The 227,396-nt window shown below is 63.4% G+C and carries 212 protein-coding genes, 10 tRNA genes, 1 other RNA gene and 6 pseudogenes (1 of these 229 running past the window's edge); 141 read left to right on the forward strand and 88 right to left on the reverse strand.

The window, feature by feature from the left end; genetic code table 11:
* The 5 genes from dnaA to gyrB all read left to right on the forward strand — a co-directional run bounded on the left by dnaA (position 1) and on the right by gyrB (position 7,674).
* A complete protein-coding gene (gene dnaA / locus CCONF_RS00005; RefSeq protein WP_290223887.1) occupies positions 1–1,668 on the forward strand; it encodes a chromosomal replication initiator protein DnaA in 1,668 nt (555 codons plus the stop codon).
* A gap of 714 nt (positions 1,669–2,382) precedes the next feature.
* Entirely contained in the window at positions 2,383–3,573 is a 1,191-nt protein-coding gene (dnaN, locus tag CCONF_RS00010; RefSeq protein WP_290223890.1) for a DNA polymerase III subunit beta, read from the forward strand.
* A gap of 25 nt (positions 3,574–3,598) precedes the next feature.
* Complete coding sequence (recF, locus tag CCONF_RS00015) at positions 3,599–4,783, forward strand: DNA replication/repair protein RecF (protein WP_290223894.1); 1,185 nt, start codon at positions 3,599–3,601, stop codon at positions 4,781–4,783.
* The gene (locus CCONF_RS00020) at positions 4,783–5,487 is read left to right on the forward strand and encodes a DciA family protein (RefSeq protein ID WP_290223896.1); all 705 of its coding nucleotides are present in this window, start codon (positions 4,783–4,785) and stop codon (positions 5,485–5,487) included. Before recF ends, CCONF_RS00020 begins: the two co-directional genes overlap by 1 nt.
* Before the next feature lie 114 nt (positions 5,488–5,601).
* Positions 5,602–7,674 carry a DNA topoisomerase (ATP-hydrolyzing) subunit B gene (gene gyrB, locus CCONF_RS00025; RefSeq protein WP_290223898.1) on the forward strand — a complete coding sequence of 691 codons (2,073 nt, stop codon included), beginning with the start codon at positions 5,602–5,604 and terminating at the stop codon, positions 7,672–7,674.
* An 81-nt stretch (positions 7,675–7,755) separates the two neighbouring features.
* On the opposite strand, the gene CCONF_RS00030 is transcribed toward gyrB, so the two are convergent.
* The gene (locus tag CCONF_RS00030; protein ID WP_290223900.1) at positions 7,756–8,430 is read right to left on the reverse strand and encodes a response regulator transcription factor; all 675 of its coding nucleotides are present in this window, start codon (positions 8,428–8,430) and stop codon (positions 7,756–7,758) included.
* Positions 8,423–9,235: a sensor histidine kinase gene (locus CCONF_RS00035; protein WP_290223902.1), complete on the reverse strand. Its 813-nt coding sequence runs from the start codon at positions 9,233–9,235 to the stop codon at positions 8,423–8,425. Before CCONF_RS00035 ends, CCONF_RS00030 begins: the two co-directional genes overlap by 8 nt.
* 504 nt (positions 9,236–9,739) lie before the next feature.
* On the opposite strand from CCONF_RS00035, the gene CCONF_RS00040 reads away from it, so the two are divergent.
* Positions 9,740–10,384, forward strand: coding sequence for an ABC transporter ATP-binding protein (locus tag CCONF_RS00040; protein WP_290223905.1), 645 nt, complete (start codon positions 9,740–9,742; stop codon positions 10,382–10,384).
* Positions 10,369–11,685, forward strand: coding sequence for an FtsX-like permease family protein (locus tag CCONF_RS00045; RefSeq protein ID WP_290223906.1), 1,317 nt, complete (start codon positions 10,369–10,371; stop codon positions 11,683–11,685). Before CCONF_RS00040 ends, CCONF_RS00045 begins: the two co-directional genes overlap by 16 nt.
* On the opposite strand, the gene CCONF_RS00050 is transcribed toward CCONF_RS00045, so the two are convergent.
* The gene (locus tag CCONF_RS00050) at positions 11,645–12,091 is read right to left on the reverse strand and encodes a DUF6918 family protein (protein ID WP_290223908.1); all 447 of its coding nucleotides are present in this window, start codon (positions 12,089–12,091) and stop codon (positions 11,645–11,647) included. The genes CCONF_RS00045 and CCONF_RS00050 overlap by 41 nt on opposite strands.
* A gap of 296 nt (positions 12,092–12,387) precedes the next feature.
* On the opposite strand from CCONF_RS00050, the gene CCONF_RS00055 reads away from it, so the two are divergent.
* On the forward strand, positions 12,388–12,807 hold the full coding sequence (locus CCONF_RS00055) for a hypothetical protein (RefSeq protein ID WP_246819185.1): 420 nt from the start codon (positions 12,388–12,390) through the stop codon (positions 12,805–12,807).
* A 6-nt stretch (positions 12,808–12,813) separates the two neighbouring features.
* Here the strand turns inward: CCONF_RS00055 and CCONF_RS00060 are convergent, their stop codons facing one another.
* Positions 12,814–13,083, reverse strand: a complete 270-nt coding sequence (locus tag CCONF_RS00060) for a cell filamentation protein Fic (protein WP_290223914.1) — start codon at positions 13,081–13,083, stop codon at positions 12,814–12,816.
* A complete protein-coding gene (locus tag CCONF_RS00065) occupies positions 13,080–13,289 on the reverse strand; it encodes a CopG family transcriptional regulator (RefSeq protein ID WP_290223915.1) in 210 nt (69 codons plus the stop codon). Before CCONF_RS00065 ends, CCONF_RS00060 begins: the two co-directional genes overlap by 4 nt.
* 100 nt (positions 13,290–13,389) lie before the next feature.
* Between CCONF_RS00065 and gyrA the strand changes: the two genes are divergently transcribed.
* The 6 genes from gyrA (at position 13,390) to CCONF_RS00095 (ending at position 17,533) form a co-directional block, all read left to right on the forward strand.
* On the forward strand, positions 13,390–15,945 hold the full coding sequence (gyrA, locus tag CCONF_RS00070) for a DNA gyrase subunit A (RefSeq protein WP_290223918.1): 2,556 nt from the start codon (positions 13,390–13,392) through the stop codon (positions 15,943–15,945).
* A gap of 3 nt (positions 15,946–15,948) precedes the next feature.
* On the forward strand, positions 15,949–16,284 hold the full coding sequence (locus tag CCONF_RS00075; protein ID WP_290223920.1) for a DUF3566 domain-containing protein: 336 nt from the start codon (positions 15,949–15,951) through the stop codon (positions 16,282–16,284).
* Between the two features lie 86 nt (positions 16,285–16,370).
* Positions 16,371–16,447: transfer RNA gene (locus tag CCONF_RS00080), tRNA-Ile, on the forward strand.
* An 8-nt stretch (positions 16,448–16,455) separates the two neighbouring features.
* Positions 16,456–16,528 (forward strand) — tRNA-Ala (locus CCONF_RS00085).
* 291 nt (positions 16,529–16,819) lie between these two features.
* A tRNA-Ala gene (locus CCONF_RS00090) sits at positions 16,820–16,892 on the forward strand.
* 158 nt (positions 16,893–17,050) lie between these two features.
* Complete coding sequence (locus tag CCONF_RS00095) at positions 17,051–17,533, forward strand: MarR family winged helix-turn-helix transcriptional regulator (protein WP_290223922.1); 483 nt, start codon at positions 17,051–17,053, stop codon at positions 17,531–17,533.
* On the opposite strand, the gene CCONF_RS00100 is transcribed toward CCONF_RS00095, so the two are convergent.
* The 5 genes from CCONF_RS00100 to CCONF_RS00120 form a co-directional block, all read right to left on the reverse strand.
* A complete protein-coding gene (locus CCONF_RS00100; protein WP_290223924.1) occupies positions 17,530–18,075 on the reverse strand; it encodes a DNA-3-methyladenine glycosylase in 546 nt (181 codons plus the stop codon). The two genes, CCONF_RS00095 and CCONF_RS00100, sit on opposite strands and share 4 nt — an antisense overlap.
* Before the next feature lie 19 nt (positions 18,076–18,094).
* A complete protein-coding gene (locus CCONF_RS00105) occupies positions 18,095–18,964 on the reverse strand; it encodes a DODA-type extradiol aromatic ring-opening family dioxygenase (RefSeq protein ID WP_290223927.1) in 870 nt (289 codons plus the stop codon).
* 49 nt (positions 18,965–19,013) lie between these two features.
* A complete protein-coding gene (locus CCONF_RS00110; protein WP_290223929.1) occupies positions 19,014–19,544 on the reverse strand; it encodes a GNAT family N-acetyltransferase in 531 nt (176 codons plus the stop codon).
* Between the two features lie 20 nt (positions 19,545–19,564).
* A complete protein-coding gene (locus CCONF_RS00115; RefSeq protein ID WP_290223932.1) occupies positions 19,565–19,768 on the reverse strand; it encodes a hypothetical protein in 204 nt (67 codons plus the stop codon).
* Between the two features lie 191 nt (positions 19,769–19,959).
* Positions 19,960–20,757: a hypothetical protein gene (locus CCONF_RS00120; RefSeq protein WP_290223934.1), complete on the reverse strand. Its 798-nt coding sequence runs from the start codon at positions 20,755–20,757 to the stop codon at positions 19,960–19,962.
* A gap of 267 nt (positions 20,758–21,024) precedes the next feature.
* On the opposite strand from CCONF_RS00120, the gene CCONF_RS00125 reads away from it, so the two are divergent.
* The 4 genes from CCONF_RS00125 (at position 21,025) to CCONF_RS00140 (ending at position 25,658) form a co-directional block, all read left to right on the forward strand.
* The gene (locus CCONF_RS00125; protein ID WP_290223936.1) at positions 21,025–21,963 is read left to right on the forward strand and encodes a methylenetetrahydrofolate reductase; all 939 of its coding nucleotides are present in this window, start codon (positions 21,025–21,027) and stop codon (positions 21,961–21,963) included.
* A gap of 38 nt (positions 21,964–22,001) precedes the next feature.
* Entirely contained in the window at positions 22,002–24,263 is a 2,262-nt protein-coding gene (metE, locus tag CCONF_RS00130; RefSeq protein WP_290223938.1) for a 5-methyltetrahydropteroyltriglutamate--homocysteine S-methyltransferase, read from the forward strand.
* Positions 24,264–24,321: 58 nt separating this feature from the next.
* Positions 24,322–24,858: a peptidylprolyl isomerase gene (locus CCONF_RS00135; protein ID WP_083319062.1), complete on the forward strand. Its 537-nt coding sequence runs from the start codon at positions 24,322–24,324 to the stop codon at positions 24,856–24,858.
* A gap of 134 nt (positions 24,859–24,992) precedes the next feature.
* Positions 24,993–25,658, forward strand: coding sequence for a rhomboid family intramembrane serine protease (locus CCONF_RS00140; protein ID WP_290223942.1), 666 nt, complete (start codon positions 24,993–24,995; stop codon positions 25,656–25,658).
* A gap of 378 nt (positions 25,659–26,036) precedes the next feature.
* On the opposite strand, the gene CCONF_RS00145 is transcribed toward CCONF_RS00140, so the two are convergent.
* The 9 genes from CCONF_RS00145 to CCONF_RS00185 all read right to left on the reverse strand — a co-directional run bounded on the left by CCONF_RS00145 (position 26,037) and on the right by CCONF_RS00185 (position 35,742).
* Positions 26,037–26,387 carry a hypothetical protein gene (locus tag CCONF_RS00145; protein WP_290223944.1) on the reverse strand — a complete coding sequence of 117 codons (351 nt, stop codon included), beginning with the start codon at positions 26,385–26,387 and terminating at the stop codon, positions 26,037–26,039.
* Between the two features lie 65 nt (positions 26,388–26,452).
* Positions 26,453–26,725: a cell division protein CrgA gene (gene crgA, locus CCONF_RS00150; protein WP_070767856.1), complete on the reverse strand. Its 273-nt coding sequence runs from the start codon at positions 26,723–26,725 to the stop codon at positions 26,453–26,455.
* A 79-nt stretch (positions 26,726–26,804) separates the two neighbouring features.
* Positions 26,805–28,733 (reverse strand): Stk1 family PASTA domain-containing Ser/Thr kinase, encoded by a 1,929-nt coding sequence (pknB, locus tag CCONF_RS00155; RefSeq protein ID WP_290223946.1) that lies wholly within the window; start codon positions 28,731–28,733, stop codon positions 26,805–26,807.
* Positions 28,723–30,228, reverse strand: coding sequence for a serine/threonine-protein kinase (locus tag CCONF_RS00160; RefSeq protein ID WP_290223948.1), 1,506 nt, complete (start codon positions 30,226–30,228; stop codon positions 28,723–28,725). Before CCONF_RS00160 ends, pknB begins: the two co-directional genes overlap by 11 nt.
* Positions 30,228–31,679, reverse strand: coding sequence for a penicillin-binding transpeptidase domain-containing protein (locus CCONF_RS00165; RefSeq protein ID WP_070767858.1), 1,452 nt, complete (start codon positions 31,677–31,679; stop codon positions 30,228–30,230). The genes CCONF_RS00160 and CCONF_RS00165 overlap by 1 nt, the downstream gene beginning before the upstream one ends.
* Entirely contained in the window at positions 31,676–33,025 is a 1,350-nt protein-coding gene (locus CCONF_RS00170) for an FtsW/RodA/SpoVE family cell cycle protein (protein ID WP_290223953.1), read from the reverse strand. The genes CCONF_RS00165 and CCONF_RS00170 overlap by 4 nt, the downstream gene beginning before the upstream one ends.
* Positions 33,026–34,435, reverse strand: coding sequence for a PP2C family protein-serine/threonine phosphatase (locus CCONF_RS00175; protein ID WP_290223955.1), 1,410 nt, complete (start codon positions 34,433–34,435; stop codon positions 33,026–33,028).
* The gene (locus CCONF_RS00180; protein ID WP_290223960.1) at positions 34,435–34,896 is read right to left on the reverse strand and encodes an FHA domain-containing protein FhaB/FipA; all 462 of its coding nucleotides are present in this window, start codon (positions 34,894–34,896) and stop codon (positions 34,435–34,437) included. Before CCONF_RS00180 ends, CCONF_RS00175 begins: the two co-directional genes overlap by 1 nt.
* A 27-nt stretch (positions 34,897–34,923) precedes the next feature.
* Positions 34,924–35,742: an FHA domain-containing protein gene (locus CCONF_RS00185; protein WP_290223963.1), complete on the reverse strand. Its 819-nt coding sequence runs from the start codon at positions 35,740–35,742 to the stop codon at positions 34,924–34,926.
* A 215-nt stretch (positions 35,743–35,957) separates the two neighbouring features.
* On the opposite strand from CCONF_RS00185, the gene CCONF_RS00190 reads away from it, so the two are divergent.
* Positions 35,958–36,042, forward strand: a tRNA-Leu gene (locus CCONF_RS00190).
* Between the two features lie 540 nt (positions 36,043–36,582).
* Here CCONF_RS00190 and CCONF_RS00195 read toward each other — a convergent pair.
* Complete coding sequence (locus CCONF_RS00195) at positions 36,583–37,398, reverse strand: hypothetical protein (protein WP_290223964.1); 816 nt, start codon at positions 37,396–37,398, stop codon at positions 36,583–36,585.
* A gap of 482 nt (positions 37,399–37,880) precedes the next feature.
* Here CCONF_RS00195 and CCONF_RS00200 point away from each other — a divergent pair, with 482 nt between their 5' ends.
* The 4 genes from CCONF_RS00200 to CCONF_RS00215 all read left to right on the forward strand — a co-directional run bounded on the left by CCONF_RS00200 (position 37,881) and on the right by CCONF_RS00215 (position 42,247).
* Entirely contained in the window at positions 37,881–39,230 is a 1,350-nt protein-coding gene (locus CCONF_RS00200; protein WP_290222959.1) for an IS256 family transposase, read from the forward strand.
* Positions 39,231–39,462: 232 nt separating this feature from the next.
* A protein-coding gene (locus CCONF_RS00205) for an IS3 family transposase (protein ID WP_290223284.1) occupies positions 39,463–40,688 on the forward strand; the annotation gives its coding sequence in 2 pieces (ribosomal slippage) (positions 39,463–39,742 and positions 39,742–40,688; 1,227 coding nt in all).
* A 54-nt stretch (positions 40,689–40,742) separates the two neighbouring features.
* On the forward strand, positions 40,743–41,459 hold the full coding sequence (locus CCONF_RS00210) for an ATP-binding cassette domain-containing protein (RefSeq protein ID WP_239228738.1): 717 nt from the start codon (positions 40,743–40,745) through the stop codon (positions 41,457–41,459).
* A complete protein-coding gene (locus tag CCONF_RS00215) occupies positions 41,459–42,247 on the forward strand; it encodes an ABC-2 membrane transporter-related protein (protein WP_290223969.1) in 789 nt (262 codons plus the stop codon). The genes CCONF_RS00210 and CCONF_RS00215 overlap by 1 nt, the downstream gene beginning before the upstream one ends.
* 397 nt (positions 42,248–42,644) lie before the next feature.
* Here the strand turns inward: CCONF_RS00215 and CCONF_RS00220 are convergent, their stop codons facing one another.
* Positions 42,645–42,866 (reverse strand): helix-turn-helix domain-containing protein, encoded by a 222-nt coding sequence (locus CCONF_RS00220; protein ID WP_353959525.1) that lies wholly within the window; start codon positions 42,864–42,866, stop codon positions 42,645–42,647.
* Between the two features lie 31 nt (positions 42,867–42,897).
* Between CCONF_RS00220 and CCONF_RS00225 the strand changes: the two genes are divergently transcribed.
* The gene (locus CCONF_RS00225) at positions 42,898–43,137 is read left to right on the forward strand and encodes a hypothetical protein (RefSeq protein WP_290223973.1); all 240 of its coding nucleotides are present in this window, start codon (positions 42,898–42,900) and stop codon (positions 43,135–43,137) included.
* Here the strand turns inward: CCONF_RS00225 and CCONF_RS00230 are convergent.
* Positions 43,121–44,346 (reverse strand): IS3 family transposase gene (locus CCONF_RS00230; protein ID WP_290223284.1). Its coding sequence is split into 2 segments (ribosomal slippage): positions 43,121–44,067 and positions 44,067–44,346, totalling 1,227 coding nucleotides; the frame shifts between segments, so codons are not numbered across the junction. The genes CCONF_RS00225 and CCONF_RS00230 overlap by 17 nt on opposite strands.
* A 459-nt stretch (positions 44,347–44,805) precedes the next feature.
* Here CCONF_RS00230 and CCONF_RS00235 point away from each other — a divergent pair.
* Positions 44,806–45,237, forward strand: coding sequence for a MepB family protein (locus CCONF_RS00235; protein WP_290223975.1), 432 nt, complete (start codon positions 44,806–44,808; stop codon positions 45,235–45,237).
* A 137-nt stretch (positions 45,238–45,374) separates the two neighbouring features.
* Here the strand turns inward: CCONF_RS00235 and CCONF_RS00240 are convergent, their stop codons facing one another.
* From CCONF_RS00240 to CCONF_RS00250, 3 genes and pseudogenes are all read right to left on the reverse strand, one after another.
* Positions 45,375–45,968, reverse strand: a complete 594-nt coding sequence (locus tag CCONF_RS00240) for a recombinase family protein (RefSeq protein ID WP_290223976.1) — start codon at positions 45,966–45,968, stop codon at positions 45,375–45,377.
* A 467-nt stretch (positions 45,969–46,435) separates the two neighbouring features.
* Positions 46,436–46,700: pseudogene (locus CCONF_RS00245) on the reverse strand (transposase domain-containing protein); the annotation flags it as partial.
* Between the two features lie 116 nt (positions 46,701–46,816).
* Positions 46,817–48,376, reverse strand: coding sequence for a SulP family inorganic anion transporter (locus CCONF_RS00250; RefSeq protein WP_063938611.1), 1,560 nt, complete (start codon positions 48,374–48,376; stop codon positions 46,817–46,819).
* Positions 48,377–48,545: 169 nt separating this feature from the next.
* Here CCONF_RS00250 and CCONF_RS00255 point away from each other — a divergent pair, with 169 nt between their 5' ends.
* Positions 48,546–48,950: a MerR family transcriptional regulator gene (locus CCONF_RS00255; RefSeq protein WP_005531126.1), complete on the forward strand. Its 405-nt coding sequence runs from the start codon at positions 48,546–48,548 to the stop codon at positions 48,948–48,950.
* 293 nt (positions 48,951–49,243) lie between these two features.
* On the opposite strand, the pseudogene CCONF_RS00260 reads toward CCONF_RS00255, so the two are convergent.
* Both CCONF_RS00260 and CCONF_RS00265 read right to left on the reverse strand, forming a co-directional pair.
* Positions 49,244–49,321: pseudogene (locus CCONF_RS00260) on the reverse strand (IS6 family transposase); the annotation flags it as partial.
* A gap of 532 nt (positions 49,322–49,853) precedes the next feature.
* The gene (locus tag CCONF_RS00265; RefSeq protein ID WP_005531125.1) at positions 49,854–50,150 is read right to left on the reverse strand and encodes a hypothetical protein; all 297 of its coding nucleotides are present in this window, start codon (positions 50,148–50,150) and stop codon (positions 49,854–49,856) included.
* Between the two features lie 516 nt (positions 50,151–50,666).
* Between CCONF_RS00265 and CCONF_RS00270 the strand changes: the two genes are divergently transcribed.
* Positions 50,667–50,978: a helix-turn-helix domain-containing protein gene (locus CCONF_RS00270; RefSeq protein WP_062036437.1), complete on the forward strand. Its 312-nt coding sequence runs from the start codon at positions 50,667–50,669 to the stop codon at positions 50,976–50,978.
* A 38-nt stretch (positions 50,979–51,016) separates the two neighbouring features.
* Positions 51,017–52,222: an RNA-guided endonuclease InsQ/TnpB family protein gene (locus CCONF_RS00275; RefSeq protein WP_258867081.1), complete on the forward strand. Its 1,206-nt coding sequence runs from the start codon at positions 51,017–51,019 to the stop codon at positions 52,220–52,222.
* A gap of 232 nt (positions 52,223–52,454) precedes the next feature.
* Here the strand turns inward: CCONF_RS00275 and CCONF_RS00280 are convergent, their stop codons facing one another.
* On the reverse strand, positions 52,455–53,153 hold the full coding sequence (locus CCONF_RS00280) for an Abi family protein (protein WP_034966322.1): 699 nt from the start codon (positions 53,151–53,153) through the stop codon (positions 52,455–52,457).
* A gap of 162 nt (positions 53,154–53,315) precedes the next feature.
* Positions 53,316–54,500, reverse strand: a complete 1,185-nt coding sequence (locus CCONF_RS00285) for an IS256-like element IS3503 family transposase (RefSeq protein WP_011018353.1) — start codon at positions 54,498–54,500, stop codon at positions 53,316–53,318.
* Between the two features lie 271 nt (positions 54,501–54,771).
* On the opposite strand from CCONF_RS00285, the gene CCONF_RS00290 reads away from it, so the two are divergent.
* From CCONF_RS00290 to CCONF_RS00310, 5 genes are all read left to right on the forward strand, one after another.
* On the forward strand, positions 54,772–54,999 hold the full coding sequence (locus CCONF_RS00290) for an MbtH family protein (RefSeq protein WP_011274127.1): 228 nt from the start codon (positions 54,772–54,774) through the stop codon (positions 54,997–54,999).
* Positions 55,000–55,092: 93 nt separating this feature from the next.
* Positions 55,093–56,817 carry an ABC transporter ATP-binding protein gene (locus CCONF_RS00295; protein ID WP_290224007.1) on the forward strand — a complete coding sequence of 575 codons (1,725 nt, stop codon included), beginning with the start codon at positions 55,093–55,095 and terminating at the stop codon, positions 56,815–56,817.
* The gene (locus CCONF_RS00300) at positions 56,810–58,537 is read left to right on the forward strand and encodes an ABC transporter transmembrane domain-containing protein (RefSeq protein WP_011274125.1); all 1,728 of its coding nucleotides are present in this window, start codon (positions 56,810–56,812) and stop codon (positions 58,535–58,537) included. The genes CCONF_RS00295 and CCONF_RS00300 overlap by 8 nt, the downstream gene beginning before the upstream one ends.
* Positions 58,538–58,616: 79 nt before the next feature.
* Positions 58,617–60,035, forward strand: coding sequence for a lysine N(6)-hydroxylase/L-ornithine N(5)-oxygenase family protein (locus CCONF_RS00305; protein ID WP_011274124.1), 1,419 nt, complete (start codon positions 58,617–58,619; stop codon positions 60,033–60,035).
* A gap of 100 nt (positions 60,036–60,135) precedes the next feature.
* The gene (locus CCONF_RS00310; protein ID WP_290224017.1) at positions 60,136–70,992 is read left to right on the forward strand and encodes a non-ribosomal peptide synthetase; all 10,857 of its coding nucleotides are present in this window, start codon (positions 60,136–60,138) and stop codon (positions 70,990–70,992) included.
* A 2-nt stretch (positions 70,993–70,994) separates the two neighbouring features.
* Here CCONF_RS00310 and CCONF_RS00315 read toward each other — a convergent pair whose 3' ends face one another.
* Positions 70,995–71,981 (reverse strand): alpha/beta hydrolase, encoded by a 987-nt coding sequence (locus CCONF_RS00315; RefSeq protein WP_224784305.1) that lies wholly within the window; start codon positions 71,979–71,981, stop codon positions 70,995–70,997.
* Positions 71,982–72,058: 77 nt separating this feature from the next.
* Here CCONF_RS00315 and CCONF_RS00320 point away from each other — a divergent pair, with 77 nt between their 5' ends.
* The 3 genes from CCONF_RS00320 (at position 72,059) to CCONF_RS00330 (ending at position 74,897) form a co-directional block, all read left to right on the forward strand.
* Positions 72,059–73,003, forward strand: coding sequence for a methionyl-tRNA formyltransferase (locus tag CCONF_RS00320; protein WP_005325328.1), 945 nt, complete (start codon positions 72,059–72,061; stop codon positions 73,001–73,003).
* Positions 73,004–73,068: 65 nt separating this feature from the next.
* Positions 73,069–74,085, forward strand: a complete 1,017-nt coding sequence (locus CCONF_RS00325; protein ID WP_005291893.1) for an iron-siderophore ABC transporter substrate-binding protein — start codon at positions 73,069–73,071, stop codon at positions 74,083–74,085.
* A 173-nt stretch (positions 74,086–74,258) separates the two neighbouring features.
* Positions 74,259–74,897 carry a DedA family protein gene (locus CCONF_RS00330; protein ID WP_005325329.1) on the forward strand — a complete coding sequence of 213 codons (639 nt, stop codon included), beginning with the start codon at positions 74,259–74,261 and terminating at the stop codon, positions 74,895–74,897.
* Positions 74,898–74,907: 10 nt separating this feature from the next.
* Here the strand turns inward: CCONF_RS00330 and CCONF_RS00335 are convergent, their stop codons facing one another.
* Genes CCONF_RS00335 through CCONF_RS00345 form a run of 3 tightly spaced genes read right to left on the reverse strand, consistent with a single transcriptional unit; the run spans position 74,908 to position 77,953 of the window.
* Positions 74,908–75,690, reverse strand: a complete 783-nt coding sequence (locus CCONF_RS00335; RefSeq protein WP_019176090.1) for an ABC transporter ATP-binding protein — start codon at positions 75,688–75,690, stop codon at positions 74,908–74,910.
* Positions 75,691–75,740: 50 nt separating this feature from the next.
* Positions 75,741–76,835: a FecCD family ABC transporter permease gene (locus CCONF_RS00340; protein ID WP_005325330.1), complete on the reverse strand. Its 1,095-nt coding sequence runs from the start codon at positions 76,833–76,835 to the stop codon at positions 75,741–75,743.
* Positions 76,835–77,953: a FecCD family ABC transporter permease gene (locus CCONF_RS00345; RefSeq protein ID WP_005325331.1), complete on the reverse strand. Its 1,119-nt coding sequence runs from the start codon at positions 77,951–77,953 to the stop codon at positions 76,835–76,837. The genes CCONF_RS00340 and CCONF_RS00345 overlap by 1 nt, the downstream gene beginning before the upstream one ends.
* Positions 77,954–78,477: 524 nt before the next feature.
* Between CCONF_RS00345 and rpsH the strand changes: the two genes are divergently transcribed.
* The 9 genes from rpsH (at position 78,478) to CCONF_RS00390 (ending at position 84,424) form a co-directional block, all read left to right on the forward strand.
* Positions 78,478–78,876 carry a 30S ribosomal protein S8 gene (gene rpsH, locus CCONF_RS00350; RefSeq protein WP_034986964.1) on the forward strand — a complete coding sequence of 133 codons (399 nt, stop codon included), beginning with the start codon at positions 78,478–78,480 and terminating at the stop codon, positions 78,874–78,876.
* A gap of 14 nt (positions 78,877–78,890) precedes the next feature.
* A complete protein-coding gene (gene rplF, locus CCONF_RS00355) occupies positions 78,891–79,427 on the forward strand; it encodes a 50S ribosomal protein L6 (RefSeq protein ID WP_035004244.1) in 537 nt (178 codons plus the stop codon).
* Positions 79,427–79,837, forward strand: coding sequence for a 50S ribosomal protein L18 (gene rplR / locus CCONF_RS00360; protein WP_035004242.1), 411 nt, complete (start codon positions 79,427–79,429; stop codon positions 79,835–79,837). Before rplF ends, rplR begins: the two co-directional genes overlap by 1 nt.
* Before the next feature lie 40 nt (positions 79,838–79,877).
* Positions 79,878–80,519: a 30S ribosomal protein S5 gene (rpsE, locus tag CCONF_RS00365; RefSeq protein ID WP_012359604.1), complete on the forward strand. Its 642-nt coding sequence runs from the start codon at positions 79,878–79,880 to the stop codon at positions 80,517–80,519.
* 3 nt (positions 80,520–80,522) lie between these two features.
* The gene (gene rpmD / locus CCONF_RS00370) at positions 80,523–80,663 is read left to right on the forward strand and encodes a 50S ribosomal protein L30 (RefSeq protein WP_035004239.1); all 141 of its coding nucleotides are present in this window, start codon (positions 80,523–80,525) and stop codon (positions 80,661–80,663) included.
* A 95-nt stretch (positions 80,664–80,758) separates the two neighbouring features.
* Positions 80,759–80,962: a hypothetical protein gene (locus CCONF_RS00375; RefSeq protein ID WP_290224056.1), complete on the forward strand. Its 204-nt coding sequence runs from the start codon at positions 80,759–80,761 to the stop codon at positions 80,960–80,962.
* A 27-nt stretch (positions 80,963–80,989) separates the two neighbouring features.
* Positions 80,990–81,700: an IS6 family transposase gene (locus CCONF_RS00380; RefSeq protein ID WP_049361038.1), complete on the forward strand. Its 711-nt coding sequence runs from the start codon at positions 80,990–80,992 to the stop codon at positions 81,698–81,700.
* A gap of 815 nt (positions 81,701–82,515) precedes the next feature.
* Positions 82,516–83,741 (forward strand): IS3 family transposase gene (locus tag CCONF_RS00385; protein ID WP_290223284.1). Its coding sequence is split into 2 segments (ribosomal slippage): positions 82,516–82,795 and positions 82,795–83,741, totalling 1,227 coding nucleotides; the frame shifts between segments, so codons are not numbered across the junction.
* A 254-nt stretch (positions 83,742–83,995) separates the two neighbouring features.
* Positions 83,996–84,424: a DUF805 domain-containing protein gene (locus CCONF_RS00390; protein ID WP_290224062.1), complete on the forward strand. Its 429-nt coding sequence runs from the start codon at positions 83,996–83,998 to the stop codon at positions 84,422–84,424.
* 1,417 nt (positions 84,425–85,841) lie between these two features.
* Here the strand turns inward: CCONF_RS00390 and CCONF_RS00395 are convergent.
* Positions 85,842–87,067, reverse strand: a protein-coding gene (locus CCONF_RS00395; RefSeq protein WP_290223284.1) for an IS3 family transposase whose coding sequence is annotated in 2 segments (ribosomal slippage) — positions 85,842–86,788 and positions 86,788–87,067 — 1,227 coding nt in all. Because the reading frame shifts where the segments join, the coding sequence is not laid out codon by codon here.
* Between the two features lie 984 nt (positions 87,068–88,051).
* Between CCONF_RS00395 and CCONF_RS00400 the strand changes: the two genes are divergently transcribed.
* Entirely contained in the window at positions 88,052–88,681 is a 630-nt protein-coding gene (locus tag CCONF_RS00400; RefSeq protein WP_290224065.1) for a DJ-1/PfpI family protein, read from the forward strand.
* 146 nt (positions 88,682–88,827) lie between these two features.
* Positions 88,828–89,289, forward strand: a complete 462-nt coding sequence (locus CCONF_RS00405; protein WP_290224066.1) for a GtrA family protein — start codon at positions 88,828–88,830, stop codon at positions 89,287–89,289.
* On the opposite strand, the gene CCONF_RS00410 is transcribed toward CCONF_RS00405, so the two are convergent.
* Positions 89,286–89,972, reverse strand: a complete 687-nt coding sequence (locus CCONF_RS00410; RefSeq protein ID WP_290224068.1) for a DUF2262 domain-containing protein — start codon at positions 89,970–89,972, stop codon at positions 89,286–89,288. The genes CCONF_RS00405 and CCONF_RS00410 overlap by 4 nt on opposite strands.
* A gap of 352 nt (positions 89,973–90,324) precedes the next feature.
* Here CCONF_RS00410 and CCONF_RS00415 point away from each other — a divergent pair, with 352 nt between their 5' ends.
* Positions 90,325–91,059: a hypothetical protein gene (locus tag CCONF_RS00415; RefSeq protein WP_290224070.1), complete on the forward strand. Its 735-nt coding sequence runs from the start codon at positions 90,325–90,327 to the stop codon at positions 91,057–91,059.
* Positions 91,060–91,725: 666 nt separating this feature from the next.
* Positions 91,726–92,961, forward strand: a pseudogene (locus CCONF_RS00425) (IS3 family transposase).
* Positions 92,962–93,079: 118 nt separating this feature from the next.
* On the opposite strand, the gene CCONF_RS11475 reads toward CCONF_RS00425, so the two are convergent.
* Complete coding sequence (locus CCONF_RS11475; RefSeq protein WP_049358518.1) at positions 93,080–93,424, reverse strand: pentapeptide repeat-containing protein; 345 nt, start codon at positions 93,422–93,424, stop codon at positions 93,080–93,082.
* A 284-nt stretch (positions 93,425–93,708) separates the two neighbouring features.
* Between CCONF_RS11475 and CCONF_RS00430 the strand changes: the two are divergent.
* The 5 genes and pseudogenes from CCONF_RS00430 to CCONF_RS00450 form a co-directional block, all read left to right on the forward strand.
* Positions 93,709–94,083 (forward strand): annotated as a pseudogene (locus CCONF_RS00430) (transposase); the annotation flags it as partial.
* 81 nt (positions 94,084–94,164) lie between these two features.
* On the forward strand, positions 94,165–94,449 hold the full coding sequence (locus tag CCONF_RS00435) for a transposase (RefSeq protein WP_210573441.1): 285 nt from the start codon (positions 94,165–94,167) through the stop codon (positions 94,447–94,449).
* Complete coding sequence (locus CCONF_RS00440) at positions 94,419–95,300, forward strand: IS3 family transposase (RefSeq protein ID WP_290224084.1); 882 nt, start codon at positions 94,419–94,421, stop codon at positions 95,298–95,300. The genes CCONF_RS00435 and CCONF_RS00440 overlap by 31 nt, the downstream gene beginning before the upstream one ends.
* Positions 95,301–95,338: 38 nt before the next feature.
* Positions 95,339–96,304, forward strand: a pseudogene (locus CCONF_RS00445) (IS256 family transposase); the annotation flags it as partial.
* A gap of 376 nt (positions 96,305–96,680) precedes the next feature.
* Positions 96,681–97,004: a CHY zinc finger protein gene (locus CCONF_RS00450; protein WP_290224085.1), complete on the forward strand. Its 324-nt coding sequence runs from the start codon at positions 96,681–96,683 to the stop codon at positions 97,002–97,004.
* Here the strand turns inward: CCONF_RS00450 and CCONF_RS00455 are convergent.
* A complete protein-coding gene (locus tag CCONF_RS00455; RefSeq protein ID WP_290224087.1) occupies positions 97,001–97,504 on the reverse strand; it encodes a hypothetical protein in 504 nt (167 codons plus the stop codon). The two genes, CCONF_RS00450 and CCONF_RS00455, sit on opposite strands and share 4 nt — an antisense overlap.
* Positions 97,505–97,558: 54 nt before the next feature.
* Positions 97,559–98,878, reverse strand: coding sequence for a M20/M25/M40 family metallo-hydrolase (locus CCONF_RS00460; protein ID WP_290224089.1), 1,320 nt, complete (start codon positions 98,876–98,878; stop codon positions 97,559–97,561).
* Positions 98,879–98,973: 95 nt separating this feature from the next.
* Here CCONF_RS00460 and bioB point away from each other — a divergent pair, with 95 nt between their 5' ends.
* Together bioB and bsaP are read left to right on the forward strand one after the other, a co-directional pair.
* Complete coding sequence (gene bioB, locus CCONF_RS00465; protein WP_290224091.1) at positions 98,974–99,954, forward strand: biotin synthase BioB; 981 nt, start codon at positions 98,974–98,976, stop codon at positions 99,952–99,954.
* Positions 99,955–100,236: a biotin synthase auxiliary protein BsaP gene (gene bsaP, locus CCONF_RS00470; protein WP_290224093.1), complete on the forward strand. Its 282-nt coding sequence runs from the start codon at positions 99,955–99,957 to the stop codon at positions 100,234–100,236.
* Here bsaP and CCONF_RS00475 read toward each other — a convergent pair.
* The gene (locus CCONF_RS00475) at positions 100,233–101,267 is read right to left on the reverse strand and encodes an esterase/lipase family protein (RefSeq protein ID WP_290224096.1); all 1,035 of its coding nucleotides are present in this window, start codon (positions 101,265–101,267) and stop codon (positions 100,233–100,235) included. The two genes, bsaP and CCONF_RS00475, sit on opposite strands and share 4 nt — an antisense overlap.
* A gap of 271 nt (positions 101,268–101,538) precedes the next feature.
* Between CCONF_RS00475 and amn the strand changes: the two genes are divergently transcribed.
* From amn to CCONF_RS00505, 6 genes are all read left to right on the forward strand, one after another.
* Positions 101,539–102,936, forward strand: a complete 1,398-nt coding sequence (gene amn, locus CCONF_RS00480) for an AMP nucleosidase (RefSeq protein ID WP_290224099.1) — start codon at positions 101,539–101,541, stop codon at positions 102,934–102,936.
* Between the two features lie 71 nt (positions 102,937–103,007).
* On the forward strand, positions 103,008–103,559 hold the full coding sequence (locus CCONF_RS00485; protein ID WP_290224102.1) for a phosphoribosyltransferase: 552 nt from the start codon (positions 103,008–103,010) through the stop codon (positions 103,557–103,559).
* A 7-nt stretch (positions 103,560–103,566) separates the two neighbouring features.
* Positions 103,567–105,033, forward strand: a complete 1,467-nt coding sequence (locus tag CCONF_RS00490; protein WP_290224105.1) for a SulP family inorganic anion transporter — start codon at positions 103,567–103,569, stop codon at positions 105,031–105,033.
* A 115-nt stretch (positions 105,034–105,148) separates the two neighbouring features.
* The gene (locus CCONF_RS00495; protein ID WP_070768575.1) at positions 105,149–105,634 is read left to right on the forward strand and encodes a ferritin; all 486 of its coding nucleotides are present in this window, start codon (positions 105,149–105,151) and stop codon (positions 105,632–105,634) included.
* An 81-nt stretch (positions 105,635–105,715) separates the two neighbouring features.
* A complete protein-coding gene (locus CCONF_RS00500) occupies positions 105,716–106,069 on the forward strand; it encodes a hypothetical protein (RefSeq protein ID WP_290224110.1) in 354 nt (117 codons plus the stop codon).
* Positions 106,062–106,661: an HAD family hydrolase gene (locus CCONF_RS00505; protein ID WP_290224112.1), complete on the forward strand. Its 600-nt coding sequence runs from the start codon at positions 106,062–106,064 to the stop codon at positions 106,659–106,661. Before CCONF_RS00500 ends, CCONF_RS00505 begins: the two co-directional genes overlap by 8 nt.
* Here CCONF_RS00505 and CCONF_RS00510 read toward each other — a convergent pair.
* Both CCONF_RS00510 and CCONF_RS00515 read right to left on the reverse strand, forming a co-directional pair.
* Positions 106,651–107,739 (reverse strand): ROK family transcriptional regulator, encoded by a 1,089-nt coding sequence (locus CCONF_RS00510; RefSeq protein WP_290224114.1) that lies wholly within the window; start codon positions 107,737–107,739, stop codon positions 106,651–106,653. The genes CCONF_RS00505 and CCONF_RS00510 overlap by 11 nt on opposite strands.
* Before the next feature lie 123 nt (positions 107,740–107,862).
* A complete protein-coding gene (locus CCONF_RS00515) occupies positions 107,863–109,020 on the reverse strand; it encodes an HNH endonuclease signature motif containing protein (protein ID WP_290224116.1) in 1,158 nt (385 codons plus the stop codon).
* A gap of 280 nt (positions 109,021–109,300) precedes the next feature.
* Between CCONF_RS00515 and CCONF_RS00520 the strand changes: the two genes are divergently transcribed.
* Positions 109,301–110,962, forward strand: a complete 1,662-nt coding sequence (locus CCONF_RS00520) for a DUF885 domain-containing protein (protein ID WP_290224118.1) — start codon at positions 109,301–109,303, stop codon at positions 110,960–110,962.
* A gap of 3 nt (positions 110,963–110,965) precedes the next feature.
* Here CCONF_RS00520 and CCONF_RS00525 read toward each other — a convergent pair whose 3' ends face one another.
* Entirely contained in the window at positions 110,966–112,021 is a 1,056-nt protein-coding gene (locus CCONF_RS00525) for an AbrB family transcriptional regulator (protein ID WP_290224121.1), read from the reverse strand.
* Between the two features lie 57 nt (positions 112,022–112,078).
* On the opposite strand from CCONF_RS00525, the gene CCONF_RS00530 reads away from it, so the two are divergent.
* Positions 112,079–112,849: a TSUP family transporter gene (locus CCONF_RS00530; protein WP_290224123.1), complete on the forward strand. Its 771-nt coding sequence runs from the start codon at positions 112,079–112,081 to the stop codon at positions 112,847–112,849.
* Here CCONF_RS00530 and CCONF_RS00535 read toward each other — a convergent pair.
* Positions 112,846–115,104 (reverse strand): ATP-dependent RNA helicase, encoded by a 2,259-nt coding sequence (locus tag CCONF_RS00535; RefSeq protein WP_290224125.1) that lies wholly within the window; start codon positions 115,102–115,104, stop codon positions 112,846–112,848. The two genes, CCONF_RS00530 and CCONF_RS00535, sit on opposite strands and share 4 nt — an antisense overlap.
* A gap of 127 nt (positions 115,105–115,231) precedes the next feature.
* On the opposite strand from CCONF_RS00535, the gene CCONF_RS00540 reads away from it, so the two are divergent.
* The 4 genes from CCONF_RS00540 to CCONF_RS00555 all read left to right on the forward strand — a co-directional run bounded on the left by CCONF_RS00540 (position 115,232) and on the right by CCONF_RS00555 (position 117,507).
* Positions 115,232–115,909 (forward strand): alpha-ketoglutarate-dependent dioxygenase AlkB, encoded by a 678-nt coding sequence (locus CCONF_RS00540; RefSeq protein WP_290224127.1) that lies wholly within the window; start codon positions 115,232–115,234, stop codon positions 115,907–115,909.
* 45 nt (positions 115,910–115,954) lie between these two features.
* Positions 115,955–116,503, forward strand: a complete 549-nt coding sequence (locus tag CCONF_RS00545) for an NADPH-dependent FMN reductase (RefSeq protein ID WP_290224131.1) — start codon at positions 115,955–115,957, stop codon at positions 116,501–116,503.
* A gap of 213 nt (positions 116,504–116,716) precedes the next feature.
* Entirely contained in the window at positions 116,717–117,301 is a 585-nt protein-coding gene (locus tag CCONF_RS00550) for a chromosome partitioning protein ParB (protein ID WP_290224133.1), read from the forward strand.
* The gene (locus tag CCONF_RS00555) at positions 117,289–117,507 is read left to right on the forward strand and encodes a hypothetical protein (protein ID WP_290224136.1); all 219 of its coding nucleotides are present in this window, start codon (positions 117,289–117,291) and stop codon (positions 117,505–117,507) included. The genes CCONF_RS00550 and CCONF_RS00555 overlap by 13 nt, the downstream gene beginning before the upstream one ends.
* On the opposite strand, the gene CCONF_RS00560 is transcribed toward CCONF_RS00555, so the two are convergent.
* Together CCONF_RS00560 and CCONF_RS00565 are read right to left on the reverse strand one after the other, a co-directional pair.
* Positions 117,504–117,815 carry a transcriptional regulator gene (locus tag CCONF_RS00560; RefSeq protein ID WP_290224138.1) on the reverse strand — a complete coding sequence of 104 codons (312 nt, stop codon included), beginning with the start codon at positions 117,813–117,815 and terminating at the stop codon, positions 117,504–117,506. The genes CCONF_RS00555 and CCONF_RS00560 overlap by 4 nt on opposite strands.
* Positions 117,812–118,264 carry a hypothetical protein gene (locus CCONF_RS00565; RefSeq protein ID WP_290224140.1) on the reverse strand — a complete coding sequence of 151 codons (453 nt, stop codon included), beginning with the start codon at positions 118,262–118,264 and terminating at the stop codon, positions 117,812–117,814. Before CCONF_RS00565 ends, CCONF_RS00560 begins: the two co-directional genes overlap by 4 nt.
* 58 nt (positions 118,265–118,322) lie before the next feature.
* Between CCONF_RS00565 and CCONF_RS00570 the strand changes: the two genes are divergently transcribed.
* Positions 118,323–119,048, forward strand: coding sequence for an SDR family oxidoreductase (locus CCONF_RS00570; protein WP_290224142.1), 726 nt, complete (start codon positions 118,323–118,325; stop codon positions 119,046–119,048).
* Between the two features lie 11 nt (positions 119,049–119,059).
* Here CCONF_RS00570 and CCONF_RS00575 read toward each other — a convergent pair whose 3' ends face one another.
* Together CCONF_RS00575 and betT are read right to left on the reverse strand one after the other, a co-directional pair.
* Entirely contained in the window at positions 119,060–120,640 is a 1,581-nt protein-coding gene (locus tag CCONF_RS00575; RefSeq protein WP_290224144.1) for an aldehyde dehydrogenase family protein, read from the reverse strand.
* A 92-nt stretch (positions 120,641–120,732) separates the two neighbouring features.
* Complete coding sequence (gene betT, locus CCONF_RS00580) at positions 120,733–122,955, reverse strand: choline BCCT transporter BetT (protein ID WP_290224146.1); 2,223 nt, start codon at positions 122,953–122,955, stop codon at positions 120,733–120,735.
* Positions 122,956–123,279: 324 nt separating this feature from the next.
* Between betT and betA the strand changes: the two genes are divergently transcribed.
* From betA to CCONF_RS00635, 11 genes are all read left to right on the forward strand, one after another.
* Complete coding sequence (gene betA, locus CCONF_RS00585; protein WP_290224148.1) at positions 123,280–125,049, forward strand: choline dehydrogenase; 1,770 nt, start codon at positions 123,280–123,282, stop codon at positions 125,047–125,049.
* Positions 125,050–125,153: 104 nt separating this feature from the next.
* Positions 125,154–125,792, forward strand: coding sequence for a LysE family translocator (locus CCONF_RS00590; protein ID WP_290224150.1), 639 nt, complete (start codon positions 125,154–125,156; stop codon positions 125,790–125,792).
* A 148-nt stretch (positions 125,793–125,940) separates the two neighbouring features.
* Entirely contained in the window at positions 125,941–126,618 is a 678-nt protein-coding gene (locus CCONF_RS00595; RefSeq protein WP_290224152.1) for a LysE family translocator, read from the forward strand.
* Positions 126,619–126,622: 4 nt separating this feature from the next.
* On the forward strand, positions 126,623–126,952 hold the full coding sequence (locus CCONF_RS00600; RefSeq protein ID WP_070768555.1) for a YbjQ family protein: 330 nt from the start codon (positions 126,623–126,625) through the stop codon (positions 126,950–126,952).
* 10 nt (positions 126,953–126,962) lie between these two features.
* Positions 126,963–127,256, forward strand: coding sequence for an RNA-binding S4 domain-containing protein (locus CCONF_RS00605; protein WP_290224156.1), 294 nt, complete (start codon positions 126,963–126,965; stop codon positions 127,254–127,256).
* Entirely contained in the window at positions 127,257–128,072 is an 816-nt protein-coding gene (locus tag CCONF_RS00610; RefSeq protein ID WP_290224158.1) for a VOC family protein, read from the forward strand.
* Complete coding sequence (locus tag CCONF_RS00615; RefSeq protein ID WP_290224161.1) at positions 128,073–128,369, forward strand: MGMT family protein; 297 nt, start codon at positions 128,073–128,075, stop codon at positions 128,367–128,369.
* Between the two features lie 6 nt (positions 128,370–128,375).
* On the forward strand, positions 128,376–128,729 hold the full coding sequence (locus tag CCONF_RS00620; RefSeq protein WP_290224163.1) for a DMT family transporter: 354 nt from the start codon (positions 128,376–128,378) through the stop codon (positions 128,727–128,729).
* Entirely contained in the window at positions 128,726–129,043 is a 318-nt protein-coding gene (locus CCONF_RS00625) for a DMT family transporter (RefSeq protein WP_290224166.1), read from the forward strand. The genes CCONF_RS00620 and CCONF_RS00625 overlap by 4 nt, the downstream gene beginning before the upstream one ends.
* 60 nt (positions 129,044–129,103) lie before the next feature.
* Positions 129,104–131,038, forward strand: a complete 1,935-nt coding sequence (locus tag CCONF_RS00630; RefSeq protein ID WP_290224169.1) for a M13 family metallopeptidase — start codon at positions 129,104–129,106, stop codon at positions 131,036–131,038.
* 2 nt (positions 131,039–131,040) lie between these two features.
* A complete protein-coding gene (locus CCONF_RS00635; RefSeq protein WP_290224170.1) occupies positions 131,041–131,952 on the forward strand; it encodes an alpha/beta hydrolase in 912 nt (303 codons plus the stop codon).
* On the opposite strand, the gene CCONF_RS00640 is transcribed toward CCONF_RS00635, so the two are convergent.
* The 3 genes from CCONF_RS00640 to CCONF_RS00650 form a co-directional block, all read right to left on the reverse strand.
* Entirely contained in the window at positions 131,949–132,092 is a 144-nt protein-coding gene (locus CCONF_RS00640) for a hypothetical protein (protein WP_290224172.1), read from the reverse strand. The genes CCONF_RS00635 and CCONF_RS00640 overlap by 4 nt on opposite strands.
* A gap of 64 nt (positions 132,093–132,156) precedes the next feature.
* On the reverse strand, positions 132,157–135,588 hold the full coding sequence (locus CCONF_RS00645) for an arabinosyltransferase domain-containing protein (RefSeq protein WP_290226417.1): 3,432 nt from the start codon (positions 135,586–135,588) through the stop codon (positions 132,157–132,159).
* Between the two features lie 85 nt (positions 135,589–135,673).
* Positions 135,674–137,656 (reverse strand): galactan 5-O-arabinofuranosyltransferase, encoded by a 1,983-nt coding sequence (locus CCONF_RS00650; protein WP_290224175.1) that lies wholly within the window; start codon positions 137,654–137,656, stop codon positions 135,674–135,676.
* A 150-nt stretch (positions 137,657–137,806) separates the two neighbouring features.
* Here CCONF_RS00650 and CCONF_RS00655 point away from each other — a divergent pair, with 150 nt between their 5' ends.
* Positions 137,807–138,142: a hypothetical protein gene (locus CCONF_RS00655; protein WP_290224178.1), complete on the forward strand. Its 336-nt coding sequence runs from the start codon at positions 137,807–137,809 to the stop codon at positions 138,140–138,142.
* Here the strand turns inward: CCONF_RS00655 and dprE2 are convergent.
* The 3 genes from dprE2 to CCONF_RS00670 all read right to left on the reverse strand — a co-directional run bounded on the left by dprE2 (position 138,139) and on the right by CCONF_RS00670 (position 140,762).
* Positions 138,139–138,897, reverse strand: a complete 759-nt coding sequence (gene dprE2, locus CCONF_RS00660; protein ID WP_290224180.1) for a decaprenylphospho-beta-D-erythro-pentofuranosid-2-ulose 2-reductase — start codon at positions 138,895–138,897, stop codon at positions 138,139–138,141. The two genes, CCONF_RS00655 and dprE2, sit on opposite strands and share 4 nt — an antisense overlap.
* A gap of 12 nt (positions 138,898–138,909) precedes the next feature.
* Positions 138,910–140,325: a decaprenylphosphoryl-beta-D-ribose oxidase gene (gene dprE1 / locus CCONF_RS00665; protein WP_290224182.1), complete on the reverse strand. Its 1,416-nt coding sequence runs from the start codon at positions 140,323–140,325 to the stop codon at positions 138,910–138,912.
* A gap of 161 nt (positions 140,326–140,486) precedes the next feature.
* Positions 140,487–140,762 (reverse strand): hypothetical protein, encoded by a 276-nt coding sequence (locus CCONF_RS00670; protein WP_290224184.1) that lies wholly within the window; start codon positions 140,760–140,762, stop codon positions 140,487–140,489.
* 33 nt (positions 140,763–140,795) lie between these two features.
* On the opposite strand from CCONF_RS00670, the gene CCONF_RS00675 reads away from it, so the two are divergent.
* From CCONF_RS00675 to CCONF_RS00690, 4 genes are read left to right on the forward strand one after another with little or no spacing between them, the layout of a single operon-like run.
* Positions 140,796–141,290: a hypothetical protein gene (locus CCONF_RS00675; RefSeq protein ID WP_290224186.1), complete on the forward strand. Its 495-nt coding sequence runs from the start codon at positions 140,796–140,798 to the stop codon at positions 141,288–141,290.
* Positions 141,291–141,347: 57 nt separating this feature from the next.
* Complete coding sequence (locus CCONF_RS00680; RefSeq protein ID WP_435384080.1) at positions 141,348–142,250, forward strand: hypothetical protein; 903 nt, start codon at positions 141,348–141,350, stop codon at positions 142,248–142,250.
* A 49-nt stretch (positions 142,251–142,299) separates the two neighbouring features.
* Positions 142,300–142,716 carry a GtrA family protein gene (locus CCONF_RS00685; RefSeq protein WP_290226420.1) on the forward strand — a complete coding sequence of 139 codons (417 nt, stop codon included), beginning with the start codon at positions 142,300–142,302 and terminating at the stop codon, positions 142,714–142,716.
* 46 nt (positions 142,717–142,762) lie between these two features.
* Positions 142,763–143,212, forward strand: coding sequence for a GtrA family protein (locus CCONF_RS00690; protein WP_290226422.1), 450 nt, complete (start codon positions 142,763–142,765; stop codon positions 143,210–143,212).
* 25 nt (positions 143,213–143,237) lie between these two features.
* On the opposite strand, the gene glfT1 is transcribed toward CCONF_RS00690, so the two are convergent.
* The 3 genes from glfT1 to wzm are packed head-to-tail and all read right to left on the reverse strand — an operon-like array spanning position 143,238 to position 145,871.
* A complete protein-coding gene (gene glfT1 / locus CCONF_RS00695) occupies positions 143,238–144,149 on the reverse strand; it encodes a galactofuranosyltransferase GlfT1 (protein WP_290224190.1) in 912 nt (303 codons plus the stop codon).
* A gap of 55 nt (positions 144,150–144,204) precedes the next feature.
* Positions 144,205–145,005, reverse strand: coding sequence for a galactan export ABC transporter ATP-binding subunit Wzt/RfbE (gene wzt / locus CCONF_RS00700; protein ID WP_290224192.1), 801 nt, complete (start codon positions 145,003–145,005; stop codon positions 144,205–144,207).
* 14 nt (positions 145,006–145,019) lie between these two features.
* Complete coding sequence (gene wzm, locus CCONF_RS00705; protein ID WP_070768538.1) at positions 145,020–145,871, reverse strand: galactan export ABC transporter permease subunit Wzm/RfbD; 852 nt, start codon at positions 145,869–145,871, stop codon at positions 145,020–145,022.
* A gap of 300 nt (positions 145,872–146,171) precedes the next feature.
* Here wzm and CCONF_RS00710 point away from each other — a divergent pair, with 300 nt between their 5' ends.
* A complete protein-coding gene (locus CCONF_RS00710; protein ID WP_290224196.1) occupies positions 146,172–147,416 on the forward strand; it encodes an aminotransferase class V-fold PLP-dependent enzyme in 1,245 nt (414 codons plus the stop codon).
* On the opposite strand, the gene CCONF_RS00715 is transcribed toward CCONF_RS00710, so the two are convergent.
* On the reverse strand, positions 147,417–148,379 hold the full coding sequence (locus tag CCONF_RS00715; protein WP_290224198.1) for an NAD(P)H-quinone oxidoreductase: 963 nt from the start codon (positions 148,377–148,379) through the stop codon (positions 147,417–147,419).
* A 123-nt stretch (positions 148,380–148,502) separates the two neighbouring features.
* On the opposite strand from CCONF_RS00715, the gene CCONF_RS00720 reads away from it, so the two are divergent.
* Positions 148,503–148,590: transfer RNA gene (locus CCONF_RS00720), tRNA-Ser, on the forward strand.
* A gap of 93 nt (positions 148,591–148,683) precedes the next feature.
* Here the strand turns inward: CCONF_RS00720 and CCONF_RS00725 are convergent.
* The 4 genes from CCONF_RS00725 to CCONF_RS00740 are packed head-to-tail and all read right to left on the reverse strand — an operon-like array spanning position 148,684 to position 152,004.
* Positions 148,684–149,832 carry a ThiF family adenylyltransferase gene (locus CCONF_RS00725; protein ID WP_290224199.1) on the reverse strand — a complete coding sequence of 383 codons (1,149 nt, stop codon included), beginning with the start codon at positions 149,830–149,832 and terminating at the stop codon, positions 148,684–148,686.
* Positions 149,829–150,296: a molybdenum cofactor biosynthesis protein MoaE gene (locus CCONF_RS00730; RefSeq protein ID WP_290224202.1), complete on the reverse strand. Its 468-nt coding sequence runs from the start codon at positions 150,294–150,296 to the stop codon at positions 149,829–149,831. Before CCONF_RS00730 ends, CCONF_RS00725 begins: the two co-directional genes overlap by 4 nt.
* A complete protein-coding gene (locus CCONF_RS00735) occupies positions 150,286–150,759 on the reverse strand; it encodes a MogA/MoaB family molybdenum cofactor biosynthesis protein (RefSeq protein ID WP_290224206.1) in 474 nt (157 codons plus the stop codon). The genes CCONF_RS00730 and CCONF_RS00735 overlap by 11 nt, the downstream gene beginning before the upstream one ends.
* A 45-nt stretch (positions 150,760–150,804) precedes the next feature.
* Entirely contained in the window at positions 150,805–152,004 is a 1,200-nt protein-coding gene (locus CCONF_RS00740) for a molybdopterin molybdotransferase MoeA (protein WP_290224209.1), read from the reverse strand.
* Positions 152,005–152,132: 128 nt separating this feature from the next.
* Between CCONF_RS00740 and CCONF_RS00745 the strand changes: the two genes are divergently transcribed.
* A complete protein-coding gene (locus CCONF_RS00745; RefSeq protein WP_290224212.1) occupies positions 152,133–152,408 on the forward strand; it encodes a MoaD/ThiS family protein in 276 nt (91 codons plus the stop codon).
* Here CCONF_RS00745 and CCONF_RS00750 read toward each other — a convergent pair.
* Genes CCONF_RS00750 through CCONF_RS00760 form a run of 3 tightly spaced genes read right to left on the reverse strand, consistent with a single transcriptional unit; the run spans position 152,405 to position 154,195 of the window.
* Positions 152,405–152,857: a phage holin family protein gene (locus tag CCONF_RS00750; protein WP_290224215.1), complete on the reverse strand. Its 453-nt coding sequence runs from the start codon at positions 152,855–152,857 to the stop codon at positions 152,405–152,407. The two genes, CCONF_RS00745 and CCONF_RS00750, sit on opposite strands and share 4 nt — an antisense overlap.
* 59 nt (positions 152,858–152,916) lie before the next feature.
* Positions 152,917–153,975, reverse strand: coding sequence for a histidinol-phosphate transaminase (gene hisC / locus CCONF_RS00755; RefSeq protein WP_290224217.1), 1,059 nt, complete (start codon positions 153,973–153,975; stop codon positions 152,917–152,919).
* Between the two features lie 10 nt (positions 153,976–153,985).
* Positions 153,986–154,195 carry a hypothetical protein gene (locus tag CCONF_RS00760; RefSeq protein WP_290224220.1) on the reverse strand — a complete coding sequence of 70 codons (210 nt, stop codon included), beginning with the start codon at positions 154,193–154,195 and terminating at the stop codon, positions 153,986–153,988.
* A 241-nt stretch (positions 154,196–154,436) separates the two neighbouring features.
* On the opposite strand from CCONF_RS00760, the gene CCONF_RS00765 reads away from it, so the two are divergent.
* A tRNA-Ser gene (locus CCONF_RS00765) sits at positions 154,437–154,525 on the forward strand.
* A gap of 119 nt (positions 154,526–154,644) precedes the next feature.
* Positions 154,645–156,147 carry an MFS transporter gene (locus CCONF_RS00770; protein WP_290224222.1) on the forward strand — a complete coding sequence of 501 codons (1,503 nt, stop codon included), beginning with the start codon at positions 154,645–154,647 and terminating at the stop codon, positions 156,145–156,147.
* 72 nt (positions 156,148–156,219) lie between these two features.
* Here the strand turns inward: CCONF_RS00770 and CCONF_RS00775 are convergent, their stop codons facing one another.
* On the reverse strand, positions 156,220–157,182 hold the full coding sequence (locus tag CCONF_RS00775) for a TIGR00730 family Rossman fold protein (RefSeq protein WP_290224224.1): 963 nt from the start codon (positions 157,180–157,182) through the stop codon (positions 156,220–156,222).
* 178 nt (positions 157,183–157,360) lie between these two features.
* Between CCONF_RS00775 and mgtE the strand changes: the two genes are divergently transcribed.
* The 3 genes from mgtE (at position 157,361) to CCONF_RS00790 (ending at position 160,725) form a co-directional block, all read left to right on the forward strand.
* Positions 157,361–158,725: a magnesium transporter gene (mgtE, locus tag CCONF_RS00780; RefSeq protein ID WP_290224226.1), complete on the forward strand. Its 1,365-nt coding sequence runs from the start codon at positions 157,361–157,363 to the stop codon at positions 158,723–158,725.
* A gap of 222 nt (positions 158,726–158,947) precedes the next feature.
* Positions 158,948–160,531: an SLC13 family permease gene (locus CCONF_RS00785; RefSeq protein WP_290224228.1), complete on the forward strand. Its 1,584-nt coding sequence runs from the start codon at positions 158,948–158,950 to the stop codon at positions 160,529–160,531.
* 121 nt (positions 160,532–160,652) lie between these two features.
* Positions 160,653–160,725: transfer RNA gene (locus CCONF_RS00790), tRNA-Arg, on the forward strand.
* A 58-nt stretch (positions 160,726–160,783) separates the two neighbouring features.
* On the opposite strand, the gene CCONF_RS00795 is transcribed toward CCONF_RS00790, so the two are convergent.
* The 3 genes from CCONF_RS00795 to CCONF_RS00805 all read right to left on the reverse strand — a co-directional run bounded on the left by CCONF_RS00795 (position 160,784) and on the right by CCONF_RS00805 (position 163,324).
* The gene (locus CCONF_RS00795; protein WP_290224232.1) at positions 160,784–161,572 is read right to left on the reverse strand and encodes an acetoin reductase; all 789 of its coding nucleotides are present in this window, start codon (positions 161,570–161,572) and stop codon (positions 160,784–160,786) included.
* A 230-nt stretch (positions 161,573–161,802) separates the two neighbouring features.
* On the reverse strand, positions 161,803–162,309 hold the full coding sequence (locus CCONF_RS00800; protein WP_290224235.1) for a DUF1990 domain-containing protein: 507 nt from the start codon (positions 162,307–162,309) through the stop codon (positions 161,803–161,805).
* Complete coding sequence (locus tag CCONF_RS00805) at positions 162,296–163,324, reverse strand: prephenate dehydrogenase (protein WP_290224237.1); 1,029 nt, start codon at positions 163,322–163,324, stop codon at positions 162,296–162,298. The genes CCONF_RS00800 and CCONF_RS00805 overlap by 14 nt, the downstream gene beginning before the upstream one ends.
* A 39-nt stretch (positions 163,325–163,363) precedes the next feature.
* Here CCONF_RS00805 and CCONF_RS00810 point away from each other — a divergent pair, with 39 nt between their 5' ends.
* The 7 genes from CCONF_RS00810 to CCONF_RS00840 all read left to right on the forward strand — a co-directional run bounded on the left by CCONF_RS00810 (position 163,364) and on the right by CCONF_RS00840 (position 170,500).
* The gene (locus tag CCONF_RS00810) at positions 163,364–163,888 is read left to right on the forward strand and encodes a tRNA adenosine deaminase-associated protein (protein WP_290224239.1); all 525 of its coding nucleotides are present in this window, start codon (positions 163,364–163,366) and stop codon (positions 163,886–163,888) included.
* Positions 163,889–163,947: 59 nt separating this feature from the next.
* Entirely contained in the window at positions 163,948–164,379 is a 432-nt protein-coding gene (locus CCONF_RS00815) for a nucleoside deaminase (RefSeq protein ID WP_353959526.1), read from the forward strand.
* 95 nt (positions 164,380–164,474) lie between these two features.
* A complete protein-coding gene (locus tag CCONF_RS00820; protein ID WP_290224243.1) occupies positions 164,475–164,681 on the forward strand; it encodes a CsbD family protein in 207 nt (68 codons plus the stop codon).
* A 71-nt stretch (positions 164,682–164,752) separates the two neighbouring features.
* A tRNA-Ser gene (locus CCONF_RS00825) sits at positions 164,753–164,843 on the forward strand.
* A gap of 174 nt (positions 164,844–165,017) precedes the next feature.
* Positions 165,018–167,432 carry an MMPL family transporter gene (locus CCONF_RS00830; RefSeq protein ID WP_290224246.1) on the forward strand — a complete coding sequence of 805 codons (2,415 nt, stop codon included), beginning with the start codon at positions 165,018–165,020 and terminating at the stop codon, positions 167,430–167,432.
* Entirely contained in the window at positions 167,416–168,675 is a 1,260-nt protein-coding gene (gene tgt / locus CCONF_RS00835) for a tRNA guanosine(34) transglycosylase Tgt (RefSeq protein WP_290224248.1), read from the forward strand. Before CCONF_RS00830 ends, tgt begins: the two co-directional genes overlap by 17 nt.
* 49 nt (positions 168,676–168,724) lie before the next feature.
* A complete protein-coding gene (locus CCONF_RS00840; RefSeq protein WP_290224250.1) occupies positions 168,725–170,500 on the forward strand; it encodes an ABC-ATPase domain-containing protein in 1,776 nt (591 codons plus the stop codon).
* A gap of 18 nt (positions 170,501–170,518) precedes the next feature.
* On the opposite strand, the gene CCONF_RS00845 is transcribed toward CCONF_RS00840, so the two are convergent.
* Positions 170,519–171,229, reverse strand: coding sequence for a queuosine precursor transporter (locus tag CCONF_RS00845; protein WP_290224252.1), 711 nt, complete (start codon positions 171,227–171,229; stop codon positions 170,519–170,521).
* A 41-nt stretch (positions 171,230–171,270) separates the two neighbouring features.
* Between CCONF_RS00845 and gluQRS the strand changes: the two genes are divergently transcribed.
* The gene (gene gluQRS / locus CCONF_RS00850; protein WP_290224254.1) at positions 171,271–172,197 is read left to right on the forward strand and encodes a tRNA glutamyl-Q(34) synthetase GluQRS; all 927 of its coding nucleotides are present in this window, start codon (positions 171,271–171,273) and stop codon (positions 172,195–172,197) included.
* Between the two features lie 67 nt (positions 172,198–172,264).
* Complete coding sequence (locus tag CCONF_RS00855) at positions 172,265–173,821, forward strand: cation:proton antiporter (protein ID WP_290224256.1); 1,557 nt, start codon at positions 172,265–172,267, stop codon at positions 173,819–173,821.
* 52 nt (positions 173,822–173,873) lie between these two features.
* Here CCONF_RS00855 and CCONF_RS00860 read toward each other — a convergent pair whose 3' ends face one another.
* Complete coding sequence (locus CCONF_RS00860; protein ID WP_290224257.1) at positions 173,874–174,242, reverse strand: cupin domain-containing protein; 369 nt, start codon at positions 174,240–174,242, stop codon at positions 173,874–173,876.
* Positions 174,243–174,370: 128 nt separating this feature from the next.
* Here CCONF_RS00860 and CCONF_RS00865 point away from each other — a divergent pair, with 128 nt between their 5' ends.
* The 7 genes and pseudogenes from CCONF_RS00865 to CCONF_RS00890 form a co-directional block, all read left to right on the forward strand.
* A complete protein-coding gene (locus tag CCONF_RS00865) occupies positions 174,371–174,874 on the forward strand; it encodes a GNAT family N-acetyltransferase (protein WP_290224259.1) in 504 nt (167 codons plus the stop codon).
* 237 nt (positions 174,875–175,111) lie between these two features.
* Positions 175,112–176,361 (forward strand): IS3 family transposase gene (locus tag CCONF_RS00870; RefSeq protein WP_290224261.1). Its coding sequence is split into 2 segments (ribosomal slippage): positions 175,112–175,439 and positions 175,439–176,361, totalling 1,251 coding nucleotides; the frame shifts between segments, so codons are not numbered across the junction.
* A gap of 70 nt (positions 176,362–176,431) precedes the next feature.
* A complete protein-coding gene (locus CCONF_RS00875) occupies positions 176,432–176,767 on the forward strand; it encodes an SdpI family protein (protein WP_290224263.1) in 336 nt (111 codons plus the stop codon).
* Between the two features lie 96 nt (positions 176,768–176,863).
* Complete coding sequence (locus tag CCONF_RS00880) at positions 176,864–177,148, forward strand: transposase (RefSeq protein WP_210573441.1); 285 nt, start codon at positions 176,864–176,866, stop codon at positions 177,146–177,148.
* Positions 177,118–177,999 (forward strand): IS3 family transposase, encoded by an 882-nt coding sequence (locus CCONF_RS00885; protein WP_290224084.1) that lies wholly within the window; start codon positions 177,118–177,120, stop codon positions 177,997–177,999. The genes CCONF_RS00880 and CCONF_RS00885 overlap by 31 nt, the downstream gene beginning before the upstream one ends.
* 169 nt (positions 178,000–178,168) lie before the next feature.
* Positions 178,169–178,408 (forward strand): DUF6973 domain-containing protein, encoded by a 240-nt coding sequence (locus tag CCONF_RS11540; RefSeq protein ID WP_435384081.1) that lies wholly within the window; start codon positions 178,169–178,171, stop codon positions 178,406–178,408.
* Positions 178,409–179,089: 681 nt separating this feature from the next.
* Positions 179,090–179,344, forward strand: a pseudogene (locus CCONF_RS00890) (IS1249 family transposase); the annotation flags it as partial.
* A gap of 106 nt (positions 179,345–179,450) precedes the next feature.
* Here the strand turns inward: CCONF_RS00890 and CCONF_RS00895 are convergent.
* Positions 179,451–179,539: transfer RNA gene (locus CCONF_RS00895), tRNA-Ser, on the reverse strand.
* Between the two features lie 195 nt (positions 179,540–179,734).
* Here CCONF_RS00895 and ffs point away from each other — a divergent pair.
* The 9 genes from ffs to recR all read left to right on the forward strand — a co-directional run bounded on the left by ffs (position 179,735) and on the right by recR (position 187,638).
* Positions 179,735–179,833: signal recognition particle sRNA small type (gene ffs / locus CCONF_RS00900), an RNA gene on the forward strand.
* Positions 179,834–179,987: 154 nt separating this feature from the next.
* Positions 179,988–180,356 (forward strand): GntR family transcriptional regulator, encoded by a 369-nt coding sequence (locus tag CCONF_RS00905; RefSeq protein ID WP_070768512.1) that lies wholly within the window; start codon positions 179,988–179,990, stop codon positions 180,354–180,356.
* Entirely contained in the window at positions 180,353–181,111 is a 759-nt protein-coding gene (locus CCONF_RS00910) for an ATP-binding cassette domain-containing protein (protein WP_290224265.1), read from the forward strand. The genes CCONF_RS00905 and CCONF_RS00910 overlap by 4 nt, the downstream gene beginning before the upstream one ends.
* Before the next feature lie 8 nt (positions 181,112–181,119).
* Positions 181,120–181,842 carry a hypothetical protein gene (locus CCONF_RS00915; RefSeq protein WP_290224267.1) on the forward strand — a complete coding sequence of 241 codons (723 nt, stop codon included), beginning with the start codon at positions 181,120–181,122 and terminating at the stop codon, positions 181,840–181,842.
* A 92-nt stretch (positions 181,843–181,934) separates the two neighbouring features.
* Positions 181,935–183,206: an aspartate aminotransferase type Ic gene (locus tag CCONF_RS00920; protein WP_290224269.1), complete on the forward strand. Its 1,272-nt coding sequence runs from the start codon at positions 181,935–181,937 to the stop codon at positions 183,204–183,206.
* The gene (locus CCONF_RS00925) at positions 183,169–183,792 is read left to right on the forward strand and encodes a suppressor of fused domain protein (RefSeq protein WP_290224272.1); all 624 of its coding nucleotides are present in this window, start codon (positions 183,169–183,171) and stop codon (positions 183,790–183,792) included. Before CCONF_RS00920 ends, CCONF_RS00925 begins: the two co-directional genes overlap by 38 nt.
* 17 nt (positions 183,793–183,809) lie before the next feature.
* Complete coding sequence (locus CCONF_RS00930) at positions 183,810–186,404, forward strand: DNA polymerase III subunit gamma and tau (RefSeq protein WP_290224274.1); 2,595 nt, start codon at positions 183,810–183,812, stop codon at positions 186,402–186,404.
* A gap of 98 nt (positions 186,405–186,502) precedes the next feature.
* On the forward strand, positions 186,503–186,853 hold the full coding sequence (locus CCONF_RS00935) for a YbaB/EbfC family nucleoid-associated protein (protein ID WP_290224277.1): 351 nt from the start codon (positions 186,503–186,505) through the stop codon (positions 186,851–186,853).
* Between the two features lie 128 nt (positions 186,854–186,981).
* Entirely contained in the window at positions 186,982–187,638 is a 657-nt protein-coding gene (recR, locus tag CCONF_RS00940; protein ID WP_290224279.1) for a recombination mediator RecR, read from the forward strand.
* Here the strand turns inward: recR and CCONF_RS00945 are convergent.
* From CCONF_RS00945 to leuA, 4 genes are all read right to left on the reverse strand, one after another.
* Positions 187,635–188,390, reverse strand: coding sequence for a type 1 glutamine amidotransferase (locus CCONF_RS00945; protein WP_290224280.1), 756 nt, complete (start codon positions 188,388–188,390; stop codon positions 187,635–187,637). The genes recR and CCONF_RS00945 overlap by 4 nt on opposite strands.
* Positions 188,383–189,696: a Mur ligase family protein gene (locus CCONF_RS00950; protein ID WP_290224282.1), complete on the reverse strand. Its 1,314-nt coding sequence runs from the start codon at positions 189,694–189,696 to the stop codon at positions 188,383–188,385. The genes CCONF_RS00945 and CCONF_RS00950 overlap by 8 nt, the downstream gene beginning before the upstream one ends.
* 57 nt (positions 189,697–189,753) lie before the next feature.
* Complete coding sequence (locus CCONF_RS00955) at positions 189,754–191,280, reverse strand: DNA polymerase III subunit epsilon (protein WP_290224284.1); 1,527 nt, start codon at positions 191,278–191,280, stop codon at positions 189,754–189,756.
* A 255-nt stretch (positions 191,281–191,535) separates the two neighbouring features.
* Entirely contained in the window at positions 191,536–193,353 is a 1,818-nt protein-coding gene (leuA, locus tag CCONF_RS00960; RefSeq protein WP_290224286.1) for a 2-isopropylmalate synthase, read from the reverse strand.
* A gap of 508 nt (positions 193,354–193,861) precedes the next feature.
* On the opposite strand from leuA, the gene CCONF_RS00965 reads away from it, so the two are divergent.
* Positions 193,862–195,010 carry a mannosyltransferase family protein gene (locus tag CCONF_RS00965; protein WP_290224290.1) on the forward strand — a complete coding sequence of 383 codons (1,149 nt, stop codon included), beginning with the start codon at positions 193,862–193,864 and terminating at the stop codon, positions 195,008–195,010.
* A 21-nt stretch (positions 195,011–195,031) separates the two neighbouring features.
* Here CCONF_RS00965 and CCONF_RS00970 read toward each other — a convergent pair whose 3' ends face one another.
* Positions 195,032–195,895 carry a DMT family transporter gene (locus tag CCONF_RS00970; RefSeq protein ID WP_290224292.1) on the reverse strand — a complete coding sequence of 288 codons (864 nt, stop codon included), beginning with the start codon at positions 195,893–195,895 and terminating at the stop codon, positions 195,032–195,034.
* Positions 195,896–196,083: 188 nt separating this feature from the next.
* Here CCONF_RS00970 and CCONF_RS00975 point away from each other — a divergent pair, with 188 nt between their 5' ends.
* Together CCONF_RS00975 and CCONF_RS00980 are read left to right on the forward strand one after the other, a co-directional pair.
* Positions 196,084–197,349, forward strand: coding sequence for an aspartate kinase (locus tag CCONF_RS00975; RefSeq protein ID WP_290224295.1), 1,266 nt, complete (start codon positions 196,084–196,086; stop codon positions 197,347–197,349).
* 63 nt (positions 197,350–197,412) lie between these two features.
* Entirely contained in the window at positions 197,413–198,444 is a 1,032-nt protein-coding gene (locus CCONF_RS00980) for an aspartate-semialdehyde dehydrogenase (protein ID WP_290224298.1), read from the forward strand.
* A gap of 78 nt (positions 198,445–198,522) precedes the next feature.
* Here CCONF_RS00980 and CCONF_RS00985 read toward each other — a convergent pair whose 3' ends face one another.
* Together CCONF_RS00985 and CCONF_RS00990 are read right to left on the reverse strand one after the other, a co-directional pair.
* Positions 198,523–199,938 (reverse strand): YkvI family membrane protein, encoded by a 1,416-nt coding sequence (locus CCONF_RS00985; protein ID WP_290224300.1) that lies wholly within the window; start codon positions 199,936–199,938, stop codon positions 198,523–198,525.
* Positions 199,939–200,241: 303 nt separating this feature from the next.
* Complete coding sequence (locus CCONF_RS00990) at positions 200,242–200,811, reverse strand: RNA polymerase sigma factor (protein WP_290224303.1); 570 nt, start codon at positions 200,809–200,811, stop codon at positions 200,242–200,244.
* Between the two features lie 193 nt (positions 200,812–201,004).
* On the opposite strand from CCONF_RS00990, the gene CCONF_RS00995 reads away from it, so the two are divergent.
* Both CCONF_RS00995 and CCONF_RS01000 read left to right on the forward strand, forming a co-directional pair.
* A complete protein-coding gene (locus CCONF_RS00995) occupies positions 201,005–202,558 on the forward strand; it encodes a catalase (protein ID WP_290224305.1) in 1,554 nt (517 codons plus the stop codon).
* Positions 202,559–202,811: 253 nt separating this feature from the next.
* Complete coding sequence (locus CCONF_RS01000) at positions 202,812–204,320, forward strand: hypothetical protein (protein WP_290224307.1); 1,509 nt, start codon at positions 202,812–202,814, stop codon at positions 204,318–204,320.
* A 17-nt stretch (positions 204,321–204,337) separates the two neighbouring features.
* On the opposite strand, the gene CCONF_RS01005 is transcribed toward CCONF_RS01000, so the two are convergent.
* Both CCONF_RS01005 and CCONF_RS01010 read right to left on the reverse strand, forming a co-directional pair.
* Positions 204,338–204,625 carry a peptidase M23 gene (locus CCONF_RS01005; RefSeq protein WP_290224310.1) on the reverse strand — a complete coding sequence of 96 codons (288 nt, stop codon included), beginning with the start codon at positions 204,623–204,625 and terminating at the stop codon, positions 204,338–204,340.
* Between the two features lie 392 nt (positions 204,626–205,017).
* Positions 205,018–205,248 (reverse strand): hypothetical protein, encoded by a 231-nt coding sequence (locus CCONF_RS01010; RefSeq protein WP_290224312.1) that lies wholly within the window; start codon positions 205,246–205,248, stop codon positions 205,018–205,020.
* A gap of 358 nt (positions 205,249–205,606) precedes the next feature.
* On the opposite strand from CCONF_RS01010, the gene CCONF_RS01015 reads away from it, so the two are divergent.
* Positions 205,607–206,971, forward strand: coding sequence for a citrate:proton symporter (locus CCONF_RS01015; protein ID WP_290224314.1), 1,365 nt, complete (start codon positions 205,607–205,609; stop codon positions 206,969–206,971).
* A 62-nt stretch (positions 206,972–207,033) separates the two neighbouring features.
* Here the strand turns inward: CCONF_RS01015 and CCONF_RS01020 are convergent.
* A tRNA-Pro gene (locus tag CCONF_RS01020) sits at positions 207,034–207,110 on the reverse strand.
* 117 nt (positions 207,111–207,227) lie between these two features.
* Positions 207,228–208,133 (reverse strand): metallophosphoesterase, encoded by a 906-nt coding sequence (locus CCONF_RS01025; RefSeq protein WP_435384082.1) that lies wholly within the window; start codon positions 208,131–208,133, stop codon positions 207,228–207,230.
* A 33-nt stretch (positions 208,134–208,166) separates the two neighbouring features.
* Here CCONF_RS01025 and CCONF_RS01030 point away from each other — a divergent pair, with 33 nt between their 5' ends.
* Positions 208,167–208,634 (forward strand): GatB/YqeY domain-containing protein, encoded by a 468-nt coding sequence (locus tag CCONF_RS01030; protein WP_290224318.1) that lies wholly within the window; start codon positions 208,167–208,169, stop codon positions 208,632–208,634.
* 23 nt (positions 208,635–208,657) lie between these two features.
* On the opposite strand, the gene CCONF_RS01035 is transcribed toward CCONF_RS01030, so the two are convergent.
* Positions 208,658–211,108, reverse strand: coding sequence for a transglycosylase domain-containing protein (locus tag CCONF_RS01035; RefSeq protein ID WP_290224320.1), 2,451 nt, complete (start codon positions 211,106–211,108; stop codon positions 208,658–208,660).
* A gap of 256 nt (positions 211,109–211,364) precedes the next feature.
* Here CCONF_RS01035 and CCONF_RS01040 point away from each other — a divergent pair, with 256 nt between their 5' ends.
* From CCONF_RS01040 to CCONF_RS01055, 4 genes are all read left to right on the forward strand, one after another.
* A complete protein-coding gene (locus tag CCONF_RS01040; RefSeq protein ID WP_290224322.1) occupies positions 211,365–211,700 on the forward strand; it encodes a WhiB family transcriptional regulator in 336 nt (111 codons plus the stop codon).
* A gap of 109 nt (positions 211,701–211,809) precedes the next feature.
* Entirely contained in the window at positions 211,810–211,965 is a 156-nt protein-coding gene (sp36, locus tag CCONF_RS01045; protein WP_168166954.1) for a Sp36 family protein, read from the forward strand.
* Between the two features lie 3 nt (positions 211,966–211,968).
* Positions 211,969–212,424, forward strand: coding sequence for a RidA family protein (locus CCONF_RS01050; RefSeq protein ID WP_290224329.1), 456 nt, complete (start codon positions 211,969–211,971; stop codon positions 212,422–212,424).
* A 21-nt stretch (positions 212,425–212,445) separates the two neighbouring features.
* Positions 212,446–213,267 carry an MBL fold metallo-hydrolase gene (locus CCONF_RS01055; protein ID WP_290224330.1) on the forward strand — a complete coding sequence of 274 codons (822 nt, stop codon included), beginning with the start codon at positions 212,446–212,448 and terminating at the stop codon, positions 213,265–213,267.
* A gap of 161 nt (positions 213,268–213,428) precedes the next feature.
* Here the strand turns inward: CCONF_RS01055 and glxR are convergent, their stop codons facing one another.
* Positions 213,429–214,112 (reverse strand): CRP-like cAMP-activated global transcriptional regulator GlxR, encoded by a 684-nt coding sequence (gene glxR / locus CCONF_RS01060; protein WP_070768258.1) that lies wholly within the window; start codon positions 214,110–214,112, stop codon positions 213,429–213,431.
* Positions 214,113–214,570: 458 nt separating this feature from the next.
* Between glxR and nth the strand changes: the two genes are divergently transcribed.
* From nth to CCONF_RS01080, 4 genes are all read left to right on the forward strand, one after another.
* Entirely contained in the window at positions 214,571–215,266 is a 696-nt protein-coding gene (gene nth / locus CCONF_RS01065; protein WP_290224333.1) for an endonuclease III, read from the forward strand.
* A 12-nt stretch (positions 215,267–215,278) separates the two neighbouring features.
* On the forward strand, positions 215,279–215,896 hold the full coding sequence (locus CCONF_RS01070) for a TlpA family protein disulfide reductase (RefSeq protein ID WP_290224335.1): 618 nt from the start codon (positions 215,279–215,281) through the stop codon (positions 215,894–215,896).
* 51 nt (positions 215,897–215,947) lie between these two features.
* Positions 215,948–216,712 (forward strand): NUDIX hydrolase, encoded by a 765-nt coding sequence (locus CCONF_RS01075; RefSeq protein WP_290224337.1) that lies wholly within the window; start codon positions 215,948–215,950, stop codon positions 216,710–216,712.
* A gap of 86 nt (positions 216,713–216,798) precedes the next feature.
* Positions 216,799–218,007 carry a MarP family serine protease gene (locus CCONF_RS01080; protein WP_290224339.1) on the forward strand — a complete coding sequence of 403 codons (1,209 nt, stop codon included), beginning with the start codon at positions 216,799–216,801 and terminating at the stop codon, positions 218,005–218,007.
* A gap of 25 nt (positions 218,008–218,032) precedes the next feature.
* Here CCONF_RS01080 and CCONF_RS01085 read toward each other — a convergent pair whose 3' ends face one another.
* Together CCONF_RS01085 and CCONF_RS01090 are read right to left on the reverse strand one after the other, a co-directional pair.
* Positions 218,033–218,944 carry an alpha/beta fold hydrolase gene (locus CCONF_RS01085; RefSeq protein ID WP_290224340.1) on the reverse strand — a complete coding sequence of 304 codons (912 nt, stop codon included), beginning with the start codon at positions 218,942–218,944 and terminating at the stop codon, positions 218,033–218,035.
* A gap of 104 nt (positions 218,945–219,048) precedes the next feature.
* A complete protein-coding gene (locus tag CCONF_RS01090; RefSeq protein ID WP_070768264.1) occupies positions 219,049–219,555 on the reverse strand; it encodes a phage holin family protein in 507 nt (168 codons plus the stop codon).
* Positions 219,556–219,709: 154 nt separating this feature from the next.
* On the opposite strand from CCONF_RS01090, the gene CCONF_RS01095 reads away from it, so the two are divergent.
* Positions 219,710–220,438 (forward strand): Fic family protein, encoded by a 729-nt coding sequence (locus CCONF_RS01095; RefSeq protein WP_290224343.1) that lies wholly within the window; start codon positions 219,710–219,712, stop codon positions 220,436–220,438.
* A 13-nt stretch (positions 220,439–220,451) separates the two neighbouring features.
* On the opposite strand, the gene CCONF_RS01100 is transcribed toward CCONF_RS01095, so the two are convergent.
* Complete coding sequence (locus tag CCONF_RS01100; protein WP_290224345.1) at positions 220,452–221,282, reverse strand: HAD family hydrolase; 831 nt, start codon at positions 221,280–221,282, stop codon at positions 220,452–220,454.
* Between the two features lie 318 nt (positions 221,283–221,600).
* Between CCONF_RS01100 and ssd the strand changes: the two genes are divergently transcribed.
* From ssd to CCONF_RS01135, 7 genes are all read left to right on the forward strand, one after another.
* Positions 221,601–222,665, forward strand: coding sequence for a septum site-determining protein Ssd (gene ssd, locus CCONF_RS01105; protein WP_290224348.1), 1,065 nt, complete (start codon positions 221,601–221,603; stop codon positions 222,663–222,665).
* Positions 222,658–223,839, forward strand: a complete 1,182-nt coding sequence (locus CCONF_RS01110) for a TadA family conjugal transfer-associated ATPase (RefSeq protein ID WP_290224350.1) — start codon at positions 222,658–222,660, stop codon at positions 223,837–223,839. The genes ssd and CCONF_RS01110 overlap by 8 nt, the downstream gene beginning before the upstream one ends.
* Entirely contained in the window at positions 223,836–224,633 is a 798-nt protein-coding gene (locus CCONF_RS01115) for a type II secretion system F family protein (RefSeq protein WP_290224352.1), read from the forward strand. The genes CCONF_RS01110 and CCONF_RS01115 overlap by 4 nt, the downstream gene beginning before the upstream one ends.
* Positions 224,633–225,214 carry a type II secretion system F family protein gene (locus tag CCONF_RS01120; RefSeq protein WP_290224355.1) on the forward strand — a complete coding sequence of 194 codons (582 nt, stop codon included), beginning with the start codon at positions 224,633–224,635 and terminating at the stop codon, positions 225,212–225,214. The genes CCONF_RS01115 and CCONF_RS01120 overlap by 1 nt, the downstream gene beginning before the upstream one ends.
* 111 nt (positions 225,215–225,325) lie before the next feature.
* Positions 225,326–225,523: a DUF4244 domain-containing protein gene (locus CCONF_RS01125; protein ID WP_290224356.1), complete on the forward strand. Its 198-nt coding sequence runs from the start codon at positions 225,326–225,328 to the stop codon at positions 225,521–225,523.
* Positions 225,524–225,526: 3 nt separating this feature from the next.
* Positions 225,527–225,829, forward strand: a complete 303-nt coding sequence (locus tag CCONF_RS01130; RefSeq protein ID WP_290224358.1) for a hypothetical protein — start codon at positions 225,527–225,529, stop codon at positions 225,827–225,829.
* On the forward strand, positions 225,822–226,175 hold the full coding sequence (locus CCONF_RS01135; RefSeq protein WP_290224361.1) for an Rv3654c family TadE-like protein: 354 nt from the start codon (positions 225,822–225,824) through the stop codon (positions 226,173–226,175). The genes CCONF_RS01130 and CCONF_RS01135 overlap by 8 nt, the downstream gene beginning before the upstream one ends.
* Before the next feature lie 37 nt (positions 226,176–226,212).
* Here CCONF_RS01135 and CCONF_RS01140 read toward each other — a convergent pair whose 3' ends face one another.
* On the reverse strand, positions 226,213–227,396 hold the 3' portion of the coding sequence (locus tag CCONF_RS01140; protein ID WP_290224362.1) for a DEAD/DEAH box helicase. Its footprint extends 1,147 nt past the window's final position; the window shows 1,184 of its 2,331 coding nt (coding positions 1,148–2,331); its start codon lies beyond the right edge, outside the window — the gene reads right to left on this strand; its stop codon occupies positions 226,213–226,215.

Below are 227,396 nucleotides of genomic sequence, written 5' to 3' on the forward strand. Positions count from 1 at the left end.
GTGTCTGATCCGCAAGCGAACATAAACGCCACCTGGCGAACTGTGGTCGATGATCTCCTGGCTCAATCCGAGCAGCCAGACTCCGACGTACCAACCTTTACCCACTCCCAGCGCCTGTACCTGCAGATCGCCCGGCCCATCATGGTCATGAACGGCTACGCGCTGATCGCCGCGCCCGATGAAACCGGCAAGCGCACCCTCGAGCAGGAACTGGGACACTACATCACCAAGTCCCTCAACCGGCACCTGGCCAGCCCCTGCGCCCTGGCCGTGACGGTCGCCGCCCCCGAGGCCCCCGCCGCGCCGCAGCCCACGCCCGAGCCCGAACCGGAGCCCGAACCGGGCCTGCACCAAGTGGACGTGACCAAGATGCCGGACTTCCCGCACCAGATCACGGATCCGGCCGCCGCCCAGACCGCTACGCAGCCGGCACCGGAGCAGCGCGAATTCAGCGAACAGCCGCACCGCCGCGAGCCGTGGTCCCAGACCCACGCGCCAGCCAGTCTGGACGAACTGGCGGATCACTACCAGCAGCAACAGCCGGACGCCCCCGCCCCGGTGGAGCAACCGCAGCAGACGCCGCACTACGGCAACCGGATGCCGCGCGAGGAGCCGGCGCACGACCCGAACCGCGATCAGTCCCTGAACCCGAAGCACACCTTCGACAGCTTCGTCATCGGCTCGTCCAACCGCTTCGCCAACGGCGCGGCCGTCGCAGTCGCCGAAAACCCGGCCCGCGCTTACAACCCCCTGTTCATCTGGGGCGGCTCCGGCTTGGGCAAGACGCACTTGCTCCACGCCGCCGGCAACTACGCGCAGTACCTGCACAAGGGCCTGCGGGTCAAGTACGTTTCCTCCGAAGAATTCACCAACGACTACATCAACTCCCTGCGCGACGACCGCCAGGAATCCTTCAAGCGGCGCTACCGCAACCTGGACATCCTCATGGTCGACGACATCCAGTTCCTGGAGGGCAAGGAGTCGACGCAGGAGGAATTCTTCCACACCTTCAACGCCTTGCACCAGGCCAACAAGCAGATCATTTTGTCGTCTGACCGCCCGCCCAAGCAGCTGACCACCCTGGAGGACCGCCTGCGCACCCGCTTTGAGGGCGGGCTCATCACGGATATTCAGCCGCCAGACCTGGAAACGCGCATTGCCATCCTGATGAAGAAGGCGGCCGCCGACGGCACCACCGTCGACCGCGCGGTCCTGGAGCACATCGCCTCCCGCTTCGAGTCCTCGATCCGCGAGCTCGAGGGCGCGCTCATCCGCGTCTCGGCCTATTCTTCGCTGGTCAACGAGCCCATCAACGTCGAGATGGCCGAGATCGCCCTGCGGGACCTGGCCCCGGATGCCGCCGATGCCCAGATCACCCCGGCCACCATCATGGACGTGACCGCGGAGTACTTCGACATCGAGGTCTCCACGCTGACCGGCGCCGGCAAGAAGCGCACCGTCGCCCACGCGCGCCAGCTGGCCATGTACTTGTGCCGCGAGCTCACCGAGCTTTCCCTGCCGAAGATCGGCGATCACTTCGGCGGTAAGGACCACACCACCGTCATGTACGCCGATCGCAAGATCCGCAAGGAAATGACGGAAAAGCGCGCGACCTACGACGAGATCCAAACCCTGACCCAGAGGATCAAGGCCCGCGGGCGCAGCTAACCGCGAAAAAGAACACAGAACCCAAGGCCCGCCATCTCCCCGAGGGACGGCGGGCCTTTCTGCGTCTCTAATCCTCCGGCCTAGATTTCCTTGTAGCTCGGTAACGCGGTAACTCGGAGCCCCAGAGTCCGCATCAATTGTGGAATTACACATCCGCAGCCCGCCACGAGCCCTCCTGGTGCCGCCCCATACTGGGCATCGCGCCAGCTCGCAGCTGGAAAAGAAGTTTATCCACAACGTTTATCCACAGTTGTGTAATTACAGACTTGTAATTCATAGATCCGCCTCACAAAAATGAATTACACAGGGCAACCGCCTCCCGGCCTGATCTGTGAGGGGATTTGTGTAATTCCGGTGAACAAACCGCGCGCCCCTGTGATCAAATGACAAGAATCCGAATTTGATCACAGATCGGCCGCTTTGATCACAAAATGATCACAGCCGAACCCACAGCCTGGATCTGCGCCCCGAACTTGTCATTTAGGGCGCTATCCACAGATCCCACAACGGTTACTACTACTGCTACTTTAAATTTCTAGAGATCCAACAAAACTAGGGTGTGTGAAAAAGTCCGGCCCCGGCTCGCCTCACCCACCGAGACGGCTCGGACTAGAATGACAAAATGTCGTTCAACCCGCAGATCGAGCGCGGGTACTGATCGGGTAAGTTGGAAGCACTTACATAATTCGCGAATTTCTAGGAGCTAGACCCACCATGGATGATTCCTCTTCCGTGTCATTCCGCGTGGCCAAGGACGACCTGTCCAGCGCAGTCGCCTGGGTTGCTCGCAACCTGCCGACCAAGGTCACGCAGCCTGTCCTGCGCGCTATGCTCATCACCGCTGACGAGCAGGGACTGGAACTTACCGGCTTTGATTACGAGGTATCCACGCGCGTGCGGATCCCGGCGGAAGTGGAAAACCCCGGCCGAATTGCCGTTGCCGGCAAGCTGATCGCTGAGATTGTGGCTAACCTGCCCAACCAGGCGGTGGATCTGCGCCTGGACGGCAACAAGGTTTTGCTGACCTGTAGCTCCTCCCGCTTCGAGCTGCCGCTGATCCCCCTGGATGACTACCCGCAGCTGCCGACGCTGCCGGAGGTCACCGGCACCATCAACCCGCAGCTCTTCGTGGACGCGATCTTCCAGGTCGCCTCCGCCGCCGGTAAGGATGACACCCTGCCCATGCTCACGGGCGTGCACATGGACATCCAGGGCAAGACCATTCACCTCACGGCCACGGACCGTTTCCGCCTGGCCATGCGCACGGTGGAATGGGAACCGCAGGATGACAGCGTCGAGGCCAAGCTCCTAGTCCCAGCGAAGACCCTCCAGGACAACGCCCGCACGCTGGATACCAGCCTGAACACCCCGGTCGAGATCGCCGTGGGTACCGGCGAGAACATCGGCGGCGACGGCCTGTTCGGCCTGCACGCTGACAGCCGGGAGACCACCACGCGCATGCTGGACGCGGACTTCCCGAACGTCGCCCCGCTGCTGCCGAAGACCCACACCGCGATGGCTTCCATTGAGATTGGTCCGCTGCAGGAAGCCATCCGGCGCGTGTCCCTGCTGACGGAGCGCAACGCGCAGATCCGCATGCAGTTCACCTCCGGCCAGGTGATCCTGTCTGCCGGCGGTTCGGATTCCGGTACCGCAGAGGAAACCCTGCCGTGTGCCTTCTCCGGCGTTTCGGAGCTCATCATCGCGTTCAACCCGAGCTACCTGAAGGATGGCCTGGGCGTGGTGCACACCGACCGCGTGGTCTTCGGCTTCACCGAGCCGTCTCGGCCGGCCATCATGATCCCGGAACCCGAAAACATGCCGGAGGCAGACGCAGACGGTAATTTCCCCACCCCGGAGACCGACTTCACTTACCTGCTTATGCCGGTTCGCCTGCCCGGTTAAACAGAAAGCGGGGTGCGTCTAACGCATGTATATTCGCGATCTGGATCTGCGGGACTACCGTTCTTGGCCCAACCTGCACTTACAGCTCGAGCCGGGGATCACTCTGTTCGTGGGCCGCAACGGTTTCGGCAAGACGAATATCGTCGAGGCGGTGGGTTATACCGCCCACCTGTCTTCGCACCGCGTCAACCACGACGCCCCGCTCATCCGCCAGGGCGCCCAGAATTCGCGCGTCTCCATGACCGCGGTCAACCAGGGCCGGGAGCTCACCACGCACCTTTTGCTCAAGCCCCATGCCGCGAACCAGGCCCAGATCAACCGCACCCGCCTGAACTCGCCCCGCGAGCTGTTGGGCGTGGTCAAGACCGTGCTCTTTTGCCCGGAGGACCTGGCCTTGGTCCGCGGCGAGCCGGCCGAGCGCCGAGCCTACTTGGACACCATCATCGCCTCGCGCACCCCGCGGCTAGCCGGGGTCAAGGCGGATTACGACAAGGTGCTCAAGCAACGCAACGCCTTGCTGAAGTCGGCATCGCCGGCCCTGCGCCGCGGCTACCAGGACGACGAGGGCGTCTCGGCGCTTTCCACATTGGATGTGTGGGACGGGCAGCTGGCGCACTTGGGTGCCCAGGTGATCGCCGCCCGTCTCGAGCTTGTCGATGCCCTCTCCGAGCTCATCCCCGCCGCTTACGCGGGGCTGGCTCCCGAGTCGCGCCCAGCGGAGATTACGTACAAGTCCACGATCGACACCAGCGACCGCGAGGTCTTAGAAGCCGTGCTGCTGGCGGAGCTGGGCAACGCCCGCAACCGGGAGATCGAACGCGGGATTTCCCTGGTTGGGCCACACCGCGACGATCTCGTCCTGAATCTGGGACCGCAGCCGGCCAAGGGCTTCGCCAGCCACGGCGAGACCTGGTCGTACACCATCGCCCTGCGTTTGGCGGAGTTTAACCTGCTGCGCCAGGAGGGAAGCGACCCGGTGCTGATCCTGGACGATGTCTTCGCGGAGTTGGATGCGAAGCGCCGGCAGAAGCTCGTGCACCTAGCCAGCGACGCCGAACAGGTACTCATCACCGCCGCGGTGGACGAGGATCTGCCGGACAACCTCGAGACCAGCCACCGCTACGAGGTCACTGTGCGCGATACCGACGAGGGCCGAATCTCGGAAATCTCCGCGGGAGACGATTCCGCGGACGACCCGGAGGAGCAGTAGTGGCGCGCTGGGTAGAACGTGAAGAATTTGATCCCGACGACCCGGTCAGTGAGTTCTTTCACCGCATTCGCCTGACGGCCAAGAACCCGCCCAAGCTGGCTCGCCGGGCCCGCAAGCTGCGGATGGAACCCGGCCGCGAGGACCTTTCGGTACCCGGCATCGCCGGCAAATTACTGGGAAACGTGGCGGAGCGTCCAAAGCGCGACGCGGATGACGAGACCCAGGAGACCGGCGACGAGCGGGATATTCACTCGATTTCCTCGCTCAAGCGGTATACCGAGATAGACAACTACCAGGGCTACCAGGAGGGCCGTCCCAGCGGCGCCGACGGCCGCCGGGTGGCACGCTCCATCGGCGTCCCCAGCCTCGGCATGGCGCTGGGCCGCGAAATCATCGAGCGCGGGTGGCAGCAGGACCTGGCCCACGGCTGGATCATGGGGCACTGGGCCCTGCTGGTCGGAGAGCGCATCGCCGCGCACACCCGGCCAGAAAAGATTGATGGGCAGACGGTCTATATCCAGACCGATAACTCCAACTGGGCCACGGAGCTGCGCTACCTGCAGCGTCAGATCATCAAGCGAATCGCCGAGACCATCGGCCCCGACGTCGTCACCGAGCTGAAGATCGTAGGCCCCAAGCAACACCGCAACTACCAGGGCCGCATGTGGGTCAAACCTCAAGGCTCCCAAGATACCTACGGCTAATTTAGCCCTTAAAAGGCGGTTTTAAGGCGTGGTAGCTGGCCTTCAGTAGGGGACCACAGTGTAGAATGGTAAAGGTCTTAAAACTAGCTATAGCCAAAAGGAGAACGTAGTTCCGTGGCTGAACAACCAGCATATGATTCCGGGTCAATTACGATCCTGGAGGGCCTCGAGGCAGTTCGCAAACGCCCGGGCATGTACATCGGTTCCACCGGCATACGCGGCCTGCACCACCTGATCTGGGAGGTCGTGGACAACTCGGTCGATGAGGCGATGGCAGGTTACGCCACCAAGGTAACCGTGCGCCTGCTCAAGGACGGCGGGGTAGAGGTCATCGATGATGGCCGCGGTATCCCGGTCTCCATGCACGCTTCCGGCGCGCCCACCGTGCAGGTGGTCATGACCCAGCTGCACGCGGGCGGCAAGTTCGACTCGGATTCCTACGCGGTTTCCGGCGGCCTGCACGGCGTGGGTATCTCCGTGGTCAACGCGCTGTCCACGCGCGTCGAGGCGGAGATCAAGCGCGACGGGAAGCACTGGTACCAGAACTTCGTCAACGCCATCCCGGAGGACCTGGTCGAGGGCGGCAACGCCCGCGGGACCGGCACCACCGTCCGCTTCTGGGCGGATCCGGAAATCTTCGAAACCACCGATTACGACTACGACACGATCGCGCGTCGCCTGCAGGAGATGGCCTTCCTGAACAAGGGCCTGACCATCGAGCTGGTGGACGAGCGCGTGACCCAGGAGCAGCTCGAGCTCGAGGCCATCGCCGAGGCCGAGTCCGGGGAGTCGCAACTGGATGCCGCCTCCTTCGACGACGCCGACATCAACGAGGATCCGGCCGACCCGGAATCCGCTGAGGAGCAGGCGGAGGATAAGCCGAAGAAGAAGCTGCAGAAGAAGGCCACGTTCTACTACCCCGAGGGGCTGGTGGACTACGTGAAGTTCCTCAACAAGACCAAGACTGGGATTCACCCGACCATCGTCAGCTTCGACGCCATCGGTGAGGACCACGAAGTCGAGGTCGCGCTGCAGTGGAACCAGGGCTACAAGGAGTCCGTCCACACCTTCGCGAACACGATTAACACCTACGAAGGCGGTACTCACGAGGAGGGCTTCCGCGCGGCGCTGACCTCCCTGATGAACCGTTACGCCAAGGAGCACAAGCTGCTCAAGGAAAAGGACGGCAACCTCTCCGGCGAAGACTGCCGTGAGGGCCTGGCCGCGGTCATTTCCGTTAAGGTCGGCGACCCGCAGTTCGAGGGCCAGACCAAGACCAAGCTGGGCAACTCCGAGATCAAGGGCTTCGTGCAGCGCGCGGTCAACGAGCATGTCAATGACTGGTTCGACGCCAACCCGGCGGAGGCCAAGGCCATCATCAACAAGGCCGTCTCTTCGGCCCACGCGCGCCAGGCTGCCCGCAAGGCCCGCGAGATGGTCCGCCGCAAGTCTGCCACCGACCTGGGCGGCCTGCCCGGCAAGCTGGCGGATTGCCGTTCCAAGGACCCGAAGATTTCGGAGCTCTACATCGTGGAGGGCGACTCCGCAGGTGGTTCCGCTAAGGCCGGCCGTGACTCCCTCTACCAGGCGATCCTGCCGCTGCGCGGCAAGATCCTGAATGTGGAGAAGGCCCGCATGGACAAGGTGCTCAAAAACGCCGAGGTCCAGGCCATCATCACCGCGCTGGGCACGGGTATCCACGAGGAATTCGATATCTCCAAGCTGCGCTACCACAAGATCGTGCTGATGGCCGACGCCGATGTCGACGGCCAGCACATCGCCACGCTGCTGCTGACCCTGCTGTTCCGCTTCATGCCGCAGCTGGTTGAGGAAGGCCACGTCTACCTGGCTAACCCGCCGCTCTACAAGCTGAAGTGGTCCAAGGGCACCCCGGGTTACGCCTTCTCCGACGACGAGCGCGACGAGCAGCTTCAGGAGGGCCTGAACGCCGGCCGCAAGATCAACAAGGACGACGGCATCCAGCGCTACAAGGGCCTGGGCGAGATGAACGCCAAGGAGCTGTGGGAGACCACCCTGGATCCGACGACCCGCATCCTGCGTCGCGTGGATCTGGAAGACGCCCAGCGCGCCGACGAGCTGTTCTCCATCCTCATGGGCGATGACGTTTCGGCCCGCCGTTCGTTTATCACCCGCCGCGCCAAGGACGTCCGTTTCCTCGACGTCTAAGGAGGCCAACGGCAGTGGGAGTACTACTCCTGCTGCCGTTTTTGCGTTTGCAGGTGCTGGTGGGACTTTTAGGTGACGCGTTTAGTGGTGACGTAACCACAAAAGCACGGCTTTGACGCGGCGGTTGTCGTCCTGGGGGCTAAAGCCCAGTTTCATGAAGACGTTGGCCACGTGTTTGCTGACGGCACCGGCGGTAAGCACGAGGCGCTGTTGGATTTCGCCGTTGCTCAAGCCTCGTGCCATGAGTTCTAGGACCTCTGTCTCCCGCGGGGTGAGGTTGGCTATACCGGAGCGACGCGATTGCAGAAGCGAGGAAATGACCTCGGGATCCACGGCGATTCCACCACCTACTACCTCGCCCAGGGTACGGTTTAGTTCAGCTACGTCCGCGATACGTTCTTTCAGCAGGTATCCGAACCCGCCGTGCTCGAGCAGGGAGTCGAGGTAGCTGGCGGCAACGTACTGGGACAAAACCACCACGGGCAGGTTACCGGCCCCGGTAGCTTCCCATTCACTCCGCAGGTCGTGAGCAGCGCGCAATCCGTCGTCCCTGTGTTCCGGGGGCATGCGAACATCCGTTACCACGATATCCGGTTGGACCAGGCGGACCTGTTGTTTGAGCTGGTCGGCATCGTTAACGGTATGAACCTCGTGCCCGAGCGCTGACAAGAGTTCGCGCAGACCCTCGCGCAACAGGACAGAGTCTTCCGCCAAGACGATGGTTAACGGCTGGGTAGAGGAATCGGTTTTAGTCATCTTTTCGCTCCTGCAGGTTGCGATAGGGTACGGTGAGTTCTAGGCGTGCCCCACCAAGTCGGATATCGGGCAGTAGGGTCAACGTGCCGTGCAGGTCAGCCGCCCGCTCTCGCAGTCCCACTAGCCCGGTGCCGGAGGTGCTCGGGGTGGCCGGCGGGCCTTGACCATCGTCTGCGATGGAGACGAGGACAGAGTCTGCCATCCATTCGACGCGCACCGCCACACGCTGGGCTTTGCCGTGCTTCGTGGCATTGGTCAACGCTTCGGCCACGCAGTGGTAGGCCAGTAGGGCCGAAGTGGCGTCTAGCCCGCGTTCGCGGCCGGAAAAGGAGCGAGTCGTATCCAGGCCGCTATGCACCAGCAACTCGTCGATGGCAGCCTGCAAGCCCTCATCGTAAAGGACTTGGGGCGAGATCCCGCGGACCGTGGCGCGGAGGCTCGCCAGGGCCTCACTCACATTGTGCCGCGCAGAGCGCAGAGCCTTCTCGGGGTCGCGATTAGACTGCAGCGCCAGCTCTAAGGTGGATAGGTTTAACTGCAGCGCAGTCAGGTATTGCTGCGGGCCATCGTGTAGTTCCCGCTCTATGCGTTGGCGTTCGCCATCGAAGGCGTCGATGACGGTCGTGCGCGAGGCGAGGAGAGAGTCCAGTTCCTGCTGGTCCGGGCTGAGTAGGACTGAGGTGGCTTTAACTGCCAAACCGGTGATACCCCAGCTCCCGTAGAGCAGGACGATAAACAAGACTATCCCTAGCGGCCAGCACGCCGCGGCGACCAGGACCGGGTTGTCGGTCGACCAAAATCCCACGTCAAACCTGCTATCGATGGAGCTTAAAAAGATGAACGGCATGGCAAACAACAACGGGATGAGAAGCACCGCGGCAAACCACACGATCAGACTGACTGTGGCCAGCAGAATTTGAATTACCAGATGGATAAGCTGCGGGCCGTTTATCATCCCTTTTCCTGGCCGGGGAGCAATGTCGATCCCCATTCCACCCGCGCACGCCCGCCCCAGCGCGGCTACCGCGCGTCCGACAAGCGGGAGCCAGGGCAGCAACATTAAAGAGCAAAGCATCATCGGTAGCGCAGCCATAGCCAGAACAAAACTAATACCCAGCGCACGCCACGTATACCCGTTAGCTAGGAGTTTCCACGGTGCGGGATGAAATCCGGCGAAGACTGATGATTGCTCCATGATGCTTAGAAAGCTTATTAGGTTTTAGCCGCCAGCACAGTAGAGCTAACTCCCCAACAACTAGGCCACCTAGCGCCCTGTCTAATCCGGCTGCCGCGGAGTGAACTTGTAACCATGCAGAAGACAACGAAGTCCCAGGCGGATGCGTCACCTGGGCTACACGCAAGGACAGTAACCAAGAAATTCGGGTCGCAGATGGTTTTTCAGAACCTCGACCTCGACATTGCCCCGGGTGAGTTCGTGGCCGTGATCGGGCCGTCTGGCTCCGGCAAAACCACGCTGCTCAACCTACTGTCGGGATTGGATACCCCGACCAGTGGCGACATCAATGCCCCGAGCCGCCGGCAACGTGCCTTCATCTTCCAAGATTACAACCTCCTCGAGGCGCTTAACGCACGACACAACGCGGAGTTGACTAGCCGTCTCATCGGCCGGAAGGTGAGTAAGGCGGTCGTCGACCGCACATTCCGGCTGCTGGGTATAGAAAGCCTGAAAGAACGCTTACCGCATCAGCTATCAGGAGGGCAGCAGCAGCGGGTAGCCGTTGCCCGAGCGGTCATCGCGGAAGTCCCCTATATCTTTGCTGATGAGCCCACCGGCGCCCTCGATGATACGAGTGCGTCCGCGGTTTTGGATTGTTTAGGACAAGCTGCCCAGCAGGGCAGCACCGTGGTGATGGTGACTCACTCCGAGGCAGCCGCTGCACGGGCCGACCGGATCATTGATTTGGGGAGGGTGTCAGCATGGGACGCGGAATAGCCTATGTCTTATATAGTGAATTCGTCGCTAGCGCTTGGTCCTGGGTGGCGGTCGCGGTGTCCATGGCGATGGGAGGATTAAGCGCTGCACTAGCCCTGTTGCTCTTGGATGCCGGCGGTGATGAGGCTGGTGCCCTGGGCGGCAGCATCTTGGGGATGGCGGTACTGGTGATTGTGGCAGTGAGCTTCTCGCAGCTTCGGCTGATTATCACCGAGCGGGCATATACCTTTGCGCGTTGGAAGCTTAGCGGGATGCCAGGATGGCTGGTTTTTGTACTGTTAGGCGTGCTCATCATGGCGGTGTGCCTCCTCGGGGCTTTCCTAGGCGCTCAACAGGCCCACTGGTTTGTCGAGCCCGCGCTGGAGCAATTACGTGCCGATGGAATTCCGCTCGGTAACCCTTCCGAAGACTTTCCCGCGAAAGCTATTGCTACGTGGGTCTGCGCTGGTGCGGGCATCGTCGGCGGGTGGTTGCCGCTATGGCGGGTCGCACGGAGAGATCCGGCTCGTGTCCCGCCGTTCCCGGAAACGGAGGCTGGCCCGTGGGCGAAAGCCTGGCGGGTCGGTCGGACGGTTATCGCCTACGGCCTGTTGGCCGCCTTAATCTATCCGGCCGTAGCTAGGAAGATCACTGAGCCGGACGAGGTGATGTCCTGGGGCATGGGCCTGATTATGGCCTTCGTCGTCCTCGGGGGATGGTTGGTACCGTCCCTCGTACAGCTGACCTGCGCGGGACGGCTGGCCGGGCCTTTAGCACAGGTCGCGGCAGCCAACCTGCGGGCCCGGGTGCGCTTTGCAGCCCCGCAGATCGTGCCGTGGGTATTGGTCGGCACGTTGTTTTTCGGCGTTGGTTCGGCGCTCCGGATCGGGGGAGCAGAGCAGGGAGCAAGCTATAGCAGTCCCGGCGTATTTGTCGTCGTCCTAGCTCCAGTGTTGGGGCCCGCGCTCGTGGCTGCCTGCGTCATCCCCTTGCTCTTGCGGCGCCGAGTAAGCCGGGATGCTCGCGGCTTGTTTCTATCCGGAGCGGGCCGCGGCGAGCACTCCATCCTCCAAGTGTGGGAGGCGGCATATCTAACGGCAGCGACGGCTCTTGCCGTCTTGGTGCTGGGCATTATCGTCGTCGCACCCCTCCAGGCCTCCCTGGGTCACGGTTTTTTCCCTTCCAGTTGGTGGGGCCAGCTGTGGTGGACTCCCTTCATCATCGTGATTGGAGCGATGTTCCTGGTGACCGCGGCTATCAGAATTGCGGTTAGCCGCGCGTCTAACCCAGGTTGCGCTGCAGGATCTGTCCCATGTCGGTGACGTAGGGCTCCAGCAGGCCGGCGGCCTTGCCCCGCAAGCTTTGGTAGGCCTTGGTGAGGGTGGCGTTGTTGACCTTCTCGGCGTGTTGGTCGGCCACGGCCAGCAGGCTGTCGATGACTTGCTGGCTGCGCGGGGACAGGAAGACGCCGAAGTCGTCAGAGTTGCTGTCGCTGAACTCCTGCCAGTAGCCCTCCAGCTCGCCCAGCACGTCGGGCAGCAGCCGGTCGATGGCCTGAGCCAGGACGTTGGGGCGAACCTTGGTAGCCGCCTTGAGGGCGGCTTTCAAGGCAAAGCCGCTGATGCCGGTCTGGCTATCGATGATCTTATCCGCCAGCTTTTCCAGGTCGGAGATGGTGGAGTTCCGGCGGGGCTCTTTGAGCAGGGGAGAGAGATTGGTTGCGGTCATAGAAGATCAATCTACCGGTTGCTCCCGAGCGCGCAGGAAGACGCGCGCGTTGAGTTCGGTGACTTTCCCGCGTCCAGATTGTCATCAAAAGGCCCTTCTACGCCCACCTGCTGGAGGCGTCGGCCATGCGCACGCACCCCCACTCAAAAGAACGTTGCTTTTTCATGCAATGGCAAAGTAGGTACGCGCTTTATCGGTGCTACGGTTGGGAACAATCGTGTACCACGGGAAAACATACTATGCGCGGAGCTACTCCCCAGTAGCTAATCTTCCCTGCCGCGTGTAGAACAATGTCTATGAAAATTGTCGTTTGCGTCATTTATGTCCGCTACCCGGATCACACCGAACCCCTTTGCGGGTTTGTCGAGTCCGAAGAGACCGCCCGGAAGATTGACGGCTGGTGGCGTGCACAACCCGGTGACATGATAGGAACCTGGGAAGATTTCGAGGTCGAGGTCGATAGCCGGGACCAGATTCTCTATGGAGTGTTCACAGGCGCACCCACTCCCGAAATCACCGATAGCAGCTTCTGGGACTTTGACCCTATCTGTTACGGGGTTTACACCGACCGAGAAGAAGCTGAGAAGGCAACTAAACCAAAGTCAATCTGGGCAGCAAACAACGGCCCCCAGAAATATGTCCTTCCATTTCGTCTGGGCTGGACATATGACCGGTACTTCCCCGACGGCAAGCCCTGGCCGCCATACCGGCTGTAGCGGAGTTTAATCTACCGGTTGCTCCCGAGCGCGCAGGAAGACGCGCGCGCTGAGTTCGGCGAAATCCTCGTTGCCGGTGTTCAGCGCCGGGAAGGCGCGCAGGCAGGTGCGCAAGGTCCGGGCGGCGGTCAGGTCCGAGGCTTGCACGGCGATGCCGTCGATGTGGGCGTGGGCGGCCGCTGAGGCCGCGGCCAGTGCCGCGAAATTGCTCACGCGAGCCGCCGGGTGCAGACGCTGGTATTCGCGGGCCACGAGCAACAGCTGTTCCGGGCTCATCGGGCGGACCGGATTTCGGATTCCAGCTGGGCGCGGCCGGGCAGCAACGAGCGGGCGAGGTCTTGGATGGCGGCATCGTTAAGCGTGCGGGCGGCCGCCAAAGTCACGGCGCGGATGACGGCCTCGTGTTTGGAGGTGCCCCACGCGGACGCCAGCAGGGTCAGCGCGTGGTCTAGATCGGGGGGTAGTCGCAAGGTCATGGCCATGCCCGAAATGGTATCACCGTGATACCAGATATGATCTTTTCGGGACATTCTGGGCCCGTGAATGCCCGTCTGCGCCTTTGTCCCAGTACAATAGGTGGTTATGAGTGACAACAATAATGAAGATTTCGATCGGATTTTTCCGATTGATATTAACCAGGAGATGGAGTCGAGTTATATCGACTACGCCATGTCCGTCATCGTCGGCCGTGCCCTCCCGGAGGTCCGCGACGGCCTGAAGCCGGTGCACCGCCGCATCCTCTACGCGATGTTCGACTCCGGCTACCGCCCGGAGCGCAGCTACGTGAAGTCCGCCCGCCCGGTCTCTGACACCATGGGCCAGTTCCACCCCCACGGCGACTCCGCCATTTACGACACCCTGGTCCGCCTGGCGCAGTCCTGGAACATGCGCTACCCGCTGGTAGACGGCCAGGGCAACTTCGGTTCCCGCGGTAACGACGGCCCGGCCGCCATGCGTTACACCGAGTGTAAGATGACGCCGCTGGCCATGGAGATGGTCCGCGATATCCGCGAAAACACCGTCGACTTCTCCCCGAACTACGACGGTAAGACCTCGGAGCCGGACGTTTTGCCGTCCCGCGTGCCGAACCTGCTTATGAACGGCTCCGGCGGTATTGCCGTCGGCATGGCTACCAACATCCCGCCGCACAACCTCAACGAGCTGGCCGAGGCCATCTACTGGCTGTTGGACAACCCGAACGCCAGCGAGGAAGAAGCCTTGGCCGCCTGCATGGAACGCGTGAAGGGCCCGGATTTCCCGACCGCCGGCCTGATTGTGGGCGACAACGGCATCAAGGACGCCTACACCACCGGCCGTGGTTCCATCCGCATGCGCGGCGTGACCAGCATCGAGGAGCACGGCTCCCGCCAGACCATCGTCATTACCGAGCTGCCCTACCAGGTCAACCCGGATAACCTCATCTCCAACGTCGCGGAGTCCGTGGCCAACGGCAAGATCGCCGGCATCTCCAAGATTGAGGACGAGTCCTCCGACCGCGTGGGCATGCGCATTGTCGTCACCCTCAAGCGCGACGCCGTGGCTCGCGTGGTTCTCAACAACCTCTACAAGCACTCCCAGCTGCAGACCTCCTTCGGCGCCAACATGCTCTCCATCGTCGACGGCGTGCCGCGCACCCTGCGCCTGGATCAGATGCTGTCCTACTACGTGGCCCACCAGATCGAGGTCATCGTCCGGCGTACCCAGTTCCGCCTAGACGAGGCCGAGAAGCGCGCCCACATCCTGCGCGGCCTGGTCAAGGCCCTCGACATGCTGGACGAGGTCATCGCCCTCATCCGCCGCAGCCCCACCGTGGACGAGGCCCGCGAGGGCCTGAAGTCCCTGCTGGACGTGGACGACGTCCAGGCGGACGCCATCCTGGCCATGCAGCTGCGCCGCCTGGCCGCCCTGGAGCGCCAGAAGATCGTCGACGAATTGGCCGAGATCGAAGAAGTCATCGCCGACCTGAAGGACATCCTGGCCAACGAGGCCCGCCAGCGCCAGATCGTGCACGACGAGCTCGCCGAGATCGTGGAAAAGTACGGCGACGAGCGCCGCACCCAAATCGTTGCCGCGACCGGCGACGTCACGGACGAAGACCTCATCGCCCGCGAAAACGTCGTGGTCACCATCACCGGCACCGGCTACGCCAAGCGCACCAAGGTGGATTCCTACAAGGCCCAGAAGCGCGGCGGCAAGGGCGTGCGCGGTGCGGAGCTGAAGCAGGACGACATCGTCAAGAACTTCTTCATCTGCTCCACCCACGACTGGATCCTGTTCTTCACCAACTTCGGCCGGGTCTACCGCCTCAAGGCCTACGAGCTGCCGGAGGCCGGCCGCGCCGCCCGCGGCCAGCACGTGGCCAACCTGCTGGAGTTCCAGCCGGAGGAAAAGATCGCCCAGATCATCCAGATCCAGTCCTACGAGGATGCTCCTTACCTGGTGCTGGCCACCCAGCAGGGCCGGGTCAAGAAGTCCCGCCTGACCGACTACGAGTCGGCGCGCTCGGCCGGGCTGATCGCCATCAACCTAAACGAGGGCGACGCGCTCATCGGCGCGTCCCTGGTGGGCGAAGGCGACGACATCCTGCTCACCTCGGAACAGGGCCAGGCAATTCGCTTTACCGCCGACGACGACCAGCTGCGCCCGATGGGCCGTGCGACCGCCGGCGTGAAGGGTATGCGCTTCAAGGGCGACGACCAGCTGCTGTCCATGTCCGTCGTCCACGACGGCGAGTTCCTGCTGGTAGCCACCTCCGGCGGCTACGGCAAGCGCACCGCCATTGAGGAATACAGCCCGCAGGGCCGCGGCGGCATGGGCGTGATGACCTTCAAGTACAACCCGAAGCGCGGCAAGCTCATCGCCGCCATCTCGGTGGATGAGGAAGACGAGATCTTCGCCATCACCTCCGCCGGCGGTGTGGTCCGTACCGAAGTCAACCAGATCCGCCCGTCCTCGCGCGCTACTATGGGCGTGCGTTTGGTCAACCTGGCCGACGGCGTGGAGCTACTGGCCATCGACCGCAACGTCGAAGAAAGCGGCGAAGAAGAAGCCAAGGCGGTAGCTAAGGGCGAAAAGACCGTGGAAGACGTACAGGCCGAACAGCTCAAGGCGAACGATTCCGCCAAGGACGAGGAGTAATACATGGCACGACGGGAAGTAACGCTTTCGCGCATCGCACCGGTCTCCGCCTTCAAGGTGGGCATGGCGATGGCCCTGGTCGGGCTCATCGCCTGGTTGCTGGCCGTGACCCTGCTCTACTTCGGCATGGCTGCCGCGGGCATCTGGGACTCGGTCAACGCGCTGGTCGGTGACGTGGGCGGTGATTTTCATGTCACTTTCGGCGTAGTCTTTTCCGCCAGCGCCCTCGTGGGCGCCATTATGGCTATCCTGGTAGCCATTCTCGTTCCGGTGATAACGATGATCTACAACGCCATCGCGGAGCTTTTCGGTGGGTTTACTTGCGACCTCGATGACTAGGTAAACTTTCCGTGAATACCCCCTTTGAACTGGCGATTTGCTAAAGGTTCAAGGGGGTATGTAAAGTTCATAGTCGTTCCACACAGGGGCCTATAGCTCAGTCGGTTAGAGCGCATCGCTGATAACGATGAGGTCGCTGGTTCGATTCCAGCTAGGCCCACCACGGAACATGGGGCATTAGCTCAATTGGTAGAGCACCTGCTTTGCAAGCAGGAGGTCAGGAGTTCGATTCTCCTATGCTCCACAATCACCACAAACGCCAGGCGAAACCGCCTGGTGTTTTTCTTTCCCTGCCCGGTCCCGAGGATCGTACTAGTCGGGTGTTCACCGATTAATGAAAACCTTATGCCGTGCGCGAGCTGGTCATGCGCACTCTCCAGGACGCCGCCAACCACATCGATGAGATGGGCTACGGCGAAGACGTCAAGGTCACCAACATGCGCCTGAAGCCACTTCCCGAATTCGCCTAAAGTCGCAGCTGGGCGCCCCGATTTTTAGGCACCGGCCTCACCGGAGTACGCTTTAAAGACATAACGGGGCTATAGCTCAGTTGGTAGAGCGTCGCGTTCGCAATGCGAAGGTCAGGGGTTCGATTCCCCTTAGCTCCACTACCGTGCAGGACCTGACACCGGAAACGTTGTTTTCCGGGGTCAGGTCCTTATTTTTAGGCTGGCTGCCCATTTTTTGGCGGGCTCAAGTAGGCGGCGCTGAGAAATATATTCGCTTCAGCTTTTAAGCGTTGTGTTTCCCGACTACAATACGGTGCATGAACGAAGAACCGCAGTGGCTCGACGAGGAAGAGCTGGAAGCCTTCATGTCCCTCATGGCCGTTAACATCCGGCTGACTGCTGTCCTCGACGCCCAGCTGCGGGAGGACGCGGGACTGAGCTTCTTCGACTACACGGTGATGTCTCGTCTGTCTGAGGCCTCGGAGCACCGCATGCGCATGCGGGAGCTGGCCATTACGGCAAACGGCTCCCTGTCGCGCCTGAGCCAGGTGGTCACCCGGCTGGAGAAGAAGGGCTGGGTCGAGCGTTTCCCGGATCCCAACGACGGGCGCACCACGTTTGCCAAGCTCACCGACGCCGGCTGGGACAAGGTCGTCGCCAGCGCCCCGGGGCACGCCCGCCAGGCCCGGGCGGTGGTCGCGGACAAGCTCACCCGCTCCCAGATCCGCACCATGACGCAGGTGAACAACCGCATTATTAAGGCCATCGAGGAAGACCCCCGCTTCGGCGGGCGCTTCTAGGCCGGGTAACCGCGCCGGCGGGACACGCTTTTATCCCAGGGGATCCAGAAGCGGAACGGCGCCTGCTGGTTCTTCGAGATGCCGATCCGCGGCCCGGCCACCCATTCGGGCTCGGCCGCGCGGGGCTCCAGCTCGACGGGGGAGGAGTTGTCCGCGAGCGTGAAGTTTAGGGCCTGGCCGAGGTTTCCCGGACCGCGCGCGAGGTTATAGAAGTCCGTCTCGCCGCGGCGGGAATAGGCTAGTTCTTTGCCGGCGACCACCTCGCCGGCGCGCAGCAGGCAACCCTGGCCGGTGCCTTCCGGCGCGCAGACGATATTGCCGTTGCGGTGGATGCCGTAGGAGGCGTAGACGTATAGCCTGCCCGGCGGGCCGAACATGGTCGCGTTCCGCGGGGTCTTGCCGCGAAAGGTGTGCGCGGCGGGGTCCTCGGTGCCCAGGTAGGCCTCGACCTCGGTGAGTCGGATCGCCACGCCGCCGAAGTGAAAGATGCAGCCCAAAAGCTGCGGGGCGACTACGTCGGCGGGGGCGGAAAAATCAATCATGGCCCCAGATTAATAGAGGCTAGTAGACCTCGATCGAGCGGATGTGGTTGCCCAGGCCCTTGCGGGTAAAGACCGTGTGGGCGCTGGTGGGGTCGGTGGCCGCGCCCATCGCCAGCAGCAGCGGGACGTAGTGGTCGGCGGTGGGGTGGGCAATCCGCGCGCCTGGGCCCTGGTGCAGGTAGTCGGTCAGGGCGTCCACGTTGCCGGAGTGGATGTTGGCCGCGGCCCACTCGTCGAAGGCGTCCAGGTGGCCGGAGAGCTCGGGATTGCGGAAGACCGCGAAGGAGTGGGTCATGTAGCCGCTGCCGATGACCAGGATGCCCTCCGTGCGCTGCGGGCGCAGCTTCTCGCCCAGCTCCAGCAGGTCCTGTGGGTTCAGGCTGGGCATGGAGACCTGGACGACGGGCACGTCGCCGGCCGGATACATGGCCATCAGCGGGATAAAGGCGCCGTGGTCCAAGCCGCGATCGGCGAACTGGTGGACCGGCTGGTAACCCAGCAGGCCCGCGACGCGCTGGGCGAGCTCGCCGGCGTCCGGGGTGGGGTAGCGCAGGGTGAAGTACTCCGGGTCGAAGCCGGAGAAGTCGTAGAACAGCGGGGCATCGGCTGCCGTGGCGTTGATGGCCACCGGCGCGTTCTCCCAGTGCGCGGAGACCACCACGATGGCCCGCGGCTTCGGCAGGGAGCGCGACCAGTCGTAGAGGTCGTTCATCCAGCCGTGGTTGCCCAGCGCCGGCGGGGCGCCGTGGCTAATGAACAGGGCTGGCAGGGGGCCGTCGGCCGGCTCCCACCGGCGGTGCAGGTGGGTCTCGGGGAGGGCGCGTTCGCGCAGATCGTAGATGGCGCCGGCCGGGCGGACGGGGTTGAATTCTTCGGCGAGGGTGGGCATGGGGACTCTCCTGTACTTAAAGCGTAAAGTAAGGCTAGCCCACGAATACTTAATCTGTAAAGCGTTTGACGAGAACCAGGTGGCCGTTGCGCTCGCTCTCGTGCTCAAAGCCCAGGTACTGGTAGAGCCGGTGGGCGCGGGGGTTGTTCGGATCCACCGACAGGGAGATGCCGGGAGTGCCCAGTTTGCGGGCCAGCTCGGTGGCGGCTTGGATGAGCGAGGTGCCAATTCCTTGGCCCTTGTAGCGGCCCTCCACCGCGAGCGCGAGCTCTGGGATGCCCTCCTCGGCGTGGCCGAAGCCGTGGCTTTCCTCCGTGCCCCACATCAGCCACACGCCGCCGGCTGGGACGTAGGCGTCCCAGGCGATGAATCCGCCCTCGTTCGGGTTCCACGCCGCTACGTAGTACTCGTAATCCTTATCGAAATGCTCAGAGATCTCGCCGAATTCGTCCCCGAAAGTGTCGGTCAAGAAATTCAGGCGCGCGATGTAGGTGCGATCCGATTCCTGGGTCGCTCGCAGCTCGATCTGCAGCTGGTCAGGGTTCTGGTTCAGCTTGTCATCCTGTGTCTGAGAGTCCATGCGCGCCATTGTGGGCCACGCTAGGCCAGGTGGTAGTTGGCCACCTCGTGGCCAGCGAATTCGCGGGCCACCCCGGACTCGTCCACGGAGCGGAACACGGTGTCGTTCTCAATCGCAAAGCGTAGGTTTTCCACCCGGTTAGACGGATCCCCGACTATCGGCCCCGCGGAAAAATAAAAAGTCTCCCCGTTAGTAAGTTTTACCGTCAAAGATTCAATACTCATCTAGCTGAAGCTCCTTGCTCCCGACCGATCGAAGTGCACAACGTTGTTCTCCATAAATTACTGTCCGGGGCGCTATAGAATCTAATTAGAAGGTCCGAATGAGATCTATGTAATAAAAAGCCACCCCCGAAAGTAAGTACAACCGTGTACTTCACTTCGCGGGGGTGGCGGAAGCTACGGGGGTGAAAGGACTAGTCCTCGTCCTCGCGCAGGCGGTGCTTGCCCTCGTTATCCGAGTCGTCGGTCAGGCGGGCGGTGTCCTCCTCCGGGCGCTCAGCGGTCTCCGCCTGGTGGTTGGCCAGCTGGGCGTCCAGGGAGCCGAGCAGCTCCTCGTCGCGGTCCACCACGCCTTCTTCCACCTGGGTGGACACCGGCTTCTCCGTGGTCGAGGTGTAGACCAAGGTGGAGCCGGCGGTCTGCTCGTTGCCGCCGAATTCCTCGACGCGCGGCGGCTGCTCCGACGGGGTGTCGTTGCGGCGCAGCCAGTAGTACACGCCGCCGCCGATAGCGGCCACCGCGGCCACGACCGCCGCGATCGGCCAGAACGCGGAGCGGTTCTGCTTCTTCTGCTTCTTTGTCGCCTGCTTGCGGGCCTTCTTGGCGGCCTTGGTGGCGGACTTGCGGGAGTCCTGGGCGCGGCGTTCCAGCTGGATGGCCTTCTTCTGGGACTTCTTGCGGGCTTCGGTGGCGGACTTGCGCAGGTTGGCCGTGGCGTTTTCGGTCTTGTCCTTTGCCTTGTCCTGGGCTTCGTTCGCCTGGGACTTGATGTCTTCGAGGGCGCGCTCCAGACGGGAGTGGGCGGCCTGGGTCACGCGGCCGGCCTCCTTGCGGGACCCGGGGAACCAGTCCTGGGTGTGGTTGTCCACCTTGTCCGCGGCCTCCTCTAAAGCGTCGTAAGTCTGGCGGGCCTTTTCGTCCCGGAACTCAGCGAACTGGTTCCACAGGGACGAACCGACTCGGTAGGCCATGTTCAAGCTGCCAAGATTCATGGTTTCTCCTAAGTAAAGGTTTATTAATCGTTCCTAGTCCAGCGTAGTGAACTTTTGGGCGGGGCGGCAATAGGAGGGGCCGAGAACACAGCCGGGTATAGACCGCTTGGTTCATTTTGGGTCGCGTTTTATTCACCCGAAAATCGGAGATCGCTACAGCTACTGCGGTTTTAAAGGTATTACGTTTGGAAAACTCTGGTGTCAAAAATGAACAGCTTGGTACATTTCTCGCTAAGCGCAAGCCCACTACCAGCAGAGGAGGTCACCGTGGTCCCCCGGATGTCCGCTTCCGCGCCACTAGACCAAAACGAGCTGAATGTCTACCCGGCGCCGGTGCCACAGCGCACCGCCCTGTCCTTCGAAGTCATCCCGCCGCGCCACGACGCGGATGCCGCCAAGGTCAACGGCCTGCTCGAAGCCTTGAGCTCCTACCACCCCGACTACATCGCGGTCACCAGTTCCCAGCGCTCCGGCTGGCTGCGCGGCACCGCCGCCTTCATCGAGCGCATCGCCCAGCGCACCCAGATGCGCCCGCTCGCGCACCTGGCCTGCACCGCCGGCACCCGCGCGGAGCTCATCGGCTGGATAGACACGCTCGTCGATGCCGGCGTGCGCGGGCTGCTGGCCCTGCGCGGCGACCTCGCCCCGGGGCAGACTTCCCTGCCGGAGGGCTACCTGCCGCACGCCGACGACTTGGTGCGGCTAGTCCGCGAGTGGGAGCAGTCCCAGGCCGCCCGCTTCGCCGCCGGGCGCCTGGCCGTGGGCGTGGCCTGCTACCCGCAGGGGCACGCCGAATCTCGCAACGCCGACGAGGACATCGACGTCTTGTTGACCAAGCAGCGCTGCGGCGCCGACTTCGCCATCACCCAGCTCTTCTTCGACGCCGCGGACTACCACCGCTTCGCCGAGCGCGCCCACCTGGCCGGGGTGAACATCCCGCTGATCCCGGGCATCATGCCCATGACCAGCGCTAAGCGCCTGGCGCGCATGGGCGAGCTCACCGGCCTGCCCGTTCCGGCGCCGGTAGTTAACCGCCTAGCCCAGGCGCGGGACCCGGCCGAGGAGCACGAGATCGGCCTGGACCTGACCGCCCAGCTGGCCCGCGAGGTTTTGGCCGGGGGCGCGGGCGGGTTGCACGTTTATACCCACAACAACGCCGCCGTGACCCAGGACCTGCTGGACCGGGTGGGCATCGCCGCCGCCTAAACCGCAATCAGAACGAAAAATTAAAGGAGAACACCACCATGTCTTCACCGAAGAAATTCCCCGCCGTGACCATCGAGGGTTATCCCCGGGTCGGTGCGAACCGCGAGCTCAAGAAGGCCCTCGAGGCCTACTGGGCCGGGCGTATCGACGAGGCCAGCTTCGAATCCGCCGCCCATTCGCTGCGCGTGGACACCTACGCTCGCCTCAAAGGCCTCGGTCTCGACGAGGACTACGCCATCCCAGCGGACGTGGCCTACTACGACCAGGTGCTGGAAACCGCCCTGACCGTCGGCGCGGTGCCGGGGCTGACGCTGGACGATGAGTTCACCCTCGCCCGCGGCAACGCCGACAAGGCGCCGCTGGAGATGACCAAGTGGTTTGATACCAACTACCACTACATCGTCCCGGAGATCGCCGACGACCTGGGCTTTAGCGCCCACCCGGACCGCCTGCTGAAGCTGGTGGACGAAGCCCGCCAGGCTGGCCACACCGTCCGCCCCTACCTCGTCGGCCCGGTCACGCTGCTGGCCCTGTCTAAGCCGGCCGAGGGCGCGACCAAACAGCCCCTGGAGCGCCTGGCGGAGCTGGTCGTCGTCTACCAGGAGCTGCTGGCAGCCCTGCACGTCAAAGGCGTGGAATGGGTCCAGCTGGCCGAGCCCGCCGTGGTAGCGGATCTGACGGTGGCCAGCGACGCCGAACTAGCCTCCCACCTGGCCGAGGCCTACCGCGCCATCCTGGGCACGCAGACCCGCCCGAACGTCTACCTGACCACCCCGTACGGCGCGGCCCGCGCGAGCCTCGACGTCCTTCAGGATCTGGCCCCGGAGGCCGTGCAGGTGGATCTCAGCGTGGGCACGCTCGGCCAGGAGCCGGGCTACCTCGACCGGGTGGCAAAGCTGGCAGCCAAGACCCACCTGGTGGCCGGCCTGGTGGACGGGCGCAACGTTTGGGCGGCCAACCTGCACGACCTGCGGGAGAAGTTCGAGCGGCTGCCCGGAGCATCGGTGTCCACCTCGGTTTCCCTGCAGCACGTGCCGCACACCGTGGAGGCCGAAAAGAACCTGCCCGTGGACGTCGCCGGCTGGTTCTCCTTTGCGGATGAGAAAATCGCCGAGGTCGTCGCACTCGCCGCGGGGCCGGAGGCGGCCCCGCAGGCCTTCGCCAAGGCCGACCGCGCCGTGCGCACCCGCGCCGAATCCACCCGCACCCACAACGCGGACGTGCAGGCCCGCACCGCGGCCCTGCCGCACGGGGCCGTGAGCCGTGAGCCCGCCTTTGCTGAGCGCAACCGCGCCCAGAAGGAGCTGCTCAAGCTGCCGCCGCTGCCGACGACCACCATCGGCTCCTTCCCGCAGACGCCGGAGATCCGGGCGGCCCGCGCGAAGCATAAGGCCGGTGAGCTCAGCGACGCGGCTTACACGGACGCCCTCAAGCGGGAGATCGCCAGCGTGGTAGCCCTGCAGGAGGAACTGGGCCTGGACGTGTTGGTCCACGGCGAGGCCGAGCGCAACGACATGGTCCAGTACTTCGCGGAGCTGCTCGACGGCTTCGTGGTCACCGAACACGGCTGGGTGCAGTCCTACGGTTCCCGCTGCACCCGCCCGCCGATAGTCGTCGGGGACATCTCCCGCCCGGCGCCCATGACCGTGGAGTGGACCTCGTACGCGCAGTCGCTGACCGAGCGCCCCGTCAAGGGGATGCTCACCGGCCCGGTGACCATCCTGGCCTGGTCTTTCGTGCGCGACGACGTCCCGCAATCGGTCTCCGCGGATCAGCTGGGCGTGGCCTTGGCCGACGAGGTCCGGGATCTAGAGGACGCCGGGGTGGGGATCATCCAGATCGATGAGCCGGCCCTGCGCGAGCTGCTCCCGCTGCGCGCGGAAGACCGCGCCGAGTACCTGGACTGGGCGGTGCGCGCCTTCCGCCTGGTGGCGCTTGAAGCCCAGCCCACCACGCAGATCCACACCCACCTGTGCTACTCCGAGTTCGGCCAGATCATCGACGCCGTGGCGGCGCTCGATGCCGACGTCACCTCCATCGAGGCGGCCCGCTCCCGCATGGAGCTGCTCGAGGACCTAGACGAGAAGTTCCACTCCGAAATCGGGCCGGGCATCTACGACATCCACTCGCCGCGCGTGCCGTCGGTAGAGGAGATGGCGGAGCTCATCCGCACGGCGCTGAAGAACGTGCCGGCGGAGCGCCTGTGGATTAACCCCGACTGCGGCCTGAAGACCCGCGGCTACGAGGAGACGACTGCCTCCCTGCGCAACATGATCCGAGCGCGCGACGCCGTGGTCTAGCCCGCGATCGCTGAGGGCGTGCCGCCGCACGCGGCGCGCCCTTGCTTCATTATCTATAATGGCGGGCATGACTCAGAAGACCGCTACAGCAACTCTGCACACCAACTTGGGTGACATTGTTATTGACTTGTTCGGTAACCATGCGCCGGTTACCGTAGAAAACTTCATCGGCCTGGCCAAGGGTGACAAGGAATACGCCACCCAGAACGCTAAGGGCGAGCAGTCCGGCCCGTTCTACGACGGGGCCATCTTCCACCGCATCATTGACAACTTCATGATCCAGGGCGGCGACCCGACCGGCACCGGCCGCGGCGGCCCCGGCTACCAGTTCCAGGATGAGTTCCACCCGGAGCTGCAGTTCGATCGCCCGTTCCTGCTGGCCATGGCCAACGCCGGCCCGGGCACCAACGGTTCCCAGTTCTTCATCACCGTGGCTGCCACCCCGCACCTGAACAACCACCACACCATCTTCGGTGAGGTCACCGACGCCCAGTCCCAGGACGTCGTGTCCAAGATCGCCAAGGTCGACACCGACCGCATGGACCGCCCGCGCGAAGACGTGGTCATCGAATCCGTGGAGATCGCCGAGGCCTAAGCCCTAGGCTCCCGCGATGAGCCCTCCCGCCCGCCCCGCCGCATCAGCCGGCCGGGCGGGCTTTTTGCTATCTGCTTCCTCCTAGCCTTCCTTGTTTTCGCCCCTTGGTTTTACAGAAAGCCCTCGTTTTAACCATGACTTTCGAACAGCACCTGCGTTCCTATTACCGCACCGCCCCTGTCACCGCCTGGATCGTGGCCGTCAACTGCGCGGTGTGGCTGGCCACCGCCGTCCAGTCCCGGTCTGTGACCGGCAGCTACTACCACTCCTCGCTGGCGTTGAGCTGGAGTCTCTGGGGCCCCGAATTCTCCGCCGGGCACTACTGGCAGGCGGTCACCAGCGCCTTCATGCACCTGGGGCTAGGCCACCTGGCGGTGAACATGTTCCTGCTGGTGCTTATCGGGAGGGAGATTGAGACCTACCTGGGTTCGGCGCGGTACGCCCTGGTCTATCTGGCGACGGTGCTGGGGGCCTCGGCCAGCATCGTGTGGATGGCCTTCACTCAGCCGACTGCCGGTGCCTCCGGCGCGCTTTTCGCCCTCATGGTGGTCCTGGTAGCCGTGAACTACCAAAGGCGAACCGATCTGCGCGCGCCCATCGTGCTCGTGGTGGTCAACATCGCCTACACCTTCCTGGCCACGGGCGTGTCCCTGTGGGGCCACCTGGGCGGCGTCGCGGTGGGCGTGGTGCTGGCCCTGTTCGTGGCGGCCCGCAACCCCAAAGTCTCCGGCTGGGGTGTCGCAGCGACCACGGTGGCGGCATTCGTGTTATTAGTGGCGCGAGCAGGCCTTTGGGGATAGGTGCGGCGTGTTATCCACGAGCGCAAGTGTTCGAAAAGATTTCACACCGGTTGTCCACATTGTGGATAACTACATTTTTGTAATTTCCGAACGCTTGTGTGTTTTTCGAATGACAAATCCCAGTGTAGCGATCATTTTTCGAAATTTTAATCCGGTGTGGAAACGGGGAGAAAAGTTATCCACAGGCTGTGGTAAATTCTGTGAATTACGGGCTTTCACACTTTTATCCCCAGCCTGTGGATAACTTTTTACCCAACGGTGTCAGTAAAAGCCCTGCTTACACTCTTGTAATTTACAAAAGCACAGGTGAGTGCCCCGGTGGAAAATTTGGGGACACTGTGGAGAACTCTGTGGTGGGAAACTTTGCGGCGGAGAATCTCAGAGGCGGGGCAGCTGCGTCCAGTGCAGGCCGAGATCCGTGCCGCGGCCGAAGAACTCGTACGCACGCTCCGTGCCGTCCTGGATGCCGTCGGCGACGTCCTCTCCGCCGGAGGTGATATCCACGGTCAGCGGCTGCTGGGAGCGGACAGCGGCCACCCACCCGCCGGAGACATACGCGCCGTCCTCGGTGCGCTCCAGGCTGTCCAGGAAGGCGGCCAGCGCGGCCTGGGCGCTATCGCGCTCGCCGTCGGTGACAACGAGCCGGACCGTCGCCGGGGTGCCGTCGTTGTGCGGGGGATTGTCCCACAGCCAGTCGTAGTCCATTTGGTATTCGCGGTTAGTGCTCATGCGCAAAAGACTACGTGAAAAAGGCATGAAAAAAGGCGGCCAAAGGCCGCCTTCGGGGCAAAAGCTTAGCGCCAGCCCATGGTCATCAGGAGACCGATGATGGCCAGGCCGAAGCCGATGAGGTAGTTCCACGGGCCGAGCTCCTGCATGAGCGGGATGTGCTCGCCGGCCAGGTAGTTGACCACGATCCAGGCCAGCCCGATGAGCATCAGGCCGAGCATCAGCACGATGTACCACTTGGAGGTGCCCTCCGAGTTGATCTTGACCGGGGTGCGGTTCGCCGAGGAGCTGGCGGTCGAGCTGATCGGGGCGTTCTTCGAAATCTTGGCCTTTGGCATGTTCTTTCCTAACTTTGGTGTACGGGCGGGGCGGATTCGGGCCGGGCTGGTGTTGCGCCACAGTCTAGCAGCGCCCCGGCTAGCGGCCCGTGACGAGGCTTTCCAGGTTGAACTCCCAATAACGGACTTCAACCAAGGTGTCCTTGCGGATGGTGTCCCCGGCGGAAACGGAGGTCCAGCCGATCTTGCCGGAGTCCACGGCGGCCCCGGTGCCGATCGGCGGGCCGACGCGCAGGTCCTGGGCGTTGCCTTCCCAGCCGGCCTCGCGCAGGGCTTCGACGGCCTCGTCCTCGGTCTTGCGGGTCAGCTCCGGCGCGGTCATGAGCATGCCGTTGGACACGCGCACCACCACGGTGCTGCCGGCATCGACCTCCCGGCCCTCACTTTGGACCTCGAGGACGCGGTTTTCCGGCTCCTCGGAGTCGACCAGCTCGAGCTGTGGCTCGACGTCCAGGGAGTCCAGGGTCTGGCGGGCGTCGTCCCAGTCCATGCCGGTCAGGCGCGGGATGCGCACCTGCTTGACCCCCTGGGAGACGGTCACCTTGACCTTCGAGCCCTTGGACAGCTGGGAACCGGGGGACGGTGACTGCGAGATGATCCGGCCCGCCGGGACGTCGTCGGTTTCTTCCTCGGTGATGTCATCGGACAGGGTCAAACCGGCCTCGTCGAGCGCGCGGGAGGCGGACTCCAGATCCATGTCGGTCACGTCCGGGACGTCGGTGATCTCCTTACCGGAGGAGACCGTCAGCGTCACGGTCGCGTTCTTCTGCAACTGGGAACCGGGGCCCGGGTTCACACGGATGACGTGGTCGCGCTCAATCTCCGGGTGGGCTTCCTCGTTGACCGAGACCTGCAGACCCAGCTCTTCGAGCTCCTGGACGACCTCGGCGCGCGGACGGTTTTCGACCTCCGGCACCTCGACCATCTGCGCGGTCTGTGCGGACTCGTCCGGGGCCAACGAAGGCTTCAGGTAGGCCCAGGCGAAGTAACCGATGGCGCCGACGAGCAGTAGCGCCAGGAGGGCCGTGAGCCACTTGATCCAGGCGCTGGTGCCCTCCTCTTCCTCCGCGGCGTGGGAGGCCGGGCGGGTGGAGGCCACCGGCGCGCGGTGGGAGGCGGCCGGCGCTTCGGCCTCGGGCTCGACGTGCGCGCGGGCCGCCTGGGTGACGTTGCCGTGGGCCAGGCGGCGCAGGTCCTCGGCCATCTCGTGAGCCGACTGGTAGCGATCCGCCGGGTGCTTGGCCATCGCGGTGAGGATGACCGCGTCCACATTCACGCGCCCGGTCGGCGTGATGGAATCATCCAGGTATTCCGACGGCGGAATGGGATCTTCCTGCACGTGCTGGTAGGCCACGGAAAACGGGGTCTCGCCCTCGAACGGGGTGCGGCCGGTGACGGCCTCGTACATGACGCAGCCCAAGGCGTAGACGTCGGAGCGGGCATCGGCAGCCTTGCCGCGGGCCTGCTCGGGCGACAGGTACTGGGCGGTGCCGATGACCGCGGAGGTCTGCGTCATGGCGGAGGTGGAGTCGTCCAGCGCGCGGGCGATGCCGAAGTCCATCACCTTCACCTGACCCGTGTTGGTCAGCATGATGTTCGCGGGCTTCACGTCGCGGTGGATAATGCCGGCCTCGTGGGAGGCCTGCAGGGCATCCGCGACCGGGGTCAGGATCTCCGCGGCCTGCTCCGGGGCCATGGGTCCGTCCGCGCGGAAGATGTCGCGCAGGGTGCGCCCGTGGACCAGCTCCATGACGATGTACGGGATGGTCAGGGCGTTGTCCTCGACCTCGCCGGTGTCGAAGACGGCGACGATATTCGGGTGGTTGAGACGGCCTGAATTCTGCGCCTCGCGGCGGAAGCGCTCGCGGAAATTGGTGTCGTGCGCCATCTCCGGGCGCAGCATCTTGATGGCCACCTCGCGGCCCAGCATGGTGTCCTGGGCCGCGTAGACCTCGGACATACCACCGGAACCGATGAGTTCACCGCGTTCGTAACGATCACCCAGCATTGGTGGTTCCACCCCCTTGGTTGGTGTAATCAGACGCCTGCGGCGAGTTATTGAATAGGTCCTCGATATTTTCTTCCAGCTCCTCCGTCGGCAGCGACGGGGCCTCCGTCAGCTCCGGCAGCTCGGGCGTCGGGGTCTCCTGCTGCGTGGTCGGCTGCTCGCGATGCGTGGTCGGACGCGGCGTGGGCGTTTCCGTGCGCTCGCGGGTCTCCGGCTCCGGCTCCTCGGTCCGGGAAGTGTCGGGCTTCTCGACCTCCGTCTCGGTGACGGTCTCGGCTTCCTCCGTGGACGGCTCCACCCATTCGGTCACGACCGACGGCGGCGTGCTGGTGGGTGCGCTGGAACCGCGGTCGCCAGCCAGCTGCTGGGCCAGCAGGAATCCGCCGCCGACCAGCGCGACGACGATCAGGGCGATGAGCAGGCCGATGCCGAAGTTCGCACCCGCCGAGCCCTTCTTCTTGTCCTTCTGGGCCCGCTTGTTTTCGTGGGCCTTCTCCTGGGCCAGGTGCTTGTCGCGCGTGTCCGCGACCGGAGCCGGCCGCACCGTGGTCGGGTTGGCGGTATCGCCCAGCATCTGGGTCGAGGCTGTCGGCGAAGGCTCGGTGGCAATCGGGGCCACGGCCGCGGATTGCGGCTGCGGCGGGCGCTTGCCCAACCGCACGGCGGAGACGGCGTTGGCCAGCTCGTTGCCGTCGGCGTAGCGGGTGTGCTTGTCCTTGCGCAGGGCGATGCCCACCAGCTCGCGCACCGGCGCGGAAATAGTCGTCGACAGCGGCTCCGGTGCCTGGCTGATGTGCGCCAATGCCACGGAGACCGAGGAATCCCCGGTGAACGGGCGGTGGCCCGCCAGCATCTCGTAGCCGACCACGCCCAGCGAATAGACGTCGGAGGCGGGGGAGACCTCGCGGCCCTGCGCCTGCTCGGGGGAGACGTACTGCGCGGTGCCCACCACCATGCCGGTGCGGGTCAGCGGGACCGCCGCGGCGGCCTTGGCGATGCCGAAGTCGGTGATCTTGACCCGGCCGTTCTGGGTAATCAGCAGGTTGCCGGGCTTGATGTCGCGGTGCACCAGGCCCATGCGGTGAATAATGGACAGGCCGTGGGCAGTCTGCTCCATCACGTCGAGTGCCATCTCCTCCGGCAGGGAACCCTCGCGGGCCAGCATGTCGGCCAGGGACTCGCCGCGGACGTATTCCATGGCGATGAAGCAGAAGGTCGTGCCCACCGGATCATCGATCTCGCGGTAGTCGTAGGTGGCCACGACGTTGGTGGAATCGATGGATTCGGCCGCCTCGGCCTCGTTGCGGAAGCGGGAGAGGAACTCGTTATTGTCGGAGAACTCCGGGCGCAGGATCTTGATGGCGACCTCGCGGTCGTTGCGGACGTCGTCCGCCAGCCACACGGTGGACATGCCGCCGTGCCCGATGACCCACTGCAGGCGGTAATCATCACCGATGAGCGCCTGAAAGCGTTCTTGGTGTTCGGCGTGGTTCATTACTGCTCTCCTCCGTAGGCCTGAAGCATGGCGCGCCCGATCGGCGCGGCCACCTGGCCGCCCGTGGCGGACTCGCCCAGGTTGCCGCCGTCCTTGACCACCACGGCCACGGCAATATCGCGGTCCGGATCGAATGCAACATACCACGTATGCGGGGGCAATCCGTCGCCATGCTCAGCGGTACCGGTCTTGGAAGCAAAGGAATTGCCGTCGTAGCCGGACGTGGATCGCTCGGAGGCGAACATCAGATCCCGCAAGGTCGCGGCTGTCTCCGGGGTAATCGCCTCGGTGGCCTCCTTCGGCTCGATCTCGCGGACCTCTTGCATCTGCGAATCCGTGATCCGCTTGATGAGGCGCGGCTCCATGCGTTTGCCCTCGTTGGCCACGGTGCCGGCCATGATGGCGGCCTGCAGGGCGGACATGGTCACGTCGCGCTGTCCGATGGCCGACTGGGCGGTGGCGGCCGGATCCGGCAGCTCGCCCAGGTTGCCCGGGGAGGTGTCCACCCCGAGGTCGTAGTTTTCGCCCACGCCGAAGGCCTCGGCGTATTTGCGCAGCTCGTCGGCGCCGATGCCCTCGCTCATCTGGACGAAGGCCGTGTTGCAGGACAGGGCGAAGGCCGTCTGCAGCGTCACCGAGTCCGCGCCGCCGCAGGACTGGTTGGCGTAGTTGGTCAGCTGGGTCGTGGTGTTCGGCAGCGTGATCGAGGCCTGGCCGGTCAGGGTCGACGACGGCGTGAAGCCATTGTTAAGACCCGCCGCGGTCGTGATGATCTTGAAGATGGAGCCCGGCGGCAGCGTCTCCTGCGTGGCGTGGTTAAGCAGGGGAGCGCCGTCGGCCTCCTGCAACGCGGCCCAGTTGTCCTCCGCGTTAGGATCGCCCACCACGGAGTTTGCGTCGAAGCTCGGTGAGGAGGACATCGCCAGCACGCGCCCAGTGGAAGGCTGCAGCGCGACCGCCGAGCCCTGGTAGCCCGGCCCCACCAGCTGGTCGTAGGCCAGCTGCTGGAGCTGTGGGTCGATGGTGACCTCGACGTTGGCGCCGTCCGGCTGCTCGCCGGTCAGCTTGTCCAGCCAGTTCTGCTTCAGCAGCGAATCATCGGTGCCGTTGAGAATCTCGTTCTGGGAGGACTCCAGCTGGGAGGCGCCGAACTGGGAGGACAGGTAGCCGGTCACCGGGCCGAAGGCGGGGGACTGTGTCGGGTAGATGCGCGAGTAGGTCTCGTCGTCGCCGCCTTCGCCATTGCCGTCGGGAACGGACTGCGCTAGCACGGTGTTGCCGGCGTAAATCTGCCCGCGGGCGATGGTCTGCAGTTGGTAGAACTCCCGCATATTCTTTGGGTTTTTGGCGTACTTGTCCTCGCTGAAGGCCTGCACCACCGTGAGGTTGACCAGCAGGATGGCGGTCAAGATCAGGGAGAAGATAGCGGTAAAGCGGATGGTCTTATTCATCGCTGAGCCTCCTGGACGGCGGGGAACAAGGACGTGCCGGCGCCGGACTGGGCCTCCTCGGCCGGGCGGTTGGCGGAATTCGAGATCCGCAGCAGCAGCGCCAGCAGGATATAGTTAGCCATCAGCGAGGAACCGCCGGCCGCAATGAACGGCGTGGTCAGGCCGGTCATCGGCAGCAGCGCGGAGATGCCGCCGACCACGACGAAGACCTGGATGACCAGGGTCAGCGACAGGCCGGCCGCGACCAGCTTGCCGTAGGAGTCCTTGACGCTGAGCGCGGTGCGAAAACCGCGGGAGGCCAGCAGCGCGAACAGGATCAGGATCCCGGCGAGGCCGATCAGGCCGAATTCCTCGCCGATGCCGGCCATGATGAAGTCGGAAAAAACCACCGGAATGATGTCCGGGTGGCCCTGGCCGAGGCCGGAGCCGGTGATTCCGCCGGAGGACATGCCGAACAGCGCCTGGGACAGCTGGAAGCCGTTGCTGTCGTAGTTGCCGAGCGGATCGAGGAAGTTGGAGAAGCGATCCTGGATCTTGGTGGAAATCTGCGCAATGCCGAAGCCGCCGATGGCCACGAGCACCACGCCGATGGCCAGCCAGGACACGCGCCCGGTGGCCATGTAGAGCATGCCCAGCACCGTGGAGAACAGCAGCAGGGCCGGGCCGAAGTCGTTCGACACGCCCATGATGACAATCGCAATGCCCCAGACCACCAGGATGGGCGCGAGGTCGCGCAGACGCGGCAGCGACAGGCCCAGGAAGCGGTAGCCCGCCACCGTGAACAGCGAGCGCTTCTGGACCAGCAGCATAGCGAAGAAGAGCAGCAGGAGGATCTTGGAGAACTCACCCGGCTGAATGGAAAACGACCCGATCTTCATCCAGATGCGCGCATCGGCCTGCGCCGGCTGCGGCCAGACCAGCGGCAGCGCCAGTAGGACCAGGCCGACCAGACCCAGCAGGTAGGAAAAGCGGGTCAGCGAGCGATGATCGCGCACGATGGCCAGCACGGCGATGAACAGGATGAGCCCGGCGATGGTCCACATGACCTGCCGCACGGCCAGGTCTCGGCCCAAGGCCAGGTCCAGGCGCTGGATCATGATGAGGCCGATGCCGTTGAGCACCGCCGTGACCGGCAGCATGATCTGATCGGCGTGCGGGGCCAGCAGGCACAGCGCCCAGTGGGCGACGGCAAAGACCCCAATGAATCCGCCGATGAGGTAGAGCACGTCTACGGACAGAATATTGCCCTGGGACAGCTCGAGACTCACCAGCGTGATCGCGAAGACCACCGTGGCTGCCACGAGCAGCCACAGCTCAGTGTTGCGCCAAACAAATTGCTTCAGCATCTAGTTCACCTCCCGGCAGTTCACGCCCGGCTGGCGCCGGAAGCCGTTGTCCTTCTTGTCCTCTTGGTTGCCCGCCTTATCGCGGCAGACCGGCAGCGCGTTATCGGCCAGCCGGGTCAGCTGCCCCTGGACCTCGTCGTAGCTGGCGGAATCCAGGTTGTGGACCACGCCGCGCTCGGTGGCCGGCAGGTCTTCGACCTTGAGCGGGTTGAACCCGGCGTCGCAGGAGCCGTTGCTCAGGCGCAGCGCGCCTTCCTTGTCGAGGCAGGCGACCTGGTAGGTCTCGTGCAAGTCCTTGCCAAAGACCGAGAAGTTGGCGCCGCGCTCGAGCTGGATCTCCTCGTTCGTCCCGGCGGTGGTGACGTAGTAGTTGTTGTCCAGGTAGTTTTTGCCCCAGACGCCGACGCCGGCGATGGCGGCGATCAGCACGGCCAGGACGACCGTGGTGGCGATCCAGGTGCCGCGGGAGCTTTTCCGGCGGCGATCGGGCTCCTCGTCGGCCGCTGCTTCCTCGGCGACCAGGCGGGCTGGCGCGGAGGCCTCGCGCGGCTGGCCCGTGGTCTTGTTCGTGTGCGGCTCGATGACCTGGGGGCGCCGCTCCAGGGCTGCCGCGCGACTGGCCGCCGAATCCGGGTGGGTCGGCTCCGGGGTATCCCCGGCCAAAGCACCCACGGCCACCGGCTCGGCCGGCGCCTCGTCGCTTTCGATGACCTCGGCGACGACCATGGTGACGTTGTCCGGCCCACCGGAGCGCAGCGCGAGTTCGATCAGCCGTTGGGCGGCTTCTTCCACGGTGCCCTGCTGGAGGGCGTCCTCGATGGTGGAGGCCGTGACGGGATCCGAGAGCCCGTCGGAGCACAGCAGCAGCCGGTCGCCCGGCTGCGCGTCCAGCATGAACAGCGTCGGTTCCACCGCGCGGCCGGTATATGCCTTGAGGATGAGTGATTTCTGTGGGTGGGAGGACACGTCGCTCGGATCGAGCTTGCCCTCGTCCACCAAGGACTGCACGAAGGTGTCGTCCTTGGTGATCTGGGTCAGCTTCCCATCGCGCAGGCGGTAGCCGCGCGAGTCGCCCACGTGGCAGACGCCGAACTGGGTGCCGTTGAACATCATGGCTGTCAGGGTGGTGCCCATGCCCTCGGTCTCGGGGTGGTCCTTGATGTGGTTGGCGATCGACGCGTTGGCGTCGTTAGCGGCGCCGCCCAAAAGCGCCAGCATGTCGTTGTCTTCTGGGTCGCGGTTTAAGTGCTCCAGGTGCTCAACCATGAGCTGGGAGGCGACCTCGCCGGCGGCGTGTCCGCCCATCCCGTCCGCCAGGACTAAAAGATAAGGCCCGGCGTAGGCCGAGTCTTCGTTGTTCTTGCGGACCAACCCGCGGTCCGAAGCGGCGGTGAAATGTAGTTTCAGCATTAGGCAACCAGCCTTACGATAGTGCGACCCATCTTAATATCCGTTCCCACTTCGATGCGTTCTGCCTGGTCGATGCGCGTTCCCGCAACGAAGGTGCCGTTGCGGGACTCGAGGTCTTCCACGAACCACTGGGAACCGCGACGGAACAGGCGCGCATGGTGGGAGGAGGCGAAGTCGTCGCCTAGCACGAAGTCGCAGTCCTGCGCGCGCCCCAGCGTGATGTCCTCCAGGGTGCCCAGCGCCATGTGAGAGCCCTGCAGCGGGCCTTCGGCCACGGTGATGTGGCGCGGCTTTTCTTTGCGGTCCTTCCGGCGCACCGCGGCGACGGGGCCGACGCTACTGCCGCCGGTGCGGGCCGCCTTGTTGGCATCCAACCGCATGGCGTTCAAGGCCACCAGGATAAACAGCCACAGTAAGACCAACAGGCCGATTCGCAGCGCGAGCAGCACGAATGAATCCATCGGTGACCTCCTAAAAATTATTGGGGTTTAATTGTCCAGCCCGGTGATTCGCACCTCAATGTGCGAATGCCCCAGGGTGATGACGTCGCCGTCGGCCAGCAGCCAGTTCTCGATGGGCGTGTCATTGACCGTGGTGCCGTTGGTGGACTGGAGGTCCACCAAGACTGCGTCCTGGCCGTTCCAGGTGATCTCAGCGTGCTGGCGGGAGACCCCGGTGTCCGGCAGGCGCAAGTCGGCATCGTTGGAACGTCCAATGATATTGGATCCTTCGTGGACGTGGTAGGTCCGCGAGGAGCCGTCCTGGAGGAGAAGATTCACGCTCGGACCGTTGGCAGCGGGTTCCGCGTCCTCGGGCTCGGGGCGGATAAAGGTTGTCGTGGCGGCCTCGTCAGCAGAATTACTGTTCATCTGGTCCTCCTGGGTTTCGGTTTCGTGGAAAATGGCGTCGAACCCGGTTTCTTCCTCGGGCTCATGGTCAATGAACGAAGAAACCCGCAACTGGCCGGTGCGGAGTCCGGATTCTTCGGCGATGCGAACGATGACGGGTCCCGCCAGGCCCCAGCCGCTGTTGCGGATGAACCGCGACAGCTGGTCGGCCAGGTTCTGCGGGATGTGTGGATCCTGCGAGAGGTTTTCCAGGTCCTTGGAACTGACCCCCACGAGCACCACATTGGGGCTGTAGAGGTTGTCGTCTTCGCCGCGCGTGAGGTTGTCTTGGGCCTCCTGCTTGAGCAGCTCTTCAATCTCGGCGGGCACAACGCGGCCGCCGAAGACGAAGGCCATCCCGTTGTCCAGTCCGCGCTGCAGGGCAGAGTCAAACTTGGCAAGCTTTTCCATGAGTGCCATGCTGCGGTCCTCCTTCGAACGTGGATGTATTCGGCTCTGGTAATAAACCTCAACCATTATAGGCCGCGTATAGCACTAAAACGTAGCCGGAGCCCGAAAAGTTCCCACAGTTGATGCGTAGATCTCACTCTTTTTCCCGCGCACTAGCTGCGGATTTGTAAGTATGCGGGTATGCCGTGCTATCTTTATCTAGTCGCCAAGACAGACAATACCCAGCCCGGGTGGCGGAATTGGCAGACGCGCTGGCTTCAGGTGCCAGTGTCCTTATAGGACGTGCGGGTTCAAGTCCCGCCCCGGGCACAGCGAGCAGTTGTACAAACTGCGACACCGGAGGTAACAAACTCGAAAGGGTTCGTGACCTCCGGTTTCTTCTATTTTTGTGTGAGATCATGCCGAGAATCGTACTTGTGGGGATGGAGTGGGAGAATCCTAGGTATGGCGGCTGATTGGGTATCTGGAACCTATCGGGTTCGCTTTTGTAGTCGTCAACTTCGTGGCATCAAAGTCGAATAGGTCTTTGCAGAATTTCTTGGAGCCGCAGATATTCCTCTCTTGCCAACATTCTTAGGTGGACTTGCCTCATGTGGGACGCTTCAGACATTGGCGAGATTTTTGCTTATGCAGGCACACGAATGACAACAAAGGGCAGGGCTGTAACCATCTTGAATACTGTGTTTCCAGAGTAGATCCTTGGGATAGGGGTATGCCTAATCCATGGTTGTAGCACTTTGCTTTCTATTCCGGGCCTTTGGGGCTATCTACGAAGGGACACGTAGTAGTTTATTTTGATCTGTCTTTGATTACAGTTGAGCGCTCGAACGCCGATTTATTGGGCGTTTACTAGTTGTTTCTAGGATTGTCACGAACCCACTGACCGTCTATGTAAGAAATTTTCGAAGCGAATTCGGTTCGTTTCATAATGTGATTGTCGAATAGTTGAATAAGTTTATCGACCATTTCCTCCAGAGAGTCCATTCGATCGGCGAGTCGCCATCGGTAGCTGGGATAGACGTTTCTTTTCCAGTCGGGCACTTCATAGGCGATCTCACACTTGATATCGAACCCAGTGCTACTGTTTGGCGACAGCGAAGAATTAAGGTGGATTTTGGCAATGCGAAGTGGGGTGCCCGAACTGATGAAGGAGAATTCGCGATCGCTCAACTCAATTTGATCCCTAGACGTATGCATCGCGACTTCTTCAGGGATTGTGATCTCCAGCTGCTCGATAGCAAGTAGCACTTCGTAGAGCTTTCGGTGGCGGCTAGTGCGAGCCAATTCGTTGAGCCAGTATAGAGCGTGTCCTATCTTGCCAGTCTCAGAATTAAACGGTTGGCAAGTTTGCAATGCATTAACAGACCAGGGATGAAGTCCTTTTAAGCATTTTGCAGTCTTGAATTTTTCCTCAGAGTCGAAAATTGGAAACTGCCGGTTACCCGCAGCGGTGGGTGGATTCTGCCCCGTGTCAAAAATTGCGATCTCGTAGAAGAGGTTGTCCAAAGATGCTCGGAGAGCGTTAGCCCATCCGTAAAACTCTGTTGTCATTTCCGACGGATATGGAGCTGTGGCTTGCAGAAACAGTGAAATGGATTTGTCGTCGCGCTTTAAGAAGCTGTGAACTTTGTGTTCAGATCGATACTCTTGGTGGATTTCATTCATTCTGGCGCGATTTCTCTTAGCAGAGTTGAGTAATGCGATCGATCCTTCAGAATTGAATGTCATATGTATCTCCAGTAAATCCCTTTGGTGGGCCTGTTAGCTGTGCCTTACAGAATTGAATTGATTTGCATGCAATTGGAAATGGATGGTGGTGGACAACTAAGCGATGATTCCGCTTAATCGAAAGGGGATGGTAAAGCCTGATCTCCTTTGGGTTAGGGCAGCTACACCCACGCCCCACACCACAAGTAGTGGGGCATGATTGTGAACCAGCACTAACGCTAGCAGCCGCACCTGACGAGACCTGGAAGCGTGATTCCACCCCTGCCATTAGAAAGTCGTTCACGAGGCAAAACGCGCACAGAGCTGCCCGTAGCCGTACTTAGATTCATCAATCTCGTCGTGTGGAGAATGCTTTCTCTAAATGAGGGTGTCAGGAAGTTTGTGTGTGAGGCTCTGATCTAGAAGGAGTTTCACCGATAATGACTACGGTGTCACCGAAGAAAAGCCATGACCCGGCGCGGGTCAACGAGATCAGCGAGAAGCTGATGGAAAACCCTGAGGTCGCCAGCTTGATCAGCGAGCTGTCGGCTTCCGCTGATGATGCAAGCGAGCTGGTCAAAGGCCTGTTGCAGGCATCGATCAACGCTGGTCTTAAGGCGGAGATGGATGCGCACTTGGGCTACGGCCATTCCGACCGCAACGCCAAAGCCCAGGTCGAAACCTCACAGGAGAATAACCACCGCAATGGGTCGTACATCAAGACCGTCAATTCTGGATACGGCGCGGTGGAAGTAACTGTGCCCAGGGATCGTGCCGGCACGTTTATTCCCCGCATGGTGCCCAAGGGCGCACGCAGGCTCACAGAGCTCGACGACATGATCGTCTCGCTGTATGCCGGCGGGATGACAGTGCGCGATATTTGCCATCATCTCGCGACCACCCTTGGGGTGGATATGAGCCCCGATACGATCAGCACCATTACCGATGCGGTCTTGGAAGAGGTCATGATCTGGCAAAACCGCCAGCTCGACGAGTTTTACCCAGTGATCTTCCTCGACGCCCTACGCGTGAAGATCCGTGACGGCCACCGCGTGGTCAACAAGGCTTGCTACATGGCGGTTGGTGTCGACATGGACGGCATCAAGCACATCCTGGGATTGTGGATCGCTGAAAATGAAGGCGCCGCATTCTGGGCATCGGTGTGCGCAGATCTGGCCAACCGCGGGGTCCAGGACGTGTTCATCGTCTGCTGCGACGGGCTCAAAGGCCTGCCAGAAGCCGTGGAGGCAACCTGGCCGAATTCCATGGTGCAGACCTGCATTGTGCACCTGATTCGAGCTGCGAACCGGTGGGTGTCTTATCAGGACCGCAAATCTGTCTCCCGCGCGCTGCGTGAGGTCTACACCGCCACCAATGAGGACACCGCACGCGCCAACCTGGATGCTTTCGAGGCCAGTGAACTGGGCCTAAAATACCCCCAGTCGGTCAAAGTCTGGCGCGACGCCTGGGAGCGGTTCGTGCCGTTTCTACAGTTCCCGCCTGCGGCCAGGCGAGTGCTCTACACCACCAATTCGATCGAGTCACTCAACGCGCAACTGCGTAAAGCTACCCGTAACAGGGGCCAATTCCCGAACGATACCGCAGCACTGAAGACGCTGTGGCTGATGATCTGCAACATCGAAGACAAGCGTGCTGCCCAGCGGGCGAAGAAAGCCAAGCGCAACATTGAGTGCAACGGCTATATTGAAGGAGCGAAAGCCACCGGGTGGAAACAAGCCATCAACCAACTAGCCGTGGCTTACCCCAACCGATTCGCGGACTACTTGTAAACCAAGCCCCCGCACACAAACAATCGGACACTCTCCTCTAAATCGGATTGCGCAGGTTACTCGTACGTTAAAGAACTGTGTGTAGCTAATAAATATGAAAAGCTTGATTTAAATGTATTGTTGCTAGATTTTCGCATGTCCATTTGTTACGTACCTAGGCAGGTGATTTTCGTGGCTGCACTGAAGCGTCCTGGGTTTAGTTCCTACCTCAGCTAAGGAAGGATTGGGAACTATGCCTAGGAAGCACTCCGTCGAGTTCAAGGAGAAGGCGGTCCATCAGATCATCGAAATGGTTCGCCTGGAGTCTTGCTCACTGCAACGCGCCTACACGGAGGTCGGTGAGCTGCTTGGAGTATCTCACCACACGTTGCGGGCTTGGTACCGTGACAGCGCTTCAGTACGTGATGACTCCGACGCGTCAGGCGGCGAAACAATGGAAGAAGAGATCAAGCGTCTGCGCCGCGAAAACCGTGAGCTGAAGCGAGCAAACGGGATTCTTAAGGCTGCTTCGGCTTTTTTCGCAGCGGAACTCGACCGACCCACGACCAAATGATCTCTTACATCGACACGTATAAAGATCAGTTTGGGGTCGAGGCCATCTGCCGAGTCCTTAAACAAGCAGATCGTGGATTCATTACTTCACGCGGCTACCGCAAAGCCACCACTCGTGTTCCCAGCGCAAGGGCCTTAAGCGATAGCCTTCTCATCCCAGAGATACAGCGTGTGCATGCGCAGAATTTCTCGGTCTACGGCATCCGCAAAATGTGGCACGCGATGAACCGTGAAGGCTTTCATATTGGTCGCGACAAGACTGCACGACTGATGAAGCTAGCAGGTGTTTCTGGCCGCAGACGTGGGCGAACCCCAGTAACAACGATCAGCCCGAAGACACCGGATCATCGCCCGGACCTTGTGCGCCGAAACTTCCGTGCGCAGGCACCAGGCAGGCTTTGGGTTGCCGACATTACCTACGTTCGCACCCTGTCAGGATTCGCCTACACCGCGTTTGTCGTGGATGTCTACAGCCGAAAAATTGTTGGCGTTGCTACACGCTCGACGATGCGTACCGATGCGCTGCCCATGGAGGCATTGGAACATGCGTTAACGACTGCAGGACGAATTCATGGAAACCAGTTAATTCACCATAGCGATCGGGGCAGCCAGTACGTGTCACTGAAGTATTCCACCGCGCTAGCGGAATCCGGAATCCGCCCGAGTGTGGGAACAGTCGGCGATTCTTACGACAATGCACTAGCCGAAACAGTCAACGGGCTCTACAAGGCTGAACTCATTCACGCCCAAGGCCCGTGGACTTCGGTCGGAGAAGTCGAACTGGCCACCTTGCGGTGGGTGCATTGGTGGAACACCAAGCGGCTTCATGAAGCTTTGGACTACGCCACCCCACAGGAAGTAGAAACCGAGTACTATCTCACCCAGCCCATCAACACAGGGCCGTAAAAGAAGCGGAACTAAACCCAGGACGCTTCACACCGCTTTATAGAAAGGAAGAAAATGACAAGCTCGCTTGTCGCCGACGGAATAAAAATAGTCCGTGGGAATAGAGTCATCATCAACAATTTTTCGGCAAAGCTGAGATCCAGTGACATCGTGGCAATGGTAGGGCGAAATGGGGCCGGAAAATCAACCATCATGTCAGCGCTGACAGGCCACCTCATACCTACCGAAGGAAAGATTCACGTTCTGTCGGATAAAAAAGAGAAAGATGACGACCTATCTTCTTCGGTTGCCTTCGTATCACAGGGTCGTCCCCTTTATTCGAGTATTACGGTAGAGCAGCATACTCGACTAGCCCGTGACATTAACGACTCTTTCAACTATCAGTGGGCAAAAGAAAAAATTGAGTCACTCGGAATATCCGGGAAATCCAAAGTATCTCAATTATCTGGCGGACAGCATACTCAAGTTGCGCTGATTATTTCTCTCGCGCGGAATAAAAAATTTATGATTCTCGATGAGCCCATGGCTGATCTAGATCCAGTAGTTAAAATCTGGGTTCGAGAACTCTTGGAACAAGCGGCGAAAGAAGACGGCGTTGGGATATTAGTATCGTCGCATACCGTATCTGATTTATCTGCAATACTTACCCACCTTTGGGTAATTGAAGAAGGAGATCTTCTTGCGGCTGTAGAGAGAGAAGAAATTGATCCACAAAAAGATGGCGCCTTTGAAGAATTTGTGCTTGAACATCTGACTAGGAAAGGCCTCTAATGCTAAAAGTAGCTTTACACTACTTCAAAATTGACCGACCCGCTTGGCTATCATGTGCGGCAATTCTTGTGCTACTGGCGTTACTGGCGGCATACGAAGTCAATTTCAAGCCTTATCTTGGGATGACTGAAATGCTGGCCGGTATTGTGCCCATGTTTGCCGGAATTGTGTGGGCAGTGGCTTTATTCTCTAAAGAATTTGAGACGAAGTCTGTTGTCTGGTCCTTAAGCCAAGATCTCTCTTCCTCCAAGTGGTTTTTCTGCCGTATTATTAGCCCTCTAATCTCAGCACTAATCTTTGGAGTTTGTGTATGGGGGATTGTGGAAGTCAGTCAGCTGCGCTCGGACGGGTTGAATCAAGGTAAAAACATGATGTCGTACTCGTACATCGCTGGCCATGCCCTCTACCCAGCTGTGGTGACGGTACTAATGGTGTCTGTTGCTTCGATTGCTGGCGTAGTTTTTAAAAAATCAATTCCCGCTGTGGCCGTAACTTTCGCATTAGGTTTATTGGTAGGAACGACAGGAGCTTCTTGGCTTAATCCTCTCCTTCCCGTTGAAAAGGGGGAATTTTCAGGGCCACACCCAGATCCAGCTCTTCTTCCTGTCCCCGGCGATATTCTTGAAGCAGAGCCAATCGAAAACGGAAAATACTTGGTTGAGTTTTATCCAAATTCAGCGTTCTGGCAAGCACAGACGCTCTATACCTTAATGTGGCTCCTACTCTCACTAATCCTCTTGGTCTCCACGCTTTTTCTATTTAAGCGGGCTTCCAAAAAGGCGATTTAGTCTCTGGAGAAAGGGTCTGCGTTTAAGCGCAGACCCTTTCCAGCATTAGCGATAAGAGCTACGACCTTGATTGCCAACTCCAGCTTCTTCCCGGAAGTGGCGTCAGGGTCTTTTTCTTTTGCGACCGAGTGTATCCAATGAGCGCTTACCCATTGCCTACCTCCCCTGCCTTTATAAAGTCGCCCACGAGGGAAAACGCGCACAGAGATACCCGTAACCATGGTTAAACCCGTCAATTTCTGCGCCTATATCGTGGAGCTAAGTACACGACAGTGCAGGTGGAACTACATAAAGGAGGACATATGTTATAGCGTATGTCTTGCCATATGCTTAGGCATATGTTCTGCCATACTGTAGGCACCGTGGGTGTGCATATTTACCCTCATGCCGCCGACGCTTAGACGTTCTTCAACGCCCGATACACGGTAGGCCGGGTAACTCCGAACTCCCGCGCCAAGGCTGCTTTCGACTCCCCCGTCAGTACGCGCTGTTTAATCTCCGCTACCTGCTGCGGGCTAAGCGCGGGTTTCTGGCCGTTGTATTTGCCGGCCTTTTTAGCTAACGCGTCATATACTGTCAGACCTTTTGTGGTCGGGGAAGAATCATTTAAAAGTTTAATTCAATTAAACTGATGAATATGGTTACTGTCTATGGATACACCCACGGTATGGACAGAAACCATTGAAGCAACCCCGGCATACTATTTAGAGGTTACAGGCCCCTACGGGACCGCTCGACACAAAGAAGCAATGGAATATGTTAAGGCAATAGCCTTCCATAACTTTGAAGATGACGACTTCACGATTTACGGTCTTGCCCTTGACGATCCGCTTACAGTTGATGTGAAGCGTCCTGGGTTTAGTTCCGCTTCTTTTACGGCCCTGTGTTGATGGGCTGGGTGAGATAGTACTCGGTTTCTACTTCCTGTGGGGTGGCGTAGTCCAAAGCTTCATGAAGCCGCTTGGTGTTCCACCAATGCACCCACCGCAAGGTGGCCAGTTCGACTTCTCCGACCGAAGTCCACGGGCCTTGGGCGTGAATGAGTTCAGCCTTGTAGAGCCCGTTGACTGTTTCGGCTAGTGCATTGTCGTAAGAATCGCCGACTGTTCCCACACTCGGGCGGATTCCGGATTCCGCTAGCGCGGTGGAATACTTCAGTGACACGTACTGGCTGCCCCGATCGCTATGGTGAATTAACTGGTTTCCATGAATTCGTCCTGCAGTCGTTAACGCATGTTCCAATGCCTCCATGGGCAGCGCATCGGTACGCATCGTCGAGCGTGTAGCAACGCCAACAATTTTTCGGCTGTAGACATCCACGACAAACGCGGTGTAGGCGAATCCTGACAGGGTGCGAACGTAGGTAATGTCGGCAACCCAAAGCCTGCCTGGTGCCTGCGCACGGAAGTTTCGGCGCACAAGGTCCGGGCGATGATCCGGTGTCTTCGGGCTGATCGTTGTTACTGGGGTTCGCCCACGTCTGCGGCCAGAAACACCTGCTAGCTTCATCAGTCGTGCAGTCTTGTCGCGACCAATATGAAAGCCTTCACGGTTCATCGCGTGCCACATTTTGCGGATGCCGTAGACCGAGAAATTCTGCGCATGCACACGCTGTATCTCTGGGATGAGAAGGCTATCGCTTAAGGCCCTTGCGCTGGGAACACGAGTGGTGGCTTTGCGGTAGCCGCGTGAAGTAATGAATCCACGATCTGCTTGTTTAAGGACTCGGCAGATGGCCTCGACCCCAAACTGATCTTTATACGTGTCGATGTAAGAGATCATTTGGTCGTGGGTCGGTCGAGTTCCGCTGCGAAAAAAGCCGAAGCAGCCTTAAGAATCCCGTTTGCTCGCTTCAGCTCACGGTTTTCGCGGCGCAGACGCTTGATCTCTTCTTCCATTGTTTCGCCGCCTGACGCGTCGGAGTCATCACGTACTGAAGCGCTGTCACGGTACCAAGCCCGCAACGTGTGGTGAGATACTCCAAGCAGCTCACCGACCTCCGTGTAGGCGCGTTGCAGTGAGCAAGACTCCAGGCGAACCATTTCGATGATCTGATGGACCGCCTTCTCCTTGAACTCGACGGAGTGCTTCCTAGGCATAGTTCCCAATCCTTCCTTAGCTGAGGTAGGAACTAAACCCAGGACGCTTCAATGAGGAACTACTGCGCTACCGCGTTTGCCTGCTATGTAGCGAGCTGTCCCTTGAACAAGAGAACCAGGGCGAGCTCGGGATGATGCGAATTCCATCACATCATGTTTTGGTTGTAGAGGTGGACCACACGCGTGAGGCTATCGCGCAAATGTGGGAGAAGATGCCTTTGATACTTGCCGAGCAGGAAGTGTCTCAAACAGGTTTTGTCGCCGAGCGGTTTAGAAGGTCGAAAGTCGCTGCAGGGAAAAGTGAATTCCTTATACAGCTGCCTTAACCTCCATCGATTGGTAATCCTTTTCCTCTACGACATGCGGAAAGGTGCGAGTTAACGCGGCAAACTTGTTAACCTCTGTTACTTTCCTTAAGCTTCAAGGCTGAACGAAAAAGATGCGGATACTGCCTTGAAGATGAAGTTTGAGTTCTTTTACCAATTTGTGGCGGCCTTTAATTTAGAAGCTACTATCAATGCAACAAGTGATAATGCGAATTATGAATCGGGAATAGCCGAGTTGGGAGCTAAAACCTGGCATGTCCGCACAGCACGCACCACGCCTTCTAAACCGGGAGCCTTTGTGGCATTCTGGCAGCGCAACCATGAAGGGGAATCCGTGCCTTTTGAAGATTCCTCCTGCGGCGACGGTCTCCTAGTCTTTGTGATTCAAGGAGAGTACCGAGGTGTTTTTCAATTTAGCAATCAAGATTTGCAACGCCTTGGTATTACTTCCGGAGCAGGCCCAGGAAAGAGAGGTTTTAGGGTATATCCACCATGGTGTGAGGGGCTGAACTCCAACGCTTTAAAGACTCAAAAGCAGCAACTGACATCGTTTACAGAATTCTGAAGACCTGTAAACATGCAGCTGACACTGCATACAACAAGACATATGTTAAAGCGTATGCCTTGCCATATGCTTAGGCATATGGGAAGGCATACGGCAGGCACCGTGGGTGCGCAGATTTACCCTCACGCCGCCGACGCTTAGACGTTCTTCAACGCCCGGTACACCGTGGGTCGGGTAACTCCGAATTCCCGCGCCAAGGCTGCTTTCGACTCCCCCGCCAGTACGCGCCGCTTAATCTCCGCTACCTGCTGCGGGCTAAGCGCGGGTTTGCGGCCTTTGTACTTGCCGGCCTTTTTCGCCAACGCAATCCCCTCCGCCTGTCGCTCGCGGATAATGGCCCGCTCAAACTCCGCAAACGACCCTAAAATGCCCAGCATTAAATCCGCGCGCGGATCCGTGGTGTCTTTCGCAAACGCGAGATTCTCATGCAGGAAAGTAACAGTCACACCTTTGTTGGTGAGTTCATCAACAATGTTGCGAAGATCCGCCAGCGAACGGGCAAGGCGGTCAATCGATGAGACGACGAGTTCGTCCCCGTCGCGCACATACGCCATGCACTCGACAAGTCCAGGGCGGGCAGTCTTGGTGCGGCCGGAAATCTTATCTTCAAAGAACCGGTCAATCTTGCCGGAAGCATTGAGTAGTTCTTTTTGCCGCTGATTATTCTGCTCCACCGTGGAGACCCGGATATAGCCCACCCGTTGCCCACGTGAACCAGAGTCATGGGCCATTAGTCTTCGCCCCGCGGGGAGTTAAAGGCAGCATTCTCCTGTTTTATGACCGCATCACGATACGACTCAACTACCCGCGCCAAGTCAGACAACTGTGCTCCGTCGAGACCATCAGCGTCAGCAAGCAAGGCTTGTACAATCCTGCCCAACGCCTGCTGTCCCGACGACAACCCATCATGCAGATCTTTTACTCGCGCCAACGCGGGCACAGAGTCAATATGACTTTCAATATGGAAACCGTCAGACGATAACACCACACTCACCACTTTCTGTAAATATAAGGCCTAGACCCCACTAGACACATGTAAAACAATGCTAGGAACGGCCCTATTTTACAGGCAACATGCCACCGCAAGTACGTGTAACAATAGGGTGTACCCCAGAGCGCGAATCAGCATGGACCTATAAAGCGACTATCCTATACCGGTCTGGCCACCGGCGGTGATCGCCCGATAGAGGTAGCATCACCTGCCGCCGACTCGGATATAGGTCTCATCGACCCGCCAGGAACTGGCCTGGCAGTCAGGTACCTGCCGGTACCACCGTGTTTGCTTGTCCAGCTCAGGGGCGTATTTCTGGACCCAGCGGTAGATCGTGGTGTGATCGACCGGCACGCCCCGCTGAAGTCATCATTTCCTCCAGATCGCGGTAGCTCACCCCGTAGCGGCAGTACCACCGCACTGCCCATAGAATGATGTCACGGGGGAAATGACGACCGGAGAAGATACCCATGGCTGTGACTATTTCACGTCACTCTTCCTACTGCCCCAACTGTGCAACAGCACCAATAAACTGGCGCCCCGGTTATAAGTTGGGGCGCCAAGTCGATGTGCTCGAGTCGGGGGATGTTAGTGGCCGGTGCCAAGCCGGCCAGACAGGCGGTTCAGCCGGTCCTGACTGGGACCGTCGAGCCCGATAATGGACACGGTTTTGCCTCTGTCCTGGAACTTCTGCGTAATCGCGTCAAAGGTCGCGACCGTGGAGGCATCCCAGATCTCCGCCTCAGTGAGATCAATAGTGATATGACGGGCAGAATCGGTGTAATCAAAGCGATAAACCAGGTCATTGCTTGATGCCCAAAACAACTGGCCATGCACCCGGTAGGTACGAGTATCAATCTCGCCATCGCCGTCGCCGTCGATCTCGGAGACCTTTTCAATGGAAGCGATATGTGCCATCCGACGGGCGAACATGATCATCGCGGTGACCACACCCAGCACCACACCAATGGCCAGGTTGCTGGTGGCTAGGGTGGCAATAATCGTCACGGCCATAACAATGGTCTCAGAGACCGGCATGAGTTTAAGGGTGCGTGGATGCACCGAGTGCCAGTCGATGGTGCCGACCGAGACCATGATCATGATTGCCACCAGCGCAGCCATCGGGATCATGCCAACGATGTCGCCCAGTGCCAGGACCAGGACCAGCAGGAACACACCGGCTAACAGGGTGGATAGGCGGGTACGTGCCCCGGATTCGCGGACGTTGATCATGGTTTGACCGATCATCGCGCAGCCGCCCATGCCGCCGAAGAAACCGGAGGCAATATTAGCCACCCCCTGTCCCCAGGATTCGCGAGTTTTATCGGAATGAGTGTCGGTGATGTCATCGACGAGCTTGGCGGTCATCAACGATTCCATGAGACCGACCACGGCCATGGCCAGGGCATAAGGCGCGATGATCTGCAGGGTCTCCAACGTCCACGGCACGTTCGGAATAAACAGGGACGGTAAGGTCTCCGGCATCTTGCCCATGTCCGAGACCGTCGGGACAGTCAAACCGGCGGCAATGACCAAACCGGTGAGCACGATAATCGTGACCAGCGGGGCGGGGATCACACTGGTGAGCTTGGGGAAGAAAATCATGATCACCACACCCAAGCCGACGAGTGGGTAGACTATCCAAGGCACATCAATGAGGTGTTCGAGTTGGGCGGTGAAAATCATAATGCCCAGTGCATTGACGAAACCCAGCATCACCGATCGGGGGATAAAACGCTGAAGTTTCGCCACACCGAGGGCGCCGAGCACGATTTGTAGGACACCGCCCAACAGGACGGTGGCGATGAAATAATCCATCCCGTAACCACGCGCCACAGGAGCAATGACTAGGGCAATAGCCCCGGTGGCGCCGGTGGTCATTGCCGGGCGGCCACCGGTAAAGGCGATCGCAATGGCCATGACTACCGAGGAAAACAGACCCATGGCTGGGTCAACACCGGCAAGGATGGAAAAGGCAATGGCCTCAGGGATCAGCGCCAGGGATACCGCCAGTCCGGCCAGAATCTCTATACGGATACGGGCGGGGGAAGAAAATGCGTAACGGAAGGATGCGATGATCCCGGTAGGGGCATCAGCGCCGTCTGGACTCAGGAGGGGGCGGGGGGCCGCCGTGCTAGTTTCAGTCATAGATGTCCAATCTTTGAGGGGATAGGTAACTGGGCGAACGCCCGAAAGGAATCCAACCCTCTAGTAACTTTAGGTTTGGTGATGGTGGTCATGGTAGCGGGAGTTTTACTCAACCGCCAACCCAGGCACAGGAACCCGTGGGCAACATCACCGTGAAGGAGAACAGGCAATGCAAAACAGTAATTTCAAGATCGGCGAGGTCGTTGACCAGACTGGGTTGTCGATTCCCACCTTGCGTTATTATGACAACGTCGGCCTGATTACCCCATCGGGGCGTAGCCCTGGTGGGTTCAGGCTTTATAGTGAGGCTGATGTACGTCGTGTTTTGCTGGTGCGACGGATGAAACCGCTGGGGTTTACTCTGGATCAGATGCGAGAATTCCTGGAAGCTGCGGAGATTCTTCATAGTTCAGATGGCGGGCAGGACAGTGATCCCGCACAGCAGGCACGGAGTAATGCCAAGGCCACCCTTGCCGACATTCGTGAGGAGACGCGCACCCGCTACGAAAAGCTACGCAAGCAAATTGCCTACGCTGAGGAATTCCTCGATCTGGTCAACACCCTGGCACCCTAAAGTGCCCCCATCCTTCGCAGGGAGAAAAAGACCATCCGATTGAATGCGCTCTGTCGAGTCGCGTTCCAGATGAAGTGGACGAACGCCCGCGGCCTCTCCGGAGTGGATGGCGATAGTGCAGAGGACTTCTGAAATCCGTGCAGACGACTCCTCAAAACGACACAGTCATCCAAGGTCACATAATCGAAAATTGTCACTTAACCCGTTATTTTACCTACGCGGTGCTGTTGCAAAGTTGGGCCAGGGTCGAAAAGCCTACCCTCAAGACATTAGTTGTCCTTGCTCCGGGGTGCTTAAGCTGTCTCGAATATCCGGCTGACGATCACCGCGTCTGGGTTCGGGTGCCCGTAGGTAAACATCGTGCCCTGGCCCAACTTTGCAACAGCGCCGTCTAAAAGTATGTTCAGATCTCCTTGTTTAAGGATTGAAAACTGTAGTGTCTTGCTGTGGAGGCAGCAAGGTGGCGTATTGAGATGCCAAGTAAGTCCCGTCTTCCCACTTGGCTTTCAGCATCCTGGCGATACACATGACAGTGACATGGTGATCGCCTGCTCGGTGCAGAGATACCGCTTCTGATTGCGCACTGGCTCCGCTGACCCAAGTGTCCTCCACTAGCAGCACGTGCCGACCGGCGACTGCAGCAGGATCTATCACTGAAAAACGATCTGGGCTTATTGTGTGGGACGCGCCGGTGTTATCACCTGAAGATTCTAAAGCCGCTGGTGTGAGACGATTTCGGATATATGACCGAGAGCAGAATTGAGGGCACTAGCAAGTGCCCCACGGTCGCGTCCGGGACTGCGGTTGGTAGAGGGGACGTGAGTTATCACTTCTACCGGACTGACTGCTTGAGCAAGAGTTGGAAGATTATCTCGTAACGTGGTGTACCCTAACCGACTTAACTCAGTGTCCTAAATTGTTCATGACACGTGCAGTTTTATCAATCATGACCGCAACTTCGTGTTGCTCGTAAACATTTTGCATATTCCGGCCAAGGCTGACGTCTATCCACCCATTTGTGGCATGTTCTGACTTTGTCTCCGTTGCAGCTATGGCATCAATGATATTGCTTTGGTCTTTCCAACGGGCATCATTCAAAATGTAGACCACGGCCTTGTCCCAGGCCTGCTCAAAGCTTGGCTCCCTACCGTAGAAGAACGTTGTCTTTAAAGTCGGCGAATATACGCGAAATTCAAACATGTACCTTATTGTAAAAGTGGGGTGTACCCCAAAAAGACACACCTGATTAAAGACCCACCCCGGCATCGATATAAATCCCCCATGCAGCCAGGGAAAACAACCAAGTGGAACAAAAAGTGCAAGAGGTGTGGGATCGCCCATGCGCCTAGGGGGGGCAACCTCTTCCTGAGCAGCGAAAAAGCTGATCAAGACGCCCCAAAAAGTTCAAGTAGGCGAGACATCCCTCGCGGGATGACGCTGAGATACAGCCGAAACTGCACTCTGCACGCTTCCAAGCAAAACCGTCTCCCCGGGCCCATGCCCGGAAATTCAGTAATGCAATCCACGTGCGGTTTTAACGTCTGCTTCCGTCCGGAGCCGACGGCCCCCTCTACGGGGAGACGCTCGCCACCCTAACAGGACCCTGCGCCCCTGTGAACCACCGTTACCCAGTTCGAATTTAAGTTCGACGCTATCGGAGGGTGTCCACCCCAGTAGTTATCCTGCTCGTCCACTCACCACGAAAGGGCAACAAGGATGACCAATTCACCACAAGCTAAAAAATCCTCACCCAACACCAATCATGACCACGAAGGCTTCGTGTTTCGGCTCATTCCCACCCCTCAGCAAGAAGCCCTGTTTGAGGAGATGACACGGGCAGCACACTGGGGGTTCAACGCATTCACCGAAGCCTGGCAGAAGTACGACGAAAACTACCGGGCAAGAAAAGATCAGCTCCTGGCTGCCGGCGTGAACGCCAGCAGCGTGAACAAGCTGATCAAAAAAGAGGCCGAAACCAACCCAGCACTAAAAAACCGCACCGTTTTTCATTTGAGACAGATGTTTTAACTCCCGAAATCCGGCGTCACCGGGAGGCAGCAAAACTGCTGTGGCAACGAGACCACGGGAAACGATGGTCACCTCAACACCAAGAACGGCTTGATGCTGTCTGGAGTCCCGATACCAAGGGCGCCCGCCCCTTTCTCCATCTCGTCAACCGTCGCTGCCCCGTCAGTGGAATCAAAAACGCAGCCGAGGCCATGAAAAACTACTACGCCAGTAAAACTGGTCGAAGAAAAGGCCGGGCTATGGGAAAACCCCAGCGCAAGACCCACCGATCTCGGAAATCAGTCACCATTCACCCAGACAGCAGAATGGGGCCAAAAGGCTGCCCTCCACCCCGAGGGCAGCCCCAGATCACCGGGTACAAGCATCTATACCTGGCCAATCTTTTCTCGCATGCCTCCAAGCCGGATAAAAAAGACCGGATATTGCGCGTACGCGTCCATGGCTCCACCAGACGGTTGGTCAAAGCTCTGCAGAACCACCCTGACGCCAAAATCAGCAATTTTACGATCTCCCAAAAAGGCGGCTACTGGTACGTCGCTGTGATGGTTAAGTCAGCTCAACGCCAACCATCGCTAACCCGACGGCAAAAACAAGCAGACACCCTGGGCATCGATATCGGCATCCACAACTACCTATCGCTCTCGGATGGCTCCACAGTCATCCAGCTTCCACCACTGCTCCAGCGCAACATCAAACGATCGAAAAACCTACGTAAAAAGCTGGCCCGGAGCCAAAAGGGATCCAACCGCCGTCGAAAGCTCATCGCCACGATCAAACGCGTCGACCACGAGCTGAAGTTGCAGCGCGATGGGTTTGTTCATCAGATCACCGCCGAACTGGCCCGCAACTATGCCCTGATCGGCATCGAAGACCTCAATGTTAAAGGCATGACTCGTTCAGCCAGGGGAACCGTAGACGCACCGGGAACAAACGTGAGGGCGAAATCATCCCTCAACCGCCGAATGCTTGAGGGGATCCCTGGCGAGTTTCGTCGCCAGCTGGAGTACAAAACCAAGCGCACCGGCGCTGCTCTAGAGGTCATCGACCGGTTTTACCCATCCTCCAAAACCTGCTCGAGGTGTGGTTGGAAAAACGAGAATCTTTCCCTGAGTAACCGTCAATTCACATGTCTAGAATGCGGCCTATCACTCGACCGGGACCACAACGCCGCATTGAACATCGCAGCTGAGGCCGAAAGGAAACACCTGAAAGACACTAAGTCACCCAAACCCAGCCACGACTAACCAGACCCAAAACGTAGCGGCAACGGGGCTTCTTCCCCTCTTAACCCCGAGCTGGGACCCCACCCTCGCGGTCGCTACAGCCCCACAAGATGGGGCCAACGAGTCGAGAATCCTATACCAACCCCTGCACGTTCTTGGCTGCGGTGATGTGCTCTGCCCATGGTCTGTCCTGGCAGACCCGGGCAAGGTTTCCGACGCTAACCTACGAGCACAGCCTCATCACCCGCGATAGTTACCCCCATACCTTGGGCGACGGTCTGTCGTCCCGCACTTCGGGAAGTCTGGAGTTAGCGACTATCCACTCCGCCGCAGAGGGATCAATCCAGGTAGACAGCTTCTCTATAGCCTGCTGCGCTCGATCGAGGTTATCGTTTTCGTCCTGCAGGTCCTTTTTGATAATCGGCTCATGATGGGCGCACCGGTTACGCAGGTTGTAGACCACACCAACTTCACTTCTGAACTCGTCAAGGCTGGGAACAAGGACATCAGGCTTGCTTCCGCCAGTGGCAGGTGCCTGTGTGCCGACCAAATCTTTACGAACCAGCGGCCAGAGAGTAGAGGCGTAGGTTTTGGTGAACAGGTAGGCCCAGAAATCGAAGCTGAGTTCAGCGATAACCCGCCCCGGCGGTGGGGCTTGCTCTCTTCGTGTGCAGGCACGGCGTTCTGCTTTTTTAATGGCTCTCTCGGCCGGTTTTTCGAAGGGGATGGCCGGGTGGGTGTACCACCTGGGTCCGTAGCGCGGAGCGACGGCGGCGTCTACGCAGTTTCGTAGCAGCACCTCGACATGTTGGAGGTCCTCCAGGAAGGCCTTGGTGACGCGCGTGTTCCAGAGGTAGAGGGATTCAGGATCTGGGTGGTGGGCATAGGTGCTCATCCGCGCAGGTGAGAACCACTTGTCAAGATTGATCGTCAGATTTTCGTTGGAATTCATGGGGACAAATGTTACGATTTTCTATGAAAGCCTCGGAGCGATCCCTGCGTTTTAGATGCATATCACCGGGGTTACTGATTTTTTGGGGGAGGCTCGGGCGCATAACGGCAGGCCAATGCGGGTTAAGTAAAGAAAAGTGTGTCTTTTCCGGGCGTGTTGCGGTTATTTGATCCAGCCTTTTTGGATGCCGAGGTTGTGTTGGTAGCTGGTGTCGATGGCGGTGTCGTATTCTGCTGGTGCACCGATGTCATTGGTAGTGGCTGTGGTGTTGTGGGTGATCAGGTCTGTTGCTGTGGAAAGTGCGTCTTGACCCCATCGTTGGTCCCTGGCGATCTTGACCGGATCGTCAGGGACTTCTGTATGTAGATACAGCCACCAATCCATCACTGTGCGTTGATGCGGTAGTGATAGTCCGCGGTGTCTGCGGGCTAGTTCTTTTATGGGGGCGTTGATGCCACCTTCGAGGCTGTTTGTTGTTGCTGCAAGGTTGTCGGGGTCGATGGTTGTTGGTGGGGGTTGCAGGTAGGTAAACAGCAGGTCTCTGCGGTGCAGAGATAGCAATGATTGATAGGCCGCTCGGACGCGTTGGTGGGTGTAGACCTTGGTGTAGGCGCCGGTAGCAGGGTCTTTGATGGTGGTTTTCTCGTTCATCCATTCCCGGTAGGTGTGGTCGAATTCGTGCAGGTGGGCGACCCATGTGGATGCTTGGTCAAGGTCGGTGATGCGAGTGAGTTTCAGGGCTAGGCGGTAGAGGGTTTTGCCGGCATCGGTGCGGGGGTTGCTGGTGGTGTGGCGGCGGACTGTTCGTTGGGCGTGGACGAGGCAGCGTTGGATGCGTGTTGTTGGCCAGCAGTGGTGGATGGCTGATTGGGCACCTTGTCCGCCGTCTGTGACTGCGATTAGTGGTGCGGCAATGGGGCGTAGGAGTTCGGTGTAGGCGGCGGTGGTTTCGTGTCTGGCCCAGGTCCAGTTGATGACGTGGGTTTTACTGGCTGCGATCAGGAGGCATCCGGACTTTAGATAGGTCGCGTCGAGGAAGATTTGGTCATGGATGCGGAATGAGTCGATGGTGGGTGTGGGGATGATCCACCAGCACCATCGGAATCGGTGGTGCATGGTTTGCCTGGTTACGCCATGGTGTGCGGCGAAGGTGGTTAGAGATTGGGTGCCGGTGGCCCATTGGATGAACAAAGCCATGGTGGCGGTATTTTTGTTGTGGGTTTGGGTGTTGCGGGTAAAGGAGTGTCCGCAGTGGGTGCAGCGCCAACGGGTGGTTGATTTGCTGGTGGTGCCGTTTTTCTTTGTGTTGTTGCCGCATAGTGGGCAGCTGGGGCGGTTGGTGGTCATCCTTTAATCCAACCGGTGTGCGGTTAGCACAAATGTGGCCGGAGGTGCGGGATGGTGTGGGTAATAGCTTTCGGGGAGCTATTCTTTGGTGATTTGTGGTGTGTGGTCTGGGGTTATGGTGGCATGCGGACACACTTTTCTTTACTTAACCCTCAAAAGCTGCATATTAGGTTATGCTAAGTTAATTCACGCTTGCTGCACTTGTGCCACCACTTTGGCCAACGCAGCCCATAAACCCGTTATTTCCGCATCATGAGACAAGGAGCGCGTGTTGTCTAGCAACCCGTTTGATGACGAACAGGGCAGCTTCTTCGCCCTTATCAACGACGAGGGACAGTACTCGTTGTGGCCTACGTTCGCCGCCGTGCCAGACGGATGGACCGTGGCTCTGGGAGACCCTTCCCGTGGCGTAGACGGCGGGGTATCGCGGGACGAGGCGATGGAGTTCATCGACCGCGAGTGGACCACCTTGCAACCGGCAGGAAAGTCTCACGCTTAAGTGAGTGCCGTACTTCCCACTGCTTTGCCTGGTGAGTCCGCTGCGGAGATTGGCCGCCTGCTCCGTCGCACCGCAACTCCAGCAATTAGTGCGGTGCTGTTCACTTTCGCCGGTGCCTTGCTCTCTCTGGTGCCCATTTATCTGCTGGCCAGCGTCATCGATGCGGTAGCCGCCGGTGACGGCAAGTCTGGCGTGCTGAAGGTGATTGTGTGGGCTGCCGTGGCGTGTGTTGGTACTGCCGTTGTCGCTGGCCTTGCGGAGGCGCTGACGGGTGTGACGATTGCCCAGGTAGTTGCGAAGTTGCGTGAGCGCGCCGTCGCCGCGGTGCTGAATCTGCCTTCCACCACGGTGGAGTCCCTGGGCCGGGGAGAGGTGCTGGGCCGAGTTGGTGCGGATGTCGCCGCGCTGGTGAGCAGTGCCCGCAAGTCGGTTCCATCGACCCTCAGCGCGCTGGTGATGGTCGTGGTGGCCAGCGCTGGAATAGCGGGGTTGGATTGGCGCCTCGCGTTGGCGGGGCTGTGCGGGATTCCGTTCTATGCGCTGGGGTTGCGATGGTATCTTCCTCGTTCTGCCCCTTTGTATCGACGCCAACGCGAATTAGAAGCCGGTGTCATCGGTTCCTTGCAAGGTTCTATGGAGGGCATTCGTTCGGTTCGTTCGCATCGGCTGGTGGATAGCCGCCAAGGTCTCACCAGGCGCTACGCGCAGGCTTCGCGGGACGAATCAATCGCTGCGTTTCGTGTGTTTTCCGGGCTGGTGGCGCGGGAGAACTTCGCGGAGTTCATGGGGTTGTCAGCCCTGTCTGTCGTAGGCTGGTTGCTCTTCCGCGAAGATGCGGTGACGGTGGGCGAGATCTCGGCAGCGTTGATTCTGTTCCACCGTCAGTTCGTGCCGATCGGCACGATTCTGTTCACCTTTGATGAACTGCAGCGCAGCGGGGCGGCCTTGGGGCGCATCGTGGGACTCATTCGCTCCGCGGGTGCGGATACGCCACAGCCGATTGATGACTACTCCTCGCATCGGCAGAGTCCAGCTGTAGAGGTCAAGGGCCTGAATTATCGGTACGAGGATGGCCCAGAGATCTTGCATGACTTGGCGTTCCGCATCCCTGCGGGGTGCACGGTATGCGTGGTCGGCGGATCGGGAGCTGGCAAGTCCACGGTTGCGGAAATTGTCTCTGGAACCCTCGAGATGGCAGAGCCGGGTGTGATCACCGTTGGGGGGTGCGACGTGGTGGGAATGAGTGCGCAAGAAAGAAGCTCGATCTTTTGCGTTGCCTCCCAGGAAAACTACGTCTTCGCGATGAGTTTGCGCGATAATCTCCTGCTGGCAGCCGAAGGTGCCAGCGACGCAGAAATATGGGATGCGCTGCGCCGAACCGGTGCGGAAGATTGGTGCACATCCTTGTCCCATGGCGACAAGCAGGGCTTAGACACAATGCTGGGCGAAGGGGGCCTGCACGTAGATGCGGTGGCGGCACAGCGTCTGGCGCTGGCCAGGGTGGCATTGTCTCGGGCTGGCGTCGTCATTCTTGACGAATCAACGGCCGAAGATGACGGTGACCTCGAGGAAACACAGCAATCACACGAGGCCTTTTCGATGTCCTTGGAGGACGCTGCCCGCGCGGCGATCCGCGGACGGACGGCGATGGTGATTGCGCACCGGCTCAGCCAAGCAACCTCCGCCGATAGCGTGGTGGTGATGGAGCGCGGGCGCGTGGTGGAAACAGGTACGCACGAGGAGCTGGCAGCAAGAAACGGAACATATGCCGATATGTGGACCGCCTGGAATGAGCAGGGGAGGCAGGCGCGTGTCTGACAACAAGGTGGTGACGCTGCGCGGGCTGGTCAGAAAAAATTCTCGCGCGATGGCTCTGAGTGGCTTGTTGCTGAGCATCTACCACGTGGCAGAAGCCATGATTGCGGTGTTACTGGGATGGTTGGCGCACAGTCTTATCGCTAGCGAGAATGTGTGGCACCTGGTGGGTGGAATCGCAGCCTTAGGCGCTACGCTGGCGACGGTGTCTGTGAGCTGGCAGACAGGGTTCCGGATACTGCAGGCTACGTCGGCTCGGAACGTATGTGAATTGCGGGCAGGCATCACCTCGCAGGTGGTGAGCCATGGTGGGCATTCCGACGATGCGGACAGTCTGCCTCGCCAGGAATTGCCCACGGTGGTGGGTGAAGACGTGGTGCAGGCGGTAGACATCATCGAAGTGGTCCCGGTGGGGATCAGTGCGCTGGTGGGAGCCATTTTCTGCACGATTGTTCTGGCGCTGATTGATCTGCCACTGGGAGTGGTGGTGTTGGTGCTCAGCGCGGTGGTGTTGATAGTCCTGCACCGGCTGTCTCAGATCATTGAACGCCGCGCGGAGCGGCAACAAACTCTGCTCGCGCGAGTGACCGCGCGCATGACCGACATTCTGCAGGGGCTGCCGGTGATCTCGGGAGTGGCTGGCGCGCATCCGGCCTACCGTGGATATGCGCGTAAATCTGAAGAGGCGTGTGCGGATGCTCGGAAGCTCGCGTGGGTCAGCGGAGGTTATGAAGCCGTGGCGATGGGCAGCAATGTGCTGTTGCTGAGTGCGGTGGGCCTGTACGCGGGCTATCGAACCATTTCCGGCGATGTGACGTTGGGGGAGTTGGTCACCGTGGTGGCGCTGTCACAATTTATCGCGGAGCCGATGCGGCAGTGCAGCAGAATGCCGCGCTTCATTGGATTGGCGAGGGCTTCCGTTCGGAGGCTGCAGCGCGTGGCGGAAGCTCAGCGGCTGCGTGAGGGGCAGGGCGTGCCATCTGCTCAGATTGGCACGCCTGCCATTTCCATGCGCGGTGGAGACGGTGAGGCCGAAGGAGACGGCGAGGTCGAGGGATCAGAGCAGGCTTCCGTGGCGTTCGCAGAGGGGCGACTGACGGTGGTGCACTGTTCAGCCGCATGGGCAGATGCTCTGGTGGATGCGTTGGTCGCGGGGGAGTCGATGGAGCTTGGCTCCCTGACTAGGCCACAAACTCAACAACTGTGGATCCGGGGGCGCGATATTTGCGAGATCTCGGTAGACGATGTGCGTTCCGCTGTGCTTGCCGAGCCTCGGAAGCCGGCATTGTTTGGGGACACAGTGGGGCAGGCGGTGCTGCGGAGCTCTGGAGAGGGCAGGGCGGAGGATGCAGTAGACATTCTTAACGCCTTAGGGCTCGATGAACTGGCGCCGGGGGCGGCTCATTCAGCCGGGGTATTGGATCACGAGCTGACCGAAGGTGCGCGCAATCTTTCCGGTGGTCAGCGGCAGCGGCTGGGATTGGCACGAGCGCTACTGGCTGAGCCGGAGATGTTGGTGATGGTTGATCCGGTCTCGTCAGTGGATTCAATGACGGGCATGAAAGTGGCGCGTGCGGTGAGAGATATTCGCCGCGGGCGTACCACGGTGGTCCTGTGTGTGGGGAGGGCCTTCCAGTCGGTAGCCGAGGACGTAGTTGATGTGAAGCCTCTAGCTGGGAGTTTGCGGACGCGGGGTGAGCAATTCCCGCTAGGGGGTTGTTGAGCAATAGAAGATAGGTTAGCCTACCCTTTGCATTGTCTACCCTAAGAAGTTGGTTGGCGCATCCTACAGAGAGGCCATAGTGACCATCATCGATCGTCAAGCTCAGACATCCGCAGAGCGCAGTACCCACGAAAATTCCGTCCGCGACATCGTCGGGATCGGCATCGGCCCCGGAAACCTCGGGCTCGCGGTAGCTATCGAAGAGCAAGCTCCAGAACTCGATGCACTCTTTGTGGAAGCCCGCCCGGAATTCAACTGGCACCCAGGCATGCTCCTCGAAGGATCCAACATGCAGATCAGCTTCCTTAAAGACCTGGTTACGGTGCGCAATCCGCAGAGCCGCTTCAGCTTCATCAACTACTTGCATCACAGCGACCGCTTGATTGATTTCATTAACCGCCAAACCTTCACCCCGGAACGCGTGGAATTCGCCGATTACCTCCGATGGATCGCGGATCACATCACCGTGGACACGCAGTACAACACCACCGTGACGTCCATCGAGACGCTTCCGGAACTGGCCGCAGACGGAGCTCGTTTTGTGGTGCACGTCCGCAGGAAGTTAGGAAGCGGTGAGTCCGAAGGGCAGCGAGCTCAGCAGTCGGAGTCCATTCGCTGCCGCAACGTGGTGGTTGCCCGCGGGCTGGAAGCCAAGATGCCTGCGTGGGCAGAGGACAGCTCCTTGGACACCTCGCGCATCTTCCACAACATCGATTTGCTCCCGCGCACCAAGAAGCTGCTGAACAGTGGGTGGGATATCCGCCGAGCTTTGGTGATCGGCGCGGGCCAGTCCGCAGCCGAGGCCATCCGGTACTTCCACGATTGCCCGCATATCGATACCGTCACGGGCAGCTTGAACAGCTACGGCTTCATCCCCGCCGATGACAGCCCCTTCGCCAATCGGGTGTTCGACCCGGAGGCCGTTGATGACTTCTTCCATGCGCCCGATGCGATCCGCAACGAGCTGTTGATCCGCCACCGGTACACCAATTACGCCTGCGTGGAATCTGAGCTCCTCGATGAGCTCCACGACCGTCAGTATCGGGAAAGCGTCACCGGGCGTCAGCGGCTCGATATTCGCCGGACCACGGAGGTGCTCGGTGCGCGTAATTGTTCCGACGGCAGCGTCGACGTGGACATTCGCCACCGAGTAACCGGAGACGTGGTGACAGAAAACTTTGACGTGGTGGTGTGCGCCACGGGCTTCCGATCTCGCGGTCTTGCGGGGATTCACGCTGATAGTCACGGCAGTGAAGAATTCACCGTCACTAGGGATTACGGCGCCGTGCTCAATGGCGAGCGCGTGCCAGGACTCTTCGTGCAGGGAGCAACTGAGGCCACGCATGGACTCGGTTCCACGTTGCTCTCCAACATCGCGACCCGCTCCGGGGAACTGGTGGAGGCCATCACGGGTCAGCAACGCACGCATCGTGCGCCGGCGGATGAAGATCTCCGCTCCGAGCAACATCGGGATTCTTCGCACCTGATCGCAGGCTGATTTTCCCGAGCCGTGCTCCGCTTGAGGTTGGCTGACACCTAGCCCGACGTCCGCCATCCGCGTCTGATTCCCTGTTTCCCCATCAACCGAAAGGCTCTTTGTGCCCACCCGATCGTCTGCTCACACTCCGTTTTCCTCTGGCGATACGCTTGCTTCTCGAGATGGCGGCGCCGTCATCGGTCATGGCCGCAGTGAACAGGATCGGATCGCCCAGCAGCGCATATGGAATGACACGGATCAGGATCGCGATCGCCCGGACCTGATTAGCCTGCTCCTGCAGCATGCGCAGGAGACCCCGGATGCGCTCGCAGTGGTGGATGACCGGCACAGACTGACCTATGCGCAGCTCGTCGCCCATGCAACTGCTGTAGCGCGAAATTTGCGGGAACACGGTATTGACGCTGGTCAGAGTGTGGGAATCTCCCTGCCGCGCAGCGCGGAGATGGTGGTGGGTATCGTCGCCACGTTGCTCGCCGGTGGCAGTTTTGTCCCGCTAGACCCCTCGTGGCCGCAGGCGCGCCGGGAATCCGTCACCCACGATGCCAGCCTGAGCTTCGTACTCACGCCGGACAACTGCGCGCTCACCGAAGACGCGCTATTCGACCTCGATGCCACCCGCGAGCTGTTCACCCCGCCGTCCACGGACAGCGTTGCGTACGTCATCTTTACCTCTGGCAGCACCGGCCGCCCAAAGGGCGCAATGATCCGCCACGGTGCGATCGTGGAGCGCTTGCTCTGGCAGCGCGATCAGATCCTGTTCTTCGGCCGCGATGATGCCTCCCTGTTCAAGGCACCGCTGGCCTTTGATATCTCCATCAATGAGATCTTCCTGCCGCTGGTTTGCGGGGGCCGCGTGGTGGTGGCCGCGCCGGGCGTGGAGCAAGACCCCCAACGCTTGGCCCGCCTCATCCATCGCGAGGGCGTGACGTTTGCGTATCTGGTTTCGAGTGTTCTCGACGTCATGCTCAAACAGGCCGAAGGCACGAATCTATTAGACAGCTTGCGGCATGTCTGGTGTGGCGGAGAGATGCTCACCCAGGCGCTGTTCCGTCGCTTTCGCCAGCAGCTGGCCATCCCGCTGTACCACGGGTACGGGCCAGCGGAAGCTACCATCGGTGTCTCCCACGTCATCTACCGTGACGACGAGGATCGCCTCAACACGAGCATCGGTGTGGCCAATCCCAACTGTCGGCTCTATGTGCTCGATGAGCACCTGCGGGTGGTTCCAGACCAAGAAATTGGTGAACTCTATGTGGCCGGATTCCTGCTGGCCAAGGGGTATATCAATGCCCCAGGACTCACGGCCAGCCGCTTTGTTGCGGATGTGTTTGCGTCGGACGGAACCCGGATGTACCGCACGGGAGACCTGGTGCGCCGGCACAACGACGGCTCGCTGGAATTCGTGGGGCGGGCCGATAATCAGGTGAAAATCCGTGGCATGCGTCTGGAGTTGGAGGACGTGGAATCTGCGCTGGTGGGACACCCAGATGTGGAGGCGGCGAGCGTGATTGCTCGGGAGGGGCGACTGCTGGGCTACGTGACGGTGACTGCGGGCCTCGTGGGTGCTGCGATCCGTAGTTGGTGTGCCGAGGTACTGCCCGAATACATGGTGCCCGCGATTATCACCGTCATGGATGAGTTGCCGCGGACGGCCAACGGAAAAGTGGATCGGAAGGCACTGCCGGAACCTGATTGGAGCTCGCTCACTGATGCCCCGGCCGATGCTGAACGTGACGGGGAAACCGTTGCTCTGCTCGCGGAGGCAATGGCTGAAGCATTGGGGGTTAGCGCGGTGGGTGCGGAGACGGACTTCTTCGATATCGGTGGCGATAGCCTGCGGGCCATCACCCTGGTCTCGGCTCTGGGACGGCGCGGGGTGGAGGTGAGTGTGGGAGATATTTTCTCTGCGCGCACTCCACAGCAACTGGCTCGGTGCGCCGAAGAGCGCGGAACCTTCGTGCAGGATCCAGACGATGAACCAACCGGTGAGGTGCAGTCGCTGCCGATTCTGCGCTGGTTCGATTCCATTACTGATCACGTGGACGGCTTCATTCAGTCCGTGGAGTTTTCAGTTCCAGAAGATGTGGATGCGCAGCTGGCCGGGCGAATGGTGGCTGACGTGCTGCAGGCGCACCCTGCACTGCGGGCCCGTGTGCAGCGGAATCCCTTGCGGCTGGAACTCCCGGAGGAATCTGCCGAAGAAGCGGTGGCGATCCACCCCACCACGGACATCGCTGCGCTTTCTGAACTGCTGGATCCGGCAGTCGGAGTGGTGGTAGCGGCTGGGCTGGTGCCCGGAAGATTGCGCCTTGTGGTGCATCACCTGGTGGTCGATGGCGTGTCATGGAACATTATCGGCGAGGACCTCGCCGCGGCGTATCGCGGGGAACAGCTCGCGCCGGAGCGGACGTCCCTGCGCCGATGGACGCAGCTGCTGCAACAGGCCGTTGATACTGGCGAATTCGCGGAGGATGCCAATAGTTCCCTGCCCCCATTGCCGAGTGCAGATGAACCTCTGCGGGACCCGCAGGTGCCAGCGCTTGCTGATAGTCCCGAGAAAGCGCCCACAGTCCGTGAGGAGCGCAGCGTGGTACATGAGGCATCAGTGCAGATCACGGACGAATTACTGGGTGCGGTGCCCCACGCTTTCCGCACGGGGGCGAATTCCGTATTGCTTACGGCATTGAGCGTGGCGTTGGCGCGTTGGCGTCGAAACAAACAAACATGGACCCTGGTGGAGATGGAGGGGCACGGCCGCGAAACCCGATTCGTACCCGGGCCACAGGGCAGGGAAGCAGACCTTTCACGCACGGTGGGCTGGTTCACCTGCCTATATCCCATGCTGATCGACCCCACCCGGGCGGCAGTGCAGGAGGCCTCCACAGAGGTCGAGGGCAGCATCGCCCCGCTAGCGCTGGCACTCAACGCAGTGAAAGACCAGCTCGCGGCCATCCCCGGCAACGGCGTTCCTTACCAGGCCCACACCTGGTTGCATCAGTCCGCGAAGACCCCTCCGCAGGCACAGGTGCTGTTCAACTACTTGGGGCGCGTATCCGCAGGAGCACAAGATTTCGCTCCCGCGGGTTCCACCGGCCAACTCGGCGAGCAACGCGACCCGGACCAGCCGTTGGTCCGCGAGCTGGAGTTCAACGCGATCGCCGAAGACACCGGCGAGGGATACGTCCTGCGCACCACGATCTCCTGGGCGCGCGGCAGGATCTCCCCCGAACGGATCGACGAATTGGTCGCGCACTGGGATGTGGCATTGCGCGAGGTGGCAGCGCTTGCCGATCACGGCGTGTTGTCCGTGGGCGACGTTGCCCCCGCACCCGTGAACTCTGCGGACCTGGCACGAATCACTGCGCAGAGCTCCGCGGAGCTGCAGGACGTGCTGCCGCTGACCCCGCTGCAGCACGGCATGTACTTCCACTCGCTATTCGAGGAATCGGCCAGCTCGTATGTGGAGCAACAGGTCTTGCGGGTGGAATGCAGCGAACCGTTTGACCGGGAGCGATTCGCCCGCGCTGCGCGTAATTTGATCCGACGCCACCCCGCACTGAGCACCCGCCCTTGGGAAACTGACGGTGGCGATGTGGTTGCCGTGATTGATCCGGGGATTGCCGAGCATTTGCGGGTGGACTTTCGGGACGTGACGGTGCCTGCCGAGTTGGCTGGGCCTGGATTAGACGGGTGGCTCGTGCAGCGTACGGAAGAGATTGCCGCTGATGACCTCTCGCGGGGAATCTCCTTGCAGCCGCCCGGTGATGCCGCGCCCGAGCCGCTCATGCGATGGACCGTTGTGCTCCCGACCAGTGTCGATGGTGCGGTGTGTGGCCAGGACATCGCCGTGATCCAGACGGTGCATCACCTGATCGCCGACGGATGGTCCGTGCCCATCATGCTGCGGGATCTCCTGGAGATCTACCGGGATGACGATGCCCGAATCCCGCGCTACGACCCGGACGCCGGAATGGCCGGCAGCGTGCGATGGGTGGCGCGCAGAGACGCGGAAGCCGATATGTCCGTCTGGCGCGAGGAAATGCGCGAGGTACGCCCCACGGTGCTGTGCCCTAATCCTTCGAGTTCGCTCGAGCGCCGGGAGTTGCTGGTAGACGATCCGCGGACTGTTGGCTTGTCTGAGCGTGCTCGGGCAGCGGGTGTGGGCCTGCCGGATGTGGTGCACGCGGCGTGGGGGCTGGTCCTTCGCACCTTGGTGGGCTGCGAACCTGGGGCTGACGTGGTGTTTGCCACTTCCGTTTCCGGCCGTGACATTCCCGTTCTTGGCGTGGCCGATGCCGTGGGCATGCAGCTCAACACCATCCCGGTGGTCGCGCCGGGGCAATCTGATCCCACCCTGCCGGTGACCAGCATGCTGCACGCCATGGTCCATCACAACAATCAGGTCCGCGATGTGCAGCACGTCAGCCTGGCTGATATTGCCCGCGACCTGGGAACCAACGCCAGCGAACTGCTGGATACGTTGATGGTGGTGGAGGTGCCGCTATCTCCACAGGACGTGGGCTGCCCCGGCTCGCCACTACAGGTTGCTGACGTGCGCAACAATGGCGCGCCGCACTTTCCCCTGTCCGTCGTGGTCAACCCTTCCGCTGAGCACCCACTGCGCCTGATCTACGATCCGCAGCGAATCACCGAGGTACGTGCCGAAAGGATCGCGCAGATGCTCGCGGTGAGTGTGGATTCTTTGCTGTCTGAATCCGGTGCGGTGGCGACCGTGGGTGAGGTTGCAGAGGCGTTGGGTGCGGTATCTGGTGTGGACACGCTTCCTTCTTTGTGGCGACGCAGCTTCGAGCACTCCCGCGACCGGCCCGCCCTGACCAGCATCGGAGAAGACGGTGCTGCGGAGCATTGGACCTACGAAGAACTAGACGACGCCGCTCAGCGTATACGCGCTGTGCTGGACCGGAAGGTTGCCATCCACACCCCGAGAGTAGCCCTGCTCATGGAGCGCGATGCGTGGCAGGTTGCGGCCATTCTGGCGACCACGATGTCCGCCGGCACCTACGTTCCCGTGGATCCGTTGTCCCCGCAAGCGCGGGTGGAATTGATCCTGGAGGATTGCCAGCCCGATGCCGTGCTGGTGTCTCCCAGCGCGGAAAAAATGGTCTCTGAGCTGGTAGATTGTCCCGTCCTCGTGGTCAGTGAACAGACGATGAGCGGGGAAGCGAAGCCGCCTGCGGGCCGGTCGGCAAGCGTGGCCCGTGCCAATGACATCGCCTACGTGATCTACACCTCCGGCTCCACAGGGCGGCCGAAGGGCGTGGCCGTCACACACGCCAACGTGACCGCGATGCTGGGCAATGCTCGCAGCCACGTGGAGTTTTCGCAGGAGGACGTGTGGTCGATCAGCCACAGCTTCGCCTTTGACTTTTCGGTGTGGGAGATGTGGGCAGCGCTGAGCTCCGGCGGGCGTGCCGTGGTGATGCCGTATGCGCTGATGCGCTCGCCCGAGGATGCCGCAGAGGTGTTGCGTGCCGAAGCCATCACGGTGCTGAGCCAGACCCCAACCGCCTTTGCCGCGTTGGAGCCGCACCTCGGGCAGGACTCTGCGGTGCGCACGGTGATCTTCGGCGGCGAGGCCTTGGAGGCCCGCGCGGAGGCTGCCTACTGCAGTGCTCATCCGAATGTTCGGTTTATCAACATGTATGGCATCACGGAGACGACAGTGCACGTCACAGCACACGAATGCTCCGAGAATGCAGGGGAGGCCCGCAGCCCGATCGGCCGCCCGATGGACGGGTTGCGTACCTATGTTCTGGACGCGCAATTACAGCCGGTGCAGCCTGGAGAGACCGGCATGATGTACGTTGCCGGGCCGCAGGTCACCGCGGGTTATTGGGGGCTTGCTTCTACCACGGCCTCCCGCTTCGTGGCCGATCCTTTCGTTGGCGGCGGCGCGCGGATGTACTGCAGCAATGACATGGCAAAGGTGCTGAACAACGGTCATCTGGATTACGTGGGCCGCGCCGATAGGCAGGTGCAGCTGCGCGGTTATCGCGTGGAGCTGGGGGAGATCGAGAGCGCGCTGGAGAAGGTCAGCGGTGTGCGGGAGGCCACCGTGGTGGTCGTCGATCTGCCCGAAGGCCAGGTGCCGGGTGCGTTGTTGATTACGGATTCTCGTGGCGACGCAAAGGCGATCACCTCCCGAGCTGCCGCAGCGGCCCGAGACGCGCTCCCTGCCTACATGGTTCCGCAGCTATTCGCGGTGAGTACGCAGGTGCCGCAGACCATCAATGGCAAGCGGGATGAGCGCGCGATCCTGGACCTTCTGGGTGAGATTCCTGCTGCTCAGCAGGCTTCGGGCACCTCGGATCTGGTGGAGGCGATCTCGCAGGCAATTGCTGATGCACTTCGCTTGGACCGCGCCGAGGTGGAGCCGGACTCGGACTTCTTCCGCTTAGGTGGAGACAGTATTCTTGCCATCCGCGTTACTCACGCGCTGGCGCGCGCTGATCTCAACGTGACTCCGCGGGACTTCTTCTTGGGCCGCACGCCACGCAAGATTGCCGAGCGGGTCACGCCGCAGGCCACCCAGCAGAAAATCCAGGAAACAAGGCAGAGCCAGGAAGAAGCCCTGCCCAAGGACGGGCACCAGGAGATCTCGGGGGCTTTCCCCATCCCGGCGATGCTGCGCAGGCAGATGGAAAGAGGCATGAGCGACCGCTTTGTGCAGGCGCGCCGCTTGGATCTGGGGCCAGTCGCTGTGGAGGACTTGGAACAGGCCCTGCAGCAGGTAGCGCAGGCACATCCGATGCTTCGTACGCGCGTGGACACCAGTTCTGCGTTCGCGCACTTTGTTGGTGCCGAGGGAGACGGCCCTATGGTTGTGCGGGCTTTGGACGTGGATGCATTGATCGATCACATCGATATTGCTGCTGGTCGTAGCGTGGTGCTCGGGTGTGTGGATGGGTACGTCAAGGCCGTTGCTCATCACGCGGTGATCGATAGCGCCAGTTGGATGATTCTGGAAGACGATCTGCGCGATGCGCTCGCAGGGCGCAGGATTCTCTCCGGGCAGGCGAGCTACAAGGATCTTTGCCTGCAAGAACTGCACGATGCTCACACCGCAGCAGCTCAGGATGCCCTGCACTGGAGTGAACTGGCTACGCTGCCACGGCCCGTCGAGGACTCGAACCAGTGGAGTACGGATCATGTGAGCACGCTCGAAGTGAACATTGACGGACAGACCGCGCAGGTCCTGCAGAGCGTTGCACCCGACGTGATGGGTGTGGACGTTCAGGACCTCGTGGCAGGACTGGTGACCGTCGCGGTGGCTCGAACAATGGGCACGGACGCGCGGAGCTGGGCCGTGGACGTAGAAGGCCACGGACGTCCGGCTGATCATTCCTATGGTCGAACCCTCGGATGGTTTACCACCATCGCGCCGGTGGAAATCCCGTTGGCTGATCCAGCGGATGCAGCACGTGCCGCAGCGGAAATGCGCGCGCTCCACGAGGACGGCACAGCCCCGGACCGCCGCACTTATCAGGCACTGCGATACACACACCCGCAAGGGCAGCGAACCCTGGCCCATGGGGCACAGATCCTGGTCAACTACCTCGGACGGGGAGAGACTGGCGCTGTCCTCCACGCGCCGGGCGATGCCGCCTGCCAGTGGACGGATTACCTGGTGGAGGCCGATGTGTGGTCTAGCGAGCGGGCCGTAAGCATGGAGCTGTCCGTGGTGAATGCGGTGATTTCCGCCGAGCGTTTGCGCAGCGCCATCGGCGAGGTTGCTCGCGAGTTGCAGGAGCACGTCAGCCGCGAGCAATCCTCAGGACGCCGCGCTCCGCTGAGCGTGCTGCAGCGCGGAATCTGGTTCCAGTCACAGGTGGCAGCACCGGGTGCCTACGTTGCACAGACTGCGTTGACGTTTGACCGGAGACTGGATGCCGAGGCCGTGGTGGAAGCCTTCCGGGACACAGTGACCGTGCATCCAGCCATGGGCGCGGAGTTCCACACCGATGCTTCCGGCCAACCCGTGCAGAACTTGCCGTGGAGTGGACAGGGCATTGACCTCCCCGTCGAGACCACCGAAGGGGATCTCGAGGCGATCATGCACGCTGATCGCAGCGCGGGCATCGATCTCGCATCCGTGCCGCTGGCGAAGGCAACCATCGTCACCGGCCGAAGTGACGGACAGCCTGGCGACACGCTGCTTCTTACCTACCACCTGGTTCTGGTCGATGGTTGGTCGCGTGCAGTGATGCTGCAAACCTTCCTCGAGAGGCTGACGTTGAGGTCCGGCCAGGCCCGCACGCAGGGTGCGGGAGAGTTGGTTCCTCGCGGTTGTTCTATTGCTGACGCCCTGCTCGAGTCCGTTGACACTCGCAAAGAGCAGGCAGATAGCGACTATTGGGTACATCGCCTAGAGACGTTGTCTCAGCCCACGCTCGTTGCCCCGCAGGCCGCGGATATCTCTTCAGAGCACGCTGGTAGCGAGTTGCCTCGCCAGGTGTTTGCCGAGGTCAGCGAGCAGCTGACCGGCGCACTGCAGGAAAAGATCCGGGCGCAGGCCGTGACGTTGACCTCCGTGGTCAACGCAGCCGTGGCCGTGGCCTTGGGTGCTGTCACAGGGGATTCGGATGTGGTGTTTGGTCAGTCTGTCAGTGGCCGCGATGCCTTGAGCGACCCCGCCATGTCTGATGTGGTGGGAGTGCTGCTCAACACAGTGCCAGTGCGAGTGACAGCTCGGCCCGGCCAGAGCATAGAAGAACTGGTCCAGGATGTTTATCGCCAGCGCATCGAGGATATGGACCACGATTCCGCGGACCTCGGCGCCATCCAGCGGCAGCTGGGGGTAGGCACGCTGTTCGATTCCATGGTGGTGGTGCAGAACTTCCTCGATCCGCAGGCAGCAGCGGAACTTCGGGAACGCCACGGGGTTGTGGAGGAGCGCGCGGAAGATTCCACGCACTTCCCTCTGACCTGGGTATTCACTCCGGGGCCGAAGCTGGGCATCAAGCTGGAATTCCGCCACGACGTGGTGGACGAGTCCCTCGCACATTCCGTGCTCAAGGCCGCGACCGAAGTCCTGACCGCGTTTGTGGACACACCAGAGGTCCCGCTCGCTCAGCTGGCCCAGTTGGCGCCAGCCCGAGCGGAGGATTCTTCCCCGCAAAGCACGACGGAGCAGATGGCTTCCTGGCAGAAGGCCGAAGGCATTGACCGCACCATTGCGGATGAGCTCAAGGACACCGCCCAGCGCTTCCCAGATCGCATCGCGCTAGCGGATGACGCACAGCAGTGGACGTTCGGTGAGCTGATTGCTCGCTGTTCCGACATTGCGGAAAAGATCAAGAATTGCGGCGTGACCAGCGGCGATACTGTCGCCATTGCGGTGGAGCGCTCCGCGCATTCGGTGGTGGCTCTGCTGGGAGCCCTGTGGGCAGGGGTGCGCTACGCGCCGCTTGATCTGACGCACCCCGATGGGCGGCTCCGGGTCCTCGTGGAGGACAGCCAGCCCGCAGCCGCGCTGGTGGACTCGAGTTCTCGGGAGCGCATGGAGCGGATCGGTGCGCTTCCTTGCGTCGACGTCACCACTGCCGATTCCCACGCCACCACCCACACGCCTGCGGCGGTGCCCGGGGACGATGCCTACCTGATGTACACCTCCGGATCGACCGGCAAGCCCAAGGGCGTGGTGATCAAGCATCGCGGGCTGCACAACATGCTGGACAATCACCGGCGCAAGATCTTCGCCCCAGCTGCTGCCGATGGGCGGACGTTGCGGATCGCGCATGCCATCAGCTTCGCCTTCGATATGTCGTGGGAAGAGCTGTTTTGGCTGGTGGAAGGCCACGAGGTGCGGATCTTCTCCGAGGATTTGCGACGCGATGCTGCGGCCATGGTTGAGGCCATTCGCGCGCATCAGGTGGATGTCATCAACGTCACCCCGACCGTTGCCGAGCAGCTGCTCGCGGAGGGGATGCTGGAATCCGGCGCGCATCGCCCGCGGCTGGTGCTCTTGGGCGGCGAGGCTGTCTCGCACGGCGTGTGGGAGACCTTGCGAAAGGCCGATGACGTGCGCGGATACAACCTCTATGGACCCACCGAGTACACCATCAACGCCCTGGGTGCTGGCACGGATGAGAGCGCCACGCCCGTGATCGGAATGCCGGTGGATCGCACGGCGGCGTTCGTTTTGGACCCGTGGTTGCGCCCCGTTCCTACAGGAGCGCCGGGTGAGCTCTACCTCGCGGGCAGCGGCTTAGCGCAGGAGTATCATGGGCTCGCGGCGCGCACCGCCAGCTCCATGGTCGCCTGCCCGTGGGGCGCCCCGGGTGAGCGGATGTATCGCACGGGAGACATCGTCCGCGTGCGTGCGGATGGCATGTTCGAGTACCTCGGACGCAGCGACGATCAGGTGAAAATTCGTGGTCACCGCGTGGATCCCGGCGACGTCTCGGCCGCCGTGTCCCGCGGCGTTGATCCCCGCATCCTCCACTGCGTGACCGTTCCTGTTCGTATATCCGACGCCACACTCCTGGCCTGTCACCTCGTGGCCCCACAACTGCGCGATGCGGACCAGGGGGAGCGGCAGAGTTTCCTGACTGGCGTGCGTAATGCATTGCGCGAGGAACTGCCCAGCTACATGATCCCGGATCGATGGTCGATCGTGGATGAGTTGCCGGTGACGTCGAATGGAAAGACCGACCTTGCTGCACTGGGTGAGGGAGAAAGGATCACGGAGAAGGGCCGCGAACCGGCGAACGAAACCGAGGAGATCACGGCGGAGCTGTTTGCCGAATCGCTAGATATTGAGCCCGAGGACGTGCCGGTGGATGCTGATTACTTTGACATGGGTGGGCACTCCATGGCGGTCATCAAGCTCTGCGCACTGCTGCGTGGAGAGCTGGGAGTGGAGGTTGGCGTGCGCGAATTCTACGGTCTGCGGACAGTCGAGCGCGTGGCGGAGTTTGTGGAGGCGCGCTCGTAGATTCAGCCCAGCAATTCGGCGAGTGCCGGGATGATCCCGTGGCGCCACATCGCAGGGTCGTGGCCACCGGGCGTGCGGTGATTGGTGGTGGGAAAGCCGCGGCGTGTCAGGGCATCGGCCACTGCATCCACGTGTCGTTGCATGGGCGGCTCTTCTGCACCGCACGTCAGTACGATGCGTGCCAGACCGGAGCCACTGTGAGCCGCAGGATTTTCGAGTGAGGGGCCAGTGAGCTGTGCGGCAATGTCGCCTCCTGCGGGCCCGTCCGAGAGCGTGTCCGCGAGCTCTGCAGAACGGTCAGCGGACCACCAGACGGCAGGGGACTGGGCGATGGCTCCTTTGATTGCAGGCGTGGTTTCGGTGGAAGCCGTAAGAGCTGCGCGCAGGGCGGAGAGACCGCCGAAGCTTTGCCCCACCAGGACTATGTGGCTGCTGTTGATGATCGGCGGAAGCTCGGTGGCCAGTGCGCTGGCGAATGTTTGGGAGGTGTACTCCTCGCTGCGGTCTTTGGCTGCCGGCAGGAAGACGCGGTTGATCTGGGGGATAAGCCCTGCCGTGACTGCCCGGTCCAGTGCGCCCGTGAGGTCATGCAGATGGATCCAGTCATCGCCATCCAAAAACACCACGGTGGTATCCGCACCGCGGTCATCGAGGCGCGCGGTGCAGCGCCTGCCGAATACCTTCCGGTCGATGGACAGGCGTGCGCCGGGCAAGTCCGCGATGACTTCTGGGGAGCGAGGCGGCCAGAGTGTCTGGTCCACAGAATCGCCGCTCAATAGGCTCGCCTGTGGGCCTGCGCCGTGTGCGTTATGTGGATCGGGATATTTCAGCTCGCCGGATTGAAAGCTATAGGTCACTGCTGAGTGCGCCGGGATGCGCACATCGACGGTGGACATCGATTCGGTGAGCTCGACGTTCGAGCGGTAGGGGTCCGGGAAAACGAGGGCTTCCGCATCCGCGGGCACCGAGATTCGGTGAAGGGTGGTCACGTCCGGGGAGTCTGGCATGAAAATTGCGCCACTTTCATCATTGACTACATAGGTAAACCTAAGCTAACATCCCCTGCATGCGAGTTGCTGTTTTCGGCTATCAGTCGTGGGGACACCGGACGTTGTCTGCGGTCATCAATGCTGGTCATGAAGTAGTTTTGGTAGTTACGCACCCTGCCAGCGATCACCCTTATGAGCAAATGTGGGCAGACTCCGTTGAGGAGCTCGCCAGCGAACATGAGCTCCAGGTGTGTGTCACTGAGCGCGTGGGTCAAGACGTCATTGAGGCGTTGCGCGATGCTGCACCAGACATCATCGTGGCCAACAATTGGCGAACCTGGCTTCCTCCCGAGGTTTTCAGCCTGGCCAAGCACGGCGCATTGAATGTCCACGATGGTCTCCTGCCCGAGTACGCCGGATTTTCGCCCATCCTGTGGGCGCTGTTGAACCGGGAAACTCACGTGGGCGTCACTGTGCACGAGATGGATGAAGTGCTGGACGGCGGACCCATCGTTGCCCAGCGCGCGATCCCCGTGGGTCCGCAGGACACCACCACGGATCTCGTGGCCAAGACCATCGACCTCATCGAGCCCCTCGTGGAACGCGCATTGAGTGACGTCGCCCAAGGCACCGCCACTGCGCAACCTCAAGATCCCACCCGCGCTACGTACTTCCACAAGCGCGGCGAGCAGGAATCTCGCATAGATTTCACCCAACCTGCGGAAGATATCGCCTTGCTGGTCAGGGCGCAGTCCGACCCGTACCCCAATGCTTACTTTGAATTCCGAGGCCAGCGCGTCCGCGTGCTTTCCGCGCACGTCTCGCAGGGCCGCTTCGGCGGAACCCCCGGCCGAGTCACCATCCCTCACGAGGGAGGAATCGCGGTGGTCTGTGGATCGCCCCGTGCCAACGTGCCGGCGCCGGCGATTGTTCTGGATCGTGTTCGTCTCGACGACAACTCGGAACTGACCGCCACCGAATTCTTTGGACATAGGGCTGGATATATCCAACCAAAGGTTTGACCTTTCCCTTTTGTGTACGGGCCACGCCTCGCGCGGAAATCCGTCACCAGTAACAACGGAGAAAAATGACACTCAAGAAGATTCTCGTTAGCACCGCTGCTGTGCTGACCTTGGGCGCGGCACTGACCGCTTGCTCGACTGATGACCAGTCCGGAAATTCCGGGGACTCCCAGGCAGTCAACGCCGAGCAGGGCGCATTCCCCACCACCATCGAGCACCGCTACGGCTCCACCGAAATCAAGGAAGCCCCGCAGCGCGTGGTCTCCTTGGGCTACACGGATCAGGACGCACTGCTGGCGCTGGGAGTTACTCCTGTCTCCGTGAAGTACTGGGACGGAATGACCCCGGATGGTCAGGCTGCGGGCAACTGGTCCAATGACAAGATCGAGGGCGACACTCCTCGGATCGACAAGGACACAGAAGTCAACGCGGAAGCCATCGCCAAGGACAATCCAGACCTCATCGTGGCCGTGTACTCGGACATCGATGAAGACACGTACAAGAAGCTGTCTGAGATCGCCCCTGTCGTCGTACAAAAGGGCGAATACGAAGAACTACAGCAACCATGGGACGTGACCACGGAAGAGATCGGGCAGGCCGTGGGCAAGCCTGAAGAGGCAAAGCGCCAGGTGGAGCAGGTCAAGGAGAAGTTCGCAGAGCTCAAGGGCCGCCACCCAGAATGGGCCGAAAAGGAACTCGGCGTGGCCACTGTCTCCGACGAGAGCCTGGCTGTCTTTGCCGAGGGCGATCCGCGTAGCCGCTTCTTCACCGAGCTGGGATTCAAGATCAACCCGGCCTACGCGGGCATCACCAAGGACAAGTTCTACGGTGAGGTCTCCAAGGAAAACGCAGACCAGATCAACTCTGACGTGCTGGTGTGGGATCAACTGTCTTACTCTCCGAAGCAGAGCAAGGCTTCTGTGACCGAGGATCCGATCGTGGGCAAGCTGCCCGCCGTGAAGGACGGACACAGTGTCTACCTGGAAGGCGACCTGGAAAAGGCCTTCGGATGGCAGACCGTGCTGAGCCTGAACTACCTGCTGGACAAGATCGAGCAGCCGTTGGCAGACGCCACGAAGTAGTCTGAATCAACTGCCGAACCGCCCCGCATGAACGTGCTGGGGCGGTTTTGCTGTTGCTGGCTAGGGGACGGGCACTCATGGGGATAACGGATGCACGCTAGGGGCGAGCTGCCTGTATTCCGGTCAGAAACCGGGGTAAGAATAGACCAGTTGTTTTCTAGAAGGGATTCCCTGTGCACTTAAGCGACCTCATGGACGCCACCACCCTGCTCCAGAACTTTGGCGGCTGGGCGCTCGGCGGCATTGCGCTGATTATCTTTATTGAATCCGGCGTGCTCTTCCCGTTCCTCCCCGGCGATTCCATGCTGGTCACCGCGGCAATCTTGCGCGATCAGCTGGGCTTGAACGTTCCGATTCTGGTGGGCGTGGCCATCGTCGCGGCGTTCTTGGGCGACCAGGTAGGTTTCTGGCTCGGCCACCGCTTTGGCCGCAAGTTGTTTAAGCCCGACGCCAAGATCCTCATAACCGAGCACCTCGAACAAGCCGAGGCTTTCTTCCTGAAGTACGGGCCGTTGGCTCTGGTACTGGGGCGCTTCATCCCGATCGTGCGTACCTACATTCCCGTGGCCGCTGGTACCGCGGAGATGCCGTACAAGAAGTTCGTGGGATGGAACGTCACGGGTGCAGTGCTGTGGATTGTCAGCATGGTCGGCATTGGCGTGCTGCTGGGGGATATCCCGGGCATTGCGGATCGCATCGACATGATCGCCATCGTCATCGTGCTGGTGTCTGTGACTCCGGTGGTGATTTCCGCGATGATCAACTGGCGGAAGTCCAAGAAGACTCCCGCCCAGGAGCTGATGGAGGACTAAGCCCTGATCGTCACTTGGGGACGATCAGCGGACCGCCGGTGACAGGATCCTCGATGACTAGCGCGTTGAGGGCAAACGCCTCGAGCAGTAGCTCTGGGGTAATGACCTCGCTGGGACGCCCGGTGGCGAGGACCTGTCCATCCTTCATCACCACGAGATTATCGCTGTAGCGTACAGCCAAGTTGAGATCGTGCAGCACCATCACCACAGTCCGATCCAGCTCTCGGCGTAGACGCTGCACCAGCTCCAAAATCTCTACCGACGTGGCCAGATCCAGGTAGGTGGTGGGCTCGTCCAGGAACAGGATGTCCGTGTTCTGCGCAAGAACCATGGAGATCCACACACGCTGCCGCTGCCCTCCGGACAGAGAATCCAGGGTGCGCTCCGCCAGCCCCATCGAGCCAGTCATTTCCAGCGCCTTGTGCACCTCGGCTTCGTCCGTGGACGACCACTGACGGATCCACGATTGGTGTGGGTGCCGACCGCGCGAGACGAGATCAGCCACGTTGAGTCCCTCCGGGGCGGTAGGGGTTTGTGGCAGCACGCTGATGGTCCGTGCGAGGTCCTTGCGCCTGATGGATGAGATATCGGCGCCGTCTAACAGCACTTCGCCCTCATTCGCCGGAAGGAGACGAGACATGGCTCGCAACAACGTGGATTTGCCGCAGCCATTGGGGCCGATGATTGTGGTGATCTGCCCGCGAGGAAAGTCCACGTCCAAGCCTTCGATGACCGTCCGGTCGCCGTAGCCCACGGCGAGGCCGCGTGCGCTCATGCTGTGCTTCTGAGTCATGTGTCCTTCTTTGTTCGCGGCACTGCTAACTTCCAGGGTGGGATCTTTTCTCATGCCGTGGTTGACCTATTCCGTTGGACCAGCAAATAAATAAGGAACGCACCGCCGATTGCCGAGGTGAGAATGCCCACCGGCAGCTCTACGGGCAGAAGAGTTTGGGTGCTGATATCTGCCAGCAGGAGTAGCGCAGCGCCGGTCAGCGCAGAGGCCAGAAGCGGTGGTGCAGAGCAGTTGCACAAGCGCAGCGCCACCTGTGGGGCCACGAAGGCGACGAACCCGATGGGGCCAGCGGCCGAGACCGCCACTGCTGCCAAAGCCACGGCAGCGGCGAGCAGAAGCACCTGCACACCCTGGACGTTTTGTCCCAAAGCCCGTGCAGTATCCGAGCCCAGCAAGGTGGCTAAAAGTTGGTGACCAATCCAGGCCAGCAGCGGTGTAAACACCAACACAACAATGGCGATGGGCCACATCTTGGACCAGTCCGCAGTGCTCAGGGAGCCAGTAAGCCAGAACTGCGCGGCCGCGGCATCGCGCAACTCCGTGCGGATCATCAGGAAGTTGATATACGAGGTCAACAGAGCAGAGATGATGATGCCGAACAGCACTAGCCGGAAGGAATCAGTCGATCTCCTCCACGCCAGAGCCCACATCACCGTTGCGGTGACAGCCGCACCAAGCACCGCGGCCAAGGGAATGCCGATGCTGCTGAGCCAGCCGAGGAAACCACCAGCGCCACCACCCAGAGTGATGACGGTGACCGCGGCCGCGGACGCGCCCGTAGTGAAGCCCAAGATATCCGGGCTGGCCAGCGCATTGCGAGTCACGGACTGAGTGAGGGCTCCGGATAATCCCAGCGCACAGCCCACCAGAATGGCCGTCAGCGCACGAGGCATGCGCCAATCCAAAACCACCAGACGCTCAATGCGGGTGCCCTGGCCGGTGAACAGCACCTCCAGCACACGAGCCGGGGACACAGGATAGTCACCCAGGCCGATGGAGACCGCCGCTAGCAAGACGATCGCCACGAGCAGCAATAGAGACACCGTCAACGCGCGAGGGCGCCAGACCACAGAAAATGAGCCCACGCGGAATGGCGGGCGCCCAGGGATAGTGGAAGAGGTAGGGCGGGCAAGGAGGGAACTCATTAAATGGCCACCACCCGGCGTCGATAAATAAGGGCGATGAAGAACGGCGCGCCCACGAACGCGAGGATGATGCCTACTTGCAACTCGCCCGGACGAGCGATCAGACGGCCCACCACGTCTGCGAACAGCATCATCACCGCACCCGTCAGGGCAGAGTAAGGGAGGATCCAGCGGTAATCAGGGCCCGTGATGGCGCGCACGAGGTGCGGGACCACCAGGCCGATGAAGGTGATGGGGCCGGCGGCAGCTGTCGCGGCACCGGCCAGCAGTGCGATCAGAGCCATGCCAATCAGGCGGGCGCGCTGGGTGTTGATGCCCAGTCCGGAGGCGATGTCATCGCCCAGATTCAGGAGGTTTAGCTGCGGTGCCGTGATGAACGCCAGCAGGAGGCCCACCAGGATAAACGGCAGCACGCCGTAGAACACGGTGAGATCCCGGCCCGCGATGGAGCCGACGGTCCAGAAGCGCATGCGATCCAGATTGGCATCGTCAGTGAGGATAAAACCGCTGATGATGGCGCTGAGGACCGCGGACAAAGCCGCGCCGCCGAGGACCAGCGTCATTGGATTGGCCTGTCCTCCTCCTATGGACGCCAAACTAAACACCAACGCAGTAGCAGCGATGGCCCCACCGAACGCCCACATGCTGGTAGCCCACACGGACGTCACACCCAGCAAGGAGAAGCTGGCAACCACGGCCAGGGACGCACCGTAGTTGATGCCGAGAATGCCCGTGTCCGCGAGAGGGTTGCGCGTGTGCCCTTGGATCAATGCACCGGAGGCGCCAAGGGCAGCACCGGCGACTAGGCCCAACAGGGTGCGGGGAATGCGGAGCTCGACGATCACGCGCTGATCCACATTCAGCCCCTCCGCGTGGCCGAACGCCGTGCCGAGATCGCGGAACACGGCGGACACTTCTCCAAAAGGGATCTGCCGTGATCCAAACACGATGCTGGCAACGATGCTGGCGAGCAATAGGAGGAAAAGGACGCCGAGGCCGACGAGGCGACGCGGGATTTTACCTGATGGAGCGCTGGCAGAAGCGTCCGCAGTAGCGTCCGCGCGAGACCCCAGGTGTGATTGAGAAGGGGATTGCGCATGCGGGGTAGAGATAGCCATGCATCCCTCCTTGACGCGTGAAATTCCATGATCTTAACGGGAGCAAGCTTATATGAACAAGGTAAGCCTAATCAAAGTACTACAAGGAGGGATTGTGGAGCTGTGCAGGTGAGTGTGTGAGCCAGCAGGTGCGGCTAGTGAGGTCGGTCGGCCCTGAATGGCGCCGACCCTACACCTCAGCTCTATGCTTCTGAGCAGGGATTTGGACATGTTTTAGCTGGTTGCTAGGCTAGTCAGGTCTTGCCGTAGGTAGGTACCCCCATGTTCTTTTTTTCGACGCTAACGCGTCAAAATCCCGGGAATGCCACATGACCTGCGGAAAGAGTCTCCCGCTACAAGGGAGAAAAACTGTACATCCACTTTGTTACAGGCCCCTCGCCCGAAGCGGCCGCACGGATAAAGGCAGCGAGCACCCCTAACTACTGAGTTAGGCGGAGCGTGAGTAGCCAGCGATCGTGCGGTACACGCGATTCATCAAGGGTGAGCACGGGAACCGTAACGAAAAAGGCAACAGGTCACTTCACATGACCATGACTGATCCGATTGCGGACATGTTGTCACGAGTGCGCAACGCAAACAATGCGTTCCACGACACCGTGTCTATGCCATCCTCCAAGATCAAGGCCAACATCGCCGAAATCTTGAAGCAGGAAGGCTACATCGCCGACTACTCCGTTAACGACGAGACCGTCGGCAAGACCCTGGAGCTTAACCTGAAGTACGGCCCATCTCGCGAGCGTTCCATCGCTGGCGTGCGTCGTGTTTCCAAGCCGGGTCTGCGCGTTTACGCAAAGTCCACTAATCTGCCAAAGGTTCTCGGTGGCCTGGGCGTGGCTATTATCTCCACGTCCCAGGGTCTGCTGACTGACCGTGAGGCCAACAACAAGGGCGTGGGCGGAGAAGTCCTCGCCTACGTCTGGTAAGAGGAGGTTTAACCATGTCTCGTATTGGCAAGGCACCGGTGACCGTCCCCTCTGGCGTCACCGTCACCATCAACGGCCAGAACGTTGAAGTCAAGGGTCCTAAGGGCACCCTGGCTGAAGAGATTCCGGCACCAATCACCGTGGCTCAGGAAGGCGAAGAACTCGTCGTCTCCCGCCCCGATGACCGCCGCAAGAACCGTTCCCTGCACGGCCTGTCCCGCTCCCTGATCAACAACATGGTCGTGGGCGTTACTACTGGCTACACCATCAAGATGGAAATCTTCGGTGTGGGTTACCGTGTGCAGCTCAAGGGCCAGAACCTGGAGTTCGCACTGGGCTACTCTCACCCAGTCCTGATTGAGGCGCCTGAGGGCATCAAGTTTGCCGTCGACGGAAACACCAAGTTCTCCATCGAAGGCATCAACAAGCAGCAGGTTGGACAGATCGCCGCTAACATCCGCCGTCTGCGGAAGGATGACCCATACAAGGGTAAGGGCATCCGTTACGAAGGCGAGCAGGTCCGTCGCAAGGATGGAAAGACGGGTAAGTAATGAGCAACAACGCAACGAACAAGGAAGGCCAGCGTTTGCCGGTGGGCAAGGACATCTCCACCCGCCGTCGCAACGCTCGCGCACGTCGCCACTTCCGTATCCGCAAGACCCTGTCCGGCACCCCAGAGACTCCACGTCTCGTTGTGCACCGTACCTCTCGTCACATGCACGTTCAGGTCATCGACGACACCGTCGGTCACACCCTGTGCGCTGCGTCCACCCTCGAAGCAGAGGTCCGTGGAGTCGAGGGCGACAAGAAGGCACGTGGCGCCAAGGTTGGCGAACTGATCGCACAGCGTGCGAAGGAAGCTGGCATCGAGGCAGTCGTCTTCGACCGCGCTGGCTACCAGTACCACGGCCGCGTCGCCGCTCTGGCTGACGCCGCCCGCGAAGGTGGTCTGAAGTTCTAATGACCACCAACACCATGAACTCCAACGGAAGGAACGCGTGATGTCGGAACGTGACCGTAACGGCGGACGCTCCGCCGATAACAACCGCAACGATCGCAACGAGCGCGGCGGCCGCAACGACCGCGGTGGCCGTAACGATCGTCGCAACAACCAGCAGGACGAGCGCAACCAGTACATCGAGCGCGTCGTCACCATCAACCGTGTGTCCAAGGTCGTCAAGGGTGGTCGTCGCTTCAGCTTCACCGCTCTGGTGATCGTGGGTGACGGCCAGGGCATGGTCGGTGTCGGCTACGGCAAGGCCAAGGAAGTCCCGGCTGCTATCCAGAAGGGTGCCGAGGAAGCTCGCAAGAACTTCTTCCGTGTCCCGATGATCAACGGCACCATCACCCACCCGGTGCAGGGCGAGGCCGCAGCAGGCGTCGTCATGCTGCGTCCGGCTGCACCAGGTACCGGTGTTATCGCCGGTGGCGCAGCCCGCCCGGTGCTGGAGTGCGCTGGCGTCCAGGACATTCTCTGCAAGTCGCTCGGCTCGCCGAACGCCATCAACGTTGTTCACGCAACGGTGGCCGGCCTCAAGGAGCTCGTGCGCCCAGAAGAGGTCGCCGCACGTCGTGGCAAGAGCCTCGAAGAGGTTGCTCCGGCAGCCATGCTGCGCGCTCGTGCTGCAGGACAGGGGGCATAACCCATGGCACTGAAGATCCGTCAGATCAAGGGCACTGTTGGTAGGAAGCAGAACCAGCGTGACACGCTGCGTTCCCTCGGCCTGAAGCGCATCGGTCAGGAGATCATCCGCGAAGACAACGCTGTCACCCGCGGCATACTCTAAATAATCTTTCGGGAACCTTACATTAAACAGTCTTTCCCCATAGGCTGCGATATAGGAGTAGAAAACTCCCGGAAGTTGAAAGGAGACTTTGCAAAATGGACAATCTCGTCAATGAATTCCCTTCCGAAGACAATCCGTTCGTCAACGTGGGAAAGGAAGTTCGCAGTAAATGGGTACCAGTCATGGGTAACCATGATGATGCTGGCGATGGAAGCAATCTGGCTCGTCAAATGGCCTACGCAGGCGAAGCCCTAAAACAAGACCATTCAGGAGGTGCTGTTGCAAAGTTGGGGCAGTAGGAATATCGACGTGAAATAATCACAGCCATGGGTATCTTCTCCGGTCGGCATTTCCCCCGTGACATCATCCTGTGGGCGGTGCGGTGGTACTGCCGCTACGGCGTGAGCTACCGCGACCTCGAAGAAATGATGACCGAGCGGGGTGCGCCAGTCGATCACACCACGATCTACCGCTGGGTGCAGAAATACGCCCCTGAGCTGGATAAGCACACTCGCTGGTACCGGCAGGTACCCGACTGGCAGGCCCGGTCCTGGCGGGTGGATGAGACCTATATCCGGGTCGGCGGCACGTGGTGCTATCTCTACCGGGCTATTACCGCCGGTGGGCAGACCTTAGACTTCTACCTCTCACCAAAACGGAATGTGGCTGCGGCCAAGCGTTTCCTGGCCAAGACGCTGCGATCGAATACGACAGCCGGGTCCCCGCGGGTCATCAACACCGACAAGGCACCAGCTCTGGCCAAGGCAATATCCGAGCTGAAGGCGGAGGGAATCTGCCCTCAGACGGTGGAGCACCGGCAGGTGAAATACCTGAACAACGTTCTCGAGGGAGATCATGGCCGACTTAAAAGAATCCTGGGACCGAAGGGGGCGTTCAAAAACCGAATTTCCGCCTACCGGACGTTGAAAGGGATGGAAGCGATGCATTCATTACGGAAAGGTCAGGGCACGATGTTTGCTTATGGGCACCCCAATCCGGACGCGGTGATCGTCAACCGGGTCTTCGAGACGGCCTGAGAACGCCGGCACGCAGCGGCCATCAGGAAATGAGAAACTGGGTCGTCTCGACTCTCCGCCCAACTTTGCAACAGCACCAACCAGTTGCTCTGATGCGCTTCGCAGTTGCCACCAATAGAACTTCGGAACTTACTATGGATAGCTTGCCGCCTCTAACAAAGTAGAAACCCCCGCCTCAGGCGATCAGTACGATTGTCTTGATGGGGAAAGCCACGCTGGACCACTTGGGGCGAGAGTCATGACACACCAAGAAATGCTCGCATCGATGGCTGCTAACTCTTCAAGAACACGGGCTTGCTCAGCTGAGTTTAAACCAAGACCCCGTATTGTGACGGGCGTGCGATGTCGAACATACGCGCATTGCGGAGTAGATCAGCTTCGGTTCGGGATAGCCTTCCCCGTTAGCGCGATTGAGTTCCAATCCTCTTTGAGCGTATCTCTTTGCAAATCGACCCAGGAAAGCAACTCCGAGAGCGTGGGGCTTTCACTATTGATGCTCTTATCCTCGAATGTCGAGGCATGCTTTGAAGAGGGTATTTTTAGACGTTTTGGTCCTTTTGTCGCAATGATATGACAGTTAAAAGACAAGCCATGACCACAAGAATCACTGAAACGAGACCGGAATACGATGCAACTCCGTTGTTTTTCTCGATGACTAGTGAACTTATTGCGGTGCCTACAGTTACTCCCATGGTGATAACACCTGTGTGCATGCTAGTTACCATGTTTCCTGTGCCACCAACCTCCGCTACTCTCGCTACAAGTGAAGCGTCCTGGGTTTAGTTCCTACCTCAGCTAAGGAAGGATTGGGAACTATGCCTAGGAAGCACTCCGTCGAGTTCAAGGAGAAGGCGGTCCATCAGATCATCGAAATGGTTCGCCTGGAGTCTTGCTCACTGCAACGCGCCTACACGGAGGTCGGTGAGCTGCTTGGAGTATCTCACCACACGTTGCGGGCTTGGTACCGTGACAGCGCTTCAGTACGTGATGACTCCGACGCGTCAGGCGGCGAAACAATGGAAGAAGAGATCAAGCGTCTGCGCCGCGAAAACCGTGAGCTGAAGCGAGCAAACGGGATTCTTAAGGCTGCTTCGGCTTTTTTCGCAGCGGAACTCGACCGACCCACGACCAAATGATCTCTTACATCGACACGTATAAAGATCAGTTTGGGGTCGAGGCCATCTGCCGAGTCCTTAAACAAGCAGATCGTGGATTCATTACTTCACGCGGCTACCGCAAAGCCACCACTCGTGTTCCCAGCGCAAGGGCCTTAAGCGATAGCCTTCTCATCCCAGAGATACAGCGTGTGCATGCGCAGAATTTCTCGGTCTACGGCATCCGCAAAATGTGGCACGCGATGAACCGTGAAGGCTTTCATATTGGTCGCGACAAGACTGCACGACTGATGAAGCTAGCAGGTGTTTCTGGCCGCAGACGTGGGCGAACCCCAGTAACAACGATCAGCCCGAAGACACCGGATCATCGCCCGGACCTTGTGCGCCGAAACTTCCGTGCGCAGGCACCAGGCAGGCTTTGGGTTGCCGACATTACCTACGTTCGCACCCTGTCAGGATTCGCCTACACCGCGTTTGTCGTGGATGTCTACAGCCGAAAAATTGTTGGCGTTGCTACACGCTCGACGATGCGTACCGATGCGCTGCCCATGGAGGCATTGGAACATGCGTTAACGACTGCAGGACGAATTCATGGAAACCAGTTAATTCACCATAGCGATCGGGGCAGCCAGTACGTGTCACTGAAGTATTCCACCGCGCTAGCGGAATCCGGAATCCGCCCGAGTGTGGGAACAGTCGGCGATTCTTACGACAATGCACTAGCCGAAACAGTCAACGGGCTCTACAAGGCTGAACTCATTCACGCCCAAGGCCCGTGGACTTCGGTCGGAGAAGTCGAACTGGCCACCTTGCGGTGGGTGCATTGGTGGAACACCAAGCGGCTTCATGAAGCTTTGGACTACGCCACCCCACAGGAAGTAGAAACCGAGTACTATCTCACCCAGCCCATCAACACAGGGCCGTAAAAGAAGCGGAACTAAACCCAGGACGCTTCAGAACTAAACCCAGGACGCTTCAAACCCTGTGGATAGCTAGCCGAATATTGGTAAATCAGCGCACGCTGATTTGGGTATAAAGAAAGCGCCCTGTGTGGGGCGCTTGTCGTTTGGTTTGGTTAGTCGAGCTGGGGCTTTGGTGGACGCTGCCGGATGGATGTTGTTGTTAAGGGGTAGAAAATCTCTTTCCCTAAAGTATTCTTTTAGCGGAAGGAGGTTTTATTATGGATAAGCAATCTTCCTACCAGGCCCTGCATGGGGCGTCTCCGCAGCAGGCCGTGTCACGGTTTTTCTTAAGGTATTTTGCTTTTAAAGGGTCAGCCTCTAGAAGTGAATACTGGTGGACTTTTTCCTTTTTGACTATTGGTTCATTCTTCGTCAGCATGCTCGATAATCATTTAGGTGATTTTCATGGAGTATCGCTAGAAGACGTGATAGCAGCAATCGTGTTTCTGCCTTTTCTTGCGTTGTTATCGAGACGGCTGCAAGATGCGGGATTCCCCGGAATTCTAGTTGTATTATTTTTTATCCCCATAGTGGGAACTATCCCTTTACTGATCATGACCCTTCTTCCCTCAAGTGATGACAAACGTCGTCTCTTTTTCCAGCAGAAGGTGTCGCCTTCAAGCCAAAAGGAAGCACGATCGGCTTAAAGGAAAGTCTGGCAATCGTAAGCATTCAGGTGTGTGGTTACGGAAGTATTTAAGGATAAAGGAGAGACTGGCCTGATTTTGGTCAGTTCCTCCAACCTGTCGGGGTCGACACTAGTCGTTGTGTGTGGTGTTAGTTCATGGTTCTCGCGTTGCCGCGAAAGTTGCTTACGCGACTTCCTCGCCCATGTAGCTGTCACGCCCTGGCACTCGCGGTTGCCTGGCACAACCAACTCCACTGAAAGCTTCGCCGGTTTCTGCATTGACGTCGTCTGAATAGCGCTTAAGCGCCATAGTCTATGGCACAGTTGCAAGACGATCCCTGAAAAGGTTTAGATAAAGATGACCAGCAATCATGGGTGCGTTCGATGTCATCGACGATTACGACTCGAGATAGTTCAGCATCTTATGAAGACGTTGTGCGAACTTTCCGTGAACATGACTTCACGAATCCCTTCGGCGCTGAAGTGTTAGCACGCACGAAACGTGCTTTTGCAGATTATCGTGCAGTGAAGCAATGCGCTTAATTCTTTGCATTGGGATGATAGGAAGTTTCCCGGTTCAATTCGAGCGACGATTCATCAACAGAAAGAACCAGTCTTAGGACGAAGGATTTACCTTGGTTATAAGCGTGACTCTCGTTTGTTGCCTTACCATGGGGTCGCACTCGTTACTCAAGACGTACATGGGGCATAGTTATGCGTATTGAGCCTGAAATTAATGTAGTCGGTAGAGATAGTTTTCAGCGATACATCTCGGACTCTGGTGTGACAGATCTGTATTTGGATACAAAGGTTGCGGACCGCTAACGCAGTAAGTGAATTATGAAATTAAGACAAGCAATAAATTTTAATACCTTTCGGTTCAGCTTGTTATACGCGCTTTCCCTGTCAGTCGCGGGTATTGATCTGACGATTTCGGTACGGGGCCTGACCCCCGACGTGTCCACTTTCCGGGGGTCAGGCCCGTTGGAACTTCCCCGAGGATTGGTGCTGGCATGAGCAAAACGACCACAGCGACAAGGTACGTCGTGGTTGCTGTTTCCCAGCGCTCGTGCGCGATAAAATATATCCCCATGCGGTGAATGCTATTTCCGTGGGGAAGAGCCCAAGGTATATGACTCCGAAAGAGGCGGATGCGGGCGCGGTCGATAGGTCATATATCAGTGTGTTGGTCCAAGGTGACAGACCTATTGTCCCTGCAGCGGCTCCAGTTATGCTTGTGCTGTCTGTGTCTTGTAGAACCGCTGTAGAGGAAGGCTCGACTTTTTCACGTGTGGGGAGCACGGTGCGCGCTCTCTGCCGTGATTGAGGAAGTAGCCCTCATACGCAAAGCTTCCGATCCCTCTCTTGCGAATGACGGTGAAATAGTCACTACGGGCTAAATAGTCTGAAGCGTCCTGGGTTTAGTTCCGCTTCTTTTACGGCCCTGTGTTGATGGGCTGGGTGAGATAGTACTCGGTTTCTACTTCCTGTGGGGTGGCGTAGTCCAAAGCTTCATGAAGCCGCTTGGTGTTCCACCAATGCACCCACCGCAAGGTGGCCAGTTCGACTTCTCCGACCGAAGTCCACGGGCCTTGGGCGTGAATGAGTTCAGCCTTGTAGAGCCCGTTGACTGTTTCGGCTAGTGCATTGTCGTAAGAATCGCCGACTGTTCCCACACTCGGGCGGATTCCGGATTCCGCTAGCGCGGTGGAATACTTCAGTGACACGTACTGGCTGCCCCGATCGCTATGGTGAATTAACTGGTTTCCATGAATTCGTCCTGCAGTCGTTAACGCATGTTCCAATGCCTCCATGGGCAGCGCATCGGTACGCATCGTCGAGCGTGTAGCAACGCCAACAATTTTTCGGCTGTAGACATCCACGACAAACGCGGTGTAGGCGAATCCTGACAGGGTGCGAACGTAGGTAATGTCGGCAACCCAAAGCCTGCCTGGTGCCTGCGCACGGAAGTTTCGGCGCACAAGGTCCGGGCGATGATCCGGTGTCTTCGGGCTGATCGTTGTTACTGGGGTTCGCCCACGTCTGCGGCCAGAAACACCTGCTAGCTTCATCAGTCGTGCAGTCTTGTCGCGACCAATATGAAAGCCTTCACGGTTCATCGCGTGCCACATTTTGCGGATGCCGTAGACCGAGAAATTCTGCGCATGCACACGCTGTATCTCTGGGATGAGAAGGCTATCGCTTAAGGCCCTTGCGCTGGGAACACGAGTGGTGGCTTTGCGGTAGCCGCGTGAAGTAATGAATCCACGATCTGCTTGTTTAAGGACTCGGCAGATGGCCTCGACCCCAAACTGATCTTTATACGTGTCGATGTAAGAGATCATTTGGTCGTGGGTCGGTCGAGTTCCGCTGCGAAAAAAGCCGAAGCAGCCTTAAGAATCCCGTTTGCTCGCTTCAGCTCACGGTTTTCGCGGCGCAGACGCTTGATCTCTTCTTCCATTGTTTCGCCGCCTGACGCGTCGGAGTCATCACGTACTGAAGCGCTGTCACGGTACCAAGCCCGCAACGTGTGGTGAGATACTCCAAGCAGCTCACCGACCTCCGTGTAGGCGCGTTGCAGTGAGCAAGACTCCAGGCGAACCATTTCGATGATCTGATGGACCGCCTTCTCCTTGAACTCGACGGAGTGCTTCCTAGGCATAGTTCCCAATCCTTCCTTAGCTGAGGTAGGAACTAAACCCAGGACGCTTCAATCGAGTATTTCTATGCACCAACTTCTGGACATACCCGTCCGGAGTCTTTATAAGAACTCCGTCGGGGCCGACCTCTTGCTCGATAACCCCAATTTGAGCCTTAACTTCCCAGCTCTGGTTGGATGCGATTTCCCAGCCCGAGGGATACACGAGGATGTCGCCCACCTTAGGGCTCAATGTCTTGGTCTCTTGGTCCCCGGCTAATAGCAGCCCATTTGGTAAACGCACCATCGGCGTTCCTTGGGGTGTGAAGTGATCGAGTTTAACCGTGAGTGTTGTTAACGGTTTGTCCAATGATTAGCTTCTTCCGATTGCTGCCGCGGCATTACATGCCAGGTTGATGGATATTTACGGCCTGAGTGGGCTTCACTCTATAGGTTGAGATTGATTAGCATCTCAGTATATCCGCATCGTTTAACAGGAAGCACGCGATTCCTTTAGTCATTTGCATCCGCAGGATACTTAGGATTCCGATTCGACGTGTTGCTGTAATTTTGTGTGCCAAACATTTGAGGTGGCGATGAATGAAGCCTTGGTTGTGGATTTGATTTTCTGACGGCGGGTTGCTGTCTGGATAGATCGCGGGCCGATACTCGAATTCTGACTGGGATCGCTGTGTGGTGAAAGTTTGAGCAAATGCGAAGGTCGTTGAGTGATTTGCTTTGTGCCGGTTGGAGCCGGTAATCCACAAAGGCCCAATGCGGACCGCGCTTTGACGTGTAAGGACACGGCCCACACAGGGCTACTGATTTGAAGTGACTTTATTGGATGCTGTTGCAAAATTGGGCGGAGAGCAGCGCAGACTCAGTTTCTCATTCGCTGATGGACGCTGCGTGTGGGCGTTGTTAGGCCGTCTCGAAGCCCGGTTGACGATCACCGCGTCCGGGTTCGGTTGCCCGTACCACACTGACACACCCTCTACCACGTAATCTATGACTATGGGAAAGCTGATTGGGGAGCGACATGTTTCCGTCATCCTTTTTGAAGGATTCGAGGTGTTAGACGTCTTTGGGCCGGTGGAGATTTTGAGTCAGGTTCCGGACATACGTATAAGTTTTTTAGGAAAGGAAAAAGAGCCCGTCCAGAGCGCCCAGGGCGTACGTGTGTTGACAGATCTGCCTTACACAAACCTCGAGAATCCGGATATTCTCCTGATCCCCGGGGGTGCGGGGACGCGAACCCTAGTTCAAGACACCACCTTCCTGTCCTGGTTAAAGGAAACGGGACAGCGCGCCGAGATAGTGGCATCGGTTTGTACTGGTTCAGCCCTACTGGCAGCCGCGGGTCTCCTTAAAGGGTGCCGAGCAACGAGCAACAAGAGGGCATTCGGTTGGGTTTCTTCCTTGGATGATGATGTTGAATGGCAATCTCAAGCCCGCTGGGTGGAGGATGGAAAAATATGGACATCCTCAGGCGTTGCGGCGGGTTTGGACATGGCTGCCTCGCTGATCCAGCACCTCTTCGGTGCAGAAGCTTTTGAAGAAGCGACCACGCTAGCGGAATATCAGCCACAAACAGACAGCACTGTCGACCCCTTCGCCCATATTCATGGCCTCATCTAGTTCACCTTATAAAAAGCCCTAGCTGGCCTACCCGACCCCCGCAGACGCACCTCATCCCAAGCCAGACAGTCGACGACGCCCATGATAGGCCACAGCCGACGGGCAGGTGCACGAAAAGCGCCCGGTCGGTGGTGTTGTTCTGCATCGTGGGAGTCGTCGGTGCCGCCATCGACTTCGGCACCGTACACTTCCTCGAAACCTCCGGGGCAAACGCCCTGATCAGCCGGGCAATCAGTTACATCCTGGGCAGCCTGTTCGCCTACTACGGCAATAGCGTTGTCACTTTCTCCGGCAACCGGTCCACCACCGAGAAGCTGAGGGCCTTCATCGTCTACACCGCGTGTTTGATCATGGCGGTGCTGGTCAACAAGCTCGCCCGTATCCCGCTGGCGAATTTCGAACACACGGTTTTCCTCTCGTGGGTGATTTCGCAGGCAACAGCCACCACCCTCAACTTCATCCTGCAGAGCAAGTCGGTGTTCACCAGCGAAAACACCTCGCGGTCAGCGCATTCCGCTCCCTCAGGCCCCTGCCTAGTAAGCGACAACCCGGCAAGCACCCCTCATCCTGCCCGGCAGGGCAGGGTGGGAGAAGGACTGTCGGGTTAGACGTCCATCTCGATCGAGGTGGGAGTTCCGTCCCTCTTCGTCTTCACCGTCACGGGGTGCCCACCGAACATGTACCCGTCGTCGAACTCGACACCAACGTTTCCCCTGTGGGGAATGCTCAACACAGTCGGAGTCAGCTTGGCGTAGACGTCCTCCACCCCGAGTTTTGGGGCGGGTGTCGGCCTCCCTTCCGCCTCGGCTGCATCGTGGCGCCACCGGTTCGCGGCCGGAAGCGCTTTTTTGGCCCCCAGCATGCGCGCGTTATCGAGGTACTCCTGGGAGAGGACGTTGTTGATGAAGTTCAGCGCCGACTTGAACTTCTTCGCCATGTTCCTCTGGCCCGCGAGGAGCAGTTCCGGCCCCTCGTACCACATACTGACCTTGACGCCGAGGTCGTCCGCTTTACCCTCGAAAGTCGAAAACGTCCGGTCAAGGACCAGTTGTCCGATATTGGCCTCCAGGATCACCGGTTCGGCAGTCTTGGCCGAGAGTTCTTCCATCTCTGGGTCGGGCAGCGGGTCAAGCATTTCCCAAATGGTGACGTAGGGTTCCTTCCTGATATCGGAAAAGAAGTAGCTACCCCGCGCGCGATACACCTTGAACGGCTCCAGATCGGCGATTTCCCGCGGATCCCAGAGCGTCTTTCCCTGACGGGTGTGAAAGCAGGTGCGGGTAACGCACATGGATACTTCCGGTGGTTACTTCCCCGTCGGGAAGTAGCCGGAGAGCCACACCAGGCATAAGCATAAGTTGGAGTTTGAGCTTGTCTTTAGCGTAGTCGTCACTCACGACCCTCTTTTCCGGCACCGAGGAGACGATGAAGTGGAATTCGACTTCCTCTTCCTTAGCGCTCCTTTGCGTAACAGGGTCGTCGGGAAATTCCTCGTAAAGCGACAGCATGCGGCAATGGTAACTCACCCCACGTGCCCCCGCACCGGAATTCATGGCGGCGGGTCCCGACACATGTTCGCCCCGCGCACCTTCGATCCCCAGCCGGCCAGGGGGCATGACCGGGGTGTTTGTTACTGTGTGTGCATGAATCGACACATAGTGCCCGCCCTCGCCCTCGCGGCTGCCTGCACCACCGTCGGCGCCTGCTCCACCAACCAGGACACCGGGGACAACCCCGCCACCGGGGTCTCTGCCTCCCCGACAGTCGACAAGAGCCCCGTCGATCCCCACACCACCGTCGTCGACGACACCGCCGCCCCGCAGGGCTACAGCATGGACAGCATCAACCAGATGATCCAGGACCAGGAAGCCGAAAGCCCCGGCATCAACCAGGACATGGTCTCCATAGCCCAGGAAGTCACCGCCGACCCGGCCGAATGCGCCGCCTTAATCCCCACCGGCGTGACCTACATCTCCAAAATCGTTCAGAACCCCGACGCTATCGCGGCCCGCGACTTCACCAACGAGTCCACTGACGCGACACTCAGCGTCGCCGTCTCATCCGACCCGCAGCTGTTGAACCACCCCCGTGACGTGTCGGTATGCGAGTCGATCACTAGGGCCCACGCCGGCGGATCCACGTCCTATACTGCGGCCCCCATGGAGCTGCGCGTCGACGGCGCCGACTCCGTCACCGCCGCCGAGGTGACCCTGACGCAGTCCTCCTCCCCCCTTTCTGGTGACAACGGCTCCGTCAGCCGCATCGCCTACGTCGAGATCGACGGGGCCACCTACACCGTCTCCGGCTCCCCCGAAGTCGCACCCGAAGATTTCACCCGCATGGCCCAGGCGCAGGCCGAGAAAATCCGCCAGCGATAACACACCGCGGGTCATGCCCGCCCCGCTCCCCGGGCACCGGTGGCGGGCAGGAGACGTCGCCTACCGCCAGGCAAGGCTGACAGGGTCCCACACCCCAGCCGCGGTGGCAGGATCCCCGCCCAGGATGGGGCCCAAAAGGAGACCGGCGATACGCAACGCCTCACCGACATCCCTCAGGTTGTCGCGCACCCCGGTAAATGCCCGCGCCTTCAACGGGTACTCGCTTTCCCCTGCTGGCAGAGTTTAAGCCAATATGGCAAAAGTCACACGGCAAGGAAGCCGCTCTCTTCTCAACACAAAGAAAATGAGTCGCGTGCCGCTAGCAGTCTCCGGTTCTCGGCAAAAGCCACTAGACACTCTCCACTAATCTAAGAGCTATTGCCGCACTAGAAAAAGAATCCCTAGCCGGTCAACACCGCACCTAGGGACTCTTACCGCAATTCTCCGCGCTGCTTACGGAGTATATCTTGTGCTTTGTATAGTGCAGTCTCGTTCGATTTCGTTGACTTGGAGGAAGACTTCAGTGCGCCAAAGAACTCTCTTGATTCAGCCCATCGTGCCAATTCTTCATACGAAAATTCGGATGCTTCGTCTTTTTTATTTATAGTCATTTCACTGAAGTGTCCCAGGTTTTGTTCCGTTTGAGTAGATGGGAAAATCTGGAACATGCCAAGAAAATTTGACCAGGATGCCAAGGACCGTGTGGTCCGTCTCGTGGAAGACCGCATCTTGGCGGAAAATATGTCGATGCAAGCCGCGTGCCAGGCAGTAGCCCCAAAGCTGGGCGTCTCGTGGCACACGGCGAGGCAATGGACGCAGGCCGCTCGTCGCGAAGGACGTGTTGTGGAATCAATGCCCGAGGACCTTGCTGCAGAAAACGCACGGTTGCGTCGAGAGAATCAAGAGCTGCGGGACACCAATGAGTTGTTGAAAGCCGCCTCAGCTTTTTTCGCATCCGAACTCGACCCAAAACGTTAAGAAATGATCCGATTCATCGATGAGCACCGGAATCGTTTCTCAGTCGAGTTCATCTGCCAGACGTTAAACACGCATCGCGAAGGCGGTTTTCTTAGCTCGCGTGGATACCGCCAATCCAAGGCCCGGGGCTTAAGCTCCCGCGCTTTTCGCGACGCTGCCCTAGTAGAGCGCATTACCGAAGTTCATAAACAAAACTACGGTGTCTACGGGGTTCGCAAAATGTGGCGCGTGCTGCGCCGCCAGGGCATTGACATTGGACGCGAGCAAACAGCCCGGCTGATGCGCAGTGCTGGACTGTCCGGCAAGGGCAAAGGTGGGGCACCAATCACAACGCGCAAGCCCAAGGGCCCGGATCATCGCCCTGACTTGGTAAAACGTGAGTTTAAGGCCCCTGGCCCTAATCGGCTGTGGGAGGCGGACATTACCTACGTGCGCACCCGAAAAGGCTTTGTGTACACCGCGTTCGTGACCGATGTATTCTCCCGGAGGATCGTCGGATGGGCGCTGTCCGATTCGATGCGCACCGAAGCCTTGCCGCTGCAGGCGTTGAACCAGGCAATCGTGTGCGCTAAGGAAACAACGGGCTTGATTCACCATTCAGACCACGGCTCACAATATGTGAGCATCGTCTACAACGAGCGCTTGGCCGAGCACGGTATCGCAGCGTCCACTGGGACGGTGGGCGACTCCTATGACAATGCTTTGGCTGAGAACGTCAACGGCTCCTACAAGAATGAGCTGATTCATAGGCGAACGTGGGCCGATGTCGTCGACGTGGAAATCGCGACGTTCGAATGGGTGAATTGGTGGAACGAGTCAAGGCTCCACCAGAGCCTGGGCTACCGCACGCCGGCTGAAGTCGAAACCGAATTTTGGGAACACCACCCCAGTCGAGAAATAATGGAAATCAAGGCACAAGCCTAGGAACAAAACCCGGGGCACTTCACTGTGGGGCGTATATTCACCCGCCCCATCGCGGTAGCTATGCGTTTTTCAACGCCCGATACACCGTAGGGCTTGAACGGAATTCGTGTAGGCGCAATCAGGGGCTATAAAGTATTGCATTACTTGCATCCAAACCTGTACATTCAGAGAATTGCCTTGGACTGGCGGTAACAGGTACCAGATATGCGTTCGTAAAATTCGCGCGCGTTAATGTCGCTCCACGAAGGTCTGACTCGCTAAGAATTGCGTTCGTAAAATCTGCGTCGGTGAAATCCGCCGATTTCAAGTTAGCCCATGCCACCATGGAGCCGCGAAACGAGCATCCTTTGCATATGCTTCCTTCGAGATTGATATCCGTCAGGTCATAGTTGGACATATCTTTCCCGGAAATGTCTTTCCCAGCGAGCTCCGTGGCCCACGATTGAGGCATCGTTTTGTACATTTGCTATTTAATCTGCGGTGAATTGATAATCCATTGCGGGCAACGGCCTTGGTAGCCAAGGCAGTGGGTGGTTACAACTCCGTAAGGTTTGCCGTCTCTTATCTTGTTGAAACCAACCACGAGAGTGTCCGATTGTTTGTGTGCGGGGGTGAAGTGCCCCGAGTTTTGTTCCTAGGCATTTGCCTTGATTTCTATTATCACTTGCGACGGGTTCTGCTTCCAAATCGGAGAGTGTCTGATGGTTTGTGTGTGGGAACCTAACCCGCATGAGGAGATGGACCAGAATGACTACTGTGACGAGACGAGATCCGGCTGATAAGGCCAAGATTGATGCGATTGAAAAGAAGCTGCTTGCTAACCCTGAAATCGCGAAACTCATTGATGACCTAGGCACATCGACAACGGATGCCAATGACCTAGTTCGGGGCATTCTACAAGCCTCGATTACTAGGGGATTAAACGCTGAGATGGATGCTCACCTTGGCTACGAGTCCGGCGATAGAGCAGCTAAAGCTGCAGCTGGGACAGACAATCACCGCAACGGAACCTACCCAAAAACCGTGGATTCTAACTACGGGCCAGTTACCGTTGATATCCCTAGGGATCGGGTCGGAACATTCTTGCCAACTATGGTTCCTAAAGGCTCGAGGCGTTTGACCTGGAGTGTCTTAGGTTTTTAGGTCCGGGTGACTTGAGTGTTGTCCATTGATGCCCTGCCTGTGGGTGGGGAGAATGGATGAATGGTGAAGAAGTTCAGTAAACACACTCCCGAGCAGATTGTTCGCAAGCTGGATAAGGCTCGAGAACTCAGAGAATCAGGATCGACCACGGCTCAAATCCTCACCGCGCTGGGGATCAGCGAAGCCACGCTGAACAGGTGGCAGGCAACCTATGGGGCGATGACCAAGAGCGAAGCTAAAGAGCTCCAGCGATTGCGCGAGGAAAACACGCGCCTCAAACGTCTCCTTGGGCAGGCAGAGCTGGAAAAGGCGGCGTGGAAAGAATTATCGGAGGGAAACTTCTAAGCCCAGCTCGCCGTCATGATGCCGTCTGGCATCTCGTTGGGCTGGGCTACTCCCAAAGGCGTGCCTGCCAGATCGTTGGACTCTCTCGTAGTGCTTATCGGCGCGCTAGGATCCGTCAGGGCAAGCCGGATAAGTACGCGGACCTAAGGGCGTGGATGCACGAGTTCGCGCGTGATCACCGCCGGTGGGGACACCGGCGCGCCTGGAGGACCGCCCTCACCGAGGGGTATGGGATATGCCGGGAAACCTTCCGGAGGATTTGGCGTGAAGAAGGCCTGCGCGTCCTACCCAGGAAGAAGCGCAAACGCGTCGATGGTCACGGCCAGCGCGATGTTCCTGCCGGCCAGTACCCGAACGACGTGTGGGCGCTGGATTTCCAGTTCGATTCAACATGGCACGGCAAGACGATCAAGATCTGCAACATCATCGATGAATACACTCGCGAGCACGTCGCCTTCACGGTCGACAAGAAGATCGACGCGGACTCGGTGATCGAGCTGCTCGACCTCGCTTGTTGTGACCAAGGCGGGCGCCGGCGGGTGATCCGGATGGATAACGGCCCCGAGTTCATCGCTCATGCGCTCAACGAATGGGCTGGGGAGGATGAAACGATTCAGGCGTTTATCCCGCCAGGCCAGCCCTGGCATAACGGGTATGTCGAGTCTTTCCACAACCGAATGCGTGACGAACTCTTAGAAGACAACAGCATCGAGAATCTCGAACATGCACGGATGCTCGTGGCCCAGTGGTCGCAGCGGTACAATGACTTCCACCCGCATTCCTCGCTGGGCTACCTCAGCCCGCGGAAGTATGCGGAACAATGGCAACATGAAAACACGGTCAACGCTTAAACCAACTGGACCGAATTCTTAGGCCACCCCAGACCGATGTCGATGACATGATCATCAGCTTGTACGCCGGTGGGATGACCATTAGGGATATCCAGCACCACATGGCAACTGCGATGCGGGTTGATATTTCCCATGAGACGATTTCTGCAGTTACTGACGCCGTCTTGGATGAAGTCATGGTCTGGCAAAACCGCCAGCTAGACGAGTTCTACCCCGTGGTGTTCCTGGACGCGCTGCGTATTAAAGTCCGTGACGGCGGCCGGGTTGTCAACAAGTCCGCGTACATGGCAATCGGCGTGGACCTCGACGGCATCAAGCACATTTTAGGATTGTGGATCGCCAAGGAAGAAGGTGCTTCCTTCTGGGCGCAGGTGTGCTCTAACCTGGCTAATCGTGGGGTCAAAGACGTCTTTATTGTCTGCTGTGACGGGCTGAAAGGCCTACCAGAAGCAGTAGAGGCAACCTGGCCGAACTCGATGGTACAAACCTGTATCGTGCACCTGATTCGCGCCGCGAACCGGTGGGTGGCCTACGGGGATCGCCGGGCTGTATCAGCCGCATTGAAGAAGGTCTACACCGCCACAGACGAGACCACAGCTAAGGCGGCCTTAGACGAATTCGAGGCCTCCGAGCTGGGTGAGAAGTATCTACGCTCAGTCAAGGTCTGGCAGGACGCGTGGGCGCGGTTTGTCCCGTTTCTGCAGTTCCCACCAGCAGCCAGAAAGGTCATCTATACAACGAATTCCATTGAGTCGTTTAACAACGAGCTGCGAAAAGCTACTCGCAACAGGGTGCAGTTCACCAACGATGAATCAGCGCTTAAAACACTGTGGTTGATGATCTGCAACATTGAAGACAAACGAGCGGCAAAGAGAGCAAAGCAAGGCAAACGAGTCTCAAGAACAGCCGGCAGACTCATGGAAGGAGCCCGAGTTTCCGGCTGGAAACAAGCCATCAACCAAATGGCCGTGGCCTACCCCGACCGCTTCGACAAATACCTATAAACCCAGCCCCACACACAAACAACTTGACACGCTCCCCTGGAAAAGCGAGACTGTTTAGCTGTGCCGGCATAGATGGTTCTGTCCGCGCCGGAGTTACTCGATTACGTATTCTTTCAGTTCGCTACCGCCGATCGGCACTAAAGGTACGGTTCCTTCGGCCAAGCAGAAAATACCAGCGGTCTACTTATCATTTTGGAGGAGATGACCTTAACACCCGGATCGGTGAGCGTGCAATTACCCGACAGGGTAGGAGATGTTAATCACCACGCGGGTATGCCCTAGATGACGCCTTCATTCGTAAAGGCTAGACCTCGTGCGACGGCTGTGAGCGGCAATGATAAACATCGCGCAGCGTCTTGGGAAAGAATGGCTGAGTATGTCGGGAGAAGAAATCCAAGGCGTCGACGTGGACGCCCAGGGGCGCTGCGCACACTGGCATGCGCCGGTGGACGTGGTGGCCAACAAGTGCGCGACCTGCGGGCAGTTCTACGCGTGCTCCATCTGTCACGCGGAACTAGCCGATCACCCGTTTGGTCCTATGGATAAGCACACGGACGCGGCTTTGTGCGGCGTTTGTGGGGAGACGATGAATTACGGGCGTTACCGGCTAGCCACCGCTTGCCCGGCGTGCGGGCACCCCTTTAATCCGGGGTGCCACGCGCACGAGGAGATTTACTTCCAGTTGGGCTCGGTCAACTAGAGGGAAGACAGCTGGGCGAACTGGCTCTGGACCTGTGCGAGCGCAGTCCGGGCCATGGCCACGAAATCCGGGAGGCGGAACGTCTGGCCGGCGAACGGCAAGTCGACGGTCGGCTGGCCGGGGATAACGGCTAGGTCAATCACGTTCTGGGGACGGTTATTGTTCTGCGGAGCGCGGTTCTGCTGGTTGGTTTGCGGGGCACGGTTTTGCTGCTGCTGCTGGTTGCCGGACTGTCCCAGGTTGCAGCGGTTGACCGCGTCATCCATGCGGGCGATGGCGGAGCGGATCTCCCCGCCGCGCGGGTGGAAGGTGGCTACGGACAGCGCCTGGCTGCGCTTGGACTGGTAGTCGCCGGGGTTGGTCCAGTAGCTGCGGGCCTTTTCGCAAGAGATCTGGCCGGCGGGCACCTTGGCCAGCAGGTCGTCGACGGGATCGGCGGAAGCCACGGCGGGGGTTGCAAGGGTAGCGGTCAACACGAGGGCAGCGAGGCGTTTCTTCATGGGATACATCTTGGCACGAGTTCGCGGTTCGGGAAAGTGTACGCAGGAAACTTTCTAGACGCCCAGGAAGCGCCGCACCAGGCTGCGGTAGGCCCGAACCGTGAGATCGAGGTCCTCCAAGTGGAGCGCCTCGTCGTGGCTGTGGAGCTGCGAATTGGCCTCGGCCATGTCCCGGGCCCGCGCGTGGAGGGCAAAGCCGTAGCCATTGCCGCCGGCGCGCCGGGCGATGCGCAGATCCGAACCGCCCGTCGCCAGCACCGGGGTGACGCCCAGGTCGGGGAAGAACTCGTGAGCGGTGGACTCGATGGCCTGCCAGAGCGCGGTGTCGGTGCCCGACTGCGTGGCGTCTTCGGTAATTAGGTGCTCGATGGTGACCTCGTCGGCCAGATCGCCCAGCGCCTGGCGCAGGAACTCGTCTAGGTCCTCCTGGGTCTGGCCGGGGAAGGGGCGGATGTCCATCTCCAGGTAGGCGTGGGAGGGCAGCACGTTGATAGCGCCGCCGGCCCGCAGGACGGTCTGGGACAAGGTGGTGTGCGAAAAGGCGTGCGCGTAGGCGTCCAGGTTGCCGAAGGCGCGGTAATCTTCCGCGGTGCCCTGGCCGCCGATGAGCGTTTGCTCCGTGACGGGATCGAAGCGGAACGCCTTGACGAATCCGGTCCAGGTCTCGCTGGTGGCCACGGGGGCATCGGTGGCGGCGATACGGCGGGCGACCTCGCCGATCTTCACGATGGCGAAGTCCTTGCCGAAGGGTGTCGAGCCGTGCCCGGCGTCGCCGTGCACGTGGAGGCGGCGCTGGCCCGCGCCTTTTTCGCCCACGTTGAAGGCCAGCGAGTTCGGCAGGTGGCTGCCGCCGGTCTCCGACAGGCAGTTGTCCCAGCTCATCGCGTCCGGGTGGTGGGCATACAGCCAGCGCGAGCCCCAGCCGCCGCGGGCTTCCTCGTCCGCCAGGGCGGCGAAGGTGAGATCGCCTGCTGGCTTCCCACGGCGGGCCACCTCGCGGGTCACGGCCGCCATGGTGGCAGTAATGAAGAGCATGTCGACGGCGCCGCGACCGTAGAGCACGCCGTCCTCGATGACGGCATCGAAAGGCGGCTTGGTCCACTTGTCTTGGTCGACGGGCACGACGTCCGTGTGGCCCATCAGGGTCAGCGGTTCGCCGTCGTCGCCTGGGACCGTAAACAACACCGAGACCCGCCCGGGGTGGGGATCAAAGCGCTGGACCTGCACGTCCGTGCCGGCAAAGAAGCGCTCCAGCGTGTCTGCGTTGCGGACCTCGTGGCCCGAATCATCGGTGAGATCGTTGACGCAGGCGTTGCGGATAAGCTCCTGGAGTAGCTCCAGGGTGTCGTCGTACAGGCTGGTGTTTTCGCTCATGCACCCCAGCCTAGTGCCGTGGTCCACCCGCGAAAGAAATAAACTTAAAGTTGCAAAATTAAACGCCGTTCAACTTTGTTCGCTACGCTACCCGTATGAGTATTGTTGATATCGCCCGTGAGAAGGTCTTAGAGCAGGGCATCGGCCTGAACGAAGAAGAGCTCCTACAGGTCCTTTCCGTCCCCGACGAGCAGCTGGAAGAAATCGCCGACATCGCGCATAAAACTCGCCTGCGTTGGTGTGGCCCGGACGTTTCGGTGGAAGGCATCATCTCCATCAAGACGGGCGGCTGTCCGGAAGACTGCCACTTCTGCTCCCAGTCGGGCCTGTTTGCCTCCCCGGTGCGCGCCGCCCGCCTGGATATCGCCGAGCTGGTGGAGGCCGCGAAGAACACCGCCAAGACCGGCGCCACCGAGTTTTGCATCGTCGCCGCGGTCAAGGGTCCGGACGATAACCTCCTGGACCAGGTGGGGGAGGCCATTGCCGCCATCAACGCGGAGGTCGACATTGAGATTTCCTGCTCCCTGGGCACCCTGACCCGCGAGCAGGCGCAGCGCCTGAAGGACATGGGCGCGCAGCGCTACAACCACAACCTGGAGACCGCGCGCAGCTTCTTCCCGCAGGTGGTCACCACCCACACCTGGGAAGAGCGCCGGCAGACCCTCGACTTCGTCCGCGAGGTCGGCATGGAGGTCTGCTGCGGCGGCATCATCGGCATGGGCGAGTCCCTCGAGCAGCGCGCCGAGTTCGCCGCCCAGCTGGCGGAGATCGAGCCCTGCGAGGTGCCCATGAACTTCCTTGACCCGCGGCCGGGCACCCCGTTCGCGGATCGCCCGCTGGTGCCCCTGGGCGAGGGTCTGCGCGCCGTCGCCGCCTTCCGGCTGGCGATGCCCGCTGTCACCCTCCGCTTCGCCGGCGGCCGCGAGTTGTCCCTGGGTGACGACGGCACGGAGAAGGGCCTGCTCGGCGGCATCAACGCCATCATCGCGGGCAACTACCTGACGACCCTGGGCCGCCAGATCGAAAAGGACGTGGACATGCTCGGGCGCATCGACCTGCCCATCAAGGCGCTGTAGATGTCGGGGAAATCTGCGGGCACTGATTACTCCGCGCTCGCCGCGTCCGTCCTCGCCGGCGATCCGCCCGTCTACCACCCGAATACCGGACAGCCCCTCGAAGAGGTCTCCACCCTGCACCCGGCGGCCGAGGCCGGCCTGGACGTGCCGCGTTACTGCCGCCTGTGCGGGCGGCGCATGGTGGTCCAGGTCCGCCCCGACGGTTGGCGCGTGCGGTGCTCTCGCCACGGGGAGCTGGACTCGAGCTGGCTTTTCGTCGAGACCATCCGGGAGCCGGACTAGAGCTGCCGGACGATGGTGCGCACGATGGCGCGCACCCGCCGGTCCACCGGCAGGTCGTGGTGGAGCACCACCGCGCGAGAATCAAAGTCCTGGACGTAGATGTTGCGCACCGTGCCGTCCTTGACCTTGCTGGGGGACAAAAAGCAGGTCTCGGGCGGGACCACCACGGCATCGTGGCGCGTGGCGATGCACGTGTAGGTCACCCCCTCGTCCAAGTCGCCGCCGGCGTTAACGGCGCTCAAGATTCCGCTGCCGACGATCTGCTGCTGGCCGGCGTCGCCGAAGAACGACTGGATGATGGATTTCATGATGGAGTCGTTGCGTTTGCTGGCCATCAGCGGGCTGATGATGCCGCCTTCGGTGGTGCCGTGGTTGGGTGCGCCGATCGAGATGAGGTGGCGGACCTTGCTGGCCCCGCCGAGCACGCGCATCCAGTAGCGGGCCAGCAGACCGCCCTGCGAGTGCCCCGCGATGATGACCTTCTCCGCGCCCGTCATGGTCAGCACCGCGTCGATATAGGCGCCGACCTGCACGGCGGACTCGGGCAGCAGGCCCGTCGCCCGCGTGCCGTAGTCCGGGGCGAAGACGGCCCAGCCGTCCTCGCGGAGCTCGCCACCCAGGATCTGCCAGATGCCCTTGGAGTCGGCCGTGCCGTGCAACAAGATGATGGGCCAGGGGCGGTCCGGGCTGGGACGGGCGGTCCAGTCGTCCTCGAAGATGCCGCGGGGCTTGAGTCGCGCGCCCAGCGGGAGCGAGTCCACCGTGGAGCTGGAGCCGGCGGAGTCGACCTCCTCGTTGGACACGGCCATCCGAGTGCGCGAATCCTCGCTCAGCGAGCCGAAATAGCCCTCCTTGGTGGGGTCTTTGCGCAGCATCTCGGTGATCTCCTCGGCGACCTCCTCGCGCAGCGCGTTGGGCGGGGCGGTGTTTTTGACGCCGAAGCGGGGGTTGGCCGGGGCATCGTTCGACCAAAAGCGGCGCAGCTGCTTTTCGATTGTGGAGCGCAGTTCCTGCAGTGCATCAGCGGCCACGTACAACCATCTCCTTATACAATCCGGGGCCTTCCAGCCTAGCGAACTGGCAGGTGAGGAGGATTAGGAAAAACTTTTTTAAAAAATGTCATCCGAAGGGTTGACGGTCTTTCCAAAGTACCTTAAAGTAAGCCTTGCCTAATCACGGGCGGTTGTTTTGCAGAAGTTGCGCTCCACTCCTTCTGTTTAGCACCGATTAGATTAGTCATGGGGAGAAGGCCCCGCCAGCGTGCAGCCGGCGGGGCCTTCGTTTACGCGGTAGTGTGGCGGCATGCGGAATCAGGTAGAGACAGTGCAGGTGCAGACGGTGGAAGAGGCGGTCACGCGCCTCATCGAACTCTACGAGCAGTCCTGTCGGCGCTCCCACGACTTCGAGGACTACGACCAGGTCCGCTACCCCAAAATCACCGTCGCCGTGCGCGAGTGGCACCCCATCGATCGCTCGCAACCCTTCGGCTACGTCAACGAGGCTGGCAACTATTCCGCGGTGATCTCCAAGCCTTACCTGCTGCGCGACTACCTGACCACCCAGCTGCAGCGCCTGGTGGACAACTACCCATGCGATATCTACGTCGGCTACTCGGAGGTGCGCATCCCGCCCGAGTACATCCGCGGTGCGCCGCCGGCCCCGCAGGACCGCGGGACCACCGTCCCGCGCCCCACGCTCGACGACGTCAACGACGCCATCATCGACGGCGACTGGTACGCCTTCCACGGCGCGGAGAAGCCGCTGTTCCACTTCGGGCCGCAGCGCTTCGACATCGCCTGCGAGCGGATCGAGCACTACACCGGCATCGAGGTCGACACGGTGCAGAAGTACATCCTGTTCACCAACTACGCCATGCACACCACCGAGTTCGTACAGTTCGGGCTACGCGAGCTCGCCAGCGAGGACTCGCGCTACACCGCGCTGGTCCTGCCCACGGGCGAGACCATCCATCCCAACGACGCGGTGGACTTGGACGTCGACGAGCTGACGCTGACCTCGCGCTACCAGATGCCCCGCTTCGACCTTATTACCGCCGCCGGTGACGGCATCACGATGATCAACATCGGGGTCGGCCCGTCTAATGCGAAGACCATCACGGACTGCCTGGCCGTACTGCGCCCCGAGGCCTGGATCATGATCGGCCACTGCGCGGGCTTGGACGGGCGCATGCGCATTGGCGATCTCATCCTGGGCAACGCCTACCAGCGCGACGACGGCCTCCTGGACGAGCCGGTCACCCCGGCGAACCCGATCCCTGCCATCCCGGAAATCCAGCGCATGCTGGAGGCGAGCGTGGACGAGATTTACGGCGCGGACAACCCCATCATGCGCACCGGCACGGTCTTGTCCACCAACGACCGGAACTGGGAGTGGCGCACCACCCGGCAGCTGTGGGAGTGGCTGCGGGCATCGGCAGCCGTGGCCGTGGACATGGAGTCCTGCACGCTAGCCGCCAACGGTTACCGCTACCGCGTGCCCTACGGCACCCTGCTGGCCGTCAGCGACCTGCCGCTGCACGCGGTGCCCAAGCTGCCGGCCCAGGCGCAGGCATTCTACTCGAATTCCAAGCAGGCCCACGTCATGTGCGCGGTGCGCGCGGTCGAGCAGCTGGCGGAAAACCCGTCCCGCCTCCACACGCGCAAGCTCCGGCGGGCGCTAGGGGAAGTGCCTTTTCGTTAACGCTTATCCGGCGATAGACTAGACGGAAAGTTTCCCCATACGAGAGTCTGCAACCGTGATAGGAGAACCACGTGACTAATCCCCATAACCCCGACTGGGCGGTACCGGAGAGGGAGAACCTCACCTGGGAGACGTTTGGCGAGGCCAGCCGCAACCTATCGCAGCAGATCATCGACTCGGGCTGGATGCCGGATCTCATCATCGGCGTAGCCCGCGGCGGCCTGATCCCGGCCGGGGCCATCGGCTACGCCATCGGGGTGAAGGCCATGGGGTCCATCAACGTGGAGTTCTACACCGATATCGGCAAGACCCTGCCCGAGCCGGAACTACTCCCGCCGTACCTGGACGCCTCCGACATGGACGGCAAGAAGGTCCTGGTGGTCGACGACGTTGCGGATTCCGGCAAGACCCTCGACCTGGTCTGCCGCATCCTCGAGCACGAGGATCTGGATCCGGAAAAGCCGAAGCTGAACGTGGACGTGCGCTCGGCAGTCATCTACACCAAGCCGGTGACCATCTTCCACCCGGACTACGTGTGGCGCAATACCGATAAGTGGATCAACTTCTGCTGGTCGGTCCTGCCGGTCATCACCGCGGACGGTTCGTTCAGGGAAGGGTCCTAACACTCCGGTGAATGACGCAGGTTCCCTGGGCGTATCGGATAGCTTCCGCTACGCCTTTTCCTCTGCTCGCCGGCTGCGCATCGAGGTGCTCGGCGGTCTCGCGGTTTCCCTCGCCCTCATCCCGGAGGTGCTGAGCTTTTCCATCCTGGCGGGCCTGGACCCGCGGGTGGGCCTTTTCGCCTCCGTGGTGATGGCAATTTCTATCGCCTTTACTGGCGGACGTCCCGCGATGGTCTCCGCCGCGGCCGGCGCGGTCGCGCTGGTCATCGCCCCGCTCTCGGCCAGCCACGGCCTCGACTACGTGGTCGCGACCATCCTGCTGGCCGGGGTGCTGCAGCTGGTGCTGGCGGCGGTCGGCATCGCCAAGCTCATGCGGTTTATCCCGCGCAGCGTGATGACCGGGTTCGTCAACTCCCTGGGCATCATGATGTTCACCGCGCAGCTGCCGCACCTGCAGGACGTGCCCTGGCTGGTCTACCCGCTGGTGGGGCTAGGCCTGGTGCTCATGCTCGCCGCCCCGCGCCTGCTGCCGGCCATCCCGGCGCCGCTAATTACCATCGTGGTGCTCACCGCCCTGGTCGTGATCTCCGGCTGGGAGGTCCCCGACGTGGCCGACCAGGGCGAGCTGCCGGATTCGCTGCCGGGCCTGTTCATCCCGGACGTGCCGCTGAGTTGGGAGACCCTGCAGGTTATCGGCCCCTACGCCCTGGGCGTTGCCCTGGTGGGCCTGATGGAGTCGCTGCTGACGGCCAAGCTGGTCGACGGCATCACGGATACTCACTCGGACAAGACCAGCGAATCCTACGGCCAGGGGATAGGAAATATCCTCTCCGCGCTCATCGGCGGCATGGGCGTGTGCGCGATGATCGGGCAGACGATGATCAACGTCCGCGGCGCCCGCGCGCGGACCCGGCTGTCCACGCTAATGGCCGGGGTCTTCCTGCTCATCCTCATCCTGGTGTTGGGCCAGACCGTCGGGCGCATCCCCATGGCGGGCCTAGTGGCCGTGATGATCATCGTGGCGGCGACCACCGTCGACTGGCATTCCCTGCGGCCGCGCACGCTGCGGGCGATGCCCTGGTCCGAGACCCTCGTCATGGGCATCACCATGGCCGGGACCCTGATTACCTCCAACCTGGCGGTTGGCGTGGTACTGGGCGTGCTAGCGGCGACGGTCAGCTTCGCCCAGCGGGTCTCGCACGTGGTGACCGTCGACCAGACCGGGCCGGGCGAGTACGCGGTGTCCGGCCAGCTCTTCTTCGCTTCCTCGAATGACTTGGTCTATTCCTTCGATTACGGGCCGGGCACGGACAAGGTCTCCATCGATTTTTCGGCCGCGACTCTGTGGGATACCTCCACCATCGCGGCCGTCGATGCCGTGCGCAGCAAGTACGCCTCCCGCGGAATCGAGGTAGAATTTAAGGGACTGGATGACGAAAGTCAGCGCCGGATCGAGAAATTCAACGAAACATAACGCGGGTTAAGTTAACATAACCTTAAATTGGTAAGGATTTCCTGCCTGGAAATAGTTTTTTAAACGCGTATACTTATCGGTAGTTAATCACCGATCCGACAGAAAGGTCCAGGTCATGGACGAGAAACTGCAAACCGCAATGAACAACCAGGTTAATTCCGAGCACCAGGCGGCGCTCATCTACACCCAGCTGGCCTATGAGATGGACAACCTGTCCTTCCCGGGTATGCGCGACTGGTTCCTGGGTCACGCCGACGAGGAGCGCACCCACGCTCAGAAGTTCGCCGACCACCTGCTGGCTCGCGGCTACCGCGTCGAGCTGACCGATATCGCTATCCCGTCCCTGAAGGCTGCCACCCCGCTGGACGCCTTCGAGGCCGCCTTCAAGCACGAGCAGAAGGTCTCCGCCGAGATCCGTGAGATCGCCCGCATCGCGGACGAAGTCAAGGATCTGGATTCCCGTAGCCTGGTCAACTGGTTCCTGGAGGAGCAGATCGAGGAAGAAGACACCGTCTCCGAGATCATCGACCAGGTCAAGCTGGTTGGCAACGACGGCTCCGGCCTGCTGCGCATCGACGCAAACCTGGGCTCTGCCGAATAAAGCACTAGACCAAATAACGGTCTGGTTAAAATAATCGCTTTTGTCCCACTGGAGGCTTCTCCAGTGGGACAATTGTATTTTATGACCGCAAAGCAGAAAACTACCGCCGCCATCGCCCTCGGGCTGATGGTTTTCGCTTTGGTCGGGGGACTGGCACTGACGGCGGTAGACATCGCGTGGGGGATCTTCTTCTCCTCGGCCGCGCTCATGCTGAGCCCGTTCGCCGGCATGGCCATGCTCGCCGGCGTGCGCTTCCTGCGCGCCAGCGGGCTCGTCAAGGCCTTCTTCGGCGTCGGCGGCGTCCTGCTCCTGGCAGCCATCGCCCTGTTCTTCGTGAACCCCTCGGGCACGGGCCTGCCGATGCTCATCGGCGGCGCGACCTGCGGCATCGCCGGCCTGTGCCTGTTCAAGCCCCGGGTGGTAACGCATGGCTAAAACCAAGCTGCTCTTCGATCTGTACGGCGTGCTCATGCGGTTGCCCTCGGCCGCGGACCGCCTCCTCCTCGAGGAGACGCTCGGCGTGCAGGATAGCGCTCGTTTCTGGGACACCTACGAGGAGCTGCGCCCGCCCTACGACGCCGGGCTAGTCTCCGACGAGCGCTGGTGGACCACGCTCGCCCGCCGCAGCGGCCTAGGCGACATCGACACCAGCCAGGCCGTGGCCGCGGACATCGCGGGCTGCCTCGAGGCGGACACGGAGATGGTCGGCTTCGTGCAGTCGCTTATCGATGCCGGCCACTCCGTCGGCATCCTTTCCAATATCCCGACCGGGCTCGCCGCCGTCGTGCGGCGCGAGCACCCCTGGCTAGAGGATTTCGCCGCCGTCACCCTGTCCTGCGATATCGGGGTGGCCAAGCCGGAGGAGCAGGCCTACCTCGTCGCCGTCGACGCCCTCGGCGGCACCCTCAAGGACACCCTCTTCTTCGACGACCGCGACGACTTCGTGCGCGGGGCCCGCGAGGCGGGGTTGCGGGCCGAGTGCTTCGACGGCATCGATAGCGTGCGGAAGGTGCTTTCTACACCCTGACCTTGCGCAGCTCGAGCGGCACGCGCAGCAGCGGGTCCAGGGCGACGGCGCGCGCGACCGCGCGGACGATCTCGCGGTGGGTGGGGATCATGCGCAGCTGGACCTCGGCATCGGGGGCCTCTTCCCGTACGGCGTTGGCGAAGCGGCGCGGGGCCTGCGGATCATCCACGAAGGCGGAACCGGCCACCACCACGGTGTTCGGGTGGTGCTCGCGCACCAGCCGGGCGGCGACCACGCCGAGATCGTGCGCGCGCTCATCGAGGATGGAGCGCGGGGCATCGGCAATGCTGTCGACCGTAACGCCCTGCTCCGCCGCCTTCTTGAGCACCGCCGCCGTCGAGAGGGAATCCTGTGCGGGGCGGCCCTGCGGATCGGTCAGCGGGGTCAGCTGCTGGACCCCGTCGTCGTTGGACAGGGCCGCGCCGATGGAGTCGTCCGCAAAAAGCACCAGGACCTTGTCCTCGGAGGCTATGTCCGCGGCCTGGGTCTCGGAGCCCAGGATCGCGGGGATGGCTGCGGTGACCACGACCGGCACGCTGAACTGGAAGCGCAGGCGCTCGGCGATGTCGACGCCATTCCACCCCAGGTTCGGGGCGTAGACGAGGCCTTCGTCGTCGACCTGGCCGGAGGTGGTCACGCCGACGGAGACCAGCGCCTGGTCCAGGCCTGCGGTCAAGCGGTTGATTCCGGCCATGATGTGCTCGATGAAATCCGCCTCGCTCAGCGATGCCACCGGGGTCGTGATGTCATCCTCCCGAATTGTGCGGCCCTTCGTGTCGTAGAGGCCGATATAGGTCGAGGAGGTGCCGATGGCGATGCCAGCCAGCAGCCAGTTGTTCTCCGCTACCTCCAGCGGCACCGTCGGGCGCCCGCGGCCCTTCGTGCGGGTCAGGTCGGTGCGCTCTTGGATGAGCCCGGCCTGCAACAGCGCCGTGGTCGCGCGCGTGATGGTGGGCTGGGACAGGCCGGTCGCTTCCACTAGCTCGCTCCGAGTGACGATCGGATTGAGGCGCACCAGGTGGAGGCACTTGGCGGCGGGCGTGCGTGGGCGAGTGAAGGCCGGTCCTGGCTTGATCATGCAACTTAGTATAAAGCGAACAGACTGCATTGTCTAATTCTATACGTTGACCGGTGGGCGAAATTAGACTGCATGGTCTAGCAAATGTGGTGCTTTGGTGCGAAAATGTCAGATTTTTCGACATCACCCCCTCCGCCCGGCTATGACCTGCTCTACCGTCCGCAACCAATTGCAGGAGCGCGGGGACATCGGGCCCTCTGGGCCCGTGGCCTGCCAGGTGCCGTCGTTGAACAACCAGATGACGTCCGAGGTGTGCGGGTCGATGACGTAGGTCGCGCGACCGTCGGTCTTGATGTTGTGGTGGTGCTGGCACAGGTTGACGAGGTTGTACGCGGCCGTCGGGCCGCCGTCTTCGAAGTCGACGCAGTGGTCCTTCTGGCAGCGTTCCGCCTTGACCGTGCAGCCGGGGTAGCGGCACGTGCCGTCGCGGCCGTTGACGAAGGCCTTGATGTCGTTCGGTGTCGCGTAGTTGCGGCTGCGCTTTTCCGCGATGTCCGACATGTGGCGGACGGTGGTTGCTGCGTCCGCCAGCTTCTGCCCGCTTTCGTGGCTAATCCAGCCGAATCCGGCGACGAAGATGGGGGCATTGGGGACGTCGCTGGCCTGGTAGAGGTTGAGGACCACCTGCGGGGAGGAGTATTCCCCGAGGATGAGGCCGGCGAGCGCGGCGGCCGGGCTGATGCCGCGTTCTTTGGCGGTGCGGGAAATGGCGTCGTCTAGTTGGGCGGTGGTTGCGGGGTCGTAGTCGGCGTAGATGCCGGCGCAGGATCCTGACTGGGACTCGCAGGAATAGTTGCCGCCGTCTGGGCCGGAGGTATCGGCCGATTCTTTCGGTGTGTCTTCGGGCTGTTCTGTGGCCACCAGGCTGTTGAGCTTGCGGCGCAGGTTGGCGTAGGACGGCAGGCGCTGGCCTGGGCGGGCAGGGTTGAGGTATTTGTTTAATTCAGTATCTATGCGTTTTAGAACGTCCTGGGTGGGCTCGCCCAGGTTATTTAAGACCTGGTCGATCAGGGTGAGGTAATTGAAACCGATGTGCTGGAGTCTTTCCACGGTTTCTTTGAGCTGGGGCAGGGTGTCGAGGCGTTCGAGGGCTAAGCAGCGGTTGAGGCAGGCGGTATAAGAAAGGCCGGTGCGCGCGGCGAGGTTGCCGACGGTGGTCTCGCAATCCTCGTTAATGGGCGGGCGGAGGCGTTGCCACAGGTGGTAGTCAACGCGGCGGATCTGGGTGGCGTCGTGGGCGATTGGGCAGTTCGGTGTATTGACGGTGTAATAAGGGTCCATGACATTCTCCCCGAATGATTATGTCGTAACTATGTTCTAACCCAACCCCCATAATAAATTCCCAAACCCGCACCGCAACCCCCATAGTAAACCTTTTCGAAAACATGTTTGAATTTTCAAAGGAGAATGGCCCGGGATCTGATGCTTAAGTGTTATCTTCCTGCGGGCAGCCGGAAAAGACCAGGTACGGGCGACTTTGGCGGGGCAGGAAGCATTCAGCGTTCTCCCTGCGCCGCGCCAGGTGGCGGTGAAGTAGGGAAAGTGGCTAGACTTCCCAATCATGAGTTCCGAGCATAACGCCGAGCGCCAGCCTTCCCTTCTGGACGCTTCGTGCGATAATTTCGCAGCTGATTTGGCAGCCCTGACCCCTACCGATGCGACGGCGTGGGGCGTTGCGGGCTACGAGGGTGAGTTGCAGGACTTCTCGCCCGAATACTACGAAGCCGTGGCGGACCGTACTCGCGAGATGATTGCGGATCTCGACGCCCTGGATGACTCGACGGACGAGTCGGACGACGAGGACGACTTCGACGACGTCGACTACGTGACCGCAGCCGTGCTGCGCGACCGGCTCTGCCTGGAGCTGGACATGCACCACCGCATGGAGGACTTGCGGCTGCTCAACAACATCGCCTCGCCGGTCCAGACCATCCGGGACACCCTCCTGCTCATGCCGCAGGAGACCGAGGAGGACCTGGACGCCATCCGCTCCCGCCTGTCCAAAGTGGGCAGCGCGCTGGCGGGCTATCGGGACTCGCTGACGGAGGCGGCATCGCACGGCTTGGTGGCGGCCAACCGCCAGATCAATGAGGTCATCGGCCAGTGCAACGCGCTGACGGATAGCGACTCGATGCTCGACGAGCTCGGCCTGGCCGAGGACTCCGTCGAGGTGGAGCACGCCAAGCAGGCTTTCGAAGAATTCTCTGCCTGGCTGTCGACGGACCTGCAGCCGCAGGCGCCGACCTCGGACGCGTTCGGCCGCGAGCGCTACGAGCTGTTCTCCCACCTGTTCGTGGGCGACGTCGTGGACGTGGACGAGGCCTATCGCTGGGGCCTGGAGCAGCTGCACGAGATCAACGTCGAGCAGGAAAAGATCGCCCATAGCCTCTACGGCAACGAGTGCACCGTGCGCACGGCGATGCGCAAGCTCAACCAGGAAGAGCGCTACCTCCTGCGCGGCAAGGACGCGCTGGTGGAGTGGATGCACTCCACGGCCGACCGCGCCATCGAGGAGCTGGACGGCAAGTACTTCGACGTGCCGGAGCAGGTGCGCGAGATTGAGTGCTGCATCGATCCGGCGGGCACCGGCGGCATCTTCTACACCCAGCCGGCGGATGACTTCTCCCGTCCCGGTCGGATGTGGTGGTCGGTGCCGGCCGGCCAGGACGTTTTCCACACCTGGCAGGAGCTGACCACGGTCCACCACGAGGGCGTGCCGGGCCACCACCTGCAGATCGGTCAGGCCCTGGTCGAGCCGGATCTGAACCTGTGGCGTCGCAGCGTGTGCTGGAACTCCGGCCACGGCGAGGGCTGGGCCCTCTACGCCGAGGAGCTCATGGCGGAGCTCGGTTACATGGATGATCCCGGCTACCGGATGGGCCTTTTGGACGCTAAGCGCCTGCGGGCCGCCCGCGTGGTCGTGGACATCGGCCTGCACCTGGGCAAGAAGATGCCGGACGGCTCCGGCGTCTGGGACAAGTCCCACGTGCACACCTTTATGCGGGAAAACACCGCGATGGACTCGGCGAACCTCTCTTTTGAGGTCAACCGCTACCTGGGTTGGGCCGGCCAGGCGCCGTCGTACGCGCTGGGTGCGCGCCTGTGGCGCCAGACCCGCGACGAGGCAGTCGCGCAGGGCATGAGTGAGCGCGAGTTCCACGCCGAGGCGCTGGCACTGGGCTCGGTGCCGATGTCTATCCTGCGCGAGACCGTCCTCGACTAGGCGCTAGCGTTTCCTCCGCGTAAAGAGGCGGATGAGCTGGGGCAGGTAGCCGGCAATCACCAGCACGATGATGAGCCGGATGAGCTGGATGGCCACCACGGCTGGCCCGGCCCCGCCCTCGGAGGACAGCGCCAGGACGGTCTCGAGCGCGCCGGGGCTGGTTGCCAGGTAGGCCTCGAAATAGGTGATGTCTAGCGTCCAGGTCAGCGGCCAAGCGGTGGCCGCACACAGGGCGATGACCACGACGATATAGGTCACGGTGGCGGGCAGCTGCGCCGCGAACCGCTGCAGGGCGGGCCACGACAGTCCGCCGCCGCAGACCCAGCCGATGGACATGAACGCCAAGATTCGGAAGGGCTCGATGGGCTGGAGGGTGAGCTCACCGGGCAGGAACAACGAGGCCAACACCGTCAGCAGGAGCGGTCCCATCACGCTCGGGGCGGGCAGGCGGAGGGACTTGCCGAGGGGCTCGCCGGCGAAGGCGATGGCCAACACGAGCAGGATCATCCACCAGTGCTGGTCTGGCTGCGGGGCGTCGACCGGATGGGATTCGGCCGGGGTGGAAAGGAAGCCGACGACGACCGGCAGGGTCATGGACACGGTCAGCAGGCGCAGGTACTGGGTCAGCGCCACGTAGCGGTAGTCCGCGCCGAGGTCGTCGGCGAGCACCGGCATCATGGACGCCCCGCCGGGCAGCATGGACAGGATGCCAGTGTCTCGGTTGACGGCCTTCGGCTGGGCGCGGTGGAGGAGGAGCCCGCCGCCGACGCCGACTAGCACCGTCACCAGGGAGACCACGACGCCCGCGGGCAGGAAGCCGACGATGCGCGACAGCGGCACCGTGGTCAGGGGGATCGCGGCCAGGATGCCGATGAACCCGCGGCTGAGCGCGTAGACGTGGCGGTTGACGGGCAGCTCTTTGCGGGTCACCAGCGCCATGCCGGCGGAGACCACGATGGCGGCCACGATCCAGGCCGCCGGCACGTTCCAGTGGTCAAAGAGCCAGCCGAGGCCCACGGAGGCGGGCGCGACAATAATCCAGCGCACTGCCAACGGCATGCGGGCACCTCCTTGTAAATTCGATCCCCTTTATACTATTGGCCTTATACTGTTGCCATGGAAGTAGGCGCGGGAACCTGGGCACTGCTCGTGGTGGGGGCCGGGGTGGCCGGCTGGATCGACGCGCTCATCGGCGGCGGCGGGCTGGTGCTCATCCCCCTGATCTTGGCGCTGGTTCCCGGCGTGGCCCCGGCCACGGCGCTGGCGACGAATAAGGTGGCGGCGGTCTCGGGCACGGCATCGGCGGCGGTAACCCTGGTGCGCAAGGTGCGGCCGCCGGCGCGGGAGCTGGTGCCGATGGCGGTGCTGGCGGCGGTGGCCTCGGGCGTAGGCGCGCTGATGGCCTCGCTGCTCAACGAGGACGTGATGCGGCCGCTGATCATTGTTCTGCTGCTCGCCGTGGGCACGTTCATTGCCTTCAAGCCGAGTTTCGGCGGCGGCGACAGCGAGGGGATCCACTCTGGCTGGCGGTCCTGGGCGGCGCTTTTAGCGACTGCCGCGGTGGCGTTCTACGACGGCATCTTCGGGCCGGGTACCGGCATGTTTTTGATCATGGCTTTTACCGCCATCTTCTCCCAGAACTTTCTGCGCTCGGCGGCGATGTCGAAGGTGGTCAACACCGCGACGAACCTGGGCGCGCTGGTCGTCTTCATCGTCGGCGGGCACGTGTGGTGGACGCTTGGCATCGTGCTGGCGGTGGCCAATATCGCCGGCGCGCAGCTGGGCGCGCGCACGGTGCTGGGCGGGGGTACGAGGCTTATCCGCTACGCCCTGCTGACCCTCGTGGTGGTCATGAGCTGCTACCTCGCGTGGCAACAGTGGGGCTAGGACGGGTCTTCCGGCCAGGCGTGTTTGGGGTAGCGCCCGCGCATCTCGGCGCGCACCTGCTGGTAGGGGCCGGACCAGAAGCTGGCCAGGTCGTCGGTGACCGCGAGCGGGCGGCTAGCGGGGGAGAGCAGGTGGAACTGGACAGGCAGGCCGGCTATCTCGGGGGAGGAATGCAGCCCGAAGCACTCCTGGAGCTTGACGCGCACGACGGGGCGGCCGCTCGCGTAGTCGATGCGTGGGCGCTTGCCCGAGGGGACCGTGAGACGTTCGGGCGCGGCGGCATCGATGTCGTTGGGCCACGGCAGCAGGCGCTGGAGCGCCGGGTACATGTCGACCTCGCGCGGGGGCTTGCCGCGGACGATGTCGCCGAGCTCCGGGCCCAGCCAGTACTGCGGATCGGCCTTTTGTGGATTCGGCCAGGGATCGCCGAGGCGCGCGTGGAGGAAGGCCAGGCGGTCGAAGAGCCGCTGCGCCTTGTCGGAGAAGTGGAAAATTTCTAAGCCAGTCCGTTCGAGCAGGCGGGTGAGGGCCTCTGCCGCGGCCTCCGGGCTGGGCTGGGTCGGGGTCGAGCTGAGCTCGATCTGCCCGGCCCGGCGGATCTGGCGGGCGCGCAGTTTGCCCTTGACGAAGTCGGTCTCCAGTTCTTCGGTCACGCCGATGATGTTCAGCGCGTCTTCTTCGCTGAGGCGAGCGGCGGCGCGGATGGTGCCGCCCTCGGCGGAGCGGGTCACGACCGCGGTGGCCAGCCACTCGGAACCGTCGAGGCCGAGGTCGTGGGGAAGGCAGGCCCGCGTTCCGGAGGCCAGCAGGTAGGTGTCGTCTTTCACGCGGCGGCTGATCCAGCGGGGGAAGGCCAGCCCGGTGATGGCGCCGGGATCGCTGACGCCGCTGCCAGTGCTCACCAGTTTGGCCAGGCGCTGGGATTCGGACTTAGGGGCGCGCTGGCGGGCGATGTCGCCGCGGGGATCGTCGGCCAGCACGGCGACGGTGGCCGCGGCGGACGGCCCGCATTCGATAAGGGCGCGGCCCAGGCGCGGGTCCAGCGGCAGGCGGACCAGGCGTTTACCCAGCTGGGTCAGGTGGCCACCCCGCAGGGCGCCGAGGGATTCCAGGTGTTCTCGGGCGCGGGCCAGGTGCTGCGGCTGGGGGCTATCGAGCAGCGGGCAGTCGCCCCAGGAGGCCAGCTGCAGGGCGGCCTGGGTCAGATCCGTGGTAAGGATCTCCGGGGTGATGGCCTCGGCCGCGTGCTCGTAGTCGGCGGCGGAATAGGCGCGCACCACGGTGCCCGGGCCCTCGCGGCCGGCGCGGCCGGCGCGCTGGTCCGCGGTGGACTTGGCCGAGCTGATAGTGACCAACCCCGTCATGCCGCGGCTGGCATCCAGCCGGGGCACGCGGGACAGGCCAGAGTCGATGACAGTGCGCACCCCGGGCACGGTCAGGGAGGACTCGGCCAGGGAGGTCGAGACCACGATCCGCGGGGTGGACGAGGGCTGCAGGGCCGCGTCCTGCTGCCGGGCATCCAGCCTCCCGTGCAGGGGGAAGCTGCCGGGCAGGCGGCCGACGACGTGTTCGACCTCGCGAACGCCCGGCACGAAGACCAAGGCGGAGTGCCCGGTGGCGGACACCTGCTCCTGCGCCAGCCGGGCCAGGTGGTCCAGGAATTCCCGGGAGCAGCTGCTGCGGCCGGGGTGCGGGCGGTAGGAGATATCCAGCGGGTAGGTCACCGCCGGGGTGCTGAGCGTTTCGGCTCCTAAGAATTCGGTGAGCTTGTCGCGCTCCAGGGTGGCGGACATGGCTACCAGCCGGAAGTCGTCGCGCAGCTCGGCTAGCTCCAGGCACATGCCCAGGATGAGATCGGTATCCAGCTGGCGCTCGTGGACTTCGTCGATGGCGACGGCGGACACGCCCTCCAGATCCGGATCCCGCAGCAGGCGCTGGAGGAGTACGCCCGGGGTTACGAACTCGACGTGGGTGCCGGGCTGGTGCTCGCCCTTGACGCTGAAGCCGACGGCTTTCGGGGCTCCGGAGAGGTGGCGCAGCCGGCGGGCGGCGGCGCGCACGGCCACGCGGCGGGGCGCGGTGACGATGACCTTGCCCCCGCAGTGGTTGGCCAGGGCGGGCGGGACCAGGGTGGTCTTACCGGTGCCGGGCGGGGCTTGGATGACTAGGCGCCCGGTGGCATCGACTAGCTTGGGCAGGCGGTCAATGACCCCGGCCACGGGCAGGTCGCGGCCGATCCGTGCGATGTCGAACATGTCATCCAAGCTTACGCACGACCCGCCCGGGTAAGCCAAGCACCAGGGAATTGTCCGGCACGTCCTTGTTCGTCATGCTGTCTATTGTGCCAACTATCGCGCCGCTGGTTGTGCCAGACTGGGTGTCATGCTTTTCGAGGTGGAGCGCCCCGCGGCCAAGGTCGCGCCCGGGGTGGCGCACGTTCCGGGCTACTGGTCGACGCCGGAGCAGCACGCGTGGGTGGCGCGGTTTCGGGACCTGGCGCGCCGGGCCAGCGGCGCGCCCTTTGCCATGCAGCGGCCGCAGCTGGCCTCCGGCGGGCGCATGAGCGTGCACATGCTGAACCTGGGGCATTACTTCGACTATGACGGCTACCGCTACGTGGATCGGAAATTCGGCCACACTGTCCCGGCTCTGCCAGGGGCTCTTCGGCAGGCGGCTATCGATGCCGTCTCCCGCGCCGCCGCCCTCGCCGAGGAACTGGCCCCGTGGGCAGAAAGCTACTTGCCGGATATGGCCCTGGTGAACTACTACCCGCCGGGCGCGCAGATGGGCATGCACCAGGATCGCTACGAGTCCACGCGCGCGCCCATCGTCTCCTTTTCCATTGGGGAGGAGGCGCTGTTTCGCATCGGAGGCACGGAAAACCGCAACCGGCCCTGGGAGGAGGTGACGCTGGCCTCCGGGGATCTCATCGTCTTCGGCGGCCCGAAGCGTTTTGCTTTCCACGGGGTGCCCGAGGTTCGCCCCGGCACCGCGCCGGAAGGCTGCGGGCTGGCGCAGGGCCGAATCAATGTCACGGTGCGGCAGGTCTTTTCCGGGTAGGCTGTGCTAGAAACACTTAACCGTTGAACTGAAAGGAAGCCCGACATGGCAAAGATCGGCATCATCATTGGCTCTATCCGCGAAGGTCGCCTGGGCGAAGCCGTCGGCCGCTGGGTCGAGGGTATTGCCCGCGACCGTGCCGAGCAGGGCGTGGACTACGGGCTCATCGACCTGGCCGCCTTCAATGTCCCGCTGCTGACCGCCGCCACCGTCCCGGGCGCGGCCAACAAGCAGTACGACGACGCCAACGTGCAGGCGTGGTCCAAGGCTATCGATGCCTGCGATGCCTTCGTCTTCGTCACCCCGGAGTACAACCACTCCGTGCCGGGCGCCTTCAAGAACGCCTACGACTCCCTGGGCGCGGAGTGGGCCGGCAAGCCGGTCGCCTTCGTCGGCTACGGCGCCTCCGGCGCCATCCGCGCGGTCGAGGCCTGGCGCCTGGTGGTCAGCAACTTCCAGATGGCCCAGCTGCGCAACCAGCTGGAGGTCTCCATCTTCTCCGACTTCACCTACGGCGAGTTCACCCCGGACGAGGACAAGACCAAGCGCATGGACAACATCCTGGCCGAGCTGGAGGATGCGCTGGGTAAATAACACCCCCAGCGGAGTACTGCTTCGTTTTTAGAAAGCCTAAATATAGGCTTTGTTGATGTATCAAAGGGTGCGGATTCACCCCCAGCACGAGAAAGCCGCTGGCAGCCGCGCTGCGGGGTGCCTGACTGCTTGTTACGGTGGCTGCGGTCGGCGATGTCCACGGCATTCGCTGGCCCAGGACACCGTTATTTTTTTGAGTAGAAAGGACTTTCCGTGATCTTCCCGTTCAACCCTAAGAAGGGCATCGCCAGCGCGCTGGCTGCCGCAATGGTGACCACCGGCGCTGCTGCCCCGGCAGCGCAGGCCAACGAGCTGGATTCCAACATCCAGGGCCCGTTGGTGCTGGCCGAAGCGATGTACTACGACGCCGGGGAGGACGAGATCCGGCTCGATGAAGGCAAGATCGATCACGACCGCGTCACCGCCGAAGAGGTTGATCAGGTAGAGGCTGGCCTGGCGGATCTGACCGACGAGCAGATCGACCAGGTGCTGATCGACAACGGCTACGAGCCGGACGAGATGCGCGACTCGGATAGCGACAACTCCGGGGTCTCCTTCCGGATCGCGCCCGCCATCATCTGGGGAGGCGTGGCCATCTTGGGTATTCTCACCGGTGGCGGATTGATTTTCTACTCGATGTACACTACCCATGCAGAAAAGCAGAACCTGATTAACCAGTGCTACCAGAACGGCGGCAGCCCGGTGGTTGACAGCCGCGATTCCGCCGGCGTGGAGGGTACCACCGATTCCGGAGCAGCTAAGAATGAAGGAGGCTACCGCTTCGAATGCCAGAAGTAGAAACGACTCGAGACGCCCCCATGGTGGTTGCCGCGATCGTCGTGGTGGGACTGTTCCTGCTGCTGCTGCTGTACTTGGGCCTAAGCCGCTACTACAACGCGCAGGAGCTGGACTCCCTCGTGGAGGGCGCCGAGGCTAACGGGCAGAGCTATTCCGTGGAGATTCATAACGGGCTGACCGGTAGTTATTCCTTCCGCGCCCACTAGCCGGCGATGTCCTTGAGTGCCGTGAGATGTTTCTGAAAGGCAGCGCGACCACGCGCGGTGAGGCTTACCCACACGGTGTCCTTGCCGCGCGTGGAGCCGTATTCGCGGAAGCGGCTGACGTATTCTGCCTCCTGTAGGGTGCTGAGCTGCTTGGAGAGCGTGGACGGGCTTAAGCCCACCTCCCGGGCAAGCGAGGAAAACTCCATCTCTTGCTTGACTGCTCCCTCGGTCGCGCCGTAGGCGTTGAGTACGGCGCAGATTTTAAACCGGTTGAGCGGGTGGATGACCGGATCGAGCTGGCCGTTCATGAATGATTCCGCTCCCGGGAGCTGAGATCTAAAGCACCACTACCCAGGGCCCACCACACGCTGGCAAAGGCTAGGAAGCCAAGGGGCAGCACTGCCCAGGCCGGCAGGTCATGGGCGAAGATGAAAGCGGACATCGGCCAGTAGAGGCAGAAAAATCCCAGCCAGTAGCGCTTGTCCGCGGAGGGCGCGGCGAAGGGATCCTGGCGGTAAGACTGACGCACCCGCGGGTAGTGCCGGGGCATGAGGAAGGCGGCGACGAGGATAACGGCAGCGACGATGAGGAGCGCCCACCAAGGGCGGGACTTAAACGCCATGAGCAAGAAAGCCGCCAGGTAGGTCAACGCCAGGCAAAAAGCGATCCAGGGTGGGAGCAGGGCGGTATGTTTCTTTGCGAGGGATTCGTTAAAGGACAGAGCCTCGGTGGCCTGCTTCTTCTCATTGTTTTCCATAGTGGAAAGTATGACACTTTCCGTACCGGAAAGCAAGGGCTTTGCTACACTGCGGGACATGGCTAATCATGACGGCGGCAACAAGAAAGTAGCAATCGTGACGGGAGCCTCTTCCGGGATTGGCGCCGCGAGCGCGCGGGCGCTGGCCGCCGACGGCTGGCACGTGATCGTGGCGGCGCGGCGCAAGGACCGGCTAGACGCCCTCGCGGAAGAAATCGGCGGCACCGCCATTGAGCTGGACGTTGCCAGCCAGGAGTCTGTGGACGCGCTCGCCGCCCAGGTGGACCAGGTGGACCTGTTGGTCAATAACGCCGGCGGCGCCAAGGGCTTGGAGCCTCTAGTCGACACCAAGATAGAGGATTGGCAGTGGATGTATGACGTGAACGTGCTGGGCACGGTACGCATGCTGCAAGCGCTGGTGCCGAAACTGGAACAAGCCCCGGATAACTCGGGGCTTGTCATCAACATGGGTTCGGTGGCTGGCTGGGGCGTCTACGAAGGCGGCTCCGGCTACAACAGCGCCAAGCACGGCGTGCGGGTGATCTCCCGGGCGCTGCGACTGGAAAACCACAACATTCGCATCACGGAGATCGACCCGGGCCGCGTGGCCACCGATTTCTCGCTCGTCCGCTTCAGCGGCGACGAGGAGCGCGCCGCTAAGGTCTACGACGGCCAGCTCAACCTCGCCGCCGAGGACATCGCGGAGGCGGTGCGCTGGGTGGCGTCCCTGCCCGCCCACGTCAACATCGACGTAATGACGGTCAAGCCGCGCACCCAGAGCTAGGAACTTACAGCCTACTTCTGCAGACCGAACTGGCCGGAAACGGCCGGGGTTAGGTTCTGGTAGACGTGCTTTTGCTCCTGGTACTCTTCCAGACCCGTCGGGCCCAGCTCGCGGCCGTTGCCGGACTGCTTGTAGCCGCCCCACTCGGCCTGCGGCAGGTACGGGTGGAAGTCGTTGATCCAGATGGTGCCGTGGCGCAGGCCGCGGGCGACCTGCTCGGCCTTGCCCGCATCCGTGGTCCATACCGCGCCGGCCAGGCCGTACTCAGTGTCGTTGGCGATCTCGATGGCCTCTTCCTGCGTGGTGAAGGTTTCTACCGTCACGGTCGGGCCGAAGGCCTCGTCGTGGACGCAGTCCATCTCCCGGGTGGTGTCATCGATGATGGTCGGCAGGTAGTAGATGCCGGCGCCCAGGTCCGTGTTGCCGGTGCCGTGCTGGCCGTTGGTGTCCTCGCTGGTGGCCGCGCGGCCGCCGGTGAGGATGGAGGCGCCCTGCTCGCGGGCGTGGTCCACGTACTTGGCAATCTTCTCGCGGTGCTCAGCGGAGATCAGCGGGCCGGTCTCGGCCTTGTCGTCCGTCGGGCCGCCGATCTTGATGTTGTTGGTGCGCTCGACCAGAGCCTCGATGAACTTGTCGTGGATGGATTCCTCCACGATCAGGCGGGAGCCCGCGGAGCAGACCTGGCCGGAGTGGAAGAACGCGGCGTTGAGGGCGTTGTCCACGGCGGCGTCGAAGTCCGCGTCGGCGAAGACGACGTTTGGGTTCTTGCCACCCAGCTCCAGCGCGGTGCGCTTGACGGTCTCCGCGGCGTTCTTGGCGATCAGCTTGCCGGTGACCAGGCCGCCGGTGAAGGAGACCATGTCCACGTCCGGGTGCTGGGACAGCGGGTTACCGCAGTTGGCGCCGGCGCCGGTGATGAGGTTGGCCACGCCGTCCGGCAGGCCGGCATCGCGCAGCACGGCCATGAGCAGCATGGCGGTGTGCGGGGTCAGCTCCGCCTGCTTGAGGACGAAGGTGTTACCAGCGGCAATGGCCGGGGCGACCTTCCAGGACACCTGCAGCAGCGGGTAGTTCCACGGGGTGATCAGGCCACAGACACCGACCGGCTCGGCGTCGATGCGGGAGCGCACGTTCGGGTCCGCCGGGTCGACCACGCGTCCGACCTGGTGGGAAGCCAGGGTGCCGAAGTAATCGAAGGCGCCGGCGATGTCTTCCATGTCGCCTATGGACTCTTCCAGGCGCTTGCCGGTGTCGGCGGATTCCGCTTTGGCGAAAAGCTCCTGGCTGTCGCGGATGGCCTGGGCCACGCGCAGCAGCAGCTTGCCGCGCTTAATGGCCGGGACGGAGGACCAGGTGCCGGCATCGAAGGTGCGGCGGGCGACCTTAATAGCACGGATTGTGTCCTCGTCGGTGGCTTCGGAGACCTCGGCGACGACGGTGCCGTCGGCCGGGCAGGTGATGGTGCGGGTACCGCCCCCAGCAGCGGCCTCCCACTGGCCATCGATGAATAGGGACTTCGGACCGTCGCCCGTGTGGACGCCGGAGAGGAGCTCCGTCGTAGAAGGATCAAACAGTGCGTTCTGGGTGCTCAACAAAGCATCCTTTCTTGTCGGCTCTTTAATAGGCGCCGGCATTCGTATTCAAACAGGGAATTTGTTCGGTTCCGCTTTCCGGTCTACCAGAACTAATTATCCTCGCGCCAGATCCGCTCGGGCTCGGCGCCGTCGGAAACATCGGACTCACCTGGGAGTTCGGACTGCATGTGCAGGAAGGCCAGGTGGCGTTCGTAGAGATCCAGCACGTTGTTGATGAGCTGGTTCTCGCTGTAGCCGTAGACGTCGTAGCCCAAAGAACCGGTGAGATCGTAGACCTCGAGGCGGAAGTATTCCTTCTGATCACCGGCCAGGAACTCGGGGCACTCGGAGGCCACGGGGAAGAGCTGGTAGCGGAACTTGCGCTCGTTGTGCAGCGTGACCTGCAGGTCCAGCTGGGGCAGTTCCAGGTCGGGCAGCTCGCTGGTCAGCAGGATGGCGTCGTAGCCGCGCTGGCGCATCTGGACCGCGACCTTTTCCAGGGCGAACTCGGCGGTATCCCGCATATAGGTGTCCATGTCCTGCTTGGTCGGGTAGGCATTGGCGCGATCCAGGCGCTGCTTCCAGCTGTTGTCGTCTGCGGCGATCCGGTCGGTGCGGCCGGAGATGACGCCGTGGAGCGCGGTGGTGCGCGCCTCCCTCTGCACGTTTTCCAGGCGCAGCGACTTCCACAGGGAGAACATCACCAGGTAGATGACCACGGCGAAGGGCAGGCCCATGACCACAGTAGCGGACTGCACCGTGGCGATGCCGTCGATCTGCAGCAGGGCCAGGGTCAGCAGGCCCACGGCGATCGACCAGAAGATGCGCAGCCAGCGGGTGCCGTCCTGGCGGCTGTCGGTGATCTTCGAGGTGAAGTTCGACATCACCAGCGCGCCGGAGTCGGCCGAGGTGATATAAAGCAGCAGGCCGATGCCCGTGGTCAGCAGGATGATGAAGCCCGAGGCCGGGAACTCCTGCAGCATGTCGTAGAAGCCCTGCTCCGGGATGTTGACCGCGTTCTCGGTGAATTCGGGGTAATCACCCGAGCGCACCATGTCCAGGGCGGTGTTGCCGAAGAAGGACATCCACATCAGGATGAACAGGAACGGGAAGGTCAGGGTGCCGAAGATGAACTGGCGCAGGGTGCGCCCGCGGGAGATGCGCGCCAGGAACAGGCCTACGAAGGTAGCCCAGGCGATCCACCAGGCCCAGAAGAACAGGGTCCAGGACTGCATCCACTCGGAGGTGGCGGCCGGATCATCCGTGAAGGCCATGGTGTCCATGGTCCAGGACGGGAACTTGGAGACGTAGTCGCCCACGTTCATCACGATGGCGTCGAAGAGGTAGGCCGTCTTGCCGAAGACCACGATGTAGATCATTAGTGCGATGGCCAGGAAGACGTTGAGCTCCGACAGGAAGCGGATGCCCTTGTCCACGCCGGAGACTGCGGACAGGGTAGCGATGGCAATCGCGATGATGATGAGGGCGGACTGCAGGCCGAGGCCCTGGTCGATATCGAAGATGAGGTGGATGCCGTAGGACAGCTGCACCACGCCGATACCCAGGGAGGCGGTCACGCCGAAGACGGTGCCCAGCATGGCGGCGACATCGACGGCATCGCCGACTGGGCCGTGGATGCGCTTGCCGATGAGCGGGTACAGCGCGGAGCGGATGGCCAGCGGCATGTTCAGGCGGTAGGCGAAGTAGCCGAAGGCCATGCCCATCAGGGCGTAGAGCGCCCAGCCGGTCAGGCCGTAGTGGAACATGGCGTAGACGACGGCCTCCTTGGCCGCCTCCATGGTCTCCGGATCGCCAGTGGGCGGGGCCAGGTACATGGTCACCGGCTCGGCCACGGCGAAGAACATCAGGTCGACGCCGATACCGGCGGCAAAAAGCATGGAAGCCCACGCGAAGGTGTTGAACTTCGGGCGCGAGTGATCCGGGCCCATGCGGATATTGCCGGAACTGGAAATCGCGATGTAGAGGACGAAAACGACCGCGATGGTCGCGGTCAGGATGTAGAACCAGCCGAGGTTGGTGCTGATCCAGCCGGTAACGCTGGCCAGCGTGTTGGCGGCGTGTTCGCGGCCCAAACCGGCGTAGAGCGCCATCGCGATGATCAGCACACTGGAGACGATGAAGACGGGCCAGTTCGTCTTGGGCGGCTCGACCTTGTCGGCGCCGACATCGGAGCCGGTCTCCGCCTTGTAGCTGCCTACCAGGGCGCGAACCTGGTAGCGCGATCGACGTCTGGTGCGCGCCTTACCTTCTGAAGAAGGTTCGGCGTTGGCAGGTTGGGGCGATTCAGGATCATGTGGATCGAAATTCGCCATGGATCACTCCTCTGAAGTTGTTAGCGCCCTGGCCGCGCCGAAGCCCAAACGGACATAGACGGGCTTAAGGCTAAACGCTCAAACATATTTGATTCATATATTCGAAACGGCGCAAAAACCCGAGCACATTTAGGGTGGGAAGGGACAAAGACACTATCGAAAATACCTGTATGGAACACGTCAAACTTATCTTATTCTGGGCAAATTGCAAGCTTCTCAGGTAGGCTCGTTATGTAAGTAGGAGCGGAGTAATGCGTATTTGTCCATGCACTGATTGCATAATATGCATTTCTGAACACCGCGAAGAAAGGAAGTGCTTTCCGTATGGGTCTATTAGACAAGGTGACTAAGAATAACTCGAAGAAGGTAACTGACGAAGTAAGCGACGTGGTTGTTGTCGGCGGCGGCTCCGCCGGCTCCGTGGTCGCTGCTCGACTGACTGAAGATCCCGAAACCCGCGTGTTGGTCCTGGAAGCCGGCCGCAACGACTCCCTGTGGGACCTGTTCGTTCACATGCCGTCGGCGTTCTCTTTCCCGATCGGCGCCAAGCAATACGACTGGATGTACGAGTCTGAGCCGGAACCGGAGATGAACGGCCGCCGCGTCTACCACGCCCGCGGCAAGCTGCTGGGCGGTTCCTCGTCCATCAACGGCATGATTTTCCAGCGCGGTAACCCCATGGACTACGAGAAGTGGGCTGACAACCCGGGCATGGAGCACTGGGACTTCGCCCACTGCCTGCCGTACTTTAAGAAGATGGAGACCGCCACCGGCGCCGACCCGGACGATCCGCGCCGCGGCCACAACGGCCCGCTCTACCTGTCCCGCGGTCCGGCCACCAACCCGCTATTCCAGGCCCTGTTCAAGTCCGTCCAGCAGGCGGGCTACAACCTGACCAACGACGTCAATGGCTACCGCCAGGAGGGCTTCGCGCCGTTCGACCGCAACATCCGCCACGGCAAGCGCTGGTCCGCGGCCCGGGCCTACCTGCACCCGAACAAGCAGCGTAAGAACCTGGAGATCCGCACCCACGCCTTCACCACCAAGGTCCTCTTCGACGGCCAGAAGGCCATCGGCGTGGAATACGAGTGGGAAGGCGGCGTCCACCGCGTCTACGCCAAGAAGATCGTGCTGTCCGCCGGCGCCATCAACACCCCGCAGTTGCTGCAGGTCTCCGGCATCGGCGACCGCGAGCTGCTGGAGTCCCACGGCATCGAGGTCGTCAAGCACCTGCCGGGCGTGGGCGAGAACCTGCAGGACCACCTTGAGGTCTACATCCAGTACGAGCTGACCAATAACACGGATTCCTCCCAGCCGTACCTGGACAAGTGGCGCTGGCCGTTCATGGGCCTAGAGTGGCTGCTGACCAAGAAGGGCCCGGTGGGCACCTCCCACTTCGAGGCCGGCGGCTTTGTGCGCTCCAACGACAAGGAAGCGTACCCGAACCTGATGTTCCACTTCCTGCCGATGGCAGTGCGCTACGACGGCCAGAAGGCCGACGTCAAGCACGGCTTCCAGTGGCACGTGGGCCCGATGTTCTCGGACACCAAGGGCTACGTGCGCATCAAGAGCGCCGACATCCACGAGAAGCCGGAGATCCTGTTCAACTACCTGCGCACCGATCAGGACCGCCGCGAGTGGGTCGAGGCCGTGCGCGTGGCCCGCTCCCTGCTGGACACCAAGGCCATGGAGGAGGTCGGCGCCCGTGAGTTTAGCCCGGGCCCTGACGTCCAGAGCGACGAGGACATCCTGGAGTGGGTCCGCAACGACGGCGAGACCGCGCTGCACCCGTCTTGCACCACCAAGATGGGCTCCAAGGACGACGAGATGGCTGTCGTCGACCCGGAGACCATGCAGGTCTGGGGCATCGAAGGCCTCTACATCGCCGACGCCGGTGTCTTCCCGAACGTCACCAACGGCAACATCTACGCCCCGACCATGATGGTGGGCGAGAAGGCCGCCGACCTGATTGCCGGCCGCACCCCGCTGGAGCCGGAGTACACCTCCTGGTACAAGGCCGGCGAGGACATGCCGCTCTACGCCGAGGGCGAGAAGGTCCGTGACCACAAGGACGCCATCGAGGGCGCCTGGTAAGCCCACGGAAAACGCTCCGCTACACTAAAACCGTCACCTGCCACCCCGGCAGCGTGGCGGTTTTTCAATGACTGCCCCCTTAAATGTCGGAAGGTGGAAACCCCATGAGCATGGCCTCCCTGCTGACGCTCATCGGCGTGTGGATAGTCCTGCTGGTAACCCCGGGCCCGGACGTGGTGCAGGTGATCCGCACCGCGCCGCGCTCGCGCCGGGCGGGCCTTTTGTGCGCGGCCGGGATCGCCACCGGCACGGGCGTGTGGCTGGCGGCCTCCCTGGCGGGCCTGTCCGCGCTGATTGCCGCCCGCCCGGAGCTGCTCAGCGGTTTGCAGGTTATCGGTGGCGGGGTGCTTATCTACATGGGGCTTAGCTCCCTGCGCGGCGGGCTGCGCACGAGCCAGCCCGAGGCCGCGCAGCCCGAGCGCGTCCAGGGGGTACTCACTGCCGGCAAGGCCTATCGCCTGGGGCTGATGACCAACCTGTCCAACCCGAAGGCCCTGGTATTTTTCGGCGCCGTCTTCGCCCAGTTCCTTTCCCCGGGGATGTCCGCGCTGTGGACCGTGGCGGTCGGCCTCATCCTCTTGGCCATCTCTTTCGCCTGGTTCGGCGGCTTTTCCCTCGTCGTGCGCACCGCCGCGCGCTGGTTGGCCCGGCATGGCAACTGGCTGGACATCGTCGCCGGCATGATCTTCACCATCTTCGGGCTTGTCATGCTGGTGGAAGGGGTCATGGGCCTGGTTAATTAGCCCAGTAAACAAACCTGTTTCCCACTAGGTGGTATGGCGCGTACCTTCGGTGGCAATATCAACTCCGCCGTTTGTGGAGCCAAAGAGAGCTCATCCAAGGTCCCGATTTGCGGTCGGGGCCTTGAAATCGTTTCTACAGGAGGTGCGCGTGTCTTTAGTCTCTTTGCTCACGCTGATGGGGGTGTGGCTGGTGGCCATGGCCTCGCCGGGGCCCGACGTCATCCAGATCATCCGGCTGGGGTCCCGCTCCACCCGGGCGGGGCTGTGGGCGGCCTTGGGCAGCTCCACCGGCTTGCTGCTCTGGGTGGTGGCCTCGCTGGCGGGCCTGTCCGCCCTGATCGACTCGCACCCGGGGATTCTCATCACGCTCCAGCTGCTGGGCGGGACCTACCTGCTGTGGATGGCCTACAGCGCCATCAAGTCCGGGCTGGCGCAGCGCCGCGTGCCCGCCCGCGTGGTGCAGACGGAGACCTTCCAAGAGCGCAACCCGGACTCGGCGCCGCGGGTGTGGATCACCGCCGGCAAGGCCTACCGGCTGGGTTTTATCTGCGATCTGTCGAACCCGAAGGTCGTCATCTTTTTTGGCGCGGTCTTCTCGAATTTCTTGGAGCCGGGCATGAGCCTGGGTTGGTCGGTGCTGCTGGTGGTGCTGTTGGTGGGCGAGTCCCTGGCGCTTTTCGGCGCCGTCGCGCTGACCGTGCGGGCGTTTTCGCGCTGGATGTCGCGCCACTCCTCGTGGGTGGATCTCTTTTCCGGGGTGGTCTTCCTGCTGCTGGCCGGGTTTATCCTCTACGAAGGTGTGCGCGGGGCAATCGGGGTAGCCTAAAGGCATGATTTTCACGACGACGAACACAGTAGAAGGCCGCGAGATCGACACGTACCTGCGCGTCATCGCCGGCGAGACCGTTTCCGGCATCAATTTCTTGAAGGACTTCGGCGCGGGCATCCGCAACATCACCGGCGGGCGCTCCGCCGGCTACGAGGAAGAGGCCGTGCGGGCGCGCGAGTCCGCCCTGAATGAGCTGTGGAACCGCGGCCAGGAGCTGGGTGCGGACGCGGTGATCGGCATTGCCTTCGACTACACGGTGCTGGGCACGTCCAACAACATGCTGATGGTCACGGCCTCGGGCACCGCGGTGACGCTGAAACCCCAGCGGTAGACTGGTCCGCATGGCGGAAATTCTAGTGCCCATTGCGGGCGAGTCCATCAAGATTGGCCAGTTCCTCAAGCTCGCCAGCGCGGTGGCCACCGGCGGCGAGGCCAAGGAGCTCATCGCCGCCGGCGAGGTCACCGTTAACGGTTCGGTGTGCCAGACGCGTGGCGAGAAGATCGTGCCCGGCGATCAGGTGCAGGTAGCCGACACCGTCTTCGTGGTGAGCCAGGCCGACGACGCGGACGACGACTTTTTCGACGAGGCCACGGCCGATGATGATTTTGACCCCGAGAAGTGGAGGAACCTGTAGATGCCAGCATTCGAGGCCGAGGTAGGTCTGCCCTTCTGGATCGACTTGACCACCGCAGACCAGCCGTCCTCGGCGGAGTTTTACCGAGCCGTGCTGGGCTGGGACATCGAGGGCGAGCCGGGCGGCTACCAGACCGTGACGGTAAAGGGTCTGCCCATCGGCGGGTTTATCCCGCAGCCGGACGGCGCCCAGAATCCGGATACCTGGGTCACGCATTTCCTGTCGGCGGATATCGCGGCCGACTGCGAGCGCGCGGAGCGCCTCGGCGGCAAGGTGATGGCGGATCCGCGCCCCATCGAGCGCGGGCAGATGGCGCTGTTGGTGGATCCCACCGGCGGCCTCTTCGGGCTGATCCAGCCCGCGGCACCCACCAGCTTTACCGCCGGCGGTGAGCCCGGCTGCGCGGTCTGGCACGAGCTGAGCGTCACGCGGGATTTCTCCCCGGCGCTCGACTTCTACGGTGAGCTCTTCGACTGGGAGCTGCGCACCAGCCCGGGCCGCGCAGGGGAGATCGAATACGCCACCGCGGAGGCCGAGGGCGCGGCCTTTGCCGGCTTCTGGAACGCGCAGGGACAGTTCCCGGACCATGTCAATAGCTTCTGGCAGACCTTCCTGGGAGTCGCGGACCTCGACGCCGCGATGGAGCAGGCGCAGGCCCACGGCGGGGAGGTCATCCGGCCCGCCGAAGAGTCCCCGTTCGGCCGCATGTGCCTGCTGGCCGATGCCACCGGAGCGACGGTCACCCTGGTCGAGACCCCGCCGGCGCCGGAGGAAGAGCCGCGCGAGTCCGACGACGTGCTCAACCTCGGCCTCTAAGTGAAAGAGACGGTCCGCAGCGTCTGCGCGGCCATCCCGGCCGGCAACGTCACTTCCTATGGCGAGGTGGGCAAGGTCGCCGGCGTAGGCGCCCGCTACGTCGGCTGGTTTTTGAGCCGGCACGGCGCGCAGCTGCCGTGGTGGCGCGTGGTGCGCGCTGACGGCACCTGCCACGATCCGGACCGCGCGCGGGCCCACTGGCAGGCGGAAGGAATTGCGTTTTCTGCAGGTAGAGTGGATATGCGGCAGTGCGGTATTGCCGCCGAAGAATTACAGTCCATTTGGCAAAGGGGCTAAGTGTTTGTGCGCTGGGTTTTCCTCCTGCTGGCGATTGCCAGCGAGGTGGTCGCCACCTTAGGACTGAAAATCGCCCTGGATCATCCGTGGGTCTACGCGGTGGTGGTGGCCGGCTACGCGGCGGCCTTCGCGCTGCTGCATAGGGTCCTCAAGCTGGGCATGGCCATCGGGGTGGCCTACGGCATGTGGGCCGCCGGCGGGGTAGTGGCCACCGCCGCGCTGTCGGCGGTGCTGTTCGGGGAGACGCTGACCTGGTTGAAGATGACCGGCATGGCGCTCATCGTGGCCGGCGTCGCCTGCGTGGAGATGGGGGCTAGGCCGCGCCTGCAGTCGGCCCCCGCGGAGGTGGATACCGTATGAGCTGGGCGTATATCATCCTCGCGGTGCTCTGCGAGGTCGCCGGCACGATGAGCCTGCGGATGTCCGCGGTGCGCGGCGGGCGCTGGTGGCTGTTGGCCGTCATTGCGGGTTATGTTGCGGCCTATGTCTTTTTGTCCCTGGCCCTGCTGGAAGGAATGGCCCTAGGCGTGGCCTACGGGATCTGGTCCGCGGTAGGGGTGGCGCTGACGGCGGTGCTGTCCTTCCTCTTTTTCAAAGAGCCTTTCACCTGGCTGAAATCCCTGGGCGTGGCGCTGATTATCGGCGGGGTGCTGCTCGTGGAGATGGGGGCTTAAGTAGACGGTGGCACCGGTGGGGTCGTCGCTAGTCTGTTAACTCGCCTAAGCTGGGTGGGTATGAAAGACCTTTACCAGTTTGTCAATGGACCTTGGCTCGACGCACACGTCATCCCGGACGATCGCGGCGTGGACGGTACGTTCCACGGCCTGCGCGATGAGGCCGAGGAGATGGTGCACGAGATCGTGCAAAGCGATGACTCCCGCCCGGGCGCGCTTTACGCCTCCTTCATGGACGTCGACGGCGTCAACGGCGCCGGCCTCGCCCCGCTGGATAAGGACCTAGACCGCCTGGCCGTCGAGGACATGGACGCCCTGGCGGAAGTCCTGGGCCAGCTCGAGCGCGAGGGCGTGGGTGCCCCGGTGACCTTCTGGGTGGAAAAGGATTCCGGCTCCGAGGACGCCGTCCCTTACCTCATCCAGTCGGGCCTGGGCCTGCCGGACGAGGCCTACTACCGCGAGGAGGCGCACGCGGACACCCTGCGCGCCTACACCGAGCACGTGGCGCAGATGCTGGGCTTTTTGGATCCGGCCCGCCTCTTCGGGCTTGGCGCGGAGGTCGCCGCGCAGCGCGTGGTGCAGCTGGAGACCGACATCGCCGCCGGGCACTGGGACGTGGTCGCCACCCGCAACGCGGTGGAGACCTACAACCCGGTTGAGCTGAAGGACGTGCCCCGCGTGGCGCAGACCATCGTGCGCGCCGGGGGAATCAAGGACGGCCGCGTGGTCTCCATGATGCCGTCCTACTTCGACCACCTGGCCGGACTGTTTACCGAGGATCGGATCGCCGACTGGCAGCTGTGGGCCACCTGGCACATCCTGCTCTCCCGCGCCGCCCTGCTGCCGGAGAAGGTGGGGGCGAAGAACTTCGAGTTCTACGGCACCCGCCTGTCCGGGGCTACCCAGCAGCGCGACCGCTGGAAGCGCGCGGTTGGCTTGGCGGAGAGCTTCGTGGGCCAGGAGATCGGCCGTGCCTTCGTGGACAAGCACTTCCCGGTGTCGTCCAAGCGGGAGATGGACGAGCTGGTGGACTACCTCATCGCCGCCTACCGCGAGCGGATTAGCACCCTGGAGTGGATGACCCCGGCCACCCGCGAGCGGGCGCTGGAGAAGCTGGGCCAGTTCAAGGCGAAGATTGGCTACCCGGATACCTGGCGCGACTACGGGGACTTAAGCTTTAGCCCTGCGGGCGCCGACCTGGTGGACAACGCGCGGCGCGGCGCGGCCTTCTCCCACGACTACGAGCTGTCCAAGGTGGGCAAGCCGGCCGACCGCGACGAGTGGGTCACCACCCCGCAGACCGTTAACGCTTTCTACAACCCGGTGGTCAACGACATCACCTTCCCGGCGGCCATCCTGCGTCCGCCGTTCTACAACCCGGAGGCGGACGCCGCGGAGAACTTCGGCGCTATCGGCGCGGTCATCGGCCACGAGATCGGCCACGGCTTCGACGACCAGGGTTCGCAGTACGACGGCCTGGGCAACCTGAACTCCTGGTGGACGGATGAGGACCGCGCCGCGTTTGAAAAGCTCACCACCCAGCTGGTGGAGCAGTTCGACGGCCAGGTGCCCACGGTGCTCAAGGACAACGGGATCGAGTCCTCCGGCGTCAACGGCAAGTTCACCCTGGGGGAGAACATCGGCGACCTGGGCGGGCTGGGCATCGCCGTGGTGGCGTACCAAAACTACTGCCGCGACAAGGGCACTGATCCGCACGAGAACCTCGCCCCCTTCGAGGTCGACGGCGCCGAGCCGGAGCTCTACGAGCAGAACTACTCCGGCCTGCAGCGCCTGTTCCTGGCCTGGGCGCGAGTCTGGCGCACCGCCATCCGCCCGGAGATGGCCACCCAGTACCTGGCCATCGACCCGCACTCCCCGGCGGAGTTCCGCTGTAACCTGATCGCCGCCAACGTCGCGGAGCTCTACGAAGCCTTCGACGTCCCGGCCGATTCCCCGATGTACGTCGCCCCCGAGCAGCGCGTGACCATCTGGTAGTTATGAGCACTCCGGATAACGCGCGCCCCCTGGACGAGGGCCAAGAATGGTTCATCGGCGGCCAGGACCGGCAGCTGGACGACGACGCGCAGCTCGAACAGCTGGCCTCCTATATCGACGCCCACTACGAGCTACCGGACTTCACCCCGCCGTGGAAGGGCGGGGCGGGGGATCCGGCCCCGGCGGACAACTACTGCGCCCAGCTGCCCGACCGCGTCACCCACGCGGCCATGATGGTCCTGGGCACCGGGGTGGACCACAGCCTGCCGGGCGTGGCTTTCACCCGCGACGTGGAGCAGACCGACCTGCCCGAGCTCCCCGCCTGCCAGTTCTCCTCCACACAGGAGACCGCGCATTCGGGCACCTGGGTGGTCAGCCTACACTCGGGCGGCTGGTGGCGCGGTTCCGGTAGCGCCCTGGAAATGCAGTGGCGTCCGGAGGTCGCCGCCGCGGTCGGTCTGAGCGGGGCTTACGCCGTGGACCTGGACTACCCTCTGGCGCCGCAACACACGGTCGGGCAAATGCTCGAGGCGGTAGCCAAGGCCGTCGAGTACTGCCGCGCCCAGGGCGCGGACAAGGTCGTGGTCTGGGGTTATTCCTCCGGCGCCGCACTCGCCGCACTCGCCGCCCCGCTTGCCGATGCCCTCGTGCTCACCTTCCCGGACTTCGACGCCTTGGCGGCTCTGCCGGACGAGCTGCGCGCAGGACACGCGCTCCCCGACCCGAAGAGCTGGCCGACAACCTTCCTCCAGCTCGCCCGCCAGGACGAGGTCGCCGCCCACCCGGACGTTAAGGGCAGCCACATCACCACCCGGGACTACGCCGGGCGGCACCGCTTCCAGACCCCGACTGTCATGCGTCAGCGCGTCAGTGACGTTGCGGAGTTCCTCCGCGGGGTGAGCTACCGGAATTAGCTTTCCTGGGTAGCAGGTGCGACATCCATGGTCCGGCCATAGAGTTTCACCTGCTTCGCGTTGTTCGGGATGACGAACTCCCGGTAGATGCGGGACTTCTCGCCCACGGTGACCCCTCTGCTGCGCTGGCGCTTGTTCATGGACCAAGCGTTTCAAGAATTAACCCGCCTCAGCCGGGGTTTTAGCTGAGGCGGGTGCGGAGGGTTATTCCTCGCCCTCGGGGCGGACGTTCATCTCGGAGTTCTTCCACCAGCCGGAGCGGGTGATGTCTTCCAGATTGATGTCGGCCTTGTCTGGGGCGATGCCCTCGGAGTTGGTGCGCAACTCGTATTTGTAGATGGAGCCCCAGTCGCGGTCCCAGTCGTTGTTGAGGTAGCTGGGGATTTCGTACGAGTAGTTCACGGCCTCCGAGGTGGACATGGCGCCGCCGCCGCTGAAGGACTGGAAGTCGGTCAGGGAGGTTTGCGCCGGAGCGTCCGGCAGGATGCGGAATTCCGGAATCTCGGTCACGCCGGCGTAGTGGTCGAAGGTGCGCTGGCAGGGGAACTGCAAGGCGGTGGACCAGTCCAGCAGGGCCGGGCGGGAGCTGTCGAAGCGAGAGGTCATGTTGGTCAGCTCCGGCACGCGGGGCGGGGTCACGGCGACCCAGTCGTCCTCGTTGGTGGAGTCGTCCACGGCGACGATGCGCACGACGTTGGCCTCGTCCGGGATGTCGGCCAGCGGGTAACGCAGGTTACGCCACTTCGGGGTGGCGCCGACGTCCATCATCTCAATCTCGCCGGTGTTGGAGACGCGCCCGGTCTCGTCCGCGGTGCCGTACTCGAGGGTGACGTCCATGCCCTCCTGCTTAACGCCGTTGACGTCGTGGTGGTGGATCTTGCCGGCCACGCCGACGGTGATCAGCGGAGAGTTTTCCTTCTCCTCCGGCAGGTTAAACCACTTGGTGGTCAGCTTCGCGGTCGAGTTCTGACCCTCGTTGTAGGAGCCTAAGACCGGTACCTGGTTGTAGTCGAAGTTGAACGGCAGGTGCTTGACCGAGCCGTTGACGCCCGTGGTGTCGCGGGAACCGCCCTCGGAGGCGCCGGATTCCTCGGCTGCCTTGCTAGCGGAGTCCTTGTGGCTGGAGTCCTCGGAGTCATCGGAACCGGTAGCGTCCGAGTCGGAGACGTCCCCGCCGGCGGAACGGTTGCCGCCGGAGGTGGCGGAACCGGCCGAGCCGGAGTCACCGATAGCGCCGACCGACGCGGAGTTCTGCGCCTCCTGCTCGATATCCTCCGGGATGCCGTTGGGGTCGAAACCGTAGTTGTCCTTGTCCGGATCAATTAAGGAGTCACCGAAGCCGCCGTCCATCGGGGAGAGGAAGGCGTCGTTGGTATTGGTCTCGATCATGGCTTCATCCGACAGCGAGCAGGTCTTGCCCGCCAGGGCCTGGGTGTTGCCCTTGCCCACGCTGTAGGCCGGGTACTGGTCGACATAGGCCTTGGCGAAGGAGGCCACGGAGATACCCACGATGAACGCGCAGGCCAGCGCGATAGGCGCCGACATGACGCCGGCCCAGCGGGACACCCGGTCGGCCTCTTGGCGTGCGAACTCATCGGTGGCGCCGGCGGCCGCGGCTTTCGTCTTGCGCGAGTTGTGGCGGAAGGACTGCCAGATGCCGATCCCCACGAGGATCAGCCCGATGGCCAGCAGCACGGTGTTGGCCTCGATGGCCCGGAACTGGATGGTGCGGTCCCACCACGGCACGCCGAAGGAGGAGACGTACCACCAGGCGTTCCAGCCGGCGGTGGAGAAGGCCAGCAGGATAACCACAGCGGCCAGGGAGAAGGTCCTCGCCCGCGGCGACTTCAGCGCGATCTGGGACAAGACCACCGCGCCGAGCGCGGCGATTACGCCGGCCACCCCGGCGTAGATGCCGAAGTGGTGGGTCCACTTGGTCGGGGTGAACAGCAGGAAGAACATGGACATGGCCACGATGAGCAACAGGCGCCGGGTGATGTCCTGCGGCGCGCCTGCCACGCGGTGGTCCTTGATGTAGGCGTAGATGATGAGCACCAGGCTAAACAGCATGGTGAACATAGCGAAGCGGCGGGTCATGGAGCCGTCCACGGACTGCTGGAACAGCGTGGAGTAGCGCACGTACTCGGAGTACCACGGCAGCGCCGGGCCGACCTCGGAGCGCACGCGGATGGACTCCATCACCGCGGCCAGGGTCTGGTCGCCGAATACAGCCACGAAGATCGCCGTGCCGGAGGCCAGGAAGGGAGCGATCATGCCAAGCCAGCCGGTGGCCCCGCCGCCCAGCAGCGGCAGGCGCTCGCGCATGATCTTGAACAGCTGCGGCAGGCAGACCAGGAAAACACCGACGGCGAACAGGCCGGTCGGGCCCGCGCCCAGGGTCAGCGTGGCGGCGATGGTGCCCACGGCCGCGGGCAGCAGGCGGCGCGTGGCGATGGCGCGCTCAAAGGAGGCCCAGGTGAAAATCACGCCGAGCGCGATGACCGGTTCCGGGCGGACACCGTTGTTGTACGGCAGCCAGAAGGCCAGGAACATCAACGCCGCGGTCCAGTGGGCCACGCGGCGAGAGTCAATCAGCTCGCCGAAGCGGGGGAGCAGTTCGCGCGAGAGGATGAACCAGATGAGAAACGCGGAGACCAGCGCTGGCAGGCGCATGAAGACCGAGGTCGCGGAAATCTGGGACAGGAAGGCCACCAGGTCGTAGTACGGGGAACCGAACGGTGACTCCGGCACGCCGTACCAGCGGTAGTAGTTGGCCATGTAGTCCGCGTTCTCCGAGACCCGCCCCATGGTCAGGATGAAGCCGTCGTCGGAGGTGTTGGCGCCGAAGATATGCCAGAAGACCAGCACCGCGGCGACCATGCCGTCCAGCGGGCGGATCTTCTTCCAGGATTCCGGCATGAAGCCTGGGCGCTTGCCATCCAAGCGGTCGATGCGCCACAGCGTGAACAGGCTGATCAGTACCATCGCGAGGCCGCCCCACATGGCCAGCGACTTGATCAGGGTGGGCGAAGAGGTAAACCGCGAGTTGATTTCGACCTGGACGTCGAGCCCGTCCGCGCGCAGCTGGGCGAGGTTTTCCGGGGTGTCTTCGATCTCCGAGTAGGCGCCGGTGACCTGCGGGCGCAGGTCGTCGTCATCGATCGACTGGGAGAACGGGCCCACCTCAACGGTGGTCTCGTCCTCGGTTGAGGAGATGTGGATGACGTCCTTGTCGTCTAGGCGCTCCATCTGAACCGGGGTCAGGGAGAGCACGACCTCGTTCAGGGAGCTGACCGACAGGCCGAAGTCGCCCGCGTTGACGAAGAGGCCGCGGTCGGTGGCTTCCTTGGAGGAGGCCGGCAGCGTGCCGAAGAGTTGGGTCTGCCCCTCGCGCAGTTGGTCGATAGCGGAGACCGGAATATCGGCCTCCAGCTGTTCCGGCGCCAAGGAAATAAGCGGCGCGTTGACCGAGTTCAGTGAGTCGTCGCTGGGCCAGCTGAACGAGGACTGGACCTGGTTGACCGGCAGCAGAGGCGTGGCGATAAATAGCACGAAGCCCACCAGGCCCGCCACGATGGCGCAAAGACGGAGCCACCCGGGGGCGGGGGAGCCGTGGCTGGTGGGTTCGGCTGGCATATACGGAGTTGCGAGGCTATCTGACACGGCGAATAGTTTACGGCACCGCGGCTAAAACTCCATGTCGCGGCATACCCTCCGCCGGCTAATCCGTGCGGACGGCGACCACGAAGGGGCCGACCTGTTCCATCGCCCAGTGAGCCTCGTCGAAGACCTCGGAGTCGAAGAAGACGGCCCGGTAGCGCACGTTCGGCTGGTTGGGGTAGATGTCCTCGGCCAGGTGGGTCTTGAAGCCGTCGGCGGAGTCTTCCATGCTGCCGCGGAAGAGCATGGCGTCCGGCCCGCGCCAGGGGGCCGAGTCCAGGGCGTCGAGGAACTCCTCCGGGGTCTGGTCCCAGGAGTCGTTGGCCCAGGTCTCGATCTGCTCGTTGCGGGCGTCGAACTGGCCCAACGGGTTGGCGTAGTGCGCGGTGAAGGCGTTAAAGCCCCAGTAGGGGTGGTAGGCCATGAACAGCCTTTCGTCGGTGAGCATCACGGATTCGTTGGGCACTACCCCGTGGTCCTCCAGGAAGTGCTGGATCTCCTGGTAGTGGCCGGAGGAGTCGCTGGTGTAGCGGTCGGCGCGCTCGCCGTAGCCGTCGGTGTCCGTGTAGGCGTGATCGATGGCGGACTCGTTTTCCTCGGGAATGCGCTGGGCGTAAAAGACCCCGCTCAGCACTAATACGGCCATGAACGCGGCGGTGATGCGGCGGTTCGTGGCGGGGCTAAAGCCCTGCGGCCAGAGCTTGTCGATGCCGTGCATGCGCACCTCGGCCAGCGCCAGGACGCCGGCGGTGGCCATGATGAGGACCACGAGGATTTCCAGGCGGAAGCCGAGCAGCGTGCTGCCCAGCAGGGTCAGCACCATCGATGCCGCGATCCACAGGTAGGTGCCGCCGAGCGCCCAGCCCAGGGTCCGGATGTCGCGGTTGTTCTGGCGCAGGAACAGGTACACCAGGCCGATGAGGCAGAGCAGCCCGATGATGGTCGGGGCCAGGAAGGGCACCGGGATCTGCGTGCCCTCTTCCGGCAGGTAGTGCTGCGCGGTGGAGTTGATGGGGACATCGGAGCGCAGGACGCCGAGGACGTATGGGCCCCAGCAGATGGCGGCCAGGGCCAGCGAGCCGACGCCGATGCAGATCAGGCGCACGATGGGCTCCCAGCGACGCTCCAGCACCGCGGTAATGATGGCCACGAAGCTGACGACGGTCAGGGAGATCGCGCCGGTGAACAGGGTGTAGAAGGAGGCCGAAGCGCCGAGGAAGAGCGCCAGGCCCAGCGTGGACAGCCAGGAGCCATGGAAGGCCCGGGAGCACAGGAAGGCCGCCGCCGGAACGCCCATCGCGATGACGGCGGAGTAGGGCTCCTCGGCGGCAATGGTCAGCGTCACCGCCGTGGTGGTCAGCGCGATAGCGGTGGCTACGGGCAGGGAGCCGACTAGGCGCTGCCACAGCGGCACCAGGAGGCACCCGCACATGGCCAGGGAGATTAGCGCCCAGGGCTGGAAGACCTCCCAGCCGGGAATACCCAGCACGTTGGCCAGGCGCCCGCCCAGCCAGAACCAGCCCATCGGGTAGAAGGTGGGCAGATCCAGGTAGTTCATGTCCGCGTGCGTGGCGGTATCCGCCATCCGCGTTAGGAACTGCGTGCGGAAGCTCTGGTCGACCTGGATGCCGTCCAGCCACAGGCGGCTGGCCGACAGCGGCAAGCCGATGGAGGACAGCACCAGCAGCGCCGGGGAAAGGTAGGACACGACGGCGGTCAGCCAGGCGCGCCAGCGCGGGCGCGGGCCGGCCGAGTGCTTGTCCCGGATCCAGAAAAACAGTAGGACGCCTACCACCATCAGCGTAGCGACAATACCTACCGTGGCCAGCGCGCGCGTGACCATCGAGGTCGAAAACGCCGGCAGGGACACCGTGCGGAAGACTACCCAGCCGGCCAGGGTGACCAGCCCGCCGCCCAGCGCGGTGAGCAGGATGGCCAGCAGCGCCGGCCCACGGCTGAGCTCATCGCGATGATCGCCGAACTGGGACAGCGGCCGGGCGGAGGCAGGTGCGGAAGGAGTTGTCACGGTGGACTCAGTGGACATGCTCTCTAGTTTCTCATATAGCGCGGATCGTTCCTCATAGCGCACGCTGCGAACGGGGATACTGGTCGAGGCTGCGGATGTCGCTATACAGCGCCAGGGATCTTAGGTACGGTTATTCGCGGTCACCGTGATCAGAACTAGGGAGAGACTATGAAGCGAGGATACGCAGTCGCAGCGGCGGGCGCGGTCGCGGCGGTGGCTATCGCCGTCCCCGTGGTCAGCCAGTCCTTTGGCGAAGATGAGTCGGAGTCGGTGCCCGCCCAGAAGGTGGGAGTGACCGTCGAATGCGCGGTGGAAGGCCCGGGAGCGACCGGGGACACGCGCGTTGTGGGCTCGGTGATTGGCAACGGCCAGACAGAAAAAGAGGCCCAGCGCGATGCGGGCCTCTACGTCAGTCGTTTCGGCGATGCCGAGCAGCAGGAATGTCGCCAGCTGCCCCGGAACGAAAGCTCCGGGGCCTATGCCTCAACCGGCGAACCGATTTAGAACGGCAGCTTCCGGAAAACCGGCTGCGGGATGAACTTGAAGGCCAAGCTCACGTACTTGAACAGCGGGTGGACGAAGATGGACTGCTTGCCGTCGAGGACCGCCTGCACGGTGTCCTTCGCGACATCGGAGACGTTGACGGTCAGCGGGGCATCGCCAGCTTCGGCGGACATGCGGGTGCGGACCTGGCCGGGGCGGACCACCAGCACGTTGACGCCGTCGCCGCGCAGGGCCTCGCCCAGGTTGACGTAGAAGCCGTCAAGGCCGGCCTTGGAGGCGCCGTAGACGAAGTTGGAGCGGCGCACGCGCATGCCGGCCACCGAGGACAGCACCACGATGGTGCCATGGCCCTGCGCCTTGAGCCGCTGGCCCAGCAGCACGCCGACGGAGACCGGCGCGGTGTAGTTGACCTGGGCAGAAGCCACAGCCTTGGCCTGGTCCTGCCACAGCTGTTCCTGATCGCCCAGGGTGCCGAAGGAAACGATGGCGACGTCGACGTCGCCGCGGGCGAAGGCGGCATCGATAACCGCCGGGTGGGATTCGAAGTCGGTGGCGTCGAATTCGATGACCTCTACGTCCGCGCCCTTGTGGGCCAGCTCCGCGCGGGCGGCCTCCAAGTGCTGGGAGCCCGGGCGGGCCGCCAGGGTGACCTTGGCCGGACCGCGGTCCAAGAATTCTTCGACGATGCCCAGGCCGATTTCGCTGGTGCCGCCGAGAAGGAGAATGTGTTGTGCTTGGCCTACTGCGTTAAGCATGAGTGTCCTTTCTTAGTGCAGCTCGAGGCGCCGCGACATATCGGAGGCAAAGACGCCGGTCGGGTCGATTTCGTTGCGGGTTTTCAGCCAGCCCTCCAGGCCGGGGTACATGCGGTGGAAGTTCTCCGCCGAGGTACGCGACTCCTTGGCCAGATAGAGTCGGCCGCCGAATTCCATGACGCGGCGGTCCAGGTCGTCCAGGAAGGAGCCCAGGCCCTCGCGGATGGGGAAGTCCACGCAGACGTTCCAGCCCGGCATCGGGTAGGACAGTGGCGCGCGGTTGCCTTCGCCAAAGAGCTTGAAGACGTTCAGCGCGGAGTAGTGGCCGGAACGCTGCATGTCCCGGATGATCTCCTTGAACGGCTCGACCGCGTCCATGGGGACCACGAACTGGTACTGCAAAAAGCCCTTGGAGCCGTAGCCGCGGTTCCATTCGCCGATGAGATCCAGCGGCTGGTAGAACTGCGTGAGGTTCTTGACTTGGTTCCGGGCGGGAGCGCCCATCAGGTAATAGGCCTCACCGATGGCGGACAGCGTCAGCTTGTTCATGGTCCAGGACGGGAAGATGTCCGGCACGGTCATCAGCTGCGGCGCGTTGAACTTCAGTGGATCCTGCGCCAGCTTCGGCGCGAATTCCTTGAGCTGGTCCAGTGTGGCCAGGCTGCCGCGGGAGATGGTGGAGCGGCCCAGCTTCGGCTCCGGGGAGATGACGTCGAACCAGGCGGAGGAGTAGGTGTAGTTCTTCTCCGAGCCGTCCGAGTGGAAGGCGATGGTCTCTTCCAGGTTCTCGGTGCGGTCCGTGTCCGCGATGAAGTAGGCGGTCTCCGTCTTGGTCATGCGGATCTGCGCGCGAAGGATGATGCCGGTCAGGCCCATGCCGCCCACGGTGGCCCAGAACAGGGTGCCGTCCGGGTCATCGGAGCTGCCCTCCGGCTCCAGGTGGAGCACGCGGCCGTCGGCCACCAGCAGCTCCATGGAGACCACGTGGTCACCGAAGGAGCCTGCGGAGTGGTGGTTCTTGCCGTGGATGTCCGGGCCGATGGCGCCGCCGATGGTCACCTGGCGGGTGCCCGGCAGGACCGGGACCCACAGGCCGAACGGCAGGGCGGCCTTCATCAGCTGGTCCAGGTTGACGCCGCCGTCGACGTCCACGATGGCGCTGTCAGGATCGATGGAATGGATCTGGTTCAGTGCCTGCATGTCGATGACGAGGCCGCCACCGTTTTGGGCCGGGTCGCCGTAGGAGCGGCCCATGCCGCGGGCGATGACGCCGCGGCGCAGATGCTGCGGGGCGTCGGCGTTGGCGTCCGCAACCTGTGCGACCGCGTTTTTGATGACATCTACATCCGGGGTGGACAGCACGTGCGCGGTGGTCGGCGCGGTGCGGCCCCAGCCGTGGAGAGACTTCTCAGTGGTGTGTAATTCCATCTTTCAACTCTTTGCTTGACGGATAGTTCAATGTCCTAGCCTACCTAGTGCCGATCGGTATAGGTGTGAAAGCCAGCGCGGCGAGTTCGTGATATTCGGAACAAAACGGGCAGTACAACCGTATTATTTGTGCCCGGATTCTATCTTTTCGGGAAGGAAGCCTAGAGATCCATGAGCTCGCGGATCTCGGCGGGAAGCTCCTCCTGGGAGCAGATCACCGGGCCGTCGTAGGCCTTGATGATCTCCATGACTCGGGTGCGGGAGGCCGAGTCCAACATCGGCAGCTCCTCGGCCATCAGCCGCGTCACGAACCCGTCGAAGGGAAGGTTGGTGTGCTCGGTGGCCAGAAAGTGGCCGTGGCGGTGGTCGTCCTCGTTGGTCTGGTCTTTCCCCGCCTGCTGCGCCGGGGTGAGGTGTTGCGGATCCGAAGAATACATGCGCCCAATTCTAGCCCTGCCTACAGTGGTGTCATGACTTCTACCGACCGCGAACGGACCGCCACCACGGTCAGCGCCGACAAGCAAGCAGACAATACTGACAACACTGACAACTACGCCCTGGATGACACGCTCGCCGGAAGGATCGCCCAATCGGCGATCATCGGCGCGGTGACTGCCTACCCGGACTGGATCAAAAACCGCACCGTGCTCATCGGCGCCTACGCCCTGTCCGCCGCCGGCTTTTTGGGCCTGGTGGGCTACCTGAACGCCCAGGACGAAGACGAGGAGGAGTTCGGCCAGGTCCCGGACGACGCCCCGAGCCTGCCCGCGTGGTCCATCGTGGCCGGCGTGGCGGTCTTCGCCCTCGGCGCGGCGCTGGACATCGCGGTCACCCGCCGGGTGGCCGGCTGGCTGCGCAAGCGCGGGGTCACCAAGCCGTGGACGCTGCTGGGGGCCATCGGGGCGGGGTTGACCTTCGTGGTCAGCGAGGCAGAGGCCCGGGAGATCGCCCGCCGCGCGGATTAAGATCCGTCTCAACTGGGGTAACGGTTAGCTAGCGGCGAAAGCGCTACGCTGGGGCCTATGTCAGAGATGGCCAGCGTCACCGATATCCGCGCCGCCCGCGGCCGCGGGGATCAGCTGGTGCGCCTTGCGCGCGAGCCGCTGACCGTCATCTGCCAGGTCTCCAACGTGCGTGCCGACGCGGAGGTCCACCGCCAGATCGGGCTGAACGACGCCCTGTCCTTCCACGACCTCCACGACGTCCTCACCGTCTGCTTCGATCTGCCGGACGAGGACTCGCCCTGGCACTTCTTCGAGCACCTCGACGCCCGCGGCAAGCGCATCGATCCCACCCACCAGGTCTCGGAGTTCCTGTGGCGCGTGGGCTCGCAGGTGGACTACACCTGGGGGCTGTGGGACTTTTCCCTGGTGGTCGCTGATATCTACCCGCGAGACGCGGGCTCGCCCCGGGCGCTGTGCGTGGGCGGTTCGGGTTCCTTCCCGGGCTCGAGCTTCAACCTGACCGCGGTCAATGCGGCGCTGACCGGGCAGGACACTATCGACGAGGTCCTGGAGCTGGTCACCGGAGAGGTGCGCCAGATAGTCGAGCGCACCCGGCTTTATGATTTCGTGCCTCTGCTGCAGGCGCTCGACTTGGAGCGCGAGGGGGATATCAGCCCGCAGGCGCAGCGGGTGCTGGCGAGCCTGCCGCGGGAGGTGACCTCCCAGGGCAAGGACGCCTTCTGGTCGACGGTGCTGGGGCTGGCCTGCCTGTCCGGGCCCGAGGTCACCGACAGTGTCATCGAGACTACCATGAACGCCCTGGGCTGGGTCGATGACGACGGCTCCGAGCTCGCCGCCGACCAGGCCCGCCACGAGTGCGAGGCCTCGCTGAGCGCCCTGGCGGAGATTGGCGGGCTGGGGGAGCAGAAGGCCTCCCCGGTCGAACGCCTGGATATCTACCGCGCCCTGCTGCGGCGCTGATCGTCAAGCCGCGGGGCGGAAGGCGGTAGGCTAGTGACCCGTGAATGACATGCCGGAGAACACCGAAGTCCAACGCGGATCCCTGAAACAGCAGCTGGGGCGCTTCATCGCGGTGGGCGTTTTCACCGCTGCCTTGGACTACGGGCTGACCATGGTGCTGATCGCGCTCGGCCTGCACCGCTCCGCGGCCAAGGCCATCGGCTGGGTCTTCGGCACCATCGCCGCCTACATGGCGAACGCGCGCTGGACCTTCGGCGCGCAGGTGACCGGTCGTACCGCCGCGACGGTGGCGGTGCTCTACGGCTGCACCTTCGCGGTGCAAAACCTGCTGTTCTGGCTGCTCAACTCGCCGCTGATGGCGCTGGGCCTAGACGGCGCGGTAAAAAACACCGTGGCCTTCGTCATCGCCCAGGGCGTGGCGACGGTGACCAACTTCGTCGTCCAGCGAGTGTTCGTGTTCAAGTAGGGAAGTAGCGGAGAAACTAGTGGCTGGTCAAGCAGACCTAACGAAGATGGCGGGGCGGCTGTCCCAGTCGAACTCGCTGCGCGCTCAGTCCGCCAAGTTTATTATCACCGGCGGCATCTCCGCGGTCGTGGACCTGGGGATTACCTGGCTGCTGCAGATCGCCCTCGGCATGCTGGGGGAGACTGGGGCGCGCTCCGTCGGCTTCGTCGCGGGCACGCTCACGGCCTACCTGCTCAACCGCAAGTGGACGTTCAACGCGCGGCCGAGCTTGCGGCGCCTGCTGGCGGTGGCCGCCACCTACGCGCTGACCTTCCTGATCAACATCACGCTCTACCGCTGGGGCTTTGGCTTCCTCGATCACAGGCTGGAGTGGCCATCCACCCCGGCGTTGGTGGTGGCCTACGCCGTCTCCCAGGGGCTGGCCACCTTCGTGAACTTCTGGGTCCAGCGCTGGATCATCTTCCGCTCCACGCGCAAGAGCTTTGAGGTGGACTAGGCGCTAGCTACTAGGGGCTTAAACGCTAATTCTTGGGCCGGCGGAAGTCCTCGGTGCGGCCGCGGTTGTGTAGCTTTAACCACTCGATGAAGCCGGCCGGGTCGCGGCGCTGGATGAGGAAGAACCAGCCGAAGCGGGCGAATTCCTGCGGTAGCAGCTTGCGCATGCCGCGCTGCCACAGCAGGTAGCCGCGGTTGCGGTAGGTGAAAAAGCGCTTGAACTCGCCTTCCGGGTACTGGGTGTGCATCCGCCCGCCCAAAATCGGCTTGAACTCGTCCGAGCCGTCTGGGTGCAGGTAGGCGCAGTTCAGCGCGGTGCCGAAGGGCAGGCCCGAGCCGACCAGCCGGCGGTGGTACTCGACCTCATCGCCGCGGATGAACAGGCGGTAGTCCGGCACGCCGATGACCTCCATCGCCTTGGCGGAGATCAGCGCGCCGTTGAACAGGCTAGCGATGCCGGGCAGGAAGTCGCCCTCCAGCTCGTCCAGGCGGCGGCGCCAGACCAGGCCCTGGCGCAGCGGGAATGCCAGGCGCTGCGGGTCGTCGATATTGCAGACCGCTGGGGAGACCTCCGCCAGGTGGTGGTCTTCTGCCACGCGGTAGAGGGTTTCCAGCACGGAGTGGTCGGCTGGCCGGCCGTCGTCGTCGGCGCACCAGATGGCGTCCGCGCCTAGGGACAGCGCGGTCAAAAAGCCCAGAGCGAAGCCGCCGGCCCCGCCCAGGTTGGTTTCCGAGGGCACGTAGACCGCGCGCTCGCCCGCGAGCTCGTCGAGGGAGTCGCGCACGGCGTCTTCTGCCCCGTTGTCCACCACGATCACCCAGTCGACCGGGTGGGTCTGGTTGACCACCTGATCCAGCGATAGGCGCAGCAGCTCGGCGCGCTGGTGGGTGACGATGACGGCGGCGGTGGTGCCGGAGGAATGCAAGGTGGCAGTCATGCGCTCTATTGTGCCACCGGCGGGGTGCCGGCCCGGCTACTGACACCCAGCGGAACTAGGATTGCGCGTCCTCGTTTTCGAAGCGCTTGCGCAGGTCGCGGACGTATTCGCCCACCTCGGGACCCTCGTAGTCGGCCACCACGTCGGCGACCTCGCCGGCCGAGCGGATTTCGCCGTGGTCGATCCACAGGGCGGTGTTGCACAGCTGCGCCAAGAAGTCGTTGGAGTGGGACGCGAAGACCAGGATGCCGGAGCGCTTGACCAGCTCCTCCAAGCGGACACGCGCCTTGGCCATGAAGGCGGCATCGACAGCGCCGATGCCCTCGTCCAGCAGGAGGATCTCCGGCTCGATGGAGGTGACCACGCCCAAGGCCAGGCGCACGCGCATGCCGGTGGAATAGGTGCGCAGCGGCATGGACAGGTAGTCGCCCAGCTCGGAGAACTCCGCGATTTCGTCCATCTTCTTTTTCATCTGCTTGATGGTCTGGCCCAGGAACAGGCCGCGGATGATGATGTTGTCGTAGCCGGAGACCTCCGGGTCCATGCCCACGCCCAGGTCGAAGACGGGCGCGACGAGGCCGCGCACGTCGGAAGAGCCCCGGGTGGGCTCGTAGATGCCGGACAGGAGGCGCAGCAGCGTGGATTTGCCGGCGCCGTTGTGGCCGACCAGGCCGACGCGGTCGCCCTCCCGCAGGTGCAGGTTGATGTCCTTTAGGGCCTCGACCACCACGGTGTTGTCCGAGTTCTTGCCGATGGCGCCGCCGGCGGAGGAGAGCACTGCCTTCTTTAAGGAGCGGGACTTCGCGTCGAAGATGGGGAAGTCCACGCAGGCGTTGTAAGTATCGATAGAAACCATAGTTGGTGCTCCTTCTAGACCCAGTAGCTCACGCGGAAGCGCCACTTGCGCATGGCCAGACCGGCGATGAACAGGCCGGCGATAGTGCAGCCGATGACGATCCACCAGTGGTAGGCGGCCACCGGCTCACCGATCATCGGGGCGCGCACGACCTCCAGGTAGTGGTACAGCGGGTTGATCTCCGCGATGCGGGCGCGGTCCGCCACAGCGCCGCCCTGGTCCTTCAGGGTGTTGGTCATCCAGACGATTGGCGTGACGTAGAACAGCAGCTGGGTCAGCGCCTCCAGCAGCGGAGCCACGTCGCGGAAGCGGGTGGCGATAATGCCGAAGAACATCGCTACCCACACGCCGTTGACCAGCAGCAAGAACAGGCCCGGGATGAATAGGAAGAACTCCCAGCCTAGGTGGCGGGGGAAGATAAGGATGAGCAGCAGCCAGATAATCATGTTGTGGCCCAAAAACAGCGTCTGCCGCCAGACCAGGCGGTAGACGTGCACCGACAGCGGGGCGGGCAGCTGCTTGATGAGCCCCTCGTTGTCGATGAAGATGGTGGAGCCTTCCTTGATGGCTCCGGAGATGAAGTTCCACATAATGAGGCCCACCGTGACGTGGGGGAGGAACTCCGCGACCGGGATCTGGAACAGCATGGAGTACAAAAGGCCGAGCGCCGCGGCCATCACGCCCGTGGCGATGGTGATCCACAGCGGGCCCAGCACCGAGCGGCGGTAGCGCTGCTTGATGTCCTGCAGGCCCAACATGAACCACAGTTCGCGCTGCTTAGCGCCTTGGATGAGATCTCCGAAAGCGGCGCTGAACGTCATGGACTTCGACTCTGGGGCGGCGCCGCCGTCCGGAGTAGCCGTCATGCGCGCTACGTCTTCCTGCAGTTTATTTTCGTCTTGCACGTGAAATACCCTATCGCGCTGAAGGGCAAAAGTGGGTCTTGCCGCCCGAGAGTTAACGCACAACTGGCTAAAATAGCGGCCGGTTCCGCACGCCTCCAGCGCAGTTAATGGCGGTATAAAGGCGGTGAATATATACCTAATGACAGAGCACATCAGCATTTCCTGGGCATTTCAGTATTGTGGTGAAGTGGCGTATAAAGTGGGGTGGCATAAGGCGCGAAGCCGCGCCCGCAACAACCACCCAAGGAAGGTTCGAACCGCATGGTCACACGGTACGATGTCGCCAGTGTGCGCGGCCTATACACCGGCTTGTCGGGCGGTTGGACGTATCTGAATGCACACGACGTGCCGCAAATCCCGGAAAAGGTGATCGCGGGCGTATCCCGTGCTTTCCGCACCTCCGCCTTGGTGGCGGATCAGGACATCTCCTCCGGCACGCACTCGGCGGCGCCGCAGCCCGGCCGCCTGGAGGGGCAGTACTATATCGACTCCGCGCGCACCGCCGTGGCAGACCTGGTGGGCGCTACCGCCGACCGCGTGGTGCTGGGCGCCAACCTGCCGGTGCTCTACCAGGCGCTGGCGCGGGCGATCGCGCCGCTGCTGCGCGCTAATTCCTCCGTCGTGCTGTCCAAACTGGACCCGCCGGAGCTCTACTCCGCCTTCACGGAGGTCGACGCGCAGGTGCGCTGGGCGCAGCCGGACCTGGGGACCGGGGAGATGCCGGCCTTCCAGTTTGCCGAGCTCATCGACGGCTCGACCCGCCTGGTCTCCTTGGCCGCCGGCCACGAGCTGCTGGGCACGGTGGAGCCGGTGGCAGAAATCATCGACACGGTCAACACCCGCTCGCGGGCCTGGACCCTGGTGGATATCTCCGCCACGGCGGGCTACCGGCCGGTGGATATCGACGCGCTCGGCGCCGACATCCTGGGCGTCGACCTGGGCAAGCTCGGCGGTCCGCAGGTCGCCGCCCTGGTATTCCGGGATACCCGTATGTTCAAGCGGATCGACGCGCTGAGCCCCGGCCGCCACGGCGCGGCTAAGCTGGAAACCCCGGTGTCTACGGGCCTGGCCGGCGGCGTCAGCCCGCTCATCCATCACTTTGCCGCCTTGGGCGGGGAGGCGGCTGGCCGCGGATCCCGGCGGCGCCGCCTGATTTCCTCGATGCAGCTGCTCGAGCCCTACCTGAACGGGCTGCGCGACGATCTCTACCAGTTCCTCGGAACCCTGCCCGCCGTCCACATCCTGGGCGTGACTGGGGAAGCAGCCGCGGGCGCGAAGGAGGATCGCCTCCCGCGCCTGAGCTTTGCGGTCAACGGCGTGCCCGCGGAGACCGTGCACCAGCGGCTCTTTGATAACCGCCTGGTGACCACGCTGGCTCCGTCCACCCCGCTGCTGAGTGAGATGGGCGCCGACGAAATCGGCGGCGCCGTCACCGTCGCCCTGGGGCCGTTCAACACGGCCTGCGACGTGGAGCACCTCACGCGCGTGGTGGCCTCGCTGGCCTAATTAGTCCGCGACCTGCAGCACCAGCGTGCCGGTGACCTCGCCGGAATCTAGGGCCGCGTGGGCCTCGGCGGCGTCGGCCAGCGGGTAGGTGGCGTGCCAGTGGTGGCGCACCGTGCCGTCCGCCAGCCACGGCCAGACGTTGTCCACGGTATCCCGCACGATGGCCGCCTTGTCCTCCAGGGAACGCGCGCGCAGCGTCGTGCCCTGCAGGGTCAGACGCTTGGCCACCAGGATGCCCATGTTCAGCTCTTCCTTGGTCCCGCCCTGCAGGCCGATGGTGACCATGTGGCCGTCCTTGGCCAGGGCCTTCATGTTTTGCTTTAGGTACTTTGCGCCGATGATGTCCAGGATGACGTCACAGGAGTTCTTGAGCTCCTCGGCGAAGTCCTGCTCGTGGTAGTTGATGAGGATATCCGCGCCGAGCTTCCGGCAGGCCTCTAGCTTCTCCGCCGAACCGGCGGTGACCGCCACTTCGGCGCCGAGCGCCTTAGCGACCTGGATGGCGAAGGTGCCGATTCCGCCCCCGCCGCCGTGGATCAGGATGGTCTGGCCCTCGTGCAGGCCGGCCTCCATGGCGATATTCGACCACACCGTGCACGCGACCTCGACGACCGAGGCCGCGTGCTCCAGGCTGTAGCCCTCCGGGATGGGCAGCAGCTGACCGGCTGGCACCGCGACGTATTCCGCGTAGGCGCCGCCGGCGAGCAGCGCGGCGAATTCCTGGCCGACCTCGAGATCGGTGTCGCCCGCGTCCGCGATGGTGCCGGCGCACTCCAGGCCGAGCAGTTCCGAGGCACCTGGCGGCGGCGGGTAGTTGCCCTGCGTCTGCAGGATATCGGCGCGGTTCACGCCGGCGTAGTGGACCTTGAGCAGGACCTCGCCGGGCTGCAGCTCGGGCTGGTCGACCTCGGCGAGCTCAAGCGAGCGTGGGGTATCAGGATCTTTTTGAATGATTGCCTTCATGCCCTTCCACGGTACCGAAACTTCCCCAGCTTCCGCAGGTAGAGAATCCGCAGGAAAGGCCCCGCTTTACCGGAGCGGAGCCCCGCTCGGGTAAGGTGAGCATGTCGCCTGCGGGCGGCAGAGGGAGACGTGGCAGAGCGGCCGAATGCACTGGTCTTGAAAACCAGCGTGGGGAAACTCACCGCGGGTTCAAATCCCGCCGTCTCCGCCAACGGGGGTTCGGGGAAATATCGACTTCTGTCCTTTTCGCCGGCGCCCCACCTGGGGAAACGTGTGCCCGGGGCGGCAAAGGTCGATGGTTTCCCTAGCCCTTTGAATCCAACCAGGCATCAATCCCGCCGCGCAGCGAGTAGAGCGGGCCGGTCAGCCCGCGCTCGCGGAAAAGGTGGACGGCCTCGGCTGAGCGGACGCCACCGGCGCAGTGGACCACCACGGTCTGATCATTGTCCAGGGCGGCGGTCACCTCGGGCGGGGTGTAGCCCTCGCGCAGGCGGGGCAGGGGGCATTTCACCGAACCGTCGAGGGCGAAGGTGGCGACCTCGTCCGGGTTGCGCACGTCGAGCACGAGGGCGCCGGCGGGGATGGTCTCGGTTTCGTGCACGTCCGGATAGACCGCGGGCGAGGAGGCGGTGGGCTCCTCCGTGGCCAGGGCGTCGGTGACCGGCCCGTGCGCGCGGATCCGCTCGGCGACGGAAGGATCGCCGTTCACCGGGATGTATTCCCAGGTCCCGTCGAGGGCGGAGAAGTACCCGAGCTGGCCGATGAGCGGGTTCCCGACGCCGGTCAGCAGCTTGAGGGCCTCGAGCGCCATGGCGGATCCGACGGTGCCGACCACCGGGCCCAGCACGCCGGCCTGCGAACAGCTGGGCACCGAACCGGCCGGCGGAGGGGTGGGGAAAAGATCCTCGTAGATGGGCCCACGGCCGGCCCAGAAGACGGTCATCTGTGCGTCGAAGCCGAGGATGGAGGCCCACACGTGCGGGATGCCGCGCCGGGCGCAGGCGTAGGAGGCCAGGTAGCGGGTGGCGAAGTTGTCGGATCCGTCCAGGACCACGTCGGCATCCGCCAGCAGCTCTTCGGCGTTGTCCGCGTTCAGGCGCGTGGAGACGGCGTTGACCTCAACAGTCGGGTTGAGGGCGAGCATGGCCCGCCGGGCCGACTCGGCCTTGGGCGCGTTCGCGCGGGCCGCGGCGTCGGTGTGGATGACCTGGCGGTGCAGGTTGGATACCCCGACGGTGTCGTCGTCGAAGACGGTAATGCGGCCGACCCCGGCCCCGGCCAGGTACAACAAGGCGGGCGAGCCCAGCCCGCCGGCGCCGATGACGGCCACGTGCCCCGCGCGCAGCCGCGCCTGGGCCTTACGGCCGAAGCCGGCCAGGCTGAGCTGGCGGCGGTAGCGCGCGACTTCCGCCGGGCTGAACTGCGGATCCGCGCCGGGCTGCTCAGCGCTCATTCGATTCCCACCCACTGCACAGAGTCGTCGTCCAGCAGCTGTTCCTTCCAGATCGGAACCTCGGCCTTCACACGGTCGGCGAGCTCCGCGGCCGCGACGAAGGAGTCCTTGCGGTGGGCCGAGGACGCGATGACCACGAAGGCCAGTTCGCCAATCGTGAGGGGCCCGGTGCGGTGGGCGGTCCACAGGCGCACCGCCGGGTGCGCGGCGGCGACCTCGCCAGCGATGCGCGCGATCTCCGCATCGGCGCTGGGGTGGGAGGAATAGGTCAGCAGTTTTACCCGCTGGCCGCCGTCGTGATCGCGGACGATGCCATCGAAGGTCACTGCCGCGCCCATCGCCCGGGTCAGGACTTCTTCGCGGGCGGGGCCAACCAGTTCTTCCAGGGGCTGTTGCGTCAGGAAAGCGCCCAGGACCTTGCCGGTCTGGGCGTGGACGTAATCCGGATCCCCGTTAGTGCTCATGTGTTCCTTCTAGCATGTCAACCAGGGGAACCACTAATTCTTCCAGGACTGAACAACTGTCCTTCACCCCTCCCGTAGAACCGGGCAGGGTCATGGCGAAGGTCGTGCCGGTCACCCCGGCCACCGCACGGGAGGCCAGGGCCGTGGGCACTGATTCCAGGCCCTTCTGCCAGAAAGCCATGGGGATACCGGGCAGCTCGCGCTCCAGGTGCTTGGCGACGGCCTCGACGGTGCGGTCGTCCGCGCTCAGGCCGGTGCCGCCGGAGGTCAGGATGACGGAGTGCCCGGCGGCGAAGGCGGCGTCGACGGCCTGCTCAATATCGGCGTCAGGGACGACCACGGGGTCGGGAGTATCAAAGCCCTTGCGGCGCAGGAAATCCACGGCGATGGGGCCGGAGCGGTCCTCGTAAATCCCGGCGGCCGCGCGGGTCGAGGCGACGATGACGAGTCCAGTGCGGGTCATGGCAGCTCCTTCAATTCCTTCACACTCGGGGAAAATTACAAAGAATTACAGCGGGTAGATGGTTACTTGGGCGCCGGCGTCCAGCTCCGCGGCGATGGGGATGCGGATGAGGCAGTCGGCGCCGATGGCCTGCGCGACCAGATGGGAACCCGGCCCGCCGACCTGGCTGACGGTGATGGCGTCGGCCCTGATTGTCATGTGGCCGCGCAGGAAGCACTCGCGGTCGTCCAGCCCGGTCACCGGGTGCGCGAGCTGGGCGGGCAGGGCCGGCAGGGTGGTCCCCAGCAGGTCGGCGACGTAGAGGTGGAAGCTGACCAGCGAGGAGATCGGGTTGCCCGGCAGGCAGATGACCGGCGTCCCGGCGAGCTTGGCCAGCCCCTGCGGGCCGCCCGGCTGCTGGTCGACGTGGCCAAACCAGCCGTGCGGTTCCAGCACCTGGCGCACGACCTCGAACTTGCCGGCGCTGATGCCGCCGGAGGTCACGATGGCGTCCGGCTGCAGCTCCGCGATGGCGGTGTCCAGGTCGCGGCGCAGCTTGTCCGGATCGTCGTCGGTGCGCACGTGGCCGGCCACGACGATGCCGGCTTCCGCGGCCAGGGCCGTGAGCATGGGCCCGTTCGAGTCCGGGATGGCGGCCGAGCGATCCGCCAGGTCCGCGCTGCTGCTGCCGATCTCCGCGCCGCCGGTGCAGATCACGATCCGCGCCGGGGCGACCACGTTGACGGTCGGGATGTCCTGGCCCGCCAGGGTAGCGATGACCGCCGCGTTGATGCGCGTGCCGCCGGTGACCAGCGTGGAGCCGCGGGAGATATCGCTGCCGGCGGCGCGCACGAACTGTCCCTCCGGCACGGCCGGGGCCGTGACGGTCTCACCTTTAGCCAGAAAGTCCGCCGGCTCGGTGCGCTCGACCGGCACGATGGCGGCGGTGCCGCGCGGGACCTTCGCCCCGGTCATGATGGGCGCGGCCTGGCCGTCCAGGCCGTCCGCGTAGAAGCGATCCGGATCCGTGCCGGCCGGGATGGTCTCACCGACCGTAAAGGTCCCGCCCGCCGCGGTGGGCAGGGCGTAGCCATCCATCTGCGAATTATCGAAGCGGGGGGAGTCATAGGCGGCGACCACGTCCGCCGCCAGCGTGGCGCCCAAGGATTCGCTCAGTGCTACCTCGTGGTGCCGGCTGCGGTGGAGCGCGCCGCAGTCATCCAGCAGTTGCTTGACTTCCGCATGGTGCTGTTCCGGAGTACGCATGGGCCCCATCTTAGCCGCCGCGGTGCGGCGGCCGCGGAACAGAGTTGGCCGCGGGCTGAACGAGCGTTCTAGGCGCACTGGGGTGGTGGGTTCGACAAGGAAGGACCTAGCCCGGCATAGTAGAGGCCATGTTGGAGGTGCACTATTTCGCGGCCGCCCGCGCCGCTGCCGGGACGGCCCAGGAGCAGATCCCGGACGCGCAGGTGCCCGCCCGCCTAGGCGAGCTGCTTGATCAGCTGGTCGCCGCGCACCCGGGGACCACGGAGGCGGGGATGGGACTGGAAGAAATCCTTCCGCGCTGCACCTTCCTCGTCGACGGTTCGGCCGCCGGGGACAGTTACCGCGAGGTAGCCCTGGCAGGGGTCGCCCGCGTGGACGTCCTGCCGCCGTTTGCGGGCGGTTAGGAGCGGCCGCCGCTGGCCAGGCGCCGGACCGGGCTGGTGAAGAAGTTGACCACGCCGGAGACCAGCGAGAGCACCACCGCGCCCAGGATGGCCGGCCACCAGCCGTCGATGGCCAGGTTGCCCACGCCCAGATCCAGCTGGTTGAGCAGCCGCTCGACCAGCAGCAGGACGGCGCCGTTGATGACCAGGATGAATAGCCCCAGCGTCAGGCAGGTAATCGGCGCGCCGAGGATCCGCAGCACCGGGGTAACCACCGCGTTGACCACGATGAAGGCGATGGCCACGGCGATGAACGTGCCGGAAGAGCCGGGCTCGTTGGTCGATCCGATTTCGTTGAAGCCGTTGGCCGCCGGCGGGACGATGTCCACGCCCGGCACGAAGGTGACCACGACCCACAGGGCGATCGCGATGGCCACCACATTCAGGGCCAGGTTGACGAGGGTACGCATGGCGGGACACTCCTAGCGGTTGACGTTTCGCCCCATTCTAGCGGTCCCGCCGCGCCCGCCTAGTCCGCCTGTGCCGTGGCGGCGCGGAAGGCGGCTGCCAGCGCGTCGGTTTCCTCCGCGGTGGTGACGGTGATGCGGATGCCCTCGTCGAAGGCACGCACCAGCACGCCCTCCGCCGCGATCTTGGCGGCCAGCTCCTGCGGCGTGCCAATATCGGCGATGGCCGGCGCCGGCAGCCACACGAAGTTGGCCTCAGAGTGCGGGCTGCCGAAATCGGCCAGCTCGGCGGCGACGCGCTCGCGCTGCTCGACGGCCTCGTCGGTGCGGGACTGGAGTGCGGCAGCATCCGCCAGTGATGCCAGGGCGCCGGCCTGGCCCACGGCGTTGACGGAAAACGGCACGGCCACCTGGTTGAGCGCGGCGATGATATTCGCGGCGCCGAAGGCGTAGCCCACGCGCACCCCGGCCAGGCCGTAGGCCTTGGAAAAAGTCCGCATGCCCACCAGGTTCGGGTACCGGCGCAGGTACTGGGTGGCGTCCGGGGTATCCGCGGCGCGGTTGTACTCGAAGTAGGCCTCGTCGAGGGCGACGATGACGTCGCCGGGCACCTTGTCCATGAAGTCGGTGAACTCCTGGTTGGTGATGGTGGTGCCCGTCGGGTTATTCGGGTTGCACAGGAAGATCAGGCTGGTGCGCTCCGTGATGGCGCCGGCCATGCCGGCCAGATCCATGCCGTGGTCCGCGCCCAGCGGGATGGCCACTGGCTGCGCGCCGACCACCTGGACGAAGATCGGGTAGGCCTCGAAGGAACGCCACGGGAAGATGACCTCGCTCTCGGCGGTGGAGGTGATTTGCACCAGCTGCTGGCAGATGGCCGAGGAGCCGGTACCTACCGCCACCTCGTCGAAGTCCACGCCCAGGTGCTGGGCCAGGGCCTCGCGCAGGGCCACGGCGCCCATGTCCGGGTAACGGTTGGCTCCGGCGGCGGCACGGTTCATCGCCTCCTGCGCGGCCGACAACGGCGGGTGGCTGGCCTCATTGGAAGACAGCTTCACGGCGTCGTCGTTGCGCGCGCCGGGCCGGTAGACGGGTAGGGAGGAAAGGTCAGGACGAATCATGAAGTTAACCTTAGGGGTTGCGGGGCTCGTGCGGGCCGAAATCGAAATCTGCGGTGGCCGGGCCGAAGGGATCGAGGCGGACCTCGAGGAAGGCGCCGGTCCTGCTGGCCGCAATCTGCTCCAGGAAGCTTAATTTGAAATCGCCGGGAACGCTGATGATCTCCGTGATGCCGATGGCCTTGAGCCCGTCCAGCAGGAACTCGCCGATGGTGGTGCGCATAAAGAAGTCCTTTCCGGTTAAGGTGCGCCAGCACGGCGCGGGGTGGTGGATCGTGCTGTGAGCGTCCTGCCTTCCGACTATGTCGTGCGGCTTTGTCCGAGCTTGCGGCGCCCCGGGACAGTAGGCGGGATAATAGGGAGGGGCGAGTTTGTTTCTGTTTTGGTTAACAGGTACCCTAAATCTTCGTAACTCATGGTGCGACGGCTGGTTCGCGCTAGCTAGTAGCACCGCGTTTTACGCTGGAGACGTGCCAGAGCGGCCGAATGGGGCTCACTGCTAATGAGTTGCCCTCTTAACGGAGGGCCGGAGGTTCAAATCCTCTCGTCTCCGCCGCATTTATAGTCCGCGCTCCGAGGTAGCTTATTCCTCGGGACGCGGGCGTTTTTGGCTTTGTGCAGGCCTTGTCCCGGCGGATTGCGAATCTGCGCGAGCAGAGTATAAGTAGTGTAATGACAAAATCCGGGCGGCCAGACAAAAACGCATCCACAGGATCGGAGGCGAATGCCTCGGAGTACCCAGCCGGGCAGGATCCCGCCCGGTGGCGCGTGCTCATCGTCCTGCTCGTCGCGATCTTCATGTCGCTGCTTAGCGTGTCCATCGTCAACGTGGCCCTGCCGTCCATCCAGGCCGGCCTGGACGCCAGCGACTCCGACGTGCAGTGGGTGCTGTCCGGTTACGCGCTCACCTTCGGCGTGGTACTGGTGGCCGCCGGGCGCTCCGGGGACCTGGTGGGACGCGGCGGCATCTTCATCGTCGGCATCGCTATCTACACCCTGGCCAGTGCCTCGGCGGGGTTTGCGCCGAATGCCGAGTCGCTCAATCTCTCCCGCTTCATCCAGGGCGTTGGCGCAGGCTTGCTCAACCCGCAGGGCGTGGGCATGATCCAGCAGTACTTCCGCGGTGCGGAACGCGGCCGGGCCTTCGGCTACTTCGGCTCCACCGTGGGCGTGGCGGTGGCCATCGGGCCGGTGCTGGGCGGCTTCCTCATCCGCATCGGCGGCGCGGACCTGGGCTGGCGCCTGACCATGCTGGTCAATTTCCCCATCGGGCTTTTGGCCATCGTCTTAGGTCTCATGTGGTTTCCGCGCCCGCTGTTTTCCAGGGTGCGCGACAGCGCCGGGGAGAAGGTTGGGGCCTGGCAGGCGTTTAAGTCCCTGGACCCAGTCGGCGCGCTGTTGCTGGGGCTGGCGGTGCTGTGCGTGCTCTTCCCGTTCGTGGAATCCTCCGGCTCGCGGTGGGTCTGGGCCCTCCTGCCGGCCGGGGCGGTTTGCGTGGCCATCTGGGTGGCCTGGGAGCGCCACCACAAGTCCACCGGCCACGAGCCGATGGTGGACCTGGGCATCTTCCAGACCTTTACCTTCCGCAACGGCACCATCATCGCCACGCTGTGGTTCATGGGCATTACCAGCATCTGGGTGCTGGTCGCGCTGTACTTCCAGAACGGGCTGGGCTATTCCGCGCTGGTGGCCGGCTGTGTGGGCCTGCCCTCGGCGCTGCTGAACTCCGTGACCGCCACCCTGGCCGGCAAGAGCGTCTCGGTCTACGGGCGCCGCGTAGTGATTATCGGCATGCTGACCACGCTTTTCGGTCTGGTGACGACCATCGCGGTGATTTGGGGGACCACGCACTGGTCCGTCAGCGAGTGGTGGCTGGTGCTCACCCTGTGCTTCGTCGGCGCCGGTCAGGGCGCGGTGGTCTCCCCGAACCAGACGCTGACGCTGGCCGAGGTGCCCGCCAACTACGCCGGCTCCTCCGGCGCGGTCATGCAGACCGGGCAGCGGATCGGCACCGCGGTAGGGCTGGCGGTGACCACCGCCATCGTCTTCGCCACCCTGGCCAACACCGACGCCGATTGGCCCGGGGCCATCATCATGGGCTTCGCCATGATTACCGCGGTCTGCCTGGCGGCCCTGGGCTTCGGCGTGGCCGAACGGGTGGGCCGCCGGCGCTAGGCGCGGGCGGCGTCCGCGTCCGCCGAGGCGACGGCGAAGCCCTGGCCGCAGAAGAATTCCTCGGCCGGCTGCCTAGGACCACTTGGGCCGGGGCGCGACCCAGCGGTCCAGCTGGGCGAAGAGCTCCTCTGCGGTGTCCGCCACGATGAGGCTGTCCCGGTCGGCGGCGCGCACCAGGCCTTGCTCCACCAGGTGGTCCAGCAGGTCCACCAGTGGGGCCCAGAAGGTCGTGCCGAACAGGGCCAGGGGCGTGGCGTGCAGGCCCAGCTGCTGGCGGGTCCAGACGTCGAAGAACTCGTCCAAGGTCCCGGCGCCGCCCGGCAGCGCCACGCAGGCGTCGGCCAGATCGCTCATGCGCTGCTTGCGCTCGTGCATGGTCTCTACCATCTCCAGCCGGTCGAGGCCCGGGTGGGCGATCTCGCCGTCGACCAGGTGCTGGGGGATGACCCCGGTGATGGGCGCGCCGGCGGCGTGGGCGGCGTCCGCCACCGCGCCCATCAGCCCGACCTTGCCGCCGCCGTAGATAAGGCGCACCCCGTGCGCGCCCAGCGCGGTGCCCAGCTCCCGCGCCAGCTCCAGGTTGTGCGGGTCCGTGCCGGTGCTCGCCCCCGTGTACACCGCGAGTGAGCGCGGCGCGGTCCTCGCCGCCAGCGCCGGGAAGACCTCCTCGGCCAGCAGCGGGGCGAGCGGCTTGTCCGGCGCGTGCGGGTTGATCCAGGCCAGCTCGGTGATCTCGTGGCTGGCCTGGGCGGAAACCTCGTAAGGGTAGCTAAAGACCGTGGCGGACACGGCGTACCCGGCCTCGTTGGCCGCCGGGGCGTCAAACGTGCCGAGCTCCTTCAACGCCGCGCCGGCAAGTTCGACGCCCAGTTCCTCGGCCACCTCGCGCACCGCGGCCTGACGGGCGTTTTCGCCCGGCTCCGGCTTCCCACCGGGGAACTGGAAGAGCTCGGTGCCGGCCTTGCGGACGGTGAGCACCTGGCCGGTGCGGTTGCGGAAAATGACGGCGCTGACGTTAATGGTCGGAGTGGGCATGGGCCATAGACTACACCGCGCCAGGCCGGTTGACGCGGTGCATTTGAAGGCGCAAAAGGCCAGCAGTCGCGTCCGTTGCCCAAATTCCGCACTTTGGGTTTATTCTTAGCAAGGCACGCCGGGAACCCCGGCACCAAACCAACGCCAATCAGTGTGGATATCAAGGGAGGTGGCGGGTATGAGCAACTCGGTAGACGAGGCCATCGATCGGCTAGAGGAATTGCTGCGGACCGAAGGGGAAATCGATCCGAAAGCGGCGCCGGACATGCAAAGGCTCCTGGACACGCCTCCCATCCAGGACATCGTGGCGCTGGTCGAGCGCCAGAACAACGTCCGCGCGGCCGTGGTGCTGCGCCTGTTGCCGCGGGAGAAGTCCATCGAGGTCTTCGACGCGCTGGACTCCGCGCACCAGGCCGATATCATCGACGAGCTGGGCAACGCCGACGTCTACGCCTTCTTCGACGAGCTCGACCCGGACGACCGAGTCTCCCTGCTGGACGAGCTGCCCGCCGAGATCGCCGATCGCCTGCTGCGCTCGCTGGACAAGACCGAGCGGGATGTTACCGGCGTCGTGCTGGGCTACCCGAAGGGCTCGGTCGGCCGCCGCATGTCCCCGGAGGTCCCGGAGATCTACCGGGAGATGACCGTGGACGAGGCCCTGGCCAAGCTGCGCGCTACTGCCGATGCCGTCGAGACCATCTACACCCTGCCGGTCACCCGCAAGGACCGCCGCCTGGTCGGCGTGGTCAGTTTCCGCGAGCTCTTCATGGCCCGCGGCAACCGCATGGTCGAGGATCTGATGCGCGAGCCGGTCTTCGCCTACGCCTACGACGACGCGGAGGAAACCGCCCGTTGGTTTTTGCCCCTGGACTTGCTGGCGATGCCGATCGTCGACGAATCCAAGCGCCTGGTCGGTCTGCTGACGTGGGACGACGCCACGGACATCGTGGAGGAAGAGGACTCCGAGGATAGCGCCCGCGCCGGTGGTACTGAGGCCCTGCAGCAGCCGTATATGTCCACCCCGCTGCTGAAACTGGTGCGCTCGCGCATCGTCTGGCTGTTGGTGCTGGCGGTTTCCGCCCTGCTGACTGTCCAGGTGCTCGACGCCTTCGAGGAGACCCTCGCGGCCGCCGTGGTGCTCAGCCTATTCATCCCGCTGCTGACCGGTACCGGCGGCAATACCGGCAACCAGGCCGCCACCACCGTCACCCGCGCGCTGGCACTGGGCGACGTGCGAAAACAGGACATCCTGGCGGTGATGTGGCGCGAGCTGCGCGTGGGCATGCTGTTGGGCGCGGTGCTCGGCCTGCTCGGCGTCGGCTTGGCCACGCTGGCCTACGGCTTCGACATCGGCCTAGTCATCGGGATCACGCTGTTCTTGGTCTGTTCCATGTCCGCCACGGTGGGTGGCATGATGCCTATTCTGGCCAAGGCTGTGGGCGCGGACCCGGCGGTCTTTTCCAACCCGTTCATCTCCACCTTCTGCGACGCCACCGGCCTCATCATCTACTTCTTCATCGCCAAGTCTGTCCTGGGCATTTAGGGGCCGGGGGAGTCCCCGGGCTTAAGCGGGTGTCTGGGCGGCCCTGCGCGGGGGTTTTCGGGGGTGGCTAGGTGGCCAGGTTGTGGCATATGTGACACAGGTTTTGTAAAGTTCCCCACATTAGGCAACAAAGTGTTGTTTGTTTCCTTGCCCCATATGCGCACACCTAGGCGCTATATCACCTAGTCGCGATATCTCAGTCTTACAGATTGGTGTTTCCCCATGACAACTCCACAGACTCACGAGTCCACCGCCCACCCAGAAGGCGAAGAGGACAAAGGCGTCAAGAAGGGTGAACTGCGCCGCCAGCTCATCGGGATCGTCGGCGGCCTCGCGCTTGCCATCATCGTCTTCTTCATCTTCCCGGCCAGCTCGGTGGAGACCGTGATGAACTCCAGCGGCGCGGATCCGGACGCAGACTACAGCCACATGGCCCTGCGCACCGTCGCGGCGGTGACCATCCTGATGGGCGCCTGGTGGATGACCGAGGCCCTGCCGCTGGCCGCGACCGCGCTCATCCCACTGGCCATCTTCCCGCTGGCCGGGGTCGGTGAGATTTCCGACGTGTCCTCGCCGTACGCCTCGTCCACCATCTTCCTGTTCCTGGGCGGCTTTCTCGTCGCGCTGTCGCTGCAGCGCTGGAACGTCCACCGGCGCATGGCGCTGATGGTGGTCAAGCTGGTGGGCACCTCGCCCAAGCGCCTCATCCTGGGCTTCATGATCTCCACCGGCTTTTTGTCCATGTGGGTCTCCAACACCGCGACCGCGGTGGTCATGCTGCCCATCGGCATGTCCGTGCTGCAGCTGACCGCCGACACGGTGGGCGGCATGAAGAACCAGAAGCGGTTTGCCACCGCCCTGATGCTGGCGATTGCCTACTCAGCCTCCATCGGCTCCCTGGGTACCCTCATCGGTACCCCGCCGAACCTGCTGCTGGCCGGCTACATGAAGGAAACCCACGGCATTGAGATCGGCTTCGCCCAATGGATGCTGGTCGGCATGCCGATGGCCATCATCTTCACCTTCCTGGCCTGGGTCGTGCTGATTACCGTCTTCCCGCCGGAGATGAAACAGATCCCGGGTGGCAAGGAGCTCATCGACCAGGAAATCAAGGACATGGGCCCGTGGACCGCCCCGCAGATCCGCGTCGCTATCATCTTCGCGCTGGCCGCCATCTCGTGGGTCTTCGTCCCGCTGCTCATCGACTGGCAGGGCTGGGAGGTCGGCTACGACGACGCCATCGTCGGCATTATCGCCGGCCTGCTGCTCTTCCTGCTGCCCGCCGACAGCAAGAACGGCGTGCGCCTGCTGGACTGGAAGACCGCCAACGAGCTGCCCTGGGACGTACTCCTGCTCTTCGGCGGCGGCCTGTCGCTCTCCGCCATGTTCACCCAGTCCGGGCTGTCCCTGTGGGTCGGTGAGATGGCCAAGGGGCTGCAGGTCCTGCCGCTGTTCCTCCTCGTGGCCGCCGTCGCCGCGCTGGTGCTGGTGCTCACCGAGTTCACCTCGAACACCGCTACCGCCGCGACCTTCCTGCCGATTATGGGCGGCGTCGCCGTCGGTATCGGCCTGACCGACGCGGCCGCCATCAACGTGATGATCCTGACCGTCCCGGTCGCCCTCGTGGCCACGTGCGCCTTCATGATGCCGGTGGCCACCCCGCCGAACGCCATCGCCTACGGCACCGGCTACGTCACCATCGGCGAAATGATCAAGGGCGGCCTCTGGCTCAACGTCATCGCCTTGGTCCTGGTGACCCTGACGACCTATTTTATCGCCGTCCCCGTTTTCGGGATGGTCTTGTAAAAACCCGCCTCCGAAACGCCGGTTTATGTGCAATAAGCTGGTGTTTTGGTACTCGACCAAAGGGCGGGTATAGTAATTCTTCGTTGCCGAGAGAACAGCAGTTCTTAGAGTTAAGCAACATGCGCCCGTGGCTCAACGGATAGAGCATCTGACTACGGATCAGAAGGTTGGGGGTTCGAATCCCTCCGGGCGCACAACAAATAAGTCCCTAGCTGTGAAAAAGCTAGGGACTTTAGTCATGCGCGGGTTGGTTTAGCGGTAGACCATGCCACCGTCGGCCAGGATGGCCTGGCCGGTGATGTAGTCCGCGCCGGGGCTAGCCAGGAAGGAGACCAAGTCGGCGACGTCCTCCGGGGTCTGGGCGCGGCCCAGAGCGATTCCCTCGACGTTCTTCTGGTAGGTCTCGCCCAGCGGGGCGCCGGTGAGTTCGTGGAAGCGCTCGTCAATTTCGACCCACATGTCGGTGCCAACAATGCCCGGGCAGTAGGCGTTGACGGTGATGCCGTCTGCGGCGTATTCCTGTGCGGCGGTCTGGGTCAGGCCGCGCACGGCGAACTTGGTGGCAGAGTAGGCGCCCAGGACCGGGAAGCCGTCGTGGCCGGCGATGGAGGAGGCGTTAATAATCTTGCCGCCGTGGCCCAGCTCCTTGAACTTAGCGGCGGCCGCCTGGATGCCCCACAGAACGCCCTTGACGTTGATGTCGAAGATGGAGTCGACCTCCCCGTCGGCGATTTCCGCGATGGGCTGGACCTGGGCGATACCGGCGTTGTTGACCATGATATCGAAGCCGCCGAGCTCCTCAGTGGCCTTGTCGATGGCGGCGTAGATCTGGTCGCGGGAGGAGACGTCGGCGCCAATGGCGATCGCCTTGCGGCCGGTGCCTTCGATCTTCGCGACGGTGTCCGCGCACTTATCGGCGTCCAAGTCCAGGACTGCCACGTTGGCGCCATCCTCGGCCAGTCGCAGGGCGATGGCCTGGCCGATGCCGCGAGCGGCGCCGGTCACGAGTGCGACCTTGTCATCAATGCGTTGGTTTGTCATGAAACTCCCTCCGGTAGGCGGGCGGAAACCCGCGTTTATTGGTTCACCATTCGAGTATCCGGGAGAATATAACTTCCGTCAATGATGTGGGTCATGTGCCGGGCTTGGTGTGGCGTGGGTAATTAGTGGGCGCTGCGGAAAATATCGACCTTTGCTCCACATCTGACCATTCCACCTGGAAAAACGGCGAAGAAATCTGTCAGAGGTCGATAATTCCGCAGAAGGGAGCTCTAACCCAGCGCCCGCAGGTACCGCCGCGAGGTGAGGGCCCGCCGGGCGAGGTCGATGACGGGGCGGGCAAGCCGCAGCCACCGGGTGGCGGGCTCGGAGCGGGCGAAGATGTCCAGGCGGGCGCGGTTTCCGGGCAGGCGGGTCAGGGTGAAGGTTTCGGCGCCGCGCTCGAGGTGGCCAGGGAGCGTTCCGTAGGTGAAACCGCAGCGATCGGTCTCGTCGATGACGTCGGTGACGCGGCAATAGAACTTCTTCACCTGTGGGCCAAGGCCGAAGCCGAGCTCAACTACCGCGCCGGGCAGGGCCGGGCCGGTGGCGCGGACGCGGAAGACGCTGGCTTGGACCCGCCAGCCGCGCAGGCCGGCCGCGGCGGTGTCGAAGTCGACGCCTAGGACGCGGCTAGCGCGCAGCTGCGGCAGGCGGTAAAGCTCCGCGGGCTGGTAGGTCAGTGGTTGGGCGCGCCGGCGGGCGGCGAGGTGTTGGGGGAGCGGGCTAAAAAATTTCAATTCGTCCGCCCAGGGACTGGGACTGGCGCAGCAGCGCGACCCAGCCGTGGCCGCCGGGGTGCAGGCGCAGGACCGGGCGGGAGGAGATCTTGATGGGGGAGACCGACTCCTTGCGCGCGCCGGAGCGGGCCTCAATGCGGGTGCGGGCGCGGTAGCCGGCATCGGCGAGGTCGGCGATGGACGGCTCTGCGGAGGACAGCGAGTCGCGGGCGGCCTGGAGGAGCTCGAGGGACTCGTCCAGGGCGTCGACCAAGGCCGGGGCGTTGGTCTCACACATCTGCTGGACGAGATCGGGGCGGGTGCCTGCCACGCGGGTGCCATCCTTGAAGGAGCCTGAGGCCAGCGACTGGGCGAGGATGCCGCCGTTGTCGCCCACCACGGCGAGCAGCTCGGCCAGGATGTGGGGCAGATGGGAAATCCGGGCCACAGCCGCGTCGTGGTTGTCCACGGTCACCGGTACGGCTTCCGCGCCGACCATTTGGGTCATGCGGGTCACGTCGGCGAAGAGATCGATCCAGAATTGGCCGATCCGCTCGCCGCGGGCCTCGCATTCCTGGGCGTGGTCGAAGGTGATGGCCCAGGCGGCGCGCTTGAACATGCCGGTCTGGGAGTTATTCCAGCCCGAGTTGGAGGTGCCGGCCATCGGGTGGCCGCCCACGTAGCGGGTCTCCATCTGGCGTTGCTTAATCAGGTCGTAGACGGCGGTCTTGACGGAGACGACGTCGGTGATGCCGCAGGTAGGGGCGTGTTCAGCGATGGCGTCGAGGACCTCTCCTACGGCCTCCATGGGCACGGCCACGACGATGAGGGCCCCCTCGGCTTCGGCGCGGTGGAGGGTAGCTGGCAGATCGTCCGTGACGTCGTAGCCCTGCTTGACTGCGGTGCGGGCGCCGGACGTGGAGTGGTTGTAACCGAAAACGGAATGTTTACATTCGGTCAAATCGCGCAGCAGGGAGCCGCCGATAAGGCCGAGACCGATAATGCAAATGGGACGTTGGACATCTGAAGAACTCACAGTGACAATCTTCCCACATTGCGACTACTCTCACGAGGTATGAGCGACGCAAATTTTTCCGGATACTCCTTCGCGGTCACGGTTCACCAAGATAACGGCCGCTGGGTGGTGCGCGAATTCGAGGACGACTTTGACGACGCCGAGCGCACCGTGCGGGCCGTGCGGGGCCTGCGCACCGAGGGTGCCGCTTTCGGGATGGTGTGCGTCGACGACGACTATTTCGTCATCATCCGCCCCGTGCCCGGCGGGGTCTACATGCTGCTCTCGGACGCCACGATGGCGGTCGATGATGAGTACGCGGCGGACTTTCTGGACATGCGGGACTTGGACGTGCCGGATATCGACCCGGATGATTTGGACGACGTGGACGGCTTCGCCGACGGTGACTTCGACATCCTGGCGGATCTCGGGGTGGGTGAGGACCAGCTCGGCTTCATCGTGGACAACGACGAGGACTGGCCGTCGGACATGTTGCTGCGCATCGCGGGCGATATCGGCTTCGGCGACGAGCTGGAGGAGGCCATCGACAACCTCGACAGCGACACCGACGACGAGCTCGACTGATGCCCGCGCCCACCCACGGCCTGCCGGACAGTGAGGGGTCGCGCCGGGCAGAAAGCCGCATGCGCCGCGCGCTCGAGGTGGCGGCCGGCACCCCGGCCGGGGACGTGCCGGTCGGTGCCGTGCTTTTCGATGCCTCAGGGCGCGAGCTGTCCACCGGCGTCAACCGTCGCGAGCAGCGCCAGGACCCGACCGCCCACGCAGAGGTGGAGGCCATCCGGGCCGCGGTCAAAGAACACGGGGACGGGTGGCGGCTATCCGGCTGCGAGCTGGTGGTCACCCTGGAGCCGTGCGCCATGTGCGCCGGGGCGCTGCTGGGGGCGCGGGTTGCCTCGGTGGTCTTCGGCGCCTTCGAGCCGAAGACGGGGGCCTGCGGATCATGGGTCGATCTGGTGCGCGCGCCGGGCGGGCTGCACGTCCCGCAGGTGCGGGCGGGGATCCTCGAGGAAGAATGCGCCCAGCTTATGGCAGGATTCTTTGAATCAATGCGCTAGTGTGTGAGGTGTGACACTTTTAGGGCGTCGCAGTCGAGTCTTCACGCGTATGCTGGGGTTACCCAAACGAATCGTTTCTAACAAGGAGGAAAATTATGGCTGATTTCGAGAACGCCAAGGACAAGGTCGTCGGTCAGGCTAAGGAGGCTTACGGCGAGGCTACCGACAACGATCAGGTTGCCAACGAGGGCAAGGGCGAGCAGGCCGCTGCTGACGCCAAGGACAAGCTGTCCGACGCTGCTAACAACATCAAGGACAAGGCCTCCGAGGCCCTGGGCAAGCTGACCGGCGACGACAAGTAAGTCGTGGACGCGGTGCGGCGCGCTAACCGGCGATTTTGTTAACGCGGGGCGCCTGCCGTAATCTGTTACGCGGTGGCGTGTCCGAGCGGCCGAAGGTGATCGCCTCGAAAGCGATTGTTGGGTAACCCCCAACCGCGGGTTCAAATCCCGCCGCCACCGCCAACTCAATTCCCTATCTGACCGGCGCATTCCGGTGGGATAGGGAATTTTTTGATCCATAACTTAGACTAGGGCAATACGGCTATGCAGTCCTTGCCCTAGAATTTCTTTAAACTTCCTTCCCGTTTCTTTCCCGCGCAGCGGTGGGAATATTGATGCAGAAAAGGTGTTCACCTCGTGGCTAAACTCCTGTACCGGTTGGGGCATTGGTCCTACCTGAACAAGTGGAAGGTCATCGTCACCTGGCTTGTGCTCCTGGCCGCGACCGCGGGTACGGCCGTGGCGCTGATGAAGCCGATGACGAGCGAGTTCTCCATCGCGGGCACGCCGTCCATCGACGCGACCTACCGGGCCATGGAGCTCTTCCCCGAGGGCGGCAACCCGGCGAACGTGCCCACGGTGAACCTGGTCTTCCACGCCCCGGAGGGCGAGAAGCTCAGTGACCCGGACAACGCGCAGGCCATTGACCAGGTGGTGGACTACCTCCGGGACAACCTGGAGATGGGCGACACCATGCGCTTTGGCAACCCGCTGGAGGTCTCGCCCAAGCTGCAGGAGCAGGTCGTCGACCAGTTCACCTCGATGGGGCTGCCGGAGGAATCCGCCCGCCAGGACGCGGACAACCTGGCGATGGTCAGCGAGAACGGGACCATCGCGTATACGACTTTTGACTTCGACGCTGAGAGCCCTTATACGGTGGACTCGGAAGACAAGGAGATTGTAAGCGACGCGATGGATCTGGGCCGCGCGGCGGGCCTGCAGGTCGAGGCCGGCGGCGCCGGCTTCGGCGACGATATCCGGGTCAACTCGACCTCCGAGGTCATCGGCCTGGGCGTGGCCTTCCTGGTGCTGATCTTCACCTTCGGCTCGCTGGTCTCTGCAGGCATGCCGCTCATCTCCGCGGTGATCGGCGTGGGGCTCGGATCGCTGGGCCTGATGATCGCCACCCACTGGGTGGAGCTGAACAACATGACCCCGGTGCTGGCCGTGATGATCGGCCTGGCCGTGGGCATCGACTACGCCCTGTTCATCCTGTCGCGCTACCGCGCCGAGCGCGAGCGCATGTCCGGGCCGGAGGCCGCGGGCATGGCCGCCGGCACGGCCGGCTCCTCGGTGGTCTTCGCCGGCACCACTGTCTTCGTGGCGCTATTCGCGCTGGTGATCGCCCGCATCGGCTTCCTGTCCGCCATGGGCCTGGCCGCCGCCGGCACCGTAGCCATCTCCGTGCTGGTCGCCCTGACCCTGATCCCGGCCCTGCTGGGGCTGCTGGGCGACAAGGCCTTCGCGGGCCGCATCCCGGGCGTGGCCGGCAACCCGAACCGCAAGGGTAAGCGCTCCCGCCGCCGCACTATGGGCAACCGCTGGGTGCGCGCGGTCCAGAAGGTGCCGGGGCTGACCATGGCCGGCGTGGTCCTTTCCCTCGGTCTGCTCTCGGCGCCGGTGCTGAACATGGAGCTGGCGCTGCCGGCGGATACCACCTCGAACCCGGACACCACCCAGCGTAAGGCCGCGGACCTGCTCGCGGAGGGCTTCGGCCCCGGCGTGAACGGGCCGTTCTTGGTCATCGTGGACGCGGCCGACGTCAACGAGGACTCCGCCGCGCTCCAGCCGCTGATGTCCGCGCAGGAGGGCGACGACGAACATTCCAAGGCCGCGTTCTCGTCCTTCATGTACGCCACGGATCAGCTCAAGGGCGTGGGCGGGGTCAAGCACGCCCAGCTGGTGGGGCTCAGCCAAGACCAGAACTCCGCGCAGATCATGATCACCCCGGAGACCTCGCCCACGGAGGAGGCCACCGTGGGCGTGGCCAACGCCCTGCGGGATACCAACTCTCGGATCGAGGACGCGACCGGCACCGAGGTCGGCATGACGGGCCTGACCGCCGTGCAGCTGGACATCACGGAACGCCTCGAGCAGGCCATGCCGCTCTACCTGGGCATCGTGGTGGGCCTGGCCATCCTGCTGCTGCTCGTGGTCTTCCGCTCGGTCTTGGTCCCGCTGGTGGCTGGCCTCGGCTTCCTGCTCTCGGTGGGCGCGGCGTTCGGCGTGACCGTGCTGTTCTGGCAGGAGGGCCTGTGGGGCCTGGTGCCGGCGCCGGGCCCGCTGATTTCCTTTATGCCGATCTTCCTCATCGGCGTGACCTTCGGCCTGGCTATGGACTACCAGGTCTTCCTGGTCACCCGCATGCGCGAGCACTACACGCGCAGCGGCGGCACCTCCCGGCCGGGCTCGCCCTACAACGGGGTCGAAGAGGCCACCATCGTCGGCTTCACCCAGGGCGCGCGCGTGGTCACCGCGGCGGCCATCATCATGATCTCGGTCTTCGTGGCCTTCATCAACCAGCCGCTGCCGTTCATCCAGATCTTCGGCTTCGCCCTGGGCGCGGGCGTGCTTTTCGATGCCTTCTTCGTGCGCATGGCACTCGTGCCCGCCACGATGTTCCTGATGGGCCGCGGCACCTGGTGGATGCCGCGCTGGCTGGACAAGATCCTGCCCACCATCGACATCGAGGGCAACGAGCTGGAAAAGGAATGGGAAGCTCAGGCCACTAAGCAGAGGGAATATACTGACCAGCATGACGCACGCAGGTGACTTGAGCTTTAAGGTCCGTACCCGCCTGGAACAGGAAGGCGCGGGAAAGCACGGCCGCACCGGGGTGATTAGCACCCCGCACGGGGATATCCAGACCCCGGCTTTCATCCCGGTGGCCACCAAGGCCACCGTCAAGACCCTGACCCCGGAGCAGATCCGGGCCACCGGCGCTCAAGCCATTCTGTCGAACGCGTACCACCTCTACCTGCAGCCCGGCCACGACATCGTGGACGCCGCCGGCGGGGTCGCCGCCTTCGAGAACTGGCACGGCCCGACGTACACCGACTCCGGCGGGTTCCAGGTGATGAGCCTCGGCGTGGGCTTCAAGAAGGTGCTGGCCATGGACCTGGCCGACCTGACGGAGCAGGACATTCGCGCGGCCAAGAAGGAGCGCATGGCGCAGGTGGATGAAGACGGGGTGGACTTCAAGTCCGTCATCGACGGCTCCAAGCACCGGTTTACCCCGGAAAAATCCATGCAGATCCAGCACGGGCTGGGCGCGGACATCATGTTCGCCTTCGACGAGTTGACCACGCTCGTCGACACCCGCGCCTACCAGGAAGAGTCGGTGGCGCGCACGCACCGGTGGGCGCAGCGCTGCATCGATGAGCACACGCGGCTGACCCAGGAGCGCACCCACCGGCCCAAGCAGTCCCTGTGGGGCGTGGTGCAGGGCGCCCAGTACGAGGACCTGCGGCGCCAGGCTGCCCGCGGCCTGGTGGAGATCTCCGATAAGGCCTGGGCGTCCGGCAGCCGCGGCTTTGGCGGCTTCGGCATCGGCGGCGCGCTGGAGAAGGAAAACCTGGGCACCATCGTCGGCTGGGTCTGCGACGAGCTGCCGGAGGACAAGCCGCGCCACCTGCTGGGCATTTCCGAGCCGGACGACCTGTTTACCGCGGTGGAGGCCGGCGCGGATACCTTCGACTGCGTCGCGCCGACGCGCCTGGCCCGCCGCGGCGGTGTCTACACCCTGGACGGGCGGCTGAACCTATCGAACGCCCGCTTCAAGCGCGATTTTGCGGGTGTGGACGAGGAATTCGGCGGCTACGTCTCCGAGAACTACTCGCGGGCCTACCTCCACCATCTGCTCAAGGCGAAGGAGTACCTGGCCGGGACGCTGTGCACCATCCACAACCTGGAGTTTATGGTCCGCCTGGTGGACAATATCCGCGCCGCCATCGACGGCGGCTACTACGCGGCCTACCGCGACGAATTCCTGGGGCGCTACTACGCCGGCCGCTAACGCGAAGGGCCTGCGCTGTGACGCCTAGGCGGGTGTTACGGTGGCGGGTATGTCTGGAAGGAATTTTCGCGGTGACTGCCGCTCAGGCGGTACTTTAGAGGACCTCGCTAAGGCCTGCCACGGTATCGACGGCGCCGGTTACGGCGCGTACAAGAAGCTCGCCGGCACCTATACTGAGCCCGGCCCGGACGGGCTGACGGTGGCGATCGACAAGGTGCAAAGCGATCCCTTCGCCGCCCCGTCCAAGGTGCGGGTGCGCGTGCCCCGCGCGGTGGCCGACCTGCCGGCCGACGTGGTCACCGATGAGCTCGACAAGGTCGCGGTGGCCGACTTTCTCGCCCGCAGGATTGCGCGCATCGCCGCCGCCATCGGCGGCGGCAAGGGAGGCAAAGGCCGCAAGGGCAGCGGCAAGTCCAACAGCGTGAGCGTCGGGTTCATCGGCCAAGAGGTACTGGAGCGCAGCGCCGTCGTGGTCACCGACGAGGTTATCGAGGTGCGCCTGCTGGTCGGCCTGCCGGCCCAGGGCCGCCGCGTCCTCGGCCACCGCGCCGCCGGCCTGCTGGCCGAGGACCTGCCGGACGCGGTGGAAGAGGCCGTGGTGACCGAGGAATTCGACCCGGATGACCTGGCTCGTCACGTCTGGCTCCTGCGCGACCAGGAGGCCCTGCGCGCGCAGCTGGCTACCCGCGACCTGGTCGGTTTCGTGGGCAACGGCGCCATCCTGCCGCGCCGGGCCGGTGATAGCAACAAGCCGATGGACGCGGATACCGCCGCGGCTTTTATCGCCCCGGAGGAGCTCACGCACAGCTTCGAGCTGCCCAGCGGCCGCACCGTGACGGGCATGGGGGTTCCCGCCGGCCTGACCGTCATTGTGGGCGGCGGCTACCACGGCAAGTCCACGCTGTTGCGCGCCCTGGAGCGCGGCGTCTACCCGCACGTGGCCGGCGACGGCCGCGAATGGGTCATTACCCGGGCGGATGCCGTCAGCGTGCGCGCCGAGGACGGCCGCCCGGTCACGGACCTGGATATCTCCCCGTTCATTACCAACCTGCCGACCGGGGCGGATACCCGCCGCTTTTCCACCACCAACGCCAGCGGCTCGACCTCCCAGGCCGCCAACGTCGTCGAGGCCGCTGAGGCCGGCGCCACCGCCCTGCTGATCGACGAGGACACCTCGGCGACGAATTTCATGATCCGGGACCGCCTCATGCAGGAGCTCGTCCCCGGCGACCAGGAGCCCATCACCCCGTACGTGGCGCGGGTGAAGGCGCTCTACCAGGACAAGGGCATTTCCACCGTCCTGATTGCGGGCGGATCCGGCGCCTACCTCAGCCTGGCCGACACGGTCATCGCCATGGACCGCTACCAGCCGCACGAGATCACCTCCCGCGCCCATGAGATCGCCGCCGGCTCCCGCCCGCACGAGCTGGAGCTTGCGCCCGGAATGTTCGAACCCAGCGGCCGCGCCCTGGCCCCGGGCTGCCTTAAGCCCGCCGCCGGTCACAAGGGCAAGCCCCAGGGCGCGAAGCCGCGCGGGCTAGACACCATCAGCTTTGCCAAAAGCGACATCGACCTAAGCGCGGTCTCGCAGCTGGCCGATGCCCCGCAGACCGCCGCCATCGCGCTGTGCCTGGAGTGGCTGGGCAAGCACAACGACTCCCGCCCCGTCACCGAGCTGGTCGACGAGCTGCTGGCGACCATCACCGCCGAGTCCCTGACCGCGCTGACCCCGGGGCGCGCCCACCCCGGGCACCTGTCCCGCCCCCGCAAGCACGAGATCCTGGCTGCGGTGAACCGTTACCGGAGGTTGGATATCAAGCGCTAAGCCGGATACCTTACGGGCCTAGGCGCCCGCCCCGCCGGCAACGTAGTTCTCCTTCTTTTTGACCCACTTGATGACCTGGGTGGTCACTGGCAGGAGGACGACCTCGATGAGGGTCTTCCACAGGAAGCCGACGATGACGTAGTTGATGAAGTCGCTGGCGGTGGAGATGCCGATGACGGGCGCCGCGATGGCGCAGAACAGGAGGGTATCGCCGAACTCGCCCACGACGGTCGAGGCGATGAGGCGGACCGGCAGCTTCTTCTCGCCGTTGCGGCGCTTGAGCACGGACATGACCCAGGCGTTGAGCAGCTGGCCGACGAGGTAGCCGCAGAGGGAGGCCAAAACGATCTGGGGAACCAGGCCCAGGGTGGCGGCGAAGGCCTCTTGGCCCTCGTAGAACTCGGCTTCCGGCAGCCAGATGCCGATGTAGAAGGACAGCACGGCCAGCAGGGCCATGGCGAAGCCGATGTAGATGGCGCGCCGGGTGGACTTAAAACCGTAGCACTCGGCCAGCACGTCGCCGGTGATATAGGCCAGGGGGAACAGGAAGAAGGCGCCGTCGGTGACTAGGGGGCCAAGCTCGACGCCCTTCGTGGCGTTGATATTCGAGATCAGGAAGGTGACGACGAACAGCGTGACCAGCCACGGGTACAGGCTGGCCTGCACCGGGATGAATCGGATGCTCTCGCCACCGGGGTTGGTGGTTGCGGTTGCCGATTGTTTTGTCATGCACCTTATCGTGCCAGAACGTGGGCGGTACGCTGTAATTTATGAGTTCTGAGACCCTTCCTGTGGCCGGGCGTTACGCGCCCAGCCCAAGCGGTGACCTGCATTTTGGAAACCTGCGCACTGCGCTGCTGGCCTGGCTGTTTGCGCGCTGGTCCGGCCGGAAATTCTACCTGCGGGTCGAGGACGTGGACACCCAGCGTTCCTCGCTGGAATCCGCCGCGCGGCAGCAAGAAGACTTGCAGGCTATCGGTCTGGAATGGGACGGTGAGGTGCTGCGCCAGCAGGACCGTTCTGCGGCGTACGAGGCGGCGCTGGTCCGACTGCCGCACTACGAGTGCTATTGCTCCCGCAAGGACATCCAGGAAGCCGCCCGCGCCCCGCACGCCATTCCCGGCCAGTACCCGGGCACGTGCCGGGACTTGAGTGATAAAGAGCGGGAGGCCAAGCGGGCGGAGCTGGCCGCGGCTGGCCGCATGCCGGCGTTGCGCCTGCGCGCCGACCGCGACGAGTATACCGTGCACGACTACCACCGCGGTGACTACACCGGCGAGGTCGATGACTTCATTCTGCGCCGCGGCGGAAACGCAAACCAGCACCAGGACTTCGCCTACAACCTGGCCGTGGTGGTCGATGACACCTACCAAGGCGTGGACCAGGTGGTGCGCGGCGACGACCTGCTTACCTCCGCCCCACGCCAGGCGTACCTGGCGCACCTGCTGGGGAAGGCGGCCCCGGAGTACGTCCACGTGCCGTTGGTACTCAACAGCGACGGTCGACGCCTGTCCAAGCGCGACGGGGCGGTGACCCTGCGCCAGCTGCTGGAGACCGCCAGCGTCCAGCAGGTGGTGGGGCAACTTGCGGCATCGTTGGGGCTGGCCGGGGTCCGCAGCGCGGAGGAGATCTTAGAGTGCTTCGACCCGGCACGGATGGGCTGGGATGCGGTTTTCTGGGAGCCGGCAGGAAACTAACTTGTGGCTGCCAGCCCCGCGTCCTACACTTAAAACGTAAAGAGAAAAGGCGCGGGGAGAAGGCGTTGTGGAAATAGTCCTAGGGGTAGTGGCGTTGCTGCTGCTCAGCATCATTTCAGTCGCAGTGGGGGAGAAGTTGAGGCTGCCGTGGCCCGCCCTGCTATCGGTGGTGGCGATGGTCATCGTCTTCATCCCCGGTATCCCGGCGCTCCGCGTGCCGGCCGATCTCATCCTGCCCATCTTCCTGCCGCCGCTGCTGTGGGCGCTGGCGCGGCGGACCTCCTGGGGAGTTATCCGACAGCAGTGGCTGACCATCGTGAGCCTGTCCGTGCTGCTAGTGGTGGTGACCACGGCCGCGGTGGGCGCTGCCGCGTACGTCTTCCTGCCCGGCGTCGGGGTGGCCGCAGCCCTGTTGATTGGTTCGGCCATCGCCCCGCCGGATCCGGTCGCGGTGGACGCGGTGGCCGAGCCCGCCGGCATCCCGCGCCGTATCATCTCGGCCCTGCAGACCGAGGGCTTGTTTAACGATGCCGCCTCCATCGTCGTCTTCCACATGGCCCTGTTGGCCGTAACCCGTGGCGCGGAGCTTTCCGTGGGGGAGGGCATCTTAAAGTTCGCCTACTCCGCCGTGGTGGCCAGCGTCATCGGCCTGCTGGTCGGGCGGGTGGCCAGCTGGTTTATCAAGCACGTGCACGATGTCACCGCGCGCAACGCACTGACCTGGGTGATCCCTTTCGCCACCTATATTCTCTCCGAGGAGCTGGGTGCCTCCGGCGTTATCGCCGTGGTCATCGCCGCGGTGGAGCTGAACTCGCGCGCGCCCATTGAGGCCGAGGACCGCGTCAGCGGCCAGGCCTTCTGGTCCACGGTGGACCTGCTCTTTACCGGCCTGGCCTTCGGGCTCATCGGGCTGTCCGTCAACGACGCCATCACGCAGGTCGGCTCGGATCTGTGGCACTCGGTCCTGGTGGGCGTCATCCTTTCCCTGGTGGCCTTCGCCGTGCGCCTGGTGTGGATGTACGTCTTCTACCGGATCAACCTGCGGCGCGGGAAGCCCGGCGTGGCCCCGCTCCGCCTGCAAGAAGTCCTGCTGATGACCTGGTCCGGCATGCGCGGACTCGTCACGCTGGCCCTAGTGCTGTCGGTGCCGAGCGGGGCCATCCCGTTCTACAACGAGCTCGCCGTCATCGCCCTGACCGTGCTGCTGGTGACCATGGTGCTGCCTGGCATGCTCCTGCCGTGGCTGATGAGCAAGCTGGATCTGACGGCGGATTCGCAGGCCGCCTCGGACAAAATGCACGCCGAAGTCACTGAGCGCGCCCGCAAGGCCGCCATCGACAGCCTGCGTAAACAGCACGATGACTTGGAACCGGAGGTCGCTGCCAACATCGACGACTGGTTCGACAAGGTCTTCGGTACTGACGACCTCGACGCGGAGGATCAAAAGGCCCGCCTGGAAAAGGCCCATCGCGCCCGCGCCTTCGCGGCCCAGGCCCGCGCTACCGCCTTCCAGGCCTCCCAATCCGTCCTGCTGGAGATGCGCAACGATCCCCGCGACAACCCAGCCCTGGTCGACGAGGTTCTCCACGAGGTCGACCGCATGGTGCTCGCCGCCCGGAAATAAGTTGCCGAAAAACCACCGGCGAGCAGGTCAGCGGCGAGCAGGCCAGCGGCGGCTAGGATTCGCGGCCGGTCAGCTTGTCGATTTCACGGCGGATCGGGCTTAAATCAAAGCCGTCTTCGCGCAGCCACTCCACCTGCGGCGGGGTGTTCATTCCCCACTCCGCCCGGCAGAAGACGTACGCCTGCTCCACCTCCGCGGTGTCGAATCCACCGTCGGCAAGGTACTGGCGGAAGCCGTTGGCGCCGGAGTCTTTAAACCACAGCCACACGAAGTCCTCGAGCGAGTCATCCAGCAAGAAGTCCTCCATCCCGGCCGGGATGTAGCGCAGCTCGTCTTTAATCCGTGCCAGCAGGTCAGAATCCAAGAACGCGTAGAGATAGTCCAGCGAGTCTTCTAAACCGGCGTAGGTGAGGGCGTCCATGAGGCCCAGCTTAGCGCCTGCCGTACACCGGCCGCGCACGACTGCGAAACAACCAGTCACCCGCCCGGCATTTAGTACCCTGAGGCATCCGGCAACCGACGCCGCCTTCAGCCAACGAAGGAGCTGCCATGGCCACCATCCGCCCTGAGAATCCCGCCGATAGCGCGGGTATCCACCAGCTCGTGGAGGCCGCCTTTGCCCCCGTGGAGCTGTCCGATCACACCGAGCAGCACATCGTCGATGCCCTCCGCGCAGCAGGTGCACTGACCGTCTCCCTGGTCGCTGAGGACAACAACACCCTGGTTGGTCACGTGGCCACCTCCCCAGTCATCCTGGGCACCAGCGCCGAAGGCGCGCACGGGTGGTACGGAATCGGCCCCGTCGCCGTCGCACCGCAGCGCCAAGGCGAAGGAATCGGCAGCGCCCTCATGGAAGCCTCACTAGACCACCTCCGCCAAGCAGGCGCAGCCGGCGCAGTGGTCCTCGGCGAACCCGCCTACTACAACCGCTTCGGCTTTCACCCCGTACCCGGCCTGGAATACCCCGGCGTACCCGCAAAGTACTTAACCGCCTGCTCCTTCGGCCCCGAGATTCCACTCGGTGAGGCGCGTTACCACCCGGTGTTCGGTTAGCCTGCACACTAACCACCGTGTAGGGAAAGGCGTCGACAACTTATCCACGTCCATGTCTAAACCGCGAAGACTGGAGTGGAAAAGTTTCCGAGGATGCCTTGTACTAAATGGCGACACAAAGACAACAGAAAACGAGGTCAGCGCCCCGCGTATGCGGGGAAGACGTCGGACCTGACCCCTTGGTGGTGGACACGTTGAAACCAGCATCTAGCTGGGGAAGTGAGGTACCTTTCTACCATGCCGCGCAAGACCTACACCGAGCAGTTCAAGTGTGACGCAGTGTCGTTGTACGAGTCGATCCCCGGAGCCACGATCAACGCGGTCGCCTCCGATCTCGGGGTCAACCGCAACTCCCTGGGCACCTGGCTCGACGCCTTCGGCACCGGCACTAAAACCAACGCCAGCGGTGAAAAAGTCGCCAGCCCGATCGTCGCAGCCAACAGCGAACGCACCCCGGCTGAAGGACTCTCCGATGCCGAGCGGATCCGCGTGTTGGAACGCGAGAACGTCAAGCTCCGGGAGGAACGAGAGATTCTGCGCAAGGCGGCCAAATATTTCGCGGAAGAGACGAACTGGTGAACCGCTTTCAGTTCGTTGATGACCACCGAGACTTCTACGAGGTCAAGCGGTTATGTGAGGTTCTGAAGATCAACCGGTCCTCGTATTACACATGGAAATCTGCTGCTCCTGCTCGCCGGCGACGCCTGGTTGCTGACGCGGTGCTGGGAGCGAGGATCAAGGCCGTGTTCACGGCCGGGAACGGCTGTTACGGGGCGAAACGTGTGACTGCGGCCATCAACGCCGATCCCGCTAACGACCGGGGCAATGGTGACCGTCTCAATCACAAGCACGCTGCCAGGTTGATGCGGCAGATGGGCCTTTTCGGCTACACCAGGAAACGCTGGGTGAAGACCACCGTGTCCGCGAAACGTGCGCCTAAATTCCCTGACCTTCTGAAACGCCGGTTCACCGCGGAGAAACCGAACAAGGTCTACGTCGGCGATATCACGTACCTGCCGATCGCGGACGGGTCGAATATGTACCTGGCCACGGTTATCGATTGCTATTTGCGGCAGTTGACCGGTTTCGCGATCGCCGACCACATGCGCACCGAGTTGGTCGAAGAAGCCCTCACGATGGCTCACGGGGTCCGAGGTAGCCTTGACGGGGCGATTTTTCACTCGGATCACGGCAGTGTCTATACCTCTGAGCAGTACCGGAGGTTATGTGAGCGGTTCGGTGTCACCCAGTCGATGGGTACGATCGGGACGAGCGCGGACAACTCGTTGGCGGAGTCGTTCAACGCCTCGTTGAAGCGGGAAGTCCTGAAAGACGAGCCTGTTTTCGCCAGTCAGCTGGTGTGTCGCCGGGACGTGTTCCAGTGGTGCATCCGGTACAACACCCAACGGCTGCACTCGTGGTGTGGCTACCGCTCGCCGAACGCCTTTGAAGCCGCCGAATCAGCTACACTTACTATCGCATCTTGATTAAATCCCCGTGTCCACTTTCCGGGGTTCGGGCCCAGATGACTATACTTAAGAACCGGGAAAGGTTGAAATGACTATATTTTCAATTATTATGGCAGCAACGTGGCTAATTGCTGGGGTCTGCGTTTTGATGTTAGGCATAAAAGCTGGTCAGGGGACCCTGGCCAAAAATAAACTAATTGGTATCAGAACCCCGGAGCTTCTGGCCAGTGAAGAAGCGTGGTTTAAAGGTCACAAAGCCGCCTCTCCCTATTTAAAAATCAGCAGTGTACCGCTATTTATCGGCGGAATCATCTGTCTATTTGCCGATGATGATCTGATTGGTTGGGTGAGCATACCCGTGGTGGTACTTTTAACTATCATGATCCTAATTTCTTCCAAGAAAGCTCATTCTTCCATAAAGTAGAAATCGGCATTCCTTTGGAGTGTCTTAGGTTTTTAGGTCCGGGTGACTTGAGTGTTGTCCATTGATGCCCTGCCTGTGGGTGGAGAGAATGGATAAATGGTGAAGAAGTTCAGTAAACACACTCCCGAGCAGATTGTTCGCAAGCTGGATAAGGCTCGAGAACTCAGAGAATCAGGATCGACCACGGCTCAAATCCTCACCGCGCTGGGGATCAGCGAAGCCACGCTGAACAGGTGGCAGGCAACCTATGGGGCGATGACCAAGAGCGAAGCTAAAGAGCTCCAGCGATTGCGCGAGGAAAACACGCGCCTCAAACGTCTCCTTGGGCAGGCAGAGCTGGAAAAGGCGGCGTGGAAAGAATTATCGGAGGGAAACTTCTAAGCCCAGCTCGCCGTCATGATGCCGTCTGGCATCTCGTTGGGCTGGGCTACTCCCAAAGGCGTGCCTGCCAGATCGTTGGACTCTCTCGTAGTGCTTATCGGCGCGCTAGGATCCGTCAGGGCAAGCCGGATAAGTACGCGGACCTAAGGGCGTGGATGCACGAGTTCGCGCGTGATCACCGCCGGTGGGGACACCGGCGCGCCTGGAGGACCGCCCTCACCGAGGGGTATGGGATATGCCGGGAAACCTTCCGGAGGATTTGGCGTGAAGAAGGCCTGCGCGTCCTACCCAGGAAGAAGCGCAAACGCGTCGATGGTCACGGCCAGCGCGATGTTCCTGCCGGCCAGTACCCGAACGACGTGTGGGCGCTGGATTTCCAGTTCGATTCAACATGGCACGGCAAGACGATCAAGATCTGCAACATCATCGATGAATACACTCGCGAGCACGTCGCCTTCACGGTCGACAAGAAGATCGACGCGGACTCGGTGATCGAGCTGCTCGACCTCGCTTGTTGTGACCAAGGCGGGCGCCGGCGGGTGATCCGGATGGATAACGGCCCCGAGTTCATCGCTCATGCGCTCAACGAATGGGCTGGGGAGGATGAAACGATTCAGGCGTTTATCCCGCCAGGCCAGCCCTGGCATAACGGGTATGTCGAGTCTTTCCACAACCGAATGCGTGACGAACTCTTAGAAGACAACAGCATCGAGAATCTCGAACATGCACGGATGCTCGTGGCCCAGTGGTCGCAGCGGTACAATGACTTCCACCCGCATTCCTCGCTGGGCTACCTCAGCCCGCGGAAGTATGCGGAACAATGGCAACATGAAAACACGGTCAACGCTTAAACCAACTGGACCGAATTCTTAGGCCACCCCAGCATCCCTGTCAGCTAATGAACAACGCGCAATCATTGCTGCAGTTGAACGTGCCAGGGTCACTGACATCAATCCTCAGGTAGCGCCTTTTGCGACCGCCCAGTCGGACCCCTACCGGATATATATCCAGGGCCTTGAAATGCTGTCCTGCATCGCGCTGGTCGATGTAGTATCATGCGGCATCGCCAATCAGGCAGCCACAACCGCGAGTATGGAAGCGCAGAACCGGTTTCCTGGCGCCACATCACTCCGCAATGGAAAGGGCGATGCTTTTCGGCACTGCTCGTGGAATGCCCTGATGACAATGAGAATCGGTGCAGATGCAGCTGAACGCATTGCTACTAACCACGAAACTGTCGCTCAGGGGCCAGCGGATTAGACCAGAATGGACCTGTATAACAATGCCCAAGGTCGATTTCTTGGATCTGCTTTCGCAAGTAGTGGCGACGAAGCTTCTGCTTTGAACCAGTGCGCCCTCTGGGCTAGAATTGGACTGCTATCTACACTTTCCTAGGATAGGCACGAGAAGGGGGGTTATGTTAATGAGACGCATGATGGCGCGGATAGGGTTCATTAGTATTGTCTCCTTATTACTCTCCTCTTGTAGTTTTGATGACCCATTGGCTTCTCATCTCGCGTCCCTAGGACGATCGGGACATGCAATCCCCGTTACTGAGTCCATCACACTGGAGGAACTCTACGGACCAGAGTGGACTGAGTTTTCGCTCGTGTGCCCATACACTCCGTATCAAACAGTCAAAGAAACACTTATGGCTGATGATCCCCCTGTTCCAGAACACGGCTTCTCCGATCACGAAAACTTCCTCTTTCTTAGAGGAAAGGGCGACAGCGAACAATGGGTGAGGTTCTCTCGACAGGCTCTCGATCTGTGTTCTCCATCAAGTCCGTCTTCTTTAATCATGGAGTCAACGACAGTTGCTCTCACTTTTTCTCTGGATAATCCGGGTAGTGCTTGGATTCTAACCGGCTTGAACAAGTAGTCATATGGGCTCGCTGCTCCTGGGCAGTATCGGGAACACTCAGATTGGGGTCAGGTCCCACACACCGCGGAAGACGCGGAGAACACCAACGACGAATGCTGGAGTGGTGGCTGTATCTAAAAACAGAACTGCCCGACGACCCCGTAGAAATCGCCAGACAGTCCAAATGGGGCCAGGGCCAACTCGCCAAAGTACAAACCCTGACCCACAACGAGAACCAAGCCGACCACGAAACAGGACGACCAGCCCTCTACGACAACGCTATCGACACCAACTACACCCATTCAATCGGCGTCCGAAAAGGCCAAATCTAGCCCCAGCGACACGCCGAACCAGACACACATTTTGACCCTTAACCCTAGCCCGTCATGCTTTGGTTAACGCAAAGAAAAACGCGCCTCACCGAAGTGAAGCGCGTCGTGGCGGAGGATGTGGGATTTGAACCCACGAGGGGCGTGAGCCCCGCACGCGTTCCAGGCGTGTGACATAGGCCGCTAGTCGAATCCTCCGAGAAGAAACTCTAGCAGCCCCGGCAAGTGGCGACAAAATCGGCAGGTCAGCTTGGGAAATGGGTGGGTGTTCTAGGGCTATAAAAAGTGGCTGTCGGGTAGGCGGTTGTCGGGGCCGGCGGTGGTGGCGCGCGTGGGCGCCTGGGTGGGGAGTGGACTGTTTGGACTATCGCCGGAATCCCGGCTAGAGTATGGGGCAGGATCTCGCGTGGCGTCCATCCTGTGAACTCCCCCAGGGCAGGAATGCAGCAAGGGTCAGCAGGCTCTGACGGGTGCGCGAGGTCCCCTTAATCTTTGTTGCCATCCGGTTAGTGCTGGGTGGCTTTTTCTATGTCTGGTCCGCTTTTGGGTCTTGACGGGGTGGGTAGTCTGGGTTAGGTTTACTACCTACCTAGTAAACCATGTTGGTAGGTCGGTTTGCTGCGGGAACAACAAGGAAGGTGACGGGATGGCTATAACGGCTAAGGATCCCCGCCCTATCTATCAGCAGATAGCGGAGGAGTTGCGCGGCATGATCTTGTCCGGGCAGCTGCCCGAAGGCGACAGGACACCGTCGACGCACGAATTAGCAAATTTTCATGAGGTCACGCCGACTACGGCATCGAAGGCGCTCACGGCGCTGGCGCAAGCCGGGCTCGTGGAAAGCCAGAGAGGACGAGGGATGTTTGTCATGCCCGGGGCGCGCGAGCGCATCAGGGACCAACGGAAGAAGGCGTTCGCCCAAGACTTTGTCCGCCCGTTGGTGGCGGAGGCCAGTGCCCTGGGCTTGGGGGAAGACGACATTGCCCAGATGATCGCTAAGGAGTTAAAACCATGACCAGCACGCAAGATACTGGGAGCCCGCGGCCCATCATGGGGTTGATCGGGCCGAACGGCTCCGGCAAGACCACGTTTTTCCGCCGGCGCAGCACGGAGTCCGGTGTGGCCTTCGGCCAGGCCAGCGCTGATATTCACTTCTTCGGCACCACGCCCCGAGACCATTTTCGCGTTGTGCAGCGCGGTTGGCAGGGGCTGGACGTGGGCGAAGCGGAGAAAACGCTGGGCTTCGACCCGACCACGCCGCTGGCAAAGCTGAGCGTGGGCCAGCGCCAGCTGGTCATCGTCGGCAGCGTAGTGGCCGCCGGCAAACCGGTGTTGCTGCTGGACGAACCCTTCAACGGTTTGGACGCACCACACCGCAACCAGGTGCGGGAGCGGCTGCGGCAGGCCGCAGAAACCGCCGAGGTGTGGGTGAGTTCCCAGCACTCGCAGGACCTGGCGGGCCTGGTTGATGCGGTGGTGGTCATGCGTGATTTCCACGCCCAGGCTCCTGTGACCATGGATGAACTGCGCGAGACCCACCCCGTGCTGAGCGGGCCGGCCGAGGCGGTGGCGGAGGTCATCGGCAACGCGCCGGTGCTATCCGACAAGGCGCTGGGTGGGCACCGTCGGGCGGTGCTGGGTACCGGTCTTTCGACCTCAGCCCGGGATTTTGCCCAGTCCCGCGGCGTAGACGTGACGTATCTCGAAGCCAGTGAGCTGCTGGACGTAGTGGTAGCGGGTGCGCTGGTGCAGAAACAAGGGGAGGAATAACAATGAAGATGCCAGTATTTATCGCCAGCCAACCGTGGCTGATCATCGGGTGCATGGCGGTGGCCCTGGGGCTGGCCGCCGGCGGCCGCTTCCTCTTTATGGACGGCGGGTCGTGGACCATCCTGGCCGTCGTGGCCACGACCGTGATTTTCACCCTCGCTGCGGCGGATTCGGCCCACCTGCTTGACTACCAGGTCGCACCCGGCCGCTGGTTGGGTTCCGCGGTCGTGTGCGCAGTAGTCGCAGCCGCGGTGGCCGCGGGCGTGCTTGGTGTGGCGATGTTTGTCATGCAGGATGACTCGCCGTATTACTCCGGCTACGACAGCTTCATCGTCACTTCCGGCCCAGTGGAATGGCTTGATACCAATGGGCAGCCCTATATCGTCCTCGACGCCGGGGTAGGCGGGTGCGAAGTGGTCCTGACTCTCCTGGTGGTCTTCACCATCTTCCTTGCCGCCGCGCTCGTCGGGGTGGGGCTGGGCGCGGTGCGCGCCCGTCGCTCGGCCCGCGCGCAGTGGGTGGCGGTCTTCGCCGGTATCGCGGTTGCCATCGTCGTCGCGTGGTTCATCGACCAGGTGCTGGGCATTTCCGTGCCCGCGCCGCTGCCGGGGGTGTTCCTCTTTTGCATCCCGGTAGCCGTGGTGGGGGTAGTGGTGGCCGGCGTGAGTATCCAACGGTCCCGCACACGCTGGGCGGGTAGTGCGGATAGGGTTAAACTCGCCCGCAGCTGAGTGCTAAGTCACGTAGGCGGCGCTATGCTAGGGGGTCAATAAGCAACCACTGATCTCTCCTCGGATACCGGAAGGTAGGCAGACGAGCTCCTATGTCTCTTCTAGATTTGGGCGCGGCAGAGCGCGCCGAACTAGCAACTCAGATTCGTGCCGATTACGAAGATTTGAAGGCCAAGGGTCTGAAACTGGATCTGACTAGGGGCAAGCCCTCCAAGGAGCAGCTGGCGCTGTCCGAGGACCTGCTGGAGCTGCCGGGCCGCAACAACTACACCGACGCCATCGGCGCGGATGTGCGCAACTACGGCAACCTGCAGGGCATCGTTGATATCCGCCAGCTGTGGGGCAAGTTGCTGGGTATTAATCCGGACCTGTTGATGGCCGGGGACTCTTCCTCCCTGAACTTCGAGTTCGACGTCATCTCCTGGGCCTACACCTTCGGCACCAACGACTCGGAGCGCCCGTGGAGCCAGGAAGAAACGATCAAGTGGATTTGCCCGGTGCCGGGCTACGACCGCCACCACAGCATCACGGAGCGCTTCGGCTTTGAGATGGTCACCGTGCCCATGCTGGAAGATGGCCCGGACGTGGAGGCCATCCGCGAGCTGGTCAAGGACCCGCAGGTCAAGGGCATGTGGGCCGTGCCGATGTTCTCCAATCCTTCGGGCGTTACCTTCACCGAGGAGGTCGTGCGCGAGCTGGCCTCCATGGACACGGCCGCCCCGGACTTCCGCATTATGTGGGATAACGCCTACGCGGTCCACACGCTGACCGACGAATTCCCGGAGATCATCGACGTGCTGGGCCTGTCCCGCGAGGTGGGCAACCCCAACCGCTTCTTCGTTTTCTCCTCGACCTCCAAGATCACCTTCGCCGGCTCCGGCGTGGGCTTCATGGCTTCCTCCGAGGCGAACCTCGACTGGTTCAAGTCGATCGCCGGCAAGCGCGGTATCGGCCCGAACAAGGTCAACCAGCTCGCCCACGCGGAGTTCTTCGACTCCGCCGAGGGCGTGCGCGCGGTCATGCGCCGCCACGCCGCGCTGCTGGCCCCGAAGTTCGAGGCCGTGCTGCGCATCCTGGACGAGCGCCTGGGCAAGTACGAGGTCGCGCAGTGGACCAAGCCCACCGGCGGCTACTTCGTCTCCCTGGACGTCATTGATGGCACCGCCACCCGCGTGTGGGAGCTGGCCAAGGAGGCCGGCATTGTGCTGACCCCGGCCGGTTCCTCCTTCCCGCTGGGCCAGGACCCGAACGACCGCAACATCCGGCTTGCGCCGTCGATGCCGCCGCTGGAAGAGGTCGAGGCCGCCATGGACGGCGTGGCCGTCTGTGTGCTTCTGGCCGCCCTCGAGAAGCTGGGGGCGTAGCGCAATTAACAACACGGATATTGCGTATTGGCTCGATCAGGTAATCCCGGCCTCCCTGGAGTTCCGCGACGTCTCCTCCGCTGACGGCGGCACCCGCTGGCGGATCGGAACCGCCGAGCTCGGCGACGGCCAGGCGCTGGCGGTGACCGTGGGCTTTAGCCAGGTGGATACCGGCCTGCAGCGCGCCGACGATGGCGTCGACGTGCGCTGTGAGCTGCTGGCCGTGGGCCGGACGAACCCCGCCACGGTGGCGGCGGCGGTGCAGGCTGCCGCGGATCAGATTGCGGCGGCGGCCGGGGTCATCCCGGCCCAGCCCGGCGTCCTGCTGCCGAACATGGCCGCGGGCAGCGCCCTGGAGCAGGACGAATCCGTCACGGCCCGGCACGGGCTGCTCATCGCCCCCTACCTCTGGGGCGGGCAGACCCCGCAGGTGGCAGAGGACAAACGTCTGACGCTGATCTGCCAGCTGCTGGTGCTCACCGACGCCGAATACTCCTACGCCGCCGACGAAGGCGTGGGGCCTTTCCAGCAGGCAGTCGCCGACGGCGGGATTGACCTGCTCGACTTCTCCCGGGCCGATGGCTAAGCGGTAGGATTTACGGCGTGGCTCTTTACCGGAAATATCGTCCCGCAAGTTTCTCCGAGGTGGTAGGCCAAGAACAGGTCACCACCCCGTTGTCGGCTGCCCTGGACTCGGGGCGCATCAACCACGCCTACCTGTTTTCCGGGCCGCGGGGCTGCGGCAAGACCTCCTCGGCGCGCATTATGGCGCGCTCGCTCAACTGCGTGGAAGGGCCCACCTCCACCCCGTGCGGGGTCTGTGAGTCCTGTGTCTCCCTGGCCCCGGGCGGGCCGGGCAACCTGGACGTCACTGAACTGGACGCCGCCTCCCACAACGGAGTGGAGGACATGCGCGAGCTGCGCGACCGCGCCTACTACGCCCCGGCGGAGTCCCGCTACCGTATCTTCATCATCGACGAGGCGCACATGATCTCCGCCTCGGGCGCGAACGCCCTGCTCAAGGTGGTTGAGGAGCCGCCGGAGCACGTCATCTTCATCTTCGCGACGACGGAGCCGGAAAAAATCATCGGCACCATCCGCTCGCGTACCCACCACTATCCCTTCCGGCTGCTGACCCCGCCGGCGATGAAGGGGCTGCTGCAGCGCACCGTCGCCGCCGAGGGCGTGCAGGTCGAAGACTCCGTCTACCCCATGGTCATCCAGGCCGGCGGCGGCTCCCCGCGTGACACCCTCTCCATCCTGGACCAGTTGCTGGCCGGCGCCGGCCCGGACGGCCTGACCTACGAGCTCGCCCGCCCGCTGCTGGGCGTCGCGGACATCACGCTCATCGACGACGCCGTCGCCGCCCTGGCCAGCGGCGACAAGGCCGCCCTGTTCCAGCTGGTCGATCACGTCATTGAGGCCGGCCACGAGCCGCGCCGTTTCGCCGTCGACCTGCTGGACCGCCTGCGCGATCTCATGGTGCTCCAAGCCGTCCCGGACGCCATCTCCGCCGGGCTGGTCGACGCCCCCGCCGACCGCGCCGAGGCGCTGACCGATCAGGCGCAGCGCTTCAGCGGCGACCACCTGGTCTTTCTGGCCGAGACCGTCAGCGAGCAGATTGCCGGCCTGCGCGGGGCGACCTCGCCGCGCTTGCTGCTGGAAATCCTCTGCGCTCACCTGGTCTCCGCCGCCCGCCCGGCCGTTGGCCCCGCGGCGCCGACCACCAGCGGCCAGCCCCACCTGGCGGCCCAGTCCGGCCAGCCCCACCCGGCGGCCCAGTCCGGCCAGCCCCACCCGGCGGCCCAGTCCGGCCAGCCGCAGCAGCAACCGCAACAGCAACAGACCCAGTCCCGGCCCGCCGGCTCCGCCCAGGAGGGCGCGGCAGCCGCCGCGGCCACCGCTGCCCGAATCGCCGCCGCCCGCCGAGAGCGCCAGCAGCAGGGCAACGCTCAAAACCGCGGCCCCGAGCAGTCACCGGCACCGGCACCGGTCCATGTCGAAAAGCCGGTGCCTGCCGAGCACCCGGGTGAGCAGCCGGCGGAAGCCGCAGCGGCTGACGCGCAGCAGGAGCAGCCCCAGCAGGAACAGGCCCCGGCCGCCGCGCCGGTAACGCACGGCGCGGACGCCGAGCCGGAGCGCGCACCGCAGCCGACCGAGCAGCCGGAGCGCCCGGCAGCGGAGCCCGCTGAGCAGGAGGATGACGCCGAGCAGTCTGGGCAGCCCGCAGAATCGGCACCGGAGCAGGCACAGACTGCTGCCGCACCGGAACCGGCTTCCGACCCGGAGGAGCTGACCGCGGCTATTCGGAACCAGTGGGCCACGCTGCGTGAGCGCGTGGGCGCTACCAACAAGGTCGCCGAGATCATGTTGACCGAGGCGCGCGTGCTGGGCATCCGGGACAACACCCTGGTCTTAGGACACACCACCGGGGCGCTGGCGCAGCGCTTGAACGCTCCGGAAAACGCCGGGGACCTGCAGCGGGTCCTGCGCGAGGAATACCAGGTCGAGCTCGGCATCGAGTGCGTGGTCGGAACCGACCCGGTCCAGCAGGGCTTCAACGCCCAGCCGGGCGCCAAGCCGGCCTGGAACCCGCAGAAAAACCAGCGCGAATCCAGCGACGATCAGGAGTCCGAGAGGCCTAGCTCTGCTGCGCCCACGCCCGAACCGCAACCAGCGGATAATTCTGGCTGGGGCAGCCCGCGGCCTTTAGGTGGTCCGGAAGAGCCGGAGAAGGCACCGTCCCCGCAGCCCCAGCAGGCCCCGCCCGCCGCGCCCACGGCGCAGGGGTCCGGTGCGGGTGCAGGCGGTGGGAATGTCGCTAACGCGCGCCCTAGCTGGCAGGACCGCATTCAGCAGGCGGCGGCGCAGGCGAAAAAGCGCGATGCCAACACCTTCAGCAACGGGGTGCCGCTGCCGCCGGACCCGGGCCCGGAGGAAGGCTACGGTGTCCCGCCGGAAGACGACTACGTGCCGCAACAGCCGGCCGGTCAGCCAGAGGCCCCGCAGCAGGAGCAGGCGCCGCGGCCGGCACCAGGGCAGGGCCAGCCCGGCCCGCAGGACGCTGCGGCGCTGCGGGACGAGGAAGAGCAGATGATGGCGGCCGCGGCCCAGGAGACCGGGGAGCGCGACCACCGCAGTGCCTTGGAAGTAGCGATGGAGTTGCTCAGCGATCAGCTGGGGGCGCGTCGCTTGTAGCGATCAGGGGCACGCAGCCTCTTCAACGGTCCAGTTTCGGCGGTAGACTCGGGCACTGGCGAATTTATCCCTAAAATTCTTGAGAGAAAGGCATAGCCATGACCCAGCCGGATCAACCCGCAGACATGAATGAACTGATCGCGCAGGCCGCCCGCGTGCAGGCCGAACTGCAGAAGGCCCAGGAAGAAATCCTGGCCTCTGAGGTCGAAGGCACCGCCGGCAACGGCCTGGTGACCTGCACCATGACCGGTGGCGCGGAGCTCAAGGACTTGAAGATCGACAAGTCCGTCGTGGATCCGGAGGACGTGGAGACCCTGCAGGATCTGGTCATCGGCGCCTTCAAGGATGCCCACCAGAAGGCCGGCGAGCTGGCCCAGGAAAAGATCGGCCCGCTGTCCCAGGGCATGGGCGGCGGCGCCCCGGGCGACATGGGCAATCTGATGGGTTAGTCTTGCCCCCGGCTGCGTAACGTAGCCGGCTGTACCGGGCCGCGGTTTGCTTTTGGGAAAAAGCAGGCTGCGGCCTTATTCTTGTTCTCGTTGCCTTTCCCGGAGTAAAGAAAGTAGGTCGGTGCCCGGTGTTTGAAGGACCTTTGCAGGATCTCATCGACGAGCTCTCCCGGCTGCCGGGCGTGGGCCCGAAGAGCGCGCAACGGATCGCCTTCCACATTCTGCACATGGAACCCGAGGACATCGAGCGTTTGCGCAACGCGCTGGCCGCCGTGCGCGACGGGGTAACCTTCTGCCGGATTTGCTGCAATATCTCCCGGGAATCGGTCTGCCGCATCTGCGTGAACTCGCAGCGCGACCGCAGCACCATCTGCGTGGTGGAGGAGCCGAAGGACATCCAGGTCATCGAGCGCACCGGCGAATACGAGGGGCGCTATCACGTGCTGGGCGGGGCGCTGGATCCGTTGGCCAATATCGGCCCGAAAGACCTGAACATCTCCCAGCTGCTGCAGCGCATCGGCGGTGTGCTGCCCGACCGAGAGCTCGCGGATTCCACGGAGGAGAACCCGCAGTACGACTCCACGCCGGAGATCAAGGAAGTCATCCTGGCCACCGACCCGAACACGGAGGGCGAGGCCACCGCCTCCTACCTGGTGCGCCTGCTCAAGGACTTCCCGGACCTGCGGATAACCCGCCTGGCCTCCGGCATGCCGCTGGGCGGCGACCTGGAATTCGTGGACGAGCTGACGTTGTCGCGCGCCCTGTCGGGCCGCCTGACGGTCTAGGCCAGGCGCTCCGCCCGCAGCTGCTGTACCGCGGGCAGGTCCAGCGGAGCCAGATCCTGGAGCCGCTGGCCGGTGGAGCGGGCCAGCAGCAGGTCGGCCAGCTGCGGGTTGCGGGCCAGGGCCGGGCCGTGCATATAGGTGGCGATGACGCTGTCCTGGACCGCGCCCTCGCCGACGCGCTGCTGCTTGGCGTCGGGCAGGTCGGCGGTGGCGGCGGCATCGCTGTTGCCGGTGCCGCGCTTGACGATACCCAGGGGCTGGGCCGACGGGCCCAGGATGGTCGCGCCCAGGTGGTTTTCGAAGCCGGTCAGCGGCTCGGTCAGCTCGCTGGTGTAGCCGGCCGCCCAGGGGGTGGACTGGACCTCACCGATGGCGCGTTCCTGCAGGGGAGAGGTGGTCGCGTCCAGCAGGCCGACGCCGTCGACCACGCGCCCGGAGGCGCGGAAGGACTCGCCTAAGACCTGCAGGCCCGCGCAGATGGCGAAGATGGGGCGCCCGGCATGGGCGGCGCGGATCAGTCCGCCGTCGGAGATGAGGTGCTCCGCGGCCAGGATTTGGGCCGAGTCCTCGCCGCCGCCGAGGGTGTAGATGTCCAGCTGTTCCGGGACCGCTTCGCCCAGCTTGATGGGCACAATCTCGGCGTCGAAGCCGCGCAGCCGGGCGCGCTGGCGCAGCACCAGGGCGTTGCCGTCGTCGCCGTAGGTGCCCAAGACATCGGGAAGAATCAGGCCGATGGACAGGGTATTAGGCATGGCGGTTCTCCTTATTCTCCGAGTTTTCGTGCTGCAAAGCAGCGTCGCGCTCTAGGGCCTTTTTCAGATCGCGGAAGGCAGTGTAGTTGGCCAGGACCTCCACGCGGCCGGGCGGGCAGGCGTCGATGGCCTGGACCGGATCCGGGATGAGCTCGTGAGTAATGTCCGCGTAGACCAAGCGCACCGCCAGGTCGGTGCCGCGCTCGCCGGCGGCCTTGACGGAAATGCCTTCGAAGTCCTCGAAGCGTACGTCCCATAACCAGGACATGTCCACGCCGTCAGCCACCTGGCCGTTGGTGGCGATGACGAGGCCGTCCGCGCTGCGGTCCACCATGGATAGCGCTTCCTGCCAGCCGGCCGGGTTCTTGGCCAGCAGCAGGCGGATTTCGTGCTCGCCGCGGGTGATGGTGGAATAGCGCCCGGCCACGTCGTCGATGCTCTCCACGGCGGTGACGGCGGCATCGGTAGCAATGCCGAAGGCCTCCGCGGCGGCGGCGACGGCCTGGGCCGCGTTACCGCGGTTGGCGCGCCCGGGAAGCGCCAGGTTCAGCGGATAGGTGCCCGCGGGGCTGACGATGCCCTCTTCGCTGACCGTCCACTCCGGCTGCGGGCGGCGGAATTCGCGCCCGTCGGGCAGCTTCTTGACCGCGTACCAGTTCTCCGGTTCGCGGACCACGTGGCCGCCGGTGCGCGGGCAGGTGACGGAGTCGCCCAGCCAGCCGGCGCCGGCTGCTACCCAGATGACATTCGGGGCGTCGTAGGCCACCGAGGTCATCAGCACGTCGTCGCAGTTGGCGATGACCAGCATGTCCGGGTGGGCCTCCACGCAAGAGCGCAGGGCGCGCTCGATCTTGTTGATCTCGCCCACGCGGTCGAGCTGATCGCGCGAGAGGTTCAGCAGCACCAACGCCTGCGGGTTCAGGTTGTCGGTCACATGCGGCACGTGCAGCTCATCGACCTCGAGGACCAGGTGGGAAGCCTCCTTGCCCGCCAGCAGGGCGGAGATGATGCCGGCGTCCATGTTGTCGCCGCCGTCGTTGGTGGCCACGGTGTGGCGCGTACGCAGGGCCGCGGCCAGCATCCGGGTGGTGGTGGACTTGCCGTTGGTGCCGGTGACCAGGACGGCCGGGCGGCCGGCGCCCAGGGAGGACATGATGCTCGGGTCGATGGCGTTGGCCACCAGGCCGCCGATCATCCCGCCGGCGCCGCGCCCGGTGGCGCGGGAAGCCGTGGTGGCCAGGTTCGCGGCCGAGGTGGCGACGGACGTCCGCACCTTCCTGAGCGTTCTGCGTAGGTTAAAACTCATAGGCTACAGGTTAGTCCGCCGGTGGGCCCGGGCGCGATTGTGCACGCGGGTGGGCTTTTAAGAATTTGCCTGCGGTTTGCTGTTGCGCTGCCCGCCGCGGTTGCCGCGCCCACCGCGCCGCCGCCCGCCGCGCTTGCGCCGAGAGCCGCGGGAGCCGCCCTGCCCTGCGCCTTCGCCGTTTTTCGGCGACGTTGAGTCGGTTTTCGCCCCCGCCGCATGCTCCGGCGCGGCACCCGACTGGGCGCTGGAGTTGTTGGAACCGGAGCGGTTCGCCCCGCCGCGGCTGCTGCGCCGGCGCCGCCGCCGGCTGCGGCGCGAGCGGCGCGAGCCGTTGTCCTCGGCCCGGCCGCCGCGGGAGCTGCGTGCGCCCCGGCTGGCGCCGGTGGTGTTGTTTCCCTCGGACTCTTGCGCCGCGGCGTGGTCCGCGCCGGCCTGCTCGCTGGCGGGAGTGATGCGCTCGACGGCCTCGAGGAAGGCCCGGTCCGACATCAGCGGGATGCCCTTGCGGTGGGCGTGCATGGGCTTGCCCACCAGGTCGGTGGTGACGTTGCAGACCACCAGGGAGGTCTCCCGGCTGAGCTTTTCCGAGTAGTTGAGTTCGTGCCGGGTAATGGCGGCGATGATCTCGTCCGGGTCCGCCGTGATTTCTGGGGCCACGACGATCTCCATGCCCGGCTCCAGCTCGTGCCCGGGCCGGTAGGGGCCGGGGTTCTGGTGGATGCGCGGGGCCTCCTCCGCGTCGACGCGCAGGTGTGAGCGCTGCAGGCCGAATTTATCGCCGCGCACCTCGTCTGGGGTGGTGGCAGCCAGCGGCCCGCGCTCGGCCTGGGCGAGGTAGAGGGCCACGAGGAGCTCGGTGGCCTCGCGGGAGGTCTGCGATTCCGGGACGTTGGCCCGCTTCGTGGTGGCGACCGCGCTCGGGGTCAGCACCCCGCAGTGGCGGGCGGTGGTGGCCAGCCGGATGTCCTCGAGCTGGACGCCCTGGCGCCGCGCGGAGGCCAGCGTGTCGATGATCCGCTCCGGGGCCGGCACGTGGCCGACCTTCTGCCGGCGCCGGCGGTTGTTGCCGCGGTTGCGGTTGCGGCTCCGGTTCTGCCGGGCCGCGGCCGTCATGGCGCGCCGAGCCTCGGAGACCACGAAACCCCACGCGAAGGGGGTGTCGTGAACGACCAGGGTGCGGCCGTCCAGGAGCCGGTCCAGGGGCTTGAGGATTCGGGAGAAGTTCTGGCCGGCGGAGACTTCCTCGTGGCTTAGCCCGTGCAGATGCCTAGGGCCGGGATCGCTGCCGGGGTTGAGGACGGCGTGGAAATCCTGGCCAACTTCCCCGGCGGCGTTGAAGGTCAACGCGTCCAGGGCCACGAGCTGGGCCGTGGACGGGTGGATGCCGGTGGTCTGCACGGTCAGCGCGACGAAGGGGAAGTCCGCAGCGGCGGTGGCGGACTGTTTCGCCGCGGCGTCCTCCGGACGCTGGGCGCGCGGGTCGTGCGGCTTGGGCGGGGTCGCCCCAGCCGCGGGCGCAGAATCTGCCCCATCGCCGGCCCCAGAGCCGGAACCGTTGTTCGGGCGCGCAGGTGAAGTACTCATTGAGGATAGTGTAGTTCACCGTTTTCCGCTGGGATGATTGGCAGGGCCCTACCGCAAAGACCTGGCGCGGCGGCCCCACCCACACCATCCAGCGCGGCAACGGCCCCCGCTTACGCCGTGTGGAAGGGGCCGGAGGTTTAAGGAGTCGGATCTACCGGTTCAGTGAAGGGGTCGCCTCAGAAGTCACCTGGAAGGTCGTGGTGGTGGCGAGCCGGGGTCGTGGGTACCTCGGTGGACGGGGCGCTGCGGGAAGCGCTAGGCCAGCGCGCGGTTGACCGCGGAGTCGATGGCGCGCAGGGAAGCGGTGGTCGTGGAACCGGCGATCCCTACGCCCCAGACCTTGGTGCCGTTGACGTCGGCGGCGATATAGCAGGCGGCCTCCGCGTCGTCGCCGGCGCTGCGGGAGCGCTGCGAGTACTCGATGACCTCGAATTCCAGGCCCAGGGCCTCCAGGGCATTGGCATAAGCTGCGATGGGGCCGTTGCCGGAGCCGCGCACGGTGGAGTTCTCACCGTTGTAGACCACCTCGGCGCTCAACTGCGTGACGCCGCCGGCGGCCTCCGCGTTGTCGATGGTGACGTGGACCTGCTCCAGTGGCGAGGTGCGATCCAGGTATTCCTGGGCGAAGATGTCCCACATGTTCTTGGAGTTAATCTCGCCGCCCTCGGCGTCCGTGACCGCCTGTACCACGGCGGAGAACTCGCTCTGCATGGCCCGCGGCATGTTGATGCCGTGGTCGGTCTTCATGATGTAGGCAACCCCGCCCTTGCCGGACTGGGAATTGACGCGGATGACCGCCTGGTAGTCGCGGCCCACGTCCTTCGGGTCGATGGGCAGGTAGGGCACCTCCCAGGTGGTCTCCCGCAGCTTGTCCCAGGAGACCTCCGTGTTGTTGGCGCCCGGCACGACCTGGTCCGCCATGGCGTCCAGGCCCTTGTTGATGGCGTCCTGGTGGGAGCCGGAAAACGCGGTGAACACCAACTCGCCGCCGTAGGGGTGGCGCTCGGGGACGCGCAGCTGGTTGCAGTATTCCACGGTCTCGCGGATGGCCGGCAGATCCGTGAAGTCAATCTGGGGATCGACGCCCTGGGTCAGCATGTTCAAACCCAGCGTGATCAGGTCCACGTTGCCGGTGCGCTCGCCATTACCGAACAAACAGCCCTCGATCCGGTCGGCGCCGGCCAGGTAGCCCAGTTCCGCCGCGGCGATGCCCTCGCCGCGGTCGTTGTGCGGGTGCAGGGACATGATGATGTCGGCGCGCCGGGCGAAGTTGCGGTGCATCCACTCGATGGAATCCGCGTACACGTTGGGCGAAATCATCTCCACCGTCGACGGCAGGTTGATGATCATCGGGTCCTCGGGGCTCGGATCCATGATGTCCACGACCGCGTCGCAGACCTCCACCGCAAACTCCAGCTCGGTGCCGGTGAAGGACTCCGGCGAGTACTCCCAGCGCCAATTGGTGTCCGGGTAGTCCTGCGCGATGTCGCGGATCAACTTCGCGGCGTCGGTGGCCAGCTTCTTGATGGCCGGCTTGTCCTTGCGGAAGACCACGCGGCGCTGCAACTTCGAGGTCGAGTTGTAGAAGTGCACGATGACGTTCTTGGCGCCGGCGCAGGCCTCGAAGGTGCGGCGGATGAGATGCTCACGCGCCTGGACCAGCACCTGGATGGTGACGTCTTCCGGGATCTTGTTCTGCTCGATGATTTCGCGGACGAAGTCAAAGTCCGTCTGGGAGGCCGAGGGGAAGCCGACCTCGATCTCCTTGTAGCCCATCTTGACCAACAGGTCGAACATGCGGTGCTTGCGCTCGGGGCTCATCGGGTCGATGAGCGCCTGGTTGCCGTCGCGCAAATCCACCGCGCACCACTGCGGCGCGTGCGTGATGGTCTTATCCGGCCAGGTGCGGTCCGGCAAGCGGATGTCTTCTACCTCGGTGGCAAACGGCTGATAGCGGTTTACCGGCATGGAGGAATTGCGCTGCTTATTCCAGGCCGGCTGGCCTTCCCGGCGGGGCCCAGCCGGGGTGGTGATTTCGCGCGGGGCGGAGATGAATGCGTCGTTCGGGCTCATGGTGTGGTTCCTTATTCTGCGTGGTCTTCGTCGGGGTTGCTATTAGCTGGTCTGCCTTAACGGGTGGCGGTCGCGGGCTAGGCCGTGCGATCCGCGGCGCGGAGTATGCGCGTGGCGTCACAACTAGGTGGTGGTGATTGGGTGAGCCCTCCGGCGATATGCGGGGCGGTCAGCGTAGGGGATAAGCCGGCACGGGCGCGGCGAGGTCACCGCGGCGGGGCGCTGACCGCAATCTGCCGGTCGGGGGAATGAAGTTCCTGCATCCTTATACCGACGGGCAAACCGGGCTGGGGCTAAATCCCGCCGCGGCTGATAAGTAGTAGCATCTGCCGCGAAGTCATGTGGCACAGACTACATGCCATTCCACGGGGTGGCAACTAAATATTCTTTTATTTCATTAGATGGGAAGTTCTGCGTTGCGGCGACGCTGCGGGGAGGAAAGCCCCAGCCGTGCGCGGGGTGTGCTGCGGCTTCCCGTGCGCGCGGTGGGCCGCTACCATTTCCAGACGTGGAAGAAACCAAGAGTACCGCCGCACCCCGGCTGCACCGCCGCGACTGGGCGGGGGCCGCGGCCGTCGGCCTGGGCGGTTCGGGACTGCGCCTGGGGGTACTCGCGGGGATGGGGGCGGCCAACGGCGAACGCCTCGGGGACCTGCTCAACAAGTGGGATGCCGAGTACTACACGCAGATCGCCGCTCACGGCTACTTCGACGCCCAGATAGCCGGCGACGGCCCGGCCTATGAGAAGACCCTGGCGTTCTTTCCCGGCTTCCCCTTCCTGTTGCGCGCCGGGCACGCGCTGACCGGGGTGCACTATTCCACCCTGGCGGTGGTGCTCAACATCGCGCTGACCGTCGTGCTGGCCGCCGGGGCCATGGCCTTGGCCAACCGGGTGGCCTTAAGCTGCGGGGCCGCGCCGGGGCGGGGTTACCGCCTGGCCGCGGCGGCGGTGGTGACCGGCGCGCCGATGGCCATTGTCTTTGCCATGCCCTATACCGAGGCGCTCTTCGGAGCGCTGGCCATCTGGGCCCTGGTGGCGCTGTGGGACAGGCGCTGGTGGGCCGCGGCGGCGCTGGTCTTTTGCCTGGGCCTGGTGCGCCTGACCGCGGTGGATGTGCTCGCCGCGTTCGCCCTGGCCGTGCTGGTCTACGGCCGTCGGCAGTGGTCCGCGTGGGCCGGACTGGCGGTCTCCGCGGTCCCGCTGGTGGCCTACCTGGCCTGGGCGAATTCCCACCTCACCGCGGTGGGCGGGTACTTCGGGACCCAGCAAAAGCACTGGAACTCCGGCTTCGACGGCGGGCTGGCCAGCCTGCGCTGGGTGGGCACGAGCCTGACCAGCGCGTGCAACGCCGGCTTTCTGCTGACTACCGCCGTCATGCTGGCCGCCCCGCTGTGCCTGGTCCTGGCGTGGCGCCGGATGGGGCTGGCGCCGTGGTGGTTTAGCGCGGCGCTGATGGTCAACGTCTTGGCCTCCGACGGCATCATGCACTCGCGTCCGCGGCTGCTGCTGCCGGCGGTCATCGTCGTGCTGCCGCTGCTGGTTGCCGGCTTCCGCCGCCTGCCCGGCTGGGCCATGGGGCTGCTGGTGGCCCTATGGGTGCTATTCGGCGCCTGGTTCTCGGCCTATATGCTCGCCGTATTCGAGTGGGCTATCTAGGCGGCTAATGCGGGTCGGCGGCTAGCGCGGTTCGCTGCGCGATTTCTCGCCGCTGCCGACGGACTGCTGGGAGAGCACGATGGTGGCCGCGATCATGAGGGCCAGGGCCAGGCCCATCACCGCCCAGCCGGCGGCGGAGGTGATCTGGAATTTCTCGCCCAGGATGGCATAGCCCAGCAGGAAGGCCACCATGGGCTCGACGATGGTCATCGCGGGCAGCGACTGCTTGAGCGGGCCCGCGTGGAAGGAATATTGCTGGACCACCGTGCCGGTGGCGGCGGTGGCGATAAGCGCGTAGAACTCCCAACTGGTCAGGAGCTCGCCCACGCCGGAGTGCGCGAAAATATCAACGACCGCCTTGGACAGCACCGCCACGTACCCGTAAATGCCGCCGCAGATCGTGCCGAGCATCAGGGCGCGCTGGCTGCGGCGGCGCCAGCCGGTAAAGGCCAGCACCGCCATGACGGTGATTCCCACCAGCAGCGCCGGCGCCCAGTCGGAGACGGCGGGCTGCGGCTTGCCGGCGCTGGGGCGGCCCAGGATGATGAGCGTGCCCACCGCGACGGTCAGCACCAGGGACCAGCCGATCTCCTGCCCGCTCATGCGGCGGCGGGAATACCAGGCTGCCAAGGGGAGCGTGAACATCAGGGACATGACCAGGATGGGCTGGACGATGAGCAGGGTGCCGAAGCCCAAGGCGATGACCTGCAGCCCGTAGGCCGCCAGCGCGGCGAAGGTGCCCACCCACCACAAAGGCTGGGTCATGGCGGTGCGCATGACCGAGGAGGGGGCATCGAGTGCAATCCGGTGCCGCACCACTGTCCCCCAAGCCACGGTGAGGGCCGAGGCCAAGGCAAAGAAGATGGCGACGAGATTGCTTAACACCTACCCAACCGTAGTGAATGCCACGGAATTCTGTGGCCATTGGGTCACCGATGTCGCGCAAAAAGCTCTACCATGAAAGGGTGCATGTAAATGCTGGCTCCGCGAATTGTGCGGGGTAACATGAGCACTTGACTACCGAGTGACAGGTATTCACGAAGACAAGTATTCGCGAAAGGTGGCAACAGCACGTGGCCTTAGTCGTTCAAAAATACGGTGGCTCTTCCCTGGAATCGGCCGAGCGCATCCGCGCGGTCGCAGAGCGGATCGTCGCCACCAAGAAGGCCGGCAACGACGTGGTGGTCGTGTGCTCCGCCATGGGTGATACCACGGACGAGCTGTTGGACCTGGCAGCCCAGGTCAACCCCGTGCCCCCGCGCCGGGAGATGGACATGCTGCTGACCGCCGGTGAGCGCATCTCCAACTCGCTGGTCGCGATGGCCGTGGAATCCCTGGGCGCGCACGCACAGTCCTTCACCGGCTCCCAGGCCGGCGTCCTGACCACGGAGCGGCACGGCAACGCCCGGATCGTGGACGTGACCCCGGGGCGCATCACGGAGGCCCTCGACAAGGGCAAGATTTGCATCGTGGCGGGTTTCCAGGGCGTGAACAAGGAGTCGCGCGACGTGACCACCCTGGGCCGGGGCGGTTCGGATACGACCGCCGTGGCGCTGGCCGCGGCCCTGAACGCTGACGTGTGCGAGATTTACTCCGACGTCGACGGCGTCTACACCGCCGATCCGCGCATCGTGCCGGACGCCCAGAAGCTGGAGAAGCTGTCTTTCGAAGAGATGCTGGAGCTGGCCGCGGTCGGTTCCAAGATCTTGGTGCTGCGCAGCGTTGAATACGCCCGCGCCTTCAATGTTCCGTTAAGAGTTCGCTCGTCTTATAGCAATGACCCCGGCACCCTGATCGTCGGGTCGATGGAGGATATTCCCATGGAAGAAGCAGTACTGACCGGTGTCGCCACTGACAAGTCCGAGGCCAAGGTGACCGTCCTGGGCATCCCGGACCGCCCGGGCGAGGCGGCCAAGGTCTTCCGCGCCATCGCGGATGCCGAGATCAATATCGACATGGTCCTGCAGAACGTCTCCTCCCTGGACGACGGCCGCACGGACATCACCTTCACCTGTCCGCGCGCCGACGGCCCGCGCGCCATGGAGCTGCTGTCCAAGCTGCGCGGCGAGGGCGACTGGTCCAACGTGCTCTACGACGACCAGGTCGGCAAGGTCTCCCTGGTGGGCGCCGGCATGAAGTCGCACCCGGGCGTGACGGCCGACTTCACCGAGGCCCTGCGCGACGTCGGCGTCAACATGGAGCTCATCTCCACCTCGGAGATCCGTATCTCCGTGCTGACCCGCGAGGCCGACCTGGACAAGGCGGCCCGGGCGCTGCACGAGAAGTTCCAGCTGGGCGGCGACGAACCCGCCACGGTCTACGCTGGAACCGGACGCTAAAGCGCGCAGTCACAGCGCAAACCACACAAGTACGGCACGTATGAGACAAGGAGTTTTAAAATCATGACCACCGTGGCGGTAGTAGGGGCAACCGGGCAAGTCGGCCGCGTGATGCGGCAGATCCTGGAGGAGCGTAAGTTCCCGCTGGACAAGATCCGCTTCTTTGCTTCCTCCCGGTCCGCCGGTACGGAGCTGGAATTCGCCGGCCAACAGGTGACGGTCGAGGACCTGACCGAGGTCACCGAGGAGTCCGTTGCGGACGTGGATATCGCGCTGTTTTCCGCCGGCGGGGACACCTCCCGCCAGTGGGCGCCGGTCTTCGTGGCGGCCGGCGCCACGGTCGTGGACAACTCCTCGGCTTTCCGTAAGGACCCGGACGTGCCGCTCATCGTGGCGGAGGTCAATCCGGGCGAGGCCAAGGATCTGCCCAAGGGCATCATCGCGAACCCGAACTGCACCACCATGGCCGCCATGCCGGTGCTCAAGCCTCTCAGCGATGCCGCCGGCCTGCGCCAGCTGCACGTGTCCTCCTACCAGGCCGTCTCCGGCTCCGGCCTGGCCGGCGTGGAGACCCTGACCGCGCAGGTCTACCAGGTCGGCGAGCACAACGTGGACCTGGTCCACGACGGTTCCCGCCTGGACGGCGAGGACACCGGCCCCTACGTCGCCCCGATCGCGTTTAACGCGCTGCCGATGGCCGGCAACCTGGTCGATGACGGCTCCCTGGAGACCGACGAGGAGCAGAAGCTGCGCAACGAGTCCCGCAAGATCCTGGGGCTGCCGGATCTGAAGGTCGCCGGCACCTGCGTGCGCATCCCGGTCTTTACCGGCCACACCATGACCATCCACGCCGAGTTCGACAAGTCCATCACCCCGGACCAGGCCCTAGAGCTGCTGGGGAACGCCCCGGGCGTGAAGGTCGTGGACGTGCCGACCTCGCTGGCCGCCACCGGCATCGACGACTGTCTGGCCGGCCGCGTGCGCCAGGACCAGACAGTGGAGGACAACCGCGGCCTCGTCCTGGTTGTCGCCGGCGACAACCTGCGCAAGGGCGCAGCGCTCAACACCATCCAGATCGCCGAGTTGCTGGTCTAAGCCAGGCATTTACCCAAAGCAAAAGGCTCACCCGCACGGGTGAGCCTTTATTTGATCCCGCCGGGCGGGGGCTAGGCGCTAGTCCTGAGAGGCGGGGGAGGCGCCGGACTGCGGGGTGGGACCTTTGCCGCCGCCGTTGTCGGCCTGCCCGCCGAAGTCGAGGTCGTTGTCAGCAGACGGAACCTCCGGCTTGGTGTGCTGGACGTAGGTCACGGAAGGATCCAGGTCCTCGCGGTCGAAGTCCTCGAGCTCCTCGTCCGCCTCGAGCTCTTCGTAGATCTCCTCGGCGACGAGATCCTCGAATTCGCCGGTGGCCATGTTGGAGGCCGCGGCTAGGCGGGCGAGCTCGCGCTCGTTCTTCTTGGTGAAGCGCTCGCGCGGGTCCAGCTTGCGCTGCACCAGGGTGCGGGCGCGCATGCGCCGGTCGGACTCGTCCGTGAGCTTGCCGCGGCTTCGGATCCAGGTAAAGGACATCACGGTGATCATCAGCAGTCCGAGGTAGCCCAGGATCGGGTAGACGTTGCTGACCAGCTGCTGGAAGCCCACGAAGGACAGGGCGAAGCCGATGAGGCAGGCCACGCAGTAGACCGGGTAGAACAGCTGCGGCTTGGAGCGGGTCAGGCGCTTGCCCAGCGCGTAGAACATGCCCACTGCGGTGTTGAAGACCATGCCGTAGATGACAAAAGTCATGACGTAGCCCAGGGTCGGGTGGATGGTGTTGATGAGCTCCAATACCGGCAGGTCCTGGCCGTTGACGGTCGGGGCGACGAAGAACAGGGAGAAGACCAGCAGGGCCAGCAGGATCAGGTAGATTATGCCGCCGATGAGGCCGCCCCAGCCGACGGCGCGGTTGTCCAGGAAGTTGCCGCCGATGACGATGGACATCGACACCGCGCACATGACGTTCAGGCCGGTGTAGTTCAGCGCGGAAATCCACCAGTTCGGCAGGGTGGTGTCCACGTTGCTGGTGGTCCACTCGTGCATCTGGCTGAAGTCCACGTCCACGGTGAGGATGGTGTAGCCGGTGGCCAGGACGATGAAGAGGACGATGAACGGCGTGATGGTGCCGATGACGGTGGTCACGCGGTCCACGTCGAGCAGGCCGACCAGCAGCACCAAAACCAGCATGACGGTTCCGCCCACCCACACGGGGACGCTCGGGAACTGCTGGGTGATGTTTGAGCCGCCGCCGGCGAACATCACGAAGCCGATGCTAAACAGCGTGGCCAGCGTGGACCAGTCGAGGATTCGGGACGTAATCGGCCCGGAGACCTTCTCATAGACGGCGGTGTGCTCCGAGGCCTGGAAGTAGGAGCCCAGCTGCAGGATGGAAATGCCGGTGATCATCATCAGGCCGGCGGCCAAGGCGATGCCGACTAGGCCCCATTTGCCGAATGCCACGAAGTACTGCATGGCTTCCTGGCCGGAGGCGAAGCCGGCGCCGACGACGACGCCGATGAACGCCATCGAGATTGCTATGGCGCGTTTAAACATGAAAGTTAAACCCCAAATCTGTTATCAAAAAAGCAGCGTAGCCCGAGGCGGGCCTAAAACGTACGGTTTATGAATTTACCTGTTTCCGGCCTGGTTTTCCGGGCAAACACCAGATAGACCACCCGGAAATTCGCAATGTTAAACGGCCGGCCACGTGTCCTGGCCTGGATGTGCCCAGCTTTTCACGCTTTTATCACTATTTGGGCACAATCTGGCCCCGGCGCCGGAGGCTTATGGGTTTGGCCTTAGTATTCTGCCCCTGTACTCGTTTACTCGTTTCCTGTATTCGGTCCTAGCGCGGATCTAGCGTTCGGAGTTCTGGCTGGCCTCGGTGGCGGTGATGAGGTCCTTGCGGGCGCGGGCGACGCGCGAGCGGATGGTGCCGACGCGCACTCCGGTGATCTTGGCGGCTTCCTCGTAGGTATAGCCCAGCACCTGGGTCAGGATGAGGGCCTCGCGGCGGTCGGCGGGGAGGGCGTCGATGAGCGCGCGGGTGTCGATCCAGTCGCTCCAGGTGGCGGAGTTTTCCAGGGCGGGGGCCTGGGAGGCGGCGTCCTCGTAGGAGGTGGCGGACTTGCGCGGCCGGGCCATGTCGTGGCGGATGTTGTCCACCCAGGCGCGGCGGGCGAGGGAGAGTAGCCAGGTGCGCGCTGAGGACCGGGCGGCGAAGCGGGGGAGGGCGGAGATGACCCGCAGATAGGTCTCTTGCGCTAGGTCGTCGGCATTTTCGGGCCCGGCCAGGTGGGCCAGGAGGCGCCAGACGTCGTCCTGGGTGGTGCGGATGAACTCCGTCAGCGCGCGGCGGTCACCGCGCCCGGCGGCAAGTGCCAGGTCGGTGACGCGCGCGTCGTCGGCTGCGGAGTGGTGTTTCATCATCCTGAATTTACCAGGCACCGAATCCGGTTTTGGACCTACACTGGGGGCGAGGCAGGGTGCTGCATGAACCCTGACTGAGGTAAACATATCAATAGATGGAGTTTGTTTGCCAACCACTATTAAATGGTCTAAACTATAGGCCAACGGCTTTTAATAGCTGACCAATATTGCCACTGAAGGAGGCATCCCCATGACTCAAGATTCTTCTGCAGCAGACCAGATCCTGGGCCGCGGCAACCGCACCGCTGGCGAAGGCCAGACCACCCGCCCGTCCGGCCAGCCGGTTGCGTCCGAGAACCGTTCCGTCACCGCCGGTCCGCAGGGCCCGAACGTACTCAATGACGTTCACCTGATTGAGAAGCTGGCGCACTTCAACCGCGAGCGGGTCCCGGAGCGCACCCCGCACGCCAAGGGCCACGGCGCCTTCGGTGAGCTGCACATCACCGAGGATGTCTCCCAGTACACCAAGGCCAAGCTCTTCCAGAAGGGCACCGTTACCCCGATGGCCATCCGTTTTTCCACCGTCGCCGGTGAGCAGGGCTCCCCCGACACCTGGCGCGACGTGCACGGCTTCGCCATGCGCTTCTACACCGAGGACGGCAACTACGACATCGTGGGTAACAACACCCCGACCTTCTTCATCCGTGATGCCATTAAGTTCCCGGACTTCATCCACTCCCAGAAGCGCCTGGGCACCAATGGCCTGCGCAACGCGGATATGCAGTGGGACTTCTGGACCCGTTCCCCGGAGTCGGCGCACCAGGTGACCTACCTGATGGGTGACCGCGGTACCCCGAAGACCTCCCGTCACCAGGACGGCTTCGGTTCCCACACCTTCCAGTGGATCAACGAGGAAGGCAAGCCGGTCTGGATCAAGTACCATTTCAAGACCCGCCAGGGCTGGGACTGCTTCACCGACGCCGAGGCGGCGGAGATGGCCGGCCAGAACGCCGACCACCACCGCGAGGATCTCTACAACGCCATCGAGCGCGGCGACTACCCGGTCTGGGACGTCAAGGTCCAGATCATGCCCTTCGAGGACGCGGAGACCTACCGCTTCAACCCCTTCGACCTGACCAAGACCTGGTCGCAGAAGGACTACCCGCTGCACGATGTGGGCTACTTCGTGCTCAACCGCAACCCGCGCAACTTCTTTGCGCAGATTGAGCAGCTGGCCCTGGACCCGGCCAACCTGGTCCCGGGCGTGGGTCTGTCCCCGGACCGCATGCTGCAGGGCCGCGTGTTCGCCTATTCCGATCAGCAGCGCTACCGTATCGGGCCGAACTACAAGCAGCTGCCGGTCAACCAGCCGCTGAACGCGGACAAGGTCAACACCTACGAGCACGAGGGCCCGATGTCCTTCCTGTTTAACGACCCGCAGGATCCGGTCTACTCCCCGAACCGCTACGACAAGGGCGCGGGCTACCTGGATGACGGTGAGACCTCCAATCAGCACGATGATTTCGGTCAGGCTAGCGATCTCTATGTCAACCCGAACCCGCACGGCACCGACCTGTCGCGCGCCCCGTACGTCAAGCACGCCGAGGATGACGACTTCATCCAGCCGGGCATCCTCTACCGCGAGGTCATGGATGACGGCGAGAAGGAGCGCCTGGCCGACAACATCACCAATGCCATGGCTGGTGTGTCCGAGCAGGTCGAGCAGCAGGTCTACCACTACTGGGATCAGGTAGACCAGAACCTGGGCAAGCGCGTCCGCGAGCTCTTCGCGGAGAAGAAGTAGCCAGCGCGCTGATCCAGCCGTTCCACCCGGCTGGAAATGGCCACAGATAGCTAGTACCCCGCGGGAAACCGCGGGGTACAGTGCTTTGTGCACTACATCAGCCTCCCCGCGCGCCGCAGGGCGGCAAGCGCCCCAGCCGGCCCGGCACCGGAGCGGTCCCGCCGGTGACCAAACCGGGAATAAAAATGGCAGCGGTGGGCGAAACGGCGCGCCTAGCCGACACTATAGGTGCTGGTAGATATCGTTTCCTAGTATGAACGACGCCCGCTTTGCTAGCCCTGCCAGCCCCTCTGCCGCCGCGGATTCCGCGGACGGCCACCGCCAACCCCACCGCTTCCGGTCCGGGCTGGCAGCTTTGGTCGTTCTGGTGCTGCTCGCCGCCTGCGCCGGCATTGCCGCCGCGGTGGGGATGAGCCCGGAGAAGGCCTGGAACTCCGCCGACTCGGAGGAGGGGGTGACCGGCGCCCCGGCCGCCGATGCTCCCGCCGGCATCGATCCGAACGAGCTGGTCGACGCCCGCCGCGCGACCGGCGAGGCCCAGAGCCAGGCCGGCTTCCTCAAGTCCGGCACGCAGCAGCTGGCCGACGGCACCGGCCAGCTCAAAGACCGCACCGGGGAGATCACCGGCGGTGTGGACCAGCTCAGTCAGGGCACCCAGGAACTGGTGGATGGCTTGGTGCAGCTGCAGGCCGGCACCGGTCAGCTGGGCGCGGGCGCTACCGAGCTAGCCGACGGGGTCGGCCAGGCCGTCGATCAGATCACCGGTATCGAGGTGGTCCGCGGGCAGATCCTGACCGCTATCGATGGCGCGCTGGGGGATCTGCGCGGCAACGACTCCGCGGACGCGAAGAAGCTGCGCGGTCAGCTCAAGGACCTGCGCGGCCAGGTCGATACCTTCAAGATCGACGAGTCCATCACCGGGGAGCTCAACCGCCTCAAGGACGGCTCCCGCGAGCTGTCCAACGAGTTGGCGGTGCCCGGCTACGCCTACCATGACGGCATCTACTCTGCGACGGAGGGCGCCAAGCAGCTCAACGCCGCCATCGGGGAGCTAGACGGCGGCGCCGACGAGGCCGTCAACGGCATCAACGAGCTGGACGAGGGCGCGCGCAAGATCGATGGGATGGCCGATCAGAACAAGACCAAGGTGGAATCCATCCAGCGCGCCATGCCGCCGGTCCAGTTCGCCGCGGACGGGCAGGACGCCGGCCCTTCGCGGCTGCTGGCCCCGGTGGTGGCCATGCTGATCGCCGCACTGGTCATGCTGGGCGGCATCGGCCTGGGCTGGCTGTCCACCCAGCGCGGGCGGCTGAGCCTGCTCGGTGGCCTGGTCGGCCTGGTGGCCGCGGGCGAGGTGGCCCTGTTCGTCCTGGCCGCCGGCCTGACCGCCGCAGCGGCAGCCATCAGCGCCGGCGTCTTTGCTCTCGCCGCGGTCACCGCCGCGGTGGTTACCCGGGCGCTCATGGGGCTGCTAGGCCGCTCCGGCGGCATGGTGGCCGCGGCCATCCTGGGCATCGTGCAGGTGGGCGTGGTCGGCTGGTTCTGGAAGTCGGTCGCGGCTAGCGATGCCCCGACCTACTGGCAGGTCATTGCCAACCTGCTGCCGCTGAACTGGGCCACCAACGCCCTGACCGTGGTAGGCAACGGCGGCCAGCAGTCCCTGCTGTGGATGTCGCTGGGCGTGCTCGCGGCCGTCGCTGTCATCGGCGGCGCTGGCGTGTGGTGGGCTAGCCGTTCTAGTGTCCGCCCGGCCCGGGCCTAGGCGATAGCCGGGAAGAATTAGTTGGCCTGGGGGTCCTCGAGGGCCTCGGGCTCGCCGAAGTACTGCTCGGGAATGGGGCGCGGCTGCGGGTTCTGCGCGCGGAATAGCTGCAGGCGCGGGCGCCAGTTGCGGGGATCGGTGTCGTACTGCTCGAGCTCACCAGTTGCCCGGTTCACAAACGTCGGGCCCAGCTCCTTGTCCGGGTGGGCCGGGCTGAAAAGCCAGTGGGTGTCGGTCTCGGCCGCGCCGGAGAGCGGCCCGCGGTGCTGGTAGGCCTTGGCGACTGCGTCCTGGAATTCCATCATGGTTGTCCAATCTAGTCGATTTCTTGGTCGCGCCGGGCCGGTTTTCGGTGCGCCTGCCAGTACGATGCCTGCCCGTCCGAGGCGCGCTCGCGCGGGGCAGCGTTTCCACCCAGATTTTAGGATGAATAAAAATGCGCAGCATACGGCGATGATGATTCTGTCAGCTTCATGCCGCAATTGGAGATACCTTAACAGGATTCTGTGAAAGTGCTGGTGAGCTAGGTTTTGACACTTCCAGGTGCTAGGCTGGGTCTCGCTCACGTAGTCCGCTTAGGGGGCGGACTAGCGGTTTAAATCCGTTGTGAGTGATAGGGAATAGGGGCGGCGCCGCAGCTGTAGGGATGCGGCGCCGTTTCCCTGTATCTAGGGGGATAACAAAAACTCGGCCGCAGTTAGGCCGGTGCGTCAGGGGCCTGGCGCAGGCGCTTAGCCGCGAACTCGGAGCCGATGCCCGCGCGGACGATAGCGCGCAGCCACGGGCCGGTGTACGGGTCCTCCCAGTTGCGGAAATAGGTCAGCAGCATGTCCCGCAGATCCGTGCTGCGGCCGATGTTCGCCGACATGGTCTGGAGGGTCTCCACGGCGGCATCAAAAAGCCTGGCCTTGCTCTTGAAAAAGTGCATGACCAGCGCGAGGTCGACGTCGGCGACCCGGACACCGGCTGCTGGCCGTGGCTATCCACGCGCCGCTGTTGCGCAGCGTGAACTACTTCCCGTCTGCCCCCGTCGGGCAGCAGGTGTGGACGCTGCTGGCCTGGGTTGCCGTGGGTGTGTGCCTGCTGGGGGGGCGGGATGGCGCTCGGCAAGCGCGGCGCGGCTGAGCCAAGCGCCGAATAGTCGGCAGAAAAGCCCGAGGTCACGAGCGGGGCCTCGGGCTTTGGTGAAGCCAAATCGACTGAATCGATCCGGCATGGTTTAGGCTGGGTCACACTAATAAAAATGGTGTGACGCACCTGATGAACCGTCTGGATAAGGAGCCGGCATGCAAACCCCGCTCGGCCTGACCCTCATGGGCCTGGCCATCATCATTCTTACCGTGACCATCCTGATCCGGGGGCGGACGACGCCGCTGGTGCCCATGACCATCGTCCCGGTCGTCGGCGCGCTGATCGCCGGGTTCGGGCTCGGGGAAATCGGTGACTTCTTCGAAGAAGGCCTGGGCTCGGTCATGAACGTCGTGGCGATGTTCATCTTCGCCATCATCTTCTTCGGGATCTTGCAGGACGTCGGGCTATTTAACCCGGTGATTCGGGCGCTTATCACCGCCACCCGGGGCAACGTCATCGCGGTGACCGTGGGCACGGCCGCCATCGGTATCGTGGCGCACCTGGACGGTTCGGGATCCACCACCTTCCTGCTGACCATCCCGGCGCTGCTGCCGCTGTATACCGCGCTGCACATCTCCCGCTACGTGCTGGTGGCCATCGTCGCGCTGGCGGCGTCCGTGATGAACATGGTCCCCTGGGGCGGGCCGCTGGGGCGCGCGGGCTCGGTGGTCAACCAGGAAACCCACCAGATCTGGATGCACCTGCTGCCCATCCAGGGCGTGTGCGTGGTGATGGTCTTGGCCATCGCCGCCGCGCTGGGCGTGTGGCAGAAGCGGCGCATCGCTAAACTGCGCGCCGCCGGCCAGCTGGAGGGGGAGGATGCCGTCGACGTCAACGCCATCGCCGGTGACTTCATCCGCAAGCAGAAGCAGGAGCAGGAGGACAAGGGCTTCCGCAACCGCACCGGCCGGGTGGTGACCATCCTGAACGTGGCCGTCATCCTCCTCGTGCTGGTGTCCCTGCTGTCCGGCCTGCTGCCGTCGGCCCCGGCCTTCCTGCTGGCGGCCACCGTCGCCCTGCTCATCAACTTCGACTCCCAGTCGGAGCAGACCGATGCCCTGCGCCGCCACGCCCCGAACGCGCTGTCCATGGCCGGCATCATCCTGGCCGCCGCCATGTTCTTGGGCGTGCTCAACGGCGCCGGCATGCTGGAGGCCATCGCCCAGCAGCTCATCGCCATCCTGCCGGCGTCCGTGGGGCCGTACCTCCACGTGATTATCGGCCTGCTCGGCGTGCCGCTGGACCTGATGACCTCCACGGACGCCTACTACTTCTCCATCCTTCCCATCGTGCAGGAAACCGTCGCCAACTTCGGGGTTAGCGGCATGGGCGCGGCCAGCGCCCTGATTATCGGCAACGTCATCGGCACGTTCGTCTCCCCGTTCTCCCCGGCCCTGTGGCTGGCGCTGGGCCTGGCCCGCGCCGACATGGGCAAGTACTTGAAGATCGCCTTCCCGCTGGCGTGGGCGTTCTCCGTTGCCATCGTCCTGGTGGCCTTCGCCTTCGGGATGCTGGCCTAAGGTCAGCAGGTCTAGGCAGAAGAAAACCCCGCTCTCACTGAAAATGAGAGCGGGGTTCGTGTTGGTCGGGATAACAGGATTTGAACCTGCGACCTCCTCGTCCCGAACGAGGCGCGCTACCAAGCTGCGCCATATCCCGGCTACCGTTCTTTGCGGTACCGGAATACTGTAACGCACTTTCTTCCCAACTAACAAAACGCCTGCACAGCGGGTGTGTATTTGGCGCGCGTCGGGGAGGCGTTGGTTAAGGGGCCGACTAGGAGTCCCGCTCGGTGATGCGCAGCAGCGTGGCCGAGGGGCGGCAGAAGATGCGCACCGGCGCGTACTTGGACGTGCCCAGACCGTTGGACACGTGCATCTTCATCGGCCCGAAGTCGTGGAGGCCCTGGACGCGGGCCCGGTCGATGTCGCAGTTGGTCACCAGCGCCCGGGAACCCGGCAGGCAGATCTGGCCGCCGTGGGTGTGGCCGGACAGGGACAGCTGGTAGCCGTCCGCGGCGAATTGCTCGAGCACGCGCGGCTCCGGCGAGTGGAGTAGGGCCAGGCGGAGATCCGAGTCCGGGTTCGGGGCGCCGGCTACCTCCGAGTAGTCGTCCAGATCGTGGTGCGGATCGTCCACGCCGGCCACGGCCAGGCGCACGTCACCCACCTTGAACTCCAGGCGGGCCTGATTCGCGTCGCGCCAGCCGTGCTCCAAGAACGCCGCGCGCATGTCCTTCCACGGCAGGTCCACATAGGACGGCTCGCGCTTGGCGCCCCACAGGTACTTCAGCGGGTTGACCGGGCGCGGGGCCCAGTAATCGTTGGTGCCGAAGACGAACAGGCCGGGCCGCTGCAGTAGTGGGCCCAGGGCGCGCAGGACGTCGGGGACCGCGGCGGCGTCGGAGAGGTTGTCGCCGGTGTTGACCACCAGGTCCGGCCGGAGGGTATCGAGCGCGGAGACCCAGGCGATCTTTTTGTCCTGCCCGGGGATCATGTGCAGGTCACTGACGTGCAGCAGGCGGAATTCTTTGTCCCGGCGCAGCGTGCCCGCCGGCAGCAGGGGAAGGGTGTATTCCTTGAGCTCGAACTTGTCTAGTTCGGTATAGCCCCAGGCCAGGGTCGCGGCCCCGGCGGCGGCGAGGGCGCCGATGCTACTGAGTGCAATCGTCGAATTTTTCACGCCGTCCAGCCTACCTGGCGTATCTTTTACGGTATGAGCAACCTAAAAGAAACCATCCGTGCCGATCTGAAAACGTCCATGAAGGCCAAGGAGAAGGAGCGCACTGGCGCCATCCGCTCCCTGCTGGCCGCCATCCAGGCAGAAGAGACCAACGGCTCCCGCCACGAGCTCACCGATGAGGACGTCCTCAAGGTCATCGCCCGCGAGATCAAGAAGCGCCGCGAGTCCGCCAACGTCTATAAGGAAAACGGCCGCCCGGAGCTGGCCGAGGCCGAGCTGGCCGACGTGCCCTACTTCGAGGCCTACCAGCCCGCCCAGCTGGACGACGCCGCGGTCGAGCAGCTGGTCGCCGAGTCCGTCGCCGAGGTGGAGCAGGCCACCGGCGAGACCGCCAGCATGAAGCGGATGGGCGCGGTCATGAAGGCCGCCAACCCGAAAGCCGCCGGCCGGGTCGACGGCAAGCGGCTCTCAGAGGCGGTCAAGGCGCGGCTGCAGGGCTAGTAGCTAGCTGCAGGGGGGATGACCTACAGCCCGAACAGCCCACGCAGATCGTTGGTGAAATTATCGATGTCGCGCTGGGAAATCAGCGGCTCGGGGCGGCTCCGGCCGCCGCCGCCCTGGCCGCGGCCGGAGGGGGCATCGTTAGCAGCCGGGGAGGGGCTGGAAGCGCCCGTGCTGTTGGAGTCGGCGGTGCCCGACGAGCTGCCGCCCCCGCCGGAGCCGTCCGATAGCTGGACGCGGACCGTCGCACCCTCCTTGAGGCCGGCAGCGCTGGGCACCACGCGCACCACGCGGCCGTAGGGGGTGTTGCCGCCGATGACCTGGGTGGTCTCCACGTTCAGGCCCTTGCCCTCGAGTACGCGGCGGGCCTCGGCCTCGGACTTGCCCCGCAGGCCGTCGAGGACCGCGTCGTTGTTGGTGCCCTCGCGGTATTTTTCATCGCCTTGAGCGACATTTCCGTTTGCCGCCTGCGGGACCCGGCTGGCGAAACCGAAGAAGGTCTGCGCCGGCTCGTCGCCGCCGTACATGCTGCCGCCGCCGCACTGGCGGGTCGGGCCGGTACACAGCGGGGAGGTGGAGGTGCCGTCGTTGAAGATATACGGCGCGGCGGCCACGCCGGAGTTGAATCCCAAGAAGGCGGCGGACTGGTGCGACTCGGTCGTACCGGTCTTGGCGGCGGCCTGCCCGGAAAAGCCCATGGACTTGGCGGCCTCCTCCGCGGTGCCGTGGTCCATATCGGCGGTCATGGCGTCCGCCAAGGCGTCCGCCACGCCCTTGTCCAGGGCGCTTTCACAGGGAGTTTCCTCCAGGTAGACCTGGTTGCCCTCCTTGTCCGTGACGCTGGTGATGGGGTTCGGCTCGCACCACTTGCCACCGGAGGCGATGGTCGCCCCAACGTTGGCCAGCTCCAGCGGGTTGACCGCGGTCGGGCCCAGCGTGAACGAACCCATGGGGGCCTCCTTGGCGAAGTCTGCTAGGACGGCGTCGCCGTAGGTGCCCTCGTCCTCGTAGGAACGCATGCCCAGTTCCACGGCCATGTCCACGATGGCCTCGATCCCGACCTGCTCGGAGAGCTTGATGAAGGTCGTGTTGGGGGACTCGGCCAGCGCGTCCTGGAAGGTCAGCGTCGGCTTGTAGGTGCCGGCGTTTTCCACGCAGTACTTGTTAGCCGGGCAGCCGTCCGCACCGCCGTGGCCCAGGTCCTTGGCCTCGTAGCGGGTGGGTACATCGAGCAGGGACTGGGTGCCGTAGCCGCCTTTGAGCGCCGCGGCGGCGGTAAAGACCTTGAAGACCGAGCCGGCGCCGTTGCCCACCATGGAGTACGGCTGGGGCAGGATGGTCTCCGCGTTGTCCAGGTCGAGGCCGTAGGTGCGGGAGGAGACCATGCCCAGCACCTTGCGGGAGTCCTGCCCCGGTTCGACGACGTTCATGACCTCGGCCACGCCCGGCGTGGTCGGGTCGGTCTGCGCGTCCACGCTTTCCTTCGCCGCGTCCTGGACCTGCGGGTCCAGGGTGGTGTTGACCGTGTAGCCGCCGTGCTTGAGCTCCTCGGTCGACAGACCCTTTTCCTCCAGGTACTGCAGCACGTAGTCGCAGAAGAAGCCGCGGTCACCGGCGCCGATGCAGCCGTTGGCCACCAGGTTGGGGCTCTCGAGCACGCCCAGCCCCTCGCCGGCAAAGCGGTCCGCGTCTGCCTGGCTGAGGTAGCCGTTATCGGCCATGGACTGCAGTACCTGGTTGCGCCGGTCTGTGGCGCCTTCCGGGTTGGTGTACGGGTTGAGGTACTCCGAGGACTGGACCATCCCGGCCAGCAGGGCGGACTGCGGCACGCTCAGGTCGGCGGCGGGGACGCCGAAGTAGGTCTGCGCGGCGGCCTCAATGCCGTAGGAGTGGTTGCCGAAGGGCACCAGGTTCAGGTAGTTGGTCAGGATCTGGTCTTTGCTCAGCTCCTTATCCATCTCCGCAGCCAAGCGGATCTCCCGCAGCTTGCGGGGGATGGACTGCTCCGTGGCCGCGGCGCGCTCCTCGTCGGTCTGGGCCGCGACCAGCAGGAGGTAGTTCTTCACGTACTGCTGGTTCAGGGTGGACGCGCCCTGGGAGACCCCGCCGGCGGCGAGGTTGCTGGCCAGCGCGCGGAAGTTGCCCTGGAAGTCCACGCCTTCGTGCTCGTAGAAGCGGTGATCCTCGATCGCTACGATGGCGTCCTTCATCGACTGCGAGATCTGATCCGGCTCGACCGGGTGGCGGCGCTGATCGAAAAGATAGGCCAGGTCCTCGCCCTGGGCGTCCTTGATGGTGGTCACCCCGGGGGCGGCGCCGGCGTTGAGCTCGTCGATGTCGGACTCCATCGTGGCGCCCGTGCGGGCGATGGCGACGGACGAGATGCCTGCAATGGGGGCGAAGGCGACGGCGATGAGCACCCCAACCAGGAGGGTGGCTAGGGCGATCTTTGCCAGAGGTCTAGATGCATTCACGCGTTATACCCTACGTGGCTTTGGCCTGTGGGGAAATACGCAACTCCTGATGGCGCGGGGTTAGCTGTGGGAAATGGGCGAACTCACAGCGCGCTGTGATCTATGCGAACACCCCCTAAAGTGTGACCTGTTAGACAGCTAATCAGTGCTGTTAATACACTGACCCTAAGCATCACGATGACTGCTGGTCACGCCGCGCGGACGGTGCGTTAGGGCGTGGCAGTAGATGGCTCACCGAAAGGAGTGCATCCCTTCCATGACTTTAAGCCTGCAGGGTTCTGGCCAACGCACGAAAGCTACCGGCACGGCCTCCGGTTTCGAGCGGGGTGAGTGGATTACCCAGGCCAAGTGCCGCAACGGCGACCCGGATGCACTTTTCGTGCGCGGGGCCGAGCAGCGCAAGGCGGCCGTCATCTGCCGCCACTGCCCAGTCATGATGGAATGCCGGGCCGACGCCCTAGACAACCGCGTCGAATTCGGCGTCTGGGGCGGGCTGACCGAGCGCCAGCGCCGCGCCGTGCTGCGCAAGAACCCGGACGTGAAGAACTGGGCCAACTACCTGGCCGGCGGTGGGCAACTGCACGGCATCTAAGGATGCGGCGGCGCGCGAGCCAGCTCCGTTAAGAAAAAGTGAGAAACTGTGAGAAAACGTCCCGCAAGACCGATGTCTTCGGGGCGTTTCTTCGTCTAAAATGGACACCATGACTAAATGGGAATACGCGACCGCGCCCGTACTCACCCACGCCACCAAGCAGATCTTGGACACCTGGGGTGAAGACGGCTGGGAATTGGTGACTATTACTCCCGGTATGAACCCGGAGAACGTCGTTGCATATTTCAAGCGTGAGGTGGAATAACACATGAGTTTTAAGAAGCGACTGGAAGAGCTGGGCTACGAGCTGCCGCAGGTGGCCAAGCCGCTGGCCTCGTACGTGCCGGCCCTCAAGGTAGGCAACCAGGTCTGGACCTCGGGCCAGCTGCCCCTGGTTGACGGCCAGCTGCCGGCCACCGGCAAGGTCGGCGCCGAGGTTAGCCTCGAGCAGGCACAGGACCTGGCCCGCCGCAGCATCCTCAACGCGCTCGCGGCTGTCGATGCCGAGGTGGGCCTAGACAACGTCTCCCGCGTCCTCAAGGTCGTGGGCTTCGTCTCCTCCGACCCGGAGTTCCTGGACCAGCCCGAAGTCATCAACGGTGCCTCGAATCTCATCGGTGAGGTCTTCGGGGATGCTGGCCAGCACGCTCGCTCCGCCGTTGGCGTGGCAGTTCTGCCGAAGAACTCCCCGGTGGAAATCGAGCTCATCGTGGAGATCTCTTAAAGATCGGATAGGGTAGGATTTATGGAGCATCCTGCATATAGCCAACTTCGCCCGGTGACTCGTTCAGCGGGCGTTGTCCTGTGCGACAACCCCAGCTACACGGCCCTCGAGGGGACCAACACCTGGATCATCCGCGCGGCGGAAGACGCCAAGTCGATCGTCGTGGATCCGGGGCCGGAGGACGAGGGCAACCTCAATGTCATCCGCAACAACGCTGGGGAAATCGGCCTCATCGTACTGACCCACCGGCACAATGACCACGCCGACGGAGCCAACCGGCTGCGCCAGCTGACCGGGGCTCCCATCCGCGCTTTCGACCCGAACTACTGCTCAAGCGGTACCGAAGCACTGCAAGACGGGGAGAGCATCTCTCTGGACGGGGTCACCCCGCAGCTCGAGGTGGCGCACACCCCAGGCCATACAGCGGATTCCACGTCCTTCTTCGTCTGGAGCGGCGAGCCGCACCACTCCCACCTGGAGGGCATCATCAGCGGCGACACCATCGTCGGCCGCCACACCACGCTGCTCTCGGAGACCGACGGCGACTTGGGGGGCTACCTGGAGTCGCTGGCCATGCTGGAAGAGCGCGGCAAGGACGTACCCCTGCTGCCGGGCCACGGCCCGGACCTAGAGGACACCTCTGCGATGGCGCGCAAGTACATCGACCGCCGCCACTACCGCCTGGATCAGATCCGCACGCTGCGCCAGGAGCACGGCGAGGATATCGAGCTGCAGACCCTCATCGACAACATGTATGACGACGTAGATCCGGTCCTGCGCCACGCGGCCGAGCAATCGACCCGCACGGCGCTGAAGTACCTCGACGCGCACAACGACAGCTAAGAGGTCTTCCCAAGACACTTTCCTCCCCGCCCCGTCACTGGCTCGCGCGAGCCAGTGACGGGGCGGGGAGGTTTTTATCTGCCGTCCGCGCCCGCTGGTGCCGGGCACAAAAATGACCCCGCCCCCGCGGGCGCGGGGTGCGAGGTCGGTAAAGGCCGGTCTTAGCGGGCGCGGCGAGCCAGGTGCTCGGTGTCCACAATGATGACGGACTTGCCCTCCAGGCGGATCCAGCCGCGGTGGGCGAAGGTGGCCAAGGCCTTATTGACGGTCTCGCGGGAGGCGCCGACCAGTTGGGCGATCTCCTCCTGGGTCAGGTCGTGGTTGACGCGCAGGGCGCCGCCCTCCTGCACGCCGAAGCGGTTGGCCAGCTGCAGCAGCGTCTTGGCCACACGGCCCGGCACGTCGGTGAAGATGAGGTCCGCCAGGTTGGCGTTGGTGCGGCGCAGGCGGCGGGCCAGCACGCGCAGCAGCTGCTGGGCGATGGACGGGTGGTCGCTGACCCACTGCTTGAGCATCTCCGAGTTCATGGTGGCGGCCTGAACCTCGGTCACGCAGACCGCGGCGGAGGTGCGCGGGCCCGGATCGAAAATGGACAGCTCGCCGAACATGTCGGACGGGCCCATCACGGTCAGCAGGTTCTCGCGGCCGTCCGGGGCGTGGCGGGCGAGCTTAATCTTGCCCGAGGTGATGATGTAGAGGCGGTCGCCCGGTTCGCCCTCGTCGAAAATGGTGGTACCCCGCGGGAAACGGACCGTCTCCATCTGCTCAATCAGGTTGTTAACCGCGACGGGATCGACACCCTGGAAGATACCCGCGCGGGAGAGAATATCCTGAACGCTTTCCACTAATGCTCCTTGGTCAATCGGCTGATGGGGTCGAAGGTGTAAATCTGCAGTGAGTTTCACCGCAGGCACCGGAAAATTTTATGTAACGGCTCATATCTTACCGTGGAATTGGTCACTGATGGGGTTAAAAGCGCAATTCCTAACAGAAACAGAGCCTGCACACAGGGCACGCGTAGTCGCGCAATCCGTGCGTATGAAAGATAAAAGCCACCGCTGCAACCTCCAGCTCCCAGAGGAGCCGCCAACTCAGTCGTGACAACCGTGCCTTCTACAAGGCGATCCGGTTGTGGTATCTCCAGTTAGCCCGAGGACGCGAGCGTGCTAGTCCTGCTAGCTAATGCAGCCTAGTCGAGGACGCTTGATTCAAGCTTCTCCATGAACATGGCGAACACGGCAAGCGCGACGGGCGCGACGATGACTAAGACGATCATGGCCCCCATCTTACTAAGCTTTTATTCATGCGTGACCATAAACCCTCGAATTCTGCGAAAAATCTTCGCAAATCCGACCCGCGGCGGGCCGAGACGATCAACAAAATTCTCAGCGAGGAATACCCGGGCGCTCGCTGTGAACTGGACTTTCGCAACCCGCTGGAGCTCCTGGTGGCCACGGTGCTCTCCGCGCAGTGCACCGACGCGCGGGTCAACCAGGTAACCCCTGCACTCTTCGCAAAATACCCAAACGCCGCCGCCTACGCCCAGGCCGATCCGGCGCAGCTCGAAGAAATTCTGCGCCCGCTCGGCTTCCAGCGGGCCAAGACCAAGCACCTGCTGGGGATAGGCGAGGGGCTTGTGGCGCACTTCGGCGGCGACGTCCCCCGCGGGATAAAGGAGCTGACCAGCCTGCCCGGGGTGGGCCGCAAGACCGCCCTGGTGGTGCGCGGCAACGCCTTCGGCCTACCGGGGCTGACCGTGGACACGCACTTCCAGCGCCTAGTCACCCGGCTCGGCCTGACGGAGAAAACGACCCCGGTGGCTATTGAAAAGGACATCGCCGGCCAGCTGCCGGAGCAAGAGTGGACCATGTTCTCCCACCGCCTCATCTTCCATGGGCGGGCGGTCTGCCGGGCCCGCAGCCCGCGCTGCAGCGACTGCGTGCTGGCCCACCTGTGCCCGGCGGCTGCGGAATACGGGAAAAGTGCGCCGGCCCAGTAGAATGGTAGGGACATGAAAAAGCAGGTTTTCTGGTCCATCGGGGCGGCCGTCGTGCTGACGGTCGCCGTGGTCGCCGCCGCCCTGGCACTCCTGTCTTCCGGGGACGGCGATGAGGAGGCTTCCGGCCCGGACGCGGCCGGGGCATCGTCGGCCCCTGCGACATCGCCGGCCGAGCAGGACGATGCCGCCGACGTGCCGGCGCGCCCGGACTGCCCGGCGGGTCCCGTCGCCGGCGTCGACCTGGATTGCCTGGGCGGGCAGGAATCCGCGGCAGAAGCCTCGGCCGATAGTGGGGTTACCATCGTCAACGTGTGGGCCTGGTGGTGCCAGCCCTGCCGGGAGGAGCTGCCCCTGCTGGAGGAGGTCGCCACCACCCACCCGGAGTGGGAGGTGCTCGGCGTGCACGCCGATACCAACGCGGCCAACGGCGCCGCGCTGCTCGAGGAGTTGGGCGTGGGCTTGCCCAGCTTCCAGGACTCGGATAATGCCTTTGCCGGCGAGCTCGGCCTGCCGCGGGTCATCCCCATCACCCTGGTGCTGAAAGACGGCCGCGAGGTGGGCCGCTTCGTCCAGGCCTTCGAGTCCACCGCGGAGATTGAGTCCGCGGTCGCGGGGGCGCTGGATGGCTAAAGCTAGCGCTCTGGTAGCGGGACGGCTAAGGGCCGGGGCGGTGAGACGCTGATGGGGTTGCACTTGCCGCACCATGGGGACCGGCCCGGGGAGAACGTGACGGTGCGCCCGGCGGCCGCGCCGCGGTGGCTGCGCCCGGCCCTCGGGGTGGATTCGCACCAGATCGAGGCGACCATGGGGCAGCGCCTCGACCGCAACTTCCCGCCGGTGAAGAAGCTGCGCCGGGAGGCGACGGTGCTGGTGTTGCTGGCCGGGGACTGCCTGGACAACGCCCGGGTGTTGCTCACCCACCGCGCGCCGACCATGCGCTCGCACTCCGGCCAGATCGCCTTCCCCGGCGGCCGGGTGGATCCGGAAGACTCCAACCTGGTCGACGCCGCCCTGCGCGAGGCCTGGGAGGAAACCGGGCTGGATCGCCGCAGTGTGACCCCCATCGACCAGTGGGAGCGGCTGCGGATCCGGGCGACCGGCAACCCCGTGACCCCGGTGCTGGCCTACTGGCACAGCCTCTCCCCGGTCGGGGTGGCCAGCCCCGCGGAGACGGACGACGTCTTCACCGTCCCGCTGACCGACCTCATCGATCCCGCCAACCGGATCCAGGTGGGGTGGGGCGCCTGGAGCGGGCCCGCCTTCCGGATCCAGGGCTACGTCATCTGGGGATTTACCGCCGGGGTGCTGGCCACCACCTTGCGGCACGCTGGCTGGGAGCAGCCCTGGGATAACAATTCGGTGCGACCGCTCCGCGCCACTCTCGCCGCGTCGCGCAATCGTGAGAAGATGAACGAACCGCACCAGCACCAACCGGCGGCCGAATAGTTGTGTAGCTGTTTAGCAGCTGCGTCGCCGCGCGGTAGTATGCTGGCCTAGCCAAAACAGATTTTTACAGGAAGAACCCTTTTTCAGTGAGCGCATTTTTAGTGGTCGACGCCCTCATCGTGATCGCCGTGCTAGCCGCGGTGTTCACCGGGTGGCGCCAGGGCGTGATGTCTTCCGTGCTGTCCTTCATCGGCATCGTCGCCGGCCTGGTCATCGGCATGGGCCTGGCCCCGCTGGCGATGCGCCTGACGGACTCGGTGGCCCTGCGCCTCCTGCTGGCCGTCGGCGTGATGATCCTGCTGGTCGGCATCGGCCACCTGGCCGGGTCTTCGCTCGGCGCCCGGCTGAGGGACAGGCTCCGGCTGCGATCGGCCCAGCGCATCGACTCCCTGGCCGGCTCGGTATTCCAGGCCGTGGCCGCCCTGCTGGTCATCTGGCTGGTCTCCATCCCGCTGGCCAGCGGGCTGACCGGCGCGGTGGGCAAGGGCCTGCGGGAATCTAAGATCCTGGGCGGCATCCACTCGGTCGCGCCGGAGCAGCTGAAGGCCCTGCCGGGCGGGGTGACCTCGCTGCTGAACCAGACTGGCCTGCCGCCGCTGGTGGCGCCCATCGACGGCGACCGCAACGTGGAGGTCGCCGCGCCGCGCATCGAGGTCGAGGACAAGGCGCTGGTCAAGCACCTGCGCCCGTCGGTCATCCACGTGCTGGGCGACGCGGACTCCTGCAGCCGCCGCCTGATGGGCTCCGGCTTTGTCATCCAGGATGACTACGTGGTCACCAACGCCCACGTCGTGGCCGGGACCAACCTGGTCAACCTGGACACGGTCACCGGCATTCAGCAGGCCGAGGTAGTCTACTACAACCCCGAGGTGGACATCGCCGTGCTGCACAGCGAGAACCTGCAGCTGCCGCCGCTGGACTGGGCGCCGGAGCCGGGAGTGACCGGCGACGACGCCATCGTCATGGGCTTCCCGCAGTCGGGCCCGTTCAGTGCGACCCCGGCCCGCGTGCGCGATCGCATCACGATTGCCGGCCCGGACATCTACAACATGGGCCGCGTCGAGCGCGACGCCTACACCGTGCGCGGCAGCATCCAGCAGGGCAACTCGGGCGGGCCGCTGTTTAACACGGAAGGCCAGGTCTTGGGCATGGTCTTCGGTGCGGCCGTGGATGACACGGACACCGGCTACGCGCTGACCGCCGACGAGGTGATTTCCCACATCGGGGACGTCACGCAGCTGACCGAGCCGGTATACACCGGCGAGTGCGTGGTCCGCGACGTCGTCTCCGAGTAGGCCGGAAGGTAAGCAGGAGCAGTTGCTAGAGCTTTCGCGCCCAGTCCGCGACGGTCGCGACGAAGTCGGCGGGCTCTTCCACGTGCGGCAGGTTCTTGGCGTGCCGCAGGCTGTGATCGGCAAAGGCGCCGGTGGTGCGGGCTCGCGCGCGCCGGATGATGGGATTCCACAGGCGTTGCCCGGAGTGGACGAAAAGCACGGGCGCGGAGATGGTCTCCTCGACCCAGCGGCGCGGAACGGCGGCGGTCAGCAGCCGGTGGTTCCACAGGATTCCGCGCACGACGTTGCCGATGGAGGCGGCCTCGAGCCGCAGCTGCAGGAGCCGCTGGAAGCGCTCGCCCCGGAAACGGCCGGTGGTGTTGAGTAGCAGCTCCTTGCGGTAGACCCACTCGGAGAGCCCGGGCACGCGCTGCAGGGCCCGGTAGGGCAGGCGGCACAGGCCCGCGCGCAGCCACAGCCAGAAGAAGTCCCAGGGGCGGGCGGCCATGGCGCGCCGCAGGTCCACCGGGTATGCGCCGGAGATGCTCACGATGCCGGCGACGCGCTCGGGGTGTTCCACCGCCAGGGACCAGGCCACCGAGGCGCCCGTGTCGTTGCCGATGATGATGGCCCGGCGGTGGCCCAGCGCTTGGATGAGCCCGGAGAGGTCGCCGGTCATCACGCGGATGTCGTGGCCGATATCGGCCGGGGGCTTGTCGGACATGCCGAAGCCGCGGGCATCGATAGCCGCGACGTGGAAGCCGCGCTCGGCCAGCGGGGCGATGACGTCGTGGTAGTCGAACCAGCCGCCGTAGGAGCCGTGGACGGCCACGACGAGGGGATTTTGGGGATCCCCGGCCACCGCGGCGTGCAGCCGGATGCCGCGAGTGTGCACCAGCTGGTGCGTAAACGGGCCGTCCAGCTCCACGACGGAGGGTGAAAGGTTGCGTGCCGACACGGGCGATACTCCTCCAGGTTGGGGTCGGTAGAAACTGACAAAACTCCGCCGAACGCGGTGCGTGGGGCGGAGTTAGGGGTAGGGAGGGGGCTTTAAGGGCTGGCCTAGGAGTTGGTGAACAGGCCCTTGTTGCCCTCGACCTTCTTCTGGGCCTTGCCCGGGACCAGGTCCTTCATGTCGCTAAAGGAGTTGATGGTCTTTTCCGGCTTCTTGACCTTCTTCACGTTCTGGATACCCACCAAGGCGCAGACGCCGGCAATGACCAGCATGATGAGGAAGACGATAAGGAAGGCGGCCCAGCGGTCCAGCCACTTGGCGAGCAGCTCCGCGAGGAAGAAGAAAAAGAAGAAGGAGCTATACAAAGCGACGGTGCCGGCCACACCGAAGAAGCCGGCGCCGATGCCGCCCTTCTTGGCGGAAGCGGCCAGCTCGGTCTTGGCCAGCTCGACCTCCGAGCGGACCAAGCTGGAGACCTGCTCAGTGGCGTTGGAGACCAAGGTGCCGATGGAAGCCTCACCGGAGCGGGAGGTGTCAGCGTCGCTGAGGGGGATCGCGTTGACCTTCGGGGCAAACTGATTACTGCCGTCGGTGAAAAGTCCGTCGTTGCTCACAGGTTAAACCTTCCTTGGGTGGAAAATATTTCGTAACTTAAATACTACGTGGAAACGTCGTCCGAGCGCACAGCTTCCTGACGCGCGGGTCACAGTCTAAAAAACGACCGGCCGCAGCCCGTCGCCACGTTTGCTAACGCCTATCCTAGTTCATATGGCCGAAAATGACCCGCTATCCCCGCTGCTAAGGGACGAAGAAGTCTCCCGCCTGTCCGGGCGGGCCGAGACTGCCATCGCGGCGGCACACCGGCGACCTGCGGCTTTGCGCAAACCCGAGGTCGTATCTTCGGAGTCCCTGCTGCGCGGCGCGCGGGCCAGCGCGGGGCTGGTCAGCGGGCGCGTCGCCCGCGACGTGGAGGAAGAATTTAATACCGAGGATAGCCTGCTGGCCCGCCACATCAGCGCCTATTCCACGCTGGCGCCCGAGCAGTTTTCCGCCACCCTGCGTACCTTTACCCGCGCCCCGCTGCAGGTACTGGCCCGCTGGGACGTGGCCGGCGGCGGGACGGGAAAGCCCCGGGCCGCGGCGGAGCGCCTGACGGTGCTGGCCGGCTGGGTCGTGGCGGGTGCTGGCAGCGCGCCGGGGCCGGGCCTGCGCTTGCTCCTGCCGGCGGTGCTGCACGCCGAGGTCGCCGCCCACGGCTGCTTCGGCGAGCGCAGCGGGCTGGTGGGGCGGATGGCCGGGCGCGCCGCCGCCGTCGCCACGGGCCTGGATCCGCGCGGTTTCGCGGTGCCGGAAACGTATTTCTCGCGGCACCGCCAGCAGTACGCGGAAACGCTGCAGGCCTACCGCGCCGGGGATCCCTTCCCGCTGCTGCGCCTCCACCTGGCGGCCTGGGAGGCCGGCGGCAAGGAGGCAGAGGGCATCGCCCGCGCCGCTTAAGCGGACATCGACACTAGGCCGGCCACTTGGCGGGGCCGGGGCGCCCGGCCAGCCAGATGCCGCCGGCGATGAGGGCGGCGATGCCGGCGGCCACGCCGGCGCCGATGCCGACCTCCTTGGCCCCGGGCAGAGTGAACAGGGGCTCGGGGTCCTTGAAGGTGCGGATGTCCCAGCCGTGCTCCAGGGCGTGCTTCTTCATGGCCCGGTCCGGGTTGACGGCCACGGGGTTGCCCACCTTCTCCAGCATGGGGATGTCGGTGGCGGAGTCGGAATAGGCGAAGCTGCGGGACAGGTCGTAGCGGCCGGACTCGGCGAGGCGGTCGAGGGATTCCGCCTTGGCCGGGCCCTTGCAGTAGTAGAGGACCTCGCCGGTGAACTTGCCGTCCTCGGCGGCGAGCTCGGTGGCCACGACCTGGTCCACGCCGAGCTCGTCCGCGATGAGCTGAACCAGCGGGCGCGCGGAGGCGGAGATGATGATGACCTCGTGCCCGGCGGCCTGGTGGTAGGTGATCAGCTCGCGGGCCTCCGAGTAGATGGCCGGGGTGAGCACGGTGTGCATGGTCTGCTGGGCGATGGCCTCGACCTCGTCCACGGACCAGCCGGTGACCATCTTGGCGAGCTGGTCGCGGGTGGCGTCCATCTGCTGGCTGGACTGGCCGGCCATCATGAAGCTGGTCTTGGCCAGGGACAGCTGCAGGGCCTCGGTGGGGGTAATCAGCCCGTTGTGCATGAACTCCTTGCCGAAGGCGAACGCCGAGGAGGTCGCGATGATCGTCTTATCGAGATCGAAGAAGGCCGCCACGCGGGCGGTGTCGGCGGGGAGGCGTTCGGGCTGGCGAGTCATATGGGTGAAATCCTGACGCTAAATCCTGTTACTGAAGTGTCTGTCGTTTCCTGTGTTGCAATTGTTACGGTTGTGTTTAATCTACCGCAGTTTCCGGCGCTTTCCTAGGGGAGCGGGAAAACTACCTACTCCATCGTAGGTTTGGCCTCGATGGTTACACTCCGCAGGAGGGCGCGCAAGGGCGAACGCCGGGTTATTCACACCAGGATGGTGACATGTGTCGCGGGCCACTCATTCGCGGCCGCGTGCTGCGGGGTTATCCACAGGTGGTTTGGCCCGCCCTGGATTGGGTGGGGAACACCGGCCAGAGTGAGGGGCATGAACGCACCGATTACTGATTTCATCCTCATCGCGGTCACGGACCCGCTGCTTATCCCCGAGGCCCAGCACGCCGCGGCGGCTGCCAGCGCGGAGGTCCGGCACGCCGTCGACCCGCGCGAGATCTCCCGGCTGGCGGCCCAGGCTAGGGCCGTGGTGGTCGACGAGACCACCGCCGCTCACGTGGCCAGCCTGCGCGGCCGCGCCCCGGCCTACTTCGTGGGCAACGAGCCCGGCCCGCTCAACTACGAGGCGGCGCTTAACTGCCACGCGGAGGCGGCGTTTATCCTGCCGGCGGAGTCCCGCCAGCTGCTGGAGACCCTGGGCGAGGTCATGCGCGGGCCCGAGGAGGCCACCGCCGAGCACTGCCTGGTGGCCGTGGTGGGCGCCGGCGGCGGGGTCGGGGCATCGCTGCTCGCGGCCGCGCTGGCGCGTACGGCCAGCCAGCACCGGGCAGACGGGGTGGTCACGCTGGTCGATGCCGGGGAGTTCTCCGGCGGGCTGGATCTTCTCCTGGGGCTCGAGCAGCAGCCCGGGGCGCGCTGGCCGGAGCTGCGCCTGGGGCAAGGGGCCATCGCCGGGCACGAGCTGCGGGCCGCACTGCCGACCACCGCGGACGGGGTAGCGGTGCTTTCCGCGGCGCGCAGCGCGGTGGCCGACCCGTTCCGCCTCGAGCTGGCTGCCGTCGAGGCCGCTGCGGAAAGCGTGCGCGGACAGGCGGGGATAAGCATCTTCGACTGCGACTGGCACCTGCTGCCGCGGCAGGCCCAGCACGTGGTGGTGCCTACGGCCGCGGAGGTGCGCTCGACCGCGGTGGCCGCCCAGCTGGTGGCCCGGCTGGCGGCGGACAACCGCCGCTGCCACCTGGTGGTCCGGGACCGCGGCTGGTCGGGGCTCAGCCTGGGGGAGGTCGAAAAGATCTGCCACGCCGACGCCGTCGCGCAGGTGCCGACCAGCAAGAAGCTGGCCGCGGCCGTGGAGATGGGCGGGCTGCCGCAGCGCCTGCCCCGCGCCATCGACGCCACCTGCCGCCAGATCCTGCAGGCGGTGGGCCGGGATGTCTAAAGTCTCGCGGCCTGCGCCGACGCCGTCGCCGGCGCAGCTCATCGACAGCCTCCAGCAGTGCGTGGCGGCCGAGCCGGAGCTGCTCCACCGGCCTGCCGATCTGGCGCGCCGGGTCCGCCAGGAGGCCGGCGTCATCACTGACGTGGAGGTCCTGCGCGTGCTGCGCCAGCTGCGCGACGACACCACCGGACTTGGCCCGCTGGAGCGGGTGATGTACTACCCCGGCATCACGGACGTGGTGGTCAACGGCCCACACTCCGTCTTCGCCGACACCGGGGCCGGGCTCGCGGAGGTCCCGGTCCGCTTCGCTGATGATGCCGAGGTCCGCCGCCTGGCCACCCGCCTGGCCGTGGGCTGCGGGGCGCGCCTGGACGACTCCCAGCCCTTCGCCGACGGACGGCTCGAGCGCAGCGACGGCACCATCCTGCGCCTGCACGCGGTCCTGTCCCCGCCGGCCGAGGGCGGGACCTGCCTGAGCCTGCGCGTGCTGCGGCAGGCGCAAACCAGCTTCGCGGAGCTCATCGACAACGGCACCATCGACCCGGCGGTTGCCCCGGTCATCCGGGACCTTGTCGCCGCCCAGGTCTCCTTCCTGGTGGTCGGGGGCACGGGATCCGGCAAGACGACGCTGCTTTCGGCGCTGCTGGGCGAGGCCGATGCCGCCCAGCGCCTGTTGGTCATCGAAGACACGGCCGAGCTCAAGCCTAACCACCCGCACGTAGTCAGCCTGGTCGCGCGCCGCTCCAACGCGGAAGGGCAGGGCGAAATCACCATGGCCACCCTGCTGCGGCAGGCGCTGCGGATGCGTCCGGATCGGATCATCGTCGGCGAGATCCGCGGCGCGGAGGTCGTGGACCTGCTGGCGGCGCTGAACACCGGGCACGACGGTGGGGCGGGGACCCTGCACGCCAACTCCCTGGCCGAGGTGCCCGCCCGCATGGAAGCCCTCGCCGCCCTCGGCGGGCTGGACCGGGCGGCGCTGCACTCCCAACTGGCGGCGGCGGTGCACGTGGTTTTCACCACCGAGCGCGGCCGGGACGGGCGCCGCCGGCTGGCCCAGATCGGGCTCCTGGAAGGCAACCCGGTGCAAGCACGGGTGGTGTGGAGCGCGGAGGCCGGCCCGCGCGAGGGCTTCGCCGAATTCGCCGCCGAGCTTTCCGGGAGGCTGGCATGACTAGTGCTCTGTGGTGCTTGGCCGCGGCTGCTGGTGTGTGGGCCACGCTGCCCTCTGCGGCGGCCCGCTTGGGAGGGGCCCGCGGCGGCGCGCCGGGCAGGCGGGGCTCGCTGCGCGTTGCGCCGGCCGTGCTGGCCAGGGTATTCGCGGTGACGCTGGTCAGCCTGTGGGTGGGCCGGGCCACGGTGGTGGTCGCCGGGGTCTTGGTGACCGCGACGGCGTGGTGGGTGATCCGCGACGTGCGGCGAAACCGGATCCGGCGCACCGAGCGGGAGGTGCTGGCCTCCTTCCTGGGCACCGTGACCGGCGACCTGCGGGCCGGGGCCACCCTCCCGACGGCGTGGGCTCGCGGGGCGGAGGCCCTGCCGGCGGGCGGCCCGCCGGGGCTACGCGACGTGCTAGTCAGCGCCGGGGTGGTCGCCGCCCGCGGCGGCAGCCTCCCGCAGGTGCTGCAAGCCAGCCCGCAGCTGCGCGGCCTGGCCCAGCTGTGCGCGCTCAGCGACGACTACGGCATCCCCCTGGCCCGCCTGATGGAAAGCGCGCAGGCGCGCTTCGACGCCGCCCGCCGGCACGCCCAGGCCACCCAGGCGAGCCTCCAGGGCCCGCAGGCCACCGCCTACGTCCTGACCTGCCTGCCGGTGGCGGGTATCGCCATGGGCGTGGTGATGGGCGCCGACCCGGTCGGCTTCCTCTTTGGCGGCGGGCTGGGCGGCGCCCTCTTGCTCCTCGGGGTGCTGCTGGCCTGCGCCGGGTTCGCGTGGTCGCGCTACATCATCGGGAAGGCGGCGGGCTGATGTCGTCACTGGCGTTTTCTGGAGGGCTGTCCTTGCTGTTGCTGGCCGCGGCGGTGGCGTGCCTGCCCACGGCGGCTGGCGTCCGGGTGCTGCCGAAGACCCCGCGCGATGGCCCGTCGGCGCTCCTGTGGGGGATTTCGGAGCGCCTCACCACGCCGCAACGGCCCGACCCGCTGGATGTCGCCAGCGACGTCGAGCTCTTCGCCGCTTGCCTGCGGGCTGGGCTGTCCACCCAGCAGGCGGCCAGCGCCCTGGCCCGGGTAGGCCAACTATCCGAGCGCTGGGGAGCGGTGGCCGCGCTGCTCGCGGTGGGGGCCCGAGGGCCGCGGGCCTGGGGGCGGCTGGGTATCGATGAGCTCGCCCACCTCGTGGTCATGTCCGGGCAGTCCGGCGCGGCGATCGCGCAGGGCTGCGAGCGCATCAGCCACACGCTGCGGGTTGATGCGCAGGCCCAGGCGACCGCGGCGGCGGAGCGGGCCGGCGTCTTCGTCGCTCTGCCGCTGGCCGTGTGCTTCCTGCCCGCCTTCGTGGTGCTGGGCTTGGTGCCGGTGGTGATAAGCCTCGGCGCGCAGCTGCTTTAACCGGGCGGCTTCGACCTGTTCCTGTTCGCACGACTATGCACCCATCCATATCCATCCGTACCCATCAATTCAGACAAGAACACGACAGCAAGAACACGAAAGGGAAATTCCATGAAAATTGCTACCTACCTGCGCAAGAAGGCCTCGGTCCTAGGCAACGAGGACGGGATGTCGACCATCGAATACGCCATGGGGAGTTTGGGGGCCGCGGCCCTGGCGGCGGTGCTCTACATGGTCATCAACAGCGGTGGGGTCTCCGACGCTATCGAGGGCATCATCACCGACGCCCTCTCGAACACCCCGGGCTAAGCCATGCGCGATGATTCCGGTTCCGTCAGCATCGAGGCCGCGCTGGCCTTATCCAGCCTGGTCATCGTGGCCGCTGCCATCCTGGGCGGCATCGCGACGCTGGCCGCGCACTTGACCGCCGTCGATACCGCCGGCGCGGCCGCCCGCGCCCACGCCATCGGGGTGGACTACGTCCCGCCCCGGGGTGACATCGAGGTCGCGGTCGACGAGTCGGGCGGGCTGGTCACGGCCGAGGCTCGCGTGCCGGCGGTGCTGGGCACGATGAGCCACACCGCGGTCTTCCCGGCGGAGGTCTCCGGTGGATAGCCCGGCGCCAGCACTCCGGCGGGCGGGCGCGCTCGCCCGGCAGGAGGACGGCTACGCCACCGTGACCGCGGCCGGAATCATCGTGGCCTTGGCCAGCGTCCTGCTGGCCGTGGCGGGGATCGCCGCGCACGTCATCGCCCGCCACGAGGCCCAGGTGGCGGCGGATCTCGCCGCGGTCGCCGGGGCCTACACCCTGGCCACCGGCGGTGATGCCTGCCCGGCGGCCCGGCGCACGGCCGAACACAACGCCGCCCGCCTGGACCGGTGCACCGTTACCGGCCGCGACGTCGTGGTCGGCGCGTCGGTGCGCTGGCGCGGCGCCCAGGCCAAGGCCGGGCCCGCCTAGCGCGCCCGCACTAATCCAGTAACACTCCGACTAAATATCAATCCGACCCAGCCGTGGAGCCCTGCGTCATCGTGACCAGGGCTCCCAGCAGTTTCAGGGCTCCGGCCTTGTCGAGGGGGTTGTTGCCGTTGCCGCACTTGGGCGACTGCACGCACGACGGGCAGCCCGACTCGCAGCCGCAGGAGCGCACGGCGGCGAAGGTGGCCTCAATCCACTCCGGGAAGCGGCGGAAACCCTCGTCGGCGAAGCCGGCCCCGCCGGGGTGGCCGTCGTAGACGAAGACGGTGGGCAGCTGGGTATCCAGGTGGCGCGCCGTCGAGACCCCGCCGATGTCCCAACGATCGCAGGTGGCTAGCAGCGGCAGCAGCCCGATAGCGGCGTGCTCGGCGGCGTGCAGGGTGCCCGGGGTATCGGCCGCCGTGACCCCGATCTTGTCCAAGACCAGCGGGTCGATGGTATAAGCCACGGCGCGGGTGCGCAGGCTCTGCTCCGGCATCTCCAGCGGCACCTCCTCGCCCACGGTGCCGTCCGGCAGGCGGACCACGTACCCGGTGACCTGGTTGGTGACCTCGACTTCCACGTTGGCCACCCACAGGCCGGGCGAGTAGTTGATGAGCTCGTCCTCCCCGGCCGCGGACAGGATCCGGATGTCGGTGGTGGAGTGGGCCTGCGTCGAATAGTCCGGTACGTCGGGGCGCGCCAGGGCCACGTAGTCGTCCAGGTCGAGGTTCTCGATGACGAAGGTCTCGCCCTGGTGCAGGTAGACCGCGCCGGGGTGGACCTGGGCGGCGGCCCGGGCGGCATCGACGGTGCCCAGCAGGCGCCCGTCTGAGCTGTCGACGATCATGACCTCCTTGCCCGCCCCGCCGCGCAGGGCGACCTGCCCGTGGGCGGTCTCGGGGCGTAACTGGCCCTCAAGCTGCGGGGTGGGGAACCAGCCGCGGGTCCGCTTCTTGATGAGCCCGTCGCGGGCCAGCGCCTCGACGACGGCGGGGGCAAACGCGGCCTCGGCATCGCTCAGCGGCAGCTCCACGGCCGCGCAGTAGAGATGGCCGTAGAGCAGGTAGGGGTTGCGCGGGTTGAACACGCTGGCCTCGACGTCGCGCTCCAGCAGGGCGGCCGGGTGGTGGACCAGGTAGGTGTCCATCGGCTCGTCGCGGGCGACCAAGACCACCAGGGAACCCTGGCCGCGGCGCCCGGCCCGCCCGGCCTGCTGCCAGA

The sequence above is a fragment of the Corynebacterium confusum genome, from assembly GCF_030408715.1.
Lineage (GTDB): Bacteria > Actinomycetota > Actinomycetes > Mycobacteriales > Mycobacteriaceae > Corynebacterium > Corynebacterium confusum.

Bases quoted from the DNA above. Each gene is read 5' to 3' on its own strand.
- CCONF_RS00710 (WP_290224196.1), top strand. From the start codon at position 146,172: ATGGTCACACGGTACGATGTCGCCAGTGTGCGCGGCCTATACACCGGC.
- CCONF_RS00285 (WP_011018353.1), bottom strand. From the start codon at position 54,500: ATGACCACCAACCGCCCCAGCTGCCCACTATGCGGCAACAACACAAAG.
- glfT1 (WP_290224190.1), bottom strand. From the start codon at position 144,149: ATGACTGCCACCTTGCATTCCTCCGGCACCACCGCCGCCGTCATCGTC.
- CCONF_RS00380 (WP_049361038.1), top strand. From the start codon at position 80,990: ATGGGTATCTTCTCCGGTCGGCATTTCCCCCGTGACATCATCCTGTGG.
- CCONF_RS01075 (WP_290224337.1), top strand. From the start codon at position 215,948: ATGGGGTTGCACTTGCCGCACCATGGGGACCGGCCCGGGGAGAACGTG.
- dprE1 (WP_290224182.1), bottom strand. From the start codon at position 140,325: ATGGAATTACACACCACTGAGAAGTCTCTCCACGGCTGGGGCCGCACC.
- CCONF_RS01130 (WP_290224358.1), top strand. From the start codon at position 225,527: ATGCGCGATGATTCCGGTTCCGTCAGCATCGAGGCCGCGCTGGCCTTA.
- CCONF_RS00815 (WP_353959526.1), top strand. From the start codon at position 163,948: ATGCGCCGCGCGCTCGAGGTGGCGGCCGGCACCCCGGCCGGGGACGTG.
- CCONF_RS00180 (WP_290223960.1), bottom strand. From the start codon at position 34,896: ATGGATTCATTCGTGCTGCTCGCGCTGCGAATCGGCCTGTTGGTCTTA.
- CCONF_RS00065 (WP_290223915.1), bottom strand. From the start codon at position 13,289: ATGGCCATGACCTTGCGACTACCCCCCGATCTAGACCACGCGCTGACC.
- rplF (WP_035004244.1), top strand. From the start codon at position 78,891: ATGTCTCGTATTGGCAAGGCACCGGTGACCGTCCCCTCTGGCGTCACC.
- rplR (WP_035004242.1), top strand. From the start codon at position 79,427: ATGAGCAACAACGCAACGAACAAGGAAGGCCAGCGTTTGCCGGTGGGC.
- CCONF_RS00635 (WP_290224170.1), top strand. From the start codon at position 131,041: ATGAGCACTCCGGATAACGCGCGCCCCCTGGACGAGGGCCAAGAATGG.
- CCONF_RS00200 (WP_290222959.1), top strand. From the start codon at position 37,881: ATGACTACGGTGTCACCGAAGAAAAGCCATGACCCGGCGCGGGTCAAC.
- CCONF_RS00880 (WP_210573441.1), top strand. From the start codon at position 176,864: ATGGTGAAGAAGTTCAGTAAACACACTCCCGAGCAGATTGTTCGCAAG.
- CCONF_RS00640 (WP_290224172.1), bottom strand. From the start codon at position 132,092: ATGAACAAGCGCCAGCGCAGCAGAGGGGTCACCGTGGGCGAGAAGTCC.
- CCONF_RS00515 (WP_290224116.1), bottom strand. From the start codon at position 109,020: ATGGACCCTTATTACACCGTCAATACACCGAACTGCCCAATCGCCCAC.
- CCONF_RS00270 (WP_062036437.1), top strand. From the start codon at position 50,667: ATGACCAATTCACCACAAGCTAAAAAATCCTCACCCAACACCAATCAT.
- CCONF_RS00860 (WP_290224257.1), bottom strand. From the start codon at position 174,242: ATGGACGCCCTCACCTACGCCGGTTTAGAAGACTCGCTGGACTATCTC.
- CCONF_RS00030 (WP_290223900.1), bottom strand. From the start codon at position 8,430: ATGACTAAAACCGATTCCTCTACCCAGCCGTTAACCATCGTCTTGGCG.
- CCONF_RS00680 (WP_435384080.1), top strand. From the start codon at position 141,348: ATGTCAGAGATGGCCAGCGTCACCGATATCCGCGCCGCCCGCGGCCGC.
- CCONF_RS00820 (WP_290224243.1), top strand. From the start codon at position 164,475: ATGGCTGATTTCGAGAACGCCAAGGACAAGGTCGTCGGTCAGGCTAAG.
- CCONF_RS00235 (WP_290223975.1), top strand. From the start codon at position 44,806: ATGAAGTTTGAGTTCTTTTACCAATTTGTGGCGGCCTTTAATTTAGAA.
- CCONF_RS01010 (WP_290224312.1), bottom strand. From the start codon at position 205,248: ATGCACTTTTTCAAGAGCAAGGCCAGGCTTTTTGATGCCGCCGTGGAG.
- CCONF_RS01000 (WP_290224307.1), top strand. From the start codon at position 202,812: ATGAACGACGCCCGCTTTGCTAGCCCTGCCAGCCCCTCTGCCGCCGCG.
- CCONF_RS01115 (WP_290224352.1), top strand. From the start codon at position 223,836: ATGACTAGTGCTCTGTGGTGCTTGGCCGCGGCTGCTGGTGTGTGGGCC.
- CCONF_RS00045 (WP_290223906.1), top strand. From the start codon at position 10,369: ATGGGACGCGGAATAGCCTATGTCTTATATAGTGAATTCGTCGCTAGC.
- gluQRS (WP_290224254.1), top strand. From the start codon at position 171,271: ATGAGTTCTGAGACCCTTCCTGTGGCCGGGCGTTACGCGCCCAGCCCA.
- CCONF_RS00980 (WP_290224298.1), top strand. From the start codon at position 197,413: ATGACCACCGTGGCGGTAGTAGGGGCAACCGGGCAAGTCGGCCGCGTG.
- dprE2 (WP_290224180.1), bottom strand. From the start codon at position 138,897: ATGCTTAACGCAGTAGGCCAAGCACAACACATTCTCCTTCTCGGCGGC.
- leuA (WP_290224286.1), bottom strand. From the start codon at position 193,353: ATGAGCCCGAACGACGCATTCATCTCCGCCCCGCGCGAAATCACCACC.
- CCONF_RS00990 (WP_290224303.1), bottom strand. From the start codon at position 200,811: ATGAAACACCACTCCGCAGCCGACGACGCGCGCGTCACCGACCTGGCA.
- CCONF_RS11540 (WP_435384081.1), top strand. From the start codon at position 178,169: ATGCTGTCCTGCATCGCGCTGGTCGATGTAGTATCATGCGGCATCGCC.
- CCONF_RS00540 (WP_290224127.1), top strand. From the start codon at position 115,232: ATGCTTTTCGAGGTGGAGCGCCCCGCGGCCAAGGTCGCGCCCGGGGTG.
- CCONF_RS00185 (WP_290223963.1), bottom strand. From the start codon at position 35,742: ATGGCACTCATGGAAAAGCTTGCCAAGTTTGACTCTGCCCTGCAGCGC.
- CCONF_RS00100 (WP_290223924.1), bottom strand. From the start codon at position 18,075: ATGATTGATTTTTCCGCCCCCGCCGACGTAGTCGCCCCGCAGCTTTTG.
- nth (WP_290224333.1), top strand. From the start codon at position 214,571: ATGCGTGACCATAAACCCTCGAATTCTGCGAAAAATCTTCGCAAATCC.
- CCONF_RS00560 (WP_290224138.1), bottom strand. From the start codon at position 117,815: ATGAACGGCCAGCTCGATCCGGTCATCCACCCGCTCAACCGGTTTAAA.
- CCONF_RS01070 (WP_290224335.1), top strand. From the start codon at position 215,279: ATGAAAAAGCAGGTTTTCTGGTCCATCGGGGCGGCCGTCGTGCTGACG.
- CCONF_RS00590 (WP_290224150.1), top strand. From the start codon at position 125,154: ATGAGCATGGCCTCCCTGCTGACGCTCATCGGCGTGTGGATAGTCCTG.
- CCONF_RS00730 (WP_290224202.1), bottom strand. From the start codon at position 150,296: ATGAGCACTAACGGGGATCCGGATTACGTCCACGCCCAGACCGGCAAG.
- CCONF_RS00935 (WP_290224277.1), top strand. From the start codon at position 186,503: ATGACCCAGCCGGATCAACCCGCAGACATGAATGAACTGATCGCGCAG.
- mgtE (WP_290224226.1), top strand. From the start codon at position 157,361: ATGAGCAACTCGGTAGACGAGGCCATCGATCGGCTAGAGGAATTGCTG.
- CCONF_RS00110 (WP_290223929.1), bottom strand. From the start codon at position 19,544: ATGGACTCTCAGACACAGGATGACAAGCTGAACCAGAACCCTGACCAG.
- CCONF_RS00535 (WP_290224125.1), bottom strand. From the start codon at position 115,104: ATGTTCGACATCGCACGGATCGGCCGCGACCTGCCCGTGGCCGGGGTC.
- CCONF_RS00750 (WP_290224215.1), bottom strand. From the start codon at position 152,857: ATGCGTACCCTCGTCAACCTGGCCCTGAATGTGGTGGCCATCGCGATC.
- pknB (WP_290223946.1), bottom strand. From the start codon at position 28,733: ATGCTGGGTGATCGTTACGAACGCGGTGAACTCATCGGTTCCGGTGGT.
- CCONF_RS00375 (WP_290224056.1), top strand. From the start codon at position 80,759: ATGGACAATCTCGTCAATGAATTCCCTTCCGAAGACAATCCGTTCGTC.
- CCONF_RS00725 (WP_290224199.1), bottom strand. From the start codon at position 149,832: ATGAGCGCTGAGCAGCCCGGCGCGGATCCGCAGTTCAGCCCGGCGGAA.
- CCONF_RS00565 (WP_290224140.1), bottom strand. From the start codon at position 118,264: ATGGAAAACAATGAGAAGAAGCAGGCCACCGAGGCTCTGTCCTTTAAC.
- CCONF_RS00775 (WP_290224224.1), bottom strand. From the start codon at position 157,182: ATGCCCACTCCGACCATTAACGTCAGCGCCGTCATTTTCCGCAACCGC.
- CCONF_RS00255 (WP_005531126.1), top strand. From the start codon at position 48,546: ATGCAAAACAGTAATTTCAAGATCGGCGAGGTCGTTGACCAGACTGGG.
- CCONF_RS00115 (WP_290223932.1), bottom strand. From the start codon at position 19,768: ATGAGTATTGAATCTTTGACGGTAAAACTTACTAACGGGGAGACTTTT.
- CCONF_RS00785 (WP_290224228.1), top strand. From the start codon at position 158,948: ATGACAACTCCACAGACTCACGAGTCCACCGCCCACCCAGAAGGCGAA.
- CCONF_RS00400 (WP_290224065.1), top strand. From the start codon at position 88,052: ATGACTATGGGAAAGCTGATTGGGGAGCGACATGTTTCCGTCATCCTT.
- CCONF_RS00520 (WP_290224118.1), top strand. From the start codon at position 109,301: ATGAGTTCCGAGCATAACGCCGAGCGCCAGCCTTCCCTTCTGGACGCT.
- CCONF_RS00650 (WP_290224175.1), bottom strand. From the start codon at position 137,656: ATGTCCACTGAGTCCACCGTGACAACTCCTTCCGCACCTGCCTCCGCC.
- CCONF_RS00865 (WP_290224259.1), top strand. From the start codon at position 174,371: ATGGCCACCATCCGCCCTGAGAATCCCGCCGATAGCGCGGGTATCCAC.
- CCONF_RS00345 (WP_005325331.1), bottom strand. From the start codon at position 77,953: ATGGCTATCTCTACCCCGCATGCGCAATCCCCTTCTCAATCACACCTG.
- CCONF_RS00945 (WP_290224280.1), bottom strand. From the start codon at position 188,390: ATGCCTAATACCCTGTCCATCGGCCTGATTCTTCCCGATGTCTTGGGC.
- rpsH (WP_034986964.1), top strand. From the start codon at position 78,478: ATGACCATGACTGATCCGATTGCGGACATGTTGTCACGAGTGCGCAAC.
- crgA (WP_070767856.1), bottom strand. From the start codon at position 26,725: ATGCCAAAGGCCAAGATTTCGAAGAACGCCCCGATCAGCTCGACCGCC.
- CCONF_RS01040 (WP_290224322.1), top strand. From the start codon at position 211,365: ATGACTTTAAGCCTGCAGGGTTCTGGCCAACGCACGAAAGCTACCGGC.
- CCONF_RS00105 (WP_290223927.1), bottom strand. From the start codon at position 18,964: ATGCCCACCCTCGCCGAAGAATTCAACCCCGTCCGCCCGGCCGGCGCC.
- CCONF_RS00605 (WP_290224156.1), top strand. From the start codon at position 126,963: ATGGCGGAAATTCTAGTGCCCATTGCGGGCGAGTCCATCAAGATTGGC.
- metE (WP_290223938.1), top strand. From the start codon at position 22,002: ATGTCTTCACCGAAGAAATTCCCCGCCGTGACCATCGAGGGTTATCCC.
- bioB (WP_290224091.1), top strand. From the start codon at position 98,974: ATGAGTATTGTTGATATCGCCCGTGAGAAGGTCTTAGAGCAGGGCATC.
- CCONF_RS00495 (WP_070768575.1), top strand. From the start codon at position 105,149: ATGGACGAGAAACTGCAAACCGCAATGAACAACCAGGTTAATTCCGAG.
- CCONF_RS00745 (WP_290224212.1), top strand. From the start codon at position 152,133: ATGTTGGAGGTGCACTATTTCGCGGCCGCCCGCGCCGCTGCCGGGACG.
- CCONF_RS00760 (WP_290224220.1), bottom strand. From the start codon at position 154,195: ATGCGCACCACCATCGGCGAGTTCCTGCTGGACGGGCTCAAGGCCATC.
- CCONF_RS00340 (WP_005325330.1), bottom strand. From the start codon at position 76,835: ATGAGTTCCCTCCTTGCCCGCCCTACCTCTTCCACTATCCCTGGGCGC.
- betA (WP_290224148.1), top strand. From the start codon at position 123,280: ATGGGTCTATTAGACAAGGTGACTAAGAATAACTCGAAGAAGGTAACT.
- sp36 (WP_168166954.1), top strand. From the start codon at position 211,810: ATGACTAAATGGGAATACGCGACCGCGCCCGTACTCACCCACGCCACC.
- CCONF_RS00055 (WP_246819185.1), top strand. From the start codon at position 12,388: ATGAAAATTGTCGTTTGCGTCATTTATGTCCGCTACCCGGATCACACC.
- CCONF_RS00655 (WP_290224178.1), top strand. From the start codon at position 137,807: ATGAAGCGAGGATACGCAGTCGCAGCGGCGGGCGCGGTCGCGGCGGTG.
- CCONF_RS00320 (WP_005325328.1), top strand. From the start codon at position 72,059: ATGCGAGTTGCTGTTTTCGGCTATCAGTCGTGGGGACACCGGACGTTG.
- CCONF_RS00735 (WP_290224206.1), bottom strand. From the start codon at position 150,759: ATGACCCGCACTGGACTCGTCATCGTCGCCTCGACCCGCGCGGCCGCC.
- CCONF_RS01110 (WP_290224350.1), top strand. From the start codon at position 222,658: ATGTCTAAAGTCTCGCGGCCTGCGCCGACGCCGTCGCCGGCGCAGCTC.
- CCONF_RS00690 (WP_290226422.1), top strand. From the start codon at position 142,763: ATGGCGGGGCGGCTGTCCCAGTCGAACTCGCTGCGCGCTCAGTCCGCC.
- CCONF_RS00600 (WP_070768555.1), top strand. From the start codon at position 126,623: ATGATTTTCACGACGACGAACACAGTAGAAGGCCGCGAGATCGACACG.
- CCONF_RS00450 (WP_290224085.1), top strand. From the start codon at position 96,681: ATGTCGGGAGAAGAAATCCAAGGCGTCGACGTGGACGCCCAGGGGCGC.
- CCONF_RS00435 (WP_210573441.1), top strand. From the start codon at position 94,165: ATGGTGAAGAAGTTCAGTAAACACACTCCCGAGCAGATTGTTCGCAAG.
- gyrA (WP_290223918.1), top strand. From the start codon at position 13,390: ATGAGTGACAACAATAATGAAGATTTCGATCGGATTTTTCCGATTGAT.
- CCONF_RS00910 (WP_290224265.1), top strand. From the start codon at position 180,353: ATGACCAGCACGCAAGATACTGGGAGCCCGCGGCCCATCATGGGGTTG.
- CCONF_RS00685 (WP_290226420.1), top strand. From the start codon at position 142,300: ATGCCGGAGAACACCGAAGTCCAACGCGGATCCCTGAAACAGCAGCTG.
- CCONF_RS01005 (WP_290224310.1), bottom strand. From the start codon at position 204,625: ATGATGGAATTCCAGGACGCAGTCGCCAAGGCCTACCAGCACCGCGGG.
- bsaP (WP_290224093.1), top strand. From the start codon at position 99,955: ATGTCGGGGAAATCTGCGGGCACTGATTACTCCGCGCTCGCCGCGTCC.
- CCONF_RS00215 (WP_290223969.1), top strand. From the start codon at position 41,459: ATGCTAAAAGTAGCTTTACACTACTTCAAAATTGACCGACCCGCTTGG.
- CCONF_RS00915 (WP_290224267.1), top strand. From the start codon at position 181,120: ATGCCAGTATTTATCGCCAGCCAACCGTGGCTGATCATCGGGTGCATG.
- CCONF_RS00075 (WP_290223920.1), top strand. From the start codon at position 15,949: ATGGCACGACGGGAAGTAACGCTTTCGCGCATCGCACCGGTCTCCGCC.
- CCONF_RS00120 (WP_290223934.1), bottom strand. From the start codon at position 20,757: ATGAATCTTGGCAGCTTGAACATGGCCTACCGAGTCGGTTCGTCCCTG.
- CCONF_RS00795 (WP_290224232.1), bottom strand. From the start codon at position 161,572: ATGACAAACCAACGCATTGATGACAAGGTCGCACTCGTGACCGGCGCC.
- rpmD (WP_035004239.1), top strand. From the start codon at position 80,523: ATGGCACTGAAGATCCGTCAGATCAAGGGCACTGTTGGTAGGAAGCAG.
- CCONF_RS00630 (WP_290224169.1), top strand. From the start codon at position 129,104: ATGAAAGACCTTTACCAGTTTGTCAATGGACCTTGGCTCGACGCACAC.
- CCONF_RS01030 (WP_290224318.1), top strand. From the start codon at position 208,167: ATGAGCAACCTAAAAGAAACCATCCGTGCCGATCTGAAAACGTCCATG.
- CCONF_RS00645 (WP_290226417.1), bottom strand. From the start codon at position 135,588: ATGCCAGCCGAACCCACCAGCCACGGCTCCCCCGCCCCCGGGTGGCTC.
- CCONF_RS00460 (WP_290224089.1), bottom strand. From the start codon at position 98,878: ATGAGCGAAAACACCAGCCTGTACGACGACACCCTGGAGCTACTCCAG.
- CCONF_RS11475 (WP_049358518.1), bottom strand. From the start codon at position 93,424: ATGTACAAAACGATGCCTCAATCGTGGGCCACGGAGCTCGCTGGGAAA.
- CCONF_RS00040 (WP_290223905.1), top strand. From the start codon at position 9,740: ATGCAGAAGACAACGAAGTCCCAGGCGGATGCGTCACCTGGGCTACAC.
- CCONF_RS00455 (WP_290224087.1), bottom strand. From the start codon at position 97,504: ATGAAGAAACGCCTCGCTGCCCTCGTGTTGACCGCTACCCTTGCAACC.
- CCONF_RS00265 (WP_005531125.1), bottom strand. From the start codon at position 50,150: ATGTTTGAATTTCGCGTATATTCGCCGACTTTAAAGACAACGTTCTTC.
- wzt (WP_290224192.1), bottom strand. From the start codon at position 145,005: ATGGTTTCTATCGATACTTACAACGCCTGCGTGGACTTCCCCATCTTC.
- recF (WP_290223894.1), top strand. From the start codon at position 3,599: ATGTATATTCGCGATCTGGATCTGCGGGACTACCGTTCTTGGCCCAAC.
- CCONF_RS00175 (WP_290223955.1), bottom strand. From the start codon at position 34,435: ATGCTGAAACTACATTTCACCGCCGCTTCGGACCGCGGGTTGGTCCGC.
- CCONF_RS00095 (WP_290223922.1), top strand. From the start codon at position 17,051: ATGAACGAAGAACCGCAGTGGCTCGACGAGGAAGAGCTGGAAGCCTTC.
- betT (WP_290224146.1), bottom strand. From the start codon at position 122,955: ATGGCGAATTTCGATCCACATGATCCTGAATCGCCCCAACCTGCCAAC.
- CCONF_RS00145 (WP_290223944.1), bottom strand. From the start codon at position 26,387: ATGAGCACTAACCGCGAATACCAAATGGACTACGACTGGCTGTGGGAC.
- CCONF_RS00985 (WP_290224300.1), bottom strand. From the start codon at position 199,938: ATGTTTAAACGCGCCATAGCAATCTCGATGGCGTTCATCGGCGTCGTC.
- CCONF_RS00135 (WP_083319062.1), top strand. From the start codon at position 24,322: ATGGCGGGCATGACTCAGAAGACCGCTACAGCAACTCTGCACACCAAC.
- CCONF_RS00905 (WP_070768512.1), top strand. From the start codon at position 179,988: ATGGCTATAACGGCTAAGGATCCCCGCCCTATCTATCAGCAGATAGCG.
- CCONF_RS00715 (WP_290224198.1), bottom strand. From the start codon at position 148,379: ATGAAGGCAATCATTCAAAAAGATCCTGATACCCCACGCTCGCTTGAG.
- CCONF_RS00210 (WP_239228738.1), top strand. From the start codon at position 40,743: ATGACAAGCTCGCTTGTCGCCGACGGAATAAAAATAGTCCGTGGGAAT.
- CCONF_RS00250 (WP_063938611.1), bottom strand. From the start codon at position 48,376: ATGACTGAAACTAGCACGGCGGCCCCCCGCCCCCTCCTGAGTCCAGAC.
- CCONF_RS00670 (WP_290224184.1), bottom strand. From the start codon at position 140,762: ATGTATTCTTCGGATCCGCAACACCTCACCCCGGCGCAGCAGGCGGGG.
- CCONF_RS00875 (WP_290224263.1), top strand. From the start codon at position 176,432: ATGACTATATTTTCAATTATTATGGCAGCAACGTGGCTAATTGCTGGG.
- amn (WP_290224099.1), top strand. From the start codon at position 101,539: ATGCGGAATCAGGTAGAGACAGTGCAGGTGCAGACGGTGGAAGAGGCG.
- CCONF_RS01095 (WP_290224343.1), top strand. From the start codon at position 219,710: ATGGCCGAAAATGACCCGCTATCCCCGCTGCTAAGGGACGAAGAAGTC.
- hisC (WP_290224217.1), bottom strand. From the start codon at position 153,975: ATGATTCGTCCTGACCTTTCCTCCCTACCCGTCTACCGGCCCGGCGCG.
- CCONF_RS00050 (WP_290223908.1), bottom strand. From the start codon at position 12,091: ATGACCGCAACCAATCTCTCTCCCCTGCTCAAAGAGCCCCGCCGGAAC.
- CCONF_RS00225 (WP_290223973.1), top strand. From the start codon at position 42,898: ATGGATACACCCACGGTATGGACAGAAACCATTGAAGCAACCCCGGCA.
- CCONF_RS00160 (WP_290223948.1), bottom strand. From the start codon at position 30,228: ATGAACCACGCCGAACACCAAGAACGCTTTCAGGCGCTCATCGGTGAT.
- CCONF_RS00060 (WP_290223914.1), bottom strand. From the start codon at position 13,083: ATGAGCCCGGAACAGCTGTTGCTCGTGGCCCGCGAATACCAGCGTCTG.
- CCONF_RS00280 (WP_034966322.1), bottom strand. From the start codon at position 53,153: ATGAATTCCAACGAAAATCTGACGATCAATCTTGACAAGTGGTTCTCA.
- tgt (WP_290224248.1), top strand. From the start codon at position 167,416: ATGACGCACGCAGGTGACTTGAGCTTTAAGGTCCGTACCCGCCTGGAA.
- CCONF_RS00920 (WP_290224269.1), top strand. From the start codon at position 181,935: ATGTCTCTTCTAGATTTGGGCGCGGCAGAGCGCGCCGAACTAGCAACT.
- ssd (WP_290224348.1), top strand. From the start codon at position 221,601: ATGAACGCACCGATTACTGATTTCATCCTCATCGCGGTCACGGACCCG.
- CCONF_RS00140 (WP_290223942.1), top strand. From the start codon at position 24,993: ATGACTTTCGAACAGCACCTGCGTTCCTATTACCGCACCGCCCCTGTC.
- CCONF_RS01100 (WP_290224345.1), bottom strand. From the start codon at position 221,282: ATGACTCGCCAGCCCGAACGCCTCCCCGCCGACACCGCCCGCGTGGCG.
- wzm (WP_070768538.1), bottom strand. From the start codon at position 145,871: ATGACGGCTACTCCGGACGGCGGCGCCGCCCCAGAGTCGAAGTCCATG.
- CCONF_RS00415 (WP_290224070.1), top strand. From the start codon at position 90,325: ATGAATCGACACATAGTGCCCGCCCTCGCCCTCGCGGCTGCCTGCACC.
- CCONF_RS00955 (WP_290224284.1), bottom strand. From the start codon at position 191,280: ATGAGTACTTCACCTGCGCGCCCGAACAACGGTTCCGGCTCTGGGGCC.
- CCONF_RS00810 (WP_290224239.1), top strand. From the start codon at position 163,364: ATGAGCGACGCAAATTTTTCCGGATACTCCTTCGCGGTCACGGTTCAC.
- CCONF_RS00675 (WP_290224186.1), top strand. From the start codon at position 140,796: ATGACTTCTACCGACCGCGAACGGACCGCCACCACGGTCAGCGCCGAC.
- CCONF_RS00525 (WP_290224121.1), bottom strand. From the start codon at position 112,021: ATGCCGTTGGCAGTGCGCTGGATTATTGTCGCGCCCGCCTCCGTGGGC.
- CCONF_RS00170 (WP_290223953.1), bottom strand. From the start codon at position 33,025: ATGCTGAAGCAATTTGTTTGGCGCAACACTGAGCTGTGGCTGCTCGTG.
- CCONF_RS01125 (WP_290224356.1), top strand. From the start codon at position 225,326: ATGAAAATTGCTACCTACCTGCGCAAGAAGGCCTCGGTCCTAGGCAAC.
- CCONF_RS00530 (WP_290224123.1), top strand. From the start codon at position 112,079: ATGGAAGTAGGCGCGGGAACCTGGGCACTGCTCGTGGTGGGGGCCGGG.
- CCONF_RS00740 (WP_290224209.1), bottom strand. From the start codon at position 152,004: ATGCGTACTCCGGAACAGCACCATGCGGAAGTCAAGCAACTGCTGGAT.
- CCONF_RS00570 (WP_290224142.1), top strand. From the start codon at position 118,323: ATGGCTAATCATGACGGCGGCAACAAGAAAGTAGCAATCGTGACGGGA.
- CCONF_RS00165 (WP_070767858.1), bottom strand. From the start codon at position 31,679: ATGAATAAGACCATCCGCTTTACCGCTATCTTCTCCCTGATCTTGACC.
- CCONF_RS00240 (WP_290223976.1), bottom strand. From the start codon at position 45,968: ATGGCCCATGACTCTGGTTCACGTGGGCAACGGGTGGGCTATATCCGG.
- CCONF_RS00510 (WP_290224114.1), bottom strand. From the start codon at position 107,739: ATGATCAAGCCAGGACCGGCCTTCACTCGCCCACGCACGCCCGCCGCC.
- dnaN (WP_290223890.1), top strand. From the start codon at position 2,383: ATGGATGATTCCTCTTCCGTGTCATTCCGCGTGGCCAAGGACGACCTG.
- CCONF_RS01050 (WP_290224329.1), top strand. From the start codon at position 211,969: ATGAGTTTTAAGAAGCGACTGGAAGAGCTGGGCTACGAGCTGCCGCAG.
- CCONF_RS00195 (WP_290223964.1), bottom strand. From the start codon at position 37,398: ATGAATGAAATCCACCAAGAGTATCGATCTGAACACAAAGTTCACAGC.
- CCONF_RS01015 (WP_290224314.1), top strand. From the start codon at position 205,607: ATGCAAACCCCGCTCGGCCTGACCCTCATGGGCCTGGCCATCATCATT.
- CCONF_RS00505 (WP_290224112.1), top strand. From the start codon at position 106,062: ATGGCTAAAACCAAGCTGCTCTTCGATCTGTACGGCGTGCTCATGCGG.
- CCONF_RS00610 (WP_290224158.1), top strand. From the start codon at position 127,257: ATGCCAGCATTCGAGGCCGAGGTAGGTCTGCCCTTCTGGATCGACTTG.
- CCONF_RS00335 (WP_019176090.1), bottom strand. From the start codon at position 75,690: ATGACTCAGAAGCACAGCATGAGCGCACGCGGCCTCGCCGTGGGCTAC.
- CCONF_RS00390 (WP_290224062.1), top strand. From the start codon at position 83,996: ATGGATAAGCAATCTTCCTACCAGGCCCTGCATGGGGCGTCTCCGCAG.
- CCONF_RS00410 (WP_290224068.1), bottom strand. From the start codon at position 89,972: ATGTGCGTTACCCGCACCTGCTTTCACACCCGTCAGGGAAAGACGCTC.
- CCONF_RS00770 (WP_290224222.1), top strand. From the start codon at position 154,645: ATGACAAAATCCGGGCGGCCAGACAAAAACGCATCCACAGGATCGGAG.
- CCONF_RS00845 (WP_290224252.1), bottom strand. From the start codon at position 171,229: ATGACAAAACAATCGGCAACCGCAACCACCAACCCCGGTGGCGAGAGC.
- CCONF_RS00545 (WP_290224131.1), top strand. From the start codon at position 115,955: ATGGCAAAGATCGGCATCATCATTGGCTCTATCCGCGAAGGTCGCCTG.
- CCONF_RS00555 (WP_290224136.1), top strand. From the start codon at position 117,289: ATGCCAGAAGTAGAAACGACTCGAGACGCCCCCATGGTGGTTGCCGCG.
- rpsE (WP_012359604.1), top strand. From the start codon at position 79,878: ATGTCGGAACGTGACCGTAACGGCGGACGCTCCGCCGATAACAACCGC.
- CCONF_RS01120 (WP_290224355.1), top strand. From the start codon at position 224,633: ATGTCGTCACTGGCGTTTTCTGGAGGGCTGTCCTTGCTGTTGCTGGCC.
- CCONF_RS00625 (WP_290224166.1), top strand. From the start codon at position 128,726: ATGAGCTGGGCGTATATCATCCTCGCGGTGCTCTGCGAGGTCGCCGGC.
- CCONF_RS00950 (WP_290224282.1), bottom strand. From the start codon at position 189,696: ATGAGTTTTAACCTACGCAGAACGCTCAGGAAGGTGCGGACGTCCGTC.
- CCONF_RS00500 (WP_290224110.1), top strand. From the start codon at position 105,716: ATGACCGCAAAGCAGAAAACTACCGCCGCCATCGCCCTCGGGCTGATG.
- CCONF_RS00325 (WP_005291893.1), top strand. From the start codon at position 73,069: ATGACACTCAAGAAGATTCTCGTTAGCACCGCTGCTGTGCTGACCTTG.
- CCONF_RS00840 (WP_290224250.1), top strand. From the start codon at position 168,725: ATGTCTGGAAGGAATTTTCGCGGTGACTGCCGCTCAGGCGGTACTTTA.
- CCONF_RS01055 (WP_290224330.1), top strand. From the start codon at position 212,446: ATGGAGCATCCTGCATATAGCCAACTTCGCCCGGTGACTCGTTCAGCG.
- CCONF_RS00995 (WP_290224305.1), top strand. From the start codon at position 201,005: ATGACTCAAGATTCTTCTGCAGCAGACCAGATCCTGGGCCGCGGCAAC.